General features: G+C 67.5%; 137 protein-coding genes and 7 tRNA genes (2 of these 144 cut by a window edge). 99 read left to right on the top strand and 45 right to left on the bottom strand.

The window, feature by feature from the left end; all coding sequences use genetic code 11:
• On the bottom strand, nucleotides 1-397 hold the start of the coding sequence (locus OIK44_RS12950) for an acid phosphatase (RefSeq protein ID WP_273671169.1). 1,262 nt of this gene lie to the left of the window's left edge; 397 of the gene's 1,659 nt are visible here — the first part of the coding sequence; the start codon lies at nucleotides 395-397; its stop codon lies beyond the left edge, outside the window.
• A gap of 318 nt (nucleotides 398-715) precedes the next feature.
• Here OIK44_RS12950 and OIK44_RS12945 point away from each other — a divergent pair, with 318 nt between their 5' ends.
• Nucleotides 716-2,878 carry a penicillin acylase family protein gene (locus OIK44_RS12945; RefSeq protein WP_273671168.1) on the top strand — a complete coding sequence of 721 codons (2,163 nt, stop codon included), beginning with the start codon at nucleotides 716-718 and terminating at the stop codon, nucleotides 2,876-2,878.
• Nucleotides 2,879-2,888: 10 nt separating this feature from the next.
• On the opposite strand, the gene OIK44_RS12940 is transcribed toward OIK44_RS12945, so the two are convergent.
• Nucleotides 2,889-3,017, bottom strand: a complete 129-nt coding sequence (locus OIK44_RS12940) for a hypothetical protein (protein ID WP_273671167.1) — start codon at nucleotides 3,015-3,017, stop codon at nucleotides 2,889-2,891.
• Between the two features lie 56 nt (nucleotides 3,018-3,073).
• Here OIK44_RS12940 and OIK44_RS12935 point away from each other — a divergent pair, with 56 nt between their 5' ends.
• Both OIK44_RS12935 and OIK44_RS12930 read left to right on the top strand, forming a co-directional pair.
• The gene (locus tag OIK44_RS12935; protein WP_273671166.1) at nucleotides 3,074-3,571 is read left to right on the top strand and encodes a hypothetical protein; all 498 of its coding nucleotides are present in this window, start codon (nucleotides 3,074-3,076) and stop codon (nucleotides 3,569-3,571) included.
• 293 nt (nucleotides 3,572-3,864) lie between these two features.
• A complete protein-coding gene (locus tag OIK44_RS12930; protein WP_273671165.1) occupies nucleotides 3,865-4,260 on the top strand; it encodes a hypothetical protein in 396 nt (131 codons plus the stop codon).
• A 330-nt stretch (nucleotides 4,261-4,590) separates the two neighbouring features.
• On the opposite strand, the gene OIK44_RS12925 is transcribed toward OIK44_RS12930, so the two are convergent.
• The 5 genes from OIK44_RS12925 to OIK44_RS12905 form a co-directional block, all read right to left on the bottom strand.
• A tRNA-Met gene (locus tag OIK44_RS12925) sits at nucleotides 4,591-4,667 on the bottom strand.
• A gap of 131 nt (nucleotides 4,668-4,798) precedes the next feature.
• Entirely contained in the window at nucleotides 4,799-5,977 is a 1,179-nt protein-coding gene (locus OIK44_RS12920; protein WP_273671164.1) for a class I SAM-dependent methyltransferase, read from the bottom strand.
• Nucleotides 5,978-6,155: 178 nt separating this feature from the next.
• On the bottom strand, nucleotides 6,156-7,073 hold the full coding sequence (locus OIK44_RS12915) for a hypothetical protein (RefSeq protein WP_273671163.1): 918 nt from the start codon (nucleotides 7,071-7,073) through the stop codon (nucleotides 6,156-6,158).
• A gap of 77 nt (nucleotides 7,074-7,150) precedes the next feature.
• Nucleotides 7,151-7,360 carry a hypothetical protein gene (locus tag OIK44_RS12910; protein ID WP_273671162.1) on the bottom strand — a complete coding sequence of 70 codons (210 nt, stop codon included), beginning with the start codon at nucleotides 7,358-7,360 and terminating at the stop codon, nucleotides 7,151-7,153.
• Between the two features lie 75 nt (nucleotides 7,361-7,435).
• Nucleotides 7,436-7,960 (bottom strand): putative metalloprotease CJM1_0395 family protein, encoded by a 525-nt coding sequence (locus OIK44_RS12905; RefSeq protein ID WP_273671161.1) that lies wholly within the window; start codon nucleotides 7,958-7,960, stop codon nucleotides 7,436-7,438.
• Nucleotides 7,961-8,118: 158 nt separating this feature from the next.
• Here OIK44_RS12905 and OIK44_RS12900 point away from each other — a divergent pair, with 158 nt between their 5' ends.
• Nucleotides 8,119-8,271 (top strand): hypothetical protein, encoded by a 153-nt coding sequence (locus tag OIK44_RS12900; protein WP_273671160.1) that lies wholly within the window; start codon nucleotides 8,119-8,121, stop codon nucleotides 8,269-8,271.
• A 24-nt stretch (nucleotides 8,272-8,295) separates the two neighbouring features.
• Here OIK44_RS12900 and OIK44_RS12895 read toward each other — a convergent pair whose 3' ends face one another.
• The 3 genes from OIK44_RS12895 to OIK44_RS12885 all read right to left on the bottom strand — a co-directional run bounded on the left by OIK44_RS12895 (nucleotide 8,296) and on the right by OIK44_RS12885 (nucleotide 16,412).
• On the bottom strand, nucleotides 8,296-12,051 hold the full coding sequence (locus OIK44_RS12895) for an AAA family ATPase (protein ID WP_273671159.1): 3,756 nt from the start codon (nucleotides 12,049-12,051) through the stop codon (nucleotides 8,296-8,298).
• Nucleotides 12,048-13,295: an exonuclease SbcCD subunit D C-terminal domain-containing protein gene (locus OIK44_RS12890; protein WP_273671158.1), complete on the bottom strand. Its 1,248-nt coding sequence runs from the start codon at nucleotides 13,293-13,295 to the stop codon at nucleotides 12,048-12,050. Before OIK44_RS12890 ends, OIK44_RS12895 begins: the two co-directional genes overlap by 4 nt.
• A 93-nt stretch (nucleotides 13,296-13,388) precedes the next feature.
• Entirely contained in the window at nucleotides 13,389-16,412 is a 3,024-nt protein-coding gene (locus tag OIK44_RS12885) for a diguanylate cyclase domain-containing protein (protein ID WP_273671157.1), read from the bottom strand.
• Nucleotides 16,413-16,664: 252 nt separating this feature from the next.
• Between OIK44_RS12885 and OIK44_RS12880 the strand changes: the two genes are divergently transcribed.
• From OIK44_RS12880 to OIK44_RS12830, 11 genes are all read left to right on the top strand, one after another.
• Nucleotides 16,665-17,036 carry a YajD family HNH nuclease gene (locus OIK44_RS12880; RefSeq protein ID WP_273671156.1) on the top strand — a complete coding sequence of 124 codons (372 nt, stop codon included), beginning with the start codon at nucleotides 16,665-16,667 and terminating at the stop codon, nucleotides 17,034-17,036.
• Nucleotides 17,037-17,039: 3 nt separating this feature from the next.
• Nucleotides 17,040-18,284, top strand: a complete 1,245-nt coding sequence (locus OIK44_RS12875) for a winged helix-turn-helix domain-containing protein (RefSeq protein ID WP_273671155.1) — start codon at nucleotides 17,040-17,042, stop codon at nucleotides 18,282-18,284.
• Nucleotides 18,281-19,270: a DUF2804 domain-containing protein gene (locus tag OIK44_RS12870; protein ID WP_273671154.1), complete on the top strand. Its 990-nt coding sequence runs from the start codon at nucleotides 18,281-18,283 to the stop codon at nucleotides 19,268-19,270. Before OIK44_RS12875 ends, OIK44_RS12870 begins: the two co-directional genes overlap by 4 nt.
• Nucleotides 19,271-19,319: 49 nt before the next feature.
• Nucleotides 19,320-22,010, top strand: a complete 2,691-nt coding sequence (locus OIK44_RS12865; RefSeq protein WP_273671153.1) for a bifunctional acetate--CoA ligase family protein/GNAT family N-acetyltransferase — start codon at nucleotides 19,320-19,322, stop codon at nucleotides 22,008-22,010.
• Nucleotides 22,011-22,183: 173 nt separating this feature from the next.
• Nucleotides 22,184-22,843 carry a hypothetical protein gene (locus OIK44_RS12860; RefSeq protein ID WP_273671152.1) on the top strand — a complete coding sequence of 220 codons (660 nt, stop codon included), beginning with the start codon at nucleotides 22,184-22,186 and terminating at the stop codon, nucleotides 22,841-22,843.
• A 102-nt stretch (nucleotides 22,844-22,945) separates the two neighbouring features.
• A complete protein-coding gene (locus OIK44_RS12855; protein ID WP_273671151.1) occupies nucleotides 22,946-25,486 on the top strand; it encodes a DUF349 domain-containing protein in 2,541 nt (846 codons plus the stop codon).
• The gene (locus tag OIK44_RS12850; protein WP_273671150.1) at nucleotides 25,483-25,941 is read left to right on the top strand and encodes a molybdenum cofactor biosynthesis protein MoaE; all 459 of its coding nucleotides are present in this window, start codon (nucleotides 25,483-25,485) and stop codon (nucleotides 25,939-25,941) included. The genes OIK44_RS12855 and OIK44_RS12850 overlap by 4 nt, the downstream gene beginning before the upstream one ends.
• Nucleotides 25,938-26,312, top strand: a complete 375-nt coding sequence (gene crcB, locus OIK44_RS12845) for a fluoride efflux transporter CrcB (RefSeq protein WP_273671149.1) — start codon at nucleotides 25,938-25,940, stop codon at nucleotides 26,310-26,312. Before OIK44_RS12850 ends, crcB begins: the two co-directional genes overlap by 4 nt.
• A 114-nt stretch (nucleotides 26,313-26,426) precedes the next feature.
• Nucleotides 26,427-29,039 carry an ATP-dependent chaperone ClpB gene (clpB, locus tag OIK44_RS12840; protein ID WP_273671148.1) on the top strand — a complete coding sequence of 871 codons (2,613 nt, stop codon included), beginning with the start codon at nucleotides 26,427-26,429 and terminating at the stop codon, nucleotides 29,037-29,039.
• Nucleotides 29,040-29,555: 516 nt separating this feature from the next.
• A complete protein-coding gene (locus OIK44_RS12835) occupies nucleotides 29,556-29,750 on the top strand; it encodes a hypothetical protein (RefSeq protein WP_273671147.1) in 195 nt (64 codons plus the stop codon).
• Between the two features lie 54 nt (nucleotides 29,751-29,804).
• Nucleotides 29,805-30,488, top strand: coding sequence for a hypothetical protein (locus OIK44_RS12830; RefSeq protein ID WP_273671146.1), 684 nt, complete (start codon nucleotides 29,805-29,807; stop codon nucleotides 30,486-30,488).
• Between the two features lie 56 nt (nucleotides 30,489-30,544).
• On the opposite strand, the gene OIK44_RS12825 is transcribed toward OIK44_RS12830, so the two are convergent.
• Complete coding sequence (locus OIK44_RS12825) at nucleotides 30,545-31,189, bottom strand: glutathione S-transferase (RefSeq protein ID WP_273671145.1); 645 nt, start codon at nucleotides 31,187-31,189, stop codon at nucleotides 30,545-30,547.
• A 259-nt stretch (nucleotides 31,190-31,448) separates the two neighbouring features.
• On the opposite strand from OIK44_RS12825, the gene OIK44_RS12820 reads away from it, so the two are divergent.
• From OIK44_RS12820 to OIK44_RS12810, 3 genes are read left to right on the top strand one after another with little or no spacing between them, the layout of a single operon-like run.
• Nucleotides 31,449-31,715, top strand: a complete 267-nt coding sequence (locus tag OIK44_RS12820; RefSeq protein WP_273671143.1) for a hypothetical protein — start codon at nucleotides 31,449-31,451, stop codon at nucleotides 31,713-31,715.
• On the top strand, nucleotides 31,705-31,977 hold the full coding sequence (locus OIK44_RS12815; protein ID WP_273671142.1) for a hypothetical protein: 273 nt from the start codon (nucleotides 31,705-31,707) through the stop codon (nucleotides 31,975-31,977). The genes OIK44_RS12820 and OIK44_RS12815 overlap by 11 nt, the downstream gene beginning before the upstream one ends.
• Nucleotides 31,974-33,596 carry a PepSY-associated TM helix domain-containing protein gene (locus OIK44_RS12810; RefSeq protein WP_273671141.1) on the top strand — a complete coding sequence of 541 codons (1,623 nt, stop codon included), beginning with the start codon at nucleotides 31,974-31,976 and terminating at the stop codon, nucleotides 33,594-33,596. The genes OIK44_RS12815 and OIK44_RS12810 overlap by 4 nt, the downstream gene beginning before the upstream one ends.
• Before the next feature lie 36 nt (nucleotides 33,597-33,632).
• On the opposite strand, the gene OIK44_RS12805 is transcribed toward OIK44_RS12810, so the two are convergent.
• Nucleotides 33,633-34,430: a helix-turn-helix domain-containing protein gene (locus OIK44_RS12805; RefSeq protein ID WP_273671140.1), complete on the bottom strand. Its 798-nt coding sequence runs from the start codon at nucleotides 34,428-34,430 to the stop codon at nucleotides 33,633-33,635.
• 110 nt (nucleotides 34,431-34,540) lie between these two features.
• Between OIK44_RS12805 and OIK44_RS12800 the strand changes: the two genes are divergently transcribed.
• Both OIK44_RS12800 and rraA read left to right on the top strand, forming a co-directional pair.
• Complete coding sequence (locus tag OIK44_RS12800; protein ID WP_273671139.1) at nucleotides 34,541-35,746, top strand: MFS transporter; 1,206 nt, start codon at nucleotides 34,541-34,543, stop codon at nucleotides 35,744-35,746.
• Nucleotides 35,747-35,781: 35 nt separating this feature from the next.
• Nucleotides 35,782-36,276 carry a ribonuclease E activity regulator RraA gene (gene rraA / locus OIK44_RS12795; protein ID WP_273671138.1) on the top strand — a complete coding sequence of 165 codons (495 nt, stop codon included), beginning with the start codon at nucleotides 35,782-35,784 and terminating at the stop codon, nucleotides 36,274-36,276.
• 86 nt (nucleotides 36,277-36,362) lie between these two features.
• Here the strand turns inward: rraA and OIK44_RS12790 are convergent, their stop codons facing one another.
• The gene (locus OIK44_RS12790) at nucleotides 36,363-36,950 is read right to left on the bottom strand and encodes a PEP-CTERM sorting domain-containing protein (RefSeq protein WP_273671137.1); all 588 of its coding nucleotides are present in this window, start codon (nucleotides 36,948-36,950) and stop codon (nucleotides 36,363-36,365) included.
• Nucleotides 36,951-37,052: 102 nt separating this feature from the next.
• Here OIK44_RS12790 and OIK44_RS12785 point away from each other — a divergent pair, with 102 nt between their 5' ends.
• The 5 genes from OIK44_RS12785 to OIK44_RS12765 all read left to right on the top strand — a co-directional run bounded on the left by OIK44_RS12785 (nucleotide 37,053) and on the right by OIK44_RS12765 (nucleotide 42,601).
• Nucleotides 37,053-37,322, top strand: coding sequence for a hypothetical protein (locus tag OIK44_RS12785; RefSeq protein ID WP_273671136.1), 270 nt, complete (start codon nucleotides 37,053-37,055; stop codon nucleotides 37,320-37,322).
• Nucleotides 37,323-37,453: 131 nt separating this feature from the next.
• Nucleotides 37,454-38,752, top strand: a complete 1,299-nt coding sequence (gene aceA, locus OIK44_RS12780) for an isocitrate lyase (RefSeq protein WP_273671135.1) — start codon at nucleotides 37,454-37,456, stop codon at nucleotides 38,750-38,752.
• A 250-nt stretch (nucleotides 38,753-39,002) separates the two neighbouring features.
• On the top strand, nucleotides 39,003-39,854 hold the full coding sequence (locus OIK44_RS12775) for a transposase (RefSeq protein ID WP_273671134.1): 852 nt from the start codon (nucleotides 39,003-39,005) through the stop codon (nucleotides 39,852-39,854).
• A gap of 269 nt (nucleotides 39,855-40,123) precedes the next feature.
• The gene (rlmJ, locus tag OIK44_RS12770; protein ID WP_273671133.1) at nucleotides 40,124-41,179 is read left to right on the top strand and encodes a 23S rRNA (adenine(2030)-N(6))-methyltransferase RlmJ; all 1,056 of its coding nucleotides are present in this window, start codon (nucleotides 40,124-40,126) and stop codon (nucleotides 41,177-41,179) included.
• Nucleotides 41,180-41,314: 135 nt separating this feature from the next.
• Nucleotides 41,315-42,601 carry an EAL and HDOD domain-containing protein gene (locus OIK44_RS12765; protein ID WP_273671132.1) on the top strand — a complete coding sequence of 429 codons (1,287 nt, stop codon included), beginning with the start codon at nucleotides 41,315-41,317 and terminating at the stop codon, nucleotides 42,599-42,601.
• On the opposite strand, the gene OIK44_RS12760 is transcribed toward OIK44_RS12765, so the two are convergent.
• A complete protein-coding gene (locus OIK44_RS12760; protein WP_273671131.1) occupies nucleotides 42,602-43,363 on the bottom strand; it encodes an SAM-dependent methyltransferase in 762 nt (253 codons plus the stop codon).
• A gap of 31 nt (nucleotides 43,364-43,394) precedes the next feature.
• The gene (locus OIK44_RS12755; protein WP_273671130.1) at nucleotides 43,395-44,003 is read right to left on the bottom strand and encodes a Maf-like protein; all 609 of its coding nucleotides are present in this window, start codon (nucleotides 44,001-44,003) and stop codon (nucleotides 43,395-43,397) included.
• 156 nt (nucleotides 44,004-44,159) lie between these two features.
• Here OIK44_RS12755 and OIK44_RS12750 point away from each other — a divergent pair, with 156 nt between their 5' ends.
• The 45 genes from OIK44_RS12750 (at nucleotide 44,160) to OIK44_RS12530 (ending at nucleotide 171,178) form a co-directional block, all read left to right on the top strand.
• Nucleotides 44,160-44,657 (top strand): YceD family protein, encoded by a 498-nt coding sequence (locus OIK44_RS12750; RefSeq protein ID WP_273671250.1) that lies wholly within the window; start codon nucleotides 44,160-44,162, stop codon nucleotides 44,655-44,657.
• Nucleotides 44,658-44,838: 181 nt separating this feature from the next.
• Complete coding sequence (gene rpmF / locus OIK44_RS12745; RefSeq protein ID WP_034749653.1) at nucleotides 44,839-45,021, top strand: 50S ribosomal protein L32; 183 nt, start codon at nucleotides 44,839-44,841, stop codon at nucleotides 45,019-45,021.
• Nucleotides 45,022-45,225: 204 nt separating this feature from the next.
• Nucleotides 45,226-46,284, top strand: coding sequence for a phosphate acyltransferase PlsX (plsX, locus tag OIK44_RS12740; RefSeq protein WP_273671128.1), 1,059 nt, complete (start codon nucleotides 45,226-45,228; stop codon nucleotides 46,282-46,284).
• 15 nt (nucleotides 46,285-46,299) lie between these two features.
• On the top strand, nucleotides 46,300-47,286 hold the full coding sequence (locus tag OIK44_RS12735) for a beta-ketoacyl-ACP synthase III (RefSeq protein WP_273671127.1): 987 nt from the start codon (nucleotides 46,300-46,302) through the stop codon (nucleotides 47,284-47,286).
• Between the two features lie 98 nt (nucleotides 47,287-47,384).
• Nucleotides 47,385-48,326, top strand: a complete 942-nt coding sequence (gene fabD / locus OIK44_RS12730) for an ACP S-malonyltransferase (protein ID WP_273671125.1) — start codon at nucleotides 47,385-47,387, stop codon at nucleotides 48,324-48,326.
• A gap of 45 nt (nucleotides 48,327-48,371) precedes the next feature.
• Nucleotides 48,372-49,118 (top strand): 3-oxoacyl-ACP reductase FabG, encoded by a 747-nt coding sequence (gene fabG, locus OIK44_RS12725; protein ID WP_273671123.1) that lies wholly within the window; start codon nucleotides 48,372-48,374, stop codon nucleotides 49,116-49,118.
• 177 nt (nucleotides 49,119-49,295) lie between these two features.
• Complete coding sequence (acpP, locus tag OIK44_RS12720) at nucleotides 49,296-49,535, top strand: acyl carrier protein (RefSeq protein ID WP_008449912.1); 240 nt, start codon at nucleotides 49,296-49,298, stop codon at nucleotides 49,533-49,535.
• A 29-nt stretch (nucleotides 49,536-49,564) separates the two neighbouring features.
• Entirely contained in the window at nucleotides 49,565-50,812 is a 1,248-nt protein-coding gene (fabF, locus tag OIK44_RS12715) for a beta-ketoacyl-ACP synthase II (RefSeq protein ID WP_273671122.1), read from the top strand.
• A gap of 123 nt (nucleotides 50,813-50,935) precedes the next feature.
• On the top strand, nucleotides 50,936-51,382 hold the full coding sequence (locus tag OIK44_RS12710) for a flagellar hook-length control protein (protein WP_273671121.1): 447 nt from the start codon (nucleotides 50,936-50,938) through the stop codon (nucleotides 51,380-51,382).
• 88 nt (nucleotides 51,383-51,470) lie between these two features.
• Nucleotides 51,471-52,073, top strand: a complete 603-nt coding sequence (gene rpoE, locus OIK44_RS12705; RefSeq protein WP_273671120.1) for an RNA polymerase sigma factor RpoE — start codon at nucleotides 51,471-51,473, stop codon at nucleotides 52,071-52,073.
• Nucleotides 52,074-52,190: 117 nt separating this feature from the next.
• Nucleotides 52,191-52,502: a sigma-E factor negative regulatory protein gene (locus OIK44_RS12700; protein WP_273671119.1), complete on the top strand. Its 312-nt coding sequence runs from the start codon at nucleotides 52,191-52,193 to the stop codon at nucleotides 52,500-52,502.
• 179 nt (nucleotides 52,503-52,681) lie between these two features.
• Entirely contained in the window at nucleotides 52,682-54,169 is a 1,488-nt protein-coding gene (locus OIK44_RS12695; RefSeq protein ID WP_273671118.1) for a Do family serine endopeptidase, read from the top strand.
• Nucleotides 54,170-54,241: 72 nt separating this feature from the next.
• Nucleotides 54,242-54,499 carry a glutaredoxin family protein gene (locus OIK44_RS12690; protein WP_273671117.1) on the top strand — a complete coding sequence of 86 codons (258 nt, stop codon included), beginning with the start codon at nucleotides 54,242-54,244 and terminating at the stop codon, nucleotides 54,497-54,499.
• Between the two features lie 297 nt (nucleotides 54,500-54,796).
• A complete protein-coding gene (gene lepA, locus OIK44_RS12685) occupies nucleotides 54,797-56,590 on the top strand; it encodes a translation elongation factor 4 (protein WP_273671116.1) in 1,794 nt (597 codons plus the stop codon).
• On the top strand, nucleotides 56,587-57,504 hold the full coding sequence (lepB, locus tag OIK44_RS12680) for a signal peptidase I (RefSeq protein WP_273671115.1): 918 nt from the start codon (nucleotides 56,587-56,589) through the stop codon (nucleotides 57,502-57,504). Before lepA ends, lepB (OIK44_RS12680) begins: the two co-directional genes overlap by 4 nt.
• 17 nt (nucleotides 57,505-57,521) lie before the next feature.
• Entirely contained in the window at nucleotides 57,522-57,917 is a 396-nt protein-coding gene (locus OIK44_RS12675) for a DUF4845 domain-containing protein (protein WP_273671114.1), read from the top strand.
• Nucleotides 57,918-57,948: 31 nt separating this feature from the next.
• Nucleotides 57,949-58,794: a ribonuclease III gene (rnc, locus tag OIK44_RS12670; RefSeq protein WP_273671113.1), complete on the top strand. Its 846-nt coding sequence runs from the start codon at nucleotides 57,949-57,951 to the stop codon at nucleotides 58,792-58,794.
• 1 nt (nucleotide 58,795) lies between these two features.
• A complete protein-coding gene (gene era, locus OIK44_RS12665; RefSeq protein ID WP_273671112.1) occupies nucleotides 58,796-59,698 on the top strand; it encodes a GTPase Era in 903 nt (300 codons plus the stop codon).
• Between the two features lie 24 nt (nucleotides 59,699-59,722).
• Entirely contained in the window at nucleotides 59,723-60,514 is a 792-nt protein-coding gene (gene recO / locus OIK44_RS12660; protein WP_273671111.1) for a DNA repair protein RecO, read from the top strand.
• A 13-nt stretch (nucleotides 60,515-60,527) separates the two neighbouring features.
• Nucleotides 60,528-61,286 carry a pyridoxine 5'-phosphate synthase gene (pdxJ, locus tag OIK44_RS12655; protein WP_273671110.1) on the top strand — a complete coding sequence of 253 codons (759 nt, stop codon included), beginning with the start codon at nucleotides 60,528-60,530 and terminating at the stop codon, nucleotides 61,284-61,286.
• The gene (gene acpS / locus OIK44_RS12650) at nucleotides 61,283-61,678 is read left to right on the top strand and encodes a holo-ACP synthase (RefSeq protein WP_273671109.1); all 396 of its coding nucleotides are present in this window, start codon (nucleotides 61,283-61,285) and stop codon (nucleotides 61,676-61,678) included. The genes pdxJ and acpS overlap by 4 nt, the downstream gene beginning before the upstream one ends.
• Before the next feature lie 93 nt (nucleotides 61,679-61,771).
• Nucleotides 61,772-63,640: an excinuclease ABC subunit UvrC gene (uvrC, locus tag OIK44_RS12645; protein WP_273671108.1), complete on the top strand. Its 1,869-nt coding sequence runs from the start codon at nucleotides 61,772-61,774 to the stop codon at nucleotides 63,638-63,640.
• A 70-nt stretch (nucleotides 63,641-63,710) separates the two neighbouring features.
• On the top strand, nucleotides 63,711-64,292 hold the full coding sequence (gene pgsA / locus OIK44_RS12640; RefSeq protein WP_273671107.1) for a CDP-diacylglycerol--glycerol-3-phosphate 3-phosphatidyltransferase: 582 nt from the start codon (nucleotides 63,711-63,713) through the stop codon (nucleotides 64,290-64,292).
• 165 nt (nucleotides 64,293-64,457) lie between these two features.
• A tRNA-Gly gene (locus OIK44_RS12635) sits at nucleotides 64,458-64,533 on the top strand.
• 78 nt (nucleotides 64,534-64,611) lie between these two features.
• Nucleotides 64,612-64,687, top strand: a tRNA-Gly gene (locus OIK44_RS12630).
• A 44-nt stretch (nucleotides 64,688-64,731) separates the two neighbouring features.
• Nucleotides 64,732-64,807, top strand: a tRNA-Gly gene (locus tag OIK44_RS12625).
• A gap of 44 nt (nucleotides 64,808-64,851) precedes the next feature.
• Nucleotides 64,852-64,927, top strand: a tRNA-Gly gene (locus OIK44_RS12620).
• A 46-nt stretch (nucleotides 64,928-64,973) separates the two neighbouring features.
• Nucleotides 64,974-65,049, top strand: a tRNA-Gly gene (locus tag OIK44_RS12615).
• Nucleotides 65,050-65,104: 55 nt separating this feature from the next.
• Nucleotides 65,105-65,178: transfer RNA gene (locus tag OIK44_RS12610), tRNA-Cys, on the top strand.
• 117 nt (nucleotides 65,179-65,295) lie between these two features.
• Nucleotides 65,296-65,505 carry a hypothetical protein gene (locus OIK44_RS12605; RefSeq protein WP_273671106.1) on the top strand — a complete coding sequence of 70 codons (210 nt, stop codon included), beginning with the start codon at nucleotides 65,296-65,298 and terminating at the stop codon, nucleotides 65,503-65,505.
• Nucleotides 65,506-65,509: 4 nt separating this feature from the next.
• Nucleotides 65,510-65,857 carry a type II toxin-antitoxin system RelE/ParE family toxin gene (locus OIK44_RS12600; protein WP_273671105.1) on the top strand — a complete coding sequence of 116 codons (348 nt, stop codon included), beginning with the start codon at nucleotides 65,510-65,512 and terminating at the stop codon, nucleotides 65,855-65,857.
• 557 nt (nucleotides 65,858-66,414) lie between these two features.
• Nucleotides 66,415-67,122 carry an ABC transporter ATP-binding protein gene (locus tag OIK44_RS12595; protein ID WP_273671104.1) on the top strand — a complete coding sequence of 236 codons (708 nt, stop codon included), beginning with the start codon at nucleotides 66,415-66,417 and terminating at the stop codon, nucleotides 67,120-67,122.
• Nucleotides 67,119-68,522: an ABC transporter permease gene (locus OIK44_RS12590; protein ID WP_273671103.1), complete on the top strand. Its 1,404-nt coding sequence runs from the start codon at nucleotides 67,119-67,121 to the stop codon at nucleotides 68,520-68,522. The genes OIK44_RS12595 and OIK44_RS12590 overlap by 4 nt, the downstream gene beginning before the upstream one ends.
• A 160-nt stretch (nucleotides 68,523-68,682) precedes the next feature.
• Nucleotides 68,683-69,405: an outer membrane lipoprotein-sorting protein gene (locus OIK44_RS12585; protein ID WP_273671102.1), complete on the top strand. Its 723-nt coding sequence runs from the start codon at nucleotides 68,683-68,685 to the stop codon at nucleotides 69,403-69,405.
• Between the two features lie 2 nt (nucleotides 69,406-69,407).
• Nucleotides 69,408-70,667, top strand: coding sequence for a hypothetical protein (locus tag OIK44_RS12580; RefSeq protein WP_273671101.1), 1,260 nt, complete (start codon nucleotides 69,408-69,410; stop codon nucleotides 70,665-70,667).
• Nucleotides 70,668-70,927: 260 nt separating this feature from the next.
• Nucleotides 70,928-71,806, top strand: a complete 879-nt coding sequence (gene fabD / locus OIK44_RS12575; protein WP_273671100.1) for an ACP S-malonyltransferase — start codon at nucleotides 70,928-70,930, stop codon at nucleotides 71,804-71,806.
• Nucleotides 71,803-83,430: an SDR family NAD(P)-dependent oxidoreductase gene (locus OIK44_RS12570; RefSeq protein ID WP_273671099.1), complete on the top strand. Its 11,628-nt coding sequence runs from the start codon at nucleotides 71,803-71,805 to the stop codon at nucleotides 83,428-83,430. The genes fabD (OIK44_RS12575) and OIK44_RS12570 overlap by 4 nt, the downstream gene beginning before the upstream one ends.
• Before the next feature lie 22 nt (nucleotides 83,431-83,452).
• Nucleotides 83,453-113,596 carry an amino acid adenylation domain-containing protein gene (locus OIK44_RS12565; protein WP_273671098.1) on the top strand — a complete coding sequence of 10,048 codons (30,144 nt, stop codon included), beginning with the start codon at nucleotides 83,453-83,455 and terminating at the stop codon, nucleotides 113,594-113,596.
• 21 nt (nucleotides 113,597-113,617) lie between these two features.
• Nucleotides 113,618-133,213, top strand: a complete 19,596-nt coding sequence (locus tag OIK44_RS12560) for an SDR family NAD(P)-dependent oxidoreductase (RefSeq protein WP_273671097.1) — start codon at nucleotides 113,618-113,620, stop codon at nucleotides 133,211-133,213.
• Nucleotides 133,214-133,221: 8 nt separating this feature from the next.
• Entirely contained in the window at nucleotides 133,222-135,540 is a 2,319-nt protein-coding gene (fabD, locus tag OIK44_RS12555) for an ACP S-malonyltransferase (RefSeq protein ID WP_273671096.1), read from the top strand.
• A 6-nt stretch (nucleotides 135,541-135,546) separates the two neighbouring features.
• Nucleotides 135,547-136,407, top strand: a complete 861-nt coding sequence (locus tag OIK44_RS12550) for a 4'-phosphopantetheinyl transferase family protein (protein ID WP_273671095.1) — start codon at nucleotides 135,547-135,549, stop codon at nucleotides 136,405-136,407.
• A complete protein-coding gene (locus tag OIK44_RS12545; RefSeq protein WP_273671094.1) occupies nucleotides 136,404-137,384 on the top strand; it encodes an acyltransferase domain-containing protein in 981 nt (326 codons plus the stop codon). Before OIK44_RS12550 ends, OIK44_RS12545 begins: the two co-directional genes overlap by 4 nt.
• 5 nt (nucleotides 137,385-137,389) lie before the next feature.
• Nucleotides 137,390-138,202, top strand: coding sequence for a metallophosphoesterase family protein (locus tag OIK44_RS12540; RefSeq protein WP_273671093.1), 813 nt, complete (start codon nucleotides 137,390-137,392; stop codon nucleotides 138,200-138,202).
• 29 nt (nucleotides 138,203-138,231) lie between these two features.
• On the top strand, nucleotides 138,232-154,725 hold the full coding sequence (locus OIK44_RS12535) for an amino acid adenylation domain-containing protein (protein WP_273671092.1): 16,494 nt from the start codon (nucleotides 138,232-138,234) through the stop codon (nucleotides 154,723-154,725).
• A gap of 79 nt (nucleotides 154,726-154,804) precedes the next feature.
• Nucleotides 154,805-171,178 carry an SDR family NAD(P)-dependent oxidoreductase gene (locus OIK44_RS12530; protein ID WP_273671091.1) on the top strand — a complete coding sequence of 5,458 codons (16,374 nt, stop codon included), beginning with the start codon at nucleotides 154,805-154,807 and terminating at the stop codon, nucleotides 171,176-171,178.
• On the opposite strand, the gene OIK44_RS12525 is transcribed toward OIK44_RS12530, so the two are convergent.
• From OIK44_RS12525 to OIK44_RS12510, 4 genes are read right to left on the bottom strand one after another with little or no spacing between them, the layout of a single operon-like run.
• Entirely contained in the window at nucleotides 171,175-171,729 is a 555-nt protein-coding gene (locus OIK44_RS12525) for a tetratricopeptide repeat protein (RefSeq protein ID WP_273671090.1), read from the bottom strand. The two genes, OIK44_RS12530 and OIK44_RS12525, sit on opposite strands and share 4 nt — an antisense overlap.
• A complete protein-coding gene (locus tag OIK44_RS12520; protein ID WP_273671089.1) occupies nucleotides 171,726-172,880 on the bottom strand; it encodes a hypothetical protein in 1,155 nt (384 codons plus the stop codon). The genes OIK44_RS12525 and OIK44_RS12520 overlap by 4 nt, the downstream gene beginning before the upstream one ends.
• Before the next feature lie 25 nt (nucleotides 172,881-172,905).
• On the bottom strand, nucleotides 172,906-174,201 hold the full coding sequence (locus tag OIK44_RS12515; protein WP_273671088.1) for a dTDP-4-dehydrorhamnose 3,5-epimerase family protein: 1,296 nt from the start codon (nucleotides 174,199-174,201) through the stop codon (nucleotides 172,906-172,908).
• Between the two features lie 26 nt (nucleotides 174,202-174,227).
• Complete coding sequence (locus OIK44_RS12510; protein ID WP_273671087.1) at nucleotides 174,228-174,635, bottom strand: hypothetical protein; 408 nt, start codon at nucleotides 174,633-174,635, stop codon at nucleotides 174,228-174,230.
• A gap of 292 nt (nucleotides 174,636-174,927) precedes the next feature.
• Between OIK44_RS12510 and OIK44_RS12505 the strand changes: the two genes are divergently transcribed.
• Entirely contained in the window at nucleotides 174,928-175,683 is a 756-nt protein-coding gene (locus OIK44_RS12505; RefSeq protein WP_273671086.1) for a thioesterase II family protein, read from the top strand.
• 17 nt (nucleotides 175,684-175,700) lie between these two features.
• Here OIK44_RS12505 and OIK44_RS12500 read toward each other — a convergent pair whose 3' ends face one another.
• Nucleotides 175,701-176,240 (bottom strand): YbaK/EbsC family protein, encoded by a 540-nt coding sequence (locus OIK44_RS12500; RefSeq protein WP_273671085.1) that lies wholly within the window; start codon nucleotides 176,238-176,240, stop codon nucleotides 175,701-175,703.
• A gap of 407 nt (nucleotides 176,241-176,647) precedes the next feature.
• Between OIK44_RS12500 and OIK44_RS12495 the strand changes: the two genes are divergently transcribed.
• The 5 genes from OIK44_RS12495 (at nucleotide 176,648) to OIK44_RS12475 (ending at nucleotide 183,382) form a co-directional block, all read left to right on the top strand.
• Nucleotides 176,648-178,540: a TonB-dependent receptor plug domain-containing protein gene (locus tag OIK44_RS12495; protein WP_273671084.1), complete on the top strand. Its 1,893-nt coding sequence runs from the start codon at nucleotides 176,648-176,650 to the stop codon at nucleotides 178,538-178,540.
• 99 nt (nucleotides 178,541-178,639) lie between these two features.
• Nucleotides 178,640-178,909 carry a hypothetical protein gene (locus tag OIK44_RS12490; protein WP_273671083.1) on the top strand — a complete coding sequence of 90 codons (270 nt, stop codon included), beginning with the start codon at nucleotides 178,640-178,642 and terminating at the stop codon, nucleotides 178,907-178,909.
• Nucleotides 178,896-179,198, top strand: coding sequence for a hypothetical protein (locus OIK44_RS12485; RefSeq protein ID WP_273671082.1), 303 nt, complete (start codon nucleotides 178,896-178,898; stop codon nucleotides 179,196-179,198). Before OIK44_RS12490 ends, OIK44_RS12485 begins: the two co-directional genes overlap by 14 nt.
• Nucleotides 179,195-180,844, top strand: coding sequence for a PepSY-associated TM helix domain-containing protein (locus tag OIK44_RS12480; protein WP_273671081.1), 1,650 nt, complete (start codon nucleotides 179,195-179,197; stop codon nucleotides 180,842-180,844). Before OIK44_RS12485 ends, OIK44_RS12480 begins: the two co-directional genes overlap by 4 nt.
• Nucleotides 180,845-180,988: 144 nt before the next feature.
• On the top strand, nucleotides 180,989-183,382 hold the full coding sequence (locus OIK44_RS12475; protein WP_273671080.1) for a penicillin acylase family protein: 2,394 nt from the start codon (nucleotides 180,989-180,991) through the stop codon (nucleotides 183,380-183,382).
• A 16-nt stretch (nucleotides 183,383-183,398) separates the two neighbouring features.
• On the opposite strand, the gene OIK44_RS12470 is transcribed toward OIK44_RS12475, so the two are convergent.
• Together OIK44_RS12470 and OIK44_RS12465 are read right to left on the bottom strand one after the other, a co-directional pair.
• Nucleotides 183,399-183,758, bottom strand: coding sequence for a DUF1428 domain-containing protein (locus OIK44_RS12470; RefSeq protein ID WP_273671079.1), 360 nt, complete (start codon nucleotides 183,756-183,758; stop codon nucleotides 183,399-183,401).
• A 173-nt stretch (nucleotides 183,759-183,931) separates the two neighbouring features.
• Entirely contained in the window at nucleotides 183,932-184,420 is a 489-nt protein-coding gene (locus tag OIK44_RS12465) for an Lrp/AsnC family transcriptional regulator (RefSeq protein ID WP_273671078.1), read from the bottom strand.
• Nucleotides 184,421-184,547: 127 nt separating this feature from the next.
• Here OIK44_RS12465 and OIK44_RS12460 point away from each other — a divergent pair, with 127 nt between their 5' ends.
• The 8 genes from OIK44_RS12460 (at nucleotide 184,548) to OIK44_RS12425 (ending at nucleotide 192,269) form a co-directional block, all read left to right on the top strand.
• Complete coding sequence (locus OIK44_RS12460) at nucleotides 184,548-185,153, top strand: LysE family translocator (RefSeq protein ID WP_273671077.1); 606 nt, start codon at nucleotides 184,548-184,550, stop codon at nucleotides 185,151-185,153.
• 209 nt (nucleotides 185,154-185,362) lie between these two features.
• Nucleotides 185,363-186,319 (top strand): sugar ABC transporter substrate-binding protein, encoded by a 957-nt coding sequence (locus tag OIK44_RS12455; RefSeq protein ID WP_273671076.1) that lies wholly within the window; start codon nucleotides 185,363-185,365, stop codon nucleotides 186,317-186,319.
• Between the two features lie 80 nt (nucleotides 186,320-186,399).
• Nucleotides 186,400-187,923 (top strand): sugar ABC transporter ATP-binding protein, encoded by a 1,524-nt coding sequence (locus tag OIK44_RS12450; protein WP_273671075.1) that lies wholly within the window; start codon nucleotides 186,400-186,402, stop codon nucleotides 187,921-187,923.
• A 20-nt stretch (nucleotides 187,924-187,943) separates the two neighbouring features.
• A complete protein-coding gene (locus OIK44_RS12445; protein WP_273671074.1) occupies nucleotides 187,944-188,966 on the top strand; it encodes an ABC transporter permease in 1,023 nt (340 codons plus the stop codon).
• The gene (rbsK, locus tag OIK44_RS12440; protein WP_273671073.1) at nucleotides 188,963-189,916 is read left to right on the top strand and encodes a ribokinase; all 954 of its coding nucleotides are present in this window, start codon (nucleotides 188,963-188,965) and stop codon (nucleotides 189,914-189,916) included. Before OIK44_RS12445 ends, rbsK begins: the two co-directional genes overlap by 4 nt.
• Complete coding sequence (rbsD, locus tag OIK44_RS12435) at nucleotides 189,913-190,308, top strand: D-ribose pyranase (RefSeq protein WP_273671071.1); 396 nt, start codon at nucleotides 189,913-189,915, stop codon at nucleotides 190,306-190,308. Before rbsK ends, rbsD begins: the two co-directional genes overlap by 4 nt.
• A 35-nt stretch (nucleotides 190,309-190,343) precedes the next feature.
• Complete coding sequence (locus tag OIK44_RS12430) at nucleotides 190,344-191,348, top strand: LacI family DNA-binding transcriptional regulator (protein ID WP_273671070.1); 1,005 nt, start codon at nucleotides 190,344-190,346, stop codon at nucleotides 191,346-191,348.
• A gap of 507 nt (nucleotides 191,349-191,855) precedes the next feature.
• On the top strand, nucleotides 191,856-192,269 hold the full coding sequence (locus OIK44_RS12425; protein WP_081611886.1) for a VOC family protein: 414 nt from the start codon (nucleotides 191,856-191,858) through the stop codon (nucleotides 192,267-192,269).
• A 262-nt stretch (nucleotides 192,270-192,531) separates the two neighbouring features.
• Here OIK44_RS12425 and OIK44_RS12420 read toward each other — a convergent pair whose 3' ends face one another.
• Together OIK44_RS12420 and fur are read right to left on the bottom strand one after the other, a co-directional pair.
• On the bottom strand, nucleotides 192,532-192,933 hold the full coding sequence (locus OIK44_RS12420; protein WP_273671069.1) for a MerR family transcriptional regulator: 402 nt from the start codon (nucleotides 192,931-192,933) through the stop codon (nucleotides 192,532-192,534).
• Nucleotides 192,934-192,994: 61 nt separating this feature from the next.
• Entirely contained in the window at nucleotides 192,995-193,432 is a 438-nt protein-coding gene (gene fur / locus OIK44_RS12415; RefSeq protein WP_273671068.1) for a ferric iron uptake transcriptional regulator, read from the bottom strand.
• Between the two features lie 465 nt (nucleotides 193,433-193,897).
• Between fur and dnaK the strand changes: the two genes are divergently transcribed.
• The 3 genes from dnaK (at nucleotide 193,898) to OIK44_RS12400 (ending at nucleotide 197,306) form a co-directional block, all read left to right on the top strand.
• Nucleotides 193,898-195,796 (top strand): molecular chaperone DnaK, encoded by a 1,899-nt coding sequence (gene dnaK / locus OIK44_RS12410; protein WP_273671067.1) that lies wholly within the window; start codon nucleotides 193,898-193,900, stop codon nucleotides 195,794-195,796.
• Nucleotides 195,797-196,002: 206 nt separating this feature from the next.
• Entirely contained in the window at nucleotides 196,003-196,617 is a 615-nt protein-coding gene (locus OIK44_RS12405) for an OmpW/AlkL family protein (RefSeq protein ID WP_273671066.1), read from the top strand.
• A gap of 140 nt (nucleotides 196,618-196,757) precedes the next feature.
• On the top strand, nucleotides 196,758-197,306 hold the full coding sequence (locus OIK44_RS12400) for a gamma carbonic anhydrase family protein (protein WP_273671065.1): 549 nt from the start codon (nucleotides 196,758-196,760) through the stop codon (nucleotides 197,304-197,306).
• Here OIK44_RS12400 and OIK44_RS12395 read toward each other — a convergent pair.
• From OIK44_RS12395 to gntR, 9 genes are all read right to left on the bottom strand, one after another.
• Nucleotides 197,303-198,220, bottom strand: a complete 918-nt coding sequence (locus tag OIK44_RS12395) for an acyl-CoA desaturase (protein WP_273671063.1) — start codon at nucleotides 198,218-198,220, stop codon at nucleotides 197,303-197,305. The genes OIK44_RS12400 and OIK44_RS12395 overlap by 4 nt on opposite strands.
• Nucleotides 198,221-198,441: 221 nt before the next feature.
• Nucleotides 198,442-199,872 (bottom strand): aldehyde dehydrogenase family protein, encoded by a 1,431-nt coding sequence (locus OIK44_RS12390; RefSeq protein WP_273671062.1) that lies wholly within the window; start codon nucleotides 199,870-199,872, stop codon nucleotides 198,442-198,444.
• A 116-nt stretch (nucleotides 199,873-199,988) separates the two neighbouring features.
• A complete protein-coding gene (locus OIK44_RS12385) occupies nucleotides 199,989-201,047 on the bottom strand; it encodes a porin (protein WP_273671061.1) in 1,059 nt (352 codons plus the stop codon).
• Nucleotides 201,048-201,176: 129 nt separating this feature from the next.
• A complete protein-coding gene (locus tag OIK44_RS12380; RefSeq protein WP_273671060.1) occupies nucleotides 201,177-202,487 on the bottom strand; it encodes an MFS transporter in 1,311 nt (436 codons plus the stop codon).
• A gap of 48 nt (nucleotides 202,488-202,535) precedes the next feature.
• Nucleotides 202,536-203,054, bottom strand: a complete 519-nt coding sequence (locus OIK44_RS12375; RefSeq protein WP_273671059.1) for a gluconokinase — start codon at nucleotides 203,052-203,054, stop codon at nucleotides 202,536-202,538.
• 115 nt (nucleotides 203,055-203,169) lie between these two features.
• Nucleotides 203,170-203,673: an outer membrane lipoprotein YfiB gene (yfiB, locus tag OIK44_RS12370; RefSeq protein WP_273671058.1), complete on the bottom strand. Its 504-nt coding sequence runs from the start codon at nucleotides 203,671-203,673 to the stop codon at nucleotides 203,170-203,172.
• Nucleotides 203,670-204,935 carry a diguanylate cyclase DgcN/YfiN gene (gene dgcN, locus OIK44_RS12365; RefSeq protein WP_273671057.1) on the bottom strand — a complete coding sequence of 422 codons (1,266 nt, stop codon included), beginning with the start codon at nucleotides 204,933-204,935 and terminating at the stop codon, nucleotides 203,670-203,672. The genes yfiB and dgcN overlap by 4 nt, the downstream gene beginning before the upstream one ends.
• Complete coding sequence (gene yfiR, locus OIK44_RS12360; RefSeq protein WP_273671056.1) at nucleotides 204,932-205,507, bottom strand: regulatory sequestration protein YfiR; 576 nt, start codon at nucleotides 205,505-205,507, stop codon at nucleotides 204,932-204,934. The genes dgcN and yfiR overlap by 4 nt, the downstream gene beginning before the upstream one ends.
• A gap of 253 nt (nucleotides 205,508-205,760) precedes the next feature.
• Complete coding sequence (gene gntR / locus OIK44_RS12355; protein WP_273671055.1) at nucleotides 205,761-206,789, bottom strand: HTH-type transcriptional regulator GntR; 1,029 nt, start codon at nucleotides 206,787-206,789, stop codon at nucleotides 205,761-205,763.
• A gap of 133 nt (nucleotides 206,790-206,922) precedes the next feature.
• Between gntR and OIK44_RS12350 the strand changes: the two genes are divergently transcribed.
• The gene (locus OIK44_RS12350) at nucleotides 206,923-208,290 is read left to right on the top strand and encodes a phosphoribosyltransferase family protein (RefSeq protein WP_273671054.1); all 1,368 of its coding nucleotides are present in this window, start codon (nucleotides 206,923-206,925) and stop codon (nucleotides 208,288-208,290) included.
• Nucleotides 208,291-208,339: 49 nt separating this feature from the next.
• On the opposite strand, the gene fghA is transcribed toward OIK44_RS12350, so the two are convergent.
• From fghA to OIK44_RS12315, 7 genes are all read right to left on the bottom strand, one after another.
• Nucleotides 208,340-209,185 (bottom strand): S-formylglutathione hydrolase, encoded by an 846-nt coding sequence (fghA, locus tag OIK44_RS12345; protein WP_273671053.1) that lies wholly within the window; start codon nucleotides 209,183-209,185, stop codon nucleotides 208,340-208,342.
• A gap of 29 nt (nucleotides 209,186-209,214) precedes the next feature.
• Complete coding sequence (locus tag OIK44_RS12340; RefSeq protein ID WP_273671051.1) at nucleotides 209,215-210,051, bottom strand: NAD-dependent protein deacetylase; 837 nt, start codon at nucleotides 210,049-210,051, stop codon at nucleotides 209,215-209,217.
• On the bottom strand, nucleotides 210,048-210,452 hold the full coding sequence (locus tag OIK44_RS12335; RefSeq protein WP_273671050.1) for a PPC domain-containing DNA-binding protein: 405 nt from the start codon (nucleotides 210,450-210,452) through the stop codon (nucleotides 210,048-210,050). Before OIK44_RS12335 ends, OIK44_RS12340 begins: the two co-directional genes overlap by 4 nt.
• A 62-nt stretch (nucleotides 210,453-210,514) precedes the next feature.
• On the bottom strand, nucleotides 210,515-211,183 hold the full coding sequence (gene lepB / locus OIK44_RS12330; protein ID WP_273671049.1) for a signal peptidase I: 669 nt from the start codon (nucleotides 211,181-211,183) through the stop codon (nucleotides 210,515-210,517).
• A gap of 78 nt (nucleotides 211,184-211,261) precedes the next feature.
• Nucleotides 211,262-212,170 carry a signal peptidase I gene (gene lepB / locus OIK44_RS12325; protein ID WP_273671048.1) on the bottom strand — a complete coding sequence of 303 codons (909 nt, stop codon included), beginning with the start codon at nucleotides 212,168-212,170 and terminating at the stop codon, nucleotides 211,262-211,264.
• A 15-nt stretch (nucleotides 212,171-212,185) separates the two neighbouring features.
• Nucleotides 212,186-212,410, bottom strand: a complete 225-nt coding sequence (locus OIK44_RS12320) for a hypothetical protein (RefSeq protein WP_273671047.1) — start codon at nucleotides 212,408-212,410, stop codon at nucleotides 212,186-212,188.
• A complete protein-coding gene (locus OIK44_RS12315; protein WP_273671046.1) occupies nucleotides 212,403-212,951 on the bottom strand; it encodes an RNA polymerase sigma factor in 549 nt (182 codons plus the stop codon). The genes OIK44_RS12320 and OIK44_RS12315 overlap by 8 nt, the downstream gene beginning before the upstream one ends.
• Nucleotides 212,952-213,137: 186 nt before the next feature.
• Between OIK44_RS12315 and OIK44_RS12310 the strand changes: the two genes are divergently transcribed.
• From OIK44_RS12310 to OIK44_RS12295, 4 genes are all read left to right on the top strand, one after another.
• Nucleotides 213,138-213,629 (top strand): chemotaxis protein CheW, encoded by a 492-nt coding sequence (locus tag OIK44_RS12310; protein WP_273671045.1) that lies wholly within the window; start codon nucleotides 213,138-213,140, stop codon nucleotides 213,627-213,629.
• Nucleotides 213,630-213,766: 137 nt separating this feature from the next.
• Nucleotides 213,767-215,797 carry a methyl-accepting chemotaxis protein gene (locus OIK44_RS12305; protein WP_273671044.1) on the top strand — a complete coding sequence of 677 codons (2,031 nt, stop codon included), beginning with the start codon at nucleotides 213,767-213,769 and terminating at the stop codon, nucleotides 215,795-215,797.
• A 129-nt stretch (nucleotides 215,798-215,926) separates the two neighbouring features.
• Nucleotides 215,927-216,523: an FxDxF family PEP-CTERM protein gene (locus OIK44_RS12300; RefSeq protein WP_273671043.1), complete on the top strand. Its 597-nt coding sequence runs from the start codon at nucleotides 215,927-215,929 to the stop codon at nucleotides 216,521-216,523.
• 181 nt (nucleotides 216,524-216,704) lie between these two features.
• The gene (locus OIK44_RS12295) at nucleotides 216,705-217,049 is read left to right on the top strand and encodes a zinc ribbon domain-containing protein YjdM (RefSeq protein ID WP_273671042.1); all 345 of its coding nucleotides are present in this window, start codon (nucleotides 216,705-216,707) and stop codon (nucleotides 217,047-217,049) included.
• Between the two features lie 3 nt (nucleotides 217,050-217,052).
• On the opposite strand, the gene OIK44_RS12290 is transcribed toward OIK44_RS12295, so the two are convergent.
• Entirely contained in the window at nucleotides 217,053-217,634 is a 582-nt protein-coding gene (locus OIK44_RS12290) for a 4'-phosphopantetheinyl transferase family protein (protein ID WP_273671041.1), read from the bottom strand.
• Complete coding sequence (locus OIK44_RS12285; RefSeq protein ID WP_273671040.1) at nucleotides 217,634-221,665, bottom strand: Pls/PosA family non-ribosomal peptide synthetase; 4,032 nt, start codon at nucleotides 221,663-221,665, stop codon at nucleotides 217,634-217,636. Before OIK44_RS12285 ends, OIK44_RS12290 begins: the two co-directional genes overlap by 1 nt.
• 231 nt (nucleotides 221,666-221,896) lie before the next feature.
• On the opposite strand from OIK44_RS12285, the gene OIK44_RS12280 reads away from it, so the two are divergent.
• Entirely contained in the window at nucleotides 221,897-223,024 is a 1,128-nt protein-coding gene (locus tag OIK44_RS12280) for a glycosyltransferase (protein ID WP_273671039.1), read from the top strand.
• A complete protein-coding gene (locus OIK44_RS12275; RefSeq protein WP_273671038.1) occupies nucleotides 223,011-223,766 on the top strand; it encodes a polysaccharide deacetylase family protein in 756 nt (251 codons plus the stop codon). Before OIK44_RS12280 ends, OIK44_RS12275 begins: the two co-directional genes overlap by 14 nt.
• Before the next feature lie 6 nt (nucleotides 223,767-223,772).
• On the opposite strand, the gene OIK44_RS12270 is transcribed toward OIK44_RS12275, so the two are convergent.
• Nucleotides 223,773-224,048 carry a hypothetical protein gene (locus OIK44_RS12270; protein ID WP_273671037.1) on the bottom strand — a complete coding sequence of 92 codons (276 nt, stop codon included), beginning with the start codon at nucleotides 224,046-224,048 and terminating at the stop codon, nucleotides 223,773-223,775.
• A gap of 208 nt (nucleotides 224,049-224,256) precedes the next feature.
• Here OIK44_RS12270 and OIK44_RS12265 point away from each other — a divergent pair, with 208 nt between their 5' ends.
• The 4 genes from OIK44_RS12265 to fdhD all read left to right on the top strand — a co-directional run bounded on the left by OIK44_RS12265 (nucleotide 224,257) and on the right by fdhD (nucleotide 228,551).
• A complete protein-coding gene (locus OIK44_RS12265; protein ID WP_273671036.1) occupies nucleotides 224,257-225,111 on the top strand; it encodes a hypothetical protein in 855 nt (284 codons plus the stop codon).
• A 76-nt stretch (nucleotides 225,112-225,187) separates the two neighbouring features.
• Nucleotides 225,188-227,491 (top strand): FdhF/YdeP family oxidoreductase, encoded by a 2,304-nt coding sequence (locus OIK44_RS12260; protein WP_273671035.1) that lies wholly within the window; start codon nucleotides 225,188-225,190, stop codon nucleotides 227,489-227,491.
• A complete protein-coding gene (locus OIK44_RS12255; protein WP_273671034.1) occupies nucleotides 227,488-227,736 on the top strand; it encodes a hypothetical protein in 249 nt (82 codons plus the stop codon). Before OIK44_RS12260 ends, OIK44_RS12255 begins: the two co-directional genes overlap by 4 nt.
• Nucleotides 227,727-228,551 (top strand): formate dehydrogenase accessory sulfurtransferase FdhD, encoded by an 825-nt coding sequence (gene fdhD, locus OIK44_RS12250; RefSeq protein WP_273671033.1) that lies wholly within the window; start codon nucleotides 227,727-227,729, stop codon nucleotides 228,549-228,551. The genes OIK44_RS12255 and fdhD overlap by 10 nt, the downstream gene beginning before the upstream one ends.
• Nucleotides 228,552-228,585: 34 nt before the next feature.
• Here the strand turns inward: fdhD and OIK44_RS12245 are convergent, their stop codons facing one another.
• Nucleotides 228,586-229,536 carry an RpnC/YadD family protein gene (locus OIK44_RS12245; protein ID WP_273671032.1) on the bottom strand — a complete coding sequence of 317 codons (951 nt, stop codon included), beginning with the start codon at nucleotides 229,534-229,536 and terminating at the stop codon, nucleotides 228,586-228,588.
• Nucleotides 229,537-229,666: 130 nt separating this feature from the next.
• Here OIK44_RS12245 and OIK44_RS12240 point away from each other — a divergent pair, with 130 nt between their 5' ends.
• A complete protein-coding gene (locus OIK44_RS12240; RefSeq protein ID WP_273671031.1) occupies nucleotides 229,667-229,873 on the top strand; it encodes a glycine zipper 2TM domain-containing protein in 207 nt (68 codons plus the stop codon).
• A gap of 32 nt (nucleotides 229,874-229,905) precedes the next feature.
• On the opposite strand, the gene OIK44_RS12235 is transcribed toward OIK44_RS12240, so the two are convergent.
• On the bottom strand, nucleotides 229,906-230,686 hold the 3' portion of the coding sequence (locus OIK44_RS12235; RefSeq protein WP_273671030.1) for an ABC transporter permease. It continues 443 nt past the right edge of the window; 781 of the gene's 1,224 nt are visible here — the last part of the coding sequence; its start codon lies off the right edge, out of view; the stop codon is at nucleotides 229,906-229,908.

Below are 230,686 nucleotides of genomic sequence, written 5' to 3'. Positions count from 1 at the left end.
CTTCCTTGATTTCGTACTGCTTGCCGCCGATGTTTTGCGGCGTCGGCACCATGCCGCCCCAGATCTTGGGCAGCGACGCCAGCGTCGAGCCGTCGCGGTCCTTCTGCGCCGCCAGCGCGGCCGGCACGGCCGACAGCGGCGCGGCGGTGCCGGGGAAGTCGGCGAACAGATTGTTGAAACTGCGGTTTTCCAGGTAGATCACAACGACGTTCTTGACGTGGGCCTTCAGCTTGGCGTCGAGCGAGCCCTTGGCGATCCTGGCCGGCCTGGCGTCGGCGACGGCCGGCAGCGCGCCGGCCAGGCCGACGGCGGTGGCGGCCTGGAAGATGCGGCGGCGCGCCGGGTTGCTGGGCAGGTCGGCGGCTGGGTTTTGTTGCTCGTTGATGGGGTCCGTCACACACTTCTCCTTGGGGTTGTTCTGGTCGTCGGATTGACGGGCGGGGCGAGGCGGCCGGCGCGTGCAAGGCGGGTGCCGCACGCCGCCGGACCGGCTGGGGCCGCATTGGGGGAAAATTGTATCACCGCTCTGGCAAGATTGCGAAATACGCAGCTTGAGGCGGCGCAGCCATGCCGCGTTTTATGCTATTTACAATAATAATGTTTTTACATGCTATATTCGCAAGCACATCAGTGATGGCGAGGGCATGCTGAACGATGATGGCGGTCGCCGCCGACGCATGCGCGCCTTTTTTATTCGTTAACGAAGAGGACAGGCATGAGGAAAATCATCATCGTTGCATGGCTTGCGGCTGGCATGCTGGTGCAGGGCTGCGGCAGCGACGCCGGCACGCCCCCGCCCGTGGCGCGCGGCAGCGAAGTGTTGTGGGACCACGATGGCGTGCCGCACATCTACGCCGCCGGCGCCGACAGCGTCGGCTACGCCTTCGGCCGGGCGCAGATGCAGATGCACGCCGAGCTGCTGATACGCATGTACGCGCAGGCCCGCGGCCGCGGCGCGGAATATTATGGCGAGGAGTTCAAGGGCGGCGAGCTGTTCCCCGTCGACATGCTGGAAGTGGACAGGCTGGTGCGCACGATGGCGTTTCCGCGCCTGGCCCAGGAATGGACGGCGGCGCAGTCGCCGCGCATGCGCGCCTACCTGGACGCCTTCGTGGCCGGCCTGAACGAGCAGGCCGCCGCGCAGGACCTCTCGCCCGAGGCCAGGAGCGTGCTGCCGCTGCGCGTCGAGGACGTCATGGGCCACACGCTGCGCACCTTCTTCGCCTACCTGACGGGCGGCACGGCGACCGGCGCGGCGAACTGCTCGATGATCTATCCGAGCGACGAGATGACGGGCTTGAACCTGATCGGCGGCTCGAACGGCTGGGCGCTCGGCCCGAGCAAGACGGCCAATGGCAAGGCCATGCTGCTGGCCAACCCGCATTTGCTGTGGGGCGGCAACCATACCTGGTTCGAGGCGCAGTTCAGCAGCCCGCAATACGCCATCTACGGCGCCACGCTGGTCGGCCTGCCGGTGATACGCATCGGCTTCAACGACCGCCACGGCTGGGTGCACACGGTCAATACGCAGGATGGCTGCGACCTGTATGAGCTGAAGCGCGACGGCGAACGCTACCAGCTGGACGGCCAGTGGACGGCTTTCGAGCAGAGCGACGAGTCGGTGCTGGTCAAGCTGCCCGGCGGCGCGCTGGAGCCGCGCCCCCTCAAGCTGCGCCGCAGCGTGCACGGCGCGGTGTTCGAGAAGAATGGCAAGACCTATGCGCTGCGCGTCGTCGGCGTCGACCAGCTGCAAACGCCGGGCGTGCTGGAGCAGTGGTGGGACATGGCCCAGGCGGCCGACTTCGGTGCCTTCCAGAGGGTTGTGCAGCGGCAGCAAAACCCTTTCCACAACATCATCTACGCGGACGCCGGCGGGAATATCTGGAGCGTGTTTGGCGGCATGACGCCGGTGCGTCCGCTGGGCGACGCCGCCTTCTGGGCGGAGCCTGTCGACGGCAGCAACTCCGGCCTGATCTGGCGGCGCGCCCACGCGATCAGCGAGATGCCGCAGGTCAGCAACCCGGCGTCCGGCTGGGTGCAAAACTCGAACAGCGTGCCCTGGTTCATGAGCAAGCCGGCGCTCGACCCGGCCGCGTATCCATCCTATGTGTCGCCGCGCGTGGCGCCGCTGATGCGCGAGCAGCGCGGCATCGAGCTGATCGAGCAAACCGCCCGCTTCACGCTGGACGACCTGGTCGCCGCCAAGCACGACACGCGCGCCCTGCTGGCCGACCGCGTGCTGCCGGACCTGCTGGCGGCCGCCGGCGCCTCCGGGAACGCGGAGGCCGTGCGGGCCGGGCGCGTGCTGGAGCAGTGGGACCGCAGGACCGAGTCCGCTTCGCGCGGCGCTCTGCTGTTTCGCAACTGGGTGAGCGCCATGGGCGGCTCGCACGCGCTGCCGTATGTCTCGGGCGGCAATTACGCCGAGCCCTACACATCGCCGCGGGGCTTGCTCGATCCGGTCGCGGCCGTCACGGCGCTGGCCGGGCTCGTGACCGAGCTGGACAGGATCGGCGTGCCCTTGGACACGGCGTATGGCGACGTCTACCGCTTCCGCCGGGGCAGCGGCGCGACGCGCGTGGACTTCCCGGCCAATGGCAGCGGCGACGAGCTGGGCGGCTTCCGCAGCATCGACTACCTGGCCGACAAGGACGGCGCGCAGAAAGCCATCTTCGGCGACACCTTCGTCGCGCTGGTCGAATTTGGTCCGACCGTGCGCGCCAAGGTCATCAACACCTATGGCAACTCCAGCGACCCGGCCAACGCCGCCTTCGGCAGCCAGCTGGAACTGGCGTCGCGCAAGGCCATGCGCGACGCCCTGCTGGTGCGCTCCGCCGTCGAAGGTGCGCTGAAGCGGCGCGAGGTGTTTGAAAAATAGCGGTGGTGTGCTAGGCGATCTTGTTTGCCGAGAGGTCCCAGCCGCCTGTGGTGTTGCCCGCCGCGCCGCTGAAAAAATTGAGCAAGATCATCGTGGCGGTTGCGAGCCGGGCGTAGGTTTTGGCTTGGTGCTCGCTCATGGGGTGGTACTGTGCTGCGCGGAGGGGGACGCGCCATTTCGGTCCAAGGACAAATGATGGAGAAAATCGAGAAGCGAGCGGCCACGACATTGCTTGGAAAGGCCCTGCGGCCGGCGTGCGCCGCGCTGGCTGCGTTCGCGTTTTTTTGCGCGGGGACGGCGCTGGCGTCGGACGGTGGGGGCGCGTCGGCCGGAGGCGAGGTCAACGCGGACATCTGCGGGCGGTGGAAAATTGCGAAGGTGCTCGACTTCGCCGACATCACGGCGATCTCCGAGCGGGAGGCTAAAAAACTGATCGGGAAGACGCTGCTGGTCGCCAAGGACAAGCTGGTGTTCGATGGCGAGACTTGCGAGGCGCCGAGCTACGAGCGGACCGTCGAGGACACGGCGAGGACCATGCGGGAGAAGGGGCGCGTCAGCTCGGCGAACATGGGTTTGTCCGAGCAAGTGACGGTGATTGACGCCGGCTGCACGGACTTGTTCTTGAAGGGCAGGGACCGTATCGTCCTCCACTGGCGCGGCTTCTATTTCGACGTGGTCAAGCAGAAGCGCTAAATCACATGGCTCGGTGAAGCAAGGGAGGTCCGTGGGAAGAATCAGCAGTAAACACTTGGCGAGGAGGGGATGCCGGACCATGCTGCCCCTCGGAGAGTCGAAAGTACCGGGATTCAGTCAAATTCACGCATCCGCCTCCAAACGTGGCTGTTCGGTGGCGCCGGTAGACGTCCGCTAGAACAAGAGGTTAGATGTATTAGCTCAGACTTCACCTGACACTAGCTGTCAGGTGAGTTAAAGTTCTGATAGGCCGCTACCGGCCAGATGCTGACGTTCGATATCAGGCAACATTAATGGAAACAGCAATGCACGATGTAATGTTTGTTCATAGTCCGCTGCCTGAGCTTCAGGAAGCTGCGTTTGCAATTTTTGAAGCTTTGGGACTCGATGTTTTTGAAGAGCGAGAGAGTTCTAACTATCCACCTGAGAATCGTTATTTCATTGGCTACGCAGCAAATGCTTCACTCAAAGTCTGCCGCTCTGACGATGACCGCTTACCGCATCCATATTGGGTAATTTTGGGGCAGAGCGTAGTCCATCGGGCTGGGCTGATGAGCATACCGACAGATGTTCCAATTTTGGCGGCCGTCCTCGCTGGCGGTGGCTTAGAAGTATTTGTGCCTTCAAAGGGCTGGAGTAAGACTGACTGGAACGGCTCGGGTGATGTTTATCGTGGCCAGATAGACTGAAACCTGCCAGCAGCAGACTATCGGTGTGAATCGCCACGAGTCTGCTAGACACTCGCGATCCGTTCAAAATGCTTTCGCTGATCCGCTTGGATTCCGGATACTTCGGGGCCGAGAATTCGGTCGGTCAATGGCTCAGATAGTCGAATGCGGCATGTCTCATGATGTGCGCGTCGTTGGCATCCATGTGCGTCTCGCGGTGTTGGGAAGCAACATTGTGATTCATTTCCCCCTGCCGGGCTTCTCCGGTGCGTCTCATAAATCAAAGAGTGGCGCCCCCGAAAAAGCGAAAGCCGCTGATTCCTGTAAGAGAATCAACGGCTTGCTGTGTTCTGGTTGCGGGGACAGGATTTGAACCTGTGACCTTCGGGTTATGAGCCCGACGAGCTGCCAGACTGCTCCACCCCGCGGAACGCATTATATAGAGCATTGCTGCAATGCGCAATGGCTGAGGTGGATAAGTTCGGCTAATACGTTTGGCGGGCGCAGAAGCGGCGCTAATGCGCCCGCGCCGGCCGCGACGGGGCGGCGCCGACGCGGCTTAGGCGGCGGCCAGGCGCCACAGCGAGCTCACTTCGGCGGCGCGGGCGGCGTGCAGGGCGTCCTCCGCGTCGCTGGCGCGCGGATGGTTCGGCTTGACGTCGAGCCGCCCCAGCACCTTCAGGCCGGCCGCCTCGATCCAGCCCAGCAGCTCGGCGCGCGGGCGCAGGCCCAGGTGCTCGGCCAGGTCCGACAGGATCAGCCAGCCTTCGCCGCCCGGCTCCAGGTGGGCCGCCAGGCCGCCGAGGAAGCCGCGCAGCATGCGGCTGTCGGGGTCGTAGACGGCGTATTCGATCGGCGAGCTGGGGCGCGCCGGCAGCCACGGCGGGTTGCAGACGATCAGCGGCGCGCGGCCGTCCGGGAACAGGTCGGCCTGCACCACCTGGACTTGGCCGGCCAGGTCCAGGCGCGCCAGGTTGTCGCGCGCGCAGCTGAGCGCGCGCGGGTCCATGTCGGTGGCGACGATGCGCCCGATGCCGCGCCGCGCCAGCACCGCCGCCAGCACGCCGGTGCCGGTGCCGATGTCGAAGGCGAGGCCGGCGCCGGCGGGCAGCGGCGCGTCCGCCACGAGGCCGACGTACTCGCTGCGGATGGGCGCGAACACGCCGTAGTGCGGGTGGATGCGCTGGCCCAGCGGCGCCAGTTCGACGCCGGTGCGGCGCCATTCGTGCGCGCCGATCAGGCCGAGCAGTTCGCGCAGCGAGGCGACGAAGGGCGCGTCGCCGCGGCCGTAGGCTTCGTTGCACGCCAGCTTGACGTCGGGCGCGCGGCGCAGCGGGATGCTGTAGTCGGCCTCGAAGGGCAGCAGCAGCATGGCCAGCGTGCGGGCGCGCTGCGACTGGGCCTGGCGGTGCAGGTGGAACGCTTCGGTCGGCGAGGCGGCCGGCTTGGCGGCGCGGGCTTCCTTGGCGGCCTTGGCGCGCTTGCCGGAGCGCTCGTGTTTGTGGTCGGCGCGCCGCGCCAGCGCCTGCAGCAGTTGGCGGGCGTTCTGGAAGTCGCCGCGCCACAGCAGCGCGGTGCCTTCGCAGGCCAGGCGGTAGGCGACGTCGGCGTTGGTGCGGTCGTCGGCGATGATGACTTTCTTCGGCGCCGGCATGCCGCTCTCGGAGCGCCAGTGTGCCGAGCGTTCCTGCCCGTCTTCGATCCAGTAGATCAGCGGCTGCGGCGCGGCGGCGCTCATGCGGCCACCTGCGGGCAGGGGATGGCGAAGTGGCGCGCGGCGGTGCGCGGCGCGGCGGTGCGGAAAGTCTGTGACATGTAGCTCAATCGAAAAGGAAGAGGGCGCGCGCGGCGATGTCGCGTGCGGCTGCCCGTGGTTGGTCTTCCTATTATACGTGGGGCGCGCCGCCGCGCCGACCTCAGCTCGCCGGCGCGGACGGCGTCGCCGCCGGCGCGTCGGCCGGGGCGGCCGTGGAAGCCGGCGCCGGCGTCGCGGCGGCGGGCGGCGTGCCATAGGCGTCGGCCAGTTTCTTGGCGCGCGCCTTGGCGTCGTCCTGCACTTGCTGGGTGCTCGCTTCGAGCGCGTTGACGCTGTTGACCAGGTTGAGGATGCGCAGCGACAGCGAGCCGGGCTTGCCTTCGGCGCCGGCGGCCGGCGCTTTCGGCTGGAGTTCGCCGCGCAGTTCCTGGCCGAGCAGTTTGAACAGGTCGCCCAGGCTGCCGGGGAAGTCCATGTCCGGCAGTTGCCGCGTCGGCAGCGCGGCGCGGGCCGGCTTGTCGGCCTTGTCGGCTTTGTCCGCCGCGGCGTCGCCGCCGGCGCCTTCCGCGTCCGGGGCGGACAGCTGGCGCGACGCCATGTCCATGCGCGCCTCGTACTTGACCTCGATTTCGAACTCGAAGCTTTGGCCGTCCGCCGTCGTGATCTTGCCCTTGCCGATGAAGTGCGAGCTTTCGCTGAGGTTCAGCGCGGCCGAGTCGATGCCGATCTGCCCTTTTTGGCTGTGGCGCACGGAGGCGGCGAAGCCGGCCTGGGCCGACAGGCTGACGGAGTCGAAGGCGATCGTCGCGCCATCGGCGGCCTCGCCCAGCAGGCGCTGCGTGAAGCTGGTGAGGAAGCCCTGGGCGGCGTCGATGGTGGCGTGGCCGAGGGCGTCGACGCGGTCGCTGATGCTTTGCGCCAGGTCGACGCCGCCTTGCGACAGCGATACGCCGCCTGCGGGCGGGCGCAGCGGCGCAGCCGGCGCGGTGGCGCTCTTGCCGGCGCTGCGGGCGTCGCCCTGGGCGGCAGGGGCGGCGCCATGCTGCTGGCGCGGGCTGAGGGCGGAAACGTGGGACATGGCTGCCTCGGCGAAAAAGGTGGTGACCTCTTGGATAACGGCAGCGCGCGGGATTCCTTGAGCGCGGCGGGCGACGCTTAGTGGTGGTGCGACCAGCTGCCGTCGGCCGATTCCAGGTAGGACTTGACGGCGTCGGCCGACCCTGTGGCGTGGCGTTTGAGTTCGCCGCATTGGCACAGGCCCTGGTAGGGCTGGATGTGCGAGCAGGCGGAAACCTTTTGCAGGTAGACCTGGACCGATTTGGCGCATTTGGCGCATTTGAAGGTGAGGGTGCGGGCTGCTTTCATGGTGTCCTTATTGGGTTGGCGGTGCGGCGCCGTGGCGCGAGGCGGCGATTTTATCATTGCCGCCGCCGCCACGCCTCAGGCGTAGACGTCGAGCGCGGGCGCGGCCGCCGGCGCGCCGCCGTAAGCCCGTTGCAGCGCGCGCTGCTGCGCCGTGTCCCGGCCGCCGTCGCCGGCTTGCGCGGCCAGCTCGGCGCGCGCCGTCGCCGCCATCTGCTGGGCCTGGGCGGCGACGCCCCGGTCGGCGCCGGACGGGTCGGCCGGCGCCAGCGCGGCGGCGCTGATGGCGCGCGCGCGGGCCAGTGTTTCTGCGGGGGTGGCGCCGGGCGAGGTGTCGATTTGCACTTCGCCGCCGATGGCGTAGTTGACGCCGTCCGGGCCGCGCTGGTAGGTGTAGCTGGCGCCGGACAGGGCCAGCGCGCCCGCCGCCGCCAGATGGGCCTGCTCGTGCTGGCGCACCTCCGTGTCGCGCGCCTTGAGCTTTTGTATTTGGGCAAGGGCTTCCGGGCTGAGCTGCGGGGCCTGGGTGCGCGGCGCCGCCTGCGCCGTGGCGTAGGACGTGTTGCCGGAGCCGATGCCGCCGATGGCCATGGGGATGCTCACCTGTCAAAACCGGAACTTATTGTCTGGATGATAGCAAACTTCGGCGTAGTCTGCGCTATATCAGCAGAAGATCATCACCAATTGTAACAACTGTCAACGCAAGCGGTATCCTAACGTTATTGGCACAAATACCATCTATGTTTCTGAGGGGTTACAAAATGGAACAGCCTAAATTACCCAGCAAGGAAGTCGTCCGCCGCTGGTTGCGCGCCGAGCTGGAGCAGCGCCGCCCGCCGCCCGACCCGAAGCAGATACGCCGCGAGCTTGGTTGGGATTTGGTGCGGATGGAGCGCGACCCCTGCAAGCGTTAATGCCGGTCCAGCCGTCCCGGCGCCTTACTGCACCGACACGGCGCTGCGTCCGCCGGCCAGCGGCTGGACCATGATTTTGGTGGCGATGCGTTCCGTCATTTCCTGCACGTGCGAAATGACGCCGACCTTGCGTCCCATCGACTGTAAGCCGTCAAGCGCGTCCATCGCCACGCGCAGCGTTTCCGAGTCGAGGCTGCCGAAGCCCTCGTCGATGAACAGCGATTCGACGCGCACCCGGTTCGACGACAGCGAGGCCAGACCCAGCGCCAGGGCCAGCGAGACGAGGAAGGATTCGCCGCCCGACAGCGAGTGCACCGAGCGCAGCTCGCCGCCCATGTCCTGGTCGCGCACCATCAGCCCCAGCGAGGGGTTGGCCGGGTTGTCGATGCGCTCCAGCTGGTAGCGCCGCGCCAGCTGGTTCAGGTGAGCGTTGGCGTAGCCGAGCAGCACGTCGAGCGTGAACTGCTGCGCGTAGTTGCGGAATTTCTTGCCGTCGGCCGAGCCGATCAATTCGTTCATGCGCGCCCAGCGGCGCTCGATTTCCTCCTGCTGGCCGATTTCGGCCAGCATTCCCTGCGCGCTGTGGCGGCGCGCCTCGTCCTGGGCGATGGCCAGGCGCAGCGCCGTGGCGGCGTCGTGCGCGCCTTTGCGCTCCAGCGTCAGCGCGGCCAGGTCGGCCGCCACGCCGGCGGCGTCCTGTGCGACGGCCTGCGGCTGGCGCTGGTGCTGTTCGCGCTGGGCGCGCCGTTCGGCCAGCACGGTGGCCGCGCTGGCCGCCCTGGCGTCGAGCTCGCGCAGCGCGCCGCGTTCGGCGGCGATGGCCTCGGCCGGCACCGCCAGCAGCGCGCGCAACTGCTCCAAGTCCTGCGCCGCGGCTTCGGGCTGCTGCGCCAGGAAGTGCCGCAGCCAGGCGGCCAGTTTGGCGGCGGCGGCCGCTGCCGCCGCGTCCAGGTCGGCCAGCCGGCGCTGCGCCTGTGCCTGCGCCTCGTCGAGGCGGGCGCGCTGCTGTTCGGCCTGGCGCTGCGCCTCCTGCTGCGCGGCCAGGCGGACTTTGGCCTGTTCGACGGCGGCGCTCAGCGCGGCCTCGACGTCGCCGACGGCGCGGCCCTGCCACAGTGCCGCGCGCTCGGCCCGCATGCTCCTGGCCGTGGCGTCCAGCGCGGCGTAGGCGCGCTGGGTGGCGCCGGCGTCCAGCGCCGCCTTGGCCGCCAGCGCGACTGCCGCCTTCAATTCGGCGTCGAGGGTGGCCAGCGCCGCGCCGCGTTCCTCGTGGCCGCGCTGCTGCGCCAGCCATTGCCGGCTCTCGGCGCCGCGCGCCGCGTGGAAGCCGGACGGCGCCGCGTGCCAACTGTCCTTCCAGTCTTCGTTGACGCTGTCGGCGTGGTTGAAGGCACCGTCCAGTTCGTCGAGCAGGGCGCCCAGTTGCAGGGCCAGCGCGAGGCGCTTGTCGTCCTGTGCGGCGACGTCCGCCCGCTGCTGCGCCAGCCGGCTTTGCGCCGCCGCCGCGGCCGCCGTCAGGCGCGCTTGTTCGCCGGCCGCCTGGTCGCAGGCGCGCTGGGCCTGGTCGCGCGCGGCGAGGGCGTGGCGCAGCGTCTGCTCTTGCCGCTCCAGCGCCTGCAGTTCGGCCTGCGCGGCTTGCGCCTGCGCGCCGAGCCAGCCTGCCGGTTCGGCGTCGGCGGGCAGTTGCAGCGTATCGGCCTGGGCCGCCCAGGCCGGGGCGATGGCGCCCAGCGTTTCGGCCAGCGCGCGCCGCTCGTCCTTGAGTGCGCCCAGTTGTTCGATGCAGCCGGCCTTGACGGTGCGCTGGCTGGCCTGGTGGGCGATGTTTTCCTCGGCGTCGCGGCGGCAGCGCGCCACCTCGGCCTGCAGGCTGGCGAGCATGGCGTGCAGCGCGTCGTCGTCGCCCCGGTAGGGGTGTTCCAGCGCGCCGCAGACGGGGCAGGGCGCGTCGTCCTCCAGGGTGGCGCGCAGCGTTTTGACGCTGGCCGCGCAGGCCGCTTCCGCGCCCTTCAGCGAACGCTCGGCCTGGCTGAACGCCGCCATCAGCGCCTCGGCCCTGGCCTGTTCCCGCGCCAGCGCCGTTTCGGCCGCCGCTTTCGCCAATTGCAGTTGCCCGGCCTGTTCCCGCAGCAGCGCGTCGCGCGCCTGCTTGCCGGCCAGTTCGGTCCAGATTTTTTCCGCGCCCGCCAGCGCGGCGCGGCGCTGCTCGATGTGGCGGCGCTGCGCTTGCAGCGCGTCGCCGTCGATGGCGGCCAGCGCGGCGCCGGCCCGTTGCCGCTGCGTTTCCAGTTCCGCCGCGTTCAGCGCCGCCGCCCGCAGGTTGGCGGCGCTGGCCGCCTCGTCGTCGGTGCCGGCCTTGGCGGCCCGCTGCGCGGCCGCCAGCGCCTGCGCCACCGTGTCGGCCTGCGCGGCGGCCTGTCCGGCCTGGACGAACAGCAGGTCCCAGCGCTGCCAGCCTTGCGCCAGCGCCGCCCATTGCTGGTGTTGTTCCAGCCAGGCGGCGCTGGCCGCGCGCGCGGCGCGCAACTGCTCGTGCCTATCCTGGGTTTCCTGCGCGGCGGCGCGGGCCGCCTCGTGCGCGCTTTCGGCTTCGCGTCCGGCCTGCGCGGCTTCCCGGTGCGCCGGGCGCAGCCCGTCCAGACGGGCGTCGAGCGCCTTGGCCTGGTCGAGCTGCGGGGCGGCATTGCGTTGCGCCAGCTCCGCTTCCTGCAGCGCGGCGGCGCTGTGGCGCAGCGCCGCCGTCAGCCCGTCCTGCGCCAGCGCGGCCTGGGCGGCGTCGCGTTGGCTGGCGGCCAGCACGGCCCGCGTCTGCGCCAGCTCGGCGTCGAGGCGCGCGATGTCGTCGGCCAGCGGGCGCGCCGCCTGCACCGCGTCGTTCTGCGCCAGCGCGGCGCGGCGCGCGGCGAAGCCGGCGACTTCGGCCTCGCTGGCCTGCAGCGCCTGTTGCGCCAGTTGTTCGTTGTGCAGCAGCTTTTCCGCTTCCTCGTGCCAGCGCGCGCGCTGCTCCAGCACCGCCTGGTGTTGGTCGAGCAGCGCCAGCGCGGCCTCGGACGCGGCGCTGGCGCCGTCGAGCGCGATGCGCTCCTCGGCGCCTAGCGGTTTCTGGTCGGCCAGCCGCTCAGTCAGGCGCAGCAGCGCCGCCTGTTCGCGGCGCGCGCGCTCGTAGGCGCGCATCGAGATGGCGCTGTAGACGGTGCTGCCGGTGAGGGTTTCCAGCAGCTCGCCGCGCTCGTTGTCCTCGGTCTTGAGGAAGGTGGCGAACTCGTTCTGCGCCAGCAGCACGGCGCGCGTGAACTGCTCGAACGACAGGCCGATGCGCCGCTCGATGTCGGCCTTCACCTCGGTCTTGGTGGCGCCGATCGGCTGCAGCGCCGGCAACTGGTGCAAGCTCATGGCGGTCGGCTGCAGCGCGCCCTCGGCCTTGGTGCGCGAACGCCGCACGCTCCAGCGCGCCCGGTAGGCGATGCCGTCGTTGCCGACGAAATCGACCTCGGCGTAGCCCTCGGCGCTGCCGCGGCGCAGCAGCGTGCGGGTGTCCTGGGCCGACACGGTGTCCTTGCCGACGTCGGGCAGGGCGTTGCGCCCGGCCACCTTGAGCAGGCGCGGGGTGGCGTCGTACAGGGCCAGGCAGAGTGCGTCGAGCAGGGTGCTCTTGCCGGCCCCGGTCGGGCCGCTGATGGCGAACAGGCCGCTCGACGCCAACGGCTCCTGGCCGAAGTCGACGCTGAATTCGCCGGCCAGCGAGGCCAGGTTTTTGCCGCCGATTTTGAGGATTTTCATGCGGTTTTATCTTCCAGCAGCAGTTCCGCGAAGGCGCTCAACTGCTCCGCCGGCGCCTCGCTGGAGAATTTTTGCAGGTACAGGCGGCGGAAGATGTCGTCCGGCTGCAGCTGGTCGAGCTGGTCCAGCGTCAGCGGCGCGGCGCCGGCGCTGCGCGCCGCGCTCGACGTTTCAATTTTCGCCAGGCGCACCGCCTTGCCCTCCAGCGCCGCCTCGACGCGGCTGCGCAGGCCCGGTTCGGGCGCGTCCAGCCGCACCCGCACTTCAAGGAAGGGCCAGGCCTCGGGCGCCGCCTCGGGCGCTTCCAGGGCGGCCAGTTCGGCCAGCACCTGCTCCAGCGGCGCCGGCTTGAGCGGCACGCGCAGCAGTTCGACGGCGCGCGGCACCGGCAGCGGCGTGATCTCGCGCACGGCCGCGCCGTCGAGGTCGATGCGCAGGATCTGGTGGCGGTAGCCGACTTCGGCGAAGGACAGCGGGATCGGGCTGCCGCAGTAGCGCAGCTGCGCCTGCTTGCCGACCTGCTGCGCCAGGTGCAGATGGCCCAGCGCAGCGTAGGCGATGTCCGCGCCGAACACGCCGGAGGGCAGCATCTCGGTGCCGCCGATGACGATGCGGCGCTCGGAGTCGTTGGACATTTCGCCGCCGACCATGTGGCAGTGGCCCATCGCGACGATGGCCTGGCCCGGCTGGCGCCGCGCCAGCGCCACGTCCAGCGCCTGGCGGTACAGCAGGGCGATGCCGGCCAGGTAGGGATCGGGCGCCTCGCCGCCTGGCGGCGCGGCGCTTTCCGCGCGCGGTACGTCGCCGGGGCGCAGGAAGGGCAGCGCCAGGCACCAGGCGCGCACGGCGCCGTGCTTGTCGGACAGCGGCAGCACCATGCGGGCCACGTCGATGTTGCCGTCGGCGTCGCGCAGCACGTGGCCGATGACGTGGGTGTCGTGCGCCTGCAGCAGCGGCGCCGGCGCCTCCAGCCGGCCGGGCGAGTCGTGGTTGCCGGCGACGGCGATCAGCGTCAGGTTTGGCGCGCGCTGCCTGGCCTGCTGCAGGAAGGTGTAGAGCTGCTTTTGCGAGGCCGACGAGGGGTTGGCGTTGTCGAAGATGTCGCCGGCGATCAGCAGCGCGTCGGCCTGCTCGGCGACGATGGTGTCGAGCAGCCAGTCGAGGAAGCACTGGTGCTCGTGGTGGCGCTCGAAGTTGTGCAGGGTCTGGCCGAGGTGCCAGTCGGAGGTGTGCAGCAGGCGCATAGTGTGTTGGTGCGGGGAACAGGCGCCCAATATAGCGCAATATACCCGGGTCCGCGACGGTAAACTGCCGAAAACCAAGGGCGGCGGGCGCGCCTACGCCACCAGCGCGCCGGCGCGGTAGGTGTTGCGGCCGCCCTGCTTGGCCTGGTACAGCAGCATGTCGGCCTGCTTCAGCAGCGCCGCCGGGGTCAAGTCCTCGTTGCGGTAGTAGGCCAGGCCGATGCTGGCCGAGATGCCGACGTCGATGCCGTCCAGGTCGAACGGCGCCTGCATCGCCGTGACGATCTTCGCCGCCAGCACGGAGGCGTCCTCGGGCCGGGCGATCTTCTCCATGATGATGGTGAATTCGTCGCCGCCCAGGCGGGCGATGGTGTCGCTGGCGCGCATGGTGTGCGTCAGGCGCGCCGAAAAGGCCCGCAGCAGGGCGTCGCCGACGCTGTGGCCGTAGGTGTCGTTGACCGGCTTGAAGCGGTCGATGTCCATGTACATCACGGCCATCAGGCTGTGGCTTTCCTGGCAGTGCTGCATGGCGTCGCTGAGCTTTTGCAGGAAGCCGGCGCGGTTGGTCAGCCCCGTCAGCGCATCCACCTGGGTCAGTTTCAGCAGGCGCTGCTTCTCCCGTTTCTGGATCGTGATGTCCTGGCGCATGACATGGAAGCCGACCACGATGTCGCTGTTTTCGCCGTACTGGGGAATGTAGTTGACCTCGGTGCAGCGCTCGGCGCCATCGCTTTCGTCGTCCTCCTCGAAGCTCAGCGTTTCGCCGCGCAGCACGCGGGCGATGTAGGGCTGCAGCGTGCGGTAGTGCGCCTCGCCGACCGTGTCGCGCACGCTCTGGCCCAGCACGTGCTGGCCGGTCCGGCTGAATTCGCGCTCGTAGGCGATGTTGTGGAAGCGGTAGACCTGCTCGGCGTCGACGTAGGCGATCATCGCCGGCAGCGTGTCGGCGATGGTGCGCAGGCGCGCCTCGCTCTCCAGCAGCGCGACCTCGGCTTCGCGCACGACGGTGATGTCGTCGAAGCTGCCGACGTAGCCGGCGACGGCCTCGCCGACCAGGATGGCGGCGAATTTCACGGCCAGCCAGACCACCCGGCCGTCGCGGTGCAGGCCGCGCAGCGTCAGCTGGAACGGCAGGTGCTGGCGTTCCAGGCGCTCCAGCGCCGCCGCCATCCGGGCCTGGTCGTCCGGATGCACGGCGGCCAGCCAGCCGGCGCCCAGCGCGGCCTCGCGCGCCAGCCCGGTGATGGATTCGAAGGTGCGGTTGACGTAGCTGCACTGGCGCGACGCGCCCAGGCGCACCAGGCCCAGCGGCGAGGCGTCCGTGACGGCCGCCAGCTCGGCCTGGTTTTCGCGCAGCGTCTGCTCGTGGCGCAGCCGCAGCGACACGTCCTCGCCGATGCACAGGATGTATTCGGTCTGGCCCTGCTGGTCGAACAGCGGCACCGACACCGTGTGCAGGTGGCGCAGCGCGCCGTCGGGGCGGCGCAGCGGCTTGTCGGGCACTTCGACGACGCTGCGCTGGGCCAGCAGGCGCTGGTCGGCGCCGTCGTCGCGCAGGCCGGAGTCGGGCGCGAAGGCGGCGCTGTCGCTCTTGCCGACGACGGCGGCGGCGGCGTAGCCGGTGACGCTTTCGGCGGCCTGGTTCCACACCACCATCTGGCCGAAGGTTTCCGGGCGCGCGCTCTTGACGTAGACCAGCACCGGCAGGTGCTCGATCAGCGACTGCAGGAAGGCGCGGTTGTTGCGCGTTTCCAGCTCGTCCTGCTTGCGCGCGCTGATGTCGCGCGTGGTGACGGCGACGCCGTCGTCGATAGCGACGATCTGGTGTTGCAGCCAGCGTTTCGCGCCGGAGGCCAGGCGCACCTCGAACTCGCCCTCGCGCGGCTGGCCGCTCTCCAGCACGGCCAGGTACTCGCCGAAAAAGCTCGGCTGGCGCAGCATTGGCAGCAACTGGCAAGCCTTCTGGCCGAGCACGTCGGCGCGCGGCTTGCCGAGCATGTCGGCGCCGCGCTCGTTGGTGTCGGCGATGAGGAAGTCCTCGACCGCCCGGCCCGGCCCGGCGGGGCGCCAGGCCTTCAGCAGGAACACGGCGTCGAGGCTGCCGTGGGCGGCCGCGCGCAGCATCGACTGCGCCTCGCTGGCCGCGCGCGTGCTGTGGCGCAGGCGCCGCTGCTGGCGCATCAGCAGCCCCGTGAAGGCGGCGATCAGCAGCGTGGCGGCGGCGACGGCGCCGAAATACAGGCGCCGGCGCTGCTCGAAGTTGGCCATCGCCACGCGCTCGGCGATGCCGACCACGGCCAGCAGCGGGTAGCGCGGCGTCTCGCGGTAGCTGTAGATGCGCGCGACCTGGTCGAAGGGCTCGCTGATGGCCAGCTGCTCGGGCGGGTGCTGGGCGCCGGCCGGCGCGCCGAAGTCGAGCTTGTCGCTGATGATCAGGCGCTCGCCGACGCGGCCCACGGTCAGGCCGGTGTCGCGCGTGAGCAGCATCAGCGCGCCGGCGTCGTCGACGTTGAGGCGGTCGTAGTCGTCGACGAAATAGCTCGGTTCGAGCATGATGACGATGACGCCGGCGAAGCGGCCGCGGTAGTCGTTGAGGCGGCGCGAGGTGCGGATCAGCCACTTTTGCGTGCGCGGCTCCAGCACCGGCGTGCCGAACAGCGGCGTCTCGGATGGGCTGGCCATGTGGGCCTTGAAAAAGGCGGAATCGGTCATGTCGTCGGGCATGAAGGCGTTGACGCTGTCGATGACGGCGCCGTCGGCGCCGATCAGGGCGATGGGCGGGTCGAGCTTGGACGGCAGCACGCTGTCGAGCAGGCCGCCGGGGCGGGTGAACTCGTTGAGGCGCAGCGTGCCCTCGCTCTCCTCGAATTTCAGTTTGAACAACTGGGTGGCGTGGTCGGTCTGGCGCAGGATGAAACTGGTGTGGTCGGCCAGCGTGCGCGCCAGCGACTGGCTGGCGGCGACGGCCTCGCGCAGCGCGGCGGCGCGCTCCTGGCTCACCTGGTAGAAGGCGGCGCTCCACAGGGCCAGCAACAGGGCCAGCGCGAAGGCCGGCAGCAGTATCAGCAGATACAGACGGCTCAGCAAACGTCGGACGGTGCGAATCGGAGAGATCAATTGGGCGCTTGCGAGGCAGAATCGTTGAACGGTAGGGATGCCGCGCATAATAGCCGAAAGCGGCGCAGCTGGCAGCGCCCCTATTCTGCGCCAAATTGCCGGGCTTGGGGCCGCGCACGCCAAAAATAGGGCCGCGCCCGCTTGTTGGCGGCGCGCCGGTGTCGCAAAATGACACGTCCGGCGCCCCGGCTTGTGGCGCCGATACACAATGTGCAACAATGTGTTTTTATGTAGGTTCAGGCGGGGGTTGTCATGCAAAGCAAAAAGCCGGATGCGGCGAAACTGGACCGTATCGTCGCCGACGCGCGCCGCGCCGCCGATCTGCGCGAGAGCGGCTACCGCGAGCGTTCGCTGAAGATGTATCCGTGGATCTGCGGCCGCTGCATGCGCGAGTTCACGCGCGCCAACGTGCAGCAGCTGACGGTGCACCACCGCGACCACAACCACGACAATAATCCGCCCGACGGCAGCAATTGGGAGCTGTTGTGCCTGTACTGCCACGACAACGAGCACTCGCGCTACCTGGAGGCCGACCGCGGCGCCGGGCTGCAGTCGGCGACGGTGCAGCCGGCCACGCACAACCCCTTCGCCGCGCTGGCCGGCCTGATCAAGAAGAAGGACTAGCCCTTGGACGGGCTGACGCTGTCGCTGCCGGCGGCGCGCGCGCTGCACCTGGCGGCGCAGGGACTGGCGCAGCCGCGCCGCGGCAAGGCCGTCAAGGCCGACCTGCTGGCGGCGATACGCCAGATGGGCGTGCTGCAGATCGACACCATCCACGTCGTCGCGCGCAGCCCGTATCTGGTGCTGTGGAGCCGGCTGGGCGACTACCCGCAGGCCTGGCTGGAGCAGTTGCTGGGCGAGGGCGCGCTGTTCGAGTACTGGGCCCACGAAGCCTGTTTCGTGCCGGTCGAGGATTACGGCCTGTACCGCCGGCGCATGCTCGACCCGGCCGCGATGGGCTGGAAGTATTCGGCGCAGTGGATGAGCGAGCGCCGCGCCGACGTCGAGGCCGTGCTGGAGCACATCCGCGCCAACGGCCCGACCCGCTCCGCCGATTTCCAGCGCAGCGACGGCCAGGGCGGCGGCTGGTGGGGCTGGAAGCCGGAGAAGCGCTCGCTGGAGGCGCTGTTCACGGCCGGCGTGCTGATGATCGCCCGGCGCCACAACTTCCAGCGCTACTACGACCTGGCCGAGCGCGTGCTGCCGCACTGGCACGACGGCCTGCTGGCGGCGCCGGCCGAGACGGGGCGGGCGCTGCTGCTGCAAAGCGTCAAGGCGCTGGGGCTGGCGAAGGCGTCCTGGATCGCCGACTATTTCCGCACCAAGGGCGAGCGCCCCGACCCGGCGGCGCTGGCGGCCGAGGGGGCGCTGCTGCGCGCCCGCGTCGAGGGCTGGGACGAGCCCGTCTACATCCACCCCGACCACGCCGCGCTGGCGCAGCGCGCCGCGGCCGGCGCGCTGGCCTCGACGGTGACCACGCTGCTGTCGCCGTTCGACCCGGTGGTGTGGGACCGCCGCCGCGCGCTGGAGCTGTTCGGCTTCGACTACCGGCTGGAATGCTACACGCCGGCCGAGAAGCGCCGCTACGGCTACTTCACGCTGCCGATCCTGCGCCGCGGCGCGCTGGTCGGGCGGGTCGACGCCAAGGCGCACCGCGGCGACGGCGTCTTCGAGCTGAAGGCGCTGACGCTGGAGCCGGGCGTGCGCCTGAGCGCGCGCTTCGGCGCCGACGTGGCCGGCGCGCTGCGGCGCCTGGCCAACTGGCACGGCTGCCCGCGCGTGCGCCTCACCCAGGCCGAGCCGCAGGCGTTCGCGGCGCTGCTGCGCGCCTGCCTCGACGCCGCCGGCGCCGCCGCGCCGGCGGACGCATGATGCTGCCCGCCGCGCCGGAAAACCTGCTGACGGCCGAGGGCCGGCCCAGGTTTGGCCGCTACGCCGGCCAGGTCGACGCCTTCGACTGGCACGAACTGGCGCCGCCGCACGCCCGCGGCGCCTGGTGGCGGCGCTTCCACCACAAGCGTTGGCACTACGTGGCGCTGGCCACGCCGGAGCTGTTCTGCGGCGTGGCCATCGTCGACGTCGGCTGGACCAACACGGCCTTCGCCTACATCTTCGACCGCCGCGAGCGGCGCATCGTCGCCGAGTTCTCGCAGGACGGCGTGCCGGGCCTGACGGCCAGCCTGGCCGGCAACGCCGGCGGCGCCAGCCGCTTCCGCTTCCTCTCCAGGCGCATCGGCATCGAATGCGTCGGCCAGCGCCTGTACCGGCTCAAGGTGGAGGGCCCGGGCCTGCGGATCGCCGCCGAATTCGGCCCCGACCTGATGCCGCTGCTGCTGGCCTGCGGGCCGGCCGCCGGCGGCTCGGCGCACGCGACGCAGAAATCGACGGGCCTGCCGCTGTGGGGCGAGGCGGCCTACGGCGCCGTGCGCCACAGCCTGGACGGCGGCGTCGCCAGCTTCGACTACTCGAACGGCCTGCTGGCGCGCGAGACGGCGTGGCGCTGGGCCTCGGCGCACAGCCTGGACCTGGGCTTCAACCTGCAGGCCGGCTACTTCGGCGCGCAGGAAAACGCGCTGTGGCTGGACGGCCAGCTGTACGGGCTGGGCGCGGCGCATTTCGACTTCCAGCCGGCCGCGCCGCTGGCGCCCTGGCACATCCATACGGACGACGGCCTGCTCGACCTGCACTTCAAGCCGGAGGGCGCGCGCGCCAAGGACAAGAACCTGCTGGTGGCGGCCAGCCGCTACGTGCAGCCGATCGGCACCTTCAGCGGCTGGGTGCGGGCCAGCGCCGACGCGCCCAAGCGCATCGTCGCGCAACTGGCCGGCGTGACGGAGGACCACCGCTCGCGCTGGTAGGGGCCGGGCGGCGGGGGACAGACCACGATTTATTTGACAAGGCGGCGCCATGAGTATCCGGAATTTCGACAGCCTGTTCAAGCCGCAATCGGTGGCGCTGATCGGCGCTTCCCGCAAGGAGCGCAGCATCGGCGCGACGCTGCTGAACAATATGCGGCAGGGCGGCTACGCCGGCGCCATCTGGCCGGTCAACCCGAAGTACGAGGAGTTGGCCGGCCTGCCATGCTATGGCCGCGTCGCCGCGCTGCCGGAGGCGCCCGAGCTGGCCGTCATCTGCACGCCGCCGGCGACCATCCCGGCGCTGATCCGCGAGCTGGGCGCGCGCGGCACCAAGGCGGCCATCGTCATGACGGCCGGGCTGGACGTGCTCAAGGCGGGCGGCGGCAAGACCGTCCACCAGGCCATGCTCGACGCGGCCCGGCCGCACCTGCTGCGCATCCTCGGGCCGAACAGCGTCGGCTTGCTGGTGCCGGCGCTGGGCTTGAACGCCAGCTTCGCCCACACCGGCGCGCAGCCCGGCAAGATCGCCTTCGTGTCGCAGTCCGGCGCCCTCGTCACCGGCGTGCTCGACTGGGCCAAGGCGAACGGCATCGGCTTTTCCAAGTTTGTCTCGCTGGGTGGCGCCGGCGACGTCGATTTCGGCGACCTGCTCGACTACCTGGCCGGCGACGCCGACACCGGCGCGATCCTGCTGTACATGCAGGATTTGCGCGCCGCGCGCAAGTTCATGTCGGCGGCGCGGGTGGCGGCGCGCAGCAAGCCGGTGATCGTGCTGAAGGCGGGCCGCGAGGCCGAGGGCGCGGCGGCGGCCGCCTCGCACTCGGGCGCGCTGGCCGGCTCGGACGGCGTCTACGACGCGGCGATCCGCCGCGCCGGCATGCTGCGGGTGGATTCCTCGGAGGAGTTGTTCAACGCCGCCGAGACGCTGGCGCACGCCAAGCCGCAGCGCGGCGGGCGCCTGGCCATCGTCACCAACGGCGGCGGCCTGGGCGTGATGGCGACCGACGCGCTGGTCGGCGCCGGCGGCCGCCTGGCCGAGCTGTCGGAGGCGACGCGGCAGCAGCTCGGGCGGGTGCTGCCGCCGGCCTGGCCGCAGGCCAACCCCGTCGACATCGGCGGCGACGCGCCGCTGCAGCGCTATCTGGCGGCGCTGCCGCCGCTGCTGGAGGCGCCGGAGGCGGACGCGCTGCTGTTCCTGCACGCGCCGTCGGCGATGGTGTCCAGCGCCGAGCTGGCCGAGGCGCTGGCGCCGCTGGCGCGGGCGGCGCCGCGCAATGTGCTGTCGTGCTGGCTGGGCGGCGCCGAGGTGGCGCCGGCGCGGCAGATCCTCTCGCGCGCCGGCCTGCCCAGCTACGCCACGCCGGAGCGGGCCGTGCTGGCCTTCATGCAGATCGTCCAGTACCGCCGCAACCAGGATTTGCTGATGGAGGTGCCGGCGCAGCTGCCGGCCGCCGCCGCGCCGCAGCGGGCGCGCGTGCGCGCCATCGTCGCGGCGGCGCTGGCGGCCGGGCAGGACGAGCTGGGCCAGTGCGAGTCGCAGCAGGTGCTGGCCGCCTACGGCATCCCGGTGGCCGACACGCGCATGGCGCGCGACGTCGAGCACGCGCTGGCGCTGGCCGGCGAGATCGGCTATCCGGTGGCGCTGAAGATCCACGCGCCGGCGCTGCCGCACAAGTCCGACGTCGGCGGCGTCGCCCTCGACCTGGAGACGCCGGAGGCGCTGCGCGCGGCGGCCGCGGCGATGCTCAAGCGGGTGCGCCGGCTGCGCCCGGACGCGGCGCTGCAGGGTTTCGCCGTGCAGCGCATGGCGCGCCGGCCGCAGGCGCAGGAGCTGATCGTCGGCGTCTCCAGCGACCCGGTGTTCGGCCCGGTGGTGCTGGTCGGCCAGGGCGGCGTCGCCGTCGAGGTCACGGCCGACCGCGCCATCGGCCTGCCGCCGCTGAACATGGCGCTGGCGCGCGACATGCTGGGGCGCACCCGCGTGGCCAAGCTGCTGGCCGGCTACCGCAATTTGCCGGCGGCCGACCTGGACGCCATCTGCCACACGCTGATCCAGGTGGCCGAGCTGGCCGCCGACGTCGCCGAGCTGGCCGAGCTGGACATCAACCCGCTGCTGGCCGACGCCGGCGGCGTCATCGCGCTGGACGCGCGCATCCGCCTGCAGCCGGGCGCGCGCACCGACCGCCTGGCGATCCGCCCCTATCCGCAGGAGCTGGAGCAGCAGCGCCAGTGGCAGGGCGGGACGCTGACGCTGCGCCCGATCCGCCCCGAGGACGCGCCGGCCCACCTGGCGTTCTTCAACGCGCTCGACCCGGACGACGTGCGGCTGCGCTTTTTCACGGCCGTGCGCGAGCTGGCGCCGGCCCAGCTGGCGCGCCTGACGCAGATCGACTACGACCGCGCCATGGCCTTCATCGCCACCCGCGGCGGCGCCGACGGCCGCCCGGAAACCCTGGGCGTGGTGCGGGCTGTGGCCGACCCCGACAATATCGACGCCGATTTCGCCATCATCGTGCGATCGGACTTGAAAGGGCAGGGACTTGGCGCTATCCTGTTTGGCAAGCTGATCGAGTACTTCCGCAGCCGCGGCACGGAGCAGCTCAGCGGCGATGCGCTGTCCCAGAATACCGGCGTGCAACATCTGGTGCGCAGTTTCGGCGGCACGGTCCACGCCTCGCCCGATCCGGGCACGGTGCGGCTGCGCCTGAAACTGCAGGCGCCCGCCGCGCCGCCATCCTGAGCCGCCGATCGCTGAGGGCAGCGGCAGCGGTTTGTCCGATATCAAATTCACAGTAGTGCGCTTTATTTATACTTTCAATTTCAGGCCCGGACCCGCATGCCGCACGCGGGCGCCGGCCGCGAATCATTCATGGTTGCCGCTCCGCGCGGCCACGGGTTTGCTTGGGAGTAAGAATGTTAACGGCCACATACACTTTGGTTGCTTTGTCGGTGGAACAGGCCAGCGTGCGCCTGAGCCTGCAGTCGTTTCAACAGTATGTGCAAGCCAATTTGCGCCACCAGAACAGCATTAGCCTTGCCCAGCTTCAATATGCCTGCGACTGCCTGAACCGGCTGTACCAGGCTTGCCACTGGCGCAAGGTGGAAATCTACCTGATCCCGGCGCTGCGCCAGGCCACCGAGCAGGCGGACCGCCTGCTCGACGAGTTGAGCACGCTCAACAACGCCGCGCTCGACATCGTCAAGGCCATGCAGCAGCGCGCCGGCAGCATGACGGTGCACACGGACGAGCAGGTCGCGCAGTTGTGCGGCAGCATGGACGCGTTTTGCGCGGCGCTGCTGAAACGGCTGGAGCGCGAGGAGCGCGAACTGTTCAGCATTGCCCGCAGCGCCATCTGCGGCGACGCCTGGTTCTCGATCGCCAACCAGTTCCTGCTGCACGACGCCCGCGTCGTCGAAACGCGGCGCGCCAGGGCGCCGGTGATCGAACTGGCGCGGGTGCAGCCGGACGCGGCCGAGGCCCTGGTCCGCTTCGAGCCACCCGAACTGACGCTGGCCGGCTTGCCGCCACCGCCGCGCCGCGAGTCCGCGCCCCGGCGCGCCGCCGCTGACTGAAGCCCGGCCCCGGACCGGCCCGGGGCGGCCCGGCGTCGGCGCCGCCCATGCCCGGCGCGCGGCTTTGCTATGATGGCGGTTTTGATCCATTCAAAGCACGCCATGTTCCAATTCCTGTTTAAGCGCTCCGCCAGCAAACCGACCGAACCGCAGGCTGTGGCGGTCGACCACGCGGCCACCGCCCAGGCCGCGTCGCGGCGGGCCGAGCACGCGGCCCGGGCGCAGGCCGTGGCCGGCGACGAGGCGGCGGCCACGGCCTTCATCCTGTCCAGCGAATACGCCGACGCGCGCCTGATCGCGGCCGCCCACGTGCACAGCCAGGGCGCGCTGGAACAAGTCCACCAGGCCATGCGCAACACCGACCGCCGCGTCGCCAAGCTGATGCAGGCGCGCCTGGACGTGATCCGCCACGAGCAGGCCGAGCAGCAAAAAGCCCGCGCCGGCATCGACACGGCGCAGCGCCTGCTGCGCGACGGGCAGCTCAGCCCGAACCAGGTGGCCGAGCTGGACCGCCAGTGGCAGGTGATACAGGCGGCGCCGGCCCTGGCGGCCGAATTCCAGGCCGCGCGCGCCGCGCTGGCGCAGCGCCTGGAGGCGCAGGTGGCGCTGCAGCGCGCCGTCATCGACGCCCTGGCCGAGTTGCGCCGCCTGCCGGGCGCCGCGCTGGACGCGGCCGGGGCGGGCGCCGCGCTGGCGCGCTTGAGCGGCGAGCAGGCGCAGCGCGCCGCGGCCGCCGAGTATCCCGCCTTGCCGAAACACTTGCTGAACGACTTCGCCGCCGCCCAGGCCCAGGCCGAGGCGGCGCTGGCCGCGCTGGCGCAGCACCAGGCCGGTTTCGACGCGCGCCAGGCCGCGCTGGCCGAGTGGCAGGCGCAGGAGCCCGCCAGCCTGAACGCGGACAGCCTGAAACGGGCTTGGCAAGCGCTGCCGCGCCTGCCGGCCAATGAACTGACGGCCGGCCTGCAACAGCAATTCGACGCGCTGCTGGCCAGCGCGCCGGCGCCGCGCAAGGCCGTGCGCGAGGAGCGCGCCGCCGCGCCGGCGCAAGACGCCGGCCAGCACTTTCTGGCGGCCCTCGACGGCCTGGAGGCGGCGCTGCAGCAAGGCTTGCTGCAGCAGGCGTCCGAACATGACAAGACCCTGCGCGACAGCAAGCCGGGGCGGCTGACGCCGGCCCAGTCCGAACGCCTGGCCGCCGTGCGCGCCGAATTCAAGCGCCTGGCCGACTGGGCGCGCTGGGGCGGCAACGTCTCGCGCGAGGAACTGGTCAAGGCGGCCGAGGAATTGCCGGCGCAGGAATTGGCGATGGCCGAGCTGGCGAAGAAGGTGGGCAGCCTGCGCGAGCGCTGGAAGTCGCTCGACAGCCTGTCCGGCCACGCGCCGAAATCGCTGTGGGAGCGTTTCGACGCGGCCTGCACGCTCGCCTACGCGCCGGCCGCGCTGCATTTCAAGCAGTTGGCCGAGGAGCGCCACGGCAACGCCGCGAAGGCGCTGGAATTGATCGCCGAGGCGCAGGCGCTGGCCGCCGCCGGCAGCGGCGACTGGAAGCAGATCGCCGCCGCCGGCCAGCGCCTGCGGCTGGGCTGGAGCCGCCTCGGCACCATCGACCGCAAGGAAAAGAAACGCCTCGACGGCGAATTCGGCCAGGCGCTGGACCTGCTGGCGGCGCCGCTGGCCGAGCAGCGCCAGATCGAGGCGGCGCGGCGCGAGCAGCTGATCGTCGAAGTCGGCCTGCTGAAGCCGATGGAGCGCAACACCGTCGACATGCTGCGCGCGCTGCAGGATAAATGGCAGGAGCTGGCCAAGGCGCTGCCGCTGGAGCGGCGCACCGAACAGGCGTTGTGGCAGCGCTTCCGCGCCGCCTGCGACGAGGTCTTCGCCAAGCGCAAGGAAAGCGCCCACGCCGCCGACCACGAGCGGCGCGAGCACCTGCACGCCCGCGAGGCCGTCTGCGCCGCGCTGGAAACGGCGGTCCTGCCCGACACGGGCGACGACAAACAGCGCGCCGCCGCCATTGCCGCGCTGCTGCGCGAGGCGCGCGACGGCTGGCACGGCGCCGGCCCCGTGCCGCGCGTCAGCGAACAGAAGATCGAGCAGCGCTACCACGCGGCGGTGGCGGGGCTGCAGGCGCAGGCGGACGCCATCGCCGAGCGCGCCGGCGCCGCGCAGGCGGATGCGCTGCGCGACAAGCTGCGCCTGTGCCAGGCGCTGGAAAGCGCCGTCGCCGGCAGCGACGGCCAGGACGGCGCCGCCTGGGACGCGCGCTGGAGCGCCCTGGCGCCGCTGGCCGGCCAGTTCGAGCGCAGCCTGCAGGGGCGCTTCGGCGCCGCCCGCACGGCGCTCGACGGCGCCCGCGACGACTACGCCGCGCAGCTCGAAGCGCAGCGCGCCACCCTGCTCAGCGAAGTGCTGCGCCTGGAGATCGTCGCCGGCGTCGACAGCGGCGCCGAGTTCGCCCGCGAGCGCCTGAAGATGCAGGTCGACGTGCTGCAATCGTCGCTGAAGTCGGGCCAGAAGCCGCTGACGCAGGCATCGCAGCTGCTGCAGCTGTGCGCGATTCCGGCGCTGGCCGACGCGCGCACCGTCAGCCGCATCGAAGTGCTGCTGCGCCGCATCGGCGGCGCCGTCAAGGAGGGCAAATGAGCCGCGTGCGCGTCCAGACCGGGGACTTCGACCTGGGCGCGGAAATGGCGCGCCTGCGCGCCGGCAATGCCAAAGTGGGCGCCGTGGTCAGCTTTGTCGGCACCGTGCGCGACCTCAACGAGGGCGCGGCCGTGGCCGGGATGGAGCTGGAACACTATCCGGGCATGACGGAGCAGTCGATCGAGGCCATCGTCGAGCAGGCGATGCGGCGCTGGCCGCTGTTCGACGCGCTGGTGGTCCACCGCGTCGGCCCGCTCAAGCCGCAGGAGCAGATCGTGCTGGTGCTGACCACGGCGGCGCACCGCGGCGAGGCTTTCGCCGCCTGCGAATACATCATCGACTACCTGAAGACCGAGGCGCCGTTCTGGAAGAAAGAGCAGACGCCGCAGGGCGCGCGCTGGGTCGACGCGCGCGTGACGGATGAGACGGCGCTGGCCAAGTGGGCGCAGGCGTGAACTGGCTGGCGGTCGGCGTCGGCGCGGCGCTGGGCGCCTGGCTGCGCTGGGGCATGTCGGTGTGGATGTCCGGCATGCACGCGCGCCTGGCCATCGCCACGCTGGCCGTCAACTGGATCGGCAGTTACCTGATCGGCGTCGCCATCGCCTTCTTCTCCAGCCATCCGGGGCTGGCGCCGGCCTGGCGGCTGTTCGTCATCACCGGCTTCCTCGGCGGCCTGACGACGTTCTCGACCTTCTCCGGCGAGGCGATGGCCTACCTGCAGCGCGGCGAGTACGGCTGGGCCTTCGGCCACAGCGCGCTGCACCTGCTCGGCTCGATCGGCTGCTGCATCCTCGGCGTGGCCAGTTGGCGCGCCGTGGCCGCCTGAGCCCGGCTGTTGGCCTTGCCTGCGGTATTTTCCTTTCGGCGATCCCGCGCACTTGAAAACATCTTGCCTGTCCCAACTTGATTCCTAAGTAAATCATCTCCCGGGAGCAGCTCCATGCGACAAGACAAACTGACCACCAAGCTTCAAGAAGCGCTGGCCGACGCCCAAAGCCTGGCGGTCGGCAACGACAATCCCTATATCGAACCGGTGCATCTGCTGACGGCCCTGCTGAACCAGGACGACGGCGGCGCCCGTTCCATCCTGCAGCGCGCCGGCGTCAACGTCGGCGGCTTGAGCAACGCCCTGAAATCGTCGCTGGAGCGCCTGCCCAAGGTGTCCGGCACGGGCGGCGACGTCCAGGTCAGCCGCGAATTCGCCGGCCTGTTGAACCTGGCCGACAAGGAGGCGCAGAAGCGCGCCGACCAGTTCGTCTCCAGCGAGATGGTGCTGCTGGCGATGAGCGACGACAAGTCCGACGCCGGCAAGCTGGCGCGCGAGAGCGGCTTGACGCGCAAGGCGCTGGAGGCGGCGATCCAGGCCGTGCGCGGTGGCCACAAGGTCGATTCGCAGGAGGCCGAGGGCCAGCGCGAGGCGCTGAAAAAATACACGCTGGACCTGACCGAGCGGGCCCGCATGGGCAAGCTCGATCCGGTGATCGGCCGCGACGACGAGATCCGCCGCGCCATCCAGGTGCTGCAGCGGCGCACCAAGAACAACCCGGTGCTGATCGGCGAGCCGGGCGTCGGCAAGACCGCCATCGTCGAGGGGCTGGCGCAGCGCATCGTCAACAATGAGGTGCCGGAGTCGCTCAAGGGCAAGCGCGTGCTCTCGCTCGACATGGCGGCGCTGCTGGCCGGCGCCAAGTACCGCGGCGAGTTCGAGGAGCGCCTCAAATCCGTGCTCAAGGAGTTGGCGATGGACGAGGGCCAGACCATCGTCTTCATCGACGAGATGCACACGATGGTGGGGGCCGGCAAGGCCGAGGGCGCGATGGACGCGGGCAATATGCTGAAGCCGGCGCTGGCGCGCGGCGAGCTGCACTGCGTCGGCGCCACCACGCTCGACGAGTACCGCAAATACATCGAGAAGGACGCGGCGCTGGAGCGGCGCTTCCAGAAAATCCTCGTCGACGAGCCGTCCGTCGAGGCCACCATCGCCATCCTGCGCGGCTTGCAGGACAAATACGAGCTGCACCACAAGGTCGAGATCACCGACGCCGCCATCATCGCCGCGGCCGAGCTGTCGCACCGCTACATCACCGACCGCTTCCTGCCCGACAAGGCGATCGACCTGATCGACGAGGCGGCCTCGAAGATCAAGATCGAGATCGACTCGAAGCCGGAGGTGATGGATAGGCTGGAGCGCCGCCTGATCCAGTTGAAGATCGAGCGCGAAGCCGTCAAGAAGGAAAAGGACGAGGGCTCGCTGCGCCGTCTCGGCCTGATCGACGAGGAGATCGTCAAGCTGCAGCGCGAGTACAACGACTTCGAGGAAGTGCTGAAGGCCGAGAAGGCGGTGGTCCAGGGCAGCACCCACATCAAGGAGGAAATCGAGCGCGTCAAGCTGCAGATGGAGCAGGCCACGCGCGAGAGCAACTGGCAGCACGTCTCCGAGCTGCAATACGGCACCTTGCCGCAACTGGAGGCCCAGCTCAAGCAGGCCGACTGCGGCGTGGCGCAGCCGGCCGAGGCGGGCAAGCCGAAGCTGCTGCGCACCCACGTCGGCGCCGAGGAAATCGCCGAGGTGGTGTCGCGCGCGACCGGCATCCCGGTGTCGCGCATGATGCAGGGCGAGCGCGAGAAGCTGCTGCACATCGAGGAGCGCCTGCACGAGCGCGTGGTCGGCCAGGACGAGGCGATCAACGCCGTGGCCGACGCCATCCGCCGCTCGCGCGCCGGCTTGAGCGACCCGAACCGGCCATACGGCTCCTTCATGTTCCTCGGCCCGACCGGGGTCGGCAAGACGGAGCTGAGCAAGGCGCTGGCGCACTTCCTGTTCGACTCGGAAGACTCGATGATACGCATCGACATGAGCGAGTTCATGGAGAAGCATTCGGTGGCGCGGCTGATCGGCGCGCCGCCCGGCTACGTCGGCTACGACGAGGGCGGCTACCTGACCGAGGCGGTGCGGCGCAAGCCCTACAGCGTGATCCTGCTCGACGAGGTCGAGAAGGCCCACCACGACGTCTTCAACGTGCTGCTGCAGGTGCTCGACGACGGCCGCATGACGGACGGGCAGGGGCGCACGGTGGACTTCAAGAACACCGTCATCATCATGACCTCGAACCTGGGCTCGCATAAAATCCAGTCGATGGACAGCGACGATCCGGGCGTGGTCAAGCTGGCCGTGATGGCCGAGGTGCGCGCGCATTTCCGGCCCGAGTTCATCAACCGCATCGACGAGATCGTCGTCTTCCACGGCCTCGACGAGAAGAACATCGGCGCCATCGCCAAGATACAGCTGAGCATCCTGGAGCAGCGCCTGGCCAAGATGGAAATGCAGCTCGACGTCTCGGAAGCGGCCCTGCAGAAGATCGCGGAAGCCGGCTACGACCCCGTGTACGGCGCGCGGCCGCTGAAGCGGGCGATCCAGCAGCAGATCGAGAATCCGCTGTCGAAGTTGATTTTGCAGGGCAAATTCGGCCCGAAAGACGTCATCCGCGTCGACGCGCAGAGCGGCGCGCTGGTGTTCGGCGACACGCCGGCGGTGGACATCAAAAAAATGTAAATGGATTGATGCCGGTCTTCATCTTTGCCGAACTGCCCGGATGCCAACGGGCGGATGAGGCAAAGATGAATTTAGTTTAATTTCAAGCCGATGCGGGTCTGGATCGCTTGGTGGCTGTCTTTTCCTGCAAATTCAAAAACGCTAACGGCTCGAAGGGAATTGTTGTGCCTCTTCGTCCGGGGCGTGAACAAGGTTCGCCGCAATCCTCGCCGCTTCGACAGACTCGCCTGAGAAATTCATCAGGAGCACCGCATCCGCCCGACGGGTGCCATTGCAGTCCTGCGTTCCCTCTCTTAATTCGCCAAGACGGCCTACCCGCATTCTGCGTGCTTTAACAGGATGCTGGAAAGGCTTGAGTGCCTACGCATTGCCACGCCGAATTTTAGTTCTCATTTGATAATTGTCGTGTTTCGATGGGAAAATGATTGACCTGAAATCGATGTCAAAATAGAATGTTTAAAGTGAATTAATGATTATTCAATTTTGTTTTTCAACGTCGATAAATGGAGTCTGATCATGTACGAACTTACGGCAGATGAAATTGATGAGGTTAACGGTGGTGTTAAAGCGGGTATGTTTCTGGTAGGCTTTGCTGCAGCCATGGCTGGTGCTGGTTTGGCAGTAGCTGGATTGGGTACGCCGATTACGATAGGTGGCGCAGTTCTTGCCGCTCAAGGCGCTGCTGTAATGAGTATTGCGTTAGTCTCCTAATATAATGCGCAAGTAGCACCTGTAGCATAAGGGGTATCTATCGCCGCTATCAGTATGCCTGAATACGCTCTGGTCTGGAGGCGTAGCCAGATTGCTCCTTTAATTTTGGTGTCTTTCAATTTGCTTGGATACTTCAAATATATGACTTTCTTCTCCGATGGAAATGATGAGTATTTCTCTCTAAATTTGGCGCCAGATAAGAATGAAAAATCGTATGTTTACAAATTAAGTAAGTCGCAAATCTCCACTTCTCAATATTTCATTCCACCTTTGTTTTTTATTTCTGCAATTATTTTTTTTGTGATAATTCTCATTGCTTGTATGGAATTTTTTGGGGTTGGTAAGGTTTACATAGGAAATGACAATCAAGAGGCGATTCTTTTTTCTTTGACTGCTGTTGCAACAATTATTTGCTTCCTGGAATTGTTTCTTTTCTTGTGGATAAGGAAAAATAAAATAATTTTTTCAAAAGAGAGCAGCTTAAAACAAGAGGGAGTGTTTTTCATATTAAATGAAAAATCATGGATGGTTTATCTTATATTTCTATTGAGTATGCTGGCGCCATTTGTTGGTCTTGCAGCTTTGCCTGGAAGTTTGCCGCAGTTCTTCGATGATGCTTCTATTTATGGGCCTTCATTTTTAATTCTATTGGCTCAAATATTTTTTGTGGGAATTGTTCTTTCGGCTTTTTTAATTAGGCGAGTGTTTGTTTTGTTTTTTAAGAAATACCCCGCCTAGCGCTTTTTTGCGCAGCAGTTAAGCCCGGAATCCAGCCCCCGGGCTTGCCTGCGGCCTCAGCCAGCCGCCGCCTGCCGATACTCCGCCTCGCCATGCGGCGCGGCCACGAAGGCGGGCAACTGCTCCGCCTGCTCGGAAAAGCGCTGCAGCGCGGGGAAGTCCTGCGCACTCACCAACTCCGGCACCATCTGCTGAATGAAATGCCAGGCCACGGCCGTGGAAATGCCGGCCTGGTCGATGTGGCCATCGGCCACGGCCAGCGGCGCGCGCAGCAGTTCCGCCTCCAGCTCGGTGCACGCCGCCAACAACTGCCCCGTCACCCGATACACCCAAGGCTGGTGCAATTTCTCGGCCGGGCGCAGCTTGCGCTCGTAAATAATCTGCACGCTCTTTTCGCACACCGCCAGCGCCAGACCGATCACGCGCAGCGCGTGCTGGCGTTGCTCGATCCCGGCCGGCATCAGCGCGCGGCCCGGCGCGGCCAGACTTTCGGCGTAGTCGATGATGAGCGAGGAGTCCATCAGCACGACGCCGTTGTCGCACACCAGCGTGGGCGCCTTGACGACGGGATTGATGGATTGAAATTGTTCGAAGGTGCTGAACACGGAAATGGAGCGGTGCTCGAATGCCAGGCCGAGCAGTTGCAGCGACACGGCGACGCGGCGGACATAGGGTGAGTCGAGCATTCCGATGAGTTGCATGATTTCTCCTGTCTGTGAGGGGGAAGGGCTGGTCACTGCCGACATGATGGCACGAACCGGGCGGCGCCGCGCGGGCCGGTGAGCGGTGCGAAGCGGCTGGCTATGCTGGCATGAAAATGTCGCAGATGAAATATTGCCGCATATGCAATATTATCTCAAGTGCAGTTGGCAATTTTATATATTTTATTATCAATAGTTCTCATTCTCATTTACAATGGCGTCCTCCTGGGTTCACCATTCACCTTCAAGGGAGAGCCGTTTGAGTCATCTGTATTTGCTTATCGCCACGCTGGCGGCCGTCTGTTTTTATCTGGCCTCGCCCCACCAGCATCTATGGCTGGGCGCGCCGCGCCACGCGCGCCGCCTGCGTCTGGCCGGCTGGGCCGGCTGCCTGGCCGCCGTCGGCGCGGGCCATGTCGCACTGGGTTTCTGGGCCGGCCTGTTCGCGGCCCTGAGCGCGCTGATGCTGGCGCTGCTCGCCTTGCCCTATCTGGATTGCTACCGGAGGACGCGCAATGTGGAGTAGATCGCTGGCCGCCGTCCTGCTCGGCTTTCCCCTGTCCGTTGCCCTGGTCGGCCTATGCGTGCTGCTCGGGCCGGGCGCCGGAGGCACGCGCACCTTGCCGATGCTGCTGCTGTTTTTCCCGATCTGGGTCGGCGTGATGAGCCTCGCTTTCATGTTCCGCACCGGCCTGCGCGCCTGGGCCTGGATGGGCGGCGCCACGCTGCTGTCTTTCACGCTGCTGTATCTTGTTAAAGCATTTGGCCTGGTGAGTCTGCCCGCATGAAATCCTCGACCTTACGCGTTTTCCTGAAGGTCCACACCTGGGTCGGCCTGGTCGCCGGGCTGGCCCTGTTCATCGCCTTTTACGCCGGCGCGATCACGGTGTTCACCGACCAGTTGCACCAGTGGGAGCGCAACGATGCGCGCGGCGTGGCCGCGCAATCGACGGCGCTGGCCCAGCCGCTGATCGACGCGGTGCTGCGCGCGCATCCGGCGGCGGCCGACGACTTCATCCTGAGGTTGCCAAGCGCCGACGAGCCGCGCCTGCTGCTGGAGTGGTATGAAGAGCGCAAGCCGCAAGCCGGGCAGTTGCGCCAGTTCAGCCTGGCGCCGGACGGCGCCCTGGTCGAGCATGCGGCCAAATCCGAATTGGCCGAGCTGGTCTACCGCCTGCATTACACGGCCGGTTTGCCCAAAGCCTGGGGCATATACGCGATCGGCTTCGTCTGCGTGCTGTACGGCATGGCCCTGCTCAGCGGCGTCATCGTCTACGCGCCGACGCTGCTGAAAAGCCTGTTTGCGCTGCGGCCTGGCAAGAACCTGAAGGTATTCTGGCAGGACGCCCACAATGCCATCGGCATGTTGTCGCTGCCTTTCCACGTGATCTTCGCGTGGAGCGGGGCGGTGATGACGATCGGCACCCTGATGCTGGCGCCGTTCCAGTTCCTCGTCTTCGACGGCAAGCTGCTGAAGATCATCGAGCCCGAGCTGAGTCTGGTCAGCCACCCCGTCGAAACGGGCAAGCGGGCGCCGCTGATGCCGGCCCACGAGTTGCTGGCGCGGGCGCAGGCGGCGGCGCCCGGTTTGCAGGCGAAGTCGATGAATTACGACCATGTCGGCGACAGCAGCGTGCAGGTGCAGGTCTACGGCAGCAATGCCGAGCGCACGCTGAACAACCTGGCCGGCGTGGCCTTGAACGGCAGTAACGGCGCCGTGTTGCGCGTGGTGCAGCCGCACAGCATGAGCCCGGGCAATGCCTTCCTGCGCGCCCTGTATGTTCTGCATTACGGCAATTTCGGCCATGCCGCGATGCAATGGCTGTACTTCGTGCTGGGGCTGGCGGGCGCCTTCCTGTTCTACAGCGGCAATTTGCTGTGGGTCGAGGCGCGCCGCAAGCGCAACCAGCTCGAACAGCCGCGCAACACCCGCTTGATGGCGCAATTGACGCTGGGCGTTTGCCTCGGCTGCATCGCCGGCATTTCCGCGATGTTCATCGCGAATAAGCTGGTGCCGCAGGGCTGGGGTGCGCTGGCGCTGTGGGAGCAGCGCAGCTACTACGCCGCCTTCTTCCTCTGCGTGGCATGGGCCTTTGCGCGGCCGCCGGCGCGCGCCGGCCACGAATTGCTGCTGTTGTGCGCGCTGCTGACGGGCGGCATTCCGCTGGCGAACTACTGGTCCAGCGGCGACCATCTGCTGGGCACGCTGTGGCGCGGCCAGTGGCTGGTGTTCGGCGTCGACGCCGTGGCGCTGCTGGCCGCGTGGCTGTACTGGCGCATGGCGCGGGCGACGCTGCGGCGCGGCCTGAACGGCGACTCGAACAGCGTCTGGGCCTTGCCGGGCGCGCGCGACGCCTTGCCGGCCGCGCGCCATGCCACCGGCGGAAAACTGCGCGCGGACCTGTAAGCCAGGGGGCCGGATTCCGGCTCCCCCGGCGTCGCCTCAGCCGCCCCGGCCGTCGGCGAAAAAGGCCGACGGCGAGCTGCCGAAGGTCTTCTTGAACATGGCCGAGAACGCCGACTGGCTGGCGTAGCCCAGCTCCTCGGCGACCTGCGACAGCGGCGTGCCGCGGGCGATCAGCGGCGCCGCGTGCGCCAGCCGCACTTGCTGGCGCCACTGGCCAAACGTCAGCCCCAGCTCGCGCTCGAACAGGCGCGCCAGCGTGCGCTCGGACGCGCCGACCTGGCGCGCCCAATGCTCCAGAGTCAGATTGGCGCCCGGGTGGTCGATCAGGGCCGCGCACAGGGCCTTCAGGCGCTTGTCCTCCGGCATGGGCACGCGGATGGGGCGGCTCGCCGCGTTCGCCAGCTCGTCGAGTATCAGCTCGGCCAGCATGCCCTCGCGGGCCGGCGCCGCGCCGGGGCCGAGCTGCTCCAGCGCGACGATCAGCTCGCGCAGCAGCGCCGACACTTCCAGCACCTTGCATTCGTCGGCGAACGGGGCCCGCTCGGGCAGGATGCACAGCGGCCGCAGGCGGGTCTTTTCCAGCATCGTCACCCCGTGCACGACATGCGGCGCGATCCAGATGGCCCGCTGCGGCGGCACAATCCAGCTGCTGTTCATGGCCGTCACGCGCAGCATGCCCTCCAGCGCGAACGTGACTTGGCCCCAGGGGTGCTGGTGCGGGCTGAGGAACTCGTCGGCCGGCAAGTCGCGCGCCAGCATCGTCACCGGGCGTTGCGGCGTCGGCTGCTTGCTGGGCGGGCAGGGGCGGCTGTGGGTGAGAATGGGAATGGCCATGGGGTCCGGGTCGAGGTTGGCGTTAATGCGATAAATTATGGCTCTTTATCTTGAAACAGTCGATATCAATCTCATTAAACTGGCTCTTCGATAAGAAAAAGAGGAACCGTATGAGCACAACAGACTTGCGCCAGGATGCGCGTGTGATCGGCCTGGTGGGCCTGGCGCACGGCGTTTCCCATTTCTACCACCTGATCCTGGCCGCGCTGTTTCCGTGGCTGAAGCAGGAATTTAGCCTGTCTTATTCCGAATTAGGTCTGCTGATGACGGTCTTCTTCGTCGTCTCCGGCGTCTGCCAGGCGCTGGCCGGCTTCGTCGTTGACCGCGTCGGCGCGCGTGCCGTGCTGTTCGGCGGCATCGGCCTGCTGGGCCTGTCGGCGCTGTTGCTGGCCGGCGCCGGTAGCTACCCGTTGCTGCTGCTGGGCGCCATGCTGGCCGGCGTCGGCAACGGCGTCTTCCACCCGGCCGACTACACGCTGCTGAACCAGCGCGTGTCGGCGGCGCGGCTGGCGCACGGCTTTTCCGTGCACGGCATCACCGGCAACCTCGGCTGGGCGGCGGCGCCGCTGTTCCTCACCTTCGTCGCCGGCCACGCCGGCTGGCGCAGCGCGCTGCTGTGCGCCGCCGCGCTGCCGTTCGCCGTGCTGCTACTGCTATTCCTGAACCGCGAGGCGCTGCGGCCCGACCCCATCGCCGCCCACCAGCCGGGCCAGACCGGCGGCGCGCTGGCCTTCCTGCGCCTGCAAGCGGTGTGGATGTGCTTCGCCTTCTTCCTCGTCACCGCCGTCGCGCTGGGCGGCATCCAAAGCTTCGCCTCGGTAAGCCTGGTGGCGCTGTACGGCATGTCGCTGGCCTGGGCCACCAGCGCCTACACGGCCTATATGCTGGCGTCGGCGGGCGGCATGCTGCTGGGCGGCTTCCTGGCCGCCAACAGCCGCCAGCACGACCGCACCATCGCCTGGGCCTTCGCCGGCGCGGCGCTGCTGGCGCTGCTGCTGGCCAGCGCCCTGGTGCCGGCCTGGGGCGCAGTCGTGCTGATGGGCGCCATCGGCTTCGCGGCCGGCATCGCCGGACCGTCGCGCGACCTGATGATCAAGGCGGCCGCGCCGAAGCAGGCCACCGGGCGCGTCTACGGCGTCGTCTACTCCGGCCTCGACAGCGGCCTGGCCATCGGCCCGCTGCTGTTCGGCGCGCTGATGGACGCCAACCGCCCGGCCTGGGTCTTCATCTGCATCGCCGTGTTCCAGGCGCTGGCCATCGTCACGGCCGTGGGCCTGGGCGGCAAAACCCGCGCATTGCAACTGCAAAAAGCATAGAATTGTGCGCACCTGACCACTTCGCGGACCCGACCATGACTTTTGCCACCACCGACCTGTGCGATGACCATGCCCTCTTGCTGGAAGACGGCAGGCTGGCCGTGCTGCCGCCGCTGTTCCGCCACTTCGGCAAACACCGCCGCTTCTTCGGCCGCGTCACGACCCTGAAGGTATTCGAGGACAACGCCCTGGTGCGCGCCACGCTGGAAACGCCGGGCAACGGCCACGTGCTCGTCATCGACGGCGGCGGCAGCCTGCGCAGGGCGCTGGTCGGCGGCCAGTTGGGCCTGCTGGCCCAGGACAACGGCTGGAGCGGCATCGTCGTCGACGGCTGCATCCGCGACAGCGAGGAAATCGACGCCTGCGAAATCGGCGTCAGGGCGCTGGCCGCCCATCCGCAAAAGAGCGCCAAGAAGGGCGCGGGGGAACGCAACGTCCGCGTCCACATCTGCGGCGTGCCGGTCAATCCGGGCGACTGGATTTACGCCGACGCCGACGGCGTGCTGGTGGCGCAACAGAAGCTCAGCTGAAGCGGCGCCCTGGGCGCCAGACGAAAAAAATGCCCCGCACAATGCATGTCGGGGCATTTTTTTGCGCGGCAAAGCCGCCGCGGGTCTTACTGCGCTTTACGGCGGCGCGCGATGAAACCGATCATGCCCAGGCCGGCCAGCAGCATCGCATAGGTATCCGCTTCCGGCACCGCGCTCACTGGCGAGCCGAAGAAGCCGGCGTGCGACAGAATCGTGCCGCCATTTTTCTTAACGCCATTGCTGTCATAGGAAATGCTCGAAATGCCGCCGGCGACCAGGCTGCCGTCGAAGCGGTACAGCGAAAACGCATTGGCTTGCTTCAAGCCGATGACGAAGACGCCGGCCTGTGCCGTGTCGAACGAGATGGTGCCGTTGTCCAGCGCGCCCGCATCCGCCGAGAAGGGATTGCCCACCGTGGCGAACTGCTGGCTGGCGAAATAGGTATTGGTGCTCAAGCCAAAGCCGGACGCAATCGCGCTGTAGATGCTGCTGAGCTGGTTATCCATATTGCCGGTGAACGAACCGAGGCAGCCGGTATAGCCTGGCTGCGCCGTCGTGACGGCCGACGAGGTGCACGCGACGGAGCCAAGGGTCAAGGCGGCGGACGCAGGGGCGGCGGCCAGGCTGGCGAGGATGGCCGCAGAGGCGATGGCGGCGGGAATTTTCTTCAGCATGATATTTCCTTTTGGGCGGGTGGGGGTGGGGGCGGCGGTTAAAGATTGATCTGCATCAAGTGTTATTGCAAAGAGTATCACGTACTTTCCAAAAAGAACATAATGTTGGTTTTTATTCAGCACTATTTTTTTGGTTGCTGCTTTCTTGCAACATCGGCCGCGCCGCATGCCGGGACGGGCCGCCAAGGGCGGCGCCGGGCTGGCGCGCCGGTCCGCCGAGTGTTGTTTTTTTTACGCGGCCGCCGCCAAAGCGGGGCGTTTTTTCACGATGCGCTTGCGCCGTTTCACGATGTGGAAAGTGGCCTGCCGGCACTGGCTCATTTTCTCCCATCTCAAGAAATAACATTTCGCATCGCAAAAAATGAATTTTAAATCATTGAAATTAAAGGAAAATATTTTACTTATATGTCTTATATAAGAGTCTTGCTGCTTCGCACAAATGGGCCTATTATTTGTCTAACGGATTTCGTTTTTTAACTTTGTATGTCAATTAGGAGAGCACCATGGCAACTCGTGAACAGCAAGTAGCAGCCCTGCAAAAAGACTGGGACAGCAACCCGCGATGGAAAGGCATCGTGCGCAACTACACGGCCGACGACGTCGTGCGTCTGCGTGGCTCGCTGCAGATCGAGCACACCCTGGCCAAGCGCGGCGCCGAAAAATTGTGGGACCTGGTCAACAACGAACCCTTCGTCAACGCCCTGGGCGCGCTGACGGGCAACCAGGCCATGCAACAAGTCAAAGCCGGCTTGAAAGCGATCTACCTGTCGGGCTGGCAAGTTGCCGGCGACGCCAACAACGCCGGCGAAATGTACCCTGACCAATCGCTGTACCCGGCCAACTCCGTGCCAACCGTCGTCAAGCGCATCAACAACACCTTCACCCGCGCCGACCAGATCCAATGGTCCGAAGGCAAAGACGACATCGACTTCTTCGCCCCCATCGTTGCCGACGCCGAAGCGGGCTTTGGCGGCGTGCTCAACGCCTACGAACTGATGAAATCGATGATCGACGCGGGCGCCGCCGGCGTCCACTTCGAAGACCAGCTGGCGTCCGTCAAAAAATGCGGCCACATGGGCGGCAAAGTCCTGGTGCCATCGCGCGAAGCGGTGGAAAAACTGACGGCGGCGCGGCTGGCGGCCGACGTCATGGGCACCTCGACGCTGGTGATCGCCCGCACCGACGCCGAAGCGGCCGACCTCTTGACCTCCGACGTAGACGACAACGACCGCCCATTCTGCACCGGCGAGCGGACCGTCGAAGGCTTCTACAAAACCCGTCCGGGCATCGACCAGGCGATCTCGCGCGCCCTGGCCTACGCCCCGTATGCCGACCTCGTCTGGTGCGAAACGGGCAAGCCGGACCTGGCCTTCGCGAAAAAATTCGCCGAAGCCGTGCACGCCAAATTCCCTGGCAAAATGCTGGCCTACAACTGCTCGCCCTCATTCAACTGGAAAAAGAACCTGGACGACGCCACCATCGCCAAATTCCAGAAAGAACTGGGCGCCATGGGCTACAAATTCCAGTTCATCACCCTGGCTGGCTTCCACGCGCTGAACTACGGCATGTTCAATCTGGCGCACGGCTACGCCCGCCACCAGATGAGCGCCTTCGTCGAACTGCAAGAAGCCGAATTTGCCGCGGCCGAAAAAGGCTTCACGGCCGTCAAACACCAGCGCGAAGTGGGCACCGGCTACTTCGACGCCGTCACCCAAGCCATCCAGCAAGGGCAGAGCTCGACGACGGCCCTGCACGGCTCGACCGAAGACGAACAATTCTTCGACGCCAAAAAAGTCGCCTGATCGCGCGGCGGGGCGCCTGCCCCGCGAATAGCCGCCCGAACGCAAGTTCCGGGCGGCTTTTTCTCGCCCCCACCCCTGGGGTCAGGTCTAGACATGACGGTTTTCCCCTCACCAACAATGGGGTCAGGTCTAGACATGGCGGTTTTTTCCGCTCAAGTTGCGGCCGGTAACTGTCCTTGCGCACTGTGCCTAGATCAAACCTTGCCGTGACTGCGCTTGCGCATAGGGTTTCGCTCGCTAGACTGACGCCATGAGCCGACCATTGCGCATTGAATATCCCGGAGCCATCTACCATGTGACGTCGCGCGGCAACGACCACGCGCCGGTCTTTCTGGTCGATGGCGACAGGCATCAATTTTGTCGCTTGCTGGAGGAGTGCGTCGACCGTTTCGGCTGGATTTGCCATGCCTACTGTTTGATGGGCAACCATTACCATTTGATGCTGGAAACCCCGGCCGCGAATCTGTCCGCCGGCATGCGGCATTTGAACGGCAACTACACGCAGTGGTTCAATTGGCGGCATGAGCGCGTCGGCCATGTGTTTCAGGGCCGCTTCAAGTCTATCCTGGTGGACAGGGACAGCTATCTGCTGGAGTTGTGCCGCTACATCGTGCTCAATCCGGTGCGCGCCTTGATGGTGCCTGCGGCGGCGGATTATCCGTGGAGCAGTTACCGCGCCACCAGCGGCGCGGCGCACGTGCCGCACTGGTTGCGCGTGCGCTGGCTGCTGAGCCAGTTCGACGACGATGCCGGACTCGCCGCACGCAAATATGCGGCCTTCGTCGCGCAAGGGCTCGGCGAGGCCTCGCCCTGGTTTGCCTTAAAGGGCCAGGTCTTGCTGGGCGCCGATGCCTTCGTCGCGGCCATGCGCCCGCGCATCGAGGAAAAATGTGTGCCGCCCGATATTTCCGCGGCACAGCGCTTCGCCTTCCGCCCCGGCTTGGCGGCAATACTGGGCCAGGCCGGCGCCGACGACAAGCCGGCCCGCGACGAGTTGATACGCAGCGCACACCTGGATTTCCACTACTCCAAGTCCGACATTGCCCGCGCGACAGGCATGCACCGTTCCACTGTGGGGAAAATCATACAATTTCAGCGCTAAACCGCCATGTCTAGACCTGACCCCATTGTTGGCGAGCGGAAAACCGTCATGTCTAGACCTGACCCCAGGGGTTTTTGGTGTTGCGGGTCTTTCTAGTGGATAATGCTGGTAATTACGCGCTGTTTTCGCTGTCCTTTGCTGTTTCTTGTTCATCTCTCCGATGCCTCGCCTGGCGGGAGCCGCAGCGCCACCCGATCGTTTCTTTTTATGGAATTTCCTAGCTTATGTTGAGTTACCGCCACGCCTTTCACGCTGGTAATCACGCCGATGTGTTGAAGCATTTTGTGCAGATCCAGCTGCTGCAGTATTTGAATCAGAAGGATACTGCCTATAGTTATATCGATACCCATTCGGGCGCCGGCGTGTATGCCCTCGACGGCGGTTATGCGTCGAAGAACGCGGAGTATGAGACGGGCATCGCGCCGCTGTGGGACCGCAGCGATTTGCCGCCAGCCTTGGCCGAGTATGTGAATTTGGTGAAGGCGATGAATCCGAGCGGGAAGATGCGCTATTACCCCGGCTCGCCGTATTGCGCCGATAAGGTGATGCGCGAGGAGGACCGTTTGCGCCTGTTCGAGTTGCATCCGGCCGACGCGAAGATCCTCGCCGATAATTTCCGCAAGGTGGAGGCGCACGCCGCCGAGCAGGGCCAGCGTCCGAGCGCGCGCGGCCGCCGCGTGATGATTAGCAAGGCCGACGGTTTCCTCGGTTTGAAGGCTTTGTTGCCGCCGCCGTCGCGCCGCGCGCTGGTGTTGATCGATCCGCCCTATGAAGACAAGATGGATTACCGCAAGGTGAAGGATACCTTGGCCGATGCCTTGCAACGTTTCCCGACCGGCACTTACGCCGTCTGGTATCCGCTGTTGCAGCGCATGGAGTCGCGCCAGTTCGCCTCCAAGCTCAGCCAGTTGCCGGCGACGAATTGGTTGCATGTGACCTTGACGGTGAATACGCCGGCGCCCGACGGCTTCGGCTTGCACAGCAGCGGCATGTATGTGATTAATCCGCCGTACACCCTGGAGCCGATGTTGCGTGAAGTGATGCCGTATCTGGTCAAGGTGCTGGGCCGCGACGAGGGCGCCAAGTTCGTGCTGGAAGTCGGTTCGGGGCCGATGCGCGGCACCGGCACCGGCACCGGTCCGGTGCGGGCTTTGTCGTCCATGCCGCGGGTCGGCGGTTCGCTGCGCCAGCCCGGCGCCGCGCCGCGCGATGCCGCCGGCGCCGGCCGCCCGGGCGGCAGCGGCGCCCGCCCGGCCGGCGGCAGCGCCCGCCCTTCCGGCAGCGGAACGAGGCCGCCACGCAACACTGGCCCGCGCCGCCCCTAAGCGCCGAGTTAATTCGGCGTGTTAAATCGCTAATGTGGCGTATAGTTTCAGTTAATGGGAGGCGCAGTCCGCTTCCCATTGGGCAAGCCGCAACCTTGATGCGGCCGAGCGTGACTATCGTTGGCGGGGTATCCGATGACTATCGACGCAGCGCTGACAGTGCCGGTGGAGCAACCGTTCTTTAATCATTTTTTCTTGGCCCGGCAGCCAATTTTAAACCGTGACCAGCGTCTGGTGGCGTATGAGTTGTTGTTCCGCGATGCCCATTCGACGGTCGCCGATATCGTCGACGACGCGGCCGCGACGGCCTCCGTGATCGCCCACGCCTCCGAGCTGGGCATGGAGCATGTCGTGGGCCAGCAACTCGCCTACATCAACGTCGACACGGTCGCCTTGATGAGCGACTTCATCCGTTTTCTCCCCAACAGCAAAGTCATCCTGGAAATCCTGGAAACCGTGAAGGCGACGCCGGAGGTGCTGGCGCGCGTGCGCGAGTTGAAGTTGGCCGGTTTTCGGTTTGCCCTCGACGATGTGGTGTCCGCCACGGACGATGTGCAAAAGCTGGCGCCGCTGGTCGATGTGATCAAGGTCGATATCCAGCACATGCCGGCCGATGCGCTGGCGACGCTGGCGCTGCTGCTCAGCGGTTCGCGGCAAAAGCTCCTGGCTGAAAAGGTCGAGACGCTGGCCCAGTTCAAGCAGTGCCTGGAGTTGGGCTTCGAGTTTTTCCAGGGCTATTATTTTGCCCGCCCCGTCATCTTGAGCGGCAAGAAGATCGCCCCGTCCGAGCTGGCCATCCTGCATTTGCTCGACCTCATCAACGCCGAGGCCGACAACGTCGAAATCGAGCGCTGCATCAAGCACGACGCCCTGATCAGCCTGAACCTGCTGCGTTTGGTGAACACGCCGGCCGTCGGCGCCCGCGTGCGCATCGACACGCTGGGCCAGGCCTTGATGGTGCTGGGCCGGCGGCAGTTGCAGCGCTGGCTGCAAATACTCTTGTATGTGAAGCCGGGCACGGCCCAGCAATTCACGTCGCCCCTGTTGCAGCTGGCCACGACGCGCGGCAAGTTGCTGGAGTTGATGACGGAGAAGCTGCGCCCCGGCCGGCGCACCTGCGCCGACGTCGGTTTTACGGTCGGCATCATGTCGCTGATGGATGCGCTGTTTTCCATGCAGATGCGCGACGTCGTCTCCAGCGTCAAGGTGCAAAACGAGGTGCGCGACGCCTTGCTGTTCCGCCACGGCGACTATGGCAGCATGTTGAACTTGATCGAGCGCGTCGAGAACGCCGAGTGCGGCCCCGAGCTGGTCGCCATCCTGGCCGCGCTACGCTTGTCGACGGCCGATTTGAACGCGATCCAGATCGCCGCCTTCGAATGGGTCAACGACTATGTGGAAGGCGTCAGCCTGCCCCATTGATCACTGCGCCAGCAGCAGGAACACGGTGGGTTTCTTGTGGAAGTCGGGGGCCTTGCCGGCGCCCAGCTGGCTTTTCCATTGCGCCCCCGTCATCGTCTTGATGGTTTCCGTTTCCAGGCTGAGGTCGGTGGCGACGCAGATCAGCGTGCCGGCCTGGCAATGGCCGACCAGCGCTTCCAGCATGGCCGCGTTGCGGTAGGGCGTCTCGATAAATAGCTGGGTCTGCTTTTCCGCGCGCGAGCGGTTTTCCAATTCCTTGATGCGTTTGGCGCGCAGCGCGGCGTCCGTCGGCAGGTAGCCGTTGAAGGCGAAGCTTTGGCCGTTCAGGCCGCTTGCCATGACGGCCAGCAGCAGGGACGAGGGGCCGACCAGGGGTTTGACGGTGATGCCGCGCTGGTGTGCCAGGCGCACCAGGTCGGCGCCGGGGTCGGCCACGGCCGGCACGCCGGCCTCCGAGACGAGGCCGGCGTCCTGGCCGGCCAGCAGCGGCGCCAGCAGGCCGGCCAGGGCTTGCGCCGGGGTGTTGACGTTCAGTTCGGCGATGGCGATTTCCTGCAGCGGCTTGGCGAGCGGATGCTTGACGGCGATCAGCTTCAGGAAGGCGCGCGCCGTCTTGGCGTTTTCGGCGACGAAGTAGTCGAGGCGCGCGGTGATGGCGCGCACGTGCTCGGGAATGATGTGGGCGAGGGCGTCGTCGGCCTGCCCGCCGCTGCCGAGGGTGTTGGGGATCAGGTACAGGGTGCCGCTGGTGGTGGTGGTCATGTGCTCGTGTATAAAAAAATGGCGTGGCGTTTCAGGCGGTGAAAAAGGCGATGCCGGCGTTGCGCAGCATGCCCGTCAGGGCGATCAGCGGCAGGCCGGTCAGCGCGGTCGGGTCGTCGCTGTCGATTTTTTCCAGGATGGCGATGCCCAGGCCCTCGTTCTTGGCGCTGCCGGCGCAATCGTAGGGCTGTTCGATGCGCAGGTAGGCGTCCAGCTCGGCGTCCGGCAGGTCGCGCACGGCGACGACGGTCTGGACGTCTTGTATTTGCACCAGGGGCACGCTGTGGCGGCCGTCCAGCACGCACAGCGCCGTGTGGAAGACGGTGCGGCGCCCGCGCATCTTTTGCAATTGCAGCAGGGCGCAGGCGTGGTTGCCCGGTTTGCCGATCTGCTCGCCGTCCAGCGTGGCGACCTGGTCGGAGCCGATGACGATGCTGCCGGGGTGTTTGTCGAGCACGGCGGCGGCCTTGGCGTGGGCCAGGCGCAGCGCGGTCGCGCCCGGCGTTTCGCCGTTCAGCGGGCTTTCGTCGACGTCGGGCGCGGCGACGTCGAAGGGCAGGCGCAGGCGGGCGAGTAATTCCTTGCGGTAGGTGGAAGTGGAGGCAAGAATCAAGCGGGGAGGGTGTGAAGTTGGTATCATTGCGTATTCGGTGGCGACAAAGATTGCCGCGTAGGGGGAAATGCCATAAACTTGGCGCCTGGCCGCACGGCAGGCAGTAAAATAATCTGCCCGGCCTTTGACTCGGCGGTGAAAACCCTGTTATTATCGCAGGTTTTCCGGGGAAATTTTCTACCAATGAATGCTTTTGTGATCGACGCCTTTGAATTTTGTCGCATCAACGGGAGCCGCGAGGGTGTCACGCCCGTCGCCGAAATGACCCGGTTGATCAAGGATTGCGCTGACGCGTCCGGCACGCTTGCCTGGCGCATCGAGGGTGGCACCAGCCAGATGGGCTACCCGCAACTGACTCTGTCGGTGTCCGGCACTGTTCAGCTCGTGTGCCAGCGTTGCCTGAGCCCGTATGCTTACCCCATCGACGCCTCGACCATCCTGATGCTTGGAAAGGATGACGAGCACGCCGATGAGATCGAAGAAACTATCAACGATGAAAGTATCGACGTCATCGTCGGCAGCCGCGCGATGAATGTCGCCGACCTGATCGAGGATGAAGCCTTGCTGGCCTTGCCGCAAGTGCCCAAGCACGAGGTCTGCCCGGATACGGCCCTGCTGGACGCGGCGAAGACGGAGAAGAAGTCGCCTTTCGCCGGCCTGAAAGACTTGAAGACAGAATAAGTAGCAGTAAAGAACGTGTCAAACGCGTGTGGTAATCGAGTATGGCAGTGTGTAGTGCAATGTAGTAGGTGTTAAACGATGTCGGTAAGGTAACTGCTTTGCCGCTGGGATACTCGATTCGCATGTATTTGCTAGTCGAATGTGCTAAAATTTTAGAACTTATGTATTAGGAGTCATCACCATGGCAGTTCAACAGAACAAGAAAACCCCTTCCAAGCGCGGCATGCACCGTTCGCACGACTTTTTGGTCGCGCCGCAATTGAGCGTCGAGCCAGTCACTGGCGAAACGCACATGCGTCACCATATCAGCCCTAACGGCTTCTATCGTGGTCGCAAAGTGCTCAAAACCAAAAACGACGAGTAATCGACGTTTTTGTTGGGTAAGATGGAAGCGGTGTTGCGTGGTTTTTCGGCGTGGCGCCGCTTCTTCTTTTTCATCGGCTGCAATCCTCTTTTGCACACCGTCATTTTGAATCACGCTGACTCTGGCCGGCTCATGCGCCTGCATACGCCCAAGTCCGATTCACATCTTGCCGCAGCATTTCCCCAGCGGTACTGAATCAAAACAATGACAATCAAAATCTCTATCGACTGCATGGGCGGCGACCACGGTCCTTCCGTCACAATTCCTGCAGCAATTTCCTTTGTAAACAGCGAGCCCGGCGCCGAGTTGATCCTCGTCGGCATGGAAGACGTCATCCGCGCTGAATTAAAGAAGCACAAGGCCGACGCGCATCCGCGCCTGTCGATTGTGCATGCTTCCGAACAAATTACCATGGACGATACCCTCGAAGTGGCCTTGCGCCGCAAGAAGGATTCGTCGATGCGCGTGGCGATCGAGCTGGTCAAGGACGCCAAGGCCCAGGCCTCCGTCTCGGCCGGCAACACGGCGGCCCTGATGGCCGTCTCGCGCTACGTGCTCAAAACCATGGCCGGCGTCGACCGGCCCGCCATCTGCAGCATCCTGCCGAACCAGAAGGACGGCCCGACCTATATGCTGGACCTGGGCGCGAACGTCGACTGCGAGCCCCACCATCTGCACCAGTTCGCCATCATGGGTTCCGTGCTGGTGGCGGCCATGGAGGGCATCGCCCGCCCGACCATCGGCCTGCTGAACGTGGGCACCGAGGACATCAAGGGTAACGACGTCGTCAAGCAGACGGCCAAGCTGTTGCAGGCCGACCATGAGCGCGGCGCCCTGAACTTCTTCGGCAACGTCGAGGGCAACGATATCTTCAAGGGCACCACCGACATCGTCGTCTGCGACGGTTTCGTCGGCAACGTCACCCTCAAGGCCATCGAGGGCATGGCGCGCTTCTTCAAGGGCGTCGTCTTCAGCGAATTCAAGCGCAACCCGCTGACGATGCTGGGCGCGCTGATCGGCCGCGGCGCGCTGCGCGCCATCGCCAAGCGCCTCAATCCCTCGCGCTACAACGGCGCCAGCCTGCTGGGTTTGCGCGGCCTGGTCATCAAGAGTCATGGCGGCGCCGACGCCTATTCCTACGAGTGGGCCATCCGGCGCGCGTTCGAGGCGGCGAAAAACGATGTGCAGGCACACCTGTCGACGATGATCGCCGAACTGATGCCGCGCGTGCCGGCGCAGGAAGAACCAAGCTCAACAATTTAGTGGACGGGTAATCGCATGACTCTGTACAGCAAAATTATCGGCACCGGCAGCTACCTGCCGCAGCGGCGCGTCACCAACCAGGACTTGACCGAGCAGTTGGCGGCCAAGGGCATCGAAACCTCGGACGAGTGGATCGTCTCGCGCAGCGGCATTCGGGCGCGCCATTACGCGGCGCCCGAGCAAAACGCCTCCGACCTGGGCGTGGCGGCGGCGCGCAACGCCCTGCAGATGGCCGGCCTGCAAGCGGATGCGCTGGACTTGATCATCGTCGCCAGCTCGACCCCCGACTTCTTCGGCAGCTTCCCCAGCACCGCCTGCATCATCCAAAACAAACTCGGCATCACCAACCACTGCGCGGCCGTCGACGTCCAGGCTGTGTGCAGCGGCTTCGTCTACGCCGTCGCCGCCGCCGACAGCTTCATCAAATCGGGCATGCACAAGAACGTGCTGGTGATCGGCGCCGAAGTGTTTTCGCGCATCCTCAATTTCGACGACCGCGGCACCTGCGTGCTGTTCGGCGACGGCGCCGGCGCCATCGTGTTGACGGCCTCGACGGAGCCGGGCATCCTGGCCGCCAAGCTGCACGCGGACGGCAGCCACGCGAACATCCTCAGCGTGCCCGGCAGCGTCGCCGGCGGCGCGCTGGCCGGCAGCGCCTTCCTGCACATGGATGGCCCGGCCGTGTTCAAGCTGGCCGTGTCCGTGCTGGAAAAAGTCGCCGTCGAAGTGCTGGAGCAGGCGCAGATGTCGGCCGCGCAGATCGACTGGCTGATTCCGCACCAGGCGAATATCCGCATCATGAACAGCACGGCCAGGAAGCTCGGCCTGCCGCTGGAAAAGATGGTCGTCACCGTCGACCAGCACGGCAACACCTCGGCCGCCTCGATTCCGCTGGCGCTCGACATCGCCGTGCGCGACGGCCGCGTCAAGAAGGGCGACAACGTCATGATGGAAGGCGTCGGTGGCGGCTTCACCTGGGGCGCCGTGCTGGCGAGAATGTAAAAGAAAACCAGCCGGGGGCGGACGCCGATTTCCGGGCCGGATGGCCGGGAAAGCGGCGCCCGTCCCCGCACTATCACACTGGAAGAGAGAGGCCCAGCATGACTAAATTTGCATTTGTTTTTCCCGGTCAAGGTTCGCAAGCGCTTGCGATGCTCGACGGTTTCGCCGGCAACCCGGTGGTTGCGCAAACCGTCGCCGAGGCGTCCGAAGCCTTGCAGTTTGACTTGGGCAAGTTGATCGCCGCAGGTCCGAAAGAGGAACTGGACCTGACCACCAACACCCAGCCGGTGATGCTGACGGCCGCCGTCGCCTTCTACCGCGCCTGGCTGGTCGCCGGCGGCGCCTTGCCGGCGCTGGTCGCCGGCCACAGCCTGGGCGAGTACTCGGCCCTGGTGGCCGCCGGCGTCATCGCCTTCAAGGATGCCGTGCCGCTGGTGCGCTTCCGCGCCCAGGCGATGCAGGAAGCCGTGCCCGTCGGCCAGGGCACGATGGCCGTCGTGCTCGGCCTGTCGGACGACGCCGTGCGCGCCGTCTGCCTGGCGGCGCGCGGCGCCGACCCGGCCGCCGTGGTCGAGCCGGTCAATTTCAACGCCCCCGCGCAAGTGGTCATCGCCGGCCACACGGCCGCCGTCGAGCGCGCCTGCGAACTGGCCAAGGCCGCCGGCGCCAAGCGGGCCATGAAGCTGCCGGTGTCGGCGCCTTTCCATTCCTCGCTGCTGAAACCGGCCTCGGACCGCCTGCAAGCCTATATGGCCGACCTGCATTTCGCCGCGCCGACGATCGCGCTGATCAACAACGTCGACGTGGCCGTCGTCAGCGACCCGGCCGGCATCAAGGATGCGCTGGTGCGCCAGGCCGCCAGCCCCGTGCGCTGGGTCGAGACGATGCAGAAGGTCGCCGCCGAAGGCATCACCCAGGTGGTCGAGTGCGGCCCCGGCAAGGTCTTGATGGGCTTGACGAAACGCATCGACCCGGCCCTGGTCGGCGACGCCATCGTCGACCAGGCGTCTTTGGAGCGCTTGCTGACATCGCTCAACTGAGTTTTGCCCGCTTGATGCAGTATCCACACTTAGCGAAGGACATTCATGAATTTAGTTAATCAAGTTGCGCTGGTCACGGGCGCCTCGCGCGGCATCGGCCGCGCCATCGCCGAAGAGCTGGCCCGCCAGGGCGCCAAGGTGGTCGGCACGGCCACCACCGAGGCGGGCGCGGCCGCCATTTCCGCCTACCTGGCCGCCATCGGCGCCGACTGCGGCCGGGGCGTCGTGCTGGACGTGACGGACGCGGCGCGCTGCGGCGCCGTCGTCGAGGAAGTGCAAAAGACCTATGGCAGCCTGTCGGTGCTGGTCAACAACGCCGGCATCACGCAAGACCAGTTGGCCATGCGCATGAAGGACGAGGAGTGGGACAGTGTCATCGCCACCAATCTGTCGGCCGTCGGTCGCCTGTCGCGCGCTGTGCTGCGCGGCATGATGAAGGCCAAGGCCGGGCGCATCATCAGCATCACTTCGGTGGTGGCCTCGTCGGGCAATCCGGGACAGATGAATTACGCGGCGGCCAAGGCCGGCGTCGAGGGCATGAGCCGGGCGCTGGCGCGCGAAATCGGCAGCCGCAACATCACCGTCAATTGCATCGCGCCGGGCTTCATCGACACGGACATGACCAAGGGCCTGGGCGCCGAGCAGCACGCGGCCCTGCTGACGCAAATTCCGCTGGCGCGCCTGGGCACGCCGGCCGATATCGCTGCGGCCTGCGCCTTCCTGGCCTCGCCGCAGGCGGCGTATATCACCGGCACGACGCTGCACGTGAACGGCGGCATGTACATGAATTGATGCGGCGGCCCGGCCGCGGCCCGTCCCGCGCGCGTGGGGCGGGGCGCTTTTCCGGGCATTCACATCTTTTAGCAGCAGGTTCGGTAGAGTTAGCAGCAAACACCGAAATTAGTATTCGAAGGCGCAAACCTGATAAAATGCGCGCACTTTCCGTAACACACACAATGGAGCCATAACATGTCGGATATCGAACAACGCGTTAAGAAAATCGTCGCTGAGCAACTGGGCGTTGCAGAAGCAGACATCAAGATCGAATCCTCGTTCGTCGACGACCTCGGCGCCGATTCGCTCGATACCGTCGAGCTGGTCATGGCACTGGAAGACGAATTCGAAATGGAAATCCCGGACGAGCAAGCTGAAAAGATCACCACCGTGCAACAGGCTATCGACTACGCCACTGCACACGTTAAGGCCTAAGGCTGTTTGACCGACTTCAGGAGAATCGCTTGAGCCGTTCTAAAAACCGTCGTGTAGTGATCACCGGACTGGGCTGCGTTTCACCTGTCGGCAATACCATTGCCGAGGCGTGGAGCGCCATCATCGAGGGGAAATCGGGCATTGCCAACATCACCAAGTTCGATGCGCAGCCCTTTACGACCCACTTTGCCGGCGAAGTCAAAGGCTTCAATATCGAGGATTACATCCCCGGTAAGGACGCCCGCCATATGGATACCTTCATCCATTACGGCATGGCCGCCGGCATCCAGGCGATGCAGGATTGCGGACTGGTGGTCACCGAGGAAAACGCCGAGCGCATCGGCGTCATCATCGGTTCCGGCATCGGCGGCTTGCCGCTGATCGAGGAGACCAAGTCCGACTATGAGAAGCGTGGCCCGCGCCGCATCTCGCCATTTTTCGTGCCCGCCTCGATCATCAATATGATCTCCGGCAACCTGTCGATCAAATATGGTCTGAAGGGCCCGAACCTGGCGATCGTGACCGCGTGCACGACCGGTTTGCACAGCATCGGCGCGGCCGGGCGCATGATTGAGTACGGCGACGCCGACGTCATGATCGCCGGCGGCGCGGAATCGACCGTGTCGCCGCTGGGTCTGGGCGGTTTCGCCTCGGCCCGCGCGCTGTCGACCCGCAACGACGACCCGGCGACGGCGTCGCGTCCGTGGGACCGCGACCGCGACGGCTTCGTGCTGGGCGAGGGCGCCGGCGTCATGGTGCTGGAAGAGTACGAGCACGCGGTGGCCCGCGGCGCGAAGATCTACGCCGAATTGCTGGGTTTCGGGATGAGCGCTGACGCTTATCACATGACCTCGCCGCTGGAAGATGGCAGCGGCGGCAGCAAGTCGATGATCAACGCGCTGGCGAACGCCGGTGTCAATCACGACCGCGTCGACTATGTCAACGCGCACGGCACGTCGACCCCGCTGGGCGACGCGGCCGAGGTGATGGGCATCAAGCGCACCTTCGGCGACCACGCCGGCAAGCTGGTGGTGAACTCGACGAAGTCGATGACCGGCCACTTGCTGGGCGGCGCGGGCGGCCTGGAGGCGGTGTTCACCGTGTTGGCGATGCACCACCAGGTGTCGCCGCCGACGATCAACATCTTCAATCAGGATCCCGTTTGCGATCTCGATTTCTGCGCCAACACGGCGCGCTCGATGAAGATCGACATCGCGGTGAAAAACTCGTTCGGCTTCGGCGGCACCAACGGTACGCTGGTTTTCGGTAAGGTTTGAACTTTTTAGCGCTCACTCCGGTCCAACCGGATGAGCGCTGATTCGGTGCTGGCGCTCGCCAGCACCTGAATTTGCCCGGCATGTCGCCGGCGCGCCTGTGTTATTCCCTTTTAAAGCTGTGCCATGTCGATAGCGGTGTCTGCCTTGCTGCGTCCGTCCGTTTCCCTGCGCCTGTTGTCGGCCGGCGTCGCCCTGTGCGCGCTCGGCGCCGGCCTGGCGCTGGCCCGCGGCGGCTTCCTGTGGGCGCTGCCGGGCGGCGCCGCCAGCGCGCTGGCGGGGCTGCTGGGCTTGCTCGCCCAGGCCCGCGCGGCGCGCGCCACAAAGCCGCAGCGCCTTGATATTTCCGGTGTCGGACAAATTCGCCTGACGGTATACCAAGGCAGGACGGGCGCCGCCACGCTCTTGCCGGGCTCGACGCTGTGGCCCGGCCTCCTGCTGCTGCGCCTGCGCTGCGAGGACGGCGCCACCCGGTCGCTGCCGCTGTGGCCCGGCACGGTCGGCGGCGCGGCCTTCCGGCCGCTGGCCGTCGCCTGCCGCCTGATCGCCGTGCGCGGCGGCGAAATGGAATAAAAAAATCCGAAATTACTGAACTTCTTGCAGCGGGCCAACTCTATACCAATAACAGCGCCCACGCTGCATGCTACCAAGGATATTGGGAGTGAGGACAGAACGTGAGTGTGATCAGCTACTGGTCGAGCGTGTCCAGTCAGGCGACAAGCGGGCATTTGACGTCCTGGTGTCAAAGTATCAGCGCAGGCTGATGCGGTTGGTGTCGCGCCTCGTGCACGACCCGGCGGAGGCCGAAGATGTGGTTCAAGAGACATTTATCAAAGCGTACCGGGCCTTGCGGCATTTCCGCGGCGACTCCGCGTTTTACACGTGGTTGTACCGGATCGGCATCAACACCGCGAAGAACTTCCTCGTCACCCAGGGGCGGCGCACGCCGACATCCACCGACACGGACGCCGAACAGGCCGAAGCCTTCGACGACGGCGAGAATTTGCGCGACATCAACACGCCCGAGTCCATGCTGGCCAGCAAGCAGATCGCCGAAACCGTCAATGCGGCGATGGACTTGCTGCCGCTCGAATTGCGCACCGCCATCGTGCTGCGCGAGATCGAAGGGCTCAGTTACGAGGAAATCTCCGCCATCATGGCTTGCCCCATCGGCACCGTGCGCAGCCGCATTTTTCGCGCCCGCGAGGTGATTGCGGAAAAATTGAAGCCTTTATTGGATATGCCGATTGACAAGCGTTGGTAAGACAGTGATTATTGGCAATAAGGCTGTGATTATTAGCAATAAAGCTGTTATTTTTTCAATGTTTGCCGGTGCCGGCCCTCATCCGCGCGTAACGCTCTTCAGATGGCAGGATATGTGATGGATACGCAAAAACAACTGCACGAAACGATCTCGGCGCTGGCCGACGGCGAACTGTCGGCCGACGAAGTCGAACTGGCCTTCGCGGCGCTCGACACGCCCGAGGGCAGGGCGGCCTGGAGCGCGTACCACCAGATCGGCCATACGCTGCGCTCGGACGATTGCGGCGCCGAATTGAGCGAGGGTTTCGCGGCGCGCATGGCGGCCCGGCTGGCCGCCGAGGCGCCGCTCGGCCCGCCCGTGGCCGCCCCCCTCGACGCCGGCGCCGACGCCGCCGCGCCGGCGGCCGACCGGGCCGCCAGCCTGCCCTGAGCGCCGGCCCGGCGCCTCACTACCTTCCCCTTGAAAAACCTGCGCCGCCGCACAACATCTTGTGCGTGCGGCAAGTTCTGATTTCGCTTAACATGTCTGTAGCTTTCTCCCGCCTGGCTTGCGCCGCGCGGCGACGGGGCGGCCGCGTACTATCCGATGATACTCAACCGATACTTTCTATGACCAATACAATCTCTGTTGCCAGTAAAACGCTTTCCGCGCTGCTCATCGGCGCCGGCGTGTTGTTCGCCCCCGCAGCGCTCGGCCTGGCGCCGGCGGCCCAGGCCGCCGCGGCCGTGGCCGGTTTGCCCGATTTCACCGACCTGATCGACAAGGTCGGCCCGGCCGTCGTCAACATCCGCACCACCGAGCGCCTGAAAATGGCCCGCGGCGGGCAGGGCGGCCCGGCCGACGAAGAGATGCAGGACTTCCTGCGGCGCTTCTTCGGCGGCGCCGCGCCGGCGCCGTCGCCGCGCCAGCAGGCGCCGCGCGGACGCCGCGGCGCGCCGCAGGACGAGCAGGTGCAGCGCGGCGTCGGCTCCGGCTTCATCATCTCGGCAGACGGCTATGTGCTGACCAATGCCCACGTCGTCGACGGCGCCGACGAGGTCTACGTGACGCTGACGGACAAGCGCGAATTCAAGGCCAAGGTGCTGGGCGCCGACGCCCGCACCGACGTGGCGCTGCTGAAAATCGACGGCGGCAACCTGCCGCGGCTGGCCATGGGCGACTCCGGCAAGATCCGCGTCGGCGAATGGGTCATCGCCATCGGCTCGCCGTTCAACCTGGAAAACACCGTCACGGCCGGCATCATCTCGGCCAAGTCGCGCGACACGGGCGACTACCTGCAACTGATCCAGAGCGACGTGGCCGTCAATCCCGGCAACTCGGGCGGGCCGCTGATCAATATGCGCGGCGAAGTCATCGGCATCAACTCGCAGATCGCCACCCTGTCCGGCGGCTACAACGGCATCTCCTTCGCCGTGCCGATCGACGAGGCGATGCGGGTCGGCGAACAACTGAAAAAATCCGGCAAGGTCACGCGCGGGCGCATCGGCGTCCAGATCGGCGAGCTGGGCAAGGACGTGGCCGAGTCGCTCGGCTTGAAGAACGCCCAGGGCGCGCAAGTGTCCATGGTCGAGCCGGGCGGTCCCGCCGACAAGGCCGGCATCAAGGCCGGCGACATCATCCTGAAATTCAACGGCACGGCCGTGGAGCGCTCGTCGGACCTGCCGCGCCTGGTTGGCGGCAGCGCCCTCAACAGCCGCGCCACCGTCACGCTGTGGCGCAAGGGCGCGCTGCAGGACGTCGCCGTCACCATCGTCGAACTGGAGGCGGACAAGGTCGCCAGGAAGGGCGGCGGCAAGGGCGCGGAGGCGGCGCCGGCGGCGAATGCCCTGGGCCTGGCCGTGAGCGACCTGAGCGTGGCCAAGAAGCGCGAACTGGCGCTCGACGCCGGCGTGCAGGTCGAGGCGGCCGACGGCGTCGCCGCGCGCGCCGGCCTGCAGCCGGGCGACGTCATTCTGCAGTTGAACAATGTCGAAGTGCGCGACGCCAAGCAATTCAACGCCGTCGTCGCCAAGCTCGATCCGAAGAAAGCCTCGGTGCTGCTGGTGCGGCGCGGCGAGGTGTCGCAATTCGTGTCGCTGCGGCCGTCGGCCAAGTAAGGCCGGCGCGGCAGTCCTCCCGGCCGGGGGCAGTGGCGGTGCGCCCCCGGCCTGTTTAGATTGAAGATCGTGATGAAATTTACCTTGTACTCGCGCAGTTATTGCCATTTATGCCAGGACATGCTGGACGCCCTGCAGGCGCTCAACGATCCGGCCCGGCCCTTCAGCGTCGACGTCATCGACGTCGACGCCGACCCGGCCCTGGTGGCCCGCTACGACGAGCTGGTGCCGGTGCTGTTCGGCGCGCTCGACGAGCCCGAGCTCTGCCATTACTTCCTCGACGCGGACAGGGTCGGCGCCTGGCTGGCGCGGCGCCGCGCCGCCGTATAAATATAGTTATTGCAACATTTCCGTCTTTGCAGCCCCGTTTTCCGGCCCGCCGCGCGTGAAAATGCAGGGCGCCGGCCGGGCCGGCGTCATAACACGGGCTTTCTACTCTGAAATCCGGTAAAATGGGAGAATCGAAAAAGCTTCTGTCTGCTGCAGTCGCTTCTGTCGCTTCAAAGGCGCTCGCCTGGGGCTCAACGCCCCGCTCGGAGCGCTTTTTTTATCATTGCAGGGAGTTCGCTCCGGCGGTGGCCCCCGGTCAGCAGTGTCGTCTTTCATACTTCGCATTTATATTTGTTAATGAACAACATACGCAATTTCTCCATCATCGCCCACATCGATCACGGTAAGTCGACGCTGGCCGACCGCATCATTCAATTGTGCGGCGGCTTGTCCGACCGCGAGATGGAAGCCCAAGTGCTCGATTCGATGGATCTGGAGCGCGAACGCGGCATTACCATCAAGGCGCAGACGGCGGCGCTGCAGTACAAGGCGCGCAACGGCGAGATCTATAATTTGAACTTGATCGACACGCCAGGCCACGTCGACTTCAGCTATGAGGTGAGCCGCTCGCTGTCGGCCTGCGAGGGCGCGCTGCTGGTCGTCGACGCCTCGCAGGGGGTGGAGGCGCAGACGGTGGCGAACTGCTACACGGCGCTGGACCTGGGCGTCGAGGTGGTGCCGGTGCTCAACAAGATCGACTTGCCGAACGCCGACCCGCCGAGCGCGATCGCGGAAATCGAGGACGTCATCGGTATCGACGCGGCCGACGCCGTGCATTGCTCGGCCAAGACGGGCCTGGGCGTGGCCGACGTGCTCGAATCGCTGATCCTGAAGGTGCCGCCGCCCAAGGGCGACCCGGACGCGCCGCTGCAGGCCCTGATCGTCGACTCCTGGTTCGACAACTACGTCGGCGTCGTCATGCTGGTGCGCGTGGTCAACGGCACGCTGAAGCCGAAAGAGAAGATTTTGCTGATGGCCAGCGGTTCCGTGAACCTGGTCGAAAGCATCGGCGTGTTCTCGCCCCGCTCCGTGTCGCTGCCGACCCTGTCGGCCGGGCAGGTGGGCTTCATCATCGCCGGCATCAAGGAATTGAAGGCCGCCAAGGTGGGCGACACCGTCACGCTGGCCAGCCGCCCCGCCAAGGAGCCGCTGCCGGGCTTCAAGGAAGTGCAGCCGCAGGTCTTCGCCGGCCTGTTCCCGGTCGAGGCCAACCAGTACGACGCGCTGCGCGACTCGCTGGAAAAGCTCAAGCTGAACGACGCCGCGCTGATGTACGAGCCGGAGGTGTCGCAGGCGCTGGGCTTCGGCTTCCGCTGCGGCTTCCTCGGCCTGCTGCACATGGAAATCGTGCAGGAGCGCCTGGAGCGCGAATTCGATATGGACTTGATCACGACGGCGCCGACCGTCGTGTACGAGGTGGTGTTGCGCGACGGTAGCATGATCAAGGTCGACAACCCGTCCAAGATGCCGGACCCGTCCAAGATCGAGGAGGTGCGCGAGCCCATCGTCATCGTCAATCTCTACATGCCGCAGGAATATGTGGGCTCCGTCATCACGCTGTGCATCGCCAAGCGCGGCATCCAGCTCGACATGAGCTACCACGGCCGCCAGGTCAAGCTGATCTATGAAATGCCGATGGCCGAGATCGTGCTCGACTTCTTCGACAAACTGAAGTCGACCTCGCGCGGCTACGCCTCGATGGACTACGAGTTCAAGGAATACCGCGCCGCCGACGTCGTCAAGGTCGACATGCTGATCAACAGCGAGCGCGTCGACGCGCTGGCCATCATCGTGCACCGCTCCAACAGCCAGTACCGCGGCCGCGCCGTGGCCGCCAAGATGCGCGAGCTGATCCCGCGCCAGATGTTCGACGTGGCGATCCAGGCGACCATCGGCGCCAACATCATTTCGCGCGAAAACGTCAAGGCGCTGCGCAAGAACGTGTTGGCGAAATGCTATGGCGGCGACATCAGCCGGAAGAAAAAATTGCTTGAAAAGCAAAAGGCGGGTAAAAAGCGCATGAAGCAAGTGGGCTCGGTCGAGATTCCACAGGAAGCGTTCTTAGCAATTTTACAAGTGGACGAGAAATGAGCCTGCAAGTCATCTTAGGGAATTTCGCTTTAATCCTGTTCGTGCTGATGGTGTTGACGGGCGTGATCTGGTGCCTCGACGTGTTCTACCTGGCCAAGCAGCGCCGCGCCGCCGCCGACCGGGCGCTGGCCGACTACGACGCCCGCAACGCCAGGCTGAGCGCCGAGGGCGTCAAGGCCGAGCACGGCGGCAGCCGCGCCACCATCGAGGCGGCGCTGCTGCGCCAGCCGACGTGGATCGAGTACTCGGGCAGCTTCTTCCCCGTCATCGCGGCCGTGTTCTTCCTGCGCTCCTTCCTCTACGAGCCCTTCAAAATCCCATCCGGCTCGATGGTGCCTACCCTCGTCATCGGCGACCTGATCCTGGTCAACAAGTTCACCTACGGCATCCGTTTGCCCGTGCTGAACAAGAAAGTGATCGACGTCAACGACCCGCAGCGCGGCGACGTGATGGTCTTTAAATACCCGCGCGATATGTCGCAAGACTATATTAAGCGCGTCATCGGCGTGCCCGGTGATAAAATCGCATATGAAAACAAGCGCTTGACGGTCAACGGCAAGGCCGTCGGCTACACGCCGCTGGACGATTACCTGGACGACGAGCAGCCGGTCTACCATAAGCAGTTGCAGGAAAACCTGGCCGGCGTGCCGCACCGCATCCTCAACGACGAGCCGGCGCCGACGCTCAATCTGCACCAGGTTTATGATTTCCCTAACAAGGAAGCGTGCGACTACAACGAGGATGGCTTCAGCTGCGTCGTGCCGGAAGGTAATTACTTTATGATGGGCGACAACCGCGACAACAGTGCCGACAGCCGTTATTGGGGTTTTGTGCCGAACAAGAACATCGTCGGCAAGGCTTTCCTGGTATGGATGAACCTGGGTAACCTGAAACGCATCGGCGGCATTCAATAAGCCAAAAGGGGAAGCGCATGGGCCGGACCGAACTACACCGTGGCAGGCAAGGGGGCATTTCCCTGGTCGGACTCATTGTCGTGCTGGCCATCGTCGGCTTCGTCGGCGTGCTCGGCCTGAAGATCGTGCCGACCTATGTCGAGTACCGGGCCATTTCCAACGGCATCAAACTGGCCAAGGCCGGCGGCAACACCGTGCGCGAAATCCAGGCGGCCTTCGACAAGAACGCCAGCGCCACCTATATCGAGACGATCACCGGCAAGGATCTGGTGATCGGCGCCGAAAATGGCGAGATCCAGGTGAGCTTCGCCTATGAAAAGAAAATCCCCCTGGTGGGGCCGGCCAGCCTGCTGATCGACTACAGCGGCAGCACGGCCCAGCCCGGCTCGGCCGGCCCCAAGCCGCGCGAATAAAGCGCCGGCACAACCCAAGACAGAACCGACAATGAATCTTCAGTTATTGCAAAACCGTTTAGGCTATACGTTCCAGGATGCTGGCCTGTTGCAGCAAGCCTTGACGCACCGTAGCCATAGCAGTTTGCATAACGAGCGGCTGGAATTTCTGGGCGACTCGATCCTGAACTGCGTCGTCGCCTCCATCCTCTACGAGCGCTTCGCGGCGATCGACGAGGGCGACCTGTCGCGGCTGCGCGCCAACCTCGTCAAGCAACAGTCGCTCTACGAAATCGCCCAAAAGCTGGAGCTCTCGCAGTTCCTCCGCCTGGGCGAGGGCGAGCTCAAGTCGGGCGGCTTCCGGCGCCCCTCCATCCTGGCCGACACGCTTGAGGCGCTGCTAGGCGCCATTTTTTTGGATGCCGGCTTCGACCCGGCGCGCGCCGTCATCCGCGCCTTCTACATCCCCATCCTCGACTCGGTCGACCCGCAAACGCTGGGCAAGGATGCCAAGACGCTGCTGCAGGAATTTTTGCAGAGCAAAAAAATCTCCCTGCCGCAATACAACGTCGTGGCCACCCACGGCGCCGCGCACAGCCAGGAATTTGAAATCGAGTGCCTGGTGCCGAAATTGGGCATCCAGGTCTACGGCCGCGGCGGCAGCCGCCGCGCCGGCGAGCAAGCCGCCGCCCGGCTGGCGCTGGACGTGGCCGAGCAGGCGCTGCTGAAAACCCCGGCCGCCGCGCGCAAAGCCAAACCCCGCGCCACCCAATTGAAACTGGCCGGCATCGCCACCGCACAGGGCGACGGCGAGGGCGCGGCCCAGCCGGCGCCCGCCAAGGCCGCCGACGCCAAGCCGGCCACCATTGCCCTTCACACTAAACAGAATCGACACTAGCATGACAGCCACCCCCACGCCCGCCAACTTCCGCTGCGGCTATATCGCCATCGTCGGCCGCCCGAACGTCGGCAAATCGACGCTGATGAACACCCTGATCGGCGCCAAGGTCAGCATCACCTCGCGCAAGGCGCAGACGACGCGCCACCGCATCACCGGCATCCAGACCGTCGAGGACGCCCAGTTCATCTACGTCGACACGCCCGGTTTCCAGACGCGCCACTCGAACGCGCTCAACAAGACGCTCAACAAGACCGTCACCAACACCCTCATCTCGTCGGACGTGATCCTGTACGTCATCGAGGCGGGCACCTTCGGCCCGGCCGACCAGCAGGTGATGGATTTGCTGCCGAAAGAGGTGCCCTGCATCCTCGTCATCAACAAGTCCGACCGCGTCAAGGACAAGGCCGTGCTGCTGCCGTTCGCGCAAAAGATCGCCGCCATGCGCGACTTCTCGGCCATCGTGCCGGTGTCGGCCAAGCTGCACTTCCAGCTGGACGGCCTGCAAAACGAGATCAAGCGCTTCATGCCGGAAAACGCCCCCATCTTCGGGCCGGACGACATCACCGACCGCAGCGAGAAATTCCTCGCCTCGGAAATCGTCCGCGAAAAACTCTTCCGCTTCGTCGGCGACGAACTGCCCTACACCAGCACCGTGCTGATCGAAAAATTCGAGCAGGAGGGCGATCTGCGCCGCGTCTTCGCCGCCATCCTGGTCGAGCGCGACACGCACAAGTCCATGATCATCGGTAACAAGGGCGCGCGCCTGAAGGAAGTCTCGACCCAGGCCCGCCTGGACATGGAAAAGCTCTTCGGCGGCCCCGTCTACCTGGAAATCTGGGTCAAGGTCAAATCCGGCTGGGCCGACAACGAAGCCGGTTTGCGCGCCTACGGCTACGAGTAAGGCGCGAGGGACGGTGCGACGCGCATGACCACCCAGACGCTCGACGCCCCAGCCGCCGCGCCGGCCGCCGCGCCGGCGCCGCGGCGCGCCCGCCCGCCGCAGCGCGACGGCCGCGTCGGCGGCCAGCCCGGCTTCGTGCTGCACAGCTATCCCCACAAAGAAACCAGCCTGATCGTCGACCTGTTCACGCGCGAGCACGGCCGCGTCGCCCTGGTCGCCAAGGGCGCCAAGCGGCCCCACTCGCAGCTGCGCGGCGTGCTGCAAACCTTCCAGCCGCTGTCGACCGGCTGGACCGGCAAATCCGAGCTGCGCATCCTCACCGGCGCCGAATGGGTGGGCGGCATGCTGCCGCTGGAACGGACCGCGCTGCTGTGCGGCTTCTACCTGAACGAACTGCTGGTCAAGCTGCTGGCCCGCGACGACCCCCATCCGGCCCTGTTCGACCACTACGTCGCCACGCTCAACCAGCTGGCGCACAACGAGCCGCCGCCCATCGTGCTGCGCAAATTCGAGCTGGCCCTGCTCAAAGAGACGGGCGTGGCCGCCGACCTGACGCGCTGCACCAGCACGCGCCAGCCGGTCGAGGCCGGCGCCGTCTACGTCGTCGACCCGGAGCGCGGCGCGCGCCTGGAGCGGGCCGCCGACGCCTGGCCCCGGGTCAGCGGCAAGACCCTGCTCGACATGGAGCGGGAAGACTACGCCGACCCGCTCACGCAAAGCCAGAGCAAGCTGCTGATGCGCTTCCTGCTGGCCCACCACCTGGGTGGCGCGCCGCTGAACACGCGCCAGATCCTGATCGACTTGATGCAGTTATAAACGACACCACACCATGAGCTTCCTGCAACCGTCCGGCCCGGTCATCGACCTGGGCGTCAACATCGACCACGTCGCCACGCTGCGCAACGCCCGCGGCACCGTCTACCCCGATCCGCTGCGCGCGGCGCTGCTGGCCGAACAGGCCGGCGCCGACGCCATCACCCTGCACCTGCGCGAAGACCGCCGCCACATCCGCGACGCCGACGTCATCGCCATCGCGCCGCAACTGCTGACGCGCATGAACCTGGAGGCGGCCGTGACGGCCGAGATGCTCGACTTCGCCTGCCGCATCCGCCCCTCCGACGTCTGCCTGGTGCCGGAAAAACGCCATGAGGTGACCACCGAGGGCGGCCTCGACGTGGTGCGCTACTTCAAGGAAGTGCAGGCCGCCGTCAAGCAGCTGCAAGGGGAGGGCATCCGCGTCAGCCTGTTCATCGACGCCGACGAGGCGCAGATCGCCGCCGCCGCCGAGGTCGGCGCGCCCGTCGTCGAACTGCACACCGGCCGCTACGCCGACGCCGAAGGCGCGGCGCAAGGGGCCGAACTGGCGCGCATCGAGGCGGGCGTGCTGGCCGGCGTGCGCCGCGGCCTGAAGGTCAACGCGGGCCACGGCCTACACTACAGCAACGTCCAGGCGATCGCGGCGATCCGCGACATCGCCGAACTCAACATCGGCCACGCCATCGTCGCCCACGCCGTCTTCGCCGGCTGGGAAAACGCCGTGCGCGAGATGAAGGCCATCATGGTCGCGGCGCGGCTGGGCGTAAAATGATCTACGGCATAGGCACCGACATCTGCCAGATCCCGCGCATCGAGGCGGCGCTGGCGCGCCACGGCGAGCGCTTCGCCAGGAAGATCCTGGGGCCGCAGGAACTGGAGAAATACCACGCCCGCGGCGCCAAAAACGCCGTGCGCGGCCTGCGCTTTTTGGCCACCCGCTTCGCCGCCAAGGAGGCGTTCTCGAAGGCCATCGGCCTGGGCCTGCGCATGCCGATGACTTGGCCGGCCGCGCAGATGCTCAACGCGCCCGGCGGCAAACCGCTGATCGTCTGCAGCGGCGTGCTCGACGAATTCATGCGGGCGAACCGGCTCACGGCGCAAGTGAGCATCAGCGACGAAGCGGAATACGCGGTCGCCTTCGTCATCGTCGAACAGGCGGCGTGACAGCCGGGGACAGACCACGATTTCCGGGGAAATCTTTCCCGGAAATCGTGGTCTGTCCCCAGCTTGTGGGGTTGAATTTTTTATGAGCAAGCAATGACTGAAGCAATCGTAGAAGCCGGCGCCAACGACGCCCGCGCCCAGGTGCTGGCCACCGTCGCCAAGCTGCCGAATCTGCCCGGCGTGTACCGCTATTTCGACGCCGCCGACGCCGTGCTGTACGTCGGCAAGGCGCGCGACTTGAAGAAGCGCGTGTCGAGCTATTTCCAGAAGAACCTGGCCAGTCCGCGCATCGCCATGATGGTCGAGCGCATCGCCCGCCTGGAAACCACGGTCACGCACAGCGAGGCCGAGGCGCTGATCCTGGAAAACAACCTGATCAAGACGCTGCACCCGCGCTTCAACATCCTGTTCCGCGACGATAAATCCTATCCCTACCTGAAGATCACCGGCGGCGACGCGCCGCGCATGGTGTATTACCGCGGCGCCGTCGACAAGAAGAGCCAGTATTTCGGCCCTTTCCCCAGCGCCTGGGCCGTCAAGGAGTCGATGCAGATCCTGCAGAAGGTGTTCATGCTGCGCTCCTGCGAGGACAGCGTCTACGCCAACCGCACGCGGCCCTGCCTGCTGCACCAGATCCACCGCTGCAGCGCGCCGTGCGTGAACGCCATCAGCCGCGAGGATTACCAGCTCGACGTCGAGAACGCGGCGAAATTCCTGCGTGGGCGCCAGAGCGAGGTGATGGCCGGGCTGGAGGCGAAGATGCACGGCTACGCCGCCGAACTCAAGTTCGAGCAGGCCGTCGTCGTGCGCAACCAGATCGCCTCGCTGTCGCGCGTGCTGCACCAGCAGAGCATGGAGACGACCGGCGACGCCGACGTCGACATCATCGCCGTCATCGTCCAGGGCGGGCGCGCCTGCGTCAACCTGGCGATGGTGCGCGGCGGCCGCCACCTGGGCGACCGCGCCTACTTCCCCAGCCAGTTGAGCGACGCCGCCGCGATCGCCGAGGCGCCCATCGAGGTCGAGGTGCTGACGGCCTTCCTGGTGCAGCACTACACCGAGAAATTCATCCCCGCCACGCTGATCCTGAACATCGAATTCGACCAGCCGGCCCTGATGCTGGCCTTGATGGAGCAGTGCGGCCACCGCATCCACCTGATCTTCCAGCCGCAGGGGCAGCGCCAGCGCTGGCTAGAGCTGGCGCAGAAGGGCGCCGAAATATCGCTGGCGCGCCTGCTGTCGGAGCAGGGCTCGCAGCAGTCGCGCACGCGCGCGCTGGTCGAGGCGCTGAGCCTGGAGACGGACGACATCGACACGCTGCGCGTGGAATGCTTCGACATCAGCCACACCCAGGGCGAGGCGACGCAGGCGTCCTGCGTGGTGTTCCACCACCACGCGATGCAGAACGGCGAATACCGGCGCTACAACATCAACGACATCACGCCCGGCGACGACTACGCGGCGATGCGCCAGGTGCTGATGCGGCGCTACGAGAAGGTGGCGAACGGCGACGGCGTCATGCCCGACGTCGTGCTGATCGACGGCGGCAAGGGGCAGATCGAGATGGCGCGCCAGGTGTTCGCCGAACTGGGGCTCGATATCAGCCTGATCGTCGGCGTGGCGAAGGGCGAGGGCCGCAGGGTCGGCCTGGAGACGCTGCTGTTCGTCGACGGCCGCGCCGCCCAGGAGCTGGGCAAGGAATCGGCGGCGCTGATGCTGGTGGCGCAGATCCGCGACGAGGCGCACCGCTTCGCCATCACCGGCATGCGCGCCAAGCGCGCCAAGACGCGCCAGACCTCGCGGCTGGAGGAGATCGAGGGCATAGGCGCGAAGCGGCGCCAGAAGCTGCTGGCGCGCTTCGGCGGCCTGCGCGGCGTGGTCGACGCCAGCGTCGAGGACCTGATGTCGGTCGAGGGCATCTCGAATCAGTTGGCCGAGGAGATTTACAAGCAGCTGCACTAGGCGAATACCCGCCAGCCATGTAGACTAGCGTGGCAACCCCCGATTCATCCGCCGGTCGATTTTTTATTCTATGCCTTTCAATATCCCGATTTTGCTGACCTGGTTGCGCGTCGCGCTGATTCCGCTGGTCGTCGGCGTGTTTTACCTGCCGCTGCTCTGGCTGCCCAAGGCCGACCAGAACCTGGTGGCCACACTGGTGTTCATTGTCGCCGCCGTCACCGACTGGTTCGACGGCTTCCTGGCCCGCCGCTGGAACCAGACCTCGGCCTTCGGCGCCTTCCTCGACCCGGTCGCCGACAAGCTGATGGTGGCCGGCGCGCTGCTGGTGCTGGTGCAGCTGGACCGCGTCAACGCGGTGCTGGCCTTCATCATCATCGGCCGCGAAATCGCCATCTCCGCGCTGCGCGAATGGATGGCGCAGATCGGCGCCTCGAAATCGGTGGCGGTCAGCTCCATCGGAAAAATCAAGACGGCCGCGCAGATGACGGCGATTCCGCTGCTGCTGTTCCACGACATCCTGTTCGGCGCCGTCGACACCCACATCTGGGGCGAGCGCCTGTTGTGGATCGCCAGCGTGCTGACGGTCTGGTCGATGTTCTACTACCTGCGCCTGGCCTGGCCGCTGATTAAGGAAAAGGCCGGCACCCTGTAGTAAGGGCGGCTCCGCCCGACGCCTGCGGCAGGCGGCGACCGGCAGGCGAACTGCGGCTTCGCTCAGGCCGGTAAATGAAGATCGGCGTTAATCCAGTAAATAGTATGGTTTCGATCATTGACAGACGCTGCGGATGATCTATAATGCTGGCCTGTTGTTGATGACGCGGGAGTAGCTCAGTTGGTAGAGCGCAACCTTGCCAAGGTTGAGGTCGAGAGTTCGAGACTCTTCTCCCGCTCCAGTTTTTCTGGGGTCTGTCGGCAGCGAGAAAGTAGTACTAGATAGGTAGTTAAGTTTCTGTTAGAATCTTGTTCCTAACGCGGGAGTAGCTCAGTTGGTAGAGCGCAACCTTGCCAAGGTTGAGGTCGAGAGTTCGAGACTCTTCTCCCGCTCCAGTTCTGCTGGAGCAGTATGGCAGGCAGTAAAAGCAGTACCCAATGCGGGAGTAGCTCAGTTGGTAGAGCGCAACCTTGCCAAGGTTGAGGTCGAGAGTTCGAGACTCTTCTCCCGCTCCAGCACTAGCTGGTTGGTGTCGTAAATGCAGTATGCAAGCTCCAATGCGGGAGTAGCTCAGTTGGTAGAGCGCAACCTTGCCAAGGTTGAGGTCGAGAGTTCGAGACTCTTCTCCCGCTCCAGTGCAAGCTGGCTGTTGTAGTAAAAGCGAAAATTAGAAGCTCCAATGCGGGAGTAGCTCAGTTGGTAGAGCGCAACCTTGCCAAGGTTGAGGTCGAGAGTTCGAGACTCTTCTCCCGCTCCAGAATTCTGAGGGAAGCTTGAAGGCTTCCCTTTTTGATGTGTTAAGTAGTCCCTCTGGCGAGGTAGCAAAGAGGTTATGCAGCGGCCTGCAAAGCCGTCTAGGTCGGTTCGATTCCGATCCTCGCCTCCAAATTCGATTGCAAAATCAAGAACTAAACCCACTTCCGAGTGGGTTTTTTTCGTTCTGGAACGGGCTTTCTCCGTCAGGCCGGTTTGCATTTTTGCCTGCGGGCGTATAATCGGCCGCATGACATCGCTCAACTTAAAAGCCATCGATCCGGCGGAATTGATGCCGCTCCCCGAAGTCCCTGAAAGCTACGGCCCACGGAACGAGGAGGAGAAGCGCGTTCATGCGCTGGTCAAGGAGGCGCTCGACAGCGGCCCCGGCAAGACTTACGCCAGCGTGTCCGACCTCGTTGCAGAACTACGCGCCGGTATCCCAAGGCTGGGTACGTAGGCGAATGCTCAAGCTGAATGTACGCTCTTCGGCCACCGCCGACTTGAACGAGGCGCTTGCTTACTATGCCGAGGTCGCGCCGGAATTGCCTGACACCTTTCTGGAGCAGCTCTCCATTGCCCTGACCCTGGTGCGGGAGCATCCCAACGTCGGCTCCCGACGTTTCGCCCACCTCTTTCCTGGGATCGATCTGCGTACATGGTCGCTCGACCGTTTCCCGTTTCGGATTTTTTATATGGTCGAAGGCGATACCTTGCACGTGCTGCGGGTCGATCACGAACGGCGAGACGTCACGACCAAGACCCTTGGCCCGCTCGGGCGCACGAAAAGAAGGCGGCCAGTAGGTGAATGATGGCGTTTACTTATCCTAAGCTGGGCCTTGGCCACCAGCGGGCCGTCAATTGAGGTGTGCCGGCTTTTTCTGGACACTCCGTTTGATAAACTAATCAAAGGGAGGACTGATATGAAGTTGAATGCATACGCGGACAAAAGTGTCCGCTATTAGCAGTATCTCAAAACTCCCTCTCCCAAGCAGATTTCAGACCTTCTTGATTCATCAATTCTTTTCTCCGCCTGTGGCAATGCCGTTATTGATAATTATTTCGGACATTCTGCCGCTGCCGATTTTTGCGCCAGAACGGATTCCAGCGGCTTGACTACAGAATGCTGCGTTGACGCATGCATGGTGTTGTGGTCTAATCATTAAGTTTGCAAAAATGATGTCAGCCCATTCCGCGGTGTTCTCCTGGATGGCCAGCCCTGTGCCCGAAGGCGCGCGAGGCTCCTGTTTGCAGACATCGGGCGCGATTTTCCCGCATGGGTATCACGCGATCGGCGATGGCTAGCCATGCCGGTTCAATCAGTTGAAACAGCTTAGTTGGTGTGCACACGACATTCGAAAGGAGCAGCGTGAGTTCAGTCATTCTGAAGCAAGTGGACAAGGCTTACCGCCTGGGTGCGGTTGCCGTCCCGGCCCTGGTAGGCGTCAATCTGGAAATCCGCCCTAATTGCTTTACGGTCATATCCGGCGCGTCCGGCAGCGGCAAGACCACTTTACTGAATATGATAGGCTGCATCGATCGTCCCGATGCCGGCGAAGTTATTCTGGCGGGGCGCTCCGTCAATGCCATGTCGGACAATGAATTGTCCGATTTCCGCGTCCGCCATCTCGGCTTCATTTTCCAGAATTTCAATCTGCTGTCGGTCTTGACGGCCTACGAAAACGTCGAGTATCCGCTGCTATTGGCCAAGACGCCGGCGCGCGAACGCAAGCAGCGCGTGATGGCTTTGCTGGACGCGGTGGGGCTGGCGAACAAGGTCGGCAACCTGCCGGGGCAGCTTTCCGGCGGGCAGCGCCAGCGCGTGGCCATTGCCCGCGCGCTGGCCACGGCGCCGCAACTGGTGTTGGCGGACGAGCCGACGGCCAACCTCGACAGCGAGACTGGCGCGGCCATCATTGCCCTGATGCGCAAGATGCAGCACGAGCACAAGGTGTCGTTTGTCTTTTCTTCCCACGATCCCAAGGTGTTGGCCGAGGCCGACGACGGCGTGTTCATTCGTGACGGCCGTATTACCGGCATCGAGCGGCGCGAAACCGTGCTGGAAAGGGTCGTATGATGGTGTTCTCTCTCGCGTTGCGCAATTTGTTGCGCAATCGGCGCCGCTCCCTGATGACCCTGTCGGCGATGGTGGTCGGACTGGTATCGATGCTGATATTCGGTGGCTATGCACGCAATGCCATTCTCTCCACCCAGACCGGTTACGTGCAATACCACGGTCATCTGCAGATCCAGCGCAAAGGTTATTTCCTCTACGGCAGCGGCAATCCGGTGGCTTACGGCATTTCCGATTATCAGCGCATTATCGACGTCGTCAAGAAAGATCCGGTGTTGCAGCCGATGCTGGTGGTGGTTACGCCTAGTCTGCGGCTGAATGGCATCGCGGGTAATTTCTCGAACGGGGTGTCGAAAGGGGTGGTCGCGGCCGGCGTGGTGGTGGACGACCAGAACAAGATGCGCAAGTGGGACGAGTACGACAGCCTCAGTTACGCCCCCCCGATTGCGCTGTCCGGCACGGCCGCCGATTCGGCGGTCATCGGCACCGGCGTGGCGCGGCTGCTGCAAATGTGCGCGCCGTTAAAGCTCCAGGATTGTCCGTCGGTGGAACAGACCGGCGCTCCCGACGGCGCGGGCGGCAACGCGCCCGCCGCGCCGGCCAATGTGGCGGCCTTGTCGGCGCTGGAGCAGGCCAGCGCGCCGCAGGCCGGCGCCACCGGCATCGAACTGCTGGCGGCGAGCGTGCGCGGCGCGCCCAACGTCGCCGCACTGAACGTCGTGCGGGCGGAAAACTGGGGCGTCAAGGAAATCGACGACTCGCTGATCATCATGCATCTGGACCAGGCGCAGCGATTGGTCTTCGGCGGCGCCGCCCCGCAAGTGACGGCGATCCAGATTCAGTTGGCCCATACCGCGCAGATTCCGGCCGCGCGGGCGCGTCTCGACCAGTTGCTGGCTAGCGAATTCAAGGGGGTGCCGCTGGAAATCCTCGACTATGAAACGCTGACGCCGATCTACAAGCAGGTCATCCAATTTTTCGATTCGATCTTCGGCTTCATGTCTATCCTCATCTATGTGATCGTGCTGTTCACGGTCGGCAATACCATGAGTATGGCGGTGGTCGAGCGCACGGCCGAAATCGGCACCCTGCGCGCCATCGGCCAGCGGCACGGCGGCATACGCAGCCTGTTCGTCTGCGAAGGGGTGTTGCTGGGCTTGATAGGCGCGGTGCTGGGCATCGTCATTGCCTTGCCGATTGCTTATGTGATTAACCACAGCGGCTTGACCTGGGCGCCGCCCGGCTATTCGTATGAATACCCGCTCATGGTCAGGGTGTGGGGCGACAACCGGCTGATGTTCGGTACGGCCTTCAGCCTGGCCATCGTGGCAGTCATCTCCGCCTGGTGGCCGGCCAATCGCGCCGCGAAGCTCAACATCGTTGATGCCTTGCGCCACGTATAGACAAACAGCGCTGCGGCGGCGCGGTGCTCGCATCGCGCCGCCGCGTGGCGTCGGCGCTCTTGCGCTCCTTGATTCAGTACTTCCACGGGGATAACTCGATATGAGAAAGCGGCAATTGATAACTGCTGGCCTGTTTGCGGTGTTGGGATTCGGCGCGGGGATGGCGTTCGCCAAACCGGGCGCGCAGGAAATTCTCGCGGCCAGCGATGCCATTCGTAATCCCGAGCATCCATTCGGTTTGACGACGACCTTGACCGAGTACCGCAACGGCAAGCAGACCGACGTCACGACGCTCGGCGTGTACTCGAAGACGGACAAGGAGAGCGGCCAGTTCCGCAGCCTGATCCGCTTCGTCGCCCCGGTGCGCGACGCCAACAAGTTGATGCTGAAGGCGGGCAACGATCTGTGGTTCTACGATCCGGCCAACAAGGCCAGCATCCGGATTTCACCGCAGCAGCGCCTGCTTGGCCAGGCGGCCAACGGCGACGTCGTGACCTTCAATCTCGCCAGGGACTATCGCGCCACGCTGGTGGGCGAGGAGGAGGTGGTGGACGGCGACCGGCAGAAGCGCAATTGCTACAAGCTGGCGCTTGAGGCGATCAAGCCGGACGTCACCTACCACCACATCGAGACGTGGATCGATACGGCCAACAATCGCCCGATCAAGGCCCGCTTCTACAGCGAAAGCAATCGCCTGCTGAAAACCGCCTATTACCGCCAGTACGAAAAGCAGTTGGGCGCCGAGCGGCCGACCGAAACCGTCATCATCGACGGGCTCGATCCGCAATGGGTGACGGTGCTGCGGTTCGCCAACTGGGTGGAGCGGGATGTGCCGGAAGTGTGGTTGCAGCGCGACTATCTGCCCCGCTTCAAGCCGCAATAGCCGTGCGCGCAGCTTGCACTCTGGCGTTGACGCTGCTGGCCGGCGCGGCGTGGGGACAGGATATGGATGCGGCGGCCCTGTCGCTGCCCGGCAGCGCGCCGCAGGCGGCCGAGAGCCCGCGGGCCTGGCGCCTGTTCGCCGAGGCGGCGGCCGGGCATTCGGTGCTGCGCGACGCCTCGCTCGCCGAGGCGGGCCGCGCCGCCCAGCGCCTGTCGCTCGACCTGCAGGTCGACGCCACGCTGGCGCCCGGCCTGCGCGCCGTGCTGGCCGACCGGCTCGACGTCGACTGGCAGCCGCGCCGGGATAGGCGCAAGCACGTCAATACGCTGAAGGAAGCCTACCTCAGTTGGCAGCCGCGCAACGACATCATCGTCGATGTCGGCCGCGTGAACCAGTATTCGGGCGTCGCCATCGGCTACAACCCGACCGATTTCTTCCGCAAGGGGGCGGTGCGCGCGCCGGTGTCGGTCGATCCGGCCAGCATCAAGAGGGATCGCCAGGGCAGCGTGATGCTGCGCGGCCAGGCGTTGTGGGAAGGCGCCTCGCTGACGGCGCTGTATTCCCCGGCGCTGGGCGGGCAGCCCAGCTCCTCGGCTTTCGACCCCGACTGGGGGGCGACCAATCGCCGCGGCCGCGGCATGCTGATCTTCAGCAAGCGGCTCAGCGAAGATATCAATCCGCAGTGGTTGCTGTACAAGGAGCAGGGCGCCCCGGCGCAGTTGGGCATGAACCTGACCAAGCTGGTCAATGACGCCACGGTGGCCTATGTCGAGTGGTCGGGCGGGCGCAGTCCCACGCTGCTGGCCCAGGCTTTGGGGCAGGAGGGCGCCGGGCCATTCCGCAACCGCGCCGCGGCCGGCCTCACCTACACCACCAGCCACAAGCTGTCGCTGACCTTTGAATACCAATACAACGGCGCCGGCCTGGACAAGGCGCAGTGGGATGCCTTGCCGGCGCTGTCCTTGCCGGCTTACGTCAGGTATCGCGAGTTTGCGCAATCGGCGCAGGACATGCCGACCCGCCGTTCGGCGTTCTTCTATGCCAGCTGGCAGGACTTGCTGGTCAGCCATCTCGACCTGACGGCGATGGTCCGCCGCAATGGCGACGACGGCAGCCGCCTCTCCTGGGCGGAGCTGCGCTATCGCTGGACGCGCGATGAAGTCGCCCTGCAATGGCAGGGGCATAGCGGCGGCTTGCTCAGCGATTACGGCGTGTCGCCTTTGCGCAAGGCTTGGCAGCTTTCATACCGGCATTTCTTTTAATTGCACGATTTAAAATATTTTTTTATACATCATAGCAATTACTTAATGTATCGTACATAATAATGCGTCCGCTGATTGTTTGCGGAAAAGCAATAGTTCGGCGGGGCGGTGATAGCTTCTGATCGTCTGCTCCTTGTGCAGTGGTATGCAAACTTGGCATCTTTTGTTGTGGCAAGTATCTCAGCCCCCCATCAACTGTCGACTTAGGAGCGGAAGAATGGCCGCCTGATCGAGCAGAGGTGCGTATTCGAGGATTCGATATGTCGGTCTTTGTATTTCCGGGTCAAGGCTCCCAGGTCCAGGGTATGGGGCGGGAGTTGTTCGACAGCGTCAGCCAATTCGTCGACGCGGAAGACGACATCAACGACATCCTCGGCTACTCGCTGCGGGAACTGTGCCTGCATAACCGCGACAATCTCTTGCAGCAGACGCAGTACACGCAGACCTGCCTGTATGTCGTCAACGCCCTGCATTACTTCAAGGCCACGGCCGCCGGACGGCGTCCAGCCTACCTGGCCGGACACAGCCTCGGCGAATACACGGCGCTGCTGGCCGCGGGGGCGTTCGGGCTGCTCGACGGCCTTCGGCTCGTCAAGCGGCGCGGCGAGTTGATGGCGCAGGCGCGGCAAGGCGGCATGGCGGCCGTGCTCGGATTGTCGGCCGGCCAGGTCGCCCGCGTGCTCGGCGAGCATGGCTTGTCCTCCATCGACGTCGCCAATTTCAATTCCCCGACGCAAGTGGTGATTTCCGGCCCAAGCGCGGATATCCAGCGGGCCGGCAGCCATTTCACCGACGCGGGGGCGCGGCTGTATGTGCCCTTGCAGGTCAGTGCCGCCTTCCATTCCCGCTACATGGCCGACGCGGCGGAGCAATTTTCCGTATTCCTGGAGGACTTCACCTTCCAGCCCTTGCGCGTGCCGGTCGTGGCGAACCTGACTGGCCGCCCCTATCCGGCCGGCGATCCGTCCAAGGTCATCCGGCCGTTCCTGGCCGCCCAGATCGCCCGCCCGGTGCTGTGGAATGAATCGCTTTCCTGGCTAATCCGGGCGGGCCAGTCGGACTTCGTCGAGATGGGACCCGGGCAGGTGCTCAGCAAACTGGCGGGCGAGGTCGAAAAATCCATGGCGGTGCACTCATGACGATGGCCGGGCTGAGCATGGCCGCAGAGCTGGCGGCACACATCAAGGGTTTCGTTGCCGTGCCCGTGATCGAGGTTTGCCGGTCGGCAGGCTTATTCACCCGCATGCAGCCGGGCAAGCGTTTTGCCGGCGACGCGCTGGCGGCGAAACTGCGGCTGCGCCCGGAGGGCTTGGCGCAGGCCCTGCGCGTGCTGGAGTCGATCGGCTGGGCCGAGGCCTGCGATGCGGGCCGCTGGCGCCTGACGGCCGCCACGGCCTCGGTCCAGGCGCTGCCAGCCCAGGCTCTGCGGCTGCCAACGACAGCATTCCGCGAGCTGCTGCAAGCCGAGGCGGAGCAGACCGTGTTGCTCAGTCAATGTCTGGACCTGTGCCGGCGCCGCTGGGACGTGCGCGATGGCGCATTTGCCGGGCTGATCGACGGCCTGCTGCTGGTGCCCCTGGTGCACGGGATGCGCCACGCCGCGTCCAGTGTTGCGCAGGACGGCCTGGTCGAGGTGCTGCAGCGGCTGCCGTCCGGACCCGCCCGGGAACTGGAAGCGTTTTTTGCCGAACTGCGCTGGGTGGAGCGCGGCGCGGCCGGCCTGGCGGCGACAGCCGCGGGCGAGCAGGGGTGGCGCGCGACGGCGGACGCGTCCTTGCTGCTGCGCCACGCGCCCTTGCTGGCCAGGCTGGGGCAGGTCCTGGCGGTGGATGCCGCCTTGGCGCAAGCGCCTTCCTTGAACGACGCCCCCAAGCTTGACGATCCGCGCATCGACAGCATGTGGCCGGAGATCGAACGCTGCGTGCTGGAGGTGTTCGATCAACTGCCGGTGTCGGTGCAGCCGAAGTACCTGGCCTGCTGGCATCTGGGCGGCCAGGAACGGATCGAGCGGCTGGCGGCGGCGATCCGCACCCGCACCCGGCGCGGCCGGCTGCTCGACGCGCATCCGCTGGACATGCTTGCCGTGCAAACGGCGCGGGAGGGCGGTGAACATGACCAGTCTCCCCTGGCCGCGCATGGCGTCGCCATCCGGGTCCTGGAGGGCGACTGCCTGAATCCTGAAGCGCTGCTGCAGACGCTGCGCCGCGCGCCGCAGGCCGGCGCGGCCGACCAGGGGCTGCATCTGGTGAACCTGCCGGGCCGCCGCATGCTGGACGACGGGGCGGATATCGACCCCGCCCGCGTGCTGGCCGGATGGGCCGCCGTGGCCTCGCCGCATGGCTGTGTGCTGATCGAGGAACACGGGCGCGAGCAGCACGTGGTCGCGCTGCCCCATGACGCTGCCACGGCCGCCTTCGACCACTACCTGGATATCCTGCAGGCATGCGAGCAGCAGCAATTGCGCAGCGCCGACGATTGGCTGATGGCGGCCGCCGGCTGCGGCCTCTTTCCCGTGGCCGGCGCCGGCGTCAGCCGGCCGGCCACGTTGCCCTTGGCCCGTTGGAGCTTGCATCGTTTTGAGCCGCGCGACTACCGGATTCGTCCCGCCCGCGCGGCCGACCTGCCCGAGCTGCTGGCGCTGGAGCAGCTTTGCTGGGGCAGCGAGCTGGCCGCCGGCAAAGCGACGCTGCGCGAGCGAATGCGGCGCCATCCGGGCGGGCAGATGGCATTGGACATCGGCGGACGGCTGGGCGGGGCCATGTATTCGCAGCGCATCAGAACCCGCGAAGACGTGGTGTCGGCCACGGCGGCCACGGCCATCCGGCGCCATGCGCCCGACGGCCTCATCGTCCAGCTGCTGGCCGTCAACGTGCAGCCGGAGCTGCAAAACCGCAGCCTCGGCGACCAGTTGCTGGAGTTTATGCTGCACCGCTGCGCGGTGATGGACGGCGTGCGCAGCGTGCTGGCGGTCACCCGCTGCAAGGATTATCCGCAGCATCCCGACGTCGACGCGGCCAGTTACCTGCGGCTGCGCAACGAGCGGGGCAGCCTGGTCGATTCGGTGCTGCGTTTCCACGAACTGCACGGCGCGCGCATCGAGCAACTGGTGCCGCGCTACCGGCCCAAGGACGGCATCAATCTGGGCAACGGCGTGCTGGTTGCTTACGACATCCGCCATCGCGCCCGCAACGAGGTCGCCATCGCCGGGCAGGCGGAGGCCGGCGGCGCCGAGCGGATGGAGCCGGCGGCCATCGAACGCGACGTCGCGGCGCTGATCGGCGCCTTGCTGCCCGAGCCGGACAGCTTTGCCGCTTCCCGGCCGCTGATCGAGATGGGGCTCGATTCCGCCGACCTGCTGCAACTGACCGAGGCACTGTCGCACCGCTATGCATGCAAGCTCGGCAGCGCCTTTTTCTTTGAATTCAATACCTGCGCCAAGGTGGTGCGGGAACTGGCCGCGCGGCTTGGCCAGCGCCGCGACGACAAGCCGGCGGCGCCGTCGCGGAGCGCCGCCGTCCCCGGCGACGGCCACGAAGCGGTTGCCATCGTCGGCGTCGCCTTGCGGCTGCCCGGCGACATCCATGACCTCGACGCGCTGTGGTCGCTGCTGATCGAGGGACGCGACGCGATCGGCACGCTGCCGCAGGATCGTTGGCGCTGGCCCGGGGCGGTTGATCCGGCCTCGACGCACCAGGGCATCGACCGCTGCGGCGTGATGCGCGACGTCGGCCATTTCGACGCGGAGTTCTTCCGCCTGTCGCCGCGCGAGGCGGAGCTGATGGACCCGCAGCAGCGCATCCTGCTGGAACTGGCCTGGCAGTGCATCGAGGATGCCGGCTACCAGGCCAGCCAGCTGGCCGGCGGCGCCACCGGCGTGTATGTCGGCGCCAGCGGCTCCGACTACCAGCATCTGCTGCAGCAGCAGCCGGAGGTCGCGGCGCAGTATGGCTTGGCCAAGTCGATGGCCATCCTGGCGAATCGCATCTCGTACTTCTTCGACTTCCAGGGGCCGAGTCTGCAGATCGACACCGCGTGTTCGAGTTCGCTGGTGGCGGTCAACCAGGCGTTGCAGGCCCTGCGCGACGGCACCTGCACGCAGGCCCTGGTGGCCGGCATCAACGTCATGGCCGACCCGGCGACGACGCTTGCCTACTATAAGGCCGGCATGTTGTCGAAAAGCGGCTTGTGCCGCACCTTCGACGCCGGCGCGGACGGCTACGTCAGGTCCGAGGGGGCCGTGGCGATGCTGCTCAAGCCGCTGGCGCAGGCCCGCCGCGACGGCGACCACGTCTACGCCTTGCTGCGCGGCGGCGCGGTCAACCATGGCGGGCGCGCCGGCGGCCTGACCGTGCCGCATCCGATCCGCCAGGCCGAGCTGCTGGTGCAGGCTTATGCGAATGCCGCCGTGGGGCCGCAGCGGCTGAGCTACATCGAAGCCCATGGCACAGGCACGCCGCTGGGCGACCCGGTGGAACTGCAAGGCATCAAGGAGGCGCTCCGGCACATGGCGGGAGCCGCCGGCGCCTCCCAGGTGTGCGGCGTCGGATCGGTGAAGACCAATCTGGGCCATCTTGAAGCCGCCGCCGGCATGGCCGGCATGTTGAAGGTCGTGCTCTGCATGCGGCACCGGATGCTGCCCCCGAATGCCCATTTCCGCAGCCTCAATCCGGAGATCGATCTCGGCGGCAGCGGCCTGTTTGTCGTCGAGCAGGCGCAGACCTGGCATGCCGGCGACCAGGCTGGCCCCCTGCTGGCGGGCGTCAGCAGTTTCGGCTCCGGCGGCACGAACGCCCATGTGGTGCTCGAAGAGGCGCCGCCGGCCTTGCGCCGGCCGTCCGGGCCGGCGGCGGCGCTGTTGCCGCTCTCGGCCGCGACGCCGGAACAACTGCGGCAGTATGCGGCCAACGTCGCCGCCTTCATCCGCAAGGCCCGCCCGGACATCGCGGCGCTCTGCCACACCATGCAAGTGGGGCGCACGCCGATGCGTTTGCGCGTCGTCTTCCTCGCCCCACGGGTCGAAACCCTGCTGGCGCAGCTCGACGCCTATGCCGCCGGCCAGGCGCCGACCGAGGGCGTGGTGGAAGCGGCCGGGATGCCGGAGCCCGCTTCGCCGCTGCATGTGGGCCTGAGAAAGCACGCCACCGGGCAGGAACTGAGCCGGGCTTGCCTGGCATGGGTGCAGGGGGCGGACGTGGATTGGCAGACGCTGCATGGCGCGGCGGCGCCGTCGCGTATCGCCGTGCCGACCTATCCGTTCGCCCGCGAGCGCCACTGGGTGCCGCCGGCTGCGGCGGCAACGCCGGGCGGGCCGGCGGCCATGCATCCGCTGGTGCAGCGCAATACCTCGACGCTGGCGGGACTGCGCTTTAGCACGCATCTCGATGCGCGCGGCTTCGAGTTGCAGGATCATGTGGTGCGCGGACGCAAGGTACTGCCCGCCGCGGCGCACCTGGAGATGGCGCGGGCGGCGCTGGCGTTCGCCCAGGATACGGCTGCGGGGACAACGCGGGCCGAGCTGCGCGACGTGGTGTTCCTGCGCCCGGCGGCCGCCGGCGACGACGGCCTGGATCTGCACGTCAAGCTGCGCGCGGGGGAGGACGGCGAGCTGGCCTACGAGATTTGCGGCGCAAGCGGCCATGACGACGCCGACCCGGTGGTGTACTGCCGCGGCCGCGCGCTGGCGCCGCCGCCGTCGGCCGCCGGCTTCATCGACGTGGCGGCGCTGGAGGCGCGCTGCGAGCGGAACTGGGACGTGGCGGAACGTTATGCCGCGTTCGAGCGCTCGGGGCTCAGCTATGGACCGGGATTCCGCGGCCTGACGGCATTGCGCTCCGGCCGCGACGCCGATGGCGAATTGGCCGTGGCACGGCTGGCGCTGCCGGCGGCGTTGCCGGAGCAGCCCGCCTACCTGCTGCACCCGAGCCTCGTCGATGCGGCGATCCAGGCCGGCCTGGCGGTGACGTTCGGCCCGGACCAGCAGGCGACCTTGTTGCCGTTTGCGCTGGAGCGCCTGGAAGTGTGGTCGGCCGTGACGCAGCGGGGGGCCGTGGTGGTCCGGCGCAGCGCCGGCCCGGATGGCCCGGTGCGCAAGCTGGACCTGACGCTGGTCGATGAGGCGGGGCGCGTATGTGCCCGGCTGGCGGGCCTCAGTTGCCGTGAATTGCCGGGTGAGCGTGCCGGCGCGGCAGCGCCCGCCGCCCCGGCGCCGCGCACCTTGCTGGCGGCGCCGCGCTGGGTGCAAACCCATGCGTCTGGCGACGGAACCGGCCATGCGGGGCATGTCGTGGTCCTGTGCGAGGTCGACGAAGCGGCGGCGCGCGCGCAGGCCGGCAGCCACTGGGACGGCGCGGACGTCCGGTGCCTGCAGGCCGACCCGGCAGCCGCGCTGGCGGAGCGCTACGGCGCCTACGCGCAGCAGTTGTTGCTGCTGGCGCAGGAAGTCGCCTCGGGCGCGGCGGCGGGCACGCTGCTGCTGCAACTGGTGGTGCAGCAGCACGGCGACGGCGAGGTGCTGCGCGGCCTGGAAGCGTTGCTGAAGACGGCCAGCCAGGAGAGCCCGCGGCTGCGGGTGCAGGTGCTGGCGTCGGGGCCGGGCGGCTTGCACGCGGTGGAGCTCGGCTTCGATCCGGAGCACATCCTGGCCGACACCGCGACCAACCCGGGGGTGCGCCTGGCGCGGGACGGCGGCGTGTACCTGATTACCGGCGGCCTGGGAGGGCTGGGCATGCTGTTGGCGCGGGCCTGTGCCGGACAGGCAAAGGACGTGACGCTGGTGCTGACCGGCCGGCGCGCGGTAGCCGACGACGATGCGCGCCTGCTGGCCCTGCGCCAGTCGGGCGCGCGCGTCGACTACCGCGCCGTCGACGTCAGCGATGCGGCCGCCGTACAGGGGCTGATGCGGCACCTTGCCGCCCACCACGGCGTACTCACGGGTGTCGTGCATAGCGCCGGGGTATTGCGCGACGGTTTTCTGTTGCATAAAAGTATAGAGGAACTGCAGGAGGTGCTGCTGCCCAAGGCGCGGGCCCTGCAGGTGCTGGACGAGGCGACCCGCGCGCAGCCGCTGGACTATTTCGTCGCCTTTTCCTCGGTCGCCGCCGTGTTCGGCAACGTCGGGCAGGCCGACTATGCCGTGGCCAACGCCTTCATGGATGGCTATATGCGCCAGCGGGCCGCGCGGGTGCGGCAGGGCCAGGCGACCGGCCGGACCCTGTCGGTGAACTGGCCGCTGTGGGCCGACGGCGGCATGCAAGTCGACGCGGCGACGCTGCAGCGCATGCGGCGCAGCACCGGCATGGCGCCGCTGCCAACCGCGCCGGCGCTGCTGGCGCTGCGCACCTTGCTGGCCGGCGACGGCGCGCAGTGGCTGGTGCTGCACGGCGAAGCGGCGCAACTGGCGCACAGCCTGCTGCGCGCGCCGGGCCAGGCCTCGCTCACGTCGGCGCCGGCCTTGCCGAGTGCCGCCACGCCGTTGCCGCATGCGGCGCTTGCCGACGGCTTGCGCGACCGCGCCCGCCATTGGGTCAGCGAAGTGCTGGCGCGGCGCCTGAAGCTGCCGGTGGCGCGGATCAGCGCAGCCGCGCCGGTCGAGCGCTACGGCATAGACTCGATCATGATGACGGAACTCGTCGACGAGTTTGAGAAGAGCCTTGGGGCCTTGCCGAAGACGCTGTTTTTTGAATATGCCACCGTGGATGCGCTGGCCGGCTACTTTGCCGCCCACCACGCCGGGCGGCTGGCCGGCCTGCTGGGGGCGGGGGCGCCGGCCGTGGCGTTGGCGGCCACGGCGTCCGCCGGCCTCGCCGTGCCGATGCCGGCCCCGGCGCCGGTTTCGGCTCCGGCCGGCGCGCCGGCGGCGGCCGGGATCGCGGTCATCGCCGTCAGCGGCCGTTATCCGCAGGCGGTCGACCTGTCGGCGTTCTGGGCCAATTTGCGCGCGGGGCGCGATTGTGTCGTCGACGTGCCGCCGCAGCGCTGGGACCACGCCAGTTATTTCGATCCCCGCAAGGGCGTGCCGGGCAAGAGTTACTGCAAGTGGGGCGGCTTCATCGACGCCGTCGACCAGTTCGACGCGCCGCTGTTCAACATCGCGCCGCGGGATGCCGCCGCGCTCGACCCGCAGTGCCGGATTTTCCTGGAACTTACCTGGGAACTGCTGGAGCGTGGCGCCTACACGGCCGACAGCCTGCGGACCCGCCATCAGGGCGGCGTCGGCCTGTACGTCGGCTCGATGTACCAGCAGTACCGTTCGTCGTACCCGGAAACGGACTTCAATCCGGCCATGCAGATCACGTCCTTCAGCGCGATCGCCAACCGCGTATCGTCTTACTTCGGCTTCGAGGGGCCGAGCGTGGCGCTCGACACCATGTGCTCGTCGTCGGCGATGGCCATTCATATGGCCTGCCAGGCCCTGGCCAGCGGCGAGTGCGCGGTCGCCGTCGCCGGCGGCGTCAATCTGTCGATCCACCCGTATAAGTATGTCGGCTTGAGCCAATGGCAACTGCTGGGCAGCCACGCGGCCTCGCGCAGCTTCAGCGACGGCGACGGCTACCTGCCGGCCGAGGGGGCGGGGGCGGTGTTGCTGAAGCCGCTGGCGGACGCACAGCGGGACGGCGACGCCATCCTGGCCGTCATCAAGGGCACGGCGACCCGCCACAGCGGCCACAGCAGCGGTTACATGCAGCCGAATCTGCAGGCGCAGGCGGGGGTGATGGCCGCCGCCCTGGCGCAGGCCGGCCTCGGCGCCGACGCCATCGGCTATGTCGAGGCGGCCGCCAATGGCGGGGCCATGGGTGACGCCATCGAGGTGCTGGCCCTGCAAAAGGTGTTCGCCCAGCGCCGGGAGGAGGCGGCCGCGCGCGTGCCGATCGGCTCCGTCAAGTCCAACATCGGCCACGCCGAGGCGGCTTCCGGCATCTCCCAGCTTACCAAGGTGCTGTTCCAGTTGCAGCATCGCACACTGGTGCCGACCATTCTGGCGTCGCCGCCGAATCCGCACATCGACTTCGCGCGCAGTCCATTCCGCCTGCAGACCGAACTGGCGGACTGGGAAATGCCGCGCGCCGAAGGCGAAGGCGCCAGCCCGCCGCCGCGGCGCGCGCTGATCAATTCCTTCGGCGCGGGCGGAAGCTACGTCAGCATGGTGGTCGAGGAGTATGTCGCGGCGGCCGCCGTGGTCCCGGCCCCGCCGCCGGACGGGCCGCAGATCGTCGTCCTGTCGGCCCTGACGCCGCCGCAGTTGCTGGCGCAGGCGGAGCGGCTGCTCCGCCACGTCGAAGACCATGCCGGACTCGCGCTGGAAGACATCGCCGGCACCTTGCAGACGGCGCGGCAGGCGATGCGCATGCGGCTGGCCTGGGTTGCGGCCGACCGCGATGGCCTGCTGGCGGGACTGCGGGCCTTCGTCGCGCATGGCGGCCCGCCCGCCGGGCCGGACGCGCCGGCGCTGCACCACGCCGACGTGGATGCGCTGCCCGAGGCCGTGGCCCGCCTGCTGAGCGGCGGCGTGGCCGACGCCGTGCTGGAGCAACTGGTCGCCCGGTGCGATCTCGACGGCTTGGCGCTGTATTGGACCCAGGGCGGCGCCATACCCTGGGAACGGCTGGACGCGCATGTCGCCGCGCGCCGGGTTGCGTTGCCGACCTATCCGTTTGCCCGGCAGCGTCACTGGATACCGCTGCTGGCGGAAGGCGGCGCGGCCGTTGCCGACGCCGCGCCGGACGCAGCGCCGGCCGCGCCGCCGGATGCGGCCGGCGCCGGCGCAGCCGTGCTGGCCAGGCTGGGCCAGGTGCTGGGTCTGGCGCCGGATGGGCTGGCGTCGTCGCAAACCCTGCGTGAGCTGGGCTTCAACTCGATCCATGCCGTCACGCTGAAACATCTGCTCGACAGAAGCTTCGGCCGCGACATTCCGGTCGCCACGCTGGCCGACACGCGCCAGACGGCCGCGCAATTGGCCTCGTCGGTCGAGGCGCTGGTGGGGCCGCTTGCGCGCGGCGGCGCCGCGCCGCAGGCGGACGGCGCGGTCGAGGCGCCGCAGTTGCTGTCCCGACCAGAAGAGTGCTACCAGCCGTTTCCCCTCACCGACGTTCAGGAAGCGTTCTACGTGGGCCGCGCGCTCGGCGCGCCGCTCGACGGCGCCTATATTTACTTCGAACTGGAGCTCGGGAGCGGCGTGGCGCTGGACGCCCTGTCGGAGAGTTGGGAGCGCCTGGTTGCGCGCCACGCCATGCTGCGGGCGGTCATCGACGCGGACGGCCGCCAGCGTATCCTTGAGCATGTCCCCGCCTATCGCATCCGGGTGGCCGACTGGCGCCGGATGGACGCCCGTGGACGCGCCGAAAGCCATGCCGCGTTGCGCGAGCGGATGCAGCGGCAGGCCCCCGACGTCGCCGCCTGGCCGCGCTTCGACATCCGTGTCTCGCTCCACGACGGCCAGCGCCAGTTACTTCACTTCGGCATCGATGAATTGATCGCCGATGGGCCATCCGCTTACCAGCTGATGCGCGAATGGGCGCGGGCCTGCCGCGAGCCGGAGCGGCGGCCCGCGCCGCTGGAGGCGACGTTCCGCGACTATGTCTTTGCGCTCAAGGCGCAGGAAGACAAACCGGGCGCCGCCGCCGACCTGGCCTATTGGACGGAACGCCTGGACGGGCTGCCGGCCGGTCCGGCGCTGCCCCTGCACGCCGGACCGGCCGCCGCAGCGGGGCGGCGCACCCGGCTGCTGCATCGCCTGTCGCAAGGGCAGCGCGCGGCGCTTGAAGAGAAGGCGCAGTCCGCGGGCGTCTCGTTGACCGTACTGCTGCTCACCCTGTTCAGCGAACTGCTGCGTGCCTGGACCGCGAACCCGCGCTTCACGCTGGTGCTGACCTACGCCAATCGCCTGCCGCTGCATCCGCAAATTCCCGACATCGTCGGCCCGGCGATTTCCACCGCCTTCTTCGTCGCCGAGGCCCGGTCCGGCGCCAGCCTCGACGAGCTGGCGCTGGCCTACCAGCAAGCGCTGTGGCAAGACCTGGACCACATGCGGGTCAGCGGCGTGCGCGTGCTGCGCGAACTGAAAGTGCGCAAGCTGGTTCCGGCCGGCGCCACCTTTCCGGTCGTGTTCACCTCGATGCTGAACAGCGCCTCGGCGCCGGCCGAGGAGACGGCGCAGGACTGGCCGATTTCCTACACGCTGAACCAGACGCCGCAGGTGTTTCTCGACCACCAGGTGCTGGACCAGGACGGCGCACTGCAGCTCAGCTGGGACGTGGCGGAGGGCCACTACGCCGAAGGGCTGGTGGCGCGGATGTTCGACGCCTACGGGCGCTGCCTGGACGAGCTGGCCGCCGGCCGGCGCAACTGGGACCGGGCGCCGTTCGACGGCGCGGCGGCTCCGGGAGCGGCACAGGACGGCGCGCGCGGCTTGACCGTGCGCAGCCGGCCCGACGCCGGCGCCGCGCCGTTTCCACTCAGCGACCAGCAACATGCCTATGCTTTCGGACGGGCGGCGCAGTCCGGCGACGGGCTGAGCTGCCAGTATTACCAGGAAATAGAAAGTCCGGACCTGGATCTCGATCGGCTGTCGCGGGCCTGGGCGGCGCTGATGGAGCGGCACCCGATGCTGCGCGTGGTGGTCGGCGCGGACGGTACGCAGCGCCTGCCGCAAACGCCGCCATCCTATACAATCCGCAGCGCCGACTTGAGCGCCCTCGGCGCGCCGGCCCGCGAACGCGCGCTCGACCTCACCCGGCGGCAGATGGTCGAGCGCAATGCGCCGCTGGACGGCTGGCCCTTCTTTGAAATCCGCGTGTCGCGGCTGTCTGCGTCAAGCTGCCGTCTCCACGTCACCTTGGACATGCTGATCGCCGACGGCAGCAGCATCGTGCTGGTGCTCAACGAGCTGCTGGCCGCTTACCAGTATCCGCAGCGTCCGCTTGGCGTGCCGGCATTGACCTTCCACGACTATCAGATGGCGGTGCAGGACTTCAAGGGCAGCCAGGCCCAGCGCGACAGCCTGGCTTACTGGAACGCCAAATTTGCCGAATTGCCGGGCGCTCCGCGCCTGTCCGCAGCCGTTGCCGGCGCACCGCATGGCGGGCCGCTGGCCCATGCCCGCGTCGAAGGTCTGTTGTCCGGCTGGCCGGCCTTGCGCGGCCGCGCGCAGGCGCTGGGTGTGACGCCCAGCGTGGTGCTGCTGGCCGCCTATCTGGAGACGCTGTCGGCATGGAGCGACCGGGCGCCGCTCACGGTGGTCGTGCCGAACTGGGACCGCTTGCCGGTGCATGCCGACGTGAACCAGGTCGTCGGCGATTTCACCGCCCTGGCCTGGGTCGTCCATGACGGCGTGCCGAGGCCGTTCCGGGAACGCGTGCTCGATGTCGCCGCGCAGTTGCGCGCCGACCTGGCTCAGCGCCCCGTCAGCGGCCTGGCGGCCCTGCGCCGGCGCGCCTTGCGGCAGCCGGCGCAGCCGCTGCAGTTCCCCGTGGTGTTTACCAGCGAGATGCCGGGCGTAGTGCTGCCGGCTGAAGGAAGCTGGTCGGTGACCGTGGCGCAGAGCAAGACACCGGGCGTACACCTCGACAACATCAGCGCCGAACGGGATGGCAGCCTGCATTGCGCCTGGGATTATGTGCCGGCGATGTATCCGGCGCCGCTGATCGAGGCAATGTTCCAGGCTTATTTGCAGATGCTTGAAAGCGTGGCGGACGACGCGGCGGCCTGGCGCGAGAGCAGCCCGGCCGCCGCGCCTTCCGCCCGCCGGCAACAATTCGATTCACACTAATAGATGATAGAAGGTTCGCGACATGAACGACGTATCCGGTGCGGGAAAATGGGTTGTTGGTAAGGCGCCTTGGGAGCATTGCCTGCATGAGTTGATCGAGGCGCAGGCCGCCCGCACGCCCGAGCTGGAGGCCGTCTGGGATGCGCGGCAGGCGCTCAGTTACGCCGAGCTGGAGGCAAGAGCCAACCGCTGCGCGCACTTCTTGCGCGAAATGGGCGTCGGACCGGACGTGATTGTCGGCGTCACGCTCGACCGCAGCGTGCATCTGATGGTGGCCTTGCTGGCGATCCTGAAGGCGGGCGGCGCCTATCTGCCGCTCGACGCCGGGCTGCCGCAGGCGCGCCGCGCCTTCATGGCCGAGGATGCCGAAGTGTCGGTGGTGCTGACGCAGCAGACGCACGCCGCATTGTGGACGGGCCAGGGCGGGGTCGACACGGTGCTGTGCCTGGACAGCGAGGCGGACTTCCTGGACGGCTATCCGGCGACGCCGGTCGCGCCGCGCTCGTCGCCGGCCGATCTGGCCTACGTCTTGTACACGTCCGGCTCCACCGGCAAGCCCAAGGGCTGCATGCTGCCGCACGGCGCCATCGCCAACCGCCTGATCTGGATGCAGGAGCGCTACGGCCTGCTGGCCCGCGAGCGGGTGCTGCAGAAGACGCCGATCACCTTCGACGTCTCCGTGTGGGAGCTGTTCTGGCCGCTGCTGGTCGGCGCCACCGTGGTGATGGCGGCCCCGGGCGGCCATAAGGACAGCCACTATCTGGCGACGCTCCTGCGCGATCAGCGCATCGCCATGTGCCACTTCGTGCCGTCGATGCTGCGCTTCTTCCTGGACGAGCCGGCGGCGGCCGCCTGCGCCGATTTGCGCGACGTCTTCGTCAGCGGCGAAGCGCTGACGCTGCCGCTCATGCAGCGTTTTTTCCAGGTGCTGCCGGCGCGGCTGCACAATCTGTACGGCCCCACCGAAGCGGCGGTGGACGTCAGCCATTGGACGTGCGCGGCGCGTCCCGACAACAAAGTGCCGATCGGCCGCGCCATCGCCAATGTGCAGCTGAAGGTGCTCGACACGCAGCGCCGCGCGGTGGCCGCCGGCGAGGAGGGCGAACTCTATATCGGCGGCGTGGCGCTGGCGCGCGGTTACCTGAAGCGGCCGGACCTGACCGAACACAGCTTCGTCGCCGATCCCGAGCGGCCGGATGCGCGCCTGTACCGTACCGGCGACCGGGTGCGCGAACTGCCCGACGGTAATCTGGAGTACCTGGGCCGCATCGACTTCCAGGTGAAACTGCATGGCCAGCGCCTGGAACTGGGCGAGATCGAGGCCACGCTGCGGCGCTATCCGGGCGTGAAGGAGGCGGCGGTGGCGGTGCGCGGCGAGGCCGAGGGCGACGCCCGGCTGGTGGCGTATCTGGAAGCCGCCGACGGCGCCGAGCTGGCGGGCAATGCGCAGCCTATCCGTCGTTTCCTGGCCGAATACCTGCCCGAATATATGGTGCCCAGCCACGTCCATGTCCTGCCGGCGCTGCCGGTCAGCGCGCACGGCAAGCTCGACCGGGGCGCCTTGCCCTGGCCGCTGCCGGCAGCGCCGTCGCGCCAGGCGCAAGCCGTGGCGCCGCCCGCCGACCTGCTGGAGCAACTGCGCGGCATCGTGCAAGGCTTGCTGGGCGCCGACAGGGTGGACGACGACGCGGATCTGTTCGACCTCGGCGCCACCTCGCTGACGCTGATGCGTATCGTGCGCGCCGTGCGCGAGCTGAGCGGGGCGACCGTGGCCGTCGACGTGCTGCTGAACGGTCCCACGCTGCGCCATCTGCTCGGCCATGTCGGCGCGGCCGTCGCGCCAGCGGCGGCGGTTCAGGAAGCGCCGCCGCTGGCGGCGGCCTCGCCCGGCGTGCCGCCGGCCGGGCCGGCGCTGGCGGACCTGCAGCGCCTGGTTGGCGGCTTGCTGCGGCGCGCAGCGATCGGTCCCGACGACGACCTGTTCGACCTGGGGGCGACCTCGCTGACGCTGGTGAAGATCGCCCAGGAGCTGCGTAGCTCCTACGGCGTCAGCGTGTCGGTGGACGCGCTGCTCAACACGCCCACGCTGAATGGCATTGCCGGCCACCTGTCCTCACAGGTCAAGCCGGCGCCGGCCGGCGCGCATCCGGCCGCACCATTGCCGCGCGGCCCGCAGACCCTGGCGTTGCCGGAACCCTCCTTGCAAGCCTGGGCCAGCGCGGGGCGGCCGGCGGCGCCGGTAACGATGGAGGCCGGGCATGTCGGCGCCTGGCTGGGCCTGCTGCGCGCCGGTGTGCCCGGCGGCGATGCCGCTCACGATGCGGTGAAATACCTTTACCCGTCCAGCGGCGGCCTGAATGCCGTGCGCACCTATGTGGTGCTGCGGCGGGGCGCCGTCCGGGACTTGCCGGCCGGCGTCTTCTACTACGACCCGGTGCGCCACGCGCTGGTCGACGCGGGCGCGCCCGATGGCGCCGAGTCCGCCATCCTGGCGGCGGCGAACTTCAGCGCCTACGACGAGGCGCTGTGCGGCCATGCCGGCGTTGCCGTGTTCTTCGTCGCCGCGATGGCGGCCATCGCGCCTTTGTACGGTGCGGCCAGCGCGATGCTGCTCAGCGTCGAAGCCGGCTATATGCAGCAACTGCTGCGCGATCCCCGCTCGGCCGCCGGCATCCAGGCCGAGCCTGTGGCCGGTTTCGACGCCGACAGCCTGCACGCCCGGCTGGGTTTGGGCGACGACGAACAGCTCGTGAGTTGCCTGCTGGCCCTTACCGGCGGCAAGCTGCCGGCGCGCGGCCCGCTGGCGGCCCGCCTCGCCGCCGGCGCAAGCTTGCCCGCGGCGGCGCGAGACGCCGCCGGCCGGCCCGAGCGGCGGCTCCGCCACGGCGTCCATGCCCTGGAATGGGGCAGCGTGCTGGCCAGCAAGACCGAAGCGGGCGACATCCGCGCCGAGCAGCGGCATTTGCGGCGCATGCCGGAGGATGCCCGCCGCGTGCCGTTGGCAGGCCCGTCCTTCGACTGGGCCGAACACCGCTTGCGCGCCAGCCAGCGGCAGTTCGCCGCCGGCCCGGTGTCGCTGGCGTCGCTGGGCGGGCTGCTCAGCCTGGCCCGGCAGCGCGACAGCCAGGGGCGCGCGCTCGCGCTGCATCCGAATCCGCTGGAATTGACGCCGCAGCAGGTGTATCTGTGGGTGCGCGAAGGCGGCGTGCAGGGCCTGGCGGAAGGTGTCTACGTCTACGACGGCGTGCGGCACCTGTTGAGCTGGAGCGCCGAGCTGCCGGCCGAGCGCATGGCGCTGGCCTACACGCCGTATAACCGCCAGCATTTCAAGGCGGCGGCCTTCGTGATCCTGCTGGTGCCGCCGGCCGCCCGGCCGGCCGGCCTGGAGGACGAGCAGGCGACGCACCTGGGCATGCTCGAAGCGGGCGCCTTCGGCCAGGCGATGATGCGCTACCAGGCCGACTTCGGCCTCGGCCTGTGCCCCATTGGCGGCTTGCTGTTCGATCGCATCGCCGACGCGTTCGGCCTGCCGGCGGGCTGCGAGCCCTTGCACAGCCTGGTCGGCGGCGCGCACATCGAGTCCTTCCCGGGCTTGCGCCCGCGGCTGCTGCAGGCCGGCGACGCCGGCCGTGCCGCCGCGCCGGCTAGCGGCGAGGAGGGCATCGCGATCATCGGCATGGCCGGCCGCATGCCGGGCGCCGCTTCGCTGGACGAGTACGCGGACCGTCTGCGCGACGGCGTCAGCGCCGTCACGTCGCTGCCCGAAGGCCGCGCCGCTTTGCTGACGCGCCAGGGTCTGACGGCCGAGCGCATGCCGCCGGGCGGCTATGTGGCGGACATCGATTGCTTCGACAGCCTGCTCTTCAATATCGCGCCGGCCGAGGCGCGGCGCCTGGACCCGCAGGAGCGGCTGCTGCTGGAAACGGCCTGGGAGACGCTCGAAGAGGCCGGCTACAGCGCCGCGACCTTGCGCAGCCAGGGAAGCCGCGCCGGCGTCTTCGTCGGGGCGATGTGGAACGACTATCAAAGCCACGGCGTCGAGGCGTGGCAGGCCGATGGCGGGGTGGGCGAAACCTCGCACCACGCCTCGCTGGCCAATCGCATCTCGCACATGTTCGACTTCACCGGGCCTAGCGTGGCGATCAATACCTCGTGTTCGTCGGCGATGACGGCGCTGCACCTTGCCTGCGAGAGCCTGCGGCGCGGCGAGTGCGACGTGGCGCTGGTGGCCGGGGTCAACCTGATCGGCCACGCCTATCACGCCAGATTGTTGTCCGAGATCGACTATCTCGCCAAGGATGGCGTTTGCCGTCCGTTCTCGGCCGATGCCAGCGGCTGGGTGCTCGGCGAGGGCGTCGGCGCGGTGCTGCTGAAACCGCTGCCGCAAGCCCGGCGCGACGGCGACCACGTCCACGCCACGCTGCTGGGCAGCGCGATCGGCCACAGCGGCCACACGCAGCGTTACGGCGCCCCGCATGCCGGGCAGCAGGAGCGCGGCATGCGGCAGGCGCTGGAGCACGCGGGCGTGCGGCCGGAACAGGTCAGCTACGTCGAGGCGGCGGCGCCGGGCGCGAGCCTGGCCGATGCCGCCGAAATGGCGGCCCTGCAGGCTGTCTTCGGCACGTCGCAGCGGCAGTCGCCTTGTCTGGTCGGCAGCGTCAAGGCCAACGTCGGCCATCTTGAGTCGGCGTCGCTGATGTCGCAGCTATTCAAGGTCATCGCGCAGTTCCGCCGGCACACCCTGCTGCCGACCCTGCACAGCGAGCCGGCCAGTCCGCTGGTCGACCTCGACAGCGGCCGGCTGGCCATCGTGCGGACGGCGCAGGGCTGGCACGTCGACGGCGCGCCGCGCATCGCCTTGATCAACGTGCAGGGCGCGGGCGGTTCGGGCGGGCAACTGGTGCTGGCCGAGGCCGAGGTCGAAGCCGAAGCCGAAGCCGAAGCCGATGCCGTGGCGGCCGCGCAGCCGCGCCTGGTCCCGCTCAGCGCGGCCAATCCCGCGCGGCTGCGCGAGCTGGCGCAACGCCTGCACGCGCATCTTGCCGGAGACACGGAAGTCTGCCTTGCCGACCTGGCGTTCACGCTGCAAACGGGGCGCGCCAGCCTGGCCGAGCGGCTGGCCATCGTCGCCGATGACACGGCCGGCCTGCGGCGCGCCTTGGCGGCCTGGTTAAGCGACGACGCGGTGCGGCAGGGAGCGGGCTTCTCGCTCCAGCGCGCTCGCGTGTCGGGGACGCAGCAGACGCGTTGCGCCGCGACGGACGCGGCGGCGTTGGCCCGTGCCTGGGTGGCCGGCGAGCAGGTCGACTGGCTTGCCGCCGGTGCGGACGCGCGCCGGCGCCTGTCGCTGCCGACTTATCCGTTCGAGCGCGTCCGGCACTGGATCGGCCGCAGCGGCGCCCATGCGGGCAAGCCGGCCGATCCGGCCGATCCGCTGCTGCTGCAGGACATAGGCCGGCAGCTGCTGCGCCTGGTCGCGGCCGAGACTGAAATCGCCGAGTCCGGCATCGAAATCGACGCGCCGCTGGAGGCGCTCGGCCTGAACTCGATGATGATCGAAGCCCTGAACGTCCAGCTGGAGCAGCGCTTTGGTCCGGTGCCGAAAACCCTGTTCTTCGAATGCCGCAGCCTGGGCGAGGCGGCGGCGCGGCTGGCGCACAGCCACAGCCGGCGCGGCGCGGCCGATCGTGCCGCCGCCGCGCCGGCGCCGGCCGGCGCCGGCGATAGCCAGATGCCGATCGCCATTGTCGGCCTCAGCGGCCGTTATCCGCAGGCCGAGTCGCTTGCCGAGTTCTGGGCCAAGCTGGCCGGCGGCGTCGACTGCATCGACGAAATTCCCGCCGGGCGCTGGGATCAGTCCGCACAGAACGGCAGCAAGTGGGGCGGTTTCCTGTCCGACGTGGCGGCCTTCGACCCGCTGTTCTTCAATATGTCCCCGCGCGAGGCGGAGTTGATCGACCCGCAGGTTCGCCTGTTCCTGCAGACCGCCTGGCATGCGGTGGAGGACGCCGGTTATAGCCGCGCGGCGATGCGCCGCGCCTGCCAGAGCCGGGTCGGGGTGTTCGTCGGCGTGATGTACGGCGAGTACCAGCTGTATCCGAGCCTGGGCGAGTCCTTGTCGTTCAGCGGCTCGTTCTCGGCCATCGCCAACCGCGTCTCGTATGCCCTGGACCTGAAAGGCCCCAGCCTGGCCGTGGACACCATGTGTTCATCCTCGCTGACGGCGCTGCACCTGGCGGCGGAAGCGATCCGTTCGGGCGACTGCGCCTGGGCTATCGCCGGCGGGGTCAATCTGTCCCTGCATCCGAGCAAATACGCCTCGCACGCGCTGATGAATATGTCGTCCAGCGACGGCCGCTGCCGCAGCTTCGGCGACGGCGGCGACGGTTTCGTTCCCGCCGAGGGGGTGGGGGCGGTGCTGCTCAAGCCGCTGGACCAGGCGGTGGCGGACGGCGACCACATTTACGGGGTCATTCGCGGCAGTGCCATCAACCATGGCGGCCGCACCAACGGCTACACGGTGCCGGACCCCGCCGCCCATGCCGAGGTGATCCAGGCCGCGCTGCGCCGGGCCGGCATGAGCGCGCGCGACATCAGCTACATCGAGGCGCACGGCACCGGCACCTCGCTCGGCGATCCGATCGAGATTGCCGGCCTCAGTCTGGCCTTCGGCAGCGACCACGCCGGGGCGGGCTCGTGCGCGATCGGATCGGTGAAAGGTAATATCGGGCATGCGGAAAGCGCCGCCGGCATCGCCGGTCTGACCAAGGTGCTGCTGCAGATGCAGGCGGGCCAGCTGGCGCCCAGCCTGCACAGCGCGCGCTTGAACCCGCGCATCGACTTCGCGCAGACGCCCTTCACGGTGCCGCAGTCGCTGCAAGCCTGGGCGCGGCCGGGCGTGTCGGTCGGGGGCGAGTGCCGCGAGCTGCCGCGTGCCGCCGGCATCTCCTCCTTCGGCGCCGGCGGTTCCAACGCCCACCTGATCGTTCAAGAGTATCTGCCGGCGACAGCGCAGCCCGACGAGGGCGACGCCACGGCGCCGGTGTTGGTGCTGTTGTCGGCCCGGGACGAGGCGCGCCTGCACGTGTATGCGGCGCAGTTGCTGGACGCGCTGCGGCAAGGCCGCCATATGCCGGCCGATCTGGTCCGCATCGCCTATACGCTGCAACTGGGGCGCGAGCCGATGCGCGCCCGCCTCGCGGTGCTGGCGGCGAACCTGGATGAATTGCGCGACGGCCTGGCGGCCTTCGCCGGCGGCGCCAGCGCCGGCCATGTGTTCGCCGGCGCGGCCACGCGCGATGGCGAGGCCCGCTCCGACGAGGCAGACGCGCTGCTGCGGGCGGCCGGCGCGGCGGCGCCGCAAATGCTGGCCGCGCTGGCCGGGCTGTGGGTGCAGGGCGCCCGCGTCGACTGGACGCCGCTGTATGCCGGGCGGCGCCAAGCGCCGCGGCGTATCAGCCTGCCGACCTATCCGTTCGCCAGGGAGCACTACTGGGTGCCAACGGAGTTCACGGCGCCGCTGCCGGCGCTCGCGCCTGTTGCGGCGGACGCGGCCTCGGTATTCGAGGAAAGCTGGCAGGTGCAGCCCTTGCCGGCCGGCGGGGGGGATGCGCCGCGTACGGTGCTGTGTCTGGTGTCGTCGCCCGGGCAGCAGGTCGCCGTGGCGCGCATCGCCGCCGAGCGTTCGCCGGCGACGCAACTGCTGTTCGCCACGCATCCGCAAGCGGCTGGGCAGTGGGCCGGGCAGGCACTGCCGGTCGAGACGGTGGACCCGTCCGAGATCGGCGAACTGGCGGCGCGCGGCGCCGATGCCGTGCTGTATCTGTGGCCGGTGCGGGAGCCGGCTTTCATTGCAGACAGCGGGCCAATTTTCCGCTTGCTGGGCCGGCTGCCCGCGACGTGCCGGACGCTGTTGCTGGCCGGCTGCGCGATGGACGAGCACCAGCAGGCGCTGCTGGAATCCTGGGGCGGCTTTGAGCGCACGCTGGGCCGGCACACCTTGCCCGGCCTGCAGGTGCGTTGCGTTATCGGCGTGGGCCAGGCCGATCTCGAACAAATCTGGGCGGAGCTTTGCCATGGCGGCGCGCGCAGCGTTCTGTATGCCGGCGGGCGGCGCCAGCTTGCCGTGGTGCGGCCGCTGGCCCGCCAGGCCGGCGCGGGTGTGCTGCGGCACGGCGGCACCTATCTCGTCACGGGCGGCCTCGGCCGCATCGGCCTGTTGATCAGCCGTTACCTCGCTTCGACCCATGGGGCGCGCCTGGTCCTGACCGGCACGGGGCAGCTGGACGCGGCCCGCCAGGCCGAGCTGGAGCAATTGCAAGCGCTGGGCGGCGAGGCGCTCTATCTGGCGGCCGACGTCGCCGATGAAGCGGCGATGCGCACGGTGGTGGCCGAGGCGCAGGCGCGCTTCGGCGGCTTGCACGGCGTGATCCACGCGGCCGGCAGGATCAATCACGGCGGCATCGCCGAAGCCGATGCGCAACAACAGGCCGGCGTACTGGCCGCCAAGGTGGCCGGCGCGGTCGTGCTCGAACGGGTCACGGAGGACCAGCCGCTCGACTTCTTCTGCCATTTCTCGTCGGTGGCGGCGCTGCTCGGGGATTTCGGCTCCTGCGATTACGCCGTGGCCAACCGCTTCCTGCTGGCGCACGCGCGGCTGCGCCGGGGGCGCGGCCGTTCGGTGGCGATCGCCTGGCCGGTCTGGGCCGAGGGCGGCATGCGGCAATCGGACGGACATGCCGAGCGCTATCTGGAGGCGAGCGGTCAGCGCGCGCTGGCGTCGGACGAGGGCGTGGCCCTGTTCGCCGAGCTGCTGGGCGCGGGCTGTTGCGCTCCGGTTGTGATGGCGGGCGCGTGCGAGCGCCTCGCGCAGCTGTTGATGCCCGCGCAAGGGGGCGCCGTTCGGGCGCCGGGCCGGCACGCCGTGCGCACCGAACTCAAGGGCCTGGGCCTCGAAGCATGCATCGTCTGGGATCTGAAGACCAAGGCTGGCGAACTGTTGAAACTGGAGCGTTCGCGCGTCGATGCCGACGAAGACTTGACGCAGTTCGGTTTTGATTCGATCAGCCTGACCCAGCTCGCCGCCGCCGTCAATGAGCTGTATGGCATCGGCGTCACCCCCGACCTGTTCTTCTCCCAGCAAAGCCTGAACCGGATCGCCGCCCATCTGGCGGCGCATCAGCGCGCCGCCGTGGCGGCCTGTTACCACTGGGGCGAGCCGGCGGCGGCCGACGACGGCTGGGCCGACTTCCTGCTTGCCGGCGGCAATGCCGCATCGCCGGCCCATGCGCCGGCGCAGGATCTTGAACCGATCGCCATCATCGGCATGAGCGGACGCTTTCCCGGCGCCCGCACGGTGGACGAACTGTGGCAGATCCTCAAGGATGGCCGCGACGTGGTGCAGGAAATTCCCGCCGATCGCTTCGACTGGGAGACGATCTTCGGCGATCCTGCCAGGGAAGCGGGCAAGACCAACGGCAAGTGGCTCGGCGCGGTGCCCGGTGTCGACGAGTTCGACCCCTTGTTCTTCGAGGTGTCGCCGCGCGACGCCCAGACGATGGACCCGCGCCAGCGCCTGCTGCTGCAGGAAGCCTGGGGCGCGCTGGAGGATGCGGCGCTGGGCGGCGCGCGGCTGGGCCGCAGCCGCGTCGGCATGTACGTGGGCGTCGAGCAGGGCGATTACCAGCAACTGCTGGAACGCGGCGCGGGCAACGTCACCTCGAACCACGACGGGATTCTCGCCGCGCGGCTGGCCTACACGCTCAATCTGAGCGGCCCGGTGATGGCGATCAACACCGCCTGTTCGTCCGGCCTCGTGGCAGTCCATCAAGCCTGCGCCGGCCTGCGGCTCGGCGAGCACGATACGGCCATTGCGGCGGCGGTGAATCTGCTGCTGGCGCCGGACATCTTCATCGGCCTGGGCCAGGCCGGCATGCTGTCGCCCGACGGGCGCAGCTACGCCTTCGACCGCCGCGCCAATGGCCTGGTGCCGGGCGAGGCGGTGGTGGCCGTGGTGCTCAAGCGCCTGGCGCAGGCGCAGGCGGACGGCGATCCGATCCACGCGGTCATCCGCGGCAGCGGCATCAACTACGACGGCAAGACCAACGGCATCATGGCGCCCAGCGGCGCCGCCCAGACCCGCCTGTTGAGCGAAACCTATGCCCGCTTCGGCATCGACGCGGGCCAGCTCGATTACCTGGTCGCCCACGGCACCGGAACGCGGCTCGGCGATCCGGTCGAGATCAACGCGCTCAACGATGCGTTCCGCCAGGCCGGCAGCGTGGCCGACGGCCACTGCGCCGTGACGTCCACCAAGCCCAACCTGGGCCACACCTTCGCCGCTTCGGGACTGGTGAACCTGGTGGCGCTGGTCCAGGCGCTGCGCCACGAAACGATTCCCCCCAGCCTGCATTGCGAGCAGGAGAGCGACTACATCGCCTGGGAGCGCAGTCCGTTCTATGTGAACAAGAGCCTGCGGGCATGGCCCGCGCATGGCGCGCCGCGCCTGGGCGCGGTGAGCGCCTTCGGCATGAGCGGAACCAATGCGCACGTCGTGGTGCAAGGCTACGCGCAGTCCGATGTCGCGGCGCAGCTGCCGCCGGCCTTCCTGCTGGCGCTGTCGGCGCGTACCCAGGAGGCCCTGCAGCAGAAGGTGCGCGAGCTGTGCGCCGTGCTGGACGGGGACGGGGGAGCGGCACAGCTGTGGCGGATGAGCCGGACGCTGCTGTCGGGGCGCCAGCATTTCAGCCACCGCGCCGCAGTCGTCGTGCAGGATGCGGCGCAGGCCCTGCATGCCTGGACACAATGGGGCTCAGGGGATGCCGCGCCGTATGTATTCAAGGGCAAGCTGGCCCACGATTTCGCCGAGCAGAAGGCTTTGCATCGTTACGGCCAGAGCATGCTTGAGCAGTGCGCCATTGGCGGCGATGCCTGCCAGGAGCAGTTGCTGGCGCTGGCGGAGCTGTATTGCCAGGGCTATGCGTTGGAATGGGAGCTTCTGTTCGGCGCCCGTCCGCCGCAGATGATGCATCTGCCGACCTATCCGTTTGCGCGGGAGCGTTACTGGGCCGATCCGGCCCGGGCGGCAGTGCCGGCGGCTGCCGGCGTGCTGCATCCGCTGCTGCACCGGAATACCTCGACGCTTGCGGAGCAGCGTTTCAGCACCCGTTTGGCGGCCGAACATGCCGTGCTGCGCGACCACGTCGTGCGGGGACGCAGCGTGTTGCCGGCGGCGGCGCAGCTCGAATTGGCGCGCGCGGCGGTGGGGCTGGCGCTCGACCAGGCGCAGCCCGGCGACCGGGTCGTCCTGCAGGGCGTGGCCTTCCTGCGTCCGGCCGTTGGCGGCCCGTCCGGGCTGGAACTGCACATCGGCCTGCAGGGGCGCGAGGATGGACAACTGGAATACGAGATTTACGGTCCCGACGATACCGGCGAGGCCGTGGTGTACAGCCACGGCCGGGCAATGGCGCTGCCGGCCGAGCCTGCTCCGGTGGTCGAGCTGGCAATGCTGGAAGCGCAGTGCGACCGGGTTTTGGATGCCGGCGCGTTGTATGCCCTGTTCGAGCGGATGGGCTTGAGTTATGGCGAGCATTTCCGTGGCTTGCAGTCATTGCGCGCCGGCCGCGACCCGCAAGGGGAATTGCTGGTGGCGCGCCTGGCATTGGCGGAAGCCGGCCGGCCGGGCGTGGATCAATACCTGCTGCATCCGGGCTTGCTGGACTCGGCCTTGCAGGCGTGCGCCGGATTGTACGAGGGCCTGGACGGCGGCGCGACGCTGCTGCCCTTTGCGCTGGACCGGCTGGAGGTCTGGTCGGCGCTGCCGGCCCGGGCCGCCGTGGTGGTCCGCCGCGTGCCCGGCCAGAACGGCGCGGTGCAAAAATTCGACTTGACGCTGAGCGACGAGGCCGGCCAGGTATGCGCCCGGCTGAGCGGTTTCAGCAGCCGCGTGCTGGCCGGCGAGGCTGGCCCGGCGGCCGGCACCTTGCTGGCCGTGCCGCGCTGGCGCAGCGCCGGCGCGCCGTCCGACAGCGGCATGTTTGCGCACCATCAGGTGCTGTTGTGCGAAGTCGACGAGGCCACGGCGCGGGCACAGGCCGGCGCCAGTTGGGATACGGCGCGGGTGGCGGTGCTGCATGCGGACCCGGCCGCCAGCCTGGCCGAACGTTATGGCGAGTATGCCGCGCAGTTGCTGCTGCAGGCGCAGGAGATCGCCCGGGCTCCGGCCACGGGCATGGTGCTGCTTCAGTTGGTGGTGGATCAGCACGGCAACGGCGAAGTGCTGCGCGGCCTGGGGGCGCTGTTGAAGTCGGCAAGCCAGGAGAGCCGCCATCTGCACGTCGAGATGCTGGCGCCGGGCGGCGCCGGACTGCAGCCGCTGGAACTCGTGTTTGAACAAGAGCAGATGTTGAACGCGGCGTCGGCCGGGCAGCATTTGGCGCGCGACGGCGGCGTGTACCTGCTCACCGGCGGATTGGGCGGGCTGGGCCTGCTGGTCGCCAAGGCGATGGCCGGACAGGCCAAGGATGTCACGCTGGTCTTGACCGGCCGGCGCGCCGTGCCGGCGGACGATCCGCGGCTGCGGGCGCTGCAACTGCTGGGCGCGCGGGTGGATTACCGGGCGGTGGACGTGAGCGACGCCGCCGCGATGCGCGCGCTGGTGGCGGACGCGGCGCAGCGCCACGGCGCGCTGGCCGGTGTCGTGCACAGCGCCGGCGTGCTGCGCGACAGCCTCGTGCTGCACAAGACGCCGGAGCAATTGCGCGAAGTGCTGGCGCCGAAAGTGCGGGCGCTGCAGGTGCTGGACGAGGCGACGCAGGGGCAGCCGCTGGATTACTTCCTTACTTTCTCGTCGGTTGCCGCCGTGTTCGGCAACATCGGGCAGGCCGACTATGCGGCAGCCAACGCTTTCATGGACGGCTACGCCCGGCAGCGCGAGCAGCGGGTCGGGCAGGGACTGGCGCGCGGGCGCACCGTGTCGGTCAATTGGCCGATCTGGGCCGACGGCGGCATGCAGATCGACGCGGCCGCGCAGCAGCGTTTGCGGCGTGCCACCGGCATGGCCCCGCTGCCGAGCGACGCGGGACTGCGCGTCATCGAGCAGCTGCTTGCCGGCGAGGGCACGCAGTGGCTGGTGCTGCATGGCGCGCCGGAGCAATTGCGGCAGGTGCTGCGGCAAGGGAGCTTCGCCGGCGCGCCCCAGCCTGAAACGGTGCCGGCGCTCGTGCCGGCCGCCGCCGTCGACCAGGGCGAGCTGCGCGACAAGGTGGAAGCCGCCTTGACGCGGGAAGTCAGCGTGCTGCTGAAGGTGCCGGCCGCCGACCTCGACCCGGATGCGCCGCTGCAGGAATTTGGTTTTGAATCGATTTCGCTGACCCAGTTCGGCAATGAGCTGAACACCAAATACGGCCTGGATCTGAGCCCGACGCAGTTCTTCGAGACGCCGACGCTGCGTGGCCTGGCGCACTACCTGGTGCGCGAGCACCGGGCGGTACTGTTGCGCAGTTTCCAGTTGAGCGTCCCGCTGGCCGTTGCGCCGCCGCCTTCGCGTGGCGAGGCCGTCGCCGTCCAGGCGGCGGACAGCCGGGCCAAGCCGGGTTTGCGGCGGACGTTCGGTGCTCAGCTCATGCAGCCGGCACTGCCGGCGCCTGAGCCGGTGGCGATCATCGGCATCAGCGGACGCTTTCCGCAGGCCGCCGACATCGATGAATTGTGGCTGCGGCTGGTCGCGGGCACGGACTGCATCGGCACCATTCCGTCCAGCCGCTGGGATAGCGAGCGGCTCGGCGCCCAGCTCGGGCTGCGGCTGGTGAATCGCGCCGGGATGATCGATGGCGTGGACGAGTTCGATCCGCTGTTTTTCAATATTTCGCCGCGCGAAGCGCAGGAGATGGACCCGCAGCAGCGGCTTTTGATGACCCACGTCTGGAAAGCGCTGGAAGACGCCGGTTATTCTGCGCAGAGCATGGCGGGTAGCCGCACCGCGCTGTATGTGGGCACGGGCAGCAGCGGCTACGGCGAACTGCTGGTCGACGCCGGCGTGGCGGTCGAGGGGTTCAGCGCGGCGGCGCGGGTGCCGTCGATGGGGCCGAACCGGATGAGCTACTGGATGGACTGGCACGGGCCGAGCGAACCGATCGACACCGCCTGCTCCAGTTCGCTGGTGGCGATCCACCGGGCGGTGATGGCATTGCGGGCGGGGCTGTGCGAACAGGCGGTGGTCGGCGGCGTGAACACCCTGGTCGCGCCACTGGCGCACATCAGCTTCAGCAAGGCCGGCATGTTGAGCGAAGACGGCCGTTGCAAGACCTTCTCGAAGGACGCCAACGGCTATGTGCGCGGCGAAGGCGTCGGCATGCTGGTGCTCAAGCCGCTCAGCGCGGCCGAGCGCGACGGCGACCACATCTACGGCCTGATCCGCGGCACCGCCGAGAACCACGGCGGCAAGGCCAGTTCGCTGACGGCGCCGAATCCGCGCGCGCAGGCGGACCTGATCAAGGCGGCATTCGAACATGCCGGCGTCGATCCGGCGACGGTCGGCTACATCGAGGCGCACGGCACGGGCACGCCGCTGGGCGACCCGATCGAGGTGCAGGGCTTGCAGACGGCCTTCGCGGAACTGGCGCAGCGGCAGGGCAAGGCGCTGCCGGCCGGCTACTGCGGCCTGGGTTCGATCAAGACCAATATCGGCCATCTGGAACTGGCGGCCGGCGTGGCCGGCGTCATCAAGGTGCTGCTGCAACTGGGCAAGCGGACGCTGGTGCCCAGCCTTCACTGTGAAGAAATCAATCCCTACATCCATCTGGAAGGCAGCCCGTTCTACGTCGTCCGGGAAAGCCGCGCCTGGGAAGCGATGCGCGATCCCCAGGGCGAGCCGCTGCCGCGCCGCGCGGGCGTCAGCTCCTTCGGTTTCGGCGGCGTCAATGCCCACGTGGTGATCGAGGAATACATGGCGCCGTTGCGCGCGCCGGCGTCCCTGCAAGGCCCCGCAGTGATCGTTTTGTCGGCCAAGGACGAGCAGCGGCTCGACGAGCAGGTGCGCCAGTTGCTGGCCGTCCTGGAGTCCGGGCGCCATGGCCAGGAAGACCTGGCCGACATTGCCTACACCTTGCAGATCGGCCGCGAGCCGCTCGGCATGCGGCTCGCCTGTGTGGCCGGCACGCTGGAAGAGCTCAAGGACAAGCTGCGCCGCTATGTGCAAGGCGAACGCGGCATCGAACAGATGTACCAAGGTGAGGTCAGGCGCAACAAGGAGGCGCTGGAGCCGTTCTCGGCCGACGAAGAGTTGCGCGAAGCCATAGCCAAATGGGTACAGCGCGGCAAGCTGCACAGGCTGCTGGATTTGTGGGTGAAGGGGCTGGCAGTGGACTGGACGCTGCTGTACGGGGCGGTGAAGCCGCGCCGCATCAGCCTGCCGACCTATCCGTTCGCACGCGAACAATACTGGGCGGACCCCGTTGCGAGCGGGTATGCGGGGCGCTTGGGCATGCCGCCGGCGGCTGCACCGGCGCTGCTGCATCCGCTGGCGCAGCGGAATACCTCGACGCTGGCGCAACAACGCTACAGCGCGACGTTCAGCGGCGAGGAGTTCTTCTTTGCCGAACACCGTGTGCGGGGACAGCGCATCCTGCCTGGGGTGGCGCATCTGGAGCTGGCGCGCGCGGCGGTTGCCGCGGCCCTCGAACTGGAGGGCGCGGGCTGCGGCATCTGCCTCGAAGGCGTCGTGTTCCTGCGGCCCATCGTGGCGCAGGACGGCGCCGCCGAGCCGCTGCAGGTGCACGTCGCCCTGTCGATGCTGGACGACGGCACGCTCGAATACCGCATACACGGGGATACGGAAGCGCTGGTGTACAGCCAGGGCCGGGCCATGCTGCTGGAGCGGGATGCCGCGCCGTCACTGGATTTGGACGCCCTGGCGGCGCATGCCGGGGAGGAAACCTCGGCGCAGCGGCACCACGAGCTGTACGCGGCGCTCGGTTTCCATTACGGCCCGCAGTTTGAGCTGGTCGATCGGGTGCGCACGGGCAGCGACGCCGCCGGCCAGCCGTGGGCGTTGGGCGAGCTCGACCAGTCCCGGGCGCAGCGCCTGGAGGCCGGCTTTGCCCTGCATCCGGGCATGATGGATTGCGCGCTGCAGGTGTCGACCGAGTTGTTGATGAGCGTGCAGAGCGGGCGCGAGCAGCGCCTGGCATTGCCGTTCGCGATGGAGCGGGTGGAGATTCTGGCGCCGCTGCCGGCGCGGGCGCGGGTGCTGGCGCGCCTGAGTCCGGGCACCGACGCCAACGGCGTGGTGCAGAAGGTGGACGTGCAGATTAGCGACGAGAGCGGCGCGGTCTGCGTGCGGCTGTCGGGGTTCAGCAGCCGCGTCGTGGAAAGTGCTGCGGCCGGAACGGCGAGCACCCAGTTGTTGCGGGCCGGCTGGCGGGTTTCCGCCGCCGGCCTGCGGGACGCGCGCAGCCATTGCGTGGTGCTGTGCGAGCCCGGCGCCGAGTTGCGGCTCCAGGCCGAGCGGCAATGGCCCGGCGCGCAGATGCGCGTCTTGCACTCCGATGCGACGGATCTGGCGGAGCGCTATGGCGCCTATGCCGAGCAGTTGCTGGCGCTGCTGCAAATGCCGGCCGACGAGACTGAAGAGCACCGCTTGCTGAGTCTGGTGGTGCCGGCGTCTGGTCCGGGTCGGGTAATGCGCGCGCTGGCTGGCCTGCTGCGCGGCGCGGCGCTGGAGAATGCGCGGCTGGATGTGCAGCTTGTCGATGCCGGCGAAGCTGGCCTGCAACTGCTGCAGCGCAGCCTGGAAGAAGCGCGCGGCGCTGCCGCGGCGGCGCTGTGCAAGGATGGCGGCGTGTACCTGATCACCGGCGGCCTGGGCGGACTCGGACGGATCGTCGCCCAGGCGATGGCCGAACAGGCGCGCGGCATCACTTTGGTGCTGAGCGGACGCAGCGCGGCGAATCCGGATGCGCTGGCGGACTTGCGCGAGCGCCTGGGGTCGGCGGCGCAGGTGGAGTACCACGCGCTGGACGTGGCTGACGCGCCGGCGGTGGCGGCGCTGGTGGCCGGCATCCGTGCAAGGCACGGGCGGCTGGACGGCGTGATTCATAGTGCCGGCATATTGCGCGACGGCCTGGCGGCGAACAAGACGCCGCAGCAGTTGCGGGATGTACTGGCGCCGAAGGTGCGCGGCACGGCCGCGCTGGATTTGGCCACGCGCGGCGAGGCGCTCGACTATTTCATCGCGTTTTCCTCGACCAGCGGCGTATTCGGCAACGTCGGTCAGGCCGACTACGGCGCCGCCAACGCCTTCCTCGACGAATTCATGGCGCAGCGCCAGGAGCAGGTCGAACAGGGTCTGGCGCAGGGACGCAGCCTGTCGGTCAGCTGGCCGCTCTGGGCGGAGGGCGGGATGCGCGTCGACGAGGCGACGCAGGCCGGACTGTGGCGCAGCGCCGGCCTGGCGGCGCTGCCGACGGCGGCCGGCCTGCAGGCGCTGCATGCGGCGCTGGGGCAGGATGGCGCCCACGTGGTGGTACTGCATGGCGACGCGGCCCGGCTGCAGCCGTTGCGCGAACGGCTGGATGCGCCGGCGCCGGCAGCGCCGGCCGCCGTGGCGATGGCGCCGGCCGGCGATGACGCCGAATTGCTGGCAAAGACCGAACGCGCGCTGATCCGCGAGGCCAGCGCCTTGTTGAAACTGCCGGCGCAGCGCATCGCCCTCGACGCGCAACTGACGCAGTTCGGCTTCGATTCGATCACGCAGACCTCGTTCGGTAACCACCTCAACAAGAAGTACGGGCTGGCTCTCAATCCGACCCAGTTCTTTGAAACCACGACGCTGGGCGCGCTGGCGCGTTATCTGCTACGGGCTTACCGGACGCAGATGGCCGTAGCCTTGAATGTGGCCGCGCAGGCCGGCAGTGCGCCAAGCATCGCGGCGGCGCAGCCCGCCCGCGCGGCGCGCGCGGTCGCGGTGCCGCAGCGGCTGGTCCGCGCGGCGCCGGCGTCGGCGGAGCCGGTGGCGGTGATCGGCATGAGCGGGGTCTTCCCGCTGGCCGAGGATCTGGCGGCATTGTGGGAAAACCTGCGCAACGGGCGCGACTGCATTACCGAAGTGCCGCAGGCGCGCTGGGACTGGGACAAGCTGGCAACTGAGCTGGGCCTGGAGCCTGGCGTGCGTATCAACAGCCGGGCCGGCGTGATCGACAGCCTGGCCGAATTCGATCCGCTGTTCTTCCAGATTTCACCGCGCGAAGCCCTGACCATGGACCCGCAGCAGCGGCTGCTGATGACCTATGTCTGGAAGGCGGTCGAAGACGCCGGTTATTCGGCGCAAAGTCTGGCGGGCAGCAAGACGGCCCTGTTCGTCGGCACGGCGGCCAGCGGCTACACGAGCTTGCTGGCCCGGTCGCGCACGGCGATCGAGGGTTACAGCACGGCCGGCACGGTGCCGTCGATGGGACCGAACCGTACCAGCTACTGGATGGATTGGCGCGGACCGAGCGAGCCGATCGACACGGCTTGTTCGAGCGCCCTGGTGGCCATCCACCGGGCGGTGGCGCTGCTGCAGATGGGGCAGTGCGAGCTGGCGATGGTCGGCGGCGTCAACACGCTGATCGCGCCTGACGCGCAAATCAGTTTCAGCAAGGCGGGCATGTTGGGCGAGGATGGCCGCTGCAAGACCTTCTCGAAGGACGCGAACGGCTACGTGCGCGGCGAAGGCGCGGGGATGCTGATGCTCAAGCCGCTGAGCGCGGCCGAGCGCGACGGCGACCACATCTACGGCCTGATCCTCGGCAGCTCGGAAAACCACGGCGGCAAGGCCAGTTCGCTGACGGCGCCGAACCCGCGCGCGCAGGCGGACCTGATCAAGGAAGCGTTCGATCGGGCCGGTGTCGATCCGGCCACGGTCGGTTATATCGAGGCGCACGGCACCGGCACGCCGCTGGGCGACCCGATCGAGGTGCAAGGCTTGCGGACGGCGTTTGCGGAGCTGGCGCAGCGGCAGGGTGGGGACGTGCCGCAGGCGGAGGGCTATTGCGGGCTCGGTTCGATCAAGACCAATATCGGCCACCTGGAACTGGCGGCCGGCGTGGCCGGCGTCATCAAGGTGCTGCTGCAGATGCAGCACAAGACCCTCGTGCCGAGTCTACACAGCGCGGAAATCAATCCCTACATCCAGCTTGAGGGCAGTCCGTTCTACATCGTGCGCGAGACGCAGCCCTGGAAAGTCCTCAACGACGCGCGCGGCAATCCGCTGCCGCGCCGTGCCGGCGTGTCGTCATTCGGTTTCGGCGGTGTCAACACCCATGTCGTGCTGGAGGAATATGTCGCGAAGGGGGCGCCAGCGGCGTCGTTGCCGGTGGACGAAGACAAGCCGGCGCTGATCGTGCTGTCGGCCAAGGACCCGGAACGGTTGCAAGACCAGGTGCGCCAGTTGCTCGACGCGGTCGGTCGCGGCGTGATCCGCGCCGACAACCTGGCCGATGTCGCATATACGTTGCAGGTCGGGCGCGACGCGATGGCGGAGCGTTTGGCGTTGCTGGCAGCTTCGCCGGAAGAACTCAGCGCCAAGCTGCAGGCTGTGGCGGATGGCATGCCCTTGGGCGACGACGTTTTCCGGGGCGAGGTGAAGCGCCAGAGCGGTGAGTCTGCGCTGTTTGCCTTGGATGAAGACCTGGCCGGGGCGCTCGACGCCTGGTTGGTCAAACGTAAGTACAGCAAGCTGCTTGAGCTGTGGGTCAAGGGCGTGGCTTTCGACTGGAACCGGCTGTACGGCGCAAGCAAGCCTCGGCGCGTCAGTCTGCCCAGCTATCCGTTTGCGCGGGAAACCTACTGGGTGGGCGACGCCGCGCCGGCGGCTGTGCTTTCCGGCGCGGCGCTCGCAGCCGGCGCCGCAGTGCTGCACCCGCTGGTGCAACGCAACACCTCCGATCTGTCGGAGCAGCGCTTCAGCAGTCGCTTCAGCGGCGGCGAGTTTTTCCTGGCCGACCACGTCGTGCAGGGCCGCCGCATCCTGCCGGCGGTGGCCTACCTGGAAATGGCGCGCGCGGCGCTGCTCCAGGCCGGCGGCGCGGACGCCGGCGGCGGCGTGCGCCTGAAAAATGTCGTCTGGGCGCGGCCCGTGGTGGCCGACCAGCCGGTGGAGGTGCATATCGGGCTGTATCCGGAAGCGGACGGCTCCGTCGGCTTCGCGGTCTACAGCGATGCGGACGTGGTGCACAGCCAGGGCACGGCCGAAGCCTTGCCGGCGGGGGCCGCCGAGCGGCTCGACCCGGCGGCGCTGCGCGCGCAGTGCGACCGCCTGGTGCTGGACGGCGCCGAGTGCTACCGCCGCTTCGCGGCGCTGGGACTGGCATACGGGCCGGCGCAGCAGGCCATCGAGGTGATCTATGTCGGCGCCGGCCAGGCGCTGGCGCGCCTGCAATTGCCGGCCTCGCTGGCGGCGTCGGGCGGCGACTACGTGCTGCATCCGAGCCTGCTCGATGCGGCCTTGCAGGCCGTGGCCGGGCTGGCGCCGGACGACGGCGCGGCGCAACTGGCTTTGCCGTTCGCCGTGCGCGAGGTCGACGTCGTCGGCCGCTGCGGCGAGCGGATGTGGGCCTGGGTGCGCCCCGAGGCGGGCAGTACGCTCGAGGACCGCGTCCGCAAGGTCGACATCACGCTGTGCGACGACGAGGGCGTGGTGTGCGCGCAATTGAAGGGCTTCGCCAGCCGTCCGCTCGACAGCGAGGGGTTTGCCGGCGCGGCGCCTGACGACGGCGCGGAGCGCCTGACGCTGCTGGCGCCGGTGTGGGACGTCGTGGCGCCGGCCGTGCAGGCCGCGCCGGGCCGGGTGCTGTTGGTCGGCGGCGGCGCGCTGCGGGAAACGCTGCGGCGGCAGTTCCAGGGAGAGGTCGCCGAGCTGGACGCCGCCGGCAACCCTGCCGCGCTGGCGGCGGCGCTGGCCGCCCAGGGCGAGATCGAGCATCTGCTCTGGGTGGCGCCGGAGGCCGGATCGCCCGGCCTTGCCGAGGACGCGATGATCGCGGCCCAGCACGACGGCGTGCTGCAGTGCTTCCGGCTGGTCAAGGCCCTGCTCGAAGCCGGTTACGGCAGCAGGGCGCTGCGCTGGAGCGTGCTGACCGCGCAAACCCAGGCGGTGCATGCGGACGAGGCGGTCAATCCGGCCCACGCCGGCGTGCATGGCCTGATCGGTTCGCTGGCCAAGGAGTACCCGAACTGGCAGCTGCGGCTGGTCGACATGCCGCAGGACGGCGCCTGGCCCGTGGCCGAAGCGCTGCGCCTGGCGCCGGATGCCCAGGGCAACGGCTGGGCGTGGCGCGGCGGCCAGTGGTATCGGCAGCAACTGCTGCCGGCGCGGGTGGCGGCCGGGGCGGCGGCGCCCTACCGCCGGGGCGGCGTGTACCTCGTCATCGGCGGCGCCGGCGGCATCGGCGAAGTGTGGAGCGAACACGTGATCCGCAGCCACGCCGCGCAAGTGGTCTGGATAGGCCGGCGGCCGGCCGACGCCGACATCGAGGCGAAGATCGGCCGGCTGGCCCGGCTGGGACCGGCGCCGCTGTACATCGCCGCCGACGCGGCCGACCGGCAGGCGCTGGAACGGGCCTGCCGGCAGGTCAAGGAGCGCTTCGGCGCCATCCACGGCGTGATCCATTCGGCCATCGTGCTGCGCGACCAGAGCCTGGCGAACATGGACGAGGCGCGCTTCGGCGCCAGCCTGTCGGCCAAGGTCGACGTCAGCGTGCGGCTGGCGCAGGTGTTCGGCGAGGCGGAGTTGGGCGGCGCGCTGGACTTCGTGCTGTTCTTCTCTTCGCTGCAAAGCTTCACGAAGGCGGCGGGGCAGAGCAACTACGCCGCCGGCTGCACCTTCAAGGACGCGTTCGCGCACCAGCTGGGCAGGGTCTTGCCATGCCGCGTGCGGGTGATGAACTGGGGCTGGTGGGGCGGCGTCGGCGTGGTGGCATCGAGCGCCTACCGGGAGCGGATGGCGCAAACGGGGCTGGCCTCGATCGAGCCGGACGAGGGCATGGCCGCGCTGGCCACGCTGCTCGGCGGCGGCGCTGGCCAGCTGGCGCTGCTGAAAACCACCGCGCAGGCGGCCCGCCAGGGGCCGCAGTTCGCCGAGGCGGTCCAGGTGTTTGCGCCGCAGTACGCGGCCCTCCTGGGCACGCTCGACACTTCAGCGGGCAAGGCGCTCGCGCCGGCCGGGCAGGCGGAGGCGGGCGCCTTCGACGCGCCCCTGCAGGCGATGCTGGGGCGGCTGCTCTGCGGGCAATTGCAGGCGCTGGGCCTGGGTGCCGGGCAGCAGGGCACGGCGGCCGAATGCGCCGCCGCCCTGGGGTTGCCGGCTTTGTACGGCCGCTGGTTCGAGCAGTCGCTGCGGCTGCTGGCCGAACAGGGCTATCTGCAGTTCGACGGCGGGCAGCTGTCGACGCGCGGCATGGCGCCCGTCGACATGGCGGCCGCCTGGGCCGAATGGGAGGGCCGCAAGGCGCTCTGGCTGGAGACGCCGGCGTTCCGGGCCCAGGTGGCGCTGGTCGAAACGACGCTGCGGGCCTTGCCCGATATCCTGGCCGGGCGGGTGCCGGCCACCGAGGTGATGTTCCCGGGCTCGTCGATGCGTCTGGTCGAGGGCGTCTACAAGCACAATCCCGTTGCCGACTACTTCAACGCGGTGCTGGCCGAGGTGGTGCTCGCTTTCGTGCAGGCGCGCCTGCGGCAGGACCCGGGGGCGCAGGTGCGGATACTGGAAATCGGCGCCGGCACCGGCGGCACCAGCGCCTTGCTGTTCGAGCGGCTGCGGCCGTATGCGGCCCACGTCGGCGAGTACTGCTACACCGACCTGTCGAAGGCCTTCCTGTTCCATGCCGAAAAAGAGTACGGCCCGGCCAATCCGTATTTGCGCTATCAGTTGTTCGACGCCGGCCGGCCGCTGGCGGAACAGGATCTGCAAGCGGGCAGCTACGACCTGGTGGTGGCGACGAATGTGCTGCATGCGACGGGGAACATCCGGCAGAGCGTGCGCAATGCCAAGGCGGCGTTGCGCGCCAACGGCCTGCTGCTGTTGAACGAGATCAGCCGCAGCCATGTGTTCACGCACCTGACCTTCGGCTTGCTGGAGGGCTGGTGGTTGTACGAAGACCCGGAACTGCGGATTCCCGGCTGTCCCGGCCTGTCGGCCGAGGGCTGGCGCAAGGTTCTGCGGGACGAGGGCTTCGGCGCGGTGGTCTATCCGGCCGGCGACAAGGAAGCGCTGGGGCAGCAGATCATCGCCGCCGAGAGCGACGGCGTGGCGCGCCAGCGCTTGGCGCCGCCGCCGGTGCGGGAGCCGGCGCACGCCGCCCCTCAGGCATTGTCCGCGAAGCTGGCGTCGCCAGTGCCGGTGGACGGCGTCGCCGGTGCTGCGGCCACGCTGCACGAGAAGGTCGTCGCCTATTTCAAGGGTTTGCTGGCGGAGACGCTCAGACTGCCAAGCCACAAGATCAGTGCCACCGAGCCGTTGGAGAAATATGGCATCGACTCGATTCTGGTCGTGCAGTTAACCACCGTATTGAGGGGTGTTTTCGCCAATGTCAGCAGCACGCTGTTCTTCGAATACCGGACCATTGAGGAACTGGCCGGGCATTTCATCAAGACCGAGCCGGAAGCGCTGGGCAAGGTGCTGAAGCTGACGCCGGACAGCGCCGCCGGCGCCACGGATAGCCGCACCGCGCCGCCGGCGCAAGCCGAGCGGATAGCCGCGCCCGCCAGGATGGCGCGGCGCTTGCTGCCGCGCGGACCAGCGCAGCCGGCCGCGCCGGGGCCGCTGTTGGCCGGGCGGGACGTGGCCATCGTCGGCATGTCCGGCCGTTATGCGCAGGCCGGCAACGTCGATGAATTCTGGGAAAACCTGAAACAGGGCCGCAACTGCATCAGCGAAATCCCGGCCGAGCGCTGGGACCACCGGCGCTATTTCGACGCCGAAAAGGGCCGGCCGGGCAAGAGCTACAGCAAATGGGGCGGTTTCATCGACGGCGTCGACCGCTTCGATCCGCTGTTCTTTAACATCGCGCCGCGCGAAGCCGAGCACATGGACCCGCAGGAGCGCCTGTTCCTGATGGAAGCCTATGCGAGCATCGAAGACGCCGGCTACACGCCGGCCAGCCTGAGCCCCAACGGCAAGGTCGGGGTGTTCGCCGGCGTGATGAACAGTAACTACGGCAGCGGCACCCGCTATTGGTCGATCGCCAACCGGGTGTCCTACCTGTTCAATTTCCAGGGGCCGAGCCTGGCCGTCGATACGGCGTGCTCGTCGTCGCTGACGGCTGTGCACCTGGCGCTGGAAAGCCTGCGCTCGGGCGCTTGCGACGTGGCGATCGCCGGCGGGGTGAACGTCATCATCGATCCCGTGCAGTACGTGGCCCTGTCGGCCATGAACATGCTGTCTGCCGGCGACAGCTGCCGCTCTTTCGGCGACGGGGCCGACGGCTTCGTCGACGGCGAGGGCGTCGGCGCGCTCGTGCTCAAGCCGCTGCACCAGGCCATTGCCGACGGCGACCCGGTGTACGGGGTGATCAAGGCGTCGGCGCTCAACCATGGCGGCAAGACCAACGGTTACACCGTGCCCAATCCCCACGCGCAGGCGGCGCTGGTCGCAGGCGCGCTGGCGGAGGCGGGCATCGATCCGCGCAGCATCAGTTACCTGGAGGCGCACGGCACCGGTACGCCGCTCGGCGATCCGATTGAAATAGCCGGGCTCAGCAAGGCGTTCGGCGCTGCCACGCAGGAGCGCCAGTTCTGTGCCATCGGCTCGGTGAAGTCGAATATCGGGCACTGCGAAAGCGCGGCCGGGATAGCGGCGGTCACCAAGGTGCTGCTGCAACTGAAACACGGCCAGTTGGCGCCTAGCCTGCACGCGGAGGTGCTGAATCCGCACATCGATTTCGCCGCCACGCCGTTCCGCGTGCAGCGCGAGCTGGGCGAATGGCTGCGGCCGGCGGACCAGCCGCGCCGGGCGGGGATTTCCTCGTTCGGCGCCGGCGGCGCGAATGCCCACGTGGTAATCGAGGAATACATGGCGACAGCGGAGCAGGGCGCCACGTGGCGCGTTAGCGCCGACCAGCCCGCGTTGGTGGTGCTGTCGGCCAAGAACGCCGAGCGGCTGCGCGAACGCGTGCAGCGCCTGTTGGCTGCAATCGACGCTCAGGGCTGGGGGGACGAGCGGCTCGCCGACCTGGCGTTTACGCTGCAGCTTGGCCGTGAAGCGATGGAAGAGCGGCTGGGCTTGCCGGCGAGTTCGATGGCGGAGCTGCGCGCGAAGCTGACGGCGTGGCTGGCAGGACGCGACGCGAACGGCGAGCTGTATCAGGGGCAGGTCAAGCGCAACCAGCAAACCGTGGCGGCCTTCGCCGCTGACGATGACATCGCGCGGGCGATCGACACCTGGGTTGCGAAGGGCAAGGTGCACAAGCTGCTGGAATTGTGGACCCAGGGCTTCAGCTTCGACTGGAACCTGCTGTATGGCGACAAGCGGCCGCGGCGTCTCCATTTGCCGGCGTATCCGTTTGCCCGCGAGCGCTGCTGGAAGGACGAAGCCGCAGCTGTGCCTGCGGCCGCGCCCGCCGGCGCGAGCGCGGCGCTGCTGCATCCGCTGGTGCACCGCAACACCTCCGATTTCAAGGGGCAGCGGTATAGCTCGCGCTTCGACGGCCGGGAATTCTTCCTGGGCGACCATGTCGTGCAAGGCAGGAAGGTGCTGCCCGGCGTGGCCTATCTCGAAATGGCCCGCGTGGCGCTGTGCGAGGCGGGCGGCGTTGCACGAGGCGGCGCGCTGCGCTTCCGCAACGTGGTCTGGTCGCAGCCGCTGGTCGTCGACCAGCAGCCTGTGGACGTGTCCATCGACCTGGAACCGGCGGAGTCGGGGCAGCATGCCTATGCGGTCTACGCCGGCGACTCCAGCATATTCAGCCAGGGTGTGCTCGAAGCGTTGCCGTTTGCCAGCCCGGAACGGCTTGATCTGGCGGCGCTGCGTGGCCAATGCGGGCGCGGCGAATGGCGCGCGGCCGACTGCTACGCGAAGTTTGCCGGCGCCGGCCTGCACTATGGCGCCGCGCACCAGACGATTGAAGCCTTGTACCTGGGAGAGGGGCTGGTGCTGGCCCGGCTGGCCCTGCCTGCCGTGGTGGCCGCAACGGCGGGCCAGTACGGCTTGCATCCAAGCCTGCTGGATGGCGCCTTGCAGTCGCTGATCGGCCTGACGCCTGAAGGCGACGGCGATGGGCGCTGCGCGCTGCCATTTGCGCTGGAAGAACTGGAGGTACTGGCGGATTGCGGCGAACGCATGTGGGCGGTGGCGCGTTTCAGCGCCGGCAGCCGTGCCGATGACAGGGTCCGCAAATTCGACCTGCAGCTATGCGACGACGATGGCCGGGTTTGCGTGCGCATCAAGGGCTTCGCGACGCGGGTGCTGGAAGGCGGCCTGGTCCTTGCGGGTCCGGCCAGCAGCGCCACGCTGCTGCTGCAGCCGGCGTGGCGGGCCGAATCGGCCCCGGCCCAGGCTGCTGCGCACGGCCATGGCGAACATTGGGTGCTGTTGTGCGACAGTCCGGTCGATGCGGCCGCATTGTCGGCGCGCCTGGCAGGCGCCCGTTGCGAGCATCTGCCGCCGGGCTATGCGGCGCAGGTGCAGGCCGTGCTCGCGCAGTTGCAGACGCTGCTGCGGGACAAGCCGGGCGCTCCGTTGCTGTTGCAGTTGCTGGTGCCCGAGTTCGGCGCGCAGCAGGTGGCCGCGGGCTTGTCCGGCCTGTTGAAGAGCGCGCAACTGGAGCATACGAAGCTGGTCGCACAGGTGATCGCGGTCGACCGCGAGGACGACGTGGATCTGCTGGCGGCGAAGCTGCGTGAAAACAGCCGCTGCCCGAGGGATGCGCAGGTCCGCTACGCCGAGGGCGAGCGCCAGGTGCTGGGTTGGCGCGAACTGCCGCTTGAGCAGGCGCCTATGCCTTGGAAGGCCGGCGGCGTCTACCTGTTGACGGGCGGTCTTGGCGGCCTCGGACGGATACTGGCCAGTGACATTGCGCGGCAGGTTCGCGGCGCCACCCTGGTACTGGTCGGCCGGCGCGCGCTGGACGACGCCGGGCGGCAGGCGGTTCGCGCGCTGGAAGCGCTGGGCGCCCGGGTTGAATACCGGGCGGTCGACATCGCCGACCGCGCGGCGGTGGGACAACTGCTGCTGCAGGTGCAGGAAGACCATGCGGCGCTCAACGGCATCATCCACAGCGCCGGAGTGGTGCGCGACGGCCTGCTGCTGAAGAAGAGCGGGGCCGAGGTCGATGCCGTGCTGGCGCCCAAGGTGGCCGGCCTGATGAATCTGGACGAGGCCAGCCGGGATATCGACCTGGACTGCTTCATCTGCTTCTCCTCGCTCGCCGCCGTGCGCGGCAACGTCGGGCAGGGCGATTACGCCGCCGCCAACGCCTTCATGGACAGCTACGCGCGCTATCGGAACAGTCTGGTGGCGCTCGGCCAGCGGCACGGCCAAACGCTGTCGCTGAACTGGCCGCTGTGGCAGGACGGCGGCATGCAGGTCGATGCCGCCACGGCGACGGCGATGGAACAACTGACCGGCATGCTGCCGATGCGCAGTGAAAACGGCATCCGGGCGCTTTACCAGGCATTGGCGAGCGGCGAGGATCAGCTTGCTGTCATCGAAGGCAACGCCGAACAGATCCGCCAAACGATGTGTGTCCGGGGCCTGGATGACGGCGCCGGCGAACCGGCCCAAGCCGCAGTTACGTCCTCGGTGGGCAGCGCCGTGGACGCCGAACTGCTGCGCGAAAAGGTGCGCCGTCTGTTGATCCAGACCGTGTCCTCGCTTTTGAAGGTGAAGGTCGAGGATATCGACCCGGACGCCGAATTCAGCGAATACGGCTTCGATTCGATCACCCTGACCAACTTCGGCAATACCCTGAACCGGGATTGCGGCACCCAGCTTGCACCGACGCTGTTCTTCGAGTACCCGACGCTGAAAGGCTTGGCCGACTACCTGCTGGAGCATTACCGGGTTCTGTTTGCCGCCCGCTTCGGCATGGAAGGCAAGGGCGTGGCGGTGGCGCCGGCCCCCGCCGCGCGCGGCTCGGGCCGCGCGGCAAGCATGGCGCCGCGCGCATTGCGGCCCGCGAGCGGCGGCGCCAGCGGCGCAAAAGAGCGGCGCGAGCCGGTCGCCATCATCGGTATCAGCGGCTGCTTCCCGCAGGCGGAGGACGTCGAGGCGTTCTGGCAGAACCTGAGCGAGGGGAAGGACTGCATCACCGAGGTTCCGGCCGAGCGCTGGGATTGGCAGGCGTACTACGGCGATCCGGCGGCCGAGGACAACAAGACCAAGGCCAAATGGGGCGGTTTCATCGACGGCGTGGGCGACTTCGATCCGCAGTTCTTCGGCATTTCGCCAAAGGAAGCCGAGCTGATGGACCCGCAGCAGCGCCTACTGATGCTGCACGCCTGGAAAGCCATCGAGGACGCCGGCTATGCGGCCGGCAGCCTGGCCGGCAGCAACACGGCGATTTTTGTCGGGACTTGCGGCACCGGGTATGGTGAACTGATCACTCGGGCGGGCGTGGCCATCGACGGCTATTCCTCGACCGGCGCGGTGCCGTCGGTTGGCCCGAACCGGATGAGCTATTTCCTCGACCTGCACGGGCCGAGCGAACCGGTCGAGACGGCATGCTCCAGCGCCTTGGTGGCGATGCGCCGCGCCGTGCTGGCGATTGAACGCGGCGACTGCGAGCTGGCGATCGTCGGCGGCGTCAATACCATCCTGACGCCGACCGGCACGATCAGCTTCAGTAAGGCCGGAATGTTGGCTGAGGACGGTCGTTGCAAGACATTCTCCGAGCAGGCCAACGGCTATGTGCGTGGCGAAGGCGTCGGCATGCTGGTCCTGAAGCGCTTGAGCGCCGCCGAGCGCGACGCCGACCACATCTACGCGCTGATCCGCGGCACAGCGGAGAACCACGGTGGCCGCGCCAATTCGCTGACGGCGCCCAATCCGAAGGCCCAGGCCGAACTGATCAAGTCGGCGATGCGGGAAGCGGGCGTCGATCCGCGCACGGTCGGTTATATCGAGGCGCACGGGACCGGCACCGCGCTGGGCGACCCGATCGAAATTAACGGTCTGAAGATGGCCTTCCGCGATCTCTACGCCGACAGCGGCAGCGGCGACGCCGTGGCGGCGCATTGCGGCATCGGCTCGGTGAAAACCAATGTCGGCCATCTGGAACTGGCGGCCGGCGTGGCCGGCGTGATCAAGGTGCTGCTGCAGATGCGTCACCGGACGCTGGTGCCGAGCCTGCACTGCGCCACGCTGAATCCCTATATCGACCTGGAGGGCAGTCCGTTCTATGTGGTGCGCGAAAAAGCCGACTGGGCGCCGCTGCTGGACGGGCGCGGCAATCCCTTGCCGCGGCGCGCGGGCGTGTCTTCGTTCGGTTTCGGCGGGGTGAATGCCCACGTGGTGCTGGAAGAGTACCTGCCGGCGGCGTCGCAAGCCGCCCAGCCGGTCGACGGCGCGCATCCGGCGTTGATCGTGCTGTCGGCGAAGAACGCCGAGCGCTTGCAGGACCGGGCGCGGCAGCTACTCGAAGCGATCCGGCGCGGCGCCGTCACCGAGGCGAATCTGGCCGATGCGGCCTACACGCTGCAGGTCGGGCGCGAGGCGATGGAGGAGCGGCTGGCGATGGTGGTGGCCTCGGTCGAGGAACTGGCGGACAAGCTGGGTGCCGTCCTTGCCGGCGATGAAAGCGTCGACCGCCTGTATCGCGGCCAGTTCAAACGCAACAAGGACGAGCTGGCGACTCTTGCCGCAGACGAGGATATGGCCGCGACGCTTGATGCCTGGATGCAGAAGGGCAAGCACCACAAGCTGCTCGAACTCTGGGTCAAGGGACTGGTCTTTGATTGGAACGGCCTGTACGGGGGCAATCGCCCGCGGCGCATTTCTTTGCCGACCTACCCGTTTGCAAGGGAGCGCTACTGGGTTCCGCAGGCGCAGCAGCGGCCGGTGCAGCAGGGCAGCGCCGAGAGTGCCGGCCGGAGTGAGGATTTTGACCGGGAGTTCTTCGCCCAGTTGTTCCAGGACGTAGACAGCGACTTGCTGAGCGTGGAAAGCGCGCTCCTCAAGGCGCGCTTGAAAATCTAAAAATGTAATGAGAAAACAATAATGAATTTTCTACAGTACGTTCTCGAGGAAGTAAAAAGCCGCCGCGTTTCGCATCATCAGGCGTTGGAACTCGTGCGCCAGTACCAGGAGCGCGCCGCCGTTTCGGCGCCGGCGCCGCTGCATCCGCTGGCGCAGCGGAATACCTCGACGCAGGCGCAACAGCGCTACAGCGCGACGTTCAGCGGCGACGAGTTCTTTTTTGCCGACCACCTTGTCCACGGACAGCGCATCCTGCCCGGGGCCGCGCATCTGGAGCTGGCGCGCGCGGCGGTTGCGGCCGCCCTCGAACTCGATGGCGCGGGCTGCGGCATCTGCCTCGAAGGCGTCGTGTTCCTGCGGCCCGTCGTCGTGCATACGGCAGCGGACGGCGCGGCCGCCCCGCTGCAGGTGCATATCTCCCTGTCGACGCTGGACGGCGGCACGTTCGAGTACCGCATCCACGGGGATGACGAAGCGCTGCCGTACAGCCAGGGCCGCGCCATGCTGCTGGCGCAAGATGCCGCGCCGGCCTTGGATCTGGACGCCCTGGCGGCGCATGCCCGGGAGGAAACCTCGGCGCAGCGGCACCACGAGTTGCACACGGCGCTGGGTTTCCATTACGGCCCGCAGTTTGATCTGGTCGACCGGGTGCGCACGGGCAGCGACGCCGCCGGCCAGCCGTGGGCGCTGGGCGACCTCGACCAGTCCCGGGCGCAGCGCCTGGAAACCGGCTTTGCCCTGCATCCGGGGATGATGGATTGCGCGCTGCAGGTGTCGACCGAGTTGTTGATGAGCGTGCAGAGTGGGGATGAGCAGCGCCTGGCATTGCCGTTCGCGATGGAGCGGGTGGAGATTCTGGCGCCGCTGCCGGCGCGGGCGCGGGTGCTGGCGCGCCTGAGCCCGGGCACTGACGCGCATGGCGCGGTGCAGAAGGTGGACGTGCAGATCGGCGACGAGAACGGCGCGGTCTGTGTGCGGCTGTCGGGGTTCAGCAGCCGCGTACTGGATAGCGCGGCGGCCGGTGTGCAGGCGGCGCCTGAAATGCCGGGGCAGGATGCCGCTCAGGCGGCGCAGTCCGGCGGCGAAGGCGAAGACGGCGAACTGCTGGAAAAGGTCCAGCGCGCGCTGACGCAGGAGGTCAGCACCTTGTTGAAACTGCCGCTGAGGCACATCGCCCTGGACGCGCAGCTTACCGAGTTCGGCTTTGATTCGATTTCGCAAACCACCTTCGGCAACCAGCTCAACAAGAAGTATGGCCTGGCGCTGAGTCCGACCCAGTTCTTCGAGACGACGACGCTGGATGCGCTGGCGCACCACCTGGTGCAGGCTTACCGGGCGCAGATGGCGCAGGTCTTGCATGTGGCCGCGCCGGTGAACCGGCTGCCCGCAGCCCCTGCGGCGCAGGCCGCGCGGTCGGTGGCGCCGCCGCAGCGGCTTGTCCACGCCGCAGCGGCGAAAGCCGCGCCGGAGGGCGCGCCGGAGCCGGTGGCGGTGATCGGCATGAGCGGGGTCTTCCCGCTGGCCGAGGATCTGGCGGCACTGTGGGAAAACCTGCGCAACGGGCGCGACTGCATTACCGAAGTGCCGCAGGCGCGCTGGGACTGGGACAAGCTGGCGGCTGAGTTCGGACTGGAGCCGGGCGTGCGTATCAACAGCCGGGCCGGCGTGATCGACAGCCTGGCCGAATTCGATCCGCTGTTCTTCCGCATTTCGCCGCGCGAAGCCCTGACCATGGACCCGCAGCAGCGGCTGCTGATGACCTACGTCTGGAAGGCGGTCGAAGACGCCGGTTATTCGGCGCAAAGTCTGGCGGGCAGCAAGACCGCCCTGTTCGTCGGCACCGGCTCTAGCGGCTACGCGCGCCTGGTTGTCCAGGCGCGCACGGCGATCGAGGGCTACAGCACGGCCGGCACGGTGCCGTCGATGGGACCGAACCGGGCCAGCTACTGGATGGATTGGCACGGACCGAGCGAACCGATTGACACGGCCTGTTCGAGCGCCCTGGTGGCCATCCACCGTGCGGTGGCGCTGCTGCAGATGGGCCAGTGCGAGCTGGCGCTGGTCGGCGGCGTCAATACGCTGATCGGGCCCGAGGCGCAAATCAGTTTCAGCAAGGCGGGGATGTTGGGCGAGGACGGCCGCTGCAAGACCTTCTCGAAGGACGCGAACGGCTACGTGCGCGGCGAAGGCGCGGGGATGCTGATGCTCAAGCCGCTGAGCGCGGCCGAGCGCGACGGCGACCACATCTACGGCCTGATCCTCGGCAGCTCGGAAAACCACGGAGGCAAGGCCAGTTCGCTGACGGCGCCGAACCCGCGCGCGCAGGCGGACCTGATCAAGGAAGCGTTCGATCGCGCCGGCGTCGATCCGGCCACGGTCGGTTATGTCGAGGCGCATGGCACGGGCACGCCGCTGGGCGACCCGATCGAGGTGCAAGGCTTGCAGACGGCGTTTGCGGAACTGGCGCAGCGGCGCGGCGGGGACGTGCCGCAGGCGGCTTATTGCGGGCTCGGTTCGATCAAGACCAATATCGGCCACCTGGAACTGGCGGCCGGCGTGGCCGGCGTCATCAAGGTGCTGCTGCAGATGCAGCACAAGACCCTCGTGCCGAGTTTGCACAGCGCGGAAATCAATCCCTATATCCAGCTTGAGGGCAGTCCGTTCTACATCGTGCGTGAGACGCAGCCCTGGAAAGTCCTCAACGACGCGCGCGGCAACCCGCTGCCGCGCCGTGCCGGCGTGTCGTCGTTCGGTTTCGGCGGCGTGAACGCCCACGTGGTGTTGCAGGAATATATTGCGCAAAGCGAAACGCGCGCCGACGCGGCGCCATCCGCGTTCCTGATCGTCCTGTCGGCCAGGAACGAGGAGCGCTTGCAGGATCAGGCGCGCCAGTTGTTGCAGGCCATCGAGTGCGGGCGGCTGGCGCCGGCCGATCTGGCCGACCTGTCCTATACGCTGCAAGTGGGGCGCGACGGCATGGAAATGCGTCTGGCCTGTGTCGTCGGCACCCTGGAGGAATTGCGGGAGAAGCTGAACCTTTATCTGCAGGGCGATCCAGCCATCGACCAGCTGTATCTGGGCGAGGTCAAACGCCACAAGGAAACGTTGTCAGCGTTCGCCTCGGACCTTGAGCTGCAGGAAGCTATTGTGAAGTGGATTCAGCGGGGCAAGCTGGACAAATTGGCCGATCATTGGGTGAAGGGGCTGAACTACGACTGGAAGCAGTTGTACGGCGATTGCAAGCCGCGCCGCATCAGCCTGCCGACCTATCCGTTCGCGCGCGAACAATACTGGCCTGCCGGGGCCGAGCCGACGGTCGCCGCCAATGGCGCGATGGCCGCCGTGCTGCATCCTCTGGCCCAGCGCAACACCTCGGATTTCTTCGGGCAGCGCTATAGCACCACGTTCACGGGCGCGGAGACTTTCCTGTCCGGCCACCTCGTCCAGGGCAAACGGGTCTTGCCCGGCGTGGTGTATCTGGAAATGGCGCGGGCGGCGCTGATCCAGGCCGGCGGACTGGCCGGGGACGCCGGCCTGCGGCTAAAAGAGGTCGCCTGGGCCGAGCCGCTGGTGGTGGAGGCCGAGCCGGTGGAGGTGCATATCGGCCTGTACCCGGAAGAGGGCGGAGCGGTCGGCTTCGAGATGTACAGCGGCGAGGAGCGGGTACACAGCCTGGGTACGATGGAAACCTTCCAGCCGGGCGCGGCGGAACGGCTCGACCTGGCCGCGCTGCGCGCGCAATGCGGCGCCGCCACGCTGGTGGGAGGCGATTGCTATGCGCGCTTTGCCGCGCTGGGACTCGCATATGGCCCCGCGCAGCAGGCCATCGAGGCGATTCACGTCGGCGCCGGCCAGGCGCTGGCCCGCTTGCAACTGCCGGCTGGTGTGCTGGATCATGTGCTGACGCTGAGTCTTCTCGATGCCGGCTTGCAGGCGGTCGCCTGTCTGGCCGGCGATGAACAACGGGGCCAGCCGGCCTTGCCGTTTACGGTGGAAACAGTCGAGATCGTCGGCCGCTGCACGCCGCAGATGTGGGCGCTGGTGAAGGCGGGCGGCGACAGCACGGCCCAGGTTTGCAAATACGACGTCACGCTGTGCGACGACGAGGGCGCGATTGTTGTGCGATTCCAGGGTTTCGCCGCGCGGGCGGTGGAAGGCCAGCCGGGCGCCGGCAGCGTGTTGCTGCTGCGCCCGGAATGGCGGCGGCAGCCGGCGCAGGGCGCCGCGCCGCAGTACCAGGAGCGCCACGCGGTGCTGTGCGGGGTGGGCGTTGCCGCGCCGGCCTTGCAGGAAAGGATGACCGGCGCGGCTTGCGTCGAGCTGGCGGCCGGGAGTGATCTGGCCGTCGACTACAGCCATGCCGTGCAGCGGTTGTGCGCGGCGGTGAAGGCCATCCTGCAAGGCAAGCCGGCCGGGCCGGTGCTGTTGCAGGTGGTGGTGCCGGCCGAAGGGCCGCGCCAGGCGCTGGCCGGGCTGGCCGGTTTGCTGAGGACGGCGCGGCAGGAGTTGCCGAAGCTGGTCGGCCAGTTGATCGCCGTCGGCTCGGGAGTGGGCGCGGACGCTCTGGCGGCCATGCTGGCCGCGAATGCGGCCTGTCCGCAGGACGTGGTCATCCGCCATGTGGATGGCCAGCGCGAGGTGGCCGACTGGGAGGAAATGACGGCCGAAGCGGCGGCGCCGCCACCGTGGAAGGCCGACGGCGTGTATCTGCTCACCGGGGGACTGGGCGGGCTGGGGCAGTTGTTCGCCACGGAAATCGCGCGCCGGGCGCGCGGCGTCACGCTGGTGCTGACGGGGCGCCGGGAACTCGACGACGCCGGCCGCCAGCATGTGCGTGCGCTGGAAGCGCTGGGGGCGACGGTGGCCTACCGGGCGCTCGACGTGGCCGACCGGGAAGCCGTGCGCCAGCTGGTCTTGCAGGTGCGGGAAGAGTACCAGGGCTTGCACGGCATCGTGCACGCGGCCGGGGTGTTGCGCGACAGCCTGCTGTTGAAGAAGACGCCGGAAGAGGTCGAGGCGGTGCTGGCGCCGAAGGTGGCGGGCCTGCTGCATCTGGACGAGGCGAGCCGCGACGTCGAGCTCGACTGGCTGATCTGCTTCTCGTCGACCAGCGCGGCATTGGGCAATGCCGGGCAGGCCGACTACGCGGCGGCGAACGGTTTCCTGGATAGTTACGCGCATTACCGCAACGGTTTGGCGGCGCAGGGGCTGCGGCACGGCCGGACGGTGTCGGTGAACTGGCCGCTGTGGAAGGAGGGCGGCATGCAGGTCGATGCGGCGACGTTGCAGGTGATGGAGCAGGTAGCCGGACTGGTGCCGCTGGCATCCGACGACGGTCTGCAGGCGCTGTACCGGATCTGCGGCGGCGCCGGCGCGCAGGCGATGGTGCTGTCGGGAGTGGCCGGGAGAATCCGCCAGCGCCTGCTGGCCCGGCCGGAACGCGCGGTGCGGGACACTGCCGCGCCGATGCCGGCCACGGGCGATGCCGAATTGCTCGAAGAGAAAATCCGGCGCTTGTTGCTGAACACCTTGTCTACGTTGCTGAAGATGCCGGCCGAAGACATCGATGGCGAGGCCGAACTGAGCGAGTTTGGCCTCGATTCGGTGATGCTGACCGAATTCAACAAGCAGTTGAATCGGGAATACGGGATCGCGTTGACGCCGACCATTTTCTACGAATACCCGACTTTGAACCGCTTCGCCGGTTATCTGGCGCAGGAAAACCATGCCGTGTTCGCGGCACGCCTGCTGGCGCCGGCGGCCAAGGCGGCGCCCGAGACAGCGCCGGAGACGACAGCGGCGCCGGCGCCCGCCCGGCTGCGGCGCCGTTTCCGGCCGGCGCCGGCGCTTGCCGGTGCGCCGGCAGCGCTCAGGCCGGCGGCGCCCGAGCCGATCGCCATCATCGGCATGAGCGGCTGCTTCCCGATGGCCCGCGACCTTGACGAATTCTGGGACAGGCTGGTCGGCGAACAGGATTGCATCAGCGAGATTCCGGCCAGCCGCTGGGATTGGCGGAAGAGCTACGGCGACCCGGCCACCGAGGAAAACAAGACCAACGTCAAATGGGGTGGTTTCATCGATGGCGTGGACGAGTTCGACCCGCTGTTCTTCGGTATTTCGCCGAAGGAAGCTGAAATGATGGACCCGCAGCAGCGTCTGCTGATGACCCACGTCTGGAAGGCTATCGAGGATGCCGGCTACGCGGCCGGCAGCCTGTCGGGTTCCCGCACCGCGCTCTACGTGGGGACCGGCGCCATGGGCTACGGCAACCTGCTGGACCGGGCGCAGTTGGTCATCGAAGGCTATTCGGCGACCGGCGTGGTGCCGTCGGTGGGGCCGAACCGGATGAGTTACCTGCTCAATCTGCATGGACCCAGCGAGCCGGTGGAGACGGCCTGTTCGAGTTCCCTGGTGGCCTTGCGCAAGGGTGTGATGGCGATTGAAAACGGCGGCTGCGAGTTGGCGATCGTCGGCGGCATCAACACCCTGGTCACGCCGGAGGCGCACATCAGCCTGGGCAAGGCCGGCATGTTGTGTGAAGACGGCCGCTGCAAGACCTTCTCGGCGCAGGCCAACGGTTATGTGCGCGGCGAGGGCGTCGGCATGCTGGTGCTGAAGCGGCTCAGCGCCGCCGAACGCGATGGCGACCATATTTACGGCTTGATACGCGGCACAGCGGAAAACCACGGCGGCCGGGCCACCTCGCTGACGGCGCCGAACCCCAATGCCCAGGCGGACTTGCTGAAAGAGGCTTACCAGGCCGCCGGCGTGGACCCGCGCAGCGTCGGTTACATCGAGGCGCATGGCACCGGCACGCCGCTGGGCGACCCGATTGAGGTGAACGGGCTGAAGATGGCGTTCAAGGCCCTGTACCAGGACGCGGGCGCGGCGGCGCCGGACGCGCCGCATTGCGCGCTGGGCTCGGTGAAGAGCAACATCGGCCACCTGGAACTCGCCGCCGGCGTGGCCGGGGTGATCAAGGTGCTGCTGCAGTTGCGCCACAAGACGCTGGTCGGCAGCCTGCATTGCGACGAGGTCAATCCCTATATCGACCTGCAGGACAGCCCCTTCTATCTGGCGCGCCAGAGCGGCGAGTGGCCGGCGCTGCACGACGGGCAGGGGCGCGAATTGCCGCGGCGGGCGGGGGTGAGCTCGTTCGGATTCGGCGGCGTCAATGCGCACGTGGTGATCGAAGAGTACGTGGGCGTGGCCAATACGCGTCCGGCGCGGGCGCCTGACGGTGCTGCGCTGGTGCTGCTGTCGGCGAAAAACGCCGAGCGGCTGCAGGCGCAGGCGCAGCAACTGCTGGCCGCGATCGAGGCCAACGGCTGGGGCGACGATAGATTGGCCGAGCTGGCCTACACGCTGCAGGTGGGCCGCGAGGCCATGGAGGAGCGCCTGGCGCTGGTGGTGGATTCGATGGCGCAGCTGAAGGAGAGGCTGGCGGCCTTTGTCGCGGGCCAAAGCGGCATCGCCGATCTGTTCCGTGGCCAGGTCAAGCGCAACAAGGAGGCGCTGGCGGTCTTTGGCGCCGACGAGGACATGGCGCGGGCGATCGAAGCCTGGATCGCCAAGGGCAAGTTGCACAAGCTGGTCGATCTCTGGGTCAAGGGACTCGCTTTCGACTGGAGCAAGTTGTACGGGGAGCAGAAACCCATCCGCATGAGTTTGCCCACCTATCCGTTCGCCCGCGAGCGCTACTGGGTGCCGCCGGGCGCGGCCCAGCCCCCGGCCGAAGTGGATGGCGGGCTGGTGGCATTGCATCCTCTGGTCCAGCGCAATACCTCCGACCTGAGCGAGCAACGCTTCAGCACGCGCTTGACGGGAAACGAGTTTTTCCTGGCCGATCACGTCGTCCAGGGCAAGCGGGTGTTGCCAGGGGTGGCTTATCTGGAAATGGCGCGCGAAGCCATCAGGCTGGCGGTCGGGCGGCAAGGCGCGCCGGGCATTACGCTGAGCCATGTCGTGTGGGGACGGCCGATCGTCGTCGAGGACACGCCAGCCGATGTCCACATTGCCTTGCTGCCAGAGGATAACGGCGGACTCAGTTACGAGATTTACAGCGAAGCGGGCGGCGAGCGGCTGTTGCACAGCCAGGGGCGTGCCGCCACCGGCGCGGCCGGCGCGCCGTTGACGCTCGATCTGGCGCGGCTCAGGCAGGTCTGTACGGAAGAAGTTCCGGCGGCGCAGCTGTACGCGCGCTTCCGGCGCCAGGGCCTGGCCTACGGCCCCGCCCATCAGGCGCTCACCGCCTTGTACCGGGGCGAGGGCACGCTGTTGGCCCGCCTGGAACTGCCGCCGGCAGTGGCGGCGACGGCGAGCCGCTTCCACTTGCATCCGAGCTTGCTGGATGGGGCCTTGCAGGCGCTGCTCGGCTTTGCGCCGGAAGAGCAGGATGGCATGCGGACGGCGCTGCCGTTTGCCTTGCAGGAGCTGCAAGTGCTGGGCGACTGCGGCGAGCGGATGTGGGCGGTGGCGCGGCCCAGCCAGGGAAGCCAGGCGCAGGATACGGTGCAGAAATTCGATCTGGACTTGTGCAAGGACGATGGCGCGGTGTGTGTGCGTTTGAACGGATTCACCACACGGGTGCTGGAGAACGCCTCCGCCGCCGGCGCAACGCTGTTGCTGCGGCCGGAATGGCGGGCCGACGCGGGCGCGGCGGCCGAGGCGCCGGCCTACGCCCGGCATCTGGTGTTGTTGTGCGACAGCCGGGTCGATGCCGCCGAATTGTCCGGCAGCCTGGACCGGGCGCAGTGCCTGCATTTGCCGGACGGGTATGTGGAACAGGCGGAAAGCGTGCTGGCCCATCTGCAAACGCTGTTGCAGGACAAAGGCAAGGCGCCGCTGCTGGTCCAGCTGGTGGTGCCGGCGTTCGGGCCGCAGCAGGTGGCGGCCGGACTGGCCGGTTTGCTAAAGACGGCAAGGCTGGAGCATCCCAAGCTGATCGGGCAGTTGATCGCCCTCGATGAGGATAACGATGCAGGCGCGCTGGCGCTGAAGCTGCGCGCGAACAGCCGCCGGCCGCAGGACGTGCAGATACGCTACGTCGAGGCCGAAAGGCAGGTGCTGGGCTGGAGCGAGCTGGCGGACACGGCGGCGCAGCGGCCGTGGAAGGCCGGCGGCGTGTACCTGATCACCGGCGGACTGGGGGGGCTGGGCCTGATTTTCGCGCAGGAAATCGCCCGCCAGGCGCCCGGCGCCACGCTGGTGTTGACTGGCCGGCGCGCGCTCGACTCAGCCGGCCGGCAAGTGCTGCGTGAATTGGAGGCGGCCGGCGCGCGGGCCGACTACCGCGCGGTGGACGTGGCCGACTACGACGCCGTGCGCTGGCTGGTCCTGCAGGCGTGTGAAGATTATGCCGGCCTGCATGGCATCGTGCATGCCGCCGGCGTGATCCGCGACGGTCTGCTGGCGGCGAAGACGGGGGCAACCCTGCGCGAGGTGCTGTCGGGGAAAGTCAGCGGCCTGATCAACCTGGACGAAGCGAGCCGGGACATCGAACTCGACTGCTTCATCTGTTTCTCGTCGCTTGCCGCAGTACACGGCAACGTCGGGCAAGCCGATTATGCGGCCGGCAATGCCTTCATGGATAGTTACGCAACGTACCGGAACGGCCTTGTTGCGCTGGGCCAGCGGCGCGGCCATACGTTGTCGGTGAACTGGCCGCTGTGGCAGCAGGGCGGCATGCAGGTCGGCGCCGCGACCGTGCAGGCGATGACGCGGGCGACCGGCATGCTGCCGCTGCGCAGCGAAAGCGGCATCGACGCGCTGTACCGGGCGCTGGGCAGCGGCCTCAGCCAGGTGGCGGTGGCCGAAGGCGACGCCGGCCGGATGCGCCAGGTGCTGCTGGGCGCGCCGGCGCCGCACGCGCCGCCGCCGCCGCCCGTCAAGCCGGCGGCGCCTAGCCCGGAGCCGGCCGCCGCCGGCCAGGACGCGGCCGCGCTGCGCCTGAAGGCCGGCCATTACTTGCGCAAGCTCCTGGCCGGCACGCTGCACCTGCCGGCGCAGCAGGTCGAGATCGACGCCCCGCTGGAGAAGTACGGCATTGACTCGATCATGGTGATGAGCATCACGGTGGCGCTGGAACGGGTATTCGGCCCCTTGTCGAAGACCCTGCTGTTCGAGTACCAGACGCTGCAGGCGCTGGCCGACTATTTTGTCGAGCAGCACCTGGCGCAGCTCAGTGCCGTGCTCGACGAACCGGCGGCGCCGCCCGCCGCCGTGGCGGCGCCGGCAAGCGACGCCGCCGCTGCGCCGTTCGCGGCGCCGCGGACCACGGCCCGGCGCTTCCTCGGCGGCACGCTGCCGCAGCCGGCGCAGGCCCCTGTCGCGAAGGACGACATCGCGATCATCGGCGTTGCCGGCCGCTATCCGCAGGCGCGCGACCTGGCCGCTTATTGGGATAATTTGCGCAAGGGCGTCGATTGCATCAGCGAAATTCCCCGGGAGCGCTGGGACCACACCGCGTATTTCGACCCGGACAAGAACGCGCCCGGCAAGACCTACACCAAGTGGGGCGGCTTCATCGACGGGGTCGACGAATTCGATCCGCTGTTCTTTAATCTCTTGCCACGGGACGCCGAGCTTGCCGACCCGCAGGAGCGGTTGTTCCTGCAATGCGCCTACGCGGCGATGGAAGATGCCGGCTACACGCGCGAGATGTTGGAGCGCTATCAGGCGCAGGGCATGAAGGGCAACGTCGGGGTCTATGTCGGCGTGATGTACGAGGAGTACCAGCTGTATGCCGCGCAGCAGCAACAGCGCGGCAATGCCTTGACGGTATCGGCCAATCCTGCCTCGATTGCCAACCGCGTTTCGTATTTCCTGAATCTGCATGGCCCCAGCATGGCGGTCGACACCATGTGCTCATCGTCGCTGACCGCGCTGCACCTGGCTTGCGAGAGCTTGCAGCGGGGCGGCTGCGAGATGGCGATCGCCGGCGGCGTGAACGTCTCTATCCATCCCAATAAATACCTGATGCTGGGCCAGGGCCGCTTTGCATCGAGCAAGGGGCAATGCGAAAGCTTCGGGCTCGGCGGCGACGGCTATGTGCCGGGCGAAGGCGTCGGCGCGGTGATACTCAAGCCGCTCAGCCGGGCGCTTGCCGACGGCGACCATATTCATGGCGTGATCAGGGCCACCAGCATCAATCATGGCGGCAAGACCAACGGCTATACGGTGCCGAATCCGCTCGCCCAGGCGAAGGTGATCGCCGGCGCGATCAAGGCGGCGGGCATCGAGCCGAGGACGATCAGTTATATCGAGGCGCACGGCACCGGCACATCGCTGGGCGATCCGATTGAAATTACCGGCCTGAGCAAGGCATTTGCCGAATACACCAGCGACCGGCAGTTCTGCGCCATCGGCTCGGTGAAGTCGAACATCGGCCACGGCGAGAGCGCCGCCGGGATCGCGGCGCTGACCAAAGTGCTGCTGCAGATGCGGCACGGACAATTGGTGCCTAGCCTGCATTCGGCGACGACCAATCCGAATATCGACTTCGCCCGGACGCCCTTCGTCGTGCAACAGGAATTGGCGGAATGGCGCCGGCCGCTGCTCGACATCGACGGCGTGCGGCGGGAGTACCCGCGCATTGCCGGCATCTCCTCGTTCGGGGCGGGTGGCGCGAACGCCCACGTGATCGTTGAGGAATGGCCGGCCGAGGCCGCCCCGGGCTACGCGCCGCCGGCCGGACAGCCGCTGCTGGTGGTGCTGTCGGCGAAGCAACCGGAGCGTCTGCTGGAACGCGCGCGGCAATTGCTGGAAGCGCTGGAGCGCGGCGAGGTGACCCAGGCGAACCTCGCCGACGCCGCCTATACCTTGCAGGTCGGGCGCGCGGCGATGGACGCGCGGCTGGCCCTGGCGGTCGATTCATTGGAGACGCTGCGCGACAAGCTGCGCCAGGTGCTGCAGGGCGACGAGGCGGTCGACGAGGTCTATCGCGGCGACGCCAGGCGGCACAAGGATGAGATGTGGCTGCTGACGGCCGATGAGGATATGCAGGCGATGCTTGCCGGCTGGGTGGCCAAGGGCCGGCACGGCCGGCTGCTGGAGCTGTGGACGAAGGGCTTGAACTTCGACTGGAACAGCTTGTACGGGCCGGACGATGCGCCCAAGCCGCGGCGCATCAGCCTGCCGACCTATCCGTTCGCGCGGGAGCGTTACTGGCTGCCGGTTGGCCCGGCGGCGGCGCCGCCGGCTATCGCCGCGCAGGCCGCCGCGCTGCATCCGCTGGTCCAGCGCAACACGTCCAGTTTTGCCGAGCAGCGCTTCAGTTCCAGTTTCGACGGCAGGGAGTTCTTCCTGGCCGATCACCAGGTTCAGGGCAGAAAGGTCTTGCCCGGGGTGGCTTATCTGGAAATGGCGCGCGCAGCCATGGAACAGGCCGGCGGCATGGCGGCCGGCGACGGCCTGCGTTTCCGCAACGTGGTGTGGTCGCGGCCGCTGGTCGTGGACGATCAGGCCGTTGCGCTGCATATCCGCCTGCATCCGGAACAAACCGCCCAGGTCGTCTTCACCGTCTACGGCGACGATGGCGACGCCGCGGCCTACAGCCGGGGAACGCTGGAAGCGTTCGCGCTTGCCGCGCCGGAGCGGATCGATCTGGCGGCGCTACGGGCGCAGTGCGGCCGGGCGGAGTGGCGTTCGGCCGACTGCTACGCGAGGTTTGCGCAGGGCGGCCTGCAGTACGGTGCGGCGCACCAGGGCATCGACACCCTGTACCTGGGCGAGGGGCGGGTCTTGGCGCGCCTGGTCCTGCCGGCGCCGCTGGCGGCGACGCGGCAGCAGTTCGGCCTGCATCCGAGCCTGCTGGACGCGGCCCTGCAGGCGCTGATCGGCCTGGGGCCGCAGGAAGCGGGCGGCGCGCCCTCGTTCTTGCCGTTCGCGCTTGAGCAACTGGAGGTGCTGGGCGCCTGCGAGGAACGGATGTGGGCGGTGGCTAGCTTCAGTCCAGGCAGCCGGCCGGGCGACCGGGTGCAGAAGTTCGATCTCGACCTGTGCGACGACGACGGGCGGATTTGCGTGCGTTTCAAGGGCTTCAGCACGCGCGCGCTTGAGGCGGAGCCGGGCAGGGCGGCCGGCGCCGGCGCCATTGAGACGGTGTTGCTGCGGCCCGAGTGGCGGGCCGCGCCGGCCCCGGCAGGCGCCGCGCCGGTCTATTCCGGGCACCTGGTGCTGCTTTGCGACAGCCAGATGGACGCGGCGGCGTTGGCCGCCTGCCTGCCCGCCGCGCGCTGCGAGCATTTGCCGGACGACTACGCCGGCCAGGCGGAGCGGCTGTTGTTGCAGTTGCAGGCGCTGTTGCGGGCCCAGCCGGGCACCGAGGTGCTGGTGCAGGTGGTGGTGCCGGAATTCGGTCCGCAACAGGCGGCGGCTGGGCTCGCCGGCCTGCTCAAAAGCGCGCGGCTGGAGCATGCGAAACTGGTCGGCCAGCTCGTCATCGTCGACCGCGAGGACGACGCGGCGCAGCTTGCCGCCAAATTGCGCGAAAGTGCTGGCTGTCCGCAGGACACGCAGATCCGCTACGGCGAAGGCGAGCGGCAAGTGCTGGCCTGGGCCGATCTGGCCGACAATCCGCCGCTGTTGCCGTGGCAAGCCGATGGCGTATACCTGATCACCGGCGGCCTCGGCGGCCTGGGCCGGGTCTTCGCCATGGAGATCGCCAAACAGGTTCGCGGCGCCACCTTGGTATTGACCGGCCGGCGCGAGCTCGACGAGGCCGGACGGCAGCAATTGCGCGCGCTGGAGGCTTGCGGCGCCACGGTCGAATACCGCGCCGTGGATGTGGCGGACCGCGAGGCGCTGCGGCGCCTGTTGCTGCAGGTGCAGGAAGATCACGCGGGCTTGAATGGCATTCTGCACAGCGCCGGCGTGCTGCGCGACAGCCTGCTGCTGAAGAAGACCCGGGCCGAGCTCGAAGCCGTGCTGGCGCCGAAGGTGGCCGGCCTGGTCAACCTGGACGAGGCGAGCCGCGACATGGCGCTGGATTGCTTCATTTGCTTCTCGTCGATCTCCGCCGTGCGCGGCAATATCGGGCAGGCGGACTACGCCGCGGGCAACGGCTTCATGGACGCCTACGCCGCCTACCGTAACAGCCTGGTGGCGATCGGCCAGCGCCAGGGCCAGACGCTGTCGGTGAACTGGCCGCTATGGCAGGAGGGGGGCATGCGGATCGACGCCGCCACCGAACGGGCGATGCGGCAAATGACCGGCATGGTGGCGATGCGCAGCGACGCCGGGATCGCGGCGCTCTACCGCGCTTTCGGCAGCGGACTGGACCAGGTGGCCGTGCTGGAAGGCGACCCCGGCCGGGTGCGCCGGCTGCTTGCCGACGCTGTGCCGGCCGCCGTGGCGGGCGCTGCCGCGCCCGGCGCGCCCGCCGCGGCGTCCGCCGCGCTGATCGAACGCAAATTGATCGGCATGGCGGCGGCGCTGGCCAAGGTGGCGGTGGAGATGCTCGACGGCGAAACCGAGCTGCACGAATACGGCTTCGACTCGATCATGGCCACCGAGCTGGGCAACCGGCTCAATCAGGAATACCGGCTCGATCTGGCGCCGACGGTGTTCTTCGAGCATCCGACGCTGGGCGGCCTGGCGCGCTATCTGAGCAGCCGCCATGCGGCGAACTTCGGCGCGGACCCGGCTTCGCCGGCGCCGCCGATGCCGGCCGCCGCAGCGCCGAGCCCGCCACGGCCGGCACTGCCGCAGCGCCTGCCCGCCGCCGCTCCCGCAGCGCCGGCGTCCGGGCCGGAGCCGATCGCGATCATCGGCCTTTCCGGGCGCTTCCCGCAGGCCGACGATGTCGAGGCGCTGTGGCAGAACCTCAAGGCCGGGCGCGACTGCATCACCGAGGTGCCGCCGGAGCGCTGGGACATCGCCGCCTATTTCGATCCGCAAAAGGGCCTTGCCGGCAAGAGCTACACCCGGTGGGGCGGCTTCATCAATGGCATAGAGCAGTTCGACGCCCTGTTCTTTAATATATCGCCGCGCGAGGCCCAGGCGCTCGATGTGCAGACCCGGCTGTTCCTGCAGACGGTATGGACCCTGCTCGAAGCCGGCGGCCACACCCGTGAAAGCCTGCGCCAGCAGTACCAGGGCCAGGTCGGCGTGTATGTGGGCGCCATGCCGCAGGCAGCGGCCTTGCCCGCGGGCGATCCGGTGCTGACGCCAATGGCCACGGCGAGCGGCATCGCCAACCGGGTTTCGCACTTCTTCAATTTCGAGGGGCCGAGCATTGCCATCGACACCATGTGTTCGTCGGCGATGATGGCGATTCATCTGGCCTGCCGCGATCTGCAGCAAGGCGAATGCCGGCTGGCCGTGGTCGGGGGCATCAATTTGTCGCTGTCGCCGCAGAAATTCGTCAGCCTCAGCCAGGTGCAACTGGTCGGCAGCCATCCGGCGTGCCGCAGCTTCACCGACGGCGACGGCCATCTTTCTTCGGAAACGGTCGGCGCCGTATTGCTGAAGCCGCTGCGGCTGGCGATTGCCGACGGCGACGCCGTCCTGGCCGTGATCAAGGGCACGGCGACCCAGCACAGCGGCCGTTCGACCGCTTACGGGGCCGCCAACCCGAATGCCCAGGCGCGTGTCATCGAGGAAAGCCTGCGCCGGGCCGGCGCGGCGCCGGCGAGCATCGGCTACATCGAAGCGGCGGCCGCCGGGCTGGCGCTCGCCGACGCGATCGAGGTGGCCGCATTGAACAAGGTGTTCGCCGCGGCCGGTGGGAAAGGCTGGCGCTGCCCGATGGGGGCGGTGAAATCCGGCCTGGGCCATCCGGAGATGGCGTCCGGCATCGCGCAACTGGCAAAAGTGGTCCTGCAGCTCCAACACCGGGAACTGGCGCCGCTGGTGGCCGTCGGCGCGCCCAATCGGCAGTTGCGGCTGGACGAGACGCCGTTTTACCTGCAGCACGCTGCGGCGGCCTGGGAGCCGCTGCAAGGGCCGGGCGGGCAAGGCTTGCCGCGGCGGGCGCTGATCAATTCGTTCGGCGCCGGCGGCACCTACGTCAGCGCCGTGATCGAGGAGTTCGTGGCGGCGCCGGCGCAGCCGGAGGGGGACGTCGCGGCGGAAGCGCAGCTCTTCGTGTTCTCCGCCAGGAGCGCGGAGCGGCTGCAGGCGGTGCTGGGACAAGCCTTGCTGCGGCTGGAGGGCGGCGGCAGCGTCGTCCTGCGCGACCTTGCCTATACCTTGCAGGCCGGGCGGGAGCCGATGGATTGCCGCCTGGCCGTGGTGGCGACGACGCGCCAGGAGCTGATCGGACAGTTGCGGGCGGGCCTGGACGGGCGGCAGGGCAGCCCTCTGTCCTTGCACCGTTCCGTCGATGCGGGCGCCGCCGCTGCGTCGCCGCGCCTGCCGGCGGGGGTGCTCGACGGCTGGCTCGTCGAAGGCAATCTCGACGGGCTCGCCGCGTACTGGGCGCAGGGCGGCGTGGTGCCCTGGGCGAGGCTGCATGCGGGCCGCGCCGTGCGCAAGATCGCCTGGCCGACCTACCCGCTGGCGCCGACCAGCTACCCGCTTGGCGCCGCCGTATTGGCGCCGGCGCAGCCCTTGCCGGCCGCGCCGGCGAACGGCGCCGCCGCATCGATCGTCGATGCCGTCGCCATTGCGCTGGGCATTCCGGCCGTCGAGCTGCCGATGCACCAGCCCCTGCATACCTTGGGGTACAACTCGATTGCCGCGCTGGAGTTGAAACAGCGGCTGGAGGCGGCGCTGCGGCGGCCGGTGGCGCTGGCGCTGCTTGCCGACGGCCAGCGCTCGATCGAGGCGCTGCTGCGCTCGCTGGAGATGCCCGCGTCCGATGCCGGCGCCGCCACGGCGATACCGGCGTCGTCCCTGCTGCCGCAGCTGATTCCGCAGGCGGAGGCGCGCCACGAGCCGTTTCCGCTGACCGACATGCAGCAGTCCTATCTGCTCGGCCGCAAGTCGACGCTCGACGGCGACCGGATCGGGGCGCACCTCTACCTCGAAATCGAGGTCGGCGGCGCACTGAATATCTTCCGCCTCAACCAGGCATGGAACCGGCTGGTGGCGCGCCACGACATGCTGCGGGCGGTGGTCGGCGAGGATGGCCGCCAGCGGATTCTGCCGACGGTGCGCGACTACCGCTTCAAGGTGCTCGACCTGAGGCGCCAGAGCGAGGCCGAGCGGCGCGGCAAGGCCGACAGGCTGCGCGAGACGATGGAGCATCACGTGTTTGCCGGCGCCGCATGGCCCTTGTTCGATATCCGGGTGGCCATCGGCGACGAGGGGCGGCACCGCATCCACTTCAGCATCGACGAATTGATCGTCGACGGGCTGTCGCTGGAGCTGCTGCTGCGGCAATGGGCGCAGCTGTACGCCGATCCGGCGCTGGTGCTGCCGGACATGGAGCTGTTGTTCCGCGACTACGTGCTGGCGATGCAAGCCTTCGAGGCGTCGGACAGATACCGGCAGGATCTGGCGTACTGGCTGGAGCGGCTGCGCGGCATGCCGGGCGGCCCCTTGCTGGCGCGGCCGGGCGCGGGGCAGGCCGCCGATGGGGCGCGGCGCCGCACGCGGCTGGCCGGGCAACTGGCCGCGCCGCACTGGCAGGTGCTGAAAGCCAAGGCGGCGGCGCTGAATGTCTCGCCCACCTCGCTGATGCTGGGCATCTTCGTCGAAGTGCTGCGGACCTGGGCGGCCGAGCCGAGCTTCACGCTGGTGCTAACCTATTTCAACCGGCCGCCGCTGCATCCGCAGATCCGCGAACTGATCGGACCGGCGATCTCTTCCTTGCTGTTCGTGGTCGAAGCGGGCCATGACGCGGACCTGGCGGGCATTCTGCAGGCGCATCACCAGCGGCTGTGGGAAGACCTCGAGCACAGCGCCGTCGGCGGTATCCAGGCGCTGCGGCAGTTGCGCGGCCGGGGCGGCCGCGCCGTGCCGGCCACGCTGCCCGTGGTGTTCACCTCGATGTTGGGCGGCGCCTTCCCCGAGCCGGCGGCGGCGCCTCTGGGCGAGGTGGTCTATTCCGTCAACCAGACCCCGCAGGTCTACCTCGACCATCAGTTGCGCGAGTCGGCCGGGGGGCTTGAATACAGCTGGGATGTGGCCGAGGGCTATTTCGAGTCGGGCCTGATGCGGACAATGTTTGCGGCCTACGCCGCGATACTGGAGGGCCTCGCCGCCGGCCGGCTGGCGTGGACGCTGGCGAGCTTCGCGCCGGCCGAAAAAATGGCGGCAGTCGACGCCGATCCGGCGACGGCGCAGCTGGCCGCTTTCCTGGCCGAGGCGCAGGGGGAGGACCCGCTGGCTCCATTTCAGTTGACGGACCAGCAGCAGGCTTACGCGGTTGGCCGCGACAAACGGCTGGAAGGCGGCGGCAGCAGTTGCCAGTTCTACCAGGAACTGCTGGCGGAGCGGCTGGACGTGGCGCGCCTCGACCAGGCGCTGGCGGCGCTGATCGCGCGGCATCCGATGCTGCGCACGGTGGTGCAGGCCGACGGCAGCCAGGCGCTGCTGGCGCAGGCGCCGCGCTACACGATCGCGGTGGATGACCTGCGGCGGCACAGCCGCGAACAGCGGCAGGCGGCGCTGGCCGCGACCCGGCAGGCGCAACTGGGGCGGGCGGTGCCGCTCGGCGAGTGGCCGTATTTCGCGGTCAGCGTGTCGCTGCTGGAGGCCGACAAGGCCAGCGTGCATCTGTGTTTCGACTTGATGCTGGTGGACAGCACGAGCATCGGCCAGCTGCTGCTTGAACTGTTGCGGCTCTACCAACAGCCGCAAGCCGCGCTGCCGCCGCCGGGGCTGAGTTTCCGCGACTACCAGCGGGCGGTGGCGCGTTTCAAGGGCACGCAGGGCCATGCCGAACGGCTGGCGTACTGGAACCGCAAGTTCGCCGACCTGCCGGCCGGGCCGGCGCTGCCGCAGTTGCCGGCGACGGCGGCCCTGGCTGGGCATGCGCATCAGCGCATCAGCGGCGAGCTGCAAGCCTGGGGCGCGTTGAAGCAATACGCGGCCGCAAACGGCGTCGCGCCCGGCCTGATTGCGCTGACCGCCTACCTGGAGGTGCTCTATGCCTGGAACGGCCAGCGGCCGCTGGCGGTGGTCGTGCCGGGCTGGGAGCGCCTGCCGGTGCATCCCGACATCGAGCGCGTGGTCGGCGATTTCACCGCCTTAAGCTGGTCTGTACGAGAAAGCAATATGATACAATTTGCAATACGGCTAAAACAGGTGGCGCGGCAACACGCCGACGACCTCGCGCAGCGGCCGGTCAGCGGCCTGCAGGCGCTGCGGCGGGTGATGCTGCGCGACCGGCAGCGGCCGTTGCGGTTTCCCGTGGTGTTCACGAACCAGGTCACGCCGCTGACGCTGCGGGACGCGCAGTTCGTGCTTGGCGAGGCGCTCAGCAAGACGCCGCAAGTGTATCTCGACAACCTCAGCAGCGAAGCGGGCAGCCGCCTGCTCTGCAGCTGGGACTTCGCCGGCGATGTGTACGCGCCGGCCATGGTCAGGGAAATGTTCGACGGTTACCTGCGGCTGCTGGAGCTCCTGGGCAGCGATCCGCTGGCCTGGCAGCGCAGCGATTTCGGCGACGTTATCCGGGCGCGGCCGGCAGCCTATGGCGAGGCGGCCGACCTGGCGCTGGCAACATGATTATTGAGATGAGCGGCATTCAACGAGAGGATGAGGGCGATTTCATGAAGGCGATTTTGTTTCCAGGTCAAGGTTCGCAGTTCCGCGGGATGGGGAAGGAGTTGTTTCCGCTATACCGGGAGATGACGGAAACGGCGTCGGATATACTCGGTTATTCGATCGAAAAGCTGTGCACGGAAGATCCCGACGGCAAGCTGAACCTGACGCAGTACACCCAGCCGGCGCTCTACGTCGTCAATGCGCTCGGCTACCGCAAGCGGCGCGACGAAGGCATGGCGCGGCCCGATTTCGTGGCCGGCCACAGCCTAGGCGAATACAATGCGCTGCTCGCCGCCGACGTGTTCGACTTCAAGACCGGCCTGCGGCTGGTGCAGCGGCGCGGCGAGCTGATGGGCGCGGCCAGGGAAGGCGGCATGGCCGCCGTGATCGGCATCGACGAGGCAAGCCTGGCCGCGCTGCTGAAGCAGCACCAGTTGACGTCGATCGACCTGGCCAATTTCAATACCCTGAGCCAGACCGTCATCGCCGGGCCGAAAGACGCGATCGCGCAGGCGGAGAAGCTGCTGACGGCGCAGCAGATCCGCTGCGCCGTGCTGAACGTCAGTGCCGCTTTTCACTCCCGCTATATGGAGGAGGCCAAGCAGGCGTTCGCGGCCTTCCTGCGGCAGTTCCGTTTCGATGCGCCGGGCATGCCGGTGATCGCCAATGTGTCCGCGCGGCCTTACCGCGACGGCGAGGCGGCCGACCTGCTGGCGCGCCAGATCAGCAGCCCGGTGCGCTGGACCGACACGGTGCGCTATCTGATGGGGGCCGGCGTCACCGAGTTCGTCGAGGTCGGCGCCACGGTGCTGACCCGGCTGGTCGAGGACATCCGCAAGACCGCCACGCCGCTGCTGGTGGCGCAAGCGCCGATACCGGCAGCCGCGCCGGCGGCGCCGGCGGCAAGCGGGGCGCGCCCGGCGCTGCTGGCGGAAAATCTGGGCAGCGCGCTCTTCCGCAAGCGCTTCGGCGTCAAGTATGCCTACATCGCCGGTGCGATGTATCGCGGCATCGCCGCGCCCAAGCTGGTGGTACGTATGGGCAAGGCCGGCCTGGTCGGTTTCTTCGGCACCGGCGGCCTGTCGTTCGCCGACATCGAAAAAGGCATACAGTATATCCAGGGCGAGCTGCGCAACGGCGAAGCCTACGGCCTCAATTTGCTGGCCAATTACGCCTATCCGGAACTGGAGCGGCAGACCGTCGACCTCTACCTGCGCTATAACGTGCGGCTGATCGAAGCGGCCGCCTTCATGCAGATGACGCCGGCGCTGGTGCTGTTCCGCCTCAAGGGCTTGAAACGGGGCAAGGACGGCCAGGTCGAGGGCCACCACCGCATCCTGGCCAAGGTGTCGCGGCCCGAGGTCGCCGAAGTCTTCCTGCGGCCGGCGCCGGAGCACATCGTCCAGCAGCTGTTGAAGGAAGGGCAGATCACCCTCGAACAGGCGGAACTGGCGAAGCGCGTGCCGGTGAGCGAGGACGTCTGCATCGAGGCCGACTCCGGCGGGCACACCGACGGCGGCATCCCGACCGTGCTGTTCCCGGCGATGCTGGCCCTGAAGCGTGCCATGGAGAAGCAATTCGCTTACGCCGAGCCGATCTGCATGGGGCTGGCCGGCGGGATAGGCACGCCCGAGGCGGCCGCCGCAGCCTTCATGATGGGCGCCGATTTCATCCTCACCGGCTCGATTAACCAGTGCACGGTCGACGCGGGCACCAGCGACGACGTCAAGACGCTGCTGCAGGACATCAATGTGCAGGACACAGACTACGCGCCGGCCGGCGACATGTTCGAAACGGGCGCCCAGGTTCAGGTGCTCAAGAAAGGGGTGTTCTTCCCGACCCGCGCCAACAAGCTGTTCTCGCTGTACCACCACCACGACAGCCTGGACGACCTGCCCGAGAAGACGAAAAAGCAGTTGCAGACGACGTATTTCAAGAAAACCTTCGAGGAAGTCTGGAACGATGTGCGCAAATACCTCGAAGGGCAGGGAATGCGGCACGAGATCGTCAAGGCCGAAGCGAACCCGAAACACAAGATGGCCCTGGTGTTCCGCTGGTACTTCGGCTACACCTCGCGGCTGGCGCTGGCCGGCAGCCAGGATGAACGGGTCAACTACCAGGTGCACACCGGGCCGGCGCTGGGCGCGTTCAACCAGTGGGTCAAGGGGACGCCGCTGGAGTCCTGGTCGAACCGCCACGCCGACGAAATCGGCAAGAAGCTGCTGACCGAGACTGCGGAGTACCTGAACCTCAGCCTGGACCGGCTGTTTCCGCTTGCGGCGGCCTGAGGCGCCATGATCGACGCGCTGATCCCGCCCGGCCCCCGCGGCAGCGTGACGGCGCAGGGGAGCGCGCCGGCCATGCCGCATGACGCACTGGGCCGGTTGGCGCTGCGTCCGGGCGCGGTCGACGTCTGGGTCGCCTTGACCGACGCGATGCCGGCCGAGCTGATGGCGCTGCTCAAGCGGGTGCTCAACGACGACGAGCGCTGCCAGCAGACGAAGTTCATGTTCGAGAAAGACCGGCGCCGTTATCTCCTCACCCGCGCGCTGGTCAGGTACGTGCTGTCGCGCTACGTGCCGCTCCAGCCCGCCGAGTGGCGCTTCGCCGCCACCTCCCACGGCCGTCCCTTCATCGTCAACCGGCACCCCGGCGTGCAGGGCTTGACCTTCAATATCTCGCATTCGGACCAGGTGGTGGTGCTCGGCGTGACGCGCGACAGCGCGCTCGGCATCGACGTCGAAGATTTGCAGCGCAACGTGCCGCTCGACATTGCCGAGAGCTTTTTCTCGGCCGCCGAAGTGCGGCAATTGCAGTCGACGGCGCCGGCCTTGCAGGCGCGGCGCTTCCTCGATTTCTGGACCCTGAAGGAAAGCTACATCAAGGCGCGCGGCAAGGGGCTGTCGCTGCCGCTGGAACAATTCGGCTTCGAATTGCGCGGCGAGCGGCAATTGCAGGCCCACTTCGATCCCTGCCTGGACGATGCGCCGGACAACTGGACCTTTTGGCAGTGGCATCCTAGTCCGGACAGCATCGCCGCGCTGTGCGTCGAAAACCGGCCGGGCATGGAAACCGCCATCACCGTGCGGCGCACCCTCCCTTTCGCCTGGGAAGAAAGCATGCGCTTCGAGGCGCTGCGGGCCTCATCGACATGAAAAGACAAACCGCCTTCCTGTTTTCCGGCCAGGGTTCCCAGTACTACCAGATGGGGCGCGGCCTGTATGAACAGAACCCGACATTCCGCTCCTGCATGGACAGGCTGGACCGGGTGGCGCATGCGCTGCTGGGCACCTCGGTGCTCCAGGCGCTATACGGGCCGCAGGGCAAGGCCGAACCGTTCGCTGAGCTCCGGCTGACCCATCCGGCCATTTTCATGCTCGAATTCGCCCTGGCGCGCAGCGTCATCGAACTCGGCGTCGAGCCCGATTGCACCGTGGGGGCGAGCCTGGGCACCTTCGCCGCGCTGGCGGTGGCCGGCTGCCTGCCGGCCGAAGAGGCGCTCGAACTGGTCATCCGGCAAGCGCTGGCGATCGAGGCGCACGCCGGCAAGGGGGGCATCATCGCCGTCCTGGCCGAGCCGCGGCTGTACGAGGATTCGGACTTCCTGCAGGCGCGCGCGGAGGTGGCGGGGCGCAATTTCGCCGCCCATTTCCTCCTTGCCGCGCCTGGCGACAACCTGCCCGCCATCGAAAGCTTCCTGGCCCGGGCCGGCGTCACCCACCAGCTTTTGCCGGTGCAATACCCGTTTCATGCGCGCTGGATCGAGCCCATCCGGGATGTCGTCATCGCGGCATCCGGGACCGGGCGCCTGCGGGCGACGGCAACGCCGGTGATCTGTTGCGCATCGGCCGGCATCGTCAAGGAATTTCCCGAACACTATTTCTGGCAGGTGGCGCGGGATGAAATCGGCTTCATGCGGACGATCGCGCAGATGGAGCAATCCGGGCCTTTCGATTACCTCGATCTGGGGCCGTCGGGCACCCTGGCCACATTCCTCAAGTACCTGTTGCCGAAGCAGTCGGCATCGCGCAGTTTTGCCGCCATGACGCCGTATGGGCGCGACGGCGAGTTGCTGGCCGCGGCGGTGGCGAACGTGCGTGCCGCCGGCGTGCCGGCGGCCATGGAAACCTAGCCGCGATGCGTGTCTTCGCCCTATCCGATATGCATGTCGATTTCGATCCCAATGCGCAATGGGTGGCGGCATTGTCGCGCAGCGACTATCAGGAAGACGTGCTGATCCTGGCCGGCGACATCTCGGACTCCATCGAACGATTCACGGAATGCCTGGATGCCTTTGCGCGGCGCTTCCGGAAAGTGTTTTTCGTACCCGGCAACCATGATTTATGGGTGGTGCGCGATTCGGCCCACATGAATTCGCTCGATAAATTCGAGCAGGTGAAGGCGGTTGTGCAGGGCTGCGGCGCCAGCATGGAGCCCGAGCTCATCGATGGCGTGGCGATCGTGCCCCTGTTCGGCTGGTATGACGGTTCGTTCGGCGAGCTGGGCGCGGAATTGCGCGCCGCCTGGATGGATTGCCGCGCCTGCCGCTGGCCGGCGGGCTGGTCCGAGTTGGAGATCACGCAACATTTCATCGGCCTGAACGAGGGGCGCCGTATCGGCAAGGGCAAGGTCACCATCTCGTTTTCACATTTCCTGCCGCGCATCGACCTGATGCCCGCCTTCATCCCTCCGCTCCACCGCAAGATTTATCCGGTGTTGGGCAGCAGCCGGCTGGAAGGGCTGATTCGGGAAATCCGCCCGGACATGCATGTGTATGGCCACAGCCACGTCAACCGCGACATCGTCATCGATGGCGTGAATTACATCAACAACGCGTTTGCTTATCCGCACGAAGAACGAATTGCCGCTAAGGCATTACGGTGCATATATCAAACCGGCTCGGCGCGGTCGCCGGCTTCGGGACCAAAGTTTTCACTCAGCGCTTATTAAACCGATCAATACTTTTACGGGAAAAGACTGTGTTGCTACATCAGCAGATTGAGTTACAAGCGGCCCATACCCCCGACGCCGTTGCCGTTCGTTACGCGGGTAAAGCGCTGACTTACGCCGAGCTGGACCGACACGCCAATCGCTGCGCCCGCTATCTGCGCGAACTTGGCGTCGGGCCGGACGTGATTGTCGGCCTGCTGATGGAGCGTTCGCTGGAGATGATGGTGGCCTTGCTGGGCATCCTGAAGGCCGGCGGCGCCTATTTGCCGCTGGACCCGGGCTATCCGCAGGCGCGGCTGGCGTTTGTGCTCGATGACGCCGGCGTCCCGGTCGTCATCACCGAGCCCGGCCTGGACGGCAAGCTCGGCCAGTTCGGCGGCACCGTGCTCGCCCTCGAACTCGGCAACGACGTGCTCGCCGGCTATGACGGCGCGGCGCTCGACGGCGTCAACCAGCCCGACGATCTGGCCTATGTGATCTATACCTCCGGCTCCACCGGCCAGCCGAAGGGGTGCATGTTGACGCACCGGGCGATCGTCAACCGGCTCGACTGGATGCAGGATATGTACCGGCTGGACGGCCGCGACCTGGTGCTGCAAAAGACGCCGTATACCTTCGACGTGTCGGTCTGGGAGTTCTTCTGGCCGCTGCTGGCCGGCGCCACGCTGGTGCTGGCCAAGCCGCAGGGGCACAAGGACAGCCACTATCTGACAAAGCTGATCCGCCAGGAAGGCGTTACGGTCTGCCATTTCGTGCCGTCGATGCTGAGGTTCTTCCTCGACGATCCGCAAGCGCCGCAATGCACCAGCCTGCGCCACGTGTTCACCAGCGGCGAGGCGCTGCCGTTCGAACTGGTGCGCCGCTTCAAGGAATTACTGCCGGCGCGCCTGCACAATCTGTATGGCCCGACGGAAGCGGCGGTCGACGTCAGCTACTGGGAATGTGAAATCCGCCCCGACCAGGTCGTGCCGATCGGCCGGGCGATCAGCAACATCGCGCTGCATGTGCTGGACGAGGCGCGGCGGCCTGTGGCGCGCGGGCAGGAGGGCGAGCTCCACATCGCCGGCGTCGGCCTCGCCCGCGGCTACCTGAACCGCCCCGAGCTGACCGCCGAACGCTTCGTGCCGAACCCGTTCGGCGAACCCGGCAGCCGGATGTACCGGACCGGCGACCGCGTGCGCGAGCTGGAGGACGGCAATATCGAATTTCTCGGCCGCGTGGATTTCCAGGTGAAGCTGCGCGGCCTGCGCATCGAACTGGGCGAAGTCGAGGCGACGCTGCGCGCCTTTCCCGGCGTGGGCGAGGCCGTTGTGCTGGTGCGCGGCGAAGCGGACGGCGACCCGAAACTGGTCGCCTACCTGGCGTCGGCCGGCGCTGCGCCGGACTTCCGCGCGGTGCGCGATTTCGTCCGCCGCCAGCTGCCCGAGTATATGGTGCCGAGCGTCGTGGCGGTGCTGGAGCGGCTGCCGGTGACCACCCACGGCAAACTCGACCGCGATGCGCTGCCCTGGCCGGTGGCCAGCGGCGCCCAGTCTGCGGGGGAGGGCGCCGGCCCGGCCGCCGCCGCGCCGGCGCAGGACGGTGCCGCCGACGTGGGACGGCGGATCGCCGGCTTCCTCGCCGATCTGCTCAAGTGCGCGGCCGTGGCGGAGCAGGCCGACCTGTTCGACCTGGGCGCCACCTCGCTGACCTTGGTGCGCCTGGCCGAATGGCTGCGCCAGGAATACGGCGTCGACGTGCCGGTCGAGCAATTCCTCGACGCGCCCACGGTGCAGGCCATCGCCGCTTATGTGGCGCGGGCCGGAGGCGTTGCGCGGCAGGGCGGCGCCGTAGCGCCGGCGGTGGCCGTCGATGCCGCCGGGCTGGCCGGCCGCATCCGCGAGTTCATCGGCACCGTGCTCCTCTGCGACGGCCTGACCGACGACGCCGATCTGTTCGACCTGGGCGCGACGTCGCTCAGTCTGATCCGCGTGGCCGAGTGGATACGCCAGGAATACGGCATCGAGGTGCCGGTGGACGTGTTCCTGGACGCGCCCAGCGTGCGCGGCATTGTCGGCCACCTGATCGGCAAGGGCGTCGTCGAGGCAGCGCCGCCAAGCCGCGCCGAAGCCGCGGCGGCTGCGGCGCCTCCGCCGATTGCCGGGCAAACGATTGCCTTGCCGACGGCCGGCATCCGCGCGACGGCCTACCTGCCGCCGCTGCCGCAGCGTTTCGCGGCGAAGCCTGTCGACTTTGCCGCCTTCGGCGCCTGGATGATGCTGCTGGCCGCGCAGGAGAAGGATGGCCGGCTTTGCTATCTGCATCCGTCCGGCGGCGGCCTGAACGCCGTGCGGACCTACGTCGCGGTCAAGCCGGAGGCGGTGTCGGGCCTGGCCGGCGGCGTCTACTACTTCCACCCGGTCGCGCACGCGCTGTACCGCGTCGGCGACGTGGCCGGCCTGTCCCGCACGGCTTTCGGCGCCGGCGACCGGACGGCATTCGACAGCGCCGCGCTGGCGGTCTTTTTCGTTGCCGCGCTCGATGCCATCGTGCCCGTTTACCGCGAACACACCGGCACGCTGGTCAGCGTCGAGGCCGGCTACATGGGGCAGTTGCTGTTGAGCCGGCAGGGGGCTTACGCCCTGGCGGCGCGGCCGGTCGGGCGGGTCGATTGCACGGGGCTTCAGGCCGCCTTCGGCCTGGCCGACAGCGAACGCGTCGTCCACTGCCTGCTGGCCGGGGCGGCGCCGGCCGGGATGGCCGGCGAGCCGGCTGAAATCGGCCGCGATTGGGCGCCGGCCACGGGCGGCGCCATGCTCAGCCACCGCGCCCTGCGGGAGGCGGCGGCGCAGGCGCCACTGTCCAAGGAGGCGATGGACTTGCTGCACGACGAGCGGCGCCATCTGCGCGACGTGTCCGGCCTGACGGTGGCCCGCCGGCTCGACGCCGGGGTGTTTACCTGGGACGACTACCGTCTGCGCGCCTGTCAGCGCGCCTATGAATCGGCGGCGCTGCCGCTGCAGGCGCTGGGCGGCTTGCTGACGCTGTGCCGGCCGCGGCCGGATGGCGGCGGGGCCTGCCTGTTCGGCTCGCCGGCGGCCCGGTCCGGCTGGCAATTGTATCTCTACGTCCGCGCCGGCCGCGTCGAAGGGCTGGCCGAAGGCAGTTACCGCTACGACGAGGCCAGCCACGCGCTGCTCCGCTGCGGCGATCTGGCCGACGCGGCGATGGCGCAGGGCTATTCGCCCTACAACCGCAAGCACTACAAGAACGCCGCGTTCTGCCTGTTCATGGTGGCCCGGCCGGCCGCCGGCCGCAACGGGGACGAGGGCGAGGCCCTGCACCTGCCGCTGCTGGAGGCCGGCTATCTCGGCCAGTTGCTGATGGAGGCCCAGGCCGAGTTCGGCCTGGGGCTGTGTCCGATCGGCGGCATGCGCTTCGAGCTGGTGCGCGCCAGCATGCAACTGGGCGAGGACGCGCAGTTGCTGCATAGTTTCACCGGCGGCATGTTCCACCAGGAGATACCGGCCGGCCGGCGGCGTCTGCTTGAGCCTGCCGGCACGGCGCCGGTGCGCCAGGAGCGGGCCGGGGCGCTGGCGATCGTCGGGCTGAGCGGCCGTTATCCGGGCGCCGAGGGACTCGACGCGTACTGGGATAATTTGCAAGCGGGCGTCAGCAGCGTCGCGCCGATGCCGGCCGCGCGGCGCGCCTTGCTGGCGCGCGATGAGGCGCCGGCTATCCGCGCTGGCGGCTATCTGGCGCAGATCGATCGTTTCGACAGCCTGCTGTTCGGCATTTCGCCGGTCGAGGCGCGCGCCCTCGATCCGCAGGAGCGGTTGTTGCTGGAAAGCGTATGGGCCTGCCTGGAAGACGCCGGCTACACGGCCGAGTCCCTGCTGCGCGAGAGCCCGCGGGTCGGGGTGTTCGTCGGCGCGATGTGGAACGACTACCAGAGCCACGGCGTGGAGGTCTGGGCCGGGCAGGGCCGCGTCGAGGAGTTTTCGCACCACGCGTCGCTGGCCAACCGCATCTCCTATCTGTTCGATTTTTCCGGGCCCAGCGTGGCGATCAATACCTCGTGCTCGTCCGCCATGACCGCGCTGCATCTGGCCTGCGAGAGCATCCGGCGCGGCGAGTGCGACGCGGCCGTGGTCGGCGGCGTCAACCTGGTGTCGCACGCCTACCACGCGCGGCTGCTCGAAACGATCGACTTCCTCTCGAAGGAAGAGGCGTGCCGGCCGTTTTCGGCGCAGGCCAACGGCTGGGTCCTGGGCGAAGGCGTCGGCGCGGTGCTGCTCAAGCCGGTCGATGCCGCCGTGCGCGGGCGCGACCATGTCTACGCCGTCGTGCGCGGCAGCGCGATCGGCCACAGCGGCCGGACCATGCGTTTCGGCGCACCCAGCGCGCAGCGGCAGGAACGGACCATCCGGGAGGCGCTGGCGCATGCCGGGCTGGCGCCGGACGACATCGATTACGTCGAAGCGGCGGCGAGCGGCGCCGGCATGGCCGATGCCGTCGAAATGAGCGCCGTGAAGGCGGTCTTCGCGGGGCGCCGGGCGGACGCGCCCTGCCGCGTCGGCACGGTCAAGGCCAATGTCGGGCACCTGGAATCGGCGTCGGTGCTGTCGCAGTTGACCAAGGTGCTCTACCAGTTGCGGCATCGGCTGCTGGCGCCGTCGCTGAACAGCCGGCCGCGCAATCCCTTGATTGCGCTCGACGGCAGCGGCTTGAGCATCGTCGAGGAATTGACGCCGTGGTCGCCGGCCGAGGCCGGCACGCCGCTGCGCGCGCTGATCAACGTGGTCGGCGCGGCCGGCTCGGAGGGCCACCTGGTGCTGGAGGAGTACCCGAGCGGCAGGCGCAGCCCGGCCCCGCGCGCGCCGGCCATCGTGCCCGTTTCCGCCGCCACGGCCGCGCAGCTCAGGCAGCAGGTGCAAGACTTGCTCCAGTTCGTCGAGCGCGCTCCGGACACCAGCCTGGCGGACCTCGCCTTTACCCTGCAAGTGGGCCGCGTCGGCATGGCCGAGCGGCTCGCTTTCGTCGTCCCGGACCTCGGCGGACTGCGCGACGCCCTGGCGGCCTGTCTGGCCGCCGACGGGCTCGGCGGCACGGCGCGCCCGGACACCTGGCGCGGCCGTGCCGAACGGGGCGCGGAAGCGGCACCGGCCGGCGCAGACCTGGCTGCGCTGGCGCGGCACTTCGTCTGCGGCGGCGCCATCGACTGGCACGCGCTGCCCAGGGGCGATGCGCAACGGATTTCCTTGCCGACCTATCCATTCGAGCAGGTCAGCCATTGGATAGGCCGGGCGGCGGCCACGGACACGGCCGATGCGGTGCCGCCGGCTAAGGAGCAGGGCCGCGCCGACGCCCAGTCGGGCGCACAGTTGCGCGAGCGGATACTCGCTCATCTGCTGCGGCTGGTGGCCGGCGTCACCGAGGTGCCGGTGGCGCGCCTCGACGCCGACGCGCCGCTGGAGGGCTACGGCCTGACGTCGCTGATGATCCAGGCGCTCAACGGCAAGCTTGAGGAGGCGTTCGGCCCGTTGTCGAAGACGCTGCTGTTCGAAGTGCGCACGCTGCGTCAGCTGGCCGAGCATTTTTACGCGTACCACGGCGAGGCGGCGGGCCGGCGGTTCGGCGCCGCGCCGGCGGCGCCGCCGCAGCGAGCGGCGGCGCAAAGCCGCGGCGGCATCGCGCTTTCCGCTGCGCCGCAGGCCGGCGACGGCATCGCCATCGTCGGCCTGAGCGGCCGTTATCCGAAGGCCAATACGCTGCGGGCGTTCTGGGCGAACCTGAGCCAGGGCGTCGACTGCATCGGCGAGATTCCGCCGGAGCGGTGGCAGCATGGCCGCTATTACGATAGTGCCCGGGGCAAGCCGGGCAAGACCTACAGCAAATGGGGCGGCTTCATCGACGGCGTCGGCGAGTTCGATCCGATGTTCTTTGGGATGACGCCGCGCGAGGCGGCGCTGATCGACCCGCAGGAACGGCTGTTCCTGCAGACCGCCTGGCATGCGGTCGAGGACGCCGGCTACACGCGCGCGGGCCTGCGCAGCGTCCTGGGCCGCCGCGTCGGCGTGTTCGTCGGCGTGATGTACGGCGAATACCAGTTGTACCCGAGCCTGCCGGGCGGCCTTGCCACCAGCGCCACCTATGGAACTATCGCCAATCGCGTCTCCTACGTGCTGGACCTGTGCGGGCCGAGCATGGCGGTCGACACGTTGTGCTCGTCGTCGTTGACGGCGCTCCATCTGGCCTGCGAAAGCATCCGTCGCGGCGAATGCGCGGCGGCGATCGCGGGCGGTGTCAGCCTGTCGCTGCATCCGAACAAATACGCCACCCAGGCGCTGCTGGGCATGGCTGCCAGCGACGGCCGCTGCCGCAGTTTCGGCGAGGGGGGCGACGGCTTCGTGCCGGGAGAGGGCGTCGGCGCGGTGTTGCTCAAGCCGTTAGCGCAGGCCATTGCCGACGGCGACCATATCTACGGCGTGATCAAGGGCACGGCCGTCAATCACGGCGGGCGCACCAATGGCTTCACCGTGCCCGATCCGCGCGCCCAGGCCGAGCTGATCCGCACCGCCTTGAGCAACGCCGGCGTGGCGCCGCAGGCAGTCAGCTATATCGAGGCCCACGGCACCGGCACGGCGCTTGGCGATCCGATCGAAATCGCCGGGCTGGTGCAGGCTTTCGGCGCGCCTTGCGACGCGGCGCCGCACTGCGCGATCGGTTCGGCCAAGTCGAACATCGGGCACTGCGAGGCGGCGGCCGGCATCGCCGGGCTGACCAAGGTGCTGCTGCAGATGCAGCACCGCACCCTCGTCAAAAACCTGCACTGCGAGCAACTGAACCCCAATATCGACTTTTCCCGCACGCCGTTTGCCGTGCAGACGGCAACCGCGCCGTGGCCGCGGCCGCTTGTGCCGGGCGACGACGGCCCGCGCGAAAGCGCGCGCATCGCCGGGATTTCATCGTTCGGCGCCGGCGGCGCGAACGCCCACATCATTGTCGAGGAATACGAGGCGCCGGCGCGCAGCGCAGTGGCGGTGACGGCCGAACGGCCGGTCGCCATCGTGCTGTCGGCCAAGACGGCCGAGGCATTGCGCGAGCAGGCCGGCCAGTTGCGCGACGCGATCGCGGCGGGCGAACTCGGCGACGAACGTCTGGCCGATGCGGCCTACACGCTGCAGGTCGGCCGCGAGGCCATGGAGTGCCGGCTGGCCTGTCTGGCCGAGTCGGCGGCGGCGCTCGGCGCCAGGCTCGACGCCTGGCTCGGCGGCGCGCGCGACGTCGACGGCCTGCTGCTGGCAGAGACGCAGCGCAGCAAGCATGCGCTGGCGGCGTTCACGGCCGACGAGGACATGGCCCAGGCGATCGACGCCTGGATCGCCAAGGGCAAGCTGGCCAAGCTGCTGGAACTGTGGGTCAACGGTCTTGCCTTTGACTGGAATCGGCTGTACCAGGCGGATGGCGCAGACAAGCCGCAGCGTATCAGTCTGGCGCCGTACCCGTTCGCCCGCGAGCACTACTGGGTGCAAGCGCCGCCGGCCGATGTACCGGGCAGCGAGGGTGCAGGTATGGGTGCGCTGCATCCTCTGGTCCAGCGCAACACCTCGGACCTGCTGGAGCAGCGCTACAGCAGCCATCTGAGCGGCGTGGAATTCTGCGTGGCCGGCCACGTGCTCCATGGCCGCCCGGTGCTGGCCGCCGCCGCTTACCTGGAGATGGCGAGGGAAGCGCTGGCGCAAGCCGGCGCGGTCGAAGCCGGCGCCGCGCTGCGCTTGCTGGACGTCGCCTGGCAGAAACCGTTGCCGGCGCCGGCGCAGGTGCACATCGGCCTGTACCCGGAGGCCGACGGCCGGATCGCCGTCGAAATCTATAGCGGCGAGGACGAGGTGCATTGCGTGGCGGTGGCCGAGGCCATGGCGGCCGAGGCCGCGCAAGCGCTCGACCTCGACGCGCTGCGGGCGCGCTGCGGCCAGTCCGTCCAGTCCGGCGCCGACTGTTATGCCCGTCTTGCCGCGCAGGGACTGGCTTACGGACCGGCGTTGCAGGCGATCGAGAGCGTCTACAGCGGCGACGGCCTGCTGCTGGCCCGGCTGCAACTGCCGGCAAGCGCCGTGGCGAGCGAAGCGGATTATGGTTTGCATCCGAGCCTGCTGGAAGCGCTGTGGCCGGCGGCGGCGCTGCTGGCCGGCGAGCCGGGGGCGGCTGTGCCGTCGGGCGCGGACAGGGTCGAGATCAGCGGCCGTTGTTCCCCGCAAATGTGGGCGGTGGTGCAAGCCCATGCGGGAGACGCGGCGCAGCGCTTCGACGTCGCATTGTGCGACGACCGTGGCGTTGTCTGCGTGCGTTTCCAGGGACTGGCCCTGGCGGCGGCAGAGAGCCGGGCGGGCGAAGGCGGCGTGCTGCTGTTGCGCCCGGAGTGGCAGGACAAGGCGGCAGCCGTAACCATCGCGCCCGATTACCAGCGGCAGGTGGTCATGCTATGCGGCGTGGGCGTCGCGGCGCCGGCCTTGCGGGAACGCGGCGGCGCAATCGATTACACGGAATGCGAAGCCGGCGAGAACCTGGCTGCGGACTTCAGCCAGGCGGTGCAGCAGTTGTGCGGCGCCTTGCGGGAGCTGTTGCAGGCGGTGCCGGCGGGGCCGCTGCTGGTGCAGGTCGTGGTGCCGGCCGATGGCCCGCGGCAGCCGCTGGCGGCGCTGGCCGGCGTGTTGCGGTGCGCCCGGCGCGAGCAGCCCGGTCTGGTTGGCCAGTTGATTGCGGTCGGTGAAGGTGAGAGCGATGTCAGTCTGGCGGCCAAGTTGCGCGAGAACGCCAGTTGTCCGGAGGCGACGCAGATCCGTTATCTGGACGGCCAGCGGCAGGTCGCGGCGTGGCGGGAACTGGCCGCCGAGCCGGACGCATTGATTCCATGGAAGCGCGACGGTGTCTACCTGATTACCGGCGGGCTGGGCGGGCTGGGTCGGGTGTTCGCCGGGGAGATCGCCCAGCGGGCGCCGGGCGCAACGCTGGTGCTGACCGGGCGGCGCGCCCTCGACAACGCCGGCCGTGAGCAGTTGCGGACGCTGGAAGCGGCCGGCGCGAAGGTCGCCTACCACGCGGTGGACGTCGCCGACCGGGCGGCGGTATCGCAGTTGCTGCGGCAAGTCCGGGAGGCGCACGGCGGCCTGCACGGCATCGTCCATGCTGCCGGCGTGTTCGAGGAAGGTTTCCTGCTGCGGAAAAGCGCTGCCAGGATTGGCGCCGTGCTGGCGCCGAAGGTGACGGGGCTGGTCAATCTGGACGAGGCCAGCCGCGAGTTCGACCTGGACTACTTGATCTGCTTCTCGTCGATCAGCGTGCTGGGCAGCCCCGGCCTGGCCGATTACGCGGCCGGCAACGGCTTCATGGATGCCTACGTACACCACCGCAATGCGCTGGCCGCGCAGGGACTGCGCAAAGGCCGGGCGGTGGCGCTCAACTGGCCGTCGTGGAAGGCCGGCGGCATGCCCTTGGACGCGGCCGGCGAACGCTGGATCGAACAGCGGACCGGCCTGCAGGCCCTGGCGACCCAAGCCGGCATCGGTGCGCTGTACCGGGTGCTCGGCGCCGGTCTGGCGCAGGCGATGGCGCTGCAGGGCAATGCCGAGCGGATTCGCCGGCAGTTCCTCGACAGGCTGGATGCGGCAGCGCCGGCCGCCGTGGCGACGGCCCCGGCCCCGGCGGCGCTGGCGCCGGTAGTCGAAGCGGGCGCGTCGCGCCTGCAGGACCGGGCCGTGCATTACTTTACGAAATTGCTGGCATCCGTGTTCAAGCTGCCGATGGCCCGGCTCGAAGCCGACGCGCCGCTGGAGCGCTATGGCATCGACTCGATCCTGGTCACGCAGCTGACGCTGGAGCTGGAGCGGGCCTTCGGGGCGTTGCCGAAGACATTGTTCTTCGAGTATCAGACGATTGCCGCATTGACCGGCTACTTCCTGGCGCAACACCGCGCCCGTCTGGTCGAGCTGCTGGGGGGCGAGCAGACGGCGCCCACCGGCGTCTTGCCGGCAGCGGCGCAGCCGCCGGCGCGTCCGCCGCAGCCGGCCGTTCCGGTCCGCGCGCGGCGCCGCTTTGCAGCGGCGCAAGCAGCCGGGGCAGACGCCAGGAGCGCGCCGGCGCGCCAGGATATCGCCATCGTCGGCGTCGCCGGCCGCTATCCCCAGGCGCGCGATCTGCAGGCGCTGTGGGCAAGCCTGCGCAATGGCGAGGACCACATCACCGAAGTCCCGCCGGAGCGCTGGGACCATAGCCGCTACTTCGATCCCGACAAGAACCGGGCCGGCTCCACGTATGCCAAGTGGGGGGGCTTCATCGATGGCGTCGACGAGTTCGACGCGCAATTTTTCGGCATTTCGCCGCGCGAAGCCGAGGTGATGGACCCGCAGGAGCGCTTGTTCCTGGAGTGCGTGTATGCGGTGCTGGAAGACGCCGGCTATACCCGCGAGACGCTGGGCCAGCAGACCGGCGGCAAGGTTGGCGTCTACGCCGGCGTGGGCATCGAGGAATACAAACTGTTCGGCGCAGAACTGCAGGCCCGCGGCCATCACATCGGCGTGTCGGGCAGCCCGGCTTCGATCGCCAACCGGGTTTCGTACTTCTGCAATTTCCATGGCCCGAGCATGATGATCGACACCATGTGCTCGGCGTCGTTGACGGCACTGCATCTGGCGTGCGAAAGCCTGCGCAACGGCAGTTGCGCGGCGGCCATTGCCGGCGGGGTGAACCTGAATATCCATCCGAACAAGTACCTGTTGCTGGCGCAGGGCAAGTTCGCTTCGAGCAAGGGCCGCTGCGAAAGTTTTGGCGAGGGCGGCGACGGCTACGTGCCGGCCGAGGGGGTCGGGGCGGTGCTGTTGAAACCGCTGGAACAGGCCATTGCCGACGGCGACCACGTGTATGCCGTGATCAAGGCGGTGACGGTCAACCACGGCGGCAAGACCAACGGCTACACGGTGCCGAACCCGCACGCGCAGGCCGACGTGGTCGCCCGCGCGCTGCGGGAGGCGGGCGTCGATCCGCGCACCGTTAGCTACCTGGAGGCGCACGGCACCGGCACCTCGCTCGGCGACCCGATCGAAATCGCCGGCCTGAGCAAGGCGTTCGGCGCCTCGACGCAGGACCGCCAGTTCTGCGCGATCGGCTCGATCAAGTCGAACATCGGCCACTGCGAAGCGGCGGCGGGCATTGCCGGCATCACCAAGGTGCTGCTGCAACTGAAGCATGGCGAACTGGTGCCCAGCCTGCACGCGGAAACCCTGAATCCTCACATCGATTTCGCGGCCACGCCGTTCGTCGTGCAGCGCCAGTTGGCGGTGTGGCGGCGGCCGGTGGTCGAGGTCGACGGCCGCAGCGTCGAGTTCCCGCGCCGCGCCGGCGTGTCGGCGTTCGGCGCCGGTGGCGCGAACGCCCACGTGGTGATCGAGGAGTATCTGGCGCCCCAGCCTGCGGAGGCAGTGCAGCCAGGCGGCGCCCAGCCGGCGCTGGTGGTGCTGTCGGCCCGGAATGCCGAGCGCTTGCAGGAACGCGTGCGGCAGCTGCTCGCTGCCGTCGCGGACGAGGACTGCGGCGATGCGCTGCTGGCGGACCTCGCCTACACGCTGCAGGTGGGGCGCGAGGCGATGGACGAGCGGCTGGCGCTGCAGGTGTGCTCGATGGCCGGACTCAGGGAAAAGCTGAGGGCCTATCTGGCCGGCGACGAGGGAATCGAAGATTTGTACAGCGGCCAGGTCAAACGCAACAAGGAAGCGCTGGCCGCCTTCACCGCCGACGAGGATCTGGCGGGAGCGGTCGATGCGTGGATCGCCAAGGGCAAGCTGCACAAGCTGCTCGACTTGTGGGTCAAGGGGCTGGCGTTCGACTGGAATAAATTGCCCGGTGCGCAGAAACGGCGGCGTGTCAGCCTGCCGACCTATCCGTTCGCCCGCGAGCGCCATTGGGTGCCGCTGCCTGAGGGACAGGCCGACGCGCAGGCCGCTGCTCAGCCGGCGCCATCGGCGCTGCTGCACCCGCTGGTGCACCGCAACACCTCGCGCATGGGAGAGCAGCGGTTTAGCAGCCGTCTGAGCGGCAATGAGTTTTTCCTGGCCGAACATGTCGTGCAAGGGAAGCGGGTGCTGCCGGGCGTGGCCTATCTGGAGATGGCGCGCGAAGCGCTGGTGCAGGCGGAAGCGTTCGAGACTGCGGCAAGCGGCGTGCGGCTGAGGAATGTGGTCTGGTCCCGGCCGGTGATCGTCGACGACGCGCCGGTCGACGTGCACATCGGGCTGTATGCGGAAGCGGACGGCCGGATCGGCTATGAGGTCTACAGCGGCGAGGGCGATGTGCACAGCCAGGGCCTGGCCGAGGCTGTCGGGAGCGCGCCGGAACGGCTCGACCTGGGCGCGCTTCAGGAGCAATGCAATCAGGCGCTGCTGGCAGGGGATGCCTGTTATGCCGGCTTTGCCACTATCGGGCTTGCCTATGGTCAGGCATTCCAGGCGATCGCGCGTATTCACGTCGGACAGGGCCAGGTACTGGCGCGCCTGGAGCTGCCTGAGGGCGCTGCATCGACCGCCAGCGGTTTCGTGCTGCACCCCGGTTTGCTTGACGCGGCGCTGCAGGCGGTGGTCGGCCTGGCCGATCCGCAGCAAAAAGCGGAATTGGTTCTGCCGTTCGGCGTCGAAAGCGTCGAGATTGTCGGGCGTTGCAGTCCGCGGATGTGGGCGCTGGTGAAGGCGAGCGGCGACAGCACGGCCCAGGTCCGCAAATACGACGTCACGCTGTGCGACGACGAGGGCGTGGTCGCGGTGCGGTTGCTGGGTTTCGCCGCGCGGGTGGTGGAAGGCCAGTTGGGCGCCGGCAGCGTGTTGCTGCTGCGCCCGGAATGGCGGCGGCAGGCGGCGCAGGGCGCCGCGCCGCAGTACCAGGAGCGCCATGCTGTGCTGTGCGGGGTGGGCGTTGCCGCGCCGGCCTTGCAGGAAAGGATGGACGGCGCGTCCTGCGTCGAGCTGGCGGCCGGGAACGATCTGGCGGCCGACTACGGCACTGCGGTGCAGCGGCTGTGCGCGGCGGTGCAGGCCATCCTGCAAGGCAAGCCGGCCGGGCCGGTGCTGCTGCAGGTGGTGGTGCCGGCCGAAGGGCCGCGCCAGGCGCTGGCCGGACTGGCCGGCTTGCTGAGGACGGCGCGGCAGGAGCAGCCGAAGCTGGTCGGTCAGTTGATCGCCGTCGGCTCGGGAGTGGACGCGGACGCTCTGGCGGCCATGCTGGCCGCGAATGCGGCCTGTCCGCAGGATGTGCTCATCCGCCATGTGGACGGCCAGCGCGAGGTGGCCGACTGGGAGGAAATGACGGCCGAAGCGGCGGCGCCGCCACCGTGGAAGGCCGACGGCGTGTATCTGCTCACCGGGGGACTGGGCGGCCTGGGACAGTTGTTCGCCAGGGAAATCGCGCGCCGGGCGCGCGGTGTCACGCTGGTGCTGACGGGGCGCCGGGAACTCGATGACGCCGGCCGCCAGCATGTGCGGGCGCTGGAAGCGCTGGGGGCGACGGTGGCCTACCGGGCGCTCGACGTGGCCGACGGGAAAGCCGTGCGCCAGCTGGTCTTGCAGGTGCGGGAAGAGTATCAGGGCTTGCACGGTATCGTGCACGCGGCCGGGGTGTTGCGCGACAGCCTGCTGTTGAAGAAGACGCCGGAAGAGGTCGACGCGGTGCTGGCGCCGAAGGTGGCGGGCCTGCTGCATCTGGACGAGGCGAGCCGCGACGTCGAGCTCGACTGGCTGATCTGCTTCTCGTCGACCAGTGCGGCATTGGGCAATGCCGGGCAGGCCGACTACGCGGCGGCGAACGGTTTCCTGGATAGTTACGCGCATTACCGCAACGGTTTGGCGGCGCAGGGGTTGCGGCATGGCCGGACGGTGTCGCTGAACTGGCCGCTGTGGAAGGAGGGCGGCATGCGGATGGACGCCGCCAGCGAAGCGCGGATCGCCCAGCTGACCGGCTTGACGGCGCTGGCCAGCGAGGCCGGCATCGAGGCGCTGTACGGCGTGCTGGGAGCCGGCGTCGGGCAGGCGATGGTGCTGCAGGGGGCGCCCGGCAAGCTCCGGCAGCGTCTGCTGGCCCAGCCGAAACCGGCATTCCTTGCCGACGCGGACGGCGTCGCGGCGGCAGGCGCCACCGCGCAGGCCGATGTCGACGCCAACCAGTTGCAGGAAAGAATCAGCCGGGTGCTGAAGGACGCCGTGTCGGCGCTGCTAAAGGTCAAGGCGGAAGACATCGACGGCGACGCCGAACTGAGCGAATTTGGCTTCGATTCCGTCACGCTGACGGAATTCGGCAACCGGCTGAACCAGGACTACCAGCTCGCGTTGACGCCGACGATCTTCTTCGAGCATCCGACGCTGAACAGCTTTGCCGCCTACCTGCGCATGGAACAGGGCGCGGTGTTCGCCGCCCGGCTGATGGGCGCGGCGCAAGCGCTGCCGGCGCCTGCGCCGGCAGCGGCGGCAATGGCGATGGCGCGTCCCGGAAGGCGCCACGCCGCGCCGGCGGCAGCGGTTCCGGTTCCGGCGCCGGCCCGCGAGGCGATCGCCATCATCGGCATGAGCGGCTGCTTCCCGATGGCGCATGACCTGGGGGAATTCTGGGACAACTTGCTTGCTAAAAAGGATTGCATCAGCGAGATTCCGGCCAGCCGCTGGGATTGGCGGAAAATCTACGGCGACCCGGCCACCGAGGAAAACACGAGCAACGTCAAATGGGGTGGTTTCATCGACGGCGTGGACGAGTTCGACCCGCTGTTCTTCGGCATTTCGCCGAAGGAAGCGGAGGTGATCGATCCGCAGCAGCGCCTGCTGATGACCCACGTCTGGAAGGCCATCGAGGACGCCGGCTACGCGGCCGGCAGCCTGTCGGGTTCCCGCACCGCGCTCTACGTGGGGACCGGCGCCACCGGCTATGGCAGTTTGCTGGCCCGGGCAAAGTTGCCGATCGAAGGCTATTCGGCGACCGGCGTGGTGCCGTCGGTGGGGCCGAACCGGATGAGCTACCTGCTCAATCTGCATGGACCCAGCGAGCCGGTGGAGACGGCTTGTTCGAGTTCCCTGGTGGCCTTGCGCAAGGGGGTGATGGCGATTGAAAACGGCGGCTGCGAGCTGGCGATCGTCGGCGGCATCAATACCCTGGTCACGCCGGAGGCGCATATCAGCTTCAGCAAGGCCGGCATGTTGTGTGAAGACGGCCGCTGCAAGACCTTCTCGGCGCAGGCCAACGGTTATGTGCGCGGCGAGGGTGTCGGCATGCTGGTGCTGAAGCGGCTCAGCGCCGCCGAACGCGACGGCGACCACATTTACGGCTTGATACGCGGCACAGCGGAAAACCACGGCGGCCGGGCCACCTCGCTGACGGCGCCGAATCCCAAGGCCCAGGCGGACTTGCTGAAAGAGGCTTACCAGGCCGCCGGCGTGGACCCGCGCAGCGTCGGTTACATCGAGGCGCACGGCACCGGCACGCCGCTTGGCGATCCGATCGAGGTGAACGGGCTGAAGATGGCGTTCAAGGCCCTGTACCAAGACGCGGGCGCGGCGGCGCCGGACGCGCCGCACTGCGCGCTGGGCTCGGTGAAGAGCAACATCGGCCACCTGGAACTCGCCGCCGGCGTGGCCGGGGTGATCAAGGTGCTGTTGCAGTTGCGCCACAAGACGCTGGTCGGCAGCCTGCATTGCGACGAGGTCAATCCCTATATCGACTTGCGGGACAGCCCCTTCTATCTGGTGCGGCAAAGCGGCGAGTGGCCGGCGCTGCGCGACGGGCGGGGGCGCGAATTGCCGCGGCGGGCGGGGGTGAGCTCGTTCGGATTCGGCGGCGTCAATGCGCACGTGGTGATCGAAGAGTACGTGGGCGTGGCCGATACGCGGCCACCGACGCCGGACGGTGCGGCGCTGGTGCTGCTGTCGGCGAAAAACGCCGAGCGGCTGCAGGAGCAGGCGCAGCAACTGCTGGCCGCGATCGAGGCCAATGGCTGGGGCGACGATAGGCTGGCCGAGCTGGCCTACACGCTGCAGGTGGGCCGCGAGGCCATGGAGGAGCGCCTGGCGCTGGTGGTGGATTCGATGGCGCAGCTGAAGGAGAGGCTGGCGGCCTTTGTCGCGGGCCAAAGCGGCATCGCCGATCTGTTCCGTGGCCAGGTCAAGCGCAACAAGGAGGCGCTGGCGGTCTTTAGCGCCGACGAGGAATTGCAGGAAGCCATAGCGAAATGGGTCGCGCGCAAGAAATTCGGGAAAGTGCTGGACCTGTGGGTGAAGGGGCTGGTGTTCGACTGGAAGGCGCTCTACGGGGAATACCGGCCGAAACGCATGGGCTTGCCAAGCTATCCCTTCGCCCGCGAGCGTTACTGGGTGCCGGAAACGGATGGGCATCTGCCCGCAGTGCGCAAGGCCCAGGCCAGTTTCGACGAAGCTTACTACATGGCCTTGCTGGACCGGGTAATGGAAGGCAGTGTGAGTGTGGAATCGGCCGTGCAGGACATCGACGCGCAATCGGATTAAAAATTGTGCCGCTACGCAATTGCCGAAAGACGGTAATTGCTTTAATTACTGACAATAGGCATTCGGTATCATGGACTTATTGAACTACATACTAAACGAAGTCAAGAACAAGCGAATTGACAAGGGTGAGGCAGTAAGTTTGATCCGGCAATACCAGGCGCGCCCGGCGGGGCAGGGCGTGCCGGTCTTGCATCCTCTGGTACAGCGCAACACGTCGGATTTGTCGGAGCAGCGTTTCAGCACGCGGCTGACGGGCGAGGAATTTTTCCTGGCCGATCACGTCGTCCAGGGCAAACGGGTGTTGCCCGGCGTGGCTTATCTGGAAATGGCGCGGGCGGCGCTGATCCAGGCCGGCGGGCTGGCCGAGAGCGCCGGCGTGCGGCTCAAGGAAGTGGCCTGGGCCAGGCCGCTGGTGGTGGAGGCCGAGCCGGTGGAGGTGCATATCGGCCTGTACCCGGAAGAGGGCGGAGCGGTCGGCTTCGAGATTTACAGCGGCGAGGAGCGGGTGCACAGCCTGGGTACGATGGAAACCTTCCAGCCGGGCGCGGCGGAGCGGCTCGACCTGGCCGCGCTGCGCGCGCAATGCGGCGCCGCCACGCTCGCGGGAAGCGACTGCTATGCGCGCTTTGCCGCGCTGGGGCTCGCATACGGCCCCGCGCAGCAAGCCATCGAGGCGATTCACGTCGGCGCCGGCCAGGCGCTGGCCCGGCTGCAACTGCCGGCAAGCGTGGCGGCCGGCGTGCTCGATTATGTGCTGCATCCGAGCCTGCTCGATGCCGGCTTGCAGGCGGTCGCCGGTCTGGCCGGTGACGAGCAACAGGGGCAACTGGCCTTGCCGTTTGCGGTGGCAACAGTCGAGATCGTCGGCCGCTGCACGCCGCAGATGTGGGCGCTGGTGAAGGCGAGCGGCGACAGCACGGCCCAGGTCCGCAAATACGACGTCACGCTGTGCGACGACGAGGGCGTGGTCGCGGTGCGGCTGCTGGGTTTCGCCGCCCGGGTGGTGGAAGGCCAGTTGGGCGCCGGTAGCGTGTTGCTGCTGCGGCCGGAATGGCGGCGGCAGCCGGCGCAGGGCGCCGCGCCGCAGTACCAGGAGCGCCACGCGGTGCTGTGCGGGGTGGGCGTTGCCGCGCCGGTCTTGCAGGAAAGGATGGGCGACACGGCTTGCGTCGAGCTGGCGGCCGGGAACGATCTGGCGGCCGACTACGGCACTGCGGTGCAGCGGCTGTGCGCGGCGGTGCAGGCCATCCTGCAAGGCAAGCCGGCCGGGCCGGTGCTGCTGCAGGTGGTGGTGCCGGCCGAAGGGCCGCGCCAGGCGCTGGCCGGGCTGGCCGGCTTGCTGAGGACGGCGCGGCAGGAGCAGCCGAAGCTGGTCGGCCAGTTGATCGCCGTCGGCTCGGGAGTGGACGCGGACGCTCTGGCGGCCATGCTGGCCGCGAATGCGGCCTGTCCGCAGGATGTGCTCATCCGCCATGTGGACGGCCAGCGCGAGGTGGCCGGCTGGGAGGAAATGACGGCCGAAGCGGCGGCGCCGCCGTGGAAGGCCGACGGCGTGTATCTGCTCACCGGGGGGCTGGGCGGCCTGGGGCAGTTGTTCGCCACGGAAATCGCACGCCGGGCGCGCGGTGTCACGCTGGTGCTGACGGGGCGCCGGGAACTTGACGACGCCGGCCGCCAGCATGTGCGGGCGCTGGAAGCGCTGGGGGCGACGGTGGCCTACCGGGCGCTCGACGTGGCCGACCGGGAAGCCGTGCGCCAGCTGGTCTTGCAGGTGCGGGAAGAGTACCAGGGCTTGCACGGCATCGTGCACGCGGCCGGGGTGTTGCGCGACAGCCTGCTGCTGAAGAAGACGCCGGAAGAGGTTGAGGCGGTGCTGGCGCCGAAGGTGGCGGGCCTGCTGCATCTGGACGAGGCGAGCCGCGACGTCGAGCTCGACTGGCTGATCTGCTTCTCGTCGACCAGTGCGGCATTGGGCAATGCCGGACAGGCCGACTATGCGGCGGCGAACGGTTTCCTGGACAGTTACGCGCATTACCGCAACGGTTTGGCGGCGCAGGGGTTGCGGCATGGCCGGACGGTGTCGCTGAACTGGCCGCTGTGGAAGGAAGGTGGCATGCGGATGGACGCCGCCAGCGAAGCGCGGATCGCCCAACTGACCGGCTTGACGGCGCTGGCCAGCGAGGCCGGCTTCGAGGCGCTGTACGGTGTGCTGGGCGCCGGTGTCGGGCAGGCAATGGTGCTGCAGGGCGCGCCGGCCAAGGTAAGGCGCTGGCTGGCCGAATCGACCGAGCCTCCCAGGATCGCCAAAGCGTTGCCGGCGAAGGCGGCCGGCGCCGCCACGGACGCGGGCCAACTGAAGGAGAAGGCCCTGCAGCACTTCAAGCGTCTGCTGGCCAGGGTCTTCAAGCTGCCCGCCGACCGGATTGACGCCGACGCGCAGCTGGACCGTTATGGCATCGACTCCATCCTGGTGACCCAGCTCACCACCGAACTTGAGAAAACCTTCGGCCCGCTGTCGAAAACCCTGCTCTTTGAATATCAGACTCTCGACGCGCTGAGCGGCTATTTCATCGCCAGCCACCATGAACGCCTGGCCGGCTTGCTCAAGCTCAGCCAGCCGGGACGTCCGGATGTGGAGCCGCCCGGCGTGCCGGCCCATCCGCCGGCGCGCACGCGGCGCCAGCGTTTCGCCTTGGCGGCGCAGGGAGCGCCCGGCGCCGCACCGGTGGCCCGCGGCCACGGCGGCATCGCAATCATCGGGGCTGCCGGACGTTATCCGCAGGCCCGCGACTTGAAGGCGTTCTGGGACAATCTGCGCGAGGGCAGGGACTGTGTCACAGAAGTCCCGCCGGAGCGCTGGGATCATAGCCGCTATTTCGATCCCGACAAGAACAAGCCGGGTTTTACCTACAGCAAATGGGGCGGCTTCATCGACGGTGTCGATGAGTTCGATCCGCAGTTCTTCAATATGTCGCCGCGCGAGGCCGAATTCGTCGACCCGCAGGAACGGCTGTTCCTGCAGTGTGTGCACGGCGCCCTGGAAGACGCCGGTTACACGCGCGAAGCGCTGGGCCGGCACGGGCGGGAGCGCAAGGTGGGCGTGTATGCCGGGGTGTTTTTCGAGGAGTACCAGCTCTACGGCGCCCAGGAACAGGCCAGGGGCAACCACCTGGCGCTGGGCGGCAGTCCGGCCTCGATCGCCAACCGCGTCTCGTATCACTTTAATCTGCACGGCCCGAGCCTGTCGATGGACAGCATGTGCTCCAGTTCGCTGACGGCGATCCATCTGGCCTGCGAAAGCCTGTTGCATGGCAAGTGCGAGATGGCGATTGCCGGCGGGGTCAACGTGACCATCCACCCGAACAAATACCTGCTTCTGGCGCAGGGAAAGTTCGCATCGAGCAAGGGCCGCTGCGAAAGCTTTGGCGAGGGGGGCGACGGCTACGTGCCGGCCGAAGGGGTAGGCGCATTGATCCTGAAGCCGCTGGAACAGGCCATCGCCGACGGCGATCATATCTACGGCGTGATCAAGGCCACGGCGCTCAACCACGGCGGCAAGACCAACGGCTACACGGTGCCGAATCCTTTGGCCCAGGCGGCGGTGATCGGCCAGGCGCTCAAGGAGGCGGGTGTCGACCCGCGCACGATCAGCTACGTCGAGGCGCACGGCACGGGCACCGCCCTGGGCGACCCGATCGAAATCACCGGCCTGAGCAAGGCGTTCGGCGAGCACACGGCGGACCGGCAGTTCTGCGCCATCGGCTCGGTGAAATCGAACATCGGTCACGGCGAGGCGGTGGCCGGCGTCGCCGGCGTGACCAAGGTATTGTTGCAGTTGCAATATGGGCAGTTGGCGCCGAGCCTGCATTCGCAGACGCTGAACCCGAACATCGACTTCGCGGCGACGCCTTTCGTCGTCCAGCGCGAACTGGCTGAATGGAAACGGCCGGTGCTCGACGTCGACGGCCGTGCCGTGGAGCTGCCGCGCCGCGCCGGCGTGTCGTCGTTCGGCGCGGGCGGCTCGAATGCCCACGTGGTCATCGAGGAATACGTCGCCGAAGCGGATGCGCGCCCCACGGCACCGTTGGAACTTCCCGTGGCGCTGCTGCTGTCGGCGAAGAATCCGGAGCGGCTGCAGGAGTACGCGCGGCATCTGGCCGAGGCGATCGGCGCTGCCGGCTGGAGCGATGCGCAACTGGCCGATATTGCCTACACTTTGCAGGTCGGGCGCGAGGCGATGGAGGAGCGCTTGGCGCTGCTGGTGAGCTCGATGGCCGAGCTCAGGGAAAAGCTCGCCGCGTATCTGGCCGGCGAGCACGGCATCGACAATCTGTACCGTGGCCAGACCGGGCAAAGCCGGGAATCGCTAGCGGCCTTGGCCGCCGACGACGACATGGCCGTCACGATAGGCGCCTGGGTAGCCAAGGGCAAGTTGGACAAGCTGCTGGAGCTGTGGGTCAAGGGCTTCGCGTTCGACTGGAACGGGCTGTACGGCGCAAACCGGCCGCGGCGCGTCAGCTTGCCGACCTATCCGTTCGCCCGCGAGCGCTATTGGGTCCCGCAATTCGGCGCATCGGCCGCGGATCAGGCGGTGGGCGCAATGGCGTTCCTGCACCCTCTGGTGCAACGCAACACCTCCGATCTGTCGGAGCAGCGCTTCAGCAGCCGCTTCAGCGGCGGCGAGTTCTTCCTGGCCGACCACGTCGTGCAGGGCCGCCGCATCCTGCCGGCGGTGGCCTACCTGGAAATGGCGCGCGCGGCGCTGCTCCAGGCCGGCGGCGCGGACGCCGGCGGCGGCGTGCGCCTGAAAAATGTCGTCTGGGCGCGGCCCGTGGTGGCCGACCAGCCGGTGGAGGTGCATATCGGGCTGTATCCGGAAGCGGACGGCTCCGTCGGCTTCGCGGTCTACAGCGATGCGGACGTGGTGCACAGCCAGGGCACGGCCGAAGCCTTGCCGGCGGGGGCCGCCGAGCGGCTCGACCCGGCGGCGCTGCGCACGCAGTGCGACCGCCTGGTGCTGGACGGCGCCGAGTGCTACCGCCGCTTCGCGGCGCTGGGACTGGCATACGGGCCGGCGCAGCAGGCCATCGAGGTGATCTATGTCGGCGCCGGCCAGGCGCTGGCGCGCCTGCAATTGCCGGCCTCGCTGGCGGCGTCGGGCGGCGACTACGTGCTGCATCCGAGCCTGCTCGATGCGGCCTTGCAGGCCGTGGCCGGGCTGGCGCCGGACGACGGCGCGGCGCAACTGGCTTTGCCGTTCGCCGTGCGCGAGGTCGACGTCGTCGGCCGCTGCGGCGAGCGGATGTGGGCCTGGGTGCGCCCCGAGGCGGGCAGTACGCTCGAGGACCGCGTCCGCAAGGTCGACATCACGCTGTGCGACGACGAGGGCGTGGTGTGCGCGCAATTGAAGGGCTTCGCCAGCCGTCCGCTCGACGGCGAGGGGTTTGCCGGCGCGGCGCCTGACGACGGCGCGGAGCGCCTGACGCTGCTGGCGCCGGTGTGGGACGTCGTGGCACCGGCCGTGCAGGCCGCGCCGGGGCGGGTGCTGCTGGTCGGCGGCGGCGGCGCGCTGCGGGAAACGCTGCGGCGGCAGTTCCAGGGAGAGGTCGCCGAGCTGGACGCCGCCGGCAGCCCTGCCGCGCTGGCGGCGGCGCTGGCCGCCCAGGGCGAGATCGAACATCTGCTCTGGGTGGCGCCGGAGGCCGGATCGCCCGGCCTTGCCGAGGACGCGATGATCGCGGCCCAGCACGACGGCGTGCTGCAGTGCTTCCGGCTGGTCAAGGCCCTGCTCGAAGCCGGTTACGGCAGCAGGGCGCTGCGCTGGAGCGTGCTGACCGCGCAAACCCAGGCGGTGCATGCGGACGAGGCGGTCAATCCGGCCCACGCCGGCGTGCATGGCCTGATCGGTTCGCTGGCCAAGGAGTACCTGAACTGGCAGCTGCGGCTGGTCGACATGCCGCAGGACGGCGCCTGGCCGGTGGCCGAAGCGCTGCGCCTGGCGCCGGATGCCCAGGGCAACGGCTGGGCGTGGCGCGGCGGCCAGTGGTATCGGCAGCAGCTGCTGCCGGCGCGGGTGGCGGCCGGGGCGGCGGCGCCCTACCGCCGGGGCGGCGTGTACCTCGTCATCGGCGGCGCCGGCGGCATCGGCGAAGTGTGGAGCGAACACGTGATCCGCGGCCACGCCGCGCAAGTGGTCTGGATAGGCCGGCGGCCGGCCGACGCCGACATCGAGGCGAAGATCGGCCGGCTGGCCCGGCTGGGGCCGGCGCCGCTGTACATCGCCGCCGACGCGGCCGACCGGCAGGCGCTGGAACGGGCCTGCCGGCAGGTCAAGGAGCGCTTCGGCGCCATCCACGGCGTGATCCATTCGGCCATCGTGCTGCGCGACCAGAGCCTGGCGAACATGGACGAGGCGCGCTTCGGCGCCAGCCTGTCGGCCAAGGTCGACGTCAGCGTGCGGCTGGCGCAGGTGTTCGGCGAGGCGGAGTTGGGCGGCGCGCTGGACTTCGTGCTGTTCTTCTCTTCGCTGCAAAGCTTCACGAAGGCGGCGGGGCAGAGCAACTACGCCGCCGGCTGCACCTTCAAGGACGCGTTCGCGCACCAGCTGGGCAGGGTCTTGCCATGCCGCGTGCGGGTGATGAACTGGGGCTGGTGGGGCGGCGTCGGCGTGGTGGCATCGAGCGCCTACCGGGAGCGGATGGCGCAAATGGGGCTGGCCTCGATCGAGCCGGACGAGGGCATGGCCGCGCTGGCCACGCTGCTCGGCGGCGGCGCCGGCCAGCTGGCGCTGCTGAAAACCACCGCGCAGGCGGCCCGCCAGGGGCCGCAGTTCGCCGAGGCGGTCCAGGTGTTTGCGCCGCAGTACGCGGCCCTCCTGGGCACGCTCGACACTTCCGCGGGCAAGGCGCTGGCGCCGGCCGGGCAGGCGGAGGCGCGCGCCTTCGACGCGCCCCTGCAGGCGATGCTGGGGCGGCTGCTCTGCGGGCAATTGCAGGCGCTGGGCCTGGGTGCCGGGCAGCAGGGCACGGCGGCCGAATGCGCCGCCGCCCTGGGGCTGCCGGCGATGTACGGCCGCTGGTTCGAGCAGTCGCTGCGGCTGCTGGCCGAACAGGGCTATCTGCAGTTCGACGGCGGGCAGGTGTCGACGCGCGGCATGGCGCCCGTCGACATGGCGGCCGCCTGGACCGAATGGGAGGAGCGCAAGGCGCTCTGGCTGGAGACGCCGGCGTTCCGGGCCCAGGTGGCGCTGGTCGAAACGACGCTGCGGGCCTTGCCCGATATCCTGGGCGGGCGGGTGCCGGCCACCGAGGTGATGTTCCCGGGTTCGTCGATGCGTCTGGTCGAGGGCGTCTACAAGCACAATCCCGTTGCCGACTACTTCAACGCGGTGCTGGCCGAGGTGGTGCTCGCTTTCGTGCAGGCGCGCCTGCGGCAGGACCCGGGGGCGCAGGTGCGGATACTGGAAATCGGCGCCGGCACCGGCGGCACCAGCGCCTTGCTGTTCGAGCGGCTGCGGCCGTATGCGGCCCACGTCGGCGAGTACTGCTACACGGACCTGTCGAAGGCCTTCCTGTTCCATGCCGAAAAAGAGTACGGCCCGGCCAATCCGTATTTGCGCTATCAGTTGTTCGACGCCGGCCGGTCGCTGGCGGAACAGGATCTGCAAGCGGGCAGCTACGACCTGGTGGTGGCGACGAATGTGCTGCATGCGACGGGGAACATCCGGCAGAGCGTGCGCAATGCCAAGGCGGCGTTGCGCGCCAACGGCCTGCTGCTGTTGAACGAGATCAGCCGCAGCCATGTGTTCACGCACCTGACCTTCGGCTTGCTGGAGGGCTGGTGGTTGTACGAAGACCCGGAACTGCGGATTCCCGGCTGTCCGGGCCTGTCGGCCGAGGGCTGGCGCAAGGTTCTGCGGGACGAGGGTTTCGGCGCGGTGGTCTACCCGGCCGGCGACAAGGAAGCGTTGGGGCAGCAGATCATCGCCGCCGAGAGCGACGGCGTGGCGCGCCAGCGCTTGGCGCCGCCGCCGGTGCGGCAGCCGCTTCAGCCGAACAAGCCGGCCGAGGACCGGCCGGGCACGCCGTCGTTGCCGCACAGCCCCTTGCACGAGCGGGCTGTCGCCTATTTCACGGGCTTGCTGGCAAAGACGTTGAAGTTGCCTAGCCATAAGATCAGCAGCGCCGAGCCTTTGGAAAAATACGGCATCGACTCGATTCTGGTCGTGGAAATGACCACGGCCTTACAAGGCGTGTTTGAAAACGTCAGCAGCACGCTGTTCTTTGAATACCGGACCATTGACGAACTGGCCGGGCATTTCATCAAGACCCAGCCGGAAGCGCTGGGCAAGGTGCTGAAGCTGACGCCGGGTAGCGCCGTCGGCGCCGCGCCGCAGGCGCAAGCCGCGCGGATAGCCGCGCCCGCCAGGACGGCGCGGCGCTTGCTGGCGCGCGGACCAGCGCAGCCGGCCGCTCCGGGGCCGCTGTTGGCCGGGCGTGACGTGGCCATCGTCGGCATGTCCGGCCGTTATGCGCAGGCCGGCAACGTCGATGAGTTCTGGGAAAACCTGAAACAGGGCCGCAACTGCATCAGCGAAATCCCGGCCGAGCGCTGGGACCACCGGCGCTATTTCGACGCCGAAAAGGGCCGGCCGGGCAAGAGCTACAGCAAATGGGGCGGTTTCATCGACGGCGTCGACCGCTTCGATCCGCTGTTCTTCAACATCGCGCCGCGCGAAGCCGAGCACATGGACCCGCAGGAGCGCCTGTTCCTGATGGAAGCCTACGCGAGCATCGAAGACGCCGGCTACACGCCGGCCAGCCTGAGCCCCAGCGGCAAGGTCGGGGTGTTCGCCGGCGTGATGAACAGTAACTACGGCAGCGGCACCCGCTATTGGTCGATTGCCAACCGGGTGTCCTACCTGTTCAATTTCCAGGGGCCGAGCCTGGCCGTCGATACGGCGTGCTCGTCGTCGCTGACGGCTGTGCACCTGGCGCTGGAAAGCCTGCGCTCGGGCGCCTGCGACGTGGCGATCGCCGGCGGGGTGAACGTCATCATCGATCCCGTGCAGTACGTGGCCCTGTCGGCCATGAACATGCTGTCTGCCGGCGACAGCTGCCGCTCTTTCGGCGACGGGGCCGACGGCTTCGTCGACGGCGAGGGCGTCGGCGCGCTCGTGCTCAAGCCGCTGCACCAGGCCATTGCCGACGGCGACCCGGTGTACGGGGTGATCAAGGCGTCGGCGCTCAACCATGGCGGCAAGACCAACGGTTACACCGTGCCCAATCCCCACGCGCAGGCGGCGCTGGTCGCCGGCGCGCTGGCGGAGGCGGGCATCGATCCGCGCAGCATCAGCTACCTGGAGGCGCACGGCACCGGCACGCCGCTCGGCGATCCGATTGAAATCGCCGGGCTCAGCAAGGCGTTCGGCGCCACCACGCAAGAGCGCCAGTTCTGTGCCATCGGCTCGGTGAAGTCGAATATCGGGCACTGCGAAAGCGCGGCCGGGATAGCGGCTGTCACCAAGGTGCTGCTGCAACTGAAACACGGCCAGTTGGCGCCGAGCCTGCACGCCGAGGTGCTGAATCCGCACATCGACTTCGCCGCCACGCCGTTCCGCGTGCAGCGCGAGCTGGGCGAATGGCTGCGCCCGGCGGACCAGCCGCGCCGGGCGGGGATTTCCTCGTTCGGCGCCGGCGGCGCGAATGCCCACTTGGTCATCGAGGAATATGTCGCGCCGGTCGAACAGTCGTCGCCGCGTTTGGTATCGGCGAACGAGCCTGTGTTGGTGGTGCTGTCGGCCAAGAATGAGGAGCGCTTGCGCGAGCGCGCCCAGCAGTTGCTGGCGGCGATAGCCGCCACGGGTTGGCGTGACGAAAAATTGGCCGGGCTCGCCTATACGCTGCAAGTCGGGCGGGAAGCGATGGACGAGCGCCTTGCGCTGCTGGTGGGCTCGACGGCCGAGCTCCATGACAAGCTCGCGGCCTATCTGGCCGGCGACGACAGCATCGAGCACCTTTACCGTGGCCAGGTCAAGCGCAACAAGGAGGCTATGGCGGTGTTTGCGGCCGACGAAGAGTTGCAGGAGGCCGTCGCCAAGTGGAGCGAAAGGAAGAAGTTCGGGAAGGTGCTGGATTTGTGGGTCAAGGGATTGGCCTTCGACTGGAACATGCTGTACGGCGAAGGGAAGCCGCAGCGTATGAGTCTGCCTACCTATCCGTTCGCCCGCGAGCGTTACTGGCTGGACCGTGCTGCCGCGCCGGCCGTTGCGGCGGCCGACGTGGCCGTGCCGGCGCCGGATGCGCGCGCGGCCGGCAGCGCCGGGCGCCTGAGCCTGCTCGCGCCGGTCTGGCAGCCAGAACAGCCTGTCGGCACGGGTGAACCGGCGCGTGGCGGCGTGCTGATCGTTGGCGGCACGGCGTTGCAGCAGGATATGCTGCGCCGGCAGTACCGGGTGGCGCAGCTTGCTGATTTCGCCCCCGGCAACAGCATTGCCGAGATTGCCGATGCCCTTGCGGGCCATGACGACTTCGACCAGCTGGTCTGGATCGTCCCCGAAGCGCTGTCCCTGGATGTGGCCGACGAAGCGTTGATCGCGGCGCAGCGGGACGGCGTATTGCACGGTTTCCGGCTGGTGAAGGCCCTGCTGGCGACGGGCTATGGCGGCAAAGCGCTGGAGTGGAGCGTGTTTACCACCCAGACCCAGGCGGTAGGCGGCGATGAGGTGATCGCGCCGGCCCACGCCGGCATCCACGGGCTGATCGGTGCGCTGGCCAAGGAATATCCGAACTGGACGGTGCGGTTGATCGATTTCCCGGCGGGAGGGGCCTGGCCGCTGGCGCAGGCGCTGGCTTTGGCGACCGATGCGCAGGGCAACAGCTGGGCCTGGCGCAGCGGCCAGTGGTATCGGCAGCAGTTGCTGCCGGCCGAAGTGCCGCTGTCCGGGCGCGCGGCGTACCGGCAAGGCGGCGTCTATGTGGTGATCGGCGGCGCCGGCGGTATCGGCGAGGCGTGGAGCGCCCATGTGATCGGCCAGTATGGCGCCCAGGTCATCTGGATCGGCCGGCGGCCGCTGGATGCGGCGATCCAGGGCCGCATCGATCGTCTGGCCCGGCTGGGTCCGGCGCCGCACTATATCGCCGCCGACGCCGGCAACCTTGCGGCGCTGCGGCAGGCGCGCGAGACGATCTTGCAGCGCTTCGGAAGCATCCACGGCGTCATCCACTCGGCGCTGGTGCTGGGCGACCAGAGCCTGGCGAATATGGACGAGGCGCGCTTCGGCGCCAGCCTGTCGGCCAAGGTCGACGTCAGCGTGCGGCTGGCGCAGGTGTTCGGCGGAGGCGATGCGCTCGATTTCGTGCTGTTCTTCTCGTCACTGCAGAGTTTCGCCAGAGGGGCGGGGCAGAGCAACTACGCGGCCGGCTGCCTGTTCAAGGACGCTTTTGCGCAGCGCCTCGGCCAGTTGTGGCCGTGCCCGGTGAAGGTGATGAACTGGGGCTGGTGGGGCAGCGTCGGCGTTGCCGCCGCGCCGGCCTACCAGGGCCGCATGCAGCAGTTGGGCCTCGCGTCGATCGAGCCGGAAGAAGGCTGGGCGGCGCTGACGCAACTGCTTGACGGCCGCTTCGGCCAGTTGGCCTTGCTGAAAACGGCGGCCGCGCAGCCGGCCGCGGCGCCGGCGCGCACGCCGCCAGCGACCCCGGCGGCGGTCCGCTTCGACGACGAGCAATTGCGTCAACTGGGCGTGGCGGCGTTCAAGAAGCTGGTCGGCGGCTTGCTGCACGTGCCCGAGCAGCAGATCGATGCGACGGAATCGCTGGCGACATATGGCATCGATTCCATTTCGGTCAATCAGCTGTGCGGGCTGCTCGTCGGCGTATTTGCCGACGTTAACAATGCGCTGTTCTTTGACTGCCAGAGCATCGACGAGTTGATTGCGCATTTCCTGGCGACGCAGCGGGATGCGCTTGCGGCGTGGGTAGCCGCCGACGCGTTGCCGCAGCCGGCGCACGCCGCCGCCCCGCAGCTTGCGGAGGCGTTGGCGGCCGTCCAGCCGCAGCAGGAATGCGCCGCGCAGCCGGCCATGGCGGCGCCCCCGCAGCAGGGCGGCGCCGCCGGCATTGCCATTGTCGGCATCGCCTGCCGCTTCCCGGACGCGGATTCGCTGGACGCGTACTGGCAGATGCTGCGCAGCGGCAGCCGCGCCGACAACCGGGGGCCGCTGCGTCGCTGGCCGGAAAGGGCCGCCGACGGCGGCGCGTCGCCGCAGTCCTGGGGCGCGTTCCTGGACGGCGTCGACCGTTTCGACGCGGCTTTCTTCGGCATTGCGCCGCTGCACGCGGAAACCATCGACCCGCAGGAGCGCTTGTTCCTGATGAGCTGCTGGCATGCGCTGGAAGATGCCGGCTATGGCAACGACAAGTGGCTGGCCGAGCGCAGCCGGGCCGGCGAGGACGTGGGTGTGTTCGCCGGCGTCACGTCGGCGAGCTACAACCTGATCGGCTTCGAGCAGTCGCTGGCCGGGACGCCGCGCAGCACCGGCCTGTCGTTCGCCTCGATCGCCAACCGGGTGTCGCATGCGCTGGGCCTGACCGGCCCGAGCCTGGCGGTGGACACGATGTGTTCGTCGTCGCCGGTCGCGCTGCACCTGGCTTGCGAAAGCCTGCGGCGTGGGGAATGCAGCATGGCAATCGCCGGCGGCGTGAACCTGAACCTGCACCCGTCGCGGCTGGATGCAATGGCCGAAGGCAAGCTCATTTGCGAAGACGGCGCAAGCCGCAGCTTCGCCGCCGGCGGCAAGGGTTTCCTGGCTGGCGAGGGCGTGGCGGCGGTGGTGCTGAAGCCGCTGGAAGCGGCCTTGCGCGACGGCGACACCATCCACGCCGTGATCAAGGGTAGCGCGGTCGGCCACAGCGGCAGCACGCTCAACTATTTTTCGCCGTCGTCGCGCGGGCAGGGTAGGGTGATCGCCAGCGCGCTGGAGAGCGCCGGCCTCGGCCCCGATGAGGTGGGCTATGTGGAGATGCAGTGTGTCGGCGACGAAGCCACCGACGCCGCCGAATTCGAGGCGATCAAGAGCGCCTACCAAACCCGGCAGCGTCGCGGCGAGCCCTTGCGGCTGGGATCGGTGAAGCCGAACGTCGGGCACGCGGAGGCTGCGGCCGGGATGGCGCAGTTGCTCAAGGTGGTGCTGCAGCTCAAGCATCGGATGCTGGTTCCAACCCTGATCGGCGGGGACATCAACCCGCAGCTCAATTTTGCGGGCGCCAACGTGGCCATCCAGCAGGAGCTTGAGGCTTGGTCGGCCGCGCCGCTGCGCGTGGCAATTAACGCCTTCGGCGCCGGCGGCACGGCGGCGCATCTGATTGTCGAGTCCTGTCCGCCTGCGGCGTCGGCGCTGCGCGAGGACGGGCCGCAACTACTGGTGCTGTCGGCCAGATCGCGCGCCGCGCTGCGGCGCTCGGCCGAGGCGCTGGCGCAGCGGCTGGCGGCCGAACCGGCAGGTCTGGCCGACGTCGCCTACACGCTGCAGGTGGGGCGGCGCGAGTTCCCGCACCGCTTGGCCCTTGTGGCGGAGTCGCTTGAGGATGCGCTGGCGCAGCTGCATGGCTGGCTGGCCGATGCCGCCGGAAGCCCCGTTCTGGCCACGCCGGCGGAGGGCATTGCGCCGGTTGCCGGCCAGCCCGCCGCCATCGAAGCGCTGGCGGCCGCCGGCGACTGGTCCGGTTTGGCGCGTGTGTGGATCGGCGGCGCGTCGATTGACTGGCGCAAGGCGCTGTCCCATCCGGGCCGGCGCCGCGTTGCGCTGCCCGGCTGTGCCTTCGACTTGCGTTCGTTCTGGCCGGAAACCGGCACGGCGCCCGCACCCGCGGCCGTCGCACCGCTGGCCTTGCCGCCGCCGGCCCGGCCGGTCGTCGGCCCGGTGGTGGCTGCCGAAGAGTTCGCCGGCGGCAAGGCCGGCCTGCTGCAATCGATCGCGACGCCTGCCGATGCCGCAGCCTACCTTGACGAGCAGATCAAGAGCATTGCCGAGCATCTGCGTCTGGCGACAGTGGCAATCCTGTATGCGGTGCTCAACGATAAGGGCGTGCTGTTCGAGGAGCGGCGCGGCGCCGATGGCGCTATCGCCCTGTATCCGCAACCGGCGGGCGGCGATGCGGCTGCGACCGAGCGGCTGCTGGAGCGGCTGACGGCGGGGGCTGCCGATGGCGCCGACGCCGCGAGCGGCAAGGGGGGCGCCACGCTGGCGGAGCGGCTGGGCGGCCGGGCGATGCAGGCGACCAAGTGGCTGCTGGAACGGCTGCCGGGAGGCGGCGACAAGGCGGCTGCCCGGCTGTTGAAACTGGTGCCGGGCGCGCAAGGACTCACGGCGGCCTATCTGCTCAAGTTGCTGGCGAAGACGCCGTTCATCGTCAACGACGAAGCCGGAGCGCGGCTGGCGCTGCCGGCCACGATCCGCAGCCGCAAGCAGTTGGAAGAGCTGCGCTTGCAGTATGAGATCAATCTGCGGGCGCTGCCGGAATACCAGTCGTACTGCGAGCTGCTGGTGGCCATCCTGAGCGGCATCCTGGACGGGCAGCGTCCCGGACCCGAGCAGCTCGCGGCGGCCAGTGCGCTGCTGGTGGACATGTTTACGGTGCCGTCCAAGCTGGCCTTCCTGAACCGCATGACGGCCGACTTGTGTCTTGCCGGACGTTGGGCCGGCCGCGAGACGATTGCCGTGCTGGCCATCGGCGCGGGCGGTTTCGAGTTCCTGTCGGCGATCGTGGCCGCCGCGCCACCCGGGGCGCGCATCGAGTACCGGGTGGTTGCCGGCTGGCCGCAAGTGGCCAAGGGGATCACGGAGCTTGGCAGGGAGCGCTACCCGGGCGTGTCGTTCGTTTCGTTTGTGCCGATGGTGCCGGGCGCGCTGGCCGCGCACCTGGGCGAAAGCCGCTACGACGTGGTGCTCGTCAACCTGCAAGACCCCTGCGCGCAGGAAGCGGCAGGGCTGCTGGACAAGCTGGCCGCCGACGGGCGCGAAAGCCTGGTCTTCGTGAGCGAAGCGATCGAGTCGCAAGGGCTGCAACTGATCCTCGACCTGACGGGGATGTGGCCGCAGGTCCTGGCCAAGCCCGGCGTCCCGGACCGGGCGGCCCTGGGCGACACCTTGCTCCGGGCCGGCTACCGGCGGCAGGCGATCGTCGATCCGGTGCTGACGGTGTTCAGCCGCGAAGCGCTGGCGGGGTATGCCGGCGTCGCGCAGGCGAGCGGCGGGCCGGACGAAGCGGAGCTGGCGGACATTCGCCAGTTCCTGCAGCAGACCTTTGCCGACGCGGTCGACGACGGCAGCATCAACGATCCGCAGCAAAACCTCGCCGACGCCGGCCTGCCGTCCATGACGTGGGCGCTGATCTTTGCGAAGCTGCGGCAGCGTTTCGGCAAGGTGATCGAGCCGGGCTTCTTTGCCGAGGCGGGCGCGGCGCCGAGCGTCGAATCGCTGACCCGGCTGCTGGCCGGGAAGTTGCAGGCCGGCGCGGTATTGCCGCCAGTGCCGCCGATCCCGGATGCGCTGGCCGGTCTGGCGATGCAGCGGCTGGTGGACGCCGGCCAGACCGAGGTCGTGTTCGAGCATGCGGCACAGCTTGGCCGAGGCAAGTTCAGCAGCGCGCGCGGGCAAGTCTTCGAATACTTCGAATGCGGCAGCGGACCGGCGCTGATCTTCCTGACGGCACTGGCTTTCAGCAAGTCGGTCTGGGAAGATCAGATTCGTGAGTTCGGCGGCCACTATCGGCTGATCTTCCCGCATTTGCCGGGGCACGCCGGCAGCGTCCATGGCGGCGTGGGCTTCACGTTCGAGGAGCTGGCCGACGATCTCGTCGAGCTGATGGATGCGCTCGACGTCGGCGAGGCGCATCTGGTTGGCTGGTGTATCGCCGGCAATATCGCGCAACTGCTGGCGCTGCGGCACCCGCAGCGGCTCAAGTCCCTGGCGCTGGTGTGCACGACGCCGACCGACGCCCGCATGCGCGGCATCACGCAGAAGGACCTGGAGGATTATTCGGTGTCGCCGCTGTTGACCTACCAGATGGAGTTCAACAATATCTACCACGAGAAGTTCCTCGCCCCCGAAGTGGCGCGCAGCCTGGCCATTATCAGGCAGACGCACGTGGCAGTCGAACCGCAGGCGCTGCTGAGCTTCATCGATAGCCTGTTCCAGTTCGACACCCGCAAGCGCCTGCATGAAATCCAGGTGCCGACGCTGGTCGTCGCCGGCAGCTGCGACATCGCCTTCCCGGTCGACCAGGTCGCATTGCTGAAGGATGGCATTCGCCATTCCCGCTTCGTGGTTTTCGACAGGAGTGGCCACTTGCCGTTCCTTAGTCAGAGCAGCCAGTTCAACGCGGCGCTGCGCGGGTTTCTGGACGAGGCCAGTTCGAGCAAGGCTGCCAGCGAACTTGTCGGAGGAGCCGTTTAAAACCATTGCCGATCCAGGTCCTTCGCATACAGGAGAATGGCGCGCTCATATTCGCGTATTTCCGGGTCAATTGCCGTTTGAACCAGGACTTCCAGGAGCGTCGCCATGGCTTGTTTGTTGTCCTGGAGGTTGTATAGGACTATCGCGCGGAAGACCTTCAATGCGGAGGCGTCAGGGAAGCGGCTCAGTGCTTCGTTGATGAGCGCAAGCGCCTCGTCATAGCGCCCCCGCGCGCGGTAGCTGCTGCAGAGGCCGAGATAGGCGCCGCGTTGCAGCGCCTCCGGCAATATGCCGGCAAGGGCCGCCTGGTAGAAGGGGATCGCGGCTGCGCCAAGGCCGAGGTAATCGTGGACGCATGCCGCCTCGTACTGCAGTTCGGCGTCTTGCGGCTTGAGTCGCGCCGTTTCTTCCGCGAGCTTTTTTGCCGCCTGGTGCTGGCCGCGTTTTCTGAGGGCGCGTATGCGCTCCGCATCGGACAGCGTCGCCGAGGATTCGGCCGTGTCGCCTGCCTGCTCGGTATCGGTGCCGCGCTTGATGTTATCGGTATTCATGTGTAATGACTGGGAAGGTGGCCGAATGTCTCGCTGACCGTCGTGGCCAGGGATGAAAAGGGCAGTGCCGGCCGCCCAAGGGCCGCCATCACGCGCTGTTGCAGATAGTCGAAGACTCGCAGCGCATCGTTTTCAATACCTAGCGCGGTATCCATCAAGCATGCCGCCCTGTCCTGGGCTGCCGGCGGCAGGGTAAGGTCGGCAGGCCCGCAGCGATCAAGCAGCGCGCGCAGGCCGGCGCCAGCCGCATGCGTCGAACAAAGGGCGATTGCGCCTAGCGCGTAGTGATGGCGAATGTCGTCGGGCATGGCGAGTACCGGACCGATCACCGCATCGTTGAGGCCCGACAGCAGATAGCCGGCCGGCGCGGGCGCATCTTCGCAGGCCACGCCGGTGTGCCCGGCAAGTTCGGCGCGGGCAGCTATCACGCGCTCCATGGCGGAGCGCAGCGCTATCGCGCTCACGGTAGTCCAGATGGTCATGTCTGCCACCGCGGCGCTATAGGCCAGCAAGGGCTCGCCGTCCCCGTGCCATGCCCCGGCGGACGCATGCTCCTCTTCATCATGGAGCGTTCCCAGTACCAGCAGCCGCAAGGCTTCGCTGATCATTGCCGGCGGCGCCGCACAGGCTTCGATGCCGGTTCGGCTGAGCAGGATGCCGCTATGCTCCGCAAAGCGGTACAGATCACCCACATTGGCAACCGTTTCCCTGAAGTTCTCGCCCCGTGAAACCCTGTCGATCAACAGGTTCTTGCATAGCCCGAACAAGCCCTGGCACATCTTATGGGTTGCCGCGATGGAGACGGGGATGGCGCACGGGGCGGAGCGGTAAGCCAAGTATGCCGGCAGGCACAACGCCGTGAAGCCGATGCGGCACAGTGTCAGCAGCGGTGGCGGCGCACCCGGCTGTATGCCGTGCATGCGGCGAACCTGGCTGAGTATGGCCAGCGGCTGCGGCCACACGCTGGTGAGTTGCCTGAGCGCGCTGACGTTCATCATGCGCACCGAGCGTTGCCGGCTGCCTCGGTAGGGACATATTGCGTAGAGGGTCGGCCTCGCCTTGCGTACCGGCTCGGACGCGCGCACCTCGCCGACCGGACGGCCTTCCTCGTCGGGAAGGTCATTGGAATCGCCCAATATGATCGCCCGCATGGACGCGCCCATTCGTCCCCCGCGCTCAACCGCTCGCGGGAGCGATATGCCGCAGCGCGACGCGTTTTGTGCTGCCGTCGTCGTCGCGGACGAGCAGCACGGCGGGCGTCGAGACTTGCTCGGTCTGCAAGGCCAGGTAGCCGCGCTGCGCTTCCGTCAGCGCCCGGTAGTATGACAGCGGAAACTCGCGGGGCGGGGCGATGTCGAAGGAGGGCGCCGGGCGTTTGTCCAGTGGCCAGTCGAGCACGTCATGACCCGGTTCGAAGCGGTCCGGATCGCCGCTGCGCCGGTAGGGGCGGTTGATGGTGAAAATGCGTTCTAGGCCCTCAAAGGCGTGCGCCACGCCGGGGGGGATGATGAGCATGCGCAGTGCGCTGGGCGAAAATTCGTGCGTCACTTCCTTGCCTTCGCTGGGCGATCCCTTGCGGCAATCGATGAAGCGGATGGTGGCGCGCTGCTGGGACGGGCCGACGAATGTGAGCCGGTCTTCCCATTCGAGGTGTATGCCGTATGCGTCGGTCATGTAGTGCCGTTCGCCGTGGCCGATGATCTGGATCGGGCCGTTATCGGTGAGCGCGGCGTAACCGGCGACATCGTTGGACCACACGAGAAGGTGCTTTTTCCAGCCCAGACCCTCGATGTCCGCGATGGCTTCCCATTCCGCCACATGCTGTTTGGGCGACAGCGTTTTCTTGATCAGCAGGGTGTGCACCTTGCCGTCCGCATCGACCATGTCCTCGGTGTGCGGGAACTCGTAATCGAGCTTGCCGAGGGTGGCCCGCTGCATTTCGCTTAGCAGCTCGTAGAAATTCTCGCTGGCCGGATAGGTATTGACCTCGACTTCGGGCAGGGCTTCGTCGGCTGTCGAGTAGGGAAAATTAATGATGTCGGTTCCCGTGGCCCAGGGGTTTTTGTCGGTCATCAGGTACTGCGGCGGCGGCAGGAAGGCGCGGAAAGCATTGATGGTGTAGATCTCTTCGAGGCCGTCGAAGCCGTGCGCGACCCCGCAGGGAATGACCAGCGTCCGCGTGGCATCGGGCGCGAACTCGATTGCCACCTTCTTGTGCAGCGTGGGCGAGCCGGTGCGGCAGTCGATGAAGTAGCCCCTGGCCTTCTTGTGCAAGGGGCCAAGAAAGGTCAGGTGGTCTTCGAGTCCGCGATGCAGGCCGTAGCGCCCGTGCGCGAACGGCAGCTCGCCGTGGTAGACGATATGCACGAGGTCCGTCGTTGGCATCGGCACCACGACGGACTCCGCCCCGTTGCGCATTGACGGCAAGGCGTCCCAGCGCAGCCCTTGTATATCCAATTCCTGGGTTTTCATGCCTAGGCTCCGGCGGCAAGCGATCCTTATCGGCCCACCACCGAGCGCGGGACGTTCGCGGCGACACGGGAATCGAGCACCTCGACGTGATAGCCGGCTTTTTCGGCGGCTTTGGTCAGCTCGCTCACCGTCATTTCAGGAAACAACTCGGTAAAGCGCCCGACCAGTTCGGACTTGATATTGAGCAGGGCTGCGGCGCTCAGTGCCGCTTTCTGTTTCTGCTCGATGTTCGGCGTGGACATGATGTGATTGAGCATCAGCAGCCCGAGGGCCTTGTCGCCGGCCGCCACATCCTTGGTGGGAACCGCGTCGTTGTTCTCCACCGTGGCGACCAGGCGCAGGGCGGCCGCTTCGAAGTGGCCGAGGTCCGGCGCATGTGAACGGTCATATAAACTACCGAAGAATTTTTTCGCATCGTCAACTTTCAGAGCCATGCTAACCTCCATCAGGGTTTGGGATGAACATTTCGCACGCGACAATACGCTGGAACACGGAATGCCGCGGCGACTCCTAAGCGTTCATTTTCGGCGGAGGGCCGCTGTTGGTCTTGTGCTAAGTCAAAGTAAAACGGCGAACCATTGGCATGCCGGTAAAGCCCCTTTTTTATTGCAACTCTGTATATGTTGTCATAAATCTGTTAAATTGCTTGCGTAAAATATATGTTGAAATCGCCACTATGCGTCGGCGATGCGCGCGTCTTCCATTCCGTTTAAGCGAAAGCGATCTATGCACACCACCCCCTGGCTGTTGCGTCAAGCCGGCCCCCAGCGGCGCATGCGCCTGTTTTGTTTTGCTTACGCGGGCGGCAATGCCGCCAGCTTCATGCCGTGGCAGGCCGAATTGGACGTGGACATCGAAGTGTGCGCCGTGCAGTTGCCGGGCCGGGGCGGGCGCTTCGGCGAGGCGCCGTACACGTCGATGAGCGAGCTGGTCGAGACGCTCGCCGGCGTCGTCGGCGCGCATGCCGACCTGCCGTTCGCGTTCTTCGGCCATAGCCTAGGCGCCTTGCTGGCGTTCGAGCTGGCGCGGTATTTGCAGCGCCACCAGCGGGCCATGCCGCAACAGTTGATCGTTTCCGGCTGCAACGCGCCGCAGATGCGCAACCCGTCCGCCAATCTGCATTTGCTGGGGGACGCGGCCTTGATCGAGGAGCTGCGCAAATACAATGGCACGCCGGCCGAGCTGCTCCAGCACCGCGAATTGATGGAACTGTTGTTGCCGAGCATACGCGCCGATTTTTCGCTGGCCGAAACCTATGTGTATCAGCCCGGCGCGCTGCTGGACCTGCCGATGACGGCGCTGGCCGGCCGGCGCGACCCGCGCACGTCGGCGGAGCAGGTCGAGGGATGGCAAAAGGAGACGAGCAACATCTGCCGCGTCGAATGGTTCCAGGGCGACCATTTCTTCCTCAACCCGGAACGCGCCGGGGTGCTGGAAGTATTGCGCGCGGTGCTGGCCGAGGTCCAGTGTAGCCCCTGCTAGCGGCCGCGCCCGGAACCTCAGGCGAGGGTCAGCGGGGCCACAGCGGCCTGGGGCAGCCGCTTCAACAGCGCCGGAGCGAGGAAGATCTTGGTCTTCCGGATGCCCGCGCCCATCACGAGATATTGGCGGTCCATGACGGCCTGGTCGATCAGGATGCGCATATCGCCAGGCAAGCCAAACGCGGTAATGCCGCCAAATTCCATCCCCGTGATCTCCGTCGCCACTTCGCGCTTGGCGAACGACAAGCGTTGCGCGCCCAGGCATTGCTTGACCGCGCCGTTGACGTCGAGGCGGTTGGAACCCAGCGTGATGACGGCGGCATAGTGCTCCGCGCCATCTTTCTTGTAGCGAAGCACGATGGTGTTGGCGCAGTCATCGAAACTGAAGCCATAGCGTTCGCTGAACTGGGCGGTGTCGGAATCTTCGTCATTGACGGCGAACACCACGACTTCCTGCTCCAGCAATTGCGACGCAACGGTGTGCGGCAGATGGTCGGCGTGCTGCGCCGAAGGGATGACATCGAATTTGAACTGCTGTGCTATTTCAGAAAGAATCATCGCGAGTCACTAGGTTATTTGTCAATCCGCTATGCAAGCGGGCGCAGCCGTCGGCGGCCATGGCGATTATAGGGCTACATTGAAAAGTAAGTTTGTGCTGCGGAAAGCAGCGCTGCCCGGAGCTTGATTAAGCTTGAGCGGACGGAATGCGGCAAGCAAGCTCGCCGCGCTAAGCCCGTCAGCAAGGCGATATTGTTCATGTATTAATACATCCAGTTTTCCAAAGGCATTGATTGTTGCCTATATAAATTTGTTTTACTTCAATATTTCTTGCAAATGCAAATAGGAATCAGTATCATTGCGATTAGTATTCTTATAAATTTAAAACAAATAAACGGGTGAAGTTGATGTCATTTACAAGAAAAATTATTGTTGTCGCAATTGCAGGTATCGGTTTTGAATCCGCCTTGGCCGCCGAAGCTCCCCAGCAGGCCGAGATGCAGCAGGTGGTGGTCACCGCGACGCTGCGCAATCTGACGGCCGCGGCCGCTCCCGCCTTCACGACCGTCGTCACGGCGGAGGATATCGCCAAGTCGCCGGTCAACAGCCTGGCCGACCTGCTGCGCGAAACGGTGGGCGTGAACAACCAGAGCGACGGCACCGGCCGCGATGAAATCCAGATTCGCGGCTTGAGCGGCAAGTACACGCTGATGCTGGTGAACGGCAAGCGCATGTCCTCGGCCGGCGCGCTGTGGCGCGGCGGCGATTTCGATTTCAGTTCGATTCCGCTGAGCAGCATCAAGCGCGTGGAGATCGTGCGCGGCCCGATGGCGGCCCTGTACGGCTCGGACGCGATCGGCGGCGTGGTCAATATCATCACCCACGCCCCGACGGCGCAGTGGAAGGGCACGCTGTCGAGCGAGTACCGCACCGTCGCGTCCGGCGACGAGGGGCAGCAGTACCGCCTCGGCGCGACCACGTCCGGCGCCATCAATGACAGACTGAGCCTGTCGCTGACGGGCGAGGTGTATGACCGCCAGCCCTGGTATCTGCGCTCGGCGGCGGATACGACGCGCCCGGTCAGCCTGGAAGCGAAGAAAACCAAGAACCTGATGGTGGCGGCCAGCCTGAAGCTGTCGGAAACGCAAACCGTCGACCTGGATGTGGCCTATAACAACGATCAGCGTCCGAGGGGCTTGTATTACTACTCCTATAACGCGGCGCGGAAATCCGAGTCCCGGGATTACCGCGAAACGGAAAACACCCGCACGACGTTCGGCGTGACGCATAAGGCCCTGTGGGATTGGGGCAGCAGCACGGCGAACGTCAGCCATGAAAAATCGGATATCGAGGATTTCAACACCCGCTACAAGGCGCCGCAGCGGAACAGGTTGTCGGAAGAAAATACCTACGCGAAGATGTATGCGAATTTCACGCTGGGCGGCAATACGCTGGCGGCCGGTGTGGATTTGCGCGAGCAGACCATCAAGGATGCGGTCAACTATCGGAAAACCGGCAAGATGAACAGCCGCAACTCGGCCATTTTCGTCGAGGATGAAATCGCGTTGAGCAAGGAGCTGGCGCTGACGCTGGCCGGGCGCATGGATAAAAATAATAACTTCGGCAGCCATTTTTCGCCGAAGGCTTACCTGGTGTATCAGCTGAATAATGCCGTGACGCTCAAAGGCGGCGTCAGCCAGGCATTCAAGGCGCCGGACGCTTATCAGTTAAGCATAGAGAACAGCACGATCAGCTGCGGCGGCGCCTGCCAATTGGCCGGCAATCCGAATTTGAAACCGGAAACCAGCACGAACTACGAGGCCGGCATCGAGTTTCACCAGAAGGGCTGGAACCTGACCGCCGTTGGCTTTGACAACAAGGTCAAGGACATGATCGTGGCCGTCTACAACCCCGTTGGCCCGTCGAAGAATTGGACCAACGTCGCCAGCGCCAAAACCCGCGGCATCGAGCTGCAGGCGGAGGTCGACCTGAGCGCCGACGTTTCCGTCAGCGGCAATGTGACCCGCTTGAAGGCCGATTATATCGACGAGACGGGCCGCGAAACCAAGCTGGAAAATCGTCCGAGCAGCATGGGCCACGTGAGCCTGAATTGGAAGTTCTATCCGCGCATGCAGGCTTCCCTGTCGGCCAGTTATACCGGCAGCCAGTATTACCAGGCGCAAGAGCTGCCGGGCTACACGCGCTACGATCTGGCCCTGTCTTCGCGTCAGATCGACAACGTGGTGTTGCGTTTTGGCGTGAAAAACCTGAGCAATGTGGTGCTGGAAGATAAGCACAAGGGTTTCCTCGGCGCGGAATTGGGGCGTAACTATTATGTCAGCGCCGCCTATTCCTTCTAAGGCGTCTTGCTGAAATGCCCGCCCCGGCGCCGATGCGGCGGGGCGGGCATTTGCACACCTGGCGCTGTCATTCAGTTTCAATCCATAAAGGAAGCGTTTGTGACCATTTTGTTTGTCGTCCTCATTCTCGCCGCTTGTTGCCTGCTCTACCTGAGCCACCGGCATCAGGGCTGGCTGGCGCAGCCGCTGGCGGCCCGGCCCTGGCGCTGGGTCGGCCTGCTGCTGCTGCTGCTGGCGCTGGCCTGCGGCTTGCGCAGCTTCAGCACCATCGCCGCCGTGTTTGCCTGGCTGGCGATACCGATGCTGGTGTTCAGCGTCCTGCCATTTTTTTCCTTATTGATACAACGGGGCCGTCGTGGAGAATCGTAAGCAGCCCATCAGCAAAGACTGGTGGAGCAAGACCCTGGCCGGCGCCGTGCTGGGATGGACGCTGGCGCTGGCGCTGGCCGGCCTGTTTGCCTGGTTCGGCCCGGACGGCATCGCCGCGCCGCAAAAGTCGCAATTCGTCATGTGGATGATTGCGCCCATTTGGATGCTGGTGTTTAGTTTTGTGTATCTGTTCCGCAGCGGCGCGCGCGCCGTGCTGTGGCTGGCGGCCGCCAATCTGCTGGCGTATGCCCTGTTATATCTTCTTCCTCCGATGTTGAGCCAGCCATGAAAATTCGCAGCGATATTCTCCGTATTTATCAATCCCTGCATACCTGGGTCGGCATAGGCGCAGGCATGCTGTTGTTTATCGGCTTTTTCGCCGGCGCGCTGACGATGTTCAAGCAGCCGCTGGACCGCTGGGGCAGCGCGCCGGCACAGATGCTGCGGCCGGTGGCCGCCGACAAGCTCGATACTTTGGTGCGCGAGGTGCTGGTCGCGCATCCGGCCGCGCGCAAGGGATTCACGCTGCACCTGAGCCAGCACGAAAACGTCGCCGCGCCGGTCAGCTGGAGCGCCGGCGCCGGCGGCCGCGAGCTGGACGTGGCGGGGAAGCGCTGGCAGGCGACGCTGGACGCCTCCGGCAAGCTGCAGGCGCAGCAGCAGTTGCCGTCGCTGCTGGCGGAATTGATCGACATGCTGCACCGCACGGGCGGCATCCCCGGCACGCTGGACGGCGAATACCTGGGTGGCTACCTGATGGGCGTGGCGGCCATCATGTATTTCCTGGCGCTGGTGTCGGGCGTCATCTTGTTGCTGCCGACCATGATCAAGGACTTCTTTGCCTTGCGTCCGGGGAAAAACCGCAAGCGCTTCTGGCTCGACGCCCATAATGTGCTGGGCATCGCCAGCCTGCCTTTCCATATCGTGATCAGCCTGACAGTGGTGGTCTTCGCCTTCCATGACCAGTTTTACGACAGTCTGGCCAAGGTGGTCTACCGGGAGCAGCCGATGTTCGCGCCGCCGCCGCCGCCGGCCGCCAAGCCCTACGCGGCCGTCGACATGTTGCCGGCCACGACCCTGATCAAGAAAGTGCAGGACGTCGCGCCCGATTTCGTCATCACCGAGATGTTGTTCATGCGTCTGGAAAGCCCGCGCCCGATGATACGCGCGGCGGTGGCCAGCCCGCGCCACCTGACGCACGGCGCGGAAGCCGGTTATGTGATGGTCCATCCGTATAGCGGCGTCGTCGACACCAACATGTTGCCGGGCAAGGAGGGCACATGGAGCGGCCGGGTTTCGCCGTTCTTCGCCCTGCATTTCGGCAGTTTCGCCGGCAATACGATGCGTTGGGTGTATTTCCTGTTCGGCATCAGCGGCGCCTTCCTGTTCTATACCGGTAACCTGTTGTGGGTGGAAAAGCGGCGCAAGAACCAGGGGCGCAATCCGGCGCCGCTCAGCCAGACGCGCGCGACCATGTTGATGGCCGCCGCCACGGTGGGTATCTGCCTCGGTTCGGTGGCGGCCGTCGGTTTCACCATCGTTGCGGGCAAGTGGTTTTATGCGTCGTCGGGCAATATCAACAGCACCTATATGAGCGTCTACTACAGCGTCTTCCTGGCGGCCGTGGCCTGGGCGTTTTGGCGCGGCGCGGCGCGCGCGTCCGTGCATTTGCTGCTGCTGTGCGCGCTGGCCGCGCTGGCCATTCCGCTGACTTCGCTGGCCGCCGTGTTGCTGCCGTCGCTGGGGCTGTGGGCGCATGGCAGCGCCGCCAGCGTCGGCGTGGACGTCGTGGCCTTGTTGTGCGCGCTGCTATTCCTGTACGGGGCGCGCCGCACCGCGCAGCGCGTCGCGCACGGGCCGGCGGACAGCGTTTGGTCCGTCGAGGCCGCCTCCGCCCAGCCGGCCGGCGCCGGCGCCCGGGGGCAGGAGGTGTAACAGCCGCGATCCGCCCCGCCAACAGCGGGGGCGGATCGCGGCGCCGCCGGCCTTGGCCACTCCGGCATCAATTTTCCGCTGTTCCGATGTACCATAGCGGCTCTTCCCGGTTGAACCCACAGGAGTCCCATGCGGAAAAGTGCGATGAAGGTCTGGTCCCGGCGTGTTGTGCTGGCGCTGCTGGTGTTGCTGGCGGCGCTGGCGCTGGTGCTGTACCTGTTCTTGCGCGGCAGCCTGGCGCGGCTGGACGGCAGCCAGGCCGTGGCCGGCTTGCACGGCAGCGTCAGCGTGGCGCGCGACGCCCGCGGCGTGCCGCTCATCAGCGGCGGCAACCGCCTCGACGTCGCCTACGCCAGCGGTTTCGTGCAGGCGCAGGACCGCTTCTTCCAAATGGATTTGCTGCGCCGCGTGGGCGCCGGCGAGCTGGCCGAGTTGTTCGGGCCGCGCGCGCTGGAGCTCGACCGGGCGCGCCGTCTGCACCGTTTCCGCGCCCGCGCCGAACTGGCCGTGAAGGCCATGCCGGCCGAGCAGCGCGAGTTTCTTGCGCGCTATGTCCGCGGCGTCAACGACGGCCTGGCGGCGCTGTCGGCGCGGCCCTTCGAATATGCCTTGATCGGCGTGCAGCCGCGTCCGTGGTCGGTGGCCGATTCGCTGCTGGTGGTGTGGGCGATGTATTTCGATTTGCAGGGCGGCCAGGCGCCGCGCGAACTGGCGCGCGGCTGGTTGAAGGAGCACAGCAGCGCCGAGCAGCGGGCCTTCCTGCTGCCGGAGGCGACGCAGTGGGACGCGCCGCTGGACGCGGAGCGCGTCGCCGCGCCCGCCATGGCCATTCCGCCGACGGCGCCGGCGTGGTGGGGCAAGCCGCGCGCGGCGGACGCGCCCAAGCTGGCCGCCGCCGAGTTTCTCGATGCCGTGGGCAGTAACAACTGGGCGCTGGCGGGCAGCCGCAGCCAGGACGGCGCGGCCATCGTCGCCGACGACATGCACCTCGGTATACAGTTGCCGAACACCTGGTATCGCGTGGCGCTGCAATTTCCCGACGCGCGCGGCGGCGTGCGGCGCATGGCCGGCGTGATGCTGCCGGGCGCGCCGCCGCTGCTGGCTGTCGGCAGCAACGGCCACGTGGCCTGGGGCTTCACCAACAGTTATGGCGATTACCTCGATCTGGTCGAGCTCGGCGTGGACGCCGCCAAGCCCGGCCAGGTGCGCACGCCGGCCGGCTGGGAGCGCCCGCAGGCGCATGAGGAAACGATACTGGTCAAGGGCGCGCCGGCCGACAAGCTGCTGGTGCGCGAGACTTCCCTGGGGCCGCTGCGCGAGGTGGCGGGGCGCAGTTACGCGATCCACTGGGTGGCGCACGCGGCCGAGGCCGTCAATCTGAATCCGCAGCAACTGGAGTCGGTCGACACGCTCGACGAGGCGCTGACGGTGGCGGCGCGCATGGGCGTGCCGGCGCAAAATTTCGTTGCCGGCGACGCCGCCGGCAATATCGGCTGGACCATCGCCGGGCCGCTGCCGCGGCGCGCCCAGGCGGGGCTGGCCACCAGCTTCCCGCTGGAACCCGGCGGTTCGGTGGCGTCCTGGCAGGGCTGGCTGGCGCCCGTCGAATACCCGCAGGTGCGCAATCCCGCCGACGGCCAGTTGTCGACCGCCAACAGCCGGCAATTGATGGGCGCCGACGCCGACTTGCTCGGCGACGGCGGCTACGACCTGGGCGCGCGCAGCCGCCAGGTGCGCGACGGCTTGAGCGCGCTGGGCGCGAAGACCGATGTGCGCAGCGTCTACGACGTGGGGCTGGACGACCGCGCGATCTTCCTGTCGGGCTGGCGCGACCGCGCCATCGCCGCGCTGGATGGCGGCGCCATCGCCAACCGGCCGCAGCGGGCGCAATTCCTGGAATTGCTGAAAACGGGCTGGAGCGGCCACGCCAGCGTCGATTCGGTCGGCTACCGCCTCACGCGCGGCTTCATGTACGCGCTCTACGACCTGCTGTTCGAGGGCGCCAACGGCGAGCTGGCCAAGCTCGACGACAAGGCCAGCGTGGCCGGCGCGACCTCGCGCTGGCCCGTCGTGATCGGGCGCCTGCTCGACGAGCGGCCGGCCGGCTGGCTGCCGGCCGGGCACGCCAGTTGGCAGGCACTGCAACTGGCCGCCGTCGACCGCGTCATCGCCGACCTCGGCAAGGACGGCAAGCCGCTGGCGGCGGCGACCTGGGGCGAGCGCAACACGGCCGCCATCGCCCATCCGATCAGCGCGGCCGTGCCGTGGCTGCGGCGCTGGCTGGCCGTGCCGGCCGACATGCTGCCGGGCGATAACCACATGCCGCGCGTGGCCGGCCGCAACTTCGGCCAGTCGGAGCGGCTGACGGTGTCGCCGGGCCGGGAAGAGCTGGGCGTCTTCAATATGCCGGGCGGCCAGAGCGGGCATCCGCTCTCGCCGTATTTCCTGGCCGGCCACGCGGACTGGGTTGCCGGGCGGCCGACGCCGCTGTTGCCCGGCCCGGCGCAGCACACGCTGACGTTTACGAAGGCCGATTAGCGCCTGCTGCGCCCGCTCACAGGTCGATGCGCATCTCGAAGCCGCCGTAGATCATGCGCTTGCCGTCGAAGGGCAGGTTCTCCGGCTTCATCATGTCGGCCATGCGCGGGTCCGACATCACCTTGTCGTTGACGGCGTCGCGCCTGGCCCGCGATTCGTAGACGATCCACGAGAACACCACCGTCTCGCCGTCTTCCAGGTTGACGCTTTGCGGGAAGGACGTCAGCTTGCCCGGCTTGACGTCGTCGCCTATGCACTCGCGGAATTCCAGCGCGCCGTGTTCGCGCCAGATCGCGCCGCAGCGGCGCGACATATCGAGGTAGGCATCCAGGTTTTTCGTGGGAAGCGGGACAACGAAACCATCTACATAGGCCATGTTGATACTCCTTTGATTGGATTGCTGGAAGATGCGGCAGCCACCGTGACAGGCGTGGCAGGCATCAGTATAGACCTGGCGGAGCGGCGGAAAATTCCGGCAATGCAGAGAAATGATGATGCAGATCGAAGCCGGCGGCGGCTTCCGGCCGGCGCTTCGGCGTTGCCGGCGCCTTAATTCTGCCTTCCCGGCATGGGCAGGCGGTTCGACGATTTGATTTCGCGCATCGACAGGCTGGAGTGGATCTCGGCCACGCCCGGCAGCCTGCGCAGCACGGTGGAGACGAAGTCGCCATAGCTTTCGATGTCGCGCGCGACCACTTGCAGCAGGTAGTCCGATTCGCCGGTGACGTTGTGGCAAGACAGTATCTCGGGAATGCGCTGGATCGCCTCCTCGAACTGGTGCGGCTGCTCGCCCGCGTGGTTGGCGAAGGTGACGCGGACGAAGGCGACCAGGCCGATGCCCAGCTTCTTGCGGTCGATGACGGCCTGGTAAGCCTTGATGTAGCCCTCGTCCTCGAGCCGGCGCAGGCGGCGCCACACCGGCGTTTCGCTCAGTTTGAGGCGCTCGGCCAGGCGGGCGTTGGACAGCCGCCCCTCGTCCTGCAACAGCGCCAGGATGCGCAGGTCCACTTCGTCCAGTTCGTTATATGAGTTTTTCATCTAATGATATGCGTAATTTTAGTGGAATCTTCTCATAACTATGCCACGCGGGGCAGAAATAGCAAGCACATTTCAGCGCCCCGGTTCGATAATGAAGCCATTGTTATAGCCCTTCAGCGGAGTCATTATGGATACGTCCACCTCGATCATGTACCTTGCGGCCCTGGCCGGTGTGTTCCTGTTGCCGGGGCCGGATATGGCGCTGGTCATCGCCACGGGAGCGGCGCGCGGCGCCGGCATCGCGCTGGTGACGGCGCTCGGCATCGCCGCCTCGCGGGCGATGCATGTGTTGATGTCGGGCCTGGGCTTGGCGGCGCTGATGGCGGCGCATCCGGGGGCCTTGTCCCTGGTGCGCTGGGGCGGGGCGGCGTATCTGGTGTATCTGGCGGTGAAGATGCTGCGGGCCAATCTGCAGCTCGACACGGTCGCCGACGTGGCGCCGAAGGCGGGCGCCTCGTTTGTGCGCGGTTTCCTGACGAATTTGCTGAACCCCAAGGCGCTGCTGTTTTGCAGCTTGTTCTTGCCGCAGTTCGTCAGCGCCGGCGGCGCCTCCGTGCCGATGCAGTATTTGTGGCTGGGCACGCTGCTGGTGCTGACCGGCTTGTTCTTCGACGCGCTGTATGCCTTGCTGGCCGCGCGCATCACGCGGCGGATGAAGTCGAAGTCGGGGATGGGCAAGTATGTGTTGCCGGCGGTGTTTGTGGTGCTGGCGGGGCGCCTGGTGGCGAGCTGAGGGGAAAAGCCGGGGCCTGGCCCCCGGCGGCCGGGGCGGACTTCGGGGCGGCGCCCCGGTCCCGGGAATAGTTGCACGGAAAGAAACTCTTGACACTGCGGGGCTGTCCGCGATCTAATACGCAAACGATTGCGCAATCGTTTGCGTAGGTTTTTTTGGTCTGTACGGCGCGATTTCTTAGACAATCATCTATTCTGGAGATACCCCCAATGAGCAGCATTTCCCTGTTTTCCAAATCGATCGCCGTGGCGGCCGCAAGTTTGTGTATGGCGATGCCGTCGGCCCAGGCCAGCGCGGAGAAGCCGCGCGTCGCATTGGTGATGAAGTCGCTCGCCAATGAGTTTTTCCTGACGATGGAAAACGGCGCGAAGGCGCACCAGAAGAAGAACAGCGACAAGTACGAGTTGATCACCAACGGCGTCAAGGACGAGAGCGACACGGCCGGCCAGATCAAGCTCGTCGAGCAGATGATTATTTCCAACGTCGACGCGATCGTCATCGCGCCGGCCGACTCGAAGGCGCTGGTGGCCGTCGCCAAGCGCGCCATCAACGCCGGCATCGTCGTCATCAATATCGACAACCAGTTCGACGCCGCCGCCCTGAAAGAGAAGGGCATCACGGTGCCGTTCGTCGGCCCGCTGGACCGCAAGGGCGCCGAGCAGGTCGGCGACTATCTGGCCAAGTTCATCAAGGCCGGCGACAAGGTCGGCATCATCGAAGGCTTGCCGACGGCGAACAATGCCAAGCTGCGCACGGCCGGCTTCCAGGACGCGATGAAGAAGGCGGGCGCGAAAGTGGTCAGCCTGCAAACTGGCGAATGGGAAATCGACAAGGCCAACAAGGTGGCCGCGGCGATGTTGAGCGAAAATCCGGACATCAAGGCGCTGCTGTGCGGTAACGACAGCATGGCCATCGGCGCCGTCGCGGCCGTCAAGTCGGCCGGTCTGACGGGCAAGGTGCGGGTGGTGGGCTTCGACAATATTTCGGCCGTCGCGCCCATGCTCAAGGATGGCCGCATGACGGCGACCGCCGAGCAGCACGCCGACAAGCTGGCCATCTACGGCATTGAAAACGCGCTGAAGTTCCTGAAGGCGAAGACGCCGATCAAGACGCTGGGCGGCATCGTCGAAACCCCGGTCGATTTGGTGGCCGGCAGCAAGAAGTAAGCGTTGCGGGCGGGCCGCCGGCCCGCCCCCCTCAAAAAAACGGGGCCGGACCCCGTTTTTCTATCCGTTAAGAATATCCCATGACTTCCTCTATTGAGCCCTTGTTGCAAATCAACGGGCTGTCGATGTCCTATGCCGGGCCGGTGTTGCAGGATGTGCATCTGAGCCTGTATCCGGGCGAGGTGCGCGTGCTGGCCGGCGAAAACGGCGCCGGCAAGAGCACGCTATCGAAAATCATCTGCGGGCTGGTGACGCCGCTGGCCGGCAGCATGACGCTGGACGGCGCGCCGTTCGCGCCGGCCTCGCGCGCCCAGGCCGAGGCGCGCGGCGTGCGCATGGTGCTGCAGGAGCTGAGCCTGGTGAACACGCTGACCGTGGCCGAGAACCTGTTCCTGCGCAAGCTGCCGCGCCGCTTCGGCTGCGTCGATTACACCGCGCTGAATGCCGCCGCCGCCGCGTGCATGGCCCAGGTCGGCCTCGGCGCGCTCGACCCGGCCACGCCGGTGTCGCAACTGGGCATCGGCCAGCGCCAGATGATTGAAATCGCCGCCAACATCAGCGCCGACTGCAAGGTGCTGATACTCGACGAGCCGACGGCGATGCTGACCGGCCGCGAGGTCGACCTGCTGTTCGTGCAGATCGAGCGTTTGAAGGCGAAGGGCGTCGGCATCATCTACATTTCCCACCGGCTGGAAGAAACCAAACGCATCGCCGATACGATTTCGGTGCTGCGCGACGGCGTCGTCGTGGGCACCCACGCGGCCGCCGACATCAGCATTCCCGAGGTGGTCAAGCTGATGGTCGGGCGCGAGGTGGGCGAGCGCCTGGACCGGCCGGCGCCGCAGCCGAGCGCCATCTCGCTGAAAGTGGCTGGCCTGTGCCGCGGCGCCGCGGTGCGCGACGTCAGCTTCGAGGCGCGCGGCGGCGAGATTTTCGGCATCGCCGGCCTGGTCGGCTCGGGCCGCACGGAGGCGCTGCGGCTGATCTACGGCGCCGACAAGCGCGACGCCGGCCGCATCAGCGTCAACGGCACGGAGCGGGCCATCGCCTCGCCGTTCGACGCCGTGCGCAACGGCATCGCGATGGTGTCCGAGGACCGCAAGGAGCAGGGCTTGCTGCTGCCGCAGTCGGTGCGCGTCAACACCACCTTGAGCGGCATCGCCCAGGTGGCCAGGGGCGGCTGGCTGAGCCGGGCCAAGGAGGGCGGCATCGCCGAACGCATCGGCAAGCTGATGTCGCTGCGCGCCAGCTCGGTCGAGCAGCCGGTCGGCCAGCTGTCCGGCGGCAACCAGCAAAAGGTCGCCATCGGCCGCTGGCTGCACCGCGAATGCGAAGTGATGCTGTTCGACGAGCCGACCCGCGGCATCGACGTCGGCGCCAAATTTGAAATTTACAAGCTGATGGCGGAGCTGGCGGCGCAGGGCAAGGCGCTGGTCGTCGTGTCCAGCGATCTGGTCGAGCTGATGCTGCTGTGCGACCGCATCGCCGTGATGAGCGCCGGCAGGATGGTGCGCACCTTCGCGCGCGACGAGGCCAGCCAGGACGCGATCATGGAGGCCGCGTTCAGCGGCTATGTGGATGCGGCGGCGTCGGCGACGCCTTAATAATAGTGAAAGATAATCCAATGACGACTCAAACAATCGCGGCGGCAGCGCCGCACTCCCAGCCGGGCGCGGCCAAAGGCGGCCAGCCTTCCTCCCTGTGGCTGCGGCGCGCCAAGGAATACCTGGGACTGGTGCTGGTGCTGGCCGGCATGGTGGTGTTTTTCGGCTACGCCAGCAAATACTTCCTGAGCATGAAAACCTTCAACACGATCGCCAACCAGATCCCGGCGCTGACCGTGATGGCCGTCGGCATGACCTATGTGATGATCATCGGCGGCATTGACCTGTCCGTCGGCTCCGTGCTGGCCCTGTGCGGCGGCGTGCTGAGTCTGGCGATGGTCGACTGGGAACTGGGCTTCATGCCGGCCGCCGCGCTGGCGCTGGCCGTCGGCTTCCTGTGCGGCATGGTCAACGGCCTGATCACGGTGACGTGGTCGGTGCCGTCCTTCATCGTCACGCTCGGCATGCTGGAAGTGGCGCGCGGCTCCGCCTACCTGGCCACCGACTCGCGCACCAAATACATCGGCGGCGCCGTGTCCTTCATCAACGACCCCATCGTCGGCGGCATCTCGCCGGCCTTCCTGCTGGCCATCCTGATCGTCGTCGTCGGCCAGCTGGTGCTGTCGTACACGGTGTTCGGCCGGCACATGGTCGGCATCGGCACCAACGAGGAGGCGATGCGCCTGGCCGGCATCCGCACGCGCCCCACCAAGGCGGCCGTGTTCGCGCTGCTCGGCCTGCTGGCCGCGGTGGCGGCGGCCTTCCAGGTGTCGCGCCTGGAGGCGGCCGACCCGAACGCCGCCGCCGGCATGGAGTTGCAGGTGATCGCCGCCGTCGTCATCGGCGGCACCAGCCTGATGGGCGGGCGCGGCTCCGTCGTCAACACCTTCATCGGCGTGCTGATCATCTCCGTGCTGGAGGCGGGCCTGGCGCAGATCGGCGCCAGCGACCCGGCCAAACGCATCATCACCGGCACCGTCATCGTCATCGCCGTCATCGTCGACATGTACCGCAACCGCATGATCGCCCGGAGCGCGGCATGAGCGGGCCGCGCATCACCGTCGTCGGCAGCCTCAATATGGACCTGGTGTTCCGCACGCCGCGCATGCCGCTTGCCGGCGAAACCATCTCCGGCCACGCATTCCGCCAGATCCCCGGCGGCAAGGGCGCCAACCAGGCCGTCGCCGCCGCCCGCCTGGGCGGCGCCGTGACGATGCTGGGCCGCGTCGGCGACGACGCCTTCGGCCGGCAATTGCGCGACTGCCTGCTGGCCGACGGCATCGACGCCAGCCAGGTGCTGGCGCAGGCCGGCATGGCCAGCGGCGTGGCCGGCATCCTCGTCGACGACGCCGGCAGCAACAGCATCGTCGTCACGCCCGGCGCGAACATGGCGCTGACGCTGGAAGACGTCGAGGCGCTGGCGCCGACCATCCTGGCGTCCGACCTGCTGGTGTGCCAGCTTGAAACGCGGCTGTGCGCGGTGATGCGGGCCATCGAGATCGCCAAGCGCGGCGGCGTCAAGGTGGTCTTCAACCCGGCGCCGATGCAGCCGCTGCGGGCCGACTGGCTGGCGCTGGTCGACTACCTGATCGTCAACGAAACGGAAGCCTCGCAACTGAGCGAGATCGCCGTTGTCGACCGCGCCACGGCGCGCCAGGCCGCCACCAAGCTGCTGGCCATGGGCGCCGGCAGCGTGCTGCTGACCATGGGCGGGCAGGGCGTGTTCGTCGCCGGCCAGGGCGACAACAGCCGCATGCTGGCGGCCGTGCCGGTCGAGGTCGTCGACACGACGGCGGCCGGCGACACCTTCGTCGGCGCCTTCAGCGTCGGCATCGGCCAGGGCCTGGGCATCGTCGAGGCGGCCACGGCGGCGCAATACGCGGCCGCGCTGACCGTCACCAAGCTGGGCGCGCAGACCTCGATCCCGACGCGCGCCGAGGTCGAGCAATTCATCGCCAGCCGCGCCGCGCGCGCGCCCGTGGAGGCGGCATGAAGAAAACCCCTTTGCTCAACAGCGCGCTGTCGCAGCTGATCGCCGGCATGGGCCACGGCGACATGCTGGTCATCGGCGACGCCGGCCTGCCGGTGCCGCCGCAGGTGCCGTGCATCGACCTGGCGCTGACCAAGAACATTCCCGGCTTCCTCGACACGCTGCGCGTGGTGCTGGCCGAAATGGAAGTGGAAAAGGCCATCGTCGCGCAGGAGACGGCGCTGGTCAGCCCGGCCATCGACGCCGGCATCACCGCGCTGCTGCCGTACACGCCGCTCGACCCGGTGCCGCACGAGCAGTTCAAGCAGCTCACGGCCAAGGCCCGTGCCATCGTGCGCACCGGCCAGTTCACGCCCTACGCCAACATCATCCTGGTCGCCGGCGTGGTGTTCTGAAGGTGGCATAATCCGGCCGGAGAAAGGCGCGACGCATGGCAACAATGAAACAGGTGGCGGAACAGGCGGGCGTCTCGACGACCACGGTTTCCCACGTCATCAACAACACGCGCGTCGTCAGCGAAGACGTGCGCGCGCGCGTGCAGGCCGTCATCGAACAACTGCGCTACGTGCCCAGCGCCGTCGCGCGCAGCCTGAAGAACGACCGCACGCACACGCTCGGCATGATGGTGCCGAACAACTCGAACCCTTATTTCGCCGAGGTGATACGCGGCATCGAGGACGCCGCCTTCAAGCTCGGCTATAACATCATCCTGTGCAACTCCTACGACGATCCGGGCAAGCAAGTGGCCTACATCCGCGTGCTGATGGAGAAGCGCATCGACGGCCTGATCCTGGTGTCGTCCGGCACCGACCCCGAGCTGAGCCGCTTCCTCGCCGGCGACCGCATTCCGGTGGTGCTGGTGGACCGCGAAATCAGCGGCGTCGCGGCCGACTTCATCGAGTCCGACCACGAGCAGGGCGGCTACATGGGCGCCAAGTATTTGCTGCAACTGGGGCACCGGGCGATCGCCTGCGTGGCCGGGCCGGAAAAACTGCTGACCAGCCGCGAGCGCGTGGCCGGCTACCGGCGCGCGCTGGACGAGGCCGGCGTCGCCTTCCGCCCCGAGTGGCTGCTGCACAGCGACTTCACCAGCGCCGGCGGCCACCAGGCATTCCGGCAACTGCTGGCGCTGCCGCGGCGGCCCTCGGCCATCTTCGCCAGCAACGACCTGATGGCCATGGGCGGCATCTGCGCGGCCAGCGAGGCCGGCGTGGCGATTCCGGCGCAACTGTCGGTGCTCGGCTACGACGACATCGCGCTGGCCGCCTACAGCAACCCGCCGCTGACGTCGATCGGCCAGCCGAAACAGGAAATGGGCGCGCTGACGGCGCGCATCCTGCTCGAACGCATGCTCGACCCCGGCCTGCCGCTGCGGCGCGAACTGCTGCGGCCGGCGCTGGTGGTGCGCAAATCGACGGCGCCGTTTACCGGCTAGGTGTAGCGGCTCGCGTTTGAAACCGGTCATGCTCGCATGTGACGCCGGTTTCGGCTCGAATTAACTGCAAATGATGGACGGCCCGTGCTCACGCTATCTGCAAATGAGCTTGCAATCGACGGGGCTGGCTCGCATTCCATGGTCGCTGGCTCACGCTAACTGCAAATACCGGAAGGTCATGAATATCGTCTCGTTGAGGTCTAGACAATCGGGCGACGATGTCTCAAATGTACCCCATCAACCCATGCGAGACGCGAAAAATGTCTCGATAGCAGTGCCACGCACGGGTGTACCTTAACGGCACGGGCGCACGGCCTGCCGGAACAGCTATGAGCAATGCGACGTGCCGGCGGATGGCGGGAATCGAACAGGACAGTGCCGGACCGGCTATGTCTACCGCAGGGCTTGAGGTATATACAGTGTTAATGTCTTGCTATTAATACTGTATGCATGTACAGTTAATATGCGTCAATCGCACACAACAATCTACCTCAGGAGTAACTCACCATGCTTGACCACATGACTTTCCGCGTGACCGATATTGGTCGTGCTAAAGCGTTTTACAGCGCGGCACTTGCGCCATTGGGCTACAGCGTATGCTTCGAAGGCAACTACGGCGTGAACATGTTGGGGTTTGCTTACCCTGACTCCTCTGAGCCTGACGGAAAAAAAGCCGATGTATGGTTCATCGATGGCCCATCACCATACGGGGGCCCATCAGCGACTACCGGCTGCCACCTAGCATGGCGGGCAGAAGCTCGTGCGCAAGTGGATGCTTTTTACCTCGCAGCGATCACCGCTGGAGGAAAAGACAATGGTGCCCCCGGCCTCCGCCCAGACTATCACCCTAACTACTATGGTGCCTTTGTCATTGATTTAGAAGGCAACAACATTGAAGCAGTGTGCCACCAACCAGGATGAGTAGCGCTCAGTGATTACGCGTGAACGGCCGGGTATTCAGGCTGCCGAAAACGCCGAGCGCATTCGGGTCGCAGGAAGTGCAGACATGGACCTTCATTTGCAAATAGCGCGAGCACGTTGTCATTGAATGCAAGCAAGCCCCGTCGATTGCAAGCTCATTTGCAGATAGCGTGAGCATGGAGGTCCCGTCGTTTGCAGTTAATTCGAGCCGAAAACCGCATCTAATGCGAGCCCGTTTGTTTTCAAACGCAAGCCGTTACAGCTAGGCGGCCGGCGTCGGGCTTGCGGCGCGCCGCGCCCGGGCCGGCGCGGCCTGGCCTCGCGCCGCGCCGCCGAGGCAGGCGTCGATCTCCGCCAACTGGCTGTCGAGCTGCTGCAGGCGAGCGATCTCCTCGCTCACCTGGGCGCGTCTGCGCCCGACCTGGCGCGCCAGGCCGGGCCAATCCGGTTTGCCGGCGCGCTGCAGGAAGGGGCGCAACTCGGACAGGCGGAAACCGAGCGCCTGGGCCAGCCTGATCAGCTTGATCTGGCGCACCTCGTCGTCCGAATACACGCGATACGAACCGGAACGCGTGACCTCGCCCAGCAAGCCCAGCGATTCATAATGGCGTATCGCTTTCGGCGACGCGCCCGTCAGTTTGGAGATGCCTCCGATATACATCATATTTCCTCGCATGGGGCGTGCATATAAGCGCACGGTGGGCAAGGCCAGGCGGGCCGGCCTGTCAAAGCTTGCTCAATAACTGCTTCTGGCGCGTGCAGACGGCGCAAGTGCCATACAAGGACAGCGCATGCTCGTGCAACACAAAACCCCGTTCGGCGGCGATCTCGTCCTGGCGCCGCTCTATCCCCTCATCGACGAACTCATCGACCTGGCCGCAAATCGTGCAGACCAAATGATCGTGGTGGGTGCCCTCGTTCAACTCGAAGACGGCGTGGCCCGACTCGAAATGGCGGCGAAACAGAATGCCGGCCTCGGCGAACTGCATCAACACCCGATAAATCGTCGCCAGACCGACATCTATCTTCTCCGTCAACAGAAAACGGTAGACATCATCGGCGCTCAAATGCTTGCCCTTACCCTCCTGAAACAACTGCAAAATGCGCAGCCGGGGGATCGTCACCTTCAGGCCCGATTCACGCAACTCTTTCAGAATATCCATTCTTCACCTTTCTGCGTCACCTGCCAAAGCGGCAATTCATAATTCGTAATGATAATCATTATTATTCTCATTTGCAACGAGTGCTTTCAAGAACTAATGGGGTCAGGTCTAGACATGGCGGTTTTACTTGATTGCGCAAGTAAAACTGCCATGTCTAGACCTGACCCCAGCAGTGAAAGTCACGCTGTTTGTTGATGCAGATCTGTCTTTGCGCTGTTGGGCGCCGATTGGGCGGTGCGCGCCTTTCTTTTTGAGGCGATGCGGGTATGTTGGATTTTTTCGCGTTGGGGGGCGGGCCATGGCGGTGTTGTCAGTTGGGCGGGGGCACGGTGTGCCGGGCGAACCGCCGCCGCCCGCGCCGGAGCCTGTGGTGCCCGTTTCCGAACCTTTGTTGCCGCCGCGCGAGCCCTTGCTGCCGCCGACTACGCCGGCGCCCCTTCAGCGCCATTATTTATGGGAGGGTGTATGGGGAAGTTGATCGGTATCGATCTCGGGACGACGAATTCTTGCGTCGTCGTGATGGAGGGCGGCCAGGCGAAGGTGATCGAGAACGCGGAAGGGGCGCGCACGACGCCGTCGGTGGTCGCCTATCAGGATGAGGCCGAGGTGCTGGTCGGCGCGCCCGCCAAGCGTCAGGCGGTGACGAATCCGCAGAATACTTTGTATGCGGTGAAGCGCTTGATCGGCCGTAAGTTCGATGAGGCGGAGGTGCAGAAGGATATCCATTTGATGCCTTTCCAGATTATCCGCGCCGATAACGGCGACGCCTGGGTCGCGGTGCGCGGCAGGAAGCTGGCGCCGCCGCAGATTTCCGCCGAGGTGTTGCGCAAGATGAAGCGCACGGCCGAGGATTATCTGGGCGAGGCGGTGGCGGAGGCGGTCATTACGGTGCCCGCCTATTTCAACGACGCCCAGCGCCAGGCGACCAAGGACGCCGGCCGCATCGCCGGCCTGGATGTGCGGCGCATCATCAACGAGCCGACGGCGGCGGCGCTGGCATTCGGGCTGGATAAGGCTGCCAGGGGCGAGCGCAAGATCGCCGTGTACGACTTGGGCGGCGGCACTTTCGATATTTCCATCATCGAGATTGCCGAGGTCGAGGGCGAGACGCAGTTCGAGGTGCTGGCCACGAACGGCGATACGTTTCTCGGCGGCGAGGATTTCGATCAGCGGGTGATCGACCACGTCATCGCCGAGTTTAAGGGCAGTAGCGGCATCGATCTGGGCAGGGATCCGATCGCTTTGCAGCGCATCAAGAGCGCAGCCGAGCGCGCCAAGATTGAGTTGTCGTCGACCCAGCAGACGGATATCAACGAGCCGTATATCGCGATGGCCGGCGGCGCCCCGGCGCATTTGACGCTGCGCCTGTCGCGCGCCCGGCTGGAGGGGCTGGTCGAGGATTTGATCGCGAAGACGATAGAGCCGTGCCGCGTCGCGCTGAAGGACGCCGGCCTGGACGTCGGGGCGATCGCCGATGTGATCCTGGTCGGCGGCATGACGCGCATGCCGAAGGTGCAGGAGTATGTGCGCGAGTTCTTCCGCAAGGAGGCGCGCAAGGATGTCAATCCGGACGAGGCGGTCGCCGTTGGCGCGGCGATCCAGGGCGCGGTGCTGGCGGGCGAGCGGACCGATTTGCTGTTGATGGATGTCACGCCGCTGTCGCTGGGCATCGAGACGCTGGGCGGGGTGATGGCCAAGATGATCCCGAAGAACACGACGATTCCGACCCGCTACAGCCAGGTGTATACGACGGCCGAGGACGCGCAGCCGGCGGTGACGGTGAAGGTGTTCCAGGGCGAGCGCGAGATTGTCGCCGGCAATAAGTTGCTGGGTGAGTTCAATCTGGTCGGCATCGCGCCGGCGCCGCGCGGCTTGCCGCAGATCGAGGTGGCCTTCGACATCGACGCCAACGGCATTTTGCATGTGAGCGCGAAGGATAAGGCGACCGGCAAGGAGAACAAGATCACGATCAAGGCGAACTCCGGCCTGACCGAGGCGGAGATCGAGAAGATGGTGCGGGACGCGGAGGCGAACGTGGCGGACGATCTGCGCGTCAAGGAGCTGGCGCTGAGCCGCAACGCGGCCGACGCGCTGGTGCATACGACGCGCAAGTCGCTGGCCGAGTATGGCGGTCGGCTCGACGCCGCCGACAGGGACGGGATAGCGTCGGCCATCGCGGCGCTGGAGGCGGCCGTCAGGGACAGTGACAAGGCCGGCATCGACGCGCGCATCGCCGCCTTGCAGGCGGCGGCGCAGAAGCTCGGCGAGAAAGTGTATGCGCAAGGGCAGGGCGCCACGCCGCCGCCGGGCAAGCCGGACGAGGGGCCGGTCGACGCCGACTTCAAGGAGGTCAAGGGCGACTAGTCCGGCCTTGGCTTGCCCGTTCTTTCGGCAATGAATGCGGCGAGATTGGCCGGTGCGCGTCCCCCCATCACCTATTCTGATCGTTCTTGTTGAAAAAAGTCACTTTCTGATCGAGATCTGGTGATTTTTGATATAGATCAATGATTTTTGCGCGCTGCACAAATAAACTTCGTGACGTTACTTAACGACATGAAGAGGGAAATAGAATGAAGAAGGCAACTGCAGCGGTAATGGTTTTCGCAGCACTGGGTTTATTTGCTGGTCAAGCAATGGCGCAAAAAAGCCCTTGGCTGGTGCGCGCACGCGCGGTGCATATCGACCCGGCCAATAAATCCGATCCAGTTGGCGGTACCGGCGCTTCCGATTTGATAACTGTCAGCAGCAAGACCATTCCAGAAATCGATATTTCGTATTTCTTTACACCGAATATCTCGGCCGAATTGATTTTGACCTACCCGCAAAAACACGATGTTATGCTGGGCGGCACCAAAATCGGTACGTTCAAGCACCTGCCACCTACGCTGTCGGCACAGTACCACTTCATGCCTGACGCGCAAATCAATCCTTACCTTGGTGCCGGTATTAACTACACCAATATTTCCGGCGTCAGCCTGATAAATGGCCTCAAGCTGGAAAGCAATAGCTGGGGTCTGGCATTGCAAGCCGGCGTCGATTTTAAAATCGATAAAAACTGGTCGGTTAATCTGGACGTGAAAAAAGTACAGATCCGCAGCGATGTAATGGCCGCAACCGGCACGAAAATCAGCCGCGTGAAAGTCGACCCTGTGCTGATCGGCGTGGGTGTGGGTTACCGTTTCTAATTCAGTCTCCACTGAATTAACCGTCCGGCCATTTGGCCGGATTTTTTTGTGCGCTGCAATCCGGTTTGCCGTTACAATTTGCTTTCGGCTCAGGCGCGTCCGGCGCCGCCTTGTCCCTTTTCCGCATCCAGGATTGTTCTATGCCCATCAGCCCCTACCTTGACAGCACCCCGCAACTGGCGGAGCGCGTGTATTTGCACGATACGGCCCAGGTCATCGGCGACGTGCGCATCGGCCGCGACAGCTCGGTCTGGTGCAACACGGTGTTGCGCGGCGACGTCAACCACATCCGCATCGGCGTGTGCAGCAATATCCAGGATTTCGCGATGGGCCATGTGTCGCACAAGAGCGCGGCCAAGCCGAACGGCTCACCCTTGCTGATCGGCGATTACGTCACGATCGGCCATTCGGTGATCTTGCACGGCTGCAGCATCGGCGATGAATGCCTGATCGGCATGGGCAGCATCGTCATGGACGATGTCGTGATCCACAAGCAGGTGATGGTCGGCGCCGGTAGCCTGGTGTCGCCGGGCAAGGTGTTGGAAAGCGGCCAGTTGTACGTCGGCCGTCCGGCCGTCAAGGTGCGCGCATTGACGGCGGAGGAGATCGCCTACCTGAAGTACTCGGCCGAGCACTATGTGCGCGTCAAGAACAATTATCAGGCCGGCGCGCCGGCCGCGGCCGCCTAGCGTTCTTCCAGCGTCAGCAGTTCCGGCCGGTGCGGCAAGTCCGCCGGCAGGCGCAGCGCGCTGGCCAAGCCGATGCGCCGCAGCATCAGCAGCACCCACCAGCCGGGGTCCCATTCGCCGGGGAACAGGCCCAGCTTCGCCGAGCCGGGAAAGGCGTGGTGGTTGTTGTGCCAGCATTCGCCCATGGTGATCAGCGAGGCGAAACGGATATTCCGGCCCTGGACGGCGGCGCCGTCGACGCGGAAGTGCATGGCGCCGTGGTTGTGCGCGAAGTAGCCGATCAACCAGTGGCCCAGCACGCCGGCGCTGACGCGGGCGCACACGCCCCAGAAGACGAAGCCCCAGCCGCCCCACAGGAAAAACAGCAGGGCCCACGGCAGTTGCTGGGCCATCCAGGTGCGTTCGAGGAAGCGGTAGAAGCGGTCTTGCGCGATCGCCGCTTCGATGTGGATGGCCGGCGGCTCGGCCAGGCGCAGCGTGCAGTGCAATTGCCACCAGGCGTCGCGCCAGAAGCCGCTGCCGTGGCGCAGGTAGGCGTGGCAGTGCCGCAGGCGCTGCGCATAGTCGCGCAGTTCGTGCTGGCGCAGCAGCCCCAGCGGGCCGGCCAGGCCGACCAGCACCCCCAGGTAGACCAGCAGGTATTCCAGCCATCCCGGGCACTGGAAGCTGTCGTGTATCAGCTTGCGGTGGCTGCCCAGCGAGTGGCCCAGCAGCAGCACGGTGGCGGTGGAGGCAAGGAACAGGAGCAGGGCCGGCCAGCTGAAGGTCAGCGCGCCGCCGATCAGGGCCGCGCCTGTCATGCCGCTGAACCACAGCGACAGGGCCGGCGCGTAGCGCACGCTGCCGATCAGTACGCTGTCGCCGTCCGTGGCCCGGGCGCGGTGCCAGTCGAGTCCCACCGGAAGGCCGCTCATGGATGGACAGTGGTTTTTTTGGGTTTGGCGAGCGTTTGCGATTCCCGTTCCAGCGGCCGGGCCGCCGGACAAATCTCGAAGAAGAAGTTACTCAGGGTGCTCACCAAGGTTGGCGCCGTTCGGGCGGTGAATGTGCGCCTAGCTTAAGGGCTGGCGGCTGTGCGGTCAAGCGCCGGCGACGCGCGCGCCAAGCGATGCCTGACACGCCGCGCCGCGCTTGTTCAGACGCCGCAGTAGGCGGTTTTGACGGTGGTGAAGAACTCGGCCGCGTAACTGCCCTGTTCGCGCGCCCCGTAACTGGAGCCCTTGCTGCCGCCGAACGGCACGTGGTAGTCGACGCCGGCCGTCGGCACGTTGACCATCACCATGCCGGCCTGCGCGGCCCGCTTGAAGTGGGTGGCGTGTTTCAGCGAGCTGGTGCAGATGCCGCTCGACAGGCCGAATTCGCTGTCGTTGGCCAGCGCCAGCGCGTGTTCGTAGTTGTCGGCCGGGATGACGCAGGCGACGGGGCCGAAGATTTCCTCGCGGCTGATGCGCATGTCGTTGCTGCAGTCGGTGAACAGGGCGGGGCGCAGGTAATAGCCGTCGGTGGCGCGCTGCAGGCGCTCGCCGCCGAAGGCCAGCGTGGCGCCCTCGTCGCGGCCGATCTGGATGTAGCCGAGGTCTTGCTCCAGCTGGCTGGCGTCGACCACGGGGCCGATGTCGGTGCCGGCCGCCAGCGCGTCGCCGATGTTCAGCGCCGCCAGTTTTTCCCGCACGGCCGCGACGAAGGCCGGGTAGATGCCGGTTTCGACGATCAGCCGGCTCGACGCCGTGCAGCGCTGGCCGGTCGAGTAGAACGAGCCCTGCACGGCGCAGTTGACGGCGCCGGCCAGGTCGGCGTCGTTGAGCACCACCAGCGGGTTTTTGCCGCCCATTTCAATCTGCACCTTGGCCATGCGCGCGATGGCGGCCTGGGCCACTTTGGCGCCCGTCGCGGCCGAGCCGGTGAAGCTGATGGCGTTGACGCGGCGGTCGCCGAGGAAGGCTTGGCCGACGACGCTGCCGCGCCCCATGACGAGGTTGAACACGCCCGGCGGCAGGCCGGCGCGGCTGATGATGTCGGCCAGCGCCCAGGCGCTGCCGGGCACCAGTTCGGCCGGCTTGAACAGCACGCAGTTGCCATACGCCAGGGCGGGGGCGATTTTCCACGCCGGGATGGCGATCGGGAAGTTCCACGGCGCGATGATGCCGACCACGCCGACCGGTTCGCGGCTGATTTCGACGTCGAGGTTGGGGCGCACCGAGGCCAGCTTGTCGCCGCGCAGGCGCAGGCATTCCTGGGCGAAGAATTTGAAGATGGCGCCGGCGCGCGCGGCCTCGCCTATGCCTTCGGGCCGGGTCTTGCCCTCCTCGCGCGACAGCAGGGTGCCCAGCTCTTCCTTGCGGGCGAGGATTTCGCTGCCGATCTTGTCGAGCGCGTCGGCGCGCAGCTGGATGTTCGACAGGGCCCAGGCGGGCGCGGCGGCCGCGGCGGCCGCGATGGCCAGGCCGGCCTGCTGCGCGTCGGCCTGGGCGTAGTAGCCGATGATGTCGCTCGTGTCGGAGGGGTTGATGTTGGCCGAGGCCGAGACGCCGTCGACCCAGGCGCCGTTGATGTAGTTTTGCTTCATGCGTTCTCTTCATCCAGGGATGCGCCGTCGGCGACGGCGTGCAGTGCGCATGGTGCCACAAGGGGCGCGCGCAGGCTAGTAAGAATGGCATGCTTTCCCTGCGCAATGCCGGCCCGTCAGAAGCGGTGGCGCAGCCCGAAAGTGAATTGCTTGTCGCCGGTGCCCGCTTCCTCGCTGTTGCCGGCCGTGTAGGCGGCGCCGTTCTTGTTGCGGATGCGCGCGTAGGAGCTGTAGATGTCGCTGCGCTTGGACAGCGCGTACAGATAGGCCAGCGCGATCTGGCTGGCGTCCTGATTGAAGGCCGTCTTGTCGTCCTTGCGCACATAGGTGGCGATCAGGGTGCTGGTGCCGAGCGGCAGCGCGACGCCCAGCAGCAGGCTGGTGCTGTCGGTCGAGGCCACCGGCGCCGCGCCGCCGAAGGAGGCGGCCGGGTTGTTCAGCGGCGAGCTGTTCGGCCCCTTGTCGACGGCGTAGCCGAAATAGCCCTTGGCCGGGCCGAAGTCGTAGTTCGCGCCCAGCAGCGTATTCCTGGCGTTGCCGGTGTTTTTCAGGACGGCCGTGTCGTTGTTGCGCTGGTGGTAGGCCAGGCGCACATTGAGCGGGCCGGCGCTGTAGGCGAGCGAGCCGCCCAGCGCGCGGCCGGCCGCATTGTCGCCGGCCACCTCGCCGGCCGCATACATGAAGTCGCCGAAAAAGCCGTTGACGGGCTTGCTGCGGTAGAGGATCGAGTTGCGCGCGCGCACGCCGGTCGGCGTCATCAGATTGTTCGAGCGGGCGATGCCGTTGCGCAGCGGGTCGACGACGGCGTTGAGCGTGCTGAAGTGGGGCGTGTCCTGCAAACCCAGCGTGAGGCTGCCGAAGCCGCCGCGCAAGCCGACGATGGCGATGCGGCCGAACAGGGTGTTGCCCTGGGTGGAGGTGCCCTTGTCGGCGCTGAAGCCGCCTTCGATGCCGAACACGGCGCTCAAGCCCTCGCCCAGGTCTTCGCTGCCGCGCACGCCCCAGCGGCTCTGCGTCGCCATGCCGCTGGTCAGGCGCGTCGCATTGCCCTGGACGCCGCCGCGGTCGACGGAGACGCCGACGTCGAGGACGCCGTAGACGGTCAGCGCGCTTTGCGCCAGCGCGGCGCCGCTGTACAGGGTGAGGATGGCCGATGCGGCAAGGGATGTCTTCATCTGACGGCTCCTGGGACGGTCCGCCGGTGGCGGATAGGCTGCATGCAACACTACACTGGCCGGTCCGGCAATGCCATCATTTTTTTCGCCAGGCGGCGGGGGCGCAACACTCGGCGCCGCCAGGGCGGCTCAGTGCGGTGTCGCCGCCGGGTCCGCTTGCGGATCGGCGATCGGCTCGATTTTTCCCAGCACGAAGACGAAGGAGACGATGCCGATCAATAAAATGACGCCGGCCACATAGAAGGCGTTGGCAAACGAGTTGGTGGCGCCGACGATGACGCCGGTGACGATGGGGGCGGCGGCGCCCATCAGGTTGTTGGCGAAGTTCATGATGCCGCCTATGGTGCCGGCGCCGCCCTTGGGCGCGATCAGCGAGGGCAGCGACCAGCCCACCGGCGCCGCCGCGGCCAGGCCGCCGAGGGCGATCGAGATCCAGAAGATGGCCCAGACCGGGTCGCTGGTCTGGGTGGCGCCGAAGACGGCCAGGCCGAACAGCATGCCGGTGACCAGCACGGCCTTGCGCACCGTCGACTCGTCGCGGCCGCGGGCGATCAGGTGGTCGATCAGCCAGCCGCCGACGAACAGGTCGGTCAGCGTCGCGAAGGCCCAGGGAATGGCCGAGTAGCCGGCCGACTTGAGTATGCTCATGTGCATGGTCTGCACCAGATAGCCGGGCAGCCAGGTGAGGAACAGGTAGAAGGAATAGCCGTAGGCGGCGAAGCCTATCGTCAAGCCCCAGATCTTGCGCTGCGCCAGCAGATAGCCGAGCATGTTCACGGCGCCGCCGCTGGCCGGGCCCTCGGGCGCGGCGCCGCCGTCGCGGATGTAGTCATATTCCGCCTTCGACAGCTTGGGGTCGGCGCTGGGGTCGCGGTACAGCGCGTAGAAGGCGATGAAATAGCTGAAGCTGAGGATGGCCGTGATGCCGAAGCCCCAGCGCCAGCCGAAGGTGACGATGGTGATGGCGATCAGCGGCACGCCGATGACGTTGGAGAACTTCGCGGCGGCGTCGAAGATGGCCGTCGCCAAGCCGCGTTCCCGGCGCGGGAACCAGTAGCCGGTGGCCTTCGAGCTGACGGGGAAGGCCGGCGCCTCGGCGATGCCGAGCAGGATGCGGGCGAAAAAGATGCCGGCGAAGCCGCTGGAAAAGGCCGTGATGGTCGAGGCCACGCCCCACAGGAAGGCGCCCCAGCGGCCCACGCGGGTGGGGCCGAAGCGGTCCAGCACCATGCCGACGGGAATTTGCAGCACCGAGTACGACCAGGCGAAGGCGCTGAACAGCAGGCCCAGTTCGGCCGGGCTGAGCTTGAACATCTCCTGGATTTGCGGCGCGGCGACGGACAGGCCGATGCGGTCGATGTAATTGATCAGCACGCCGACGCCGAGCAGCGCGCCTATGCCCCAGCGGCGCTTCGGGATCGCGGGTTTGGTGGTATCCATCAGAATCTCCTTGGGTGAATGGTGGGACGGCCGCGTGACGCGCCGGCCCTAGGCTCGCAGGGCGGCGGCGATCAGCGCGGCGGGATCGAGGCCGATGTCGAGGACGATGCCGGCCTCGTCCGCTTGCAGGGCTTGCAGGTCGCGCAACTGGCTGTCGAGCAGCGCGGCCGGCATATAGTGGCCGCGCCGGGTGCGCATGCGCTCGGCGATCAGCGCGCGCGGGCCGGCCAGGTGGATGAAGCGCAGGGCCGGGTCGGCCGCGCGCAGCACGTCGCGGTAGCGCCGCTTCAGCGCCGAGCAGGACAGCACCAGGCCGTCGCCGCGCGCCCGCGCCGCGGCGATTTCCGCCTGCAGCAGCAACAGCCACTGGGCGCGGTCGGCGTCGTCGAGCGGTATGCCGGCCGCCATCTTGGCGATATTGCTTGGCGGATGGTAGGTATCGCCTTCCAGGAAGGCGACGCCGAGGGCCGCCGCCAAGCCCTGGCCGATGGCGCTCTTGCCGCAACCGCTGACGCCCATGACGACCTGGCGGCGCGGCGCGGCCTCGTTCTTGCTTGAATCATCCATGCGGGTTCCCTTGCTTGGTAGCGCTAACATTGCGGCCTAGTCTAGCAGCTTGGAGGGGGACAGACCACGATTTTCGAGAAATATTTCTCGGAAATCGTGGTCTGTCCCCGGCTTGTCAGGGCGCCGAGACGATGACGGTGACGCGGCGGTTTTCGGCGCGGCCGCCGGCCGTCGCGTTGTCGGCCACGGGTTTGTTCTTGCCCATGCCGCGCACCAGGATGTTGTTGCGGGCGATGCCGCTCAAGCCCATCGCCTCGGCCACGGCGTTGGCGCGCGCCAGCGACAGCTTGTCGTTGTGGGCGTCGCTGCCGCTGGTGTCGGTGTGGCCCTCGATTTGCAGGTGTTCGATGCCGACCTGGCGCAGCGCGTCGCTGATTTTGCTGACGGCGTCGCGGCTGGGCGCCGTCAGGCTGGAGGCGTCGAAGTCGAACAGCAGCTTGTCGGTGAAGCTCAGTTCCCAACCGGCCTCGCTCTGCTGGAAGCCCTGCTGGCGCAGCGTGGCGATCTGTTGCGCGTTCAGGCCGTGCTGGGCCGGCGCCGTCTGGCAGGCGGCCAGCGGCAGCAGGATGGCCAGCGCGGCCACGATACGGGATAGGTGCTTGTTCAGGCGGGACATCATGCTGCTCCTTCAATGTAGGGGGGGAGCGGCCGCGCCACCTGGCGCGTGCCGCGTTGTAATTGTTTGGCGCGGTACATGGCCTCGTCGGCCGCGCCGACCAGGGCGGCGGCGTCGCCGGCGTGGTCGGGGAACACCGCCACGCCGATCGACAGCGAGGTGACGATGCCGCCGCCGCCCGGCAATTCGATGGGGGCGCGCATCTCGTCGATGATCTTGTCGGCGATGTGCTCGGCGTCGGCGCTGTGGCGCAGCGGCCGCAGCAGGATGGCGAATTCGTCGCCGCCCAGGCGCGCCACCAGGTCGCCCTCGCGCAACTGGCGCTTGATGCGCGCGGCCACCGTCACCAGCACCTGGTCGCCGGCCGCGTGGCCGTGGGTGTCGTTGATGTGCTTGAAGCGGTCGCTGTCGAGGAAGAGGATGGCGGCCCGGCCCGCCGTCAGGCGGGCGTCGGCGATGGCGCGCTGCAGCTCGGCGTCGAGCAGGGCGCGGTTCGACAGGCCCGTCAGGCTGTCGTGGTTGGCGCGGTGCGACAGCGAGGCGTTTTCCTTCTGCAGATGGCTTTGCCAGGCCTCTAGCTCGTCGAGCAGGGCGTTGAAGTCGTCGTTGATCTGGTTGATCTCGGCGATGCCGGCCGGCGGCACGCGCAGGCCGAAGGCGCGCTCGCGGCGCACCCGGTGCGCCGTCTCGGCCAGGTTGCGCAGCGGCGCCGTCAGCGCTGCTTCCATGCGCCGCGACAGGCGCACGGCGACGGCGATGCTCAGCAGCAGGCAGCCGAGCACGCCGGCCAGGCCGCTGACGAGGAATTGCAGCAGGCCGCGGCTGTGCGGCACCAGCCGTATGGTGCCGATGGCGGCGTCGTTGTGGTTGATCGGGAAGCTCAGCGAGGCCGGCATGATCCAGCCCGTCAGCACGTGTTCGACCTGGTAGCGGGCGCCGCCCCGCGGCCTTTGCCACTGCGCCAGCACGACGCCGCGGCTGTCGCTGACCTGGGCATGGTCGATGTCTTCGTTGACGCCGATCAGGGCCAGCGCCTCTTGCGCGGCGAGGGCGTCGTTGAAGACGACGGCCGCCTCCACCGTGTAGCTCATCGAGCGGGCCACCAGGCGCAGGTTCTGGTCGGAGTAGAGGCGCAGGGCCACCAGGGCGGCGATGGTGAGCGTCAGGCCGGCCGTGACGATGGCGATCAGCGATACGCTCAAATGGGCCCGCCGCAACACGCTGTCCAGGGAGGGGCGTGTTGCTTGCTGTTGCCGCCGGCTCATGGTTGCGGCGCCGTGCGGCGGGCGATGCGCAGCGCGTTCGGGTGGACGCGCAGGCCGCTGCGGGCGATGGCGTCCAGGTTGACGTCGAAGCCGACCTGGGCGTCGCGGAATTTTAGGCAAAACATATTGGCCACGGAGCAGGGAACAATGGGCTCGCTGATGGCGAGGATGGGGTGGCCGATGAGGTGCGCGTTCAGTTTCTCGCGTTCGGCCTCACCGATGCCGCCGATGTAGACCACCTGGCATTCGGCCAGCGCGGCCGCGCTGAGCGCGCCTAGCCGCTGGGTGCGGATGCGCTGGCCCTGGGTTTGGCCGTCCAGCAGGGCGTCGGCGTAGCGGGTGTCGCCGGCCAGGCACAGCTGGATCTCGGCGTGGGGCGCCGGCCAGCGCACGTAGCTGGCGATGCCGAAGACCACTTGCGCCACCTCGCCGGCCCGTTTCGCCTCGGCCGTCTGGCTTTGCGCGTGCGCGGCGCGGCCGGCCAGGCCCAGCGCGAACAGCGCCAGCAGCAGGCAGCACGCCAGATGGCGGCGGCGCGCCGCATCGGCGGGGAGGGGGCGGTCTAGTTTCATGGCCAGGCCGCTTTCACGGTGACAGCGATCAGTGCGTGCATAGGACAACGTTGCGCGGGGTGCACGGCAATCTAAAAAACGGTGGTGTGGCGCGACTTCATCGGCTGAAATCAGCCGCTTTGCCATGTCCTCAAGAACATTTGCATTGCAGATAGGCACGACTGTACGGAAGTGTGGCGAGAAAGTAAATTAGTTTATTTCTTTAACCACTTTTTAACGACAGTCGGCAACCGCCCGGTACGGCTGGCCGCCCTCAGGCGCTTTCCCGCGCCATCAAGGTGAAACCGAGGTCGATTCGCGTGGCCGGCGGCGTTTCGCCGCGGATGACGGCGCGCAGCAGGGTGGCGGCCTCGAAGCCGATGCGGTAGCGCGGCGTGGCGATGGTGGTCAGCGAGGGGCTCATCCAGGCCGACGCCGGCAAGTCGTTGAAGCCGCAGATCGCCAGTTGCTGCGGCACGGCGATGCCGCGCCGCTGGCACTGGTAAATGGCGCCGTGGGCCAGGTCGTCGTTGCAGCAGAAGATGGCGTCGCAGTCGGGCATCTCGGCCAGCAGGCGCCCCAGCAGCTCGGCGCCCAGCGCGATGGTCGACGGCGCGTCGACCATCAGCTCCAGGCGCGGGTCGGCCAGGCCGGCCGCCGCCATCGCCGCGCGGTAGCCGTCGGCGCGCTTGAGCGTGCGCTCGTCGCGCTGGGCGCCGAGGAAGGCGATGCGGCGGTGGCCCTTGTCGAGCAGGTAGCGGGTCATCGCCTGGCCGGCCTGCTGCTGCGAAAAGCCGACCGACAGTTGCGTCGGCTCGCTGGCCAGGTCCATCATCGACACGATGGGCACCCGCGACGTCGCCAGCATCTGCCGCACGCGCGGGCTGTGCGTCAGGCCCGACAGCAGGATGCCGTCCGGGTTCGACTGCAGGTTGATGCCCAGCAGTTTCTCTTCCTCGGCGTCGGAATAGCGCGTGTTGCCGATGAGGATCTGGTAATGGTCGGCGTCGAGCGCGTCCTGGATGCCGGCCAGCACGGCCGTGAACACGGCGTTCGACAGCGACGGCACCAGCACGACGATGACGTTCGACTGGGCCGAGGCCAGCGCGCGCGCGGCCCGGTTCGGCACGTAGGCGAGTTCGGCCACGGCGCGCTCGACGCGGCCGCGCAGCAGCGGCGACACCAGCTCCGGCTGGCTGATCGCGCGCGAGGCCGTCATGGTGGCGACGCCGGCGTGGGCGGCCACCTCGGCCAGAGTGATGCGGCCGCTGGCGCGGCTTTTCCCGTTCGAAGTCTTGCTCATGGGTGCTTTTGACATGGTTGATAACGATATCATACTGGAGCGGGGCGTCGCTGCGCTAGCTCTTCCGGCGCGCCGCCTGCAACCGCGCCGCGCCGCGCGGGTCTAAACTGGTATCTCGACAGGGGGCGGCCGCATGGGCATTGCAACATTCCAGCGTTTCAAGAACCGCGCCGACGCCGGCCGCCTGCTGGCCAGGCGGCTGGCGCGCTATGCCCGCCATGGCGACGCCATCGTGCTGGCGCTGCCGCGCGGCGGCGTGCCGGTCGGCGTCGCCGTCGCCGCCGCGCTGGGACTCGCCTGCGACGTGCTGGTGGTGCGCAAGCTCGGCTTCCCCCTGCAGGAGGAGTTGGCGATGGGCGCCGTGGCCAGCGGCGGCCTGCGCGTGTTGCAGGAGGACGTGCTGCGGGCTTTCCACGTGCCGGCCGCCCTGATCGAGGCGGCGACGCGGCGCGAGTTGCGCGAAGTCGCGCGGCGCGAGCGGCAGTACCGCCGCGACCGGCCCGCGCCCGTGTTGCGCGGGCGCACAGTGATCCTCGTCGACGACGGCGTGGCGACGGGCGCGACCATGCGCGTCGCGGTACAATTGGTGCGCCAGGCGCATCCGAAGCGGCTCGTCATTGCCGTGCCCGTGTGCGCGCAAGAGGCGCGGGTGCAATTGGGGGCGCTGGTCGATGAATGCGTCTGCCTGAGCGTGCCGCAGCCGTTCAGGGCCGTCGGCGCATGGTATGGCAACTTCGAACAAATCAGCGACGCGGAGGTGGAAACCATGCTGCGGGACTGCTGGCGCGAGGCGCCGGCCGCGTCTGCGGCGCCCGGGGCGGAGCAGATGCCCGGGGAAGCACGGACGGGGGCTGCAATGGAAGAGCAACTGATCAAGATCGATGTGGACGGCGTGCAGCTGGACGGGGTGTTGATGCTGCCGGCTAAGCCCAAGGGGGTCGTGCTGTTCGCGCACGGCAGCGGCAGCGGGCGCCTCAGCCCGCGCAACAACGCGGTGGCCAGCGCGCTGTGCGAGGCGGGCATGGCGGCGCTGCTGCTCGACCTGCTGAACCCGCAGGAAGAGAAGGATTTCTACAACCGCTTCGACATCACGTTGCTGACGCAAAGACTGGGCAAGGCGGCCGACTGGCTGGCGCACCACGACGCCACGCGCGGCCTGCCGCTGGGCCTGTTCGGCGCCAGCACGGGCGCGGCGGCTGCGCTGCAACTGGCGGCCTGGCGCGGCACCGACATCGCCGCCGTCGTCTCGCGCGGCGGCCGGCCTGACATGGCCGGCCGGCCGGCGCTGGAACAGGTCAGGGCGCCGACCCTGCTCATCGTCGGCGGCCTGGACAACGACGTCATCGACCTGAACCGCATGGCCTTCTCGGCCCTGCACAGCGACAAGCAACTCGAAGTGATCAACGGCGCCGGCCACCTGTTCGAGGAGCCGGGCGCGCTGCAAGCCGTGGCCGCGCTGGCGACCAGCTGGTTTTCGCGGCAATTCGTCGGCAAAGTGTGAGAATGGCATGGGGGGCCGGGGACGAGCAAGCCGTCCCCGGCCGTTCCATTCAGACGCCGCGTAGATTGCGGCTGTGGAAGCGCAGGTGCTCGTCGATGAAGCTGGCGATGAAGTAATAGCCGTGGTCGTAGCCGGCGTGGCGGCGCAGTTCCAGCGGCTGGCCGGCCGCGCGGCAGGCCGCCTCGAACACTTCCGGGTACAACTGCTCGGCCAGGAATTTGTCGCCCAGGCCCTGGTCGATCAGTATGCCGTCGGGAAAGGGCGCGCGCAGCTTCGCCATCAGCGCGCTGGCGTCGTATTGTTGCCAGCGGCTTTGGTCCGCGCCGAGGTAGCCGGTGAAGGCTTTCTTGCCCCACGGGCACAGCGTCGGCGCGGCGATCGGCGCGAAGGCCGACACCGAGCGGAACAGTTCAGGATTGCGCAGCGCCAGCGTCAGCGCGCCGTGGCCGCCCATCGAATGGCCGAAAATACCGATCCTGTCCCCATCCACGGGCAATTCCCGCAGCACCAGTTCGCGCAATTCGTGGATGTAACTGGCCATCTGGTAGTGCGCGTTCCACGGCGCTTCGGTCGCGTCGACGTAGAAGCCGGCGCCGACGCCGAAGTCCCAGGCATCGGCCTCGCCGGCGATGGCCGCGCCGCGCGGGCTGGTGTCGGGCGCGATCAGGATCAGCCCTGCGCTGGCGGCGCCGCGCTGCGCGCCGGCCTTGACCATGAAGGTTTCTTCGGTGCAGGTCAGGCCGGCCAGGTAGAACAGCGCCGGCAGTCTGGCGCCGGCGGGCGCGGCCGGAATGAACACGGAAAAGCGCATCGGCAGGCCGATCGCGCGCGCATCGTGGCGGTAAAAACGCTGCACGCCGCCAAAACAGGCGTGCTCGCTTAGCAATTCCAGCATGGGTTCTCCTCTTCAATCCGATAGTATAACTAGGCGCCGAGCAGGCGGGCCAGCGTCGGCAAGACTTGCTCCGCCGGCGCCGCCGTCTTGAACGCCAGCAAGTGGTCGGCGCGCGTCATGCCCAGGTTGACGGCGGCGACGGGCTTGCCGGCCGTCGCTGCCATTTTGCACAGGCGAAAGCTCGAATACACCATCACCGACGAGCCGACCAGCAGCAGGGCGTCGGCCGCCGCCGTCGCCCGCTGCGCCGCCGCGCTGGACGCGGGCGGCACGCCGTCGCCGAAAAACACCACGTCCGGCTTCAGCGTGCCGCCGCAGCGCGGGCAGCACGGCACGCGGAAATCGGCCAGCCCGGCCGGCTCCAGGTGGGCGTCGCCATCGGGGGCCGGCAGCGCGGCGGCGCCGGCCAGATGGGCGTTGTCGCGCTCCAGCAGCGACTGGACCAGGCGGCGCGTCAATTGCGCGGCGCAATCGAGGCAGACGACGGCGTGTATGCTGCCGTGTAACTCGACGACCCCGGCGCTGCCGGCGCGCTGGTGCAGGCCGTCGACATTTTGCGTGACCAGTCCGGTCAGCCGGCCCTGCGCCTGCAGCGCGGCGATGGCGCGGTGGCCGTCGTTCGGCTCGGCCCGGGCCAGCGCCGGCCAGCCGACCATGCTGCGCGCCCAATAGCGGCGCCGTACCGCCTCGTTGCGGCGGAATTCCGGCCCTTGCACCGGCGCGTTGCCGCGCCGCACGCCGTCGCGGTCGCGGTAATCGGGAATGCCCGAGGCCGTGCTGATGCCGGCGCCCGTCAGCAGCAGCACCTTCGGATAGCGCGCGAACAGATCGGCCAGCTCGCCGACGCTGTCCGCCTGCGCTTTCATGCCGGCCGCGCCGGCGCGACGAATAACTCGGCGTAACCCGTGCCGGCGTCGGGCAGGCGTGAAAAGCGCTGGCCGGGCAGCAGGGCCAGCAATATCTCGGCGGTGGTGCGCACGATGCATCCGCCGGCGACATGGCCGCCCGTCACCCGGCCCTGTGCGTCGGCCACGGCCATATGCAAGTGGGCGCCGTCGAGGCTGAGCGAGCCGGCCAGCGTCAGAATTTCCATATCGCCGCGCAACGCGGTGGGCGCGGCGGCCCCCGCAAGGCGCAATTGCGCGACGTCCAGGCTGCCGATGCCCTGCAGAACAAAAGCGGCCTGCAGCGCGTGCTCGGCCAGCACCGCTTCCAGCGCGGCGCGCACATCCTGTCCCGGCGACAGGCGCAAAGTCAGTGGCTGCATCATGCCCCGATAGTAACGCAAACTTGCCCACCCGGCCGGGTCAATCAAGGGGAAAGCAGGCTTTAGCGCAAGGCCATGCCGAAGCGTTCGCCGCGCGGCAGCCAGTTGCCTTTGATGTCGGCCGACACGAGCACGCGCTCGGCCCGGCCCACCAGCAGGGCCCGCGGCACGAAGCCGAAGTAGCGCGAGTCGGCGCTGTTGTCGCGGTTGTCGCCGAGCATCAGGAAGTGCTCGGGCGGGACGACGACGGCGGCGAAGTCGCGCCGCGCCGCGAGGTGCGGCAGGACCTGGATGCGGTGCCGCTCGCCGCCGAGCTGTTCGCTGTAGCGTTGCGCCAGCAGTGCGTCGCCCTGCTCGAACCGCTCGGCGGCCGTGTCCAGCGCCGTATAGCCGGCCGCCTTGCCGTTGATGATCAGCTGTTCGCCGCGCATTTCCACCGTGTCGCCCGGTACGCCGATGAGGCGTTTGATGAGCCGGGTGCCGTCCCTGGGCGAGGAGAATGTCACGATGTCGCCGCGCCGCGGTTCGCCGAGCCGGGCGACGATGATGTCTGTCAGCGGCACTTTCAGGTTGAACGCCAGCCGGTTGACGAAGACGACGTCGCCTTCGAGCAGGTTGGGGTGCATCGACGCCGATGGAATCGGGTTCCAGTCGGCCACGGCGGTGCGGAAGATGCCGAACAGGCACAGGAACAGCAGGAAAGCTTTGTTGGAGCGCAGCCAGTTTTTCATTTTTCCACCTTTGCTTCATGACACAGGCACCGAGGTCCGCCGCCCACGGTAAATGGGGGCGGCGCGGCGAGCTTCAACTCATTCCAGCAACTTGCCCAGGCGCGACCAGCGTATGCCTTCGGCGCCGGACGAGAACCAGACCTGGTGCGCCTTGCCGACCACGTCCTGCAGCGGCACCGTGCCGTAGTGGCGCGAGTCGGCGCTGACGTTGCGGTTGTCGCCCAGCACCAGCACCTGGCCGGCCGCCACGGTCGTGTCGGCGTCCGGCAGCGCCGCCGTGCCGTGGTTCCAGTGCGCCTGCCATTGCCTGCCGCCGGATTGTTCGGTGGTGGCCGTGGCGCCGTCGGTTTCGTGCGCTTGCGTGGTCAGCGCGACGCCGTTCACCGACACCCGCGTGCCCTGGATTTGCACATGGTCGCCGGGCAGGCCGATGATGCGCTTGATGTAGATCTGCGTGCGGTCGTTCGGGTAGACGAACAAGGCGATGTCGCCGCGGCGCACCTGTTGCTTGCAGGCCGGGCAGTTGTAGCGTTTGTCGGCGAAGAAGTAGTCGCCCGGCAGCACGCCGGGGGCCATGCTGTTCGACGGCACGCGATAGCTCGCGACCTGGTGGCTGCGCAGGTAGTTGACCAGCAGCGGCAGGACGATCAGGTCGCACAGCACGAGCACCAGCATATAGGTGCCGCTGAGTTGCCACGCCTGCGGCGTGTAGTTGTCCAGTCTGCGCGCCGTGCGCCAGGCGTCGGCGATGCCGTACAGCCAGAGCGCCAGCGTCAGCAGCAGGGCGAGCAGCAGGGCCGGCATCATCGCCGCGCCCGGCAGGTACAGGGCCGCCAGCACCAGCACCGGCTGGCTGAAGCCGGCGACCGTGAGGAAGAGCCAGATCGCCTTGTTGACTTCGCCGTTGTACAACTGGCCGTATCCGGGCAGGACCAGGGACATCAGCGCGGCCAGCGCGGGTTTGCGGGCCTGGTGTGTAGTGTGCATGCGATCTCTCCTTTGTCAGCCGGCCGAGGCGGCGGCCCAGATGCCGAACATGAAGGCGGCCAGTTGCGCCGCGCCGGCGATGCCGCCGGCCAGCAGCGCCAGTTCGCCCAGCTTCGCCAGCCCGCCGCTGCGGCGCGCCGGCGGGGGCAGGCGGCCGATGCGCCGCATGACGCGCTCGCCGAAATCGTCCGGCGGCGCCAGCAGGGGCGCGCCCAGCAGCGCGTCGAGGTCCTTATCCATCGCTATCCTCCAGTAATAGTTGGCGCAGTTTTTCCTTGGCCCGGTGCAGGCGGGTCTTGATGGCGGCGACGCTGCATCCCTCGATGCGCGCCACTTCCGCCAGTTCCAGTTCGTGGTTGTAGGCCAGGGCCAGCGCGCCGCGGTCCGCCAGCGGCAGGCGCCGCAGCGCCCCCTGGAGCCGGCGCTGTTGCCGCGCCAGCGCCAGCGCCTCGGGCGGTTGCGGGCGTTCGCACGCGGGCTCCGGCAGGTCGCCTGCGCCGCCCAGTTCGTTGCGCCGGGCGGCCCGCTCCAGCTCGTGCAGCGCGAGGTTGCGGGCGATGGTGAACAGCCAGGTGGAAAAGCCGGCCCGCTCCGGCCGGTACTCGCCGAGTTTTTGCCATGCCCGCAGGAAGGTTTCCTGCGCCACTTCCTCGGCCTGGCCCTGGCCGAGCGCCATCCGCCCGAGGAAGCCGAACAGCGGGCGCTGGTAGTGCGCGACGATGCCGGCAAAGGCTTGCCTGTCTCCTGCGCTGATGCGTTTTAAAAGGTCGGTGATATCCACGTCGTTTTCCCTTGGCCTGTGCCTTATACCGCTCAGGCCGGCAAAGGTTACAGAAATACCGTAGAAATTGCTCGGCAGCCAGGGAAAATCGCCGGATCTGGACTCTTGCCCGCAATTCGGTTATGTTGGGGGCGGGCGCGCCGCGCCGCCGTTTCCGAATGTCCTGCAGCCGACGAAAGGAACAGTATGTCTTCGCTATCCGAGCGCGCCGCCGGGGCGGCCGAGCGCCACCTTGAGTTTCTTGCGTTTACCCTGGGCAAGGAAGAGTACGGCATCGATATCCAGAAGGTGCAGGAATTGCGCGGCTATGAAGCCGTCACGTCGATCGCCCACGCGCCGGCCTATATCAAGGGCGTCGTCAATTTGCGCGGCGTCATCGTGCCGATCATCGATATGCGCATCAAGTTCAATCTCGGCACGCCCACCTACGACCAGTTCACCGTCGTCATCATCCTGAATATTGGCGGGCATTTGATGGGCATGGTGGTCGACAGCGTCTCCGACGTGACCACGCTGACGGCCGAGCAGATCAAGCCGGCGCCCGACATGGCGTCCTCGCTCAACACCGACCACTTGATCGGCCTGGGCATGATAGAGCAGCGCATGCTGATCCTGGTCGACATCGACCGCCTGATGTCGAGCGCCGACATGGGCATGGTGCAAAAACTGCTGGGCTAGCCCCCTCGCCGTCGCGGAAATCTGACGGTGGGGAAATAGCGCTTTCATGTTTTCGCCGTAGTAGTAATATATGACGAGAGCATGACCTGCATCAACATTCGGTGTTGCGGGCAGGGCGACCTGAAGGAGCTGCGCGCATGTACACCTCGTCTATGCTTGACCGCCTGCTGCTCTGGCATAAATTCGTGATCCTCAGCGCCATTGCGCTGGTTCTGGTGGCGATTCCCACGTTGATGTATATGCGCGAGGCGGACAAGAACCTCGACGCCGCCCTGTTGGAAACGGCGGGTCTGGGGCCGGTCGCCAGCGTGCTGAAAACCATACAGTTGACGCAGCAGCACCGCGGCCTGTCGGCGCTGATGCTGGGCGGCGTCGACAGCGCCAGGGATCAGCGCGACGCCAAGCAGCGCGAGGCGGATGGCAGTTACGAGGCGGTGGCGCAGATCGTCAAGGGTTTGCACAGCAAGGCCATCGAAGATGCGTGGCATCCCGCCCTGCAAGATTGGCAAGCCCTGCGCGAGCAGGTCGGCAAGCGCGGTATCAGTGTGCCCGAGAGTTATGCGGCGCACACGGCGCTGGTGCCTAAGTTGTTGGCGGTCAACGACTTGATCGCCGATTATTACGGCCTCAGCCTCGACCCCGACCTCGACAGCTATCAATTGATCCAGTCCATGTATTATCAGTTGCCGTATTTGACCGAGGAACTCGGCAAGATGCGGGCGAAAGGCGCCGGTTTGCTGGCGAAGAAGGAGGCGACGCCGGCCGACAGGTTGCTGTTGTCGGGCATCATTGCGCGGGTGCAGGACCGCCTGGGCCAGACGGTGGTTTCCTACGGCAAGGCGGCCGCGGCGAACGCGGCGCTGGGCCAGGCGCTGGCGGCCAGCGTCCAGGATATGCAGACCCAGGCCGCGGCGACGATGCAGCTGGCCAACGAGAAAATTGTCCAGGCGGAGACGCTGGACTATCCCGGCGAAGAGTATGTGAAGGCGACGACGCAGGCCATCAACGCCCAGTTCAAGGCCAATGAATTGGCCAGCAAGCAATTGCAGGCGCTGCTGACCGCGAAGGTGGCCGATCTGCGCACGATGCGCTGGCTGATGATCGCGGCCATGCTGGGATTGATCGGCGTCGCCGGGCTGATCCAGTACCTGATCGCCCGTTCCGTCAGCGCGCCGCTGGCCAACGCGATCGGCGTGGCCCAGCGCGTGGCGAAGGGCGATTTGACGTCGCGCTTCACGGCAATCGGCGAGAATGAAACGGGGCAGTTGCTGCTGGCCTTGCAGGATATGAACGGCAGCCTGCAGACGCTGGTCGGCGATGCGCGCAAGAATATCGACAATATCAGCGGCGCCTCGCAAGACATCGCCTCCGGCAACGCCGACTTGTCGGCGCGCACCGAGTCGCAGGCGTCGAGCCTGGAGGAAACCGCCTCGTCGATGGAGGAAATCACCTCGACCGTGAAGCAAAACGCCGACAACGCCCAGCGCGTCAACCAGCAGGTGGTCGACGCCTCCGCGGTGGCCATCCAGGGCGGCAAGGTGGTCGAGCGCGTGGTGCAGACGATGGGCGAGATCAATGATAGTTCGCGCAAGATCGTCGACATTATCGGCGTCATCGACGGGATTGCCTTCCAAACCAATATCCTCGCGCTGAACGCGGCGGTCGAGGCGGCCCGCGCCGGCGAGCAGGGCAGGGGCTTTGCCGTGGTCGCCTCCGAAGTGCGCAACCTGGCGCAGCGCTCGGCCGTGGCGGCCAAGGAAATCAAGGGGCTGATCGACGCCAGCGTCGAAAAGGTGAACCTCGGCAACAAGTTGGCGGGACAGGCCGGCAAGGCCATGGGTGACATCGTCGCCAGCATCAGCGGCGTGACCAGCATCATGGCCGACATTCTGATGGCATCGCAGGAGCAAACCGTCGGCATCGAGCAGGTCAACGAGGCCATCATCCAGATGGACCACATGACGCAGCAGAATTCGGCCTTGGTGGAGCAGGCCGCGGCCGCGTCGGAGAGTTTGAAGGAGCAAGCCCAGTTGCTGGTGCAGGCGATGAGCGTCTTCCAGTTGGACGGACAGGCGCCGTCCGCGCCCGCGCGGGGAGTGGCGCGCAAGGCCGGCCGCGCCGCAAGCGGCCATGCCGCCGGCAAAAAAACGCCGGCATTGCCGGTGTGAGCGCGCCGCAGTTGCCGGGGTGCGCAGGCGCGGTGAAATTAAATTGACAAAAAACCATTTTTAATGGATTATTGCGCTTGCAATTTTGCCAATCAATTTTAGCGCGCTGACATCCCCGGCCCCCATCACATGAAAAAATTCCTTAAAGTTATCGCCGCAGCCAGCCTGTGCGCCGCGTTTTCCGCCCAGGCCGCAACGACGGTATCCAATAACCAGAATAACAGCATTGCCACCGCGCAAAGCCTGAATCCTTTCTTCAGCACGGAATTCCAGGCCAACATCGACAATTCCACTTTGCTGCCACATGCGACGGTCAAGGGCATTGGACATGGCGCCCTGGACTTCTATAAATTTACTGTCTTGTCGGGCAATACCAAGGCAACTTTCGATATCGATTTCGGCAAGCCTAGCGGCGATACGTATCTGACCTTGTACAGCGCCAGCGGCAACGTGCTGGTGCAGAAAGACGACAGCAGCGTGATCGACCCCGGCAGCACGCACCTTTACGACAGCTTTATCAGCTATACCTTCGCCACCGCCGGCGACTATGTGATCGGCGTCGGCCGTTGCTGCGCCATGCAGCCGCTGTCCCAAGGCCAGACCTACACCCTGCACGTGTCGGCGGACGCCGCCATATCCGCCGTGCCGGAACCGGAAAGCTATGCAATGTTGCTGGCCGGCCTGGGCCTGCTGGGCTTCATGGCACGCCGCCGCAAAGCCGCATAAGACCGCGCGCCGCACGGCTCCAAGGCCCCGCAAGGGGCTTTTTTTCGTTTACGGGACGCCAAGGACGCTCCCGTTGGCGCTTTCCGCGGCCGGCGGCATGGCGAAAAATCGCGCTACTCCCGCCATGCGCAGTATACTGCTGTCTTTTTACGGCTTTTGCCTCACCAGATAGGACCATGATATGAGCGCTCTTCCAGCTTGCCCGCAATGCACATCCGAATACACGTATGAAGACGGCAGCGTCTATATTTGCCCGGAGTGCGCCCACGAGTGGCCGGTGCAGGCCGCCGCCGCAGCCGAAGAGGGCGCCAAGGTCTACCGCGACGCGGTCGGCAATGTGCTGCAGGATGGCGACACGGTGACGGTGATCAAGGACTTGAAGCTGAAGGGCGGCGGCGGCACCGTCAAGGTGGGCACCAAGGTCAAGAATATCCGCCTGGTCGACAACGACCACGATATCGACTGCAAGATCGACGGTTTCGGCGCCATGAGCCTGAAAACGGAGTTCGTCAAAAAGGTCGTGTAATGCCTAGGCCGGGAGCGCCAGCGTCCCGGCCAGTCCGGCGGGCAAGGCCAGCGTAAGGCTGCGCCAGGCCCGCGCCGGCACGCCGGGCATCCACTCGCCCAGCGCCAATCCCGCATATTTCAAGCTTGCTTCGCGCGCCGTCCAGGCCTGCGCGAAGGCGCGCGCGCGTTGTCCGGGCGCGCAACGCGCCAGCGCCTCGGCCGTCGCCGGCCCCAGATAGTCGCGTGCCACGGCCTGCCAGTCGGGCCAGTCGCCTACACGCATCAGGTCCACGCCGACGTCGCCGCCCAGGTTGACGGCGGCCAGCGACAGGCCGTCCGCGTGGCTGAACGACAGCCCGGCCGCGCCGCCGTCCCATAGCGCGCGGGGCGCCCGGCCCGGCTGCGCGGCAATCTGGATGTGTTCGGGCGGCAGTCCCGCCAGTTGCGCCAGCGCTTGCCGCGCGGCCAGCCGCACTTGCCCGCGCGCCCATGCGCGCGGCGCGCCGGCGGGGCCGGCGACACCGATGACGAACACGCCGTCGCGCGGCGCCGCTGGCGGCCCCGGCCACGGCTGCACGGCCAGCGGCGCGGCGCCGGCCGGCATCAAGCCCGCGCCGGCGCCGCCGGGCAGCCGGTCCAGCTGCTGGCGGCCGGGATGTGCTCGCCCTTCATGACCAGCGTCAGCGGCCCGAGACGGGCGTTGTCGCCGACGCGGGCGCTGTAGAGCACGGAGCTGCGCGGCCCCATGTAGACGCGCTGGCCGATGTCGACGTGGTCGATCTTCATCACGCGGTCTTCGAACAGATGGGTTTGCGGGCAGGCCAGCGCGTTGATTTCGCTGTAGTCGCCGATGTTCACACAGTCGAACTCGGTGATGTCGGTGGTGTCCATGTAGACGCCGCGGCCGATCTTGCAGCCGAGCAGCCTGAACGCCAGCGGCAGCCACGGCGTGCCGCGCAGGTAGCGCATGAAGTTCGGCACGGCGATGCCTTCGTACAGATTGGTGACGCCTTCGGAGAGCCAGACGAAGGGCGTCCACATCGGTTCGGCGCGCTTGCGGTAGCGCCCCAGCAACAGCCATTTGAAGGCCATGACGACGATGTAGTTGCCGATGCCGTAGGCGAGGCCGGCGATGGCCAGATCCGCCACCACCTCGCCCCAGCGGCCGGCGCCGGCGATCGGCATCACGTCGAGCACCACGGTGTAGCCGACGGCGATGACGACGGCGTGCGGCGCGACGATGCGGAAGGCTTCGATCAGGCTGCGGCCGAGGCGCCGCGCCAGCGAGGGCCGGAAGGTCAGGCGTTCCGGATAGCCGGCCACCTGTTCGCGCGCCGGCAAGTGGATGGGCGGCGAGCCCAGCCAGGTGTCGCCGCAGGCCATGCGGGCGTTCTCGGGCGCGTGCGAGTGCACGCCGATCAGCACGTGCTCGGGCAGGACGGTGCCGTCCGGGATGTAACTGCCGTTGCCGACGAAGCTGCGGTGCGAGATGACGGTGGGCTGCATGCGCATCCAGCCGCCGTCGATCAGCTCGTCGCCGAGCATGACGGCGTCGGCGATGAAGGTTTCGTCGCCCAGCGTCAGCATGTCCGGCACGACGCCCAGCGCCGTCGAGATTTCCGCGCCGCGCCCGACCTTGGCGCCCAGCAGGCGATACCAGTAGGGCGCGTAGACGGTCGCGTAGATGCCGTGCAGCACGTTCAAGCTCGATTCCTGGATGTGGCTGACCAGCCATTTGGCGCAGTAGACATTGCTGTGCACGGGCCAGCGCCCGGCGTGCAGGCGCGGCAGCGCGCTCCAGCGGATGCCGGCCGACACCAGCGCCGTCAGCACGATCAGCACGGCGCTGGCGGGGAAGGCCAGGATGAAGTAGCGCGCCAGTTGGGTGGCGATGGCCGGCCCCTGCAGCCAGGGCATCAGCTCGCGTTCGTCGAACCAGTCGATCAGTACGAAGCTGGGGAAGACGGGCATGAAGAACAGCGTGGCGATCAGCACGATGCCGAAGACGAAGAACAGGCCCTCGCCGGCCAGGCGCAAGCGTGTTACGGCCGGGCGCGGCGGCTGCTGCAGCGGGTCGAAGGGGCCGCAGTCGCGCGCCGGCGCGCCGCCCCAGACGCGGCCGTCCGGCACGGCGCGGCCGTCGGCCAGGGCGCTCTGTCCTTCCAGGTGGCCGGCCTGGCCCACGCTGGTGTTGCCTTCGAGGATGGCGTAGGAGCTGACGCAGGCTTCGTCGCCCAGCGCGATCTGGCCCAGCAGCAGGCGGCCGCGCTCGACGCGGGCGTTTTCAAAGTTGACGGCGTTGCCGATGCTGACGCCGTCGCCGATGCTCAGCAATTCCGGGGCGCGCAGGGTCATCGAGCCGATGATGACCTCGCTGCCGACCTTGGCGCCGAGGGCGCGCAGCCACAGCGGGTACAGCGAGGAGCCGCTCAGCAGGTAGACGGGGGCCGATTCGACGAGGCGGTCGGCCAGCCACCAGCGGTAGTAGACCAGGCCCCACAGCGGGTAGCTGCCGGCGCGCAGGCGGCCGGCGATCAACCATTTGCCGGCGATGGCGATGGCAAATTCCATGACCGTGGCCAGCAGGAACACGCCCAGCGAGGCGGCGATGGCGCGCGCCACGGAGTCGCCGCTGTCGCCGGTGAAGAAGTGGTAGGTAAAGAAGGGCGCCAGCCATTGCGCCATGCGCAGGGTGACCAGGCCGGGCACGGCGGCCGCCTGGGCCAGGCCGCACAACCAGCGCCGGCTGGCCGGCGGCGGGGTCCAGTCGGCCTCGGCCTCGGCGGCGCCGCCCGCCTCGGCCAGCGCGGTGGCGATGCGGCCGATCTGCCGCTGCTGGTAGATGTCGCGCACGGTGGCGTGGGCGTAGCGCGGGTCGGCGCGCAGGGCCGAGGCGAGGCGGGCGGCGAAGAAGGAGTGGCCGCCCAGGTCGCTGAAGAAGTCGGCGTCGCGGCGTATCGCCTGGCCGGGGAAGAGGCTGGCCAGGGCGGCGAACAGCGCGGCCTCGGCCGGCGTCGCGGCGACGTCGGAGTCGGGCGCGGCGCCGGCCTGCGCGGCCGCCAGCGGCAGCGCCTTGAGCGCCTTGCGGTCGATCTTGCCGGAGGTCAGGCGCGGCATCTCGGCCAATTGCTCGAAGCGGCTGGGCACCATGTACGGTGGCAGTTGCCCGCCCAGGGCCTGGCGCAGCGCGGCCGCGGCGACGGCGCCGTCGGCCACCAGGTAGGCCACCAGCAGGTCGATGCCGTCGTCCTTGCGCAGCAGCACGGCGGCCGTGCCGACGCCGGGCTGTTGCAGCAGCAGGGCCTCGATTTCGCCCAGTTCGACGCGGAAGCCGCGGATTTTCACCTGGTCGTCGGCCCGGCCCAGGCACTGCACCTGGCCGTCGGCGCCGATGCGCGCCAGGTCGCCGGTGCGGTATAGGCGCGTGTCGTCGCGGCCCGTGGCCCAGGGGTTGGGCAGGAATTTTTCCACGGTCAGGTCGGGCCGGCCCAGATAGCCTTCCGCCAGGCCGGGGCCGGTGATGCACAGCTCGCCCGTGGCGCCGCGCTCCAGCAGGCGCAGGGGCGCGCCGGCCGCGGCGTCGGCGTCGATCACCAGCAGGCCGTAGTGGGGCAGCGGCGTGCCGATGCTCACCGGCTGGCCCGGCTGCAGGCGCGCCAGGCTGGCCGAGACGGTCGCCTCGGTGGGGCCGTAGGTGTTGAACATCTGCCGGCCGGGGCGCGACCAGCGCTCGACCAGCGCCTCCGGGCAGGCTTCGCCGCCCAGGTTGATCAGGCGCAGGCTGGGCACGTCGGCGCTGAACAGGGCCAGCAGGGTCGGCACGGCGTGCAGCACGCTGACGCGCTGCTCGGCCAGCAGGCGCGGCAGCGTTTCCGGGTCGCCGCTGGCCTCTTTCGGCCCCAGCCACAGCGTGGCGCCGACCAGGTAGGCGATCCAGATTTCCTCGAAGGACATGTCGAAGGCGACCGAGAAGCCCTGGTAGACGCGGTCGTCGGCGCGCACGCCCAGCACGGCGTTTTCGCTGCGCAGGAAGTGGCAGATGCTGCGCTGGGAAATCAGGATGCCCTTCGGCTTGCCGGTCGAGCCGGAGGTGTAGATCACATAGGCCGGGTGGCCGGGCAGCACGGCGCCGCGGCGCGCCGGCACATAGCCGTCCGGCGCCGGCGCCAGCAGGGTTTCCGCCAGCCACAGGGGCCGCCCCAGCCCGGCCAGGCGCGGCGCCAGTTGCGCGCAGCTGAGCAGACCGACCGCCTGGGCGTCGTCCAGGCACACTTGCAGGCGCTCGACCGGCGTGTCTTCGTCGACGGGCAGCCAGGCGGCGCCGGCCTTGGCGATGCCGGCCTGCATCACGAGCAATTCTATGCCGCGCGGCAACCACAGGCCGACGATCTGGCCCGGCACGACGCCGGCCTCGATCAGGCGCGCGGCGACCAGGCCGGCCTGGCGGTCCAGTTCGGCGTAACTGAGGCGGCGCTCGCCGCATTCCAGCGCGATGTGCCCTGGCGTCCGCCGCGCGCTCGCTTCGAGCAGGTCGGCCAGCACTTCGTCGCGCAGCAGGCCCGCCTGGGCCGGGCCGTAGAGAATGGCGGAAGGGGGTGCTGAGAGGACGGTTTCTGGCAGGGTGGACTGATTCATGTGCGATGCGTTTTTGGGTGGGAGCGGACGGCAGGCTATACCTTACAGCAAGCACGTGCCTTCCTGCACCTATTTGCTGCCGGGGCCGGTGTAAACATGATGAAAATCATGCCGGCGGACCCGCGCCGTCCGCCTCGCCGCCCGGCCGGCGCGGGCGGGCGGAACGAAAAGCCGGCCGCGCCGGTCGAATTTTCACGCGCCGGGTGCTGCGGCGGGCAAGGGGAGCCGGGCATGCATGTCGTCGATATCACCATGTTCTACGCCGCCGAGGGCGGCGGCGTCAGCACCTATCTGGACGCCAAGGCGTGCTGGCTGGCCGGCCGGCGCCAGTTGCGCCACACCGTCGTCAGCCCGAACGCGCGCGCCGGCGCGGCCGCCGCCGTGGTCGGCATTCCCGGCTTCGCCTTGCCCGGCCTGCACGGCTACCGCATGCCGCGTTCGGTGGCGGCGGCCGCGCGGGTGTTGCGCACGCTGGACCCGGACTTGATCGAGGCGGGCGACGCCGGCCCCTGCGCCTGGGCCGCGCTGCGGGTGGCGCGGCAGTTGCGGGTGCCGGCCGTGGCCTTTTGCCATTCCGATTTGCCGCAACTGGTGCGCAAGCGTTTCGGCGCGCTGGCCGCGCACGCGGCCCGGCGCCACCTGGCGCAGTTGTACCGCCGCTTCGACCTGGTGCTGGCGCCCAGCCGCATGATGGCGCAGCAACTGGTGGCGATGGGCGTGGCCGGCGCGCTGCATCAGCCGCTGGGCATCGACACGGGGGTGTTCTGCCCGCAGCGCCGCGACGCCGCCCTGCGCGCGCAACTGGGGCTGGCGGCCGACGCGCGCCTGTTGCTGTACGCGGGCCGCTTCACGCCGGAAAAAAAGCTCGCGCTGCTGGCCGAGGCCGTGGGGCGCCTGGGCCGGCCCTACCACCTGCTGCTGGTCGGCGGCGGCGCCGTGCCGCCAAGCGGCGCGCGCATCACCGTCATCCCCTTCCAGCGCGAGCCGCGCGTGCTGGCCGGCCTGCTGGCCAGTTGCGACCTGCTGGTCCACCCTGGCGACAGCGAAACCTTCGGCCTGATCGTGCTGGAGGCGATGGCTTGCGGCCTGCCCGTGGTCGGCACCAGCGCCGGCGGCGTGGCCGAGCTGGTCGACGAGGCCACCGGCATCCTGGTGGCGCCGAACAGCGCGGCGGCGCTGGCCGACGGCATCGCGGCCCTGTACCGGCGCGACCGCGCCGCGCTGGCGGCGGCCGCGCGGCGCAAGGCTTGCGCTTGCTATGACTGGAACGACATCATGCCGCAGTTGCTGCAGCGTTATGCCGGCGTGCTGGCGGCGCGCCAGCGGCTGGAGCTGGAGGCCGCCTGTGGCGCCGGCTGAGCCGAAGTCCCTGTGCGTGGCCATCCACGACGTGGCGCCGGCCACGTGGCCGGATTGCCAGCGCCTGCTGGCGGCCGTGCGGGCCGTGGCGGATATTCCGCTGACGCTGCTGGTCGTGCCGCACTACCACCGCGGCGCGCACTGGCCGGCGGCCTACGACGGCATGCTGGCCGACCTGTTGGCGCAGGGGCACGAGTTGGCGCTGCACGGCTATTTCCACCTCGACACGGCGCCGCTGCCGGGCCGTTGGCGCGAACGTTTCCTGCGCCGCGTCTACACCGAGGGCGAGGGCGAGTTCGCCGCGCTCGACATGGAGCAGGCGCGGCGGCGGCTGGAGCGGGGCCTGGCCTGGTTCGGCCGGCGCAACTGGCCGGTGCGGGGCTTTGTCGCCCCGGCCTGGCTGCTGAGCAAGGGCGCCTGGGCGGCCGTGCGGGCCTTGCCCTTCGAATACACGACGACGCTGCGCTATTTCCACTGCCTGGCGCCGGACGACAGCGTGTTCGCGCCCAGCCTCGTGTATGCCGCCCGCAACGGCGTCGGACGCCGCCTGTCGCCCTGCTGCGCGCGCCCGCTGGCGTGGCTGCAGCAATCGGCGCCGTTGATACGGCTGGGCCTGCATCCGCGTGACGCCCGCCATCCGGCCCTGCTACGCCATGCCCAGCGCCTGATCGGCGATTTGCTGGCCTCGCGGCGGGCGCTGACGAAGGCCGACTTCGCCCGCAGCCGCCGCGCGCCGGCTTAGCTCAGCTCAGTAATACCAGAAACCCCGGTAGGGATAGCGGTAGGGGTAGCCGGGATAGCCCGGATAGCCGGCGTAGCGCCTGGCTTCCTCGTCGGTGCTCAGTTGCAGCACGCAATTGCGCCAGGGATCGCTGCCGGACTGGTAGCCGAGCTTGTTGCAGGCCGGGCCGTACACGACGATCTTGCGGTCGATTTCGCGCTGCATCGAGGCGGCCTGCTCGGCCGGCGTGGTGCAGGCCGCCAATAGCGTGGCAGCCAGTGCTAATACAATGGGGGTGCGCATGATTTCCTCCTTGGAGCCCCGCCTTGGAGCGGGTTGATTGAGCCAGTGTAGGCGGGCGACCGGGCGTTTCACTGATCTGCGTCAAAGTGCTCGCCGCCGGCCTGCGGCAGGCGGCAGCGGATTTTCGTCGACAAGCGCGGCTGGCGGGAACATACTGTTTTCACCCCCTATAAGAAGGTGTTCCCCGGAGAATCCCTGGAGAAGAGCAATGCCGCGCTGCCTGCCCGTTTTGCTGTTGTGCCTGTCGCTGGCCTGCGCCCGCGCCGACACCATCATTTATCCGCGCCACCAGGCCGAGCACGACCCCCAGCTCGACTATGTGCTGGCGCTGCTGCGGCTGGCGCTGGCGAAGTCGGGCACGCCGTACACGCTGCGCCAGTCGGCCCAGGTGATGGTGCAAAGCCGGGTGATCCAGGAAATCGTCGACGGTACCGGCTCCGTCAACATCGTCTGGACCATGACGAGCCACGCCCGCGAGGCCGAGCTGTTGCCGATCCGCATACCGATCGACCGCGGCCTGATCGGCTGGCGCATCGCGCTGCTCAGCGCGAAGCGGGCGCAGCTGTTCCAAGGCGTCCACAGCGTGCGCGAGCTGGGCCAGTTCGCGGCCGGGCAGATGCGCGACTGGCCCGACACGGCCATCCTCCAGCACAACGGCTTGCACGTGTTCGACGGCTCGACCACCTACGAGGGCTTGTTCAAGCAACTGGCGGTCGAGCGCATCGACTATTTCCCGCGCTCCGTGATCGAGGTCGGCAGCGAGCTGGCCAGCCACGCCGGCCTGCAACTGGCGCTGGACCCGTATCTGATCATCCGTTATCCGACGGCGTTTTACTTCTTCGTCGGCAAGCAGCAGACCAAGCTGGCGCGCGACATCGAGGCCGGGCTGGAAAAGGCGCTGGCGGACGGCAGCTTCAACGCGCTGTTCCAGCGCCATTACGGCAGGCTGGCCGATGGCTTGAACCTGGGCAGGCGCCGCGTGCTGGAACTGGACAACCCCTTGCTGCCCAAGGCCACGCCCCTTGGCAGAAAAGAGCTATGGTATCGGCTTCCCGCCAACTAAGCGGGGCGCCGCCGCATCGTTTAAAATCCCCCTAGACGAGAACGCGGCGAGGTCAGCCGCACGCACAGGGGGAGACATGAGCAAAAAGATAGTCCAGGTGTACGACCGGCCGGCCGGCGGCTGGGGCGCGCTGAAAAGCGTGGCCCAGCAGATCATCGCGCAGGGCATTCCCGCCAAGGGCGCGCGCACGCTGCTGTCGGCCAACCAGCCGGACGGCTTCGACTGCCCCGGCTGCGCCTGGCCGGACCAGGACCACACCTCGACCTTCGAGTTTTGCGAAAACGGCGCCAAGGCCATCGCCGCCGAGTCGACGGCGCGGCGCGCCACGCCGGAACTGATCGCCCAGCACACGGTGGCGTGGCTGGCGCAGCAGTCCGACCACTGGCTGGAGGGGCAGGGCAGGCTGACCCGGCCGATGCGCTACCACCGCGCCAGCGACCGCTACCGGGAAATCGGCTGGGACGAAGCCTTCGACCTGATCGCCGCGCGCCTGAACGCGCTGGCGTCGCCGAACGACGCGATTTTCTACACCTCCGGGCGGACCAGCAACGAGGCGGCCTTCCTGTACCAGTTGTTTGTGCGCGAATTCGGCACCAACAACTTCCCCGACTGCTCGAATATGTGCCACGAGCCGTCCGGCTACGCGATGCGCGAGGCCGTCGGCGTCGGCAAGGGCACGGTGCTGCTGTCGGACTTCCAGCTGGCCGACGCGCTGTTCATCTTCGGCCAGAACCCCGGCACCAACCACCCGCGCATGCTGGGCGAGCTGCGCGGCGCCGCCAAGCGCGGCGCCGCCATCGTCTCGTTTAATCCGCTGCGCGAGCGCGGCCTGGAAAAGTTCCAGAACCCGCAAAGCGCCGGCGAAATGCTGGGCGACGGCGCGACGGCGATCTCGTCCGACTATTTCCAGTTGAAGATAGGCGGCGACCTGGCCGCCGTCAAGGGCATGATCAAATGCGTGCTGGAGGCGGATGCCGCGGCGCAGGCAAGCGGCGCGGCGCGCCTGATCGACGTCGCCTTCATCGCCGAGCACACGGCCAACTTCGCCGCCTTCATGGCCGATGTGCTGGCCGAGCCCTGGGACGTCATCGTCCGCGAATCGGGCCTGGAGCTGGCGCAGATCCGCCGCGCCGCCGACGTCTACATGGGCGCCGGCAAGGTCATCGCCTGCTGGGGCATGGGCATCACCCAGCACCGCCATTCCGTGGCGACGATCCAGATGATCACCAATCTGCTGCTGTTGCGCGGCAATATAGGCCGGCCCGGCGCCGGGCCCTGCCCCGTGCGCGGCCACAGCAATGTGCAGGGCGACCGCACCATGGGCATCTTCGAGAAACCGAAGCCGGCCTTCCTCGACCGCCTCGGCGAGGTGTTCGACTTCACGCCGCCGCGCGAGCACGGCTACGACACGGTCGGCGCCATCGAAGCCATGCTGGCCGAGCCGGGCAAGGTCTTCTTCGCCATGGGCGGCAACTTCGCCGCCGCCACGCCGGACACGCAGGTGACCGAGCGGGCGCTGCGCCAGTGCGGCTTGACGGTGCACGTCGCCACCAAGTTGAACCGCAGCCACCTCGTCTGCGGCGCCGAGGCCCTGATCCTGCCCTGCCTGGGCCGCACCGAGATCGACCAGCAGGCCAGCGGCCCGCAGGCCGTCAGCGTCGAGGATTCGATGAGCATGGTGCACCTGTCGTCCGGCATCAACGCGCCGTCCTCGCCGACGCTGCTGTCCGAGCCGATGATCGTCGCCCGCCTGGCCGTGGCGACGCTGAAGGGGCGCAGCAAGACCGACTGGATGGGCCTGGTGGCCGACTACGACCGCATCCGCGACAAGATCGCCGCCGTGTTCGAGGACTTCGCCGACTTCAACGCCCGCGTCAAGGTGCCCGGCGGCTTCCACCTGCGCAACACCGCGGCCGAGCGCCTGTGGTTGACGGCGACCGGCAAGGCGAATTTCTACGCCCACCCGGTGCCCACGGACCTGCCCATCCATCTGGCGCGCAGCGGCCGCGCCTCGCCCGTCTTCAACCTGACGACGATGCGCTCGCACGACCAGTACAACACCACCATCTACGGCATGAACGACCGCTACCGCGGCGTCTTCGGCGAGCGCCGCGTGCTATTCATCAATCCGGACGACATCGCCGAGCTGGGCCTGCAAGCGGGCGCCTGGGTCGACCTGGAGAGCCTGTGCGACGACGGCGCGCGGCGCCAGGCCAAACGTTTCCTGCTGGTGGGCTACAACATCCCGCGCGGCTGCGTGGCCGCCTACTTCCCGGAAACCAACGGCCTGGTGCCGCTGTCGAGCTTCGCCGACTTCGCCCGCACGCCGACGTCGAAATCCATTCCCATCGTGCTGACGGCGCACGCGGCCGCGGCATGACGGCGCCCGGCGACGCGCTGGCGCTGGCCCTGCTGGCGGAACTGGCGGCCCACACGGAAGCGGTGTCGGCGGCGCGCCTGTGCAAGCGCCTCGGCGTGCGCCAGAGCAGCCTGCTGCGCTGCCTGGCCTACCTCGGCGACGACGTCATCGGCGGCGCGCCCGGTCCGGGCCTGGTGCGGGTGCGCCAGGACGGCGAGCGCACCCTGCTGGCGTTGACGGAGAAGGGGCGCGCCGCATGTCAGTGAGCGAGCCGAACCTGGCGGCCTGGAGCAATCTGCCCGTGACGCGCCATGCGCCCGGCGGCGCCGGCTTGCCGACGAGCGATGCGGTGGCCGAGGAAACGCCGGTGGCGCTGGTCTACAACGGCGTGGCCCACGCCGTGATGATGGCCACGCCGCTGGACCTGGACGATTTCGGCGTCGGCTTCAGCCTGTCCGAGCGCATCGTCGACAGCGCCGCCGACATCTACGACATCGACTGCGTGCAAACGCCGGGCACCGTCGGCATCGAATTGCGGATGACCATCTCCGGCGCCTGCTTCATGCGCCTGAAGGAGAAGCGCCGTAGCCTGGCCGGCAACACCGGCTGCGGCCTGTGCGGTTTGGAGAGCCTGGGCGCCCTCGACACGCAACTGCCGCCGGTGACGGCGCGCGCGCCGGTCGGCAAGGCCGCGCTGATGGCCGCCTTCGGCGCGCTGGCGCCGCTGCAGGCGCTGAACGCGCTGACCGGGGCCGTGCACGCGGCCGCCTGGGCCGGCCCGGACGGCGCCATCGCGCTGGTGCGCGAGGACGTCGGCCGCCACAACGCCCTCGACAAGCTGATCGGCGCGCTGGCGCGGGGCGGCGCGCGCCGGCCGGGCTTCGCCATCATGAGCAGCCGCGCCAGCTACGAGCTGGTGCAAAAGGCGGCGCGCGCCGACATCGGCCTGCTGGCGACGATCTCGGCGCCGACCGCGCTGGCCGTCGACATGGCCGAGCGGGCCGGCATCTGCCTGGTCGGCTTCGCGCGCCAGCACGGCTGCGTCGTCTATGCGCACGCCGACCGCCTGCTGGCCGCTTAAGCCCAGCCGCTTGAACGGCGTGCCGGGGGCATGGCTAGCTCTGGAACACCTGGTCCAATGTCGTGGCGTTCACGAAAGCCTTGGACCATGCCGACAAGTCCTCAGTCGTGCCTTGCGCAAGACGCTGCGCCAAGTGCGCGGGCAAGGGGCCGAAGCGCTGATTTAATAGCTGCGTCAGCAGCAGAAATTGTCCTTCGCGCAAGCCCTCCTGGCGTCCTTGCTTGCGGCCGTCGCTCCGGGCAATGCGTTCAAACGATGAGATGTAAGGCATAACGCGGCTCCTTTCCATATCCCCGATGCGCTGCCTGAGCTGCCGCTCCAGCGGCATGGGCAGGCGCATCATCCAGTCGATCACCATCAACAAATCAATGATAGCCTGCCTGTCCCATTGACGCTGAAAGAGCAGTGTGAGCAAGCGCCACTTCTCGGCGGCGCGCCGCTGCGCGTCGCCTTTGGTTTGGCGCGCCGACAGCTGGGCCGCAGTGAGCAGCGCGAAGGGATTGGGGTCGTCCGGCAACTGTTCGAGGCGGCCGGCGAAGTCGCTCAGTTTGACGACGGGAAACGTGATGCCCATCGTGCAGCCGAGCCGCTGGTAGGCGTAGGCATCGGGCCGCCAGCCGGCGCTGTCGTCGGCCAGCAGCGCCAGGCTGGCGACGGGCTGGCGGTAATGGTCGAAAATGCGGTAGTTGTAGACGAACATGCGCTCGGCGAAGCCCGGGTCGCGCCGCCCCTGCACCTCCAGATGCAGCAACAGCCATTGCGCACTGCCGTCGCGCAAGGTCAGCCGCACCAGTTTGTCGGCCAGGCGCTTGCCCAGCGCGGCGTCGCGCGCCACCTGGGCCAGTTCCTGCTCAAGAAAAACATGGCCGCGGGACCAGTCGATCTCCGCGTGGGCCTGCGGAAAATAGAATGCCATGAACGCGGGAAAATACCGCGTCACGGCATCCTTCCAGGGCGTGTCGTAATCGTCGCGGGGCGTGGTCATGAAGCAGTGTAGCGGCGTTGGCCGGATGCCGTTTCCGTCTGGCGCAAAGGCGCACAAGATCGATCGCCTGGAACTTGCTCCCGCGCCGCCAATCCAACCTCATAGATGTGGCAATGCGAAGGAGCGCATCATGAACGGATGGAAGAAAACGGCGGCGGCCGTCCTCAGCCTGACGCTGGTGGCCGCATGCGGCGAGATGACGCCGCGGCAGCGTAACACGGCCATCGGCGCCGCCGTCGGCGGTGTCGCCGGTTCGGTCTTGAGCGGTGGCGATACTGGCGGTGCCGTCGGTGGCGCCGTGGTCGGCGGCGTCATCGGCAATCAGATCAAAAAATAAAGCGCGGGCGACGCTGCCGGGTTTGTCTTGACCTACTCGTAGCGCAGGCAGTCCACCGGCAGCAGTTTCGACGCGCGCCGCGCCGGGTAGTAGCCGAAGAATACGCCGACCAGGCTGGAGAAGCCGCAGGCCACCAGCACCGCCGACGAGGTGATGGCGACGTCGAATTTGCCGGTCGCCGTGATGGCGGCGGCGAAACCGCTGGCCAGCAGGATGCCGATGATGCCGCCGACCAGGCAGATGACCACCGCCTCTGTCAGAAATTGCAGCAGCACGTCGCGCGGCTTGGCGCCGATGGCCATGCGTATGCCGATTTCCCGGGTGCGCTCGGTGACGGAGACGAGCATGATGTTCATGATGCCGATGCCGCCGACGACCAGCGAGATGGCGCCGATCAGGCCCAGCAGCGCGGCGATGCCGGTGCTGATGTTTTTCGCCGTTTCGGCGAAGGAGGCGAGGTTGTCGATGCGGAAATCGTCCGGTTCCTCGAACTTGATGTGGTGGCGGTCGCGCAGCGTTTCCTTGATGTCCTCTATGCCATCCTTCAATTTCCCGCCGGATTTGCCCTGGGCGACGACGTATTGCACGTTGTTGGGGAAGGTGCTGCGTATCAGGTTGGCGCGCGCCGCCGTGATCGGCACCAGCACGAGCTCGGCCAGGTCGCCGCCGTCGACTTGCTTGCCCTCGCCGTGCAGCACGCCGACGACCTGGAAGGCGACGTTTTCAATGCGGATGAACTTGCCCAGCGGGTCGATCTTGTAGAAGAACTGGTCGGCCACCTTGCTACCGATGACGACCATGCGGGCGGCCGCG

This window comes from Janthinobacterium fluminis, from assembly GCF_028595325.1.
Lineage (GTDB): Bacteria > Pseudomonadota > Gammaproteobacteria > Burkholderiales > Burkholderiaceae_D > Janthinobacterium > Janthinobacterium fluminis.
This window is presented reverse-complemented; position numbering and strand designations above follow the sequence as displayed.

What these genes read in the sequence shown, in the direction of transcription:
- OIK44_RS12850 (WP_273671150.1), top strand. Translation starts at nt 25,483, where the DNA reads ATGAGCCGCGTGCGCGTCCAGACCGGGGACTTCGACCTGGGCGCGGAA.
- rbsD (WP_273671071.1), top strand. Translation starts at nt 189,913, where the DNA reads ATGAAGAAAACCCCTTTGCTCAACAGCGCGCTGTCGCAGCTGATCGCC.
- OIK44_RS12445 (WP_273671074.1), top strand. Translation starts at nt 187,944, where the DNA reads ATGACGACTCAAACAATCGCGGCGGCAGCGCCGCACTCCCAGCCGGGC.
- OIK44_RS12860 (WP_273671152.1), top strand. Translation starts at nt 22,184, where the DNA reads ATGTTAACGGCCACATACACTTTGGTTGCTTTGTCGGTGGAACAGGCC.
- pgsA (WP_273671107.1), top strand. Translation starts at nt 63,711, where the DNA reads ATGCCTTTCAATATCCCGATTTTGCTGACCTGGTTGCGCGTCGCGCTG.
- OIK44_RS12810 (WP_273671141.1), top strand. Translation starts at nt 31,974, where the DNA reads ATGAAATCCTCGACCTTACGCGTTTTCCTGAAGGTCCACACCTGGGTC.
- OIK44_RS12800 (WP_273671139.1), top strand. Translation starts at nt 34,541, where the DNA reads ATGAGCACAACAGACTTGCGCCAGGATGCGCGTGTGATCGGCCTGGTG.
- OIK44_RS12375 (WP_273671059.1), bottom strand. Translation starts at nt 203,054, where the DNA reads ATGGATGATTCAAGCAAGAACGAGGCCGCGCCGCGCCGCCAGGTCGTC.
- rnc (WP_273671113.1), top strand. Translation starts at nt 57,949, where the DNA reads ATGAATCTTCAGTTATTGCAAAACCGTTTAGGCTATACGTTCCAGGAT.
- OIK44_RS12750 (WP_273671250.1), top strand. Translation starts at nt 44,160, where the DNA reads ATGAATGCTTTTGTGATCGACGCCTTTGAATTTTGTCGCATCAACGGG.
- pdxJ (WP_273671110.1), top strand. Translation starts at nt 60,528, where the DNA reads ATGAGCTTCCTGCAACCGTCCGGCCCGGTCATCGACCTGGGCGTCAAC.
- fabD (WP_273671125.1), top strand. Translation starts at nt 47,385, where the DNA reads ATGACTAAATTTGCATTTGTTTTTCCCGGTCAAGGTTCGCAAGCGCTT.
- aceA (WP_273671135.1), top strand. Translation starts at nt 37,454, where the DNA reads ATGGCAACTCGTGAACAGCAAGTAGCAGCCCTGCAAAAAGACTGGGAC.
- OIK44_RS12735 (WP_273671127.1), top strand. Translation starts at nt 46,300, where the DNA reads ATGACTCTGTACAGCAAAATTATCGGCACCGGCAGCTACCTGCCGCAG.
- OIK44_RS12245 (WP_273671032.1), bottom strand. Translation starts at nt 229,536, where the DNA reads ATGACCACGCCCCGCGACGATTACGACACGCCCTGGAAGGATGCCGTG.
- OIK44_RS12880 (WP_273671156.1), top strand. Translation starts at nt 16,665, where the DNA reads ATGCAAAGCAAAAAGCCGGATGCGGCGAAACTGGACCGTATCGTCGCC.
- lepB (WP_273671049.1), bottom strand. Translation starts at nt 211,183, where the DNA reads ATGAAAAACTGGCTGCGCTCCAACAAAGCTTTCCTGCTGTTCCTGTGC.
- OIK44_RS12425 (WP_081611886.1), top strand. Translation starts at nt 191,856, where the DNA reads ATGCTTGACCACATGACTTTCCGCGTGACCGATATTGGTCGTGCTAAA.
- OIK44_RS12940 (WP_273671167.1), bottom strand. Translation starts at nt 3,017, where the DNA reads ATGAGCGAGCACCAAGCCAAAACCTACGCCCGGCTCGCAACCGCCACG.
- lepB (WP_273671048.1), bottom strand. Translation starts at nt 212,170, where the DNA reads ATGCACACTACACACCAGGCCCGCAAACCCGCGCTGGCCGCGCTGATG.
- OIK44_RS12605 (WP_273671106.1), top strand. Translation starts at nt 65,296, where the DNA reads ATGACATCGCTCAACTTAAAAGCCATCGATCCGGCGGAATTGATGCCG.
- OIK44_RS12900 (WP_273671160.1), top strand. Translation starts at nt 8,119, where the DNA reads ATGGAACAGCCTAAATTACCCAGCAAGGAAGTCGTCCGCCGCTGGTTG.
- lepB (WP_273671115.1), top strand. Translation starts at nt 56,587, where the DNA reads ATGAGCCTGCAAGTCATCTTAGGGAATTTCGCTTTAATCCTGTTCGTG.
- OIK44_RS12505 (WP_273671086.1), top strand. Translation starts at nt 174,928, where the DNA reads ATGCACACCACCCCCTGGCTGTTGCGTCAAGCCGGCCCCCAGCGGCGC.
- OIK44_RS12405 (WP_273671066.1), top strand. Translation starts at nt 196,003, where the DNA reads ATGAAGAAGGCAACTGCAGCGGTAATGGTTTTCGCAGCACTGGGTTTA.
- OIK44_RS12700 (WP_273671119.1), top strand. Translation starts at nt 52,191, where the DNA reads ATGGATACGCAAAAACAACTGCACGAAACGATCTCGGCGCTGGCCGAC.
- fabD (WP_273671100.1), top strand. Translation starts at nt 70,928, where the DNA reads ATGTCGGTCTTTGTATTTCCGGGTCAAGGCTCCCAGGTCCAGGGTATG.
- lepA (WP_273671116.1), top strand. Translation starts at nt 54,797, where the DNA reads ATGAACAACATACGCAATTTCTCCATCATCGCCCACATCGATCACGGT.
- OIK44_RS12480 (WP_273671081.1), top strand. Translation starts at nt 179,195, where the DNA reads ATGAAAATTCGCAGCGATATTCTCCGTATTTATCAATCCCTGCATACC.
- OIK44_RS12510 (WP_273671087.1), bottom strand. Translation starts at nt 174,635, where the DNA reads ATGGCTCTGAAAGTTGACGATGCGAAAAAATTCTTCGGTAGTTTATAT.
- OIK44_RS12830 (WP_273671146.1), top strand. Translation starts at nt 29,805, where the DNA reads ATGCCTGAATACGCTCTGGTCTGGAGGCGTAGCCAGATTGCTCCTTTA.
- fdhD (WP_273671033.1), top strand. Translation starts at nt 227,727, where the DNA reads ATGTCAGTGAGCGAGCCGAACCTGGCGGCCTGGAGCAATCTGCCCGTG.
- OIK44_RS12790 (WP_273671137.1), bottom strand. Translation starts at nt 36,950, where the DNA reads ATGCTGAAGAAAATTCCCGCCGCCATCGCCTCTGCGGCCATCCTCGCC.
- OIK44_RS12310 (WP_273671045.1), top strand. Translation starts at nt 213,138, where the DNA reads ATGTCTTCGCTATCCGAGCGCGCCGCCGGGGCGGCCGAGCGCCACCTT.
- OIK44_RS12865 (WP_273671153.1), top strand. Translation starts at nt 19,320, where the DNA reads ATGAGTATCCGGAATTTCGACAGCCTGTTCAAGCCGCAATCGGTGGCG.
- rraA (WP_273671138.1), top strand. Translation starts at nt 35,782, where the DNA reads ATGACTTTTGCCACCACCGACCTGTGCGATGACCATGCCCTCTTGCTG.
- OIK44_RS12395 (WP_273671063.1), bottom strand. Translation starts at nt 198,220, where the DNA reads ATGAGCGGCCTTCCGGTGGGACTCGACTGGCACCGCGCCCGGGCCACG.
- OIK44_RS12835 (WP_273671147.1), top strand. Translation starts at nt 29,556, where the DNA reads ATGTACGAACTTACGGCAGATGAAATTGATGAGGTTAACGGTGGTGTT.
- rbsK (WP_273671073.1), top strand. Translation starts at nt 188,963, where the DNA reads ATGAGCGGGCCGCGCATCACCGTCGTCGGCAGCCTCAATATGGACCTG.
- OIK44_RS12560 (WP_273671097.1), top strand. Translation starts at nt 113,618, where the DNA reads ATGAATTTTCTACAGTACGTTCTCGAGGAAGTAAAAAGCCGCCGCGTT.
- OIK44_RS12265 (WP_273671036.1), top strand. Translation starts at nt 224,257, where the DNA reads ATGCCGCGCTGCCTGCCCGTTTTGCTGTTGTGCCTGTCGCTGGCCTGC.
- OIK44_RS12805 (WP_273671140.1), bottom strand. Translation starts at nt 34,430, where the DNA reads ATGGCCATTCCCATTCTCACCCACAGCCGCCCCTGCCCGCCCAGCAAG.
- fabG (WP_273671123.1), top strand. Translation starts at nt 48,372, where the DNA reads ATGAATTTAGTTAATCAAGTTGCGCTGGTCACGGGCGCCTCGCGCGGC.
- OIK44_RS12675 (WP_273671114.1), top strand. Translation starts at nt 57,522, where the DNA reads ATGGGCCGGACCGAACTACACCGTGGCAGGCAAGGGGGCATTTCCCTG.
- OIK44_RS12470 (WP_273671079.1), bottom strand. Translation starts at nt 183,758, where the DNA reads ATGGCCTATGTAGATGGTTTCGTTGTCCCGCTTCCCACGAAAAACCTG.
- OIK44_RS12890 (WP_273671158.1), bottom strand. Translation starts at nt 13,295, where the DNA reads ATGCGCCTGCTGCACACCTCCGACTGGCACCTCGGCCAGACCCTGCAC.
- uvrC (WP_273671108.1), top strand. Translation starts at nt 61,772, where the DNA reads ATGACTGAAGCAATCGTAGAAGCCGGCGCCAACGACGCCCGCGCCCAG.
- OIK44_RS12915 (WP_273671163.1), bottom strand. Translation starts at nt 7,073, where the DNA reads ATGTCCCACGTTTCCGCCCTCAGCCCGCGCCAGCAGCATGGCGCCGCC.
- OIK44_RS12590 (WP_273671103.1), top strand. Translation starts at nt 67,119, where the DNA reads ATGATGGTGTTCTCTCTCGCGTTGCGCAATTTGTTGCGCAATCGGCGC.
- OIK44_RS12465 (WP_273671078.1), bottom strand. Translation starts at nt 184,420, where the DNA reads ATGAAAAACTCATATAACGAACTGGACGAAGTGGACCTGCGCATCCTG.
- OIK44_RS12760 (WP_273671131.1), bottom strand. Translation starts at nt 43,363, where the DNA reads ATGACCACCACCACCAGCGGCACCCTGTACCTGATCCCCAACACCCTC.
- OIK44_RS12320 (WP_273671047.1), bottom strand. Translation starts at nt 212,410, where the DNA reads ATGGATAAGGACCTCGACGCGCTGCTGGGCGCGCCCCTGCTGGCGCCG.
- OIK44_RS12825 (WP_273671145.1), bottom strand. Translation starts at nt 31,189, where the DNA reads ATGCAACTCATCGGAATGCTCGACTCACCCTATGTCCGCCGCGTCGCC.
- OIK44_RS12240 (WP_273671031.1), top strand. Translation starts at nt 229,667, where the DNA reads ATGAACGGATGGAAGAAAACGGCGGCGGCCGTCCTCAGCCTGACGCTG.
- OIK44_RS12695 (WP_273671118.1), top strand. Translation starts at nt 52,682, where the DNA reads ATGACCAATACAATCTCTGTTGCCAGTAAAACGCTTTCCGCGCTGCTC.
- OIK44_RS12340 (WP_273671051.1), bottom strand. Translation starts at nt 210,051, where the DNA reads ATGAAAGCGCAGGCGGACAGCGTCGGCGAGCTGGCCGATCTGTTCGCG.
- OIK44_RS12775 (WP_273671134.1), top strand. Translation starts at nt 39,003, where the DNA reads ATGAGCCGACCATTGCGCATTGAATATCCCGGAGCCATCTACCATGTG.
- OIK44_RS12305 (WP_273671044.1), top strand. Translation starts at nt 213,767, where the DNA reads ATGTACACCTCGTCTATGCTTGACCGCCTGCTGCTCTGGCATAAATTC.
- OIK44_RS12260 (WP_273671035.1), top strand. Translation starts at nt 225,188, where the DNA reads ATGAGCAAAAAGATAGTCCAGGTGTACGACCGGCCGGCCGGCGGCTGG.
- OIK44_RS12295 (WP_273671042.1), top strand. Translation starts at nt 216,705, where the DNA reads ATGAGCGCTCTTCCAGCTTGCCCGCAATGCACATCCGAATACACGTAT.
- OIK44_RS12570 (WP_273671099.1), top strand. Translation starts at nt 71,803, where the DNA reads ATGACGATGGCCGGGCTGAGCATGGCCGCAGAGCTGGCGGCACACATC.
- clpB (WP_273671148.1), top strand. Translation starts at nt 26,427, where the DNA reads ATGCGACAAGACAAACTGACCACCAAGCTTCAAGAAGCGCTGGCCGAC.
- yfiR (WP_273671056.1), bottom strand. Translation starts at nt 205,507, where the DNA reads ATGAAACTAGACCGCCCCCTCCCCGCCGATGCGGCGCGCCGCCGCCAT.
- acpP (WP_008449912.1), top strand. Translation starts at nt 49,296, where the DNA reads ATGTCGGATATCGAACAACGCGTTAAGAAAATCGTCGCTGAGCAACTG.
- OIK44_RS12255 (WP_273671034.1), top strand. Translation starts at nt 227,488, where the DNA reads ATGACGGCGCCCGGCGACGCGCTGGCGCTGGCCCTGCTGGCGGAACTG.
- OIK44_RS12945 (WP_273671168.1), top strand. Translation starts at nt 716, where the DNA reads ATGAGGAAAATCATCATCGTTGCATGGCTTGCGGCTGGCATGCTGGTG.
- OIK44_RS12765 (WP_273671132.1), top strand. Translation starts at nt 41,315, where the DNA reads ATGACTATCGACGCAGCGCTGACAGTGCCGGTGGAGCAACCGTTCTTT.
- OIK44_RS12920 (WP_273671164.1), bottom strand. Translation starts at nt 5,977, where the DNA reads ATGAGCGCCGCCGCGCCGCAGCCGCTGATCTACTGGATCGAAGACGGG.
- OIK44_RS12385 (WP_273671061.1), bottom strand. Translation starts at nt 201,047, where the DNA reads ATGAAGACATCCCTTGCCGCATCGGCCATCCTCACCCTGTACAGCGGC.
- OIK44_RS12475 (WP_273671080.1), top strand. Translation starts at nt 180,989, where the DNA reads ATGAAGGTCTGGTCCCGGCGTGTTGTGCTGGCGCTGCTGGTGTTGCTG.
- OIK44_RS12710 (WP_273671121.1), top strand. Translation starts at nt 50,936, where the DNA reads ATGTCGATAGCGGTGTCTGCCTTGCTGCGTCCGTCCGTTTCCCTGCGC.
- era (WP_273671112.1), top strand. Translation starts at nt 58,796, where the DNA reads ATGACAGCCACCCCCACGCCCGCCAACTTCCGCTGCGGCTATATCGCC.
- yfiB (WP_273671058.1), bottom strand. Translation starts at nt 203,673, where the DNA reads ATGATGTCCCGCCTGAACAAGCACCTATCCCGTATCGTGGCCGCGCTG.
- OIK44_RS12350 (WP_273671054.1), top strand. Translation starts at nt 206,923, where the DNA reads ATGGGCATTGCAACATTCCAGCGTTTCAAGAACCGCGCCGACGCCGGC.
- OIK44_RS12280 (WP_273671039.1), top strand. Translation starts at nt 221,897, where the DNA reads ATGCATGTCGTCGATATCACCATGTTCTACGCCGCCGAGGGCGGCGGC.
- OIK44_RS12285 (WP_273671040.1), bottom strand. Translation starts at nt 221,665, where the DNA reads ATGAATCAGTCCACCCTGCCAGAAACCGTCCTCTCAGCACCCCCTTCC.
- OIK44_RS12815 (WP_273671142.1), top strand. Translation starts at nt 31,705, where the DNA reads ATGTGGAGTAGATCGCTGGCCGCCGTCCTGCTCGGCTTTCCCCTGTCC.
- OIK44_RS12420 (WP_273671069.1), bottom strand. Translation starts at nt 192,933, where the DNA reads ATGATGTATATCGGAGGCATCTCCAAACTGACGGGCGCGTCGCCGAAA.
- OIK44_RS12300 (WP_273671043.1), top strand. Translation starts at nt 215,927, where the DNA reads ATGAAAAAATTCCTTAAAGTTATCGCCGCAGCCAGCCTGTGCGCCGCG.
- fur (WP_273671068.1), bottom strand. Translation starts at nt 193,432, where the DNA reads ATGGATATTCTGAAAGAGTTGCGTGAATCGGGCCTGAAGGTGACGATC.
- OIK44_RS12785 (WP_273671136.1), top strand. Translation starts at nt 37,053, where the DNA reads ATGTTGGTTTTTATTCAGCACTATTTTTTTGGTTGCTGCTTTCTTGCA.
- OIK44_RS12565 (WP_273671098.1), top strand. Translation starts at nt 83,453, where the DNA reads ATGAACGACGTATCCGGTGCGGGAAAATGGGTTGTTGGTAAGGCGCCT.
- OIK44_RS12520 (WP_273671089.1), bottom strand. Translation starts at nt 172,880, where the DNA reads ATGCGGGCGATCATATTGGGCGATTCCAATGACCTTCCCGACGAGGAA.
- OIK44_RS12600 (WP_273671105.1), top strand. Translation starts at nt 65,510, where the DNA reads ATGCTCAAGCTGAATGTACGCTCTTCGGCCACCGCCGACTTGAACGAG.
- OIK44_RS12930 (WP_273671165.1), top strand. Translation starts at nt 3,865, where the DNA reads ATGGAAACAGCAATGCACGATGTAATGTTTGTTCATAGTCCGCTGCCT.
- OIK44_RS12430 (WP_273671070.1), top strand. Translation starts at nt 190,344, where the DNA reads ATGGCAACAATGAAACAGGTGGCGGAACAGGCGGGCGTCTCGACGACC.
- OIK44_RS12390 (WP_273671062.1), bottom strand. Translation starts at nt 199,872, where the DNA reads ATGAAGCAAAACTACATCAACGGCGCCTGGGTCGACGGCGTCTCGGCC.
- OIK44_RS12500 (WP_273671085.1), bottom strand. Translation starts at nt 176,240, where the DNA reads ATGATTCTTTCTGAAATAGCACAGCAGTTCAAATTCGATGTCATCCCT.
- OIK44_RS12460 (WP_273671077.1), top strand. Translation starts at nt 184,548, where the DNA reads ATGGATACGTCCACCTCGATCATGTACCTTGCGGCCCTGGCCGGTGTG.
- acpS (WP_273671109.1), top strand. Translation starts at nt 61,283, where the DNA reads ATGATCTACGGCATAGGCACCGACATCTGCCAGATCCCGCGCATCGAG.
- OIK44_RS12855 (WP_273671151.1), top strand. Translation starts at nt 22,946, where the DNA reads ATGTTCCAATTCCTGTTTAAGCGCTCCGCCAGCAAACCGACCGAACCG.
- OIK44_RS12690 (WP_273671117.1), top strand. Translation starts at nt 54,242, where the DNA reads ATGAAATTTACCTTGTACTCGCGCAGTTATTGCCATTTATGCCAGGAC.
- fghA (WP_273671053.1), bottom strand. Translation starts at nt 209,185, where the DNA reads ATGCTGGAATTGCTAAGCGAGCACGCCTGTTTTGGCGGCGTGCAGCGT.
- OIK44_RS12455 (WP_273671076.1), top strand. Translation starts at nt 185,363, where the DNA reads ATGAGCAGCATTTCCCTGTTTTCCAAATCGATCGCCGTGGCGGCCGCA.
- dgcN (WP_273671057.1), bottom strand. Translation starts at nt 204,935, where the DNA reads ATGAGCCGGCGGCAACAGCAAGCAACACGCCCCTCCCTGGACAGCGTG.
- OIK44_RS12290 (WP_273671041.1), bottom strand. Translation starts at nt 217,634, where the DNA reads ATGCCGGCCGGCGCCGCGCCGCTGGCCGTGCAGCCGTGGCCGGGGCCG.
- OIK44_RS12910 (WP_273671162.1), bottom strand. Translation starts at nt 7,360, where the DNA reads ATGAAAGCAGCCCGCACCCTCACCTTCAAATGCGCCAAATGCGCCAAA.
- OIK44_RS12400 (WP_273671065.1), top strand. Translation starts at nt 196,758, where the DNA reads ATGCCCATCAGCCCCTACCTTGACAGCACCCCGCAACTGGCGGAGCGC.
- OIK44_RS12525 (WP_273671090.1), bottom strand. Translation starts at nt 171,729, where the DNA reads ATGAATACCGATAACATCAAGCGCGGCACCGATACCGAGCAGGCAGGC.
- OIK44_RS12755 (WP_273671130.1), bottom strand. Translation starts at nt 44,003, where the DNA reads ATGATACCAACTTCACACCCTCCCCGCTTGATTCTTGCCTCCACTTCC.
- recO (WP_273671111.1), top strand. Translation starts at nt 59,723, where the DNA reads ATGACCACCCAGACGCTCGACGCCCCAGCCGCCGCGCCGGCCGCCGCG.
- OIK44_RS12545 (WP_273671094.1), top strand. Translation starts at nt 136,404, where the DNA reads ATGAAAAGACAAACCGCCTTCCTGTTTTCCGGCCAGGGTTCCCAGTAC.
- plsX (WP_273671128.1), top strand. Translation starts at nt 45,226, where the DNA reads ATGACAATCAAAATCTCTATCGACTGCATGGGCGGCGACCACGGTCCT.
- OIK44_RS12270 (WP_273671037.1), bottom strand. Translation starts at nt 224,048, where the DNA reads ATGCGCACCCCCATTGTATTAGCACTGGCTGCCACGCTATTGGCGGCC.
- OIK44_RS12550 (WP_273671095.1), top strand. Translation starts at nt 135,547, where the DNA reads ATGATCGACGCGCTGATCCCGCCCGGCCCCCGCGGCAGCGTGACGGCG.
- dnaK (WP_273671067.1), top strand. Translation starts at nt 193,898, where the DNA reads ATGGGGAAGTTGATCGGTATCGATCTCGGGACGACGAATTCTTGCGTC.
- OIK44_RS12895 (WP_273671159.1), bottom strand. Translation starts at nt 12,051, where the DNA reads ATGAAAATCCTCAAAATCGGCGGCAAAAACCTGGCCTCGCTGGCCGGC.
- fabD (WP_273671096.1), top strand. Translation starts at nt 133,222, where the DNA reads ATGAGCGGCATTCAACGAGAGGATGAGGGCGATTTCATGAAGGCGATT.
- OIK44_RS12585 (WP_273671102.1), top strand. Translation starts at nt 68,683, where the DNA reads ATGGCGTTCGCCAAACCGGGCGCGCAGGAAATTCTCGCGGCCAGCGAT.
- OIK44_RS12450 (WP_273671075.1), top strand. Translation starts at nt 186,400, where the DNA reads ATGACTTCCTCTATTGAGCCCTTGTTGCAAATCAACGGGCTGTCGATG.
- OIK44_RS12335 (WP_273671050.1), bottom strand. Translation starts at nt 210,452, where the DNA reads ATGCAGCCACTGACTTTGCGCCTGTCGCCGGGACAGGATGTGCGCGCC.
- OIK44_RS12870 (WP_273671154.1), top strand. Translation starts at nt 18,281, where the DNA reads ATGATGCTGCCCGCCGCGCCGGAAAACCTGCTGACGGCCGAGGGCCGG.
- gntR (WP_273671055.1), bottom strand. Translation starts at nt 206,789, where the DNA reads ATGAGCAAGACTTCGAACGGGAAAAGCCGCGCCAGCGGCCGCATCACT.
- OIK44_RS12515 (WP_273671088.1), bottom strand. Translation starts at nt 174,201, where the DNA reads ATGAAAACCCAGGAATTGGATATACAAGGGCTGCGCTGGGACGCCTTG.
- OIK44_RS12540 (WP_273671093.1), top strand. Translation starts at nt 137,390, where the DNA reads ATGCGTGTCTTCGCCCTATCCGATATGCATGTCGATTTCGATCCCAAT.
- rpmF (WP_034749653.1), top strand. Translation starts at nt 44,839, where the DNA reads ATGGCAGTTCAACAGAACAAGAAAACCCCTTCCAAGCGCGGCATGCAC.
- OIK44_RS12380 (WP_273671060.1), bottom strand. Translation starts at nt 202,487, where the DNA reads ATGGATACCACCAAACCCGCGATCCCGAAGCGCCGCTGGGGCATAGGC.
- OIK44_RS12935 (WP_273671166.1), top strand. Translation starts at nt 3,074, where the DNA reads ATGGAGAAAATCGAGAAGCGAGCGGCCACGACATTGCTTGGAAAGGCC.